This is a genomic window from Flavobacterium johnsoniae UW101, assembly GCF_000016645.1.
Lineage (GTDB): Bacteria > Bacteroidota > Bacteroidia > Flavobacteriales > Flavobacteriaceae > Flavobacterium > Flavobacterium johnsoniae.
The window spans coordinates 5,361,988-5,592,673 of sequence record NC_009441.1 but is presented as its reverse complement, the minus strand read 5'-3'; the positions used below and the strand labels follow the sequence as shown (position 1 = coordinate 5,592,673).

Here is a 230,686-nt window from a genome sequence, read left to right as displayed (position 1 = left end):
GTTTTTTTTCCAAAGCGCTAAAACGTCATTTAAATGTGAAATTTGCTTTGCAGAAGCGGTATCAGAAACGTAATGCTGGATCAAAACTTCTTTGACAATTTTCTGGCTCAGCATTCTTTGTTTACCAGAAAAATTGATGATTTTAGAATCGCTTAACTGCTGATTCAGATTGTATTGCACTAAAAACTGACTGATAATTATAGTTAAGGCAATAGTAAGAAGCGCAAAAAAATACAGACGGCGTAAATTTTTGAATGTGATTTTTTCTGCAGCTTCCTGATTGCTTTTTTTCATATCTTTTTTACAATCCTAAAGAAGCTTTTATTAGGTTTAAATTTTCTTCAGAATAGTTGATTTTTAAAGCTTCCTGATGTCCTTTGTCGGACATTTTATCCCAGGTTTTTTTGATGATGTTTTTTAGTTTTTCTTCATCGTGTTTGTGAACAAAAGGTTCTAAGTAATATTCTAAGAACACCAAACAAATTACATCTTCTAATAATTGAGTTTCGGCATCTTTTTTAAGCAGTTTTTTTTCAATTAAAAAAGAAACACGATCTATAAAAGTTTGATCGTAACCTGCTTTTGCCAGAATTTCGGCAGTGGTTTTTGCGTGGAATTTTTTCAATTCTTCTCTCCATTTCAAATAACCAACACGATCCATTGGGTATGATTCGCGAGCGACTTTCCATCGGCAGATATGTTGTGCTTTTGATGCGATTTGAATTTCTTCGGATGCATTGGGTTCAAACTGCATCAGCCTTTCGTACATCCTGTTTGAATACAATAATTCTTTTGGATATTCTTTGTTTTGGTCTAATTCGATGTTTGGATCCTGAGCGTTTTCAGCATCAATCCATTCGCTTGCTTTTTGAAAAGGTGTAGTCATTTTTTGGTTTGATAATAGAATTTCAAAGATACGGAATTAAGTTTTTTTTCGCCACGAATTTCACGAATTAGCACGAATTATTGTTTTTGTTTTTTGCCACAGATTAAAGGATTTTTTGGATTTAATCTTATGTGATTTTTTTTCGCCACGAATTTCACGAATTAGCACGAATTATTGTTTTGTTTTTGCCACAGATTAAAGGATTTTTTGGATTTAATCTTATGTGATTTTTTTCGCTACGAATTTCACGAATTAGCATGAATTATTGTTTTGCTTTTTTGCCACAGATTAAAGGATTTTTTGGATTTAATCTTGTGTGAATTTTTTTTCGTCACAAATTTCACGAATTCCACTAATTTAATTCGTGCTAATTAGTGAAATTCGTGGCTAAAAATTTTAATTCTTTTAATCTGTGTAATCTGTAGTCTATAAATTAGTCTGCAAATCCAACAAAAACTTCATTTTCAACTACTTTAATTGGATAGGTGGCAATTTTAAAATCGTCTCCGTTTAGGTTTGAACCGTCAACTAAGGAGAAAGTCTTTTTATGCATCGGACAGGCGATTTTCGGGATATCATCGGCAGAACCTGTCATTCCTCTTGAAAGTACCATTTCCATTTTATGCGGACAGGCGTTTTGGCAAGCGTACCATTCATTTCTGCGTGTAAAATTGAAAATGGCGATTTGTTTGTTTTTGTATTTAATGCATCCGCCTCGGTTGGTCGGGAAATCTTCTACTTTACCTGCTTTGAACCAAATTGTAGCATCGCTCGCATGAACTGTTTCGTATTGATTTAAGATTTCTTCCATTTTGATTGTGTTTTGATTTCCTGTTTCTTAGCCCTCTTTTTACAATCATGAGAGTTATGATGGCGCAGTAAAAAAGAGGGTAAGAAGGACAGCAAACGTTTAATGATTTTTTTTCTTTTTTTGGAGCTTATTTTTTTCACGCAGATTTAGCCGATTTCATTTTTAATCTTTTTAATCCTTAAATCTGTGGCTTTAATTTTAAACACATAGAAACATAGATTTTTTGTTTTTTGTGATAGAGAATTAAAAGAAACTAGTTTCTAACACATAGCTATGTGTATTTATGCAAGTGAAACGCCTTTATTAAGTTTTTAAAATCTATGTCTCTATGTGTTTAAAAAATTATGTTTTTAAGTTACGACCAAGCTTTAGGCATTTTTTGATCTCGTAACGGAACAAAAACTGCATTATCGTCTTTCTCGTCTGAGTTTATAAAGTGATTGAATCGTTTTAGTAATCTTGGTTTTTCCAGCACTTGTTTCCATTCGCATTCGAAAGTATTTACCAAAGTCTGCATTTCAGCTTCAAGCGTTTCGCAGATTCCTAAACTGTCTTCGATAATTACTTGTTTTAAATATTCTAAGCCTCCATCTAGTTTTTCTAACCAAGTTGAAGTTCTAATCAGCGGGCCAGCGGTTCGGATGTAATACATTAAGAAACGATCCATGTATTTGATTACGGTTTCTTTGTCGATTTTCTCTGCTAGTAAAACCGCGTGTTTTGGATTTGCACCGCCATTTCCTGCGATGTATAAATTCCAACCGCCTTCAACGGCAATTAATCCGAAATCTTTTCCGCGTGCTTCAGCGCATTCGCGAATGCAGGCAGAAACACCACCTTTGAGTTTATGCGGAGAACGGATTCCTTTATATCTATTTTCTAGTTCGATGGCAAATCCGGCGCTGTCGTCCATTCCGTAACGGCACCAAGCATTTCCCACACAGCTTTTTACGGCACGAAGTGATTTTCCGTAAGCATGACCACTTTCAAAACCGTTGTCAATTAAAATTTTCCAGATTTTTGGAAGATCACTCAAATGTGCTCCGAATAAATCCACTCTTTGAGCTCCCGTAATTTTAGTGTACAAATCGAATTGTTTAGCAACTTCACCTATTACGATTAGTTTTTCGGCAGTAATTTCGCCTCCGGCAACTCTCGGAACTACAGAATACGTTCCGTTTCGTTGAATATTAGCTAAAAATCTATCGTTTGTATCTTGCGTTGTCACGTGTTTGTTTGCAGTGTCGTTATAGATACTAGAGAAAATAGAAGCGACAACTGGTTTACAGATTTCGCAACCATCGCCTTTTCCGTGATGATCCAGAACATCGTAGAAATTCTCGTATTTATTGATTTTTACCAAATCAAATAGTTCCTGACGATTATAATTGAAATGCTCACAGATCACTTCTTTTACTTCTTTTCCTAAAGATTTTTGAGTCGCTTTTACTAAATCAGAAACCATTGGTTTACAGCCGCCGCATCCTGAAGTTGCTTTGGTTGCTTTTACAACATCTGAAAGAGAAGAACAGCTTTCGTCTAAAATTTTACAGCAGATCGCACCTTTGGTAACATTCTCGCAAGAACAGATTACGGCTGTATCCGGCAAATCCATCACGCTTCCTAAAGGAGAACCTTCTGAACCGTCTCTTGAACCCAGAATCAAATCTTCAGGATTTTTAGGCAATGCCATTTCATTGATATAAATCTGGAAAAGGGAATTGTAATCGCTGGAATCTCCAACTAAAATTCCGCCTAAAAGTTTTTTAGAATCTTTTGTAACGTTGATTCTTTTGTAAACGCTGCTTAATTTATTTTCATAAATAATAGCGGTAACGTCATTGTTTTCAATAAAAGGATCACCAAAACTCGCTACTTCAACACCAATTAATTTCAATTGAGTCGACATATCGATGGTTTCTCTCATGGTTTTGTCGCCATTTAAGATCTGCTCAGCAGCGACATCAGCCATTTCGTAACCAGGAGCAACAAGTCCGTAAATGTTTTGGTTGTAAAGAGCTGCTTCGCCAATCGCAAAAATAAAAGGATCTGATGTTCGCATTTGATTGTTTACCACAATTCCGCCTCGTACGCCAACTTCAAGCCCTGAAACTCTTGCCAGTTCGTCGCGAGGTTTGATTCCGGCAGAAATAACCAACATGTCTACTTTTAACAATTCGTCGTTTGCAAACATCATTCCTGTTATACTTTCTTTTCCGTCGATATATTGGGTTGCTTTGTTAAGATGAATTCCGATGTTTAATTCTTCAATTTTTGATTGAAGCATATCACTTGCGCCCTGATCTAGTTGTCTCGGCATTAAACGCGGCGCAAATTCCACCACATGCGGATTTAAGCCTAAATCACGAACTGCTTTTGCTGCTTCTAATCCTAATAAACCGCCACCTAAAACTGCAGCTTCGGTTGCGCCTTTTATTTTTATTTTTTTTGCATAGGACATGATAGCATCCAGATCTTCGATGGTTCTATAGACAAAAACACCTTCTTTTTCTACACCTTCAATTGGAGGTACAAAAGCGGAAGAACCTGTTGCTAAAACTAAGTAGTCGTACGTATGTGTTTTGCCTAAGTGTGTATGTATTGTTTTTGCATCACGATTTATATCTGTAATTAGTTCAGATGTATTTAGAATAATATTGTTTTCTGCGTACCATTGGCTTGTTGATAATGATAAGTCATCAGCTGTTTTTCCTCCAAAGTACTCGCTTAAGTGAACGCGATCGTAAGCGCGTCTTGGTTCTTCTCCAAATACTGTGATTTGATACTTTTCTTGTCCTGATTTTGCAACGAATTTTTCGCAAAATTTATAACCAACCATGCCGTTTCCAACTACTATTACTTTAATCATTATTTCTTTAATTAAGTATTACTACGCAAATATAAGTATTTATACTTATTAAAATACGTAATAATTTTATTTTTTTAAGTAGATGGAGGTTTTTATTACTACGTATTTTATCAGAATCTTTTACGTAGTGCGGGATTTAAGTAATTTTTGAGTGATTTGGTTTTTTTAAATTTGAAAGGATTCTAAATAGGCGTTTCAAAAAAATGTCGTAAATTCATAAGAATTTTATAGGTGTTTTACTAAAAAGAACATTTTTAATCTAAGATCTCATGAAAAAAGTACTCTCAATATTGTTGTTATCATTTTTAATGATAGGCTGTAAAACGACAGCAAATAAAGAAACTGCAGGAACAGATTCAACAAGTTCGACAGAAGAAGATTTAAAATATTATTTTAAAGGAACAGGAAACGAACCGTTTTGGGGAATCAAAATGGGGAATGACGAAATTGTCTTTACATCATTAATACCAGGAAAAGAAAAAATAACTTTTCCTGCCGTTGATGCGATTAAAGCTATGGATGCCAATGTGAAAATGTATAAAGTAAGTAATGAAACGACTTCGGCAACAATTACAATCCAACAGCTGGATTGTCAGGATTCAATGTCTGGTGCAATTTCACCTTACAGCGTAAAAGTTGAAATTAAAAACAATTCTGAATTAGAAGCAAAAAAACTAAGCGGATGCGGAAAATATCTTACTGATTACCGACTTCATGATATTTGGGTTTTGGAAGAATTGAATGGATATAAAGTCTTTGCCACTGATTTTCAAAAGGAAATGCCTCGAATTGAAATTAATTCAACTGAAAATAGATTTTCTGGCTATGGCGGCTGTAATGCCATTAGTGGTTCTATTTTTTATGAAAAGGATTTGCTGAGATTTACCAAAGTAATATCGACTCTAATGGCTTGCCCACAAGGAAATAAAGAAGGTGAATTTACAAAAGCATTGCAAAGCACAACAACTTATTCTATTGGAAATAATCAATTGACTTTGTCTAATCCTTCTGGGAAACTTTTGGTTTTTAAGAAGGTGGATTAGTTTTATAAGGGCTTCGACTTCGCTCAGCCTGACATTTCGTTTGTCTTCCTGAGCGAAGTCGAAGGATTTATTCTAGTTCCTTAGTTTCTTCCTCTTCGTCATTACCTTCAATAAAATCCAATTCTAAGGCTCTTACACTCTGAACTGCATTTCCGGCAATACCGCGAATCGAACCGTACATTCCTAAAGTATTGTGAACTACTTTTTCGATTTGTTTTTCTCGCTGTTTCCAGATTCTCTGCATGGCTCTTTTTTCAGAATCGAGATCACTTTGCATTTGCGTAAAACCTTCTACAATTCCTTCAATCTGTAAACGGAATTCGTTGCTGGTCAGGAAATCATACAACATTGACATTTTATCGCCTTTGTTTTCCTGAGCCTGAACAGCTTGATTTATTTGAATCAAGGACTGACGTAAAACAGCACTTAAACCTTTAAATTCTTCGTAGGTACAAATCCAGATACCGTCGCGCATGCCCATTCGTTCCATTCCGTTTGGCATTACTTCGGTAACCAGAACTCCAATGTTGGCTCGTTTGGTTCTGATATCGTTTTTGAATTTCTCAATCCACGAAGGCTGAAAAGCTTTTGTTCTTTTACTTTCGTAATAAATAGAACCGCAATTTTGGTGTTCGCGAGTGTTGACTATTTGAAGGCAATCAGCGCCGTTTGCCCCTTTTTTAACTTCGTCAATGCTGTCAAGAGGGAAATTGTTTGCCAGCCATTCTTCGATAGCTAATTCCATTACTTCACCTTGCAATTGCATAGAACCTTGTTCCTGCTTGCGTTTCATTTCTTCGGTTAATTTTTTCTGTTCTTCTAATTGCTTTTGAAGTTCTTTAAATTTTAACTCGTTTTTATCGTCTTCCTGCTTTCTGATTTTTTCGCGTTCCAAAGCCAATTGTGTGTTCAATTGTTTTTCGGCTTCGGCCTGAATAGCATCTTTCATTTCCAGTTTTTCGCGTTGTAATTTGGCGATTTCACCTTCCATTTTATTTAATTCCCTGATTTTTTCCGATTTTTCAGAGAGTTCTTTTTCCATCAATAACAAACGATCTTTGTTTTCTTCTTCGAGCTTGGCTTTTAGTTTTTCAGAGATTTCTTTTTCAGCCGTTTTTTTCTCGCGCTCTAAGCGTTCTGCAAAAAGTTCATTTTCTTGTTTCTTTTTCGCTTCAAATTCGGCTTTGGCTTTGTCCAATTGTTCGTTTTTAAGCTCTAATTCACGATTTTGAATAGTCGCTTTTTGCTGGAATTCTTTACGGATGCTGTCTTCCAACTGATGTTTTAATACATCATTGACATCGATAGGAGTTCCGCAGTTTGGACACTGAATTGAAGATTGCTCAGCCATTTTTATTGAAATTTTTATTGTAGAATTATAATTTGCTAAGGTATTTAAAAGTTCTCTTTTTATAATGTGGATTGCTGTACTAAATTGTAACGATTTTTTGTTATAGCCACGAAGGCGTTAAGACAGAATGTTTTTTTATGATTTAATCTCGCAAAGTCGCAGAGGCGCAAAGTTTTTTTTGCCACAGATTAAGGGATTAAAAGGATTATTGAATTGCCTCCAGCTTTAGCTGGAGGTATAAAAGTTAAATTAGTAAAGGCTTTAGCCAAATCCGTAGTTATTTGGCTAAAGCCTTTTAAACGTAGTTATTTTCTCATCCAGCTAAAGCTGGACGCAACTTATAAATAAAAACTTTGCGACTTCGCGTCTTTGCGAGATTAAAAAATCAAAACTTATCGAGAATTATTCTTCATCAACAAAAAATCAACAGCAGATTTCGTGATTTCAGATTCATCTTCTTTGGATGTGATAATCGAAACATCTGTTTTTAAATTAACCTTTTTCAGTTCAATAAAACCAATTTCTGGATCCTGATTGTTTTTGGCAACGTTTGAAGGAACAATCGAAATTCCTAATCCGTTTTTGACTAATTGTACGATGGAATTGATGTTATTGGCTTCGTGAATAATCTGCGGAGTAAAGCCATAAAAAGCACAAAGCTCTAATAAAACTTCGTGATAATGAGGTGCATAATCTTTGTTGAAGAAAACAAATGTTTCGTCTTTTAGGTTTGCAATTTCATTTTCTGATTTTATCTGAACGGATTTTTTGTTGTAAACCAATGAAAAACCATCTTTAAACCACAGATGTGATTTTATTTTTGGTGACTGAATTGGTGATCGAATAATTCCCATTTCGATTTTTCCTTGTTCTAAAGCATCGATTTGTTTGGTGGTTGAAATTTCAAAAAGTTTAAAATTTACGTACGGAAACTGTGATTTGAGGTGTTTGATTAAATCTGAAATAATAGAAGAATATATAGAGCTTATATAAGCGATTCTAAATTCACCCGAAACATTTTCTGCAATCTTTTTTGTTTTAATAGAAATACGTTCCAGATTCTGAAAAAGTTCTATTACTTCTTTTTCGAAATATTTCCCGGCTTCGGTCAATTCTACCTTTTTATTGTTTCTTATGAAAAGTTTTGCCTGAAGTTCGTCTTCCAATTCAGCAATCTGCCGACTCAACGGAGGCTGTGAGATAAACAGTTTTTCTGATGCTTTGGTAAAGTTTAGTTCTTCGGCTACAGCCATAAAATATTTTAGGTGACGTAATTCCATGATACTTTTAAAGTATTATTAATTGATAAAAATAGTATTTTTAAAGTATTTAAGAAAAGAATAGTTTTGAAAAATCAAAAAATAAGTCTCTCGCAGATATAGCAGATTATTAATTTAGATAAAATCATCTAAACCATAATATTTCCAATCAATAATAGCAAAAAGATTCGCGAAATCTGCGAGAGATTAAAAAAACAAAAGACCATGAAAAAATCAACTATTGAAGAAATCAAGGAAAGATTTGATAATGATGTCGAACGATTTTCAAATTTAGAAACAGGGCAAGTAGCCACAATCGATGCAACTATTTCTTTGGAATTAATAACCGAAGCTTCAAAACGTATTGTTCCGAATGCTGCAACTGTGCTGGATGTAGGCTGTGGAGCTGGAAATTACACTTTAAAAATGTTGTCTAAAGTGCCAGATTTAAACTGCACTTTGGTCGATTTGAGTTTACCGATGTTAAATCGCGCTTTTGAAAGAGTTGCAGCTGAAACCAATGGAAAAGTAGTAATAAAACAAGGTGATATTCGCGAAATAGATTTAGAGGAAAATAGTTTTGATATTATTTTGGCTGGTGCAGTTTTGCATCATTTGAGAGACGATCAGGATTGGGAAACTACTTTTGCAAAATTGTTCAAATTATTGAAACCCGGAGGTTGTTTGATGATTTCTGATTTAATCACGCAAGACACAGAATTATTGAATAATTATACCTGGCAGCGTTATGGTGAATATTTGGAAGGAATAGGAGGAGCAGAGTATCGCCAGAAGGTTTTGGATTATATCGAAAAAGAGGATTCTCCAAGATCGATGAATTACCAATTGGATTTGATGAAAAAAGTTGGTTTTTCAAAAGTCGAAATATTGCATAAAAATATGTGTTTCGGAGCTTTTGGAGGAATAAAGTAGTTTTTTGTTAGCCATGATTCACGAATTTATTTAAAAATGTCTGCGTATAGATTTAAAAAAATAAATTCGTGATTCGTGGCTATACAACTATGGATTAACCGGCATTAGATATTTGTTTCGAAGATCGAAAACTAATTCTGACGGACCGTTTTTTTGGAGGTAATCTAATTTTTCTACGGCTTCTTCCATGGTTGGAATATGTCCTTTAGGAATCCACCAAATAGCCGTATGCGCTTTACCGAATTTTTGGAACCATTCTTTTCGGCGTCTTAAAAAGTCACTGTGAAAAGTTTTGTACATATAATGTTCTAAAGTTTCGATACTTTCCCAAACCGATACATTAATAATAATTTGTTCGTCATTGTACGGATTCAGGCTTGTAGCGTTGTAACTATCAGTGTCATCTTTTAGTCTCCAGACAAAACCTTCACTTTCTTCGGCTAAAGTATTTACAGTGTCTAAATTGTCTACGAATTCTTTCATTATGGGGTCGTTGATGTTTACCCCTTTCATTTTTGCAATATTAATTTCGGCAAGATGATAATGACTCATATTTTTTATGTTTCTGAATGCGAGGCAATTTAGCTTTTTTCTGAATAATTATTTTGTATAATTACGTTATATCTGTAACATTTTTTAGTTACAAATTCTCGAATTACCAATGCAGAAAGGAATTCAGAACTTTGAAAAGATTATAGAATTTGTGCCGTTTTATAAACCTGAACGGGAGCTGATAGTAAAGCTTCGCTTTTTGTAATGAAATCGACTAAATACGACTGATTGTTGTGTAAATCAAGTCCGATTTGATCTTTCCATTCTTCCCAAATAATAAACACATTCTCTGTAGTGTGAAGATCGTAGCGAATGCATGCTTCTTCTTTTCTGGTTTCTGTAACCAGATGTGTAATCATATTTTGAACTTCTATAAGATTTTCTTTTTTACTTTTAATGATTGCGGTGATTGAGATCATAATTATAAAGTTTTAAAGGTTTCTTCTAAATGTTTGGTGTACTGTTCTTTAAAGATAACAATATTTTCTGGTGTTGCACCTTTTTCAACATCATGAAAATGAAATCCGTTTATGCGTTCCATTCCGGTAAATTTGTTCATTTTGTGGAAACCAAACATTACGCCGTCATCAACAGAAGTTTCTTCAAAGAATTCCCCCGGAAGTGTAAATGCTGTTGCAGGTGCATTCCAGCTTGTAGTAAGCATGTATTTGCGTCCGTGTAAAAGTCCGCCGGTTCCGTAATTGATGTCTGGGTTTACACGGCTTCTTCCGTCGCTTTTGTAGATTCCGTTGTTGTGTCCTTGCGTGAAAACATCATCGATATATTTTTTGAAAAGATTAGGAATTTGAAACCACCAAACGGGTGTGTGATAGATAATTAAATCTGCCCAAACGAATTTTTCTACTTCTTTTTGAAGATCTATTTCGTCTTCAATGTGAGTTGTTTTTATTTCGTAATTATTGTTTTTAGAAAGAAATTCAACTGTCCAATCCTGAACGGTTTTATTGAATTGTCCTCCTGAATGCGCGAATTTTTGTCCGCCGTTAATTATAAATATCTTTTTCATTTTTATTGTTGTTTCTTTTGAAAATGGACGCGTGAGGGTAAGCCCGACCCAGAAGGGCACGCCCAAATTCTAATTATTTAATTTTTGAGATTTTTTTTAAACACATAGAAACATAGAATTTTCTTTCTGGAAAAGAGAATGGAAAGAAACTAGTTTCTAACACATAGTTCACAAAATTTGTCATTCCTCGGAATGATAAGATTACGTTGACTATGTTTATTAATGCAAGTGAAACGCCTTTATAGACAAAGTATAACTATGTTTCTATGTGTTTAAAATATTATTTTATTTTAGCAATTGCATGATTAATAAACTCCAATTCTGAAGCTGATAAATCGAAATCCATTGTTTTGGCGTTTGAAATAGCTTGTTCTGCGTTTCTGGCACCTGCTAGAACAATTGAAATTCCTTTTTGTAAAGTTGTCCAGCGTAAAACCAATTGTGAAATTGAAATGTGTTTTGAATGCGCTAAAGAGCTTAATTCTTCGATTAAGGTTTTTACCTGCTGCAAATCGAATTTTCCGAAATAACCGTTTCTATGGTCGTTTTCTTTTAATTTGCTGTCTGTGAAATATTTTCCAGTCAATAAACCTCTTTCCATTGGGCTGTAAGCAATGATTCCAATGTTTTCTGCAACTGTAAACGGAATTAAATCTGCTTCGATTCCGCGATTCAGCATACTGTAAGCTACTTGGTTTGAAGCTATTTGAACTGTTTTTTGTGCTTCCTGAATTTGTGCAATATTATAATTACTTACTCCGAATGCTCTAATTTTTCCTTGCTGAATTAAAGTTTCAACAGCTTCCATTGTTTCAGAAATTGGAGTTGTTGAATCTGGCCAGTGAATTTGCAGTAAATCGATATAATCGGTTTGAAGGCGTTTTAAACTTTCTTCGATTTCTTTAATTACGTTTGCTTTTGATGAGTATTTGTAAATTGGAACTTTTTTACCGTTATCGTCTGCTTCGAAAAAGAAATCGCCTTTTCCGTTGTTGCTGCCGTCCCAAACCAAACCAAATTTGGTAAGTAATTGAATTTTAGAACGATCATAAGGTTTTATAGCTTCACCGATCATTTCTTCACTTAAACCAAATCCGTAAAAAGGAGCAGTGTCGATTGTGGTAACGCCGTGATCGATAGAAGCTTGAACAGATTCTATTGAGTCTTTCTTTTCTGTTCCGCCCCACATGGTTCCGCCAATAGCAAATGCACCGTATGTAATTGCTGATAATTCAAGTTCTGAGTTTCCTAGTTTTCTATATTCCATGATTGTGATTTTTTGTGTTTAAAATTGATGAGGCAAAATTATACTGTTTTTATGATTCTTATTTGGTATATATTTGTCTTTTTTAGGTATATTTGCATCTTCAAATAAATGGAATTATGAAAAAAGAAAACTTATATGAACCTTTTACGGTTTCTTTTGAAACGCTGGATGAATATCCGGATGTTGGAGATCGTCATAATTTTTTTGAACTGGTTTACATTTTGGAAGGTACAGGAAGACAGTGTATTAATAAGAATATATTTGAGTATGATCCAGGGCATTTGTTTTTATTGACGCCTGAGGATTGTCATAATTTTACAATTGAAACCAAAACGAAATTTTTCTTTTTGAGGTTTAATGATATTTATTTGAAAAATTCGAGTCTGCAGAATGAAAATATTCAGCGATTAGAATATATACTTCAAAACGCCAATCATCAGCCGGGCTGTATTCTTAAAAATGATCCTGATAAGTGTCTGGTAAAAGTAATGATTGAAGCAATCTGCCGAGAACATCAGGATAAAGATGTTTACAATCAGGAATTGATTCAGCAGTTGGTTAATACACTGATTATTATTGTGGCGAGAAATATCGCGAAATACTTGCCTGAACAAGTAACCATAAATACTGAGGCTAAAGCGATGGATATTCTACAATATATTCAGAACAATATCTATTATCCTGAAAAAATCAAAGCGGAATCTATTAGTGATTATTTTGGGATTTCGAATACGTATTTAGGACGTTATTTTAAGAAACACGCCAGCGAAACGATGCAACAGTATATTAGCAACTACAAAACGAAACTGATTGAACATCGTTTGCAATTTAGCGAGAAACGTATTAACGAAATTGCTTATGAATTTGGTTTTACGGATGAAAGCCATTTCAATAAGTTTTTTAGAAAGCAAAAAGGCTATAGTCCGTCTGAGTTTAGAAAGACGATTCGATTGAGTGCTTAGTTTTTTTTGCCACAGATTAAGAGGATTTTAAAAGATTTTCTTTAAAATTGAATAATTTCTCTCGTAGATTTTGCATATTTATTTCAAAAAATCCGTTTAAATCCGAGTTTTCGCAAAGCGAATCTGTTTTATCTGTGTGTTTTAATTTTCTTTACCAATAATAAAATCAAAATGCTCGTTTTTACCAGCTTTTAAATTGTTGATTTCGTTCTGGATTAATTCTTCTAATGAATCTGCCACAATGATGCGCGACCAGGATTCGTTTTGAAGTTCGATGATTTGGCCGAATTTTCCTTTTGAAGCTGGATCTGTATCGTACAATAAGTAATCACCATTTCTTCCTGTAGCAAACGGAATCCATTTTGGGTTAGTGTAATTATTAGTGTTGATTTTTTCGAAATCTAGTTCCTGTTCTGGTAAATCGTCTTCGTCAAATTGTAAATCTTGTATCGAATTCCATTCTTCTGCAATGTCCTGAAACGGAATTAAATCATAACTCCAGTTATTTATTCCAAACTGAAAAGCAGCAGTTACAGGATCGTAATCTACATTTTGAACCTTGTAAAAATTAATTAAGGCCGGCGGTATTTTAATATCATCTTCAAGTTCGATATGTTCCTGAATATCTTCTGTAGAAATGCCTTCTGTTAAATTGTAATAGGCATTGCTGCTTGAAACAATTTTATTTATTTCTGAAATCCATTCCTGCCATAAAGGTTTGAATGCTTTGAATTCAGGATCAAGAGGCGCTGAGATTTTCTTTTCTTTTTCTTCGTAAGGAGAAATGCTGAGACTTGTAATTTTGCCATCTTCTTTATCAAACCAAATACTGATTCCGTTAAGGATAAAAGCGCCGCTTCTGTCTCCTTTAAAGAGTTTTACAAGCTGATTTTTGTTGTTTTCGTAGTATTGGAATAATTCTTGACCATCAAATATAAATTCGCCGGTAAAGATGCTTTTTGCGCAATAATCATATTTTTTAACCTCAAATTCAATTGCTAGACTTTCTGCTTGTTTGCCTTCTTTAGAAAAAGCCATAATGCCTAGATCGTCCCAGGTATAAATATGATTGTATTGTTTTTTGATATATCGGCAGTCACCCAAAGCTTTTTTTAAAACATCTATAGCAGCTGGAAGTTGAACAATTGTATCGTTTATTCTGAAATCTGTTTTAGATAATGAAAACTTTGCCAAGGTATATTACTTTAGAGTTAATGAAAAGGCTTATATGATTTTTTTGATAACACGCAGTTTGTGAGTGTGTTTTTTTAGTTCAGGATTGTAAATTCCTAAATGATCCAAGCGGTCAATGCGGACTTTTCCACTTGCGTGAATGATGTAATTGTTTTCCATAATGATGCCGACATGAATGATATTGCCTTCGTCGTTATCAAAAAAGGCTAAATCGCCAACTTCACTTTCTTCGATAAAACTTAAAGCTTCGCCTTCAAGTGCCTGCTGAGAAGCATCACGATGAATTTTATAGCCATTCAATTTATAAACCATTTGGGTAAAGCCTGAACAATCAATGCCAAAAGGAGTTTTTCCGCCCCATAAATAGGGAGCATTCAAATACATAAAAGCAGTTTTGATTAATGCACTTTTAGGTTTTACGCCGCTGGTTTTGGTTCCTTCAAAATCAAAATTTGAAGTATTGATTTCGTTATTGTTTAAAAAAGATAAAGAAGCTCCAAGCGGAATTGGAAGCAATAGATTGTTTGGTGCAGTGATGTAGTCAATTAAATCAGCATTTAGAATAATGGCTTCTTTGCTCAACAAATCGAACTGCTCTTTTGAAATTACCTGATATTGCTTAGAATCTACCCAGCCTTCGTAATCATCATATTGAATTCTGATTCGCGCCCATTGATTATGACGTTCTAAAATTTCGATATGCTCGCCAAACAAGAGCTGTGTAACAATTTCACTTCTGTCGCTGGCTTCAGCTCGAACGGGTACTATGGCTAGATTACAAATTCCAAACATTTAAGGGAAAGTATTAGTTGAAAATCAGGAGTTATACATATAACTCCTGATTTTTTATGATATTGTTTTAAGCTCTTTCGATAACAATTGCCGATGCGCCACCGCCGCCGTTGCAAATTGCAGCAGCTCCGGTTTTTGCATTGTTTTGTTCTAAAACATTTAGTAAAGTTACAATAATACGTGCTCCGGATGCTCCAAGCGGATGTCCTAATGAAACAGCACCACCGTTTACGTTTACTTTATCGTTATCAAGGTTTAATATTTTTGCATTGGCTAATCCAACTACAGAGAAAGCTTCGTTGAATTCGAAATAATCAACATCTGAGATTGAAATTCCTGCTTTGTTTAAAGCTTTTGGTAATGCTTTTGCCGGACTTGTTGTAAACCATTTTGGTTCTTGTGCAGCATCTGCGTAGCCTTTTATGTAAGCTAAAGGTTTTAAACCTAATGCATTTGCTTTTTCTTCAGACATTAAAACTAAAGCAGCTGCTCCGTCGTTGATTGTTGAAGCATTTGCAGCAGTTACAGTTCCGTCTTTTGTGAAAACTGGGGCTAAAGATGGAATTTTATCTAATTTTACATTAGTATATTCTTCATCTTTTGAAAATATAATGGGTTCACCGCGTCTCTGAGGTACTTCAACAGGTACAACTTCATTGTCGAATTTTCCGGCATCCCAGGCTTTTGCACTTCTTTCATACGATTGAATTGCGAATGCATCTTGCTTTTCACGGCTGATTTTGTATTCAGATGCACATAAATCAGCGCAAACTCCCATTGCGTTGTTGTCGTAAGCATCTGTTAAACCGTCTTTCTGCATTCCGTCAAGCATAGTTGCAGGACCAAATTTGTTTCCGGCACGCATTTGTATGTAATGAGGAATCAAGCTCATGCTTTCCATTCCGCCCGCAACTACAATTTCAGCGTCACCGCATGCGATTGCCTGAGCAGCAAACATTACAGCTTTCATTCCGGATGCACATACTTTGTTTACTGTTGTGGCAGCAACTTCTTCAGATAATCCGGCAAATAATGCAGCCTGACGCGCTGGCGCTTGTCCAACTCCGGCCTGAATTACATTCCCCATGAAAACTTCATCGACTAATTTTGGGTCAAGATTAATTTTTGAAAGCGCTCCTTTTATGGCAGCAGCTCCTAATTTTGGTGCAGGTACACTAGATAACCCGCCCATGAAACTTCCGATAGGTGTTCTAACGGCAGAAACGATAACAACTCTTTTGTTCATTTTCTGTTTAATAATAGTTAGTAAGCAAATTTACTGTTTATTTGAATAAATTCAAATTTTGTATTGAATAGGTGAATTTTAAATTTAAGGTGAAATTTTTGTTAATTCTATTCGTTTGATTGTGAAGAGGTTTTGAAAAAAGATGAAAAAAAACTAAAAAAACTCAAAAAAAAGCTTGTGAGAAAAGGAATGTTGTTATACATTTGCACTCGCAAAACGGAAGCAATTCCACTAGCAAGGAGAGGTGCCAGAGCGGTAATGGAGCAGATTGCTAATCTGTCGACGGGTAACCGTCGCCAGGGTTCGAGTCCCTGTCTCTCCGCTTAAATTTTGCCTCGGGGTGTAGCGTAGCCCGGTTATCGCGCCTGCTTTGGGAGCAGGAGGCCGCAGGTTCGAATCCTGCCACCCCGACACTTTGAAATATTGGTCGCATAGCTCAGCTGGATAGAGCACCTGCCTTCTAAGCAGGCGGTCGAAGGTTCGAATCCTTCTGCGATCACAAGAAGCCACTCAATCGAGTGGCTTTTTTGTTTTTAAAAAGAAATAAAAAGACAGTTTTAAATTACATATTGATTGATTTATTAGATTTGTAGTGCGCACCGTAAAACTTTTTGTTATGCCGCTAATCGAACAGTCAGAATATACTTTCCCTTCTATTATTCATCGCAACAGGCATGTCTCAACTATTTATGCCGCTTTGTTTAAAAAATTTGAAGTTCCGGAATATACAAGAGAGAAACATGAACTCAATGATGGAGATTTTATCAACATTGATTTTGTTTTAAACGATTCGAAAAAAGCAGTTATTTTATGTCATGGTCTAGAAGGAGATTCCCGTAGAACTTATAATAACAGCTGCGCAGCTTATTTTCTACAGAAAGAGTTTTCTGTTTTTGCCTGGAACAACCGCACTTGTGGAGGAGAAATGAACCGCCTGCCAAGACTTTATCATCATGGTGCAGTTGATGATTTAGACGAAGTGGTTCAGTTTGTTTTGAGAAAAGGTTTTGATGATGTTTATTTGATTGGTTATTCAATGGGAGGTGTTCAGCTTTTAAATTATTTTGGCTGGACTAAAATTGATAAGCGTATAAAAGCAGGAGTTTCTATTTCTGTGCCTACACATATTGCAACAAGTGCTGCAGTACTCAAACAAGGTTTTAACAGGGTATATTTAAAGAATTTTACGATTGATATAAAAAGAAAACTAAAATATAAAGCAGCTCAGTTTCCGGATTTTATAAATCGAGATCAAATTGACAAAATTTCATCTTTTGACGAAGTTGATCATTACTTTACAGCACCTCTGCATGGTTTTGCAAGTCGTGAGGATTACTACCAGCGTGTTTCTCCCGAATTTTCTCTTAAAAACATTACCACTCCGGTTTTAATTATTAATTCTCTTGATGATCCTTTTTTAGGCGAAAGATGTTATCCAAGGGCTATTGCACAAGACAGTGAATATGTTTATCTTGAAACTCCAAAATATGGCGGACATTGTGCTTTTCCGCTTCGTGATTCTATGTATTCTTATGCAGAGAAAAGAGCCTATGACTTTTTTGAATCTCGTGAAAAAAATGCTCAGATTATCAAAGCTTAGCAATAATTATTTCAACTGTTTTTTAAACAGCAGTTTTTTAATATATAATTATTAAAGTATAGCAGTAATAGATAAATTTTGCAGAAGTTTTATCTAAATAGAAGTCTATATTTGCAGACTTAAATTTTTCTCTTTGTAGATACTACTTTAATAATTTGATAATGCATCCTAAAAATAAATCAATTTATACTCTTCAATTCATTTTGCTTTGCATGAGTTCTCTTTTGTTCTCGTCGAGTTTTAATATGATTATTCCGGAGCTTCCGAGTTATTTAAGCAGTTTGGGCGGGGCAGAATATAAAGGATTTATTATTTCGCTTTTTACACTAACAGCTGCTATATCAAGACCTTTTAGCGGTAAGCTTACAGATAAATGGGGGCGTGTTCCTGTAATGGCTGTTGGATCTGTTGTATGTTTGATTTGTGGTTTTTTGTATCCAATACTAAGTTCAGTTTCGGGATTTTTGTTTTTGCGTTTGGTTCATGGTTTTTCAACTGGATTTAAACCAACAGCAACTTCTGCTTATGTTGCAGATATTATTCCGCAGGAACGCTGGGGCGAAGCTTTAGGAATGCATGGTTTGTGTTTTAGTATTGGCGGAGCTTTAGGGCCTGCGCTGGGCGGAATGGTTGTAAATGCGTATGGAATTGATGTAATGTTTTACAGTTCTTCGTTTCTTGCTTTTTTGTCTATCGTTATTGTAATGAATATGAAAGAAACTTTAGCCGCAAAAGAAAAACTTCATAAATCGATGTTTTATATTGGAAGAAAAGATATTATTGATATTGGAGCGCTTCCTGCCGGAGTTATTACTTTTTTTTCTTATACGGCTTATGGTCTAATACTTACTTTAATTCCGGATTGGAGCGAACATCTGGGGGCAGAAAATAAAGGAGTATTTTTTACGGCGTTTACGATTGCTTCTGTTTTAGTACGATTTGGTGCTGGAAAAGTTTCTGACAGACACGGACGTACAAATGTTATACTCGCAGGATTAATTGTTACTTCTATTGCATTATTTGTAATTAGTACCGGAAATAGTATTACAGTACTTTTAACAGGAGCCGCTATTTACGGAATGGGTACAGGTATATTATCACCGGCAATTAATGCATGGACTATCGATTTGAGTAATCCGCAGCACCGTGGAAAAGCCATAGCCACAATGTATATTTCTATGGAGTTAGGAATTGGTTTGGGTGCTTTACTTGGAGGAAGTTACTATAGCGATCAAATATCCCGTATTCCTCAAATAATGAAAGTAGATATTCTGGTCTTGTTTATGGGAGTTCTGTATCTTTTATACTGGAAAAGAAAATCTGCCAATAAAAAGATACAGAACAATTAAAAACAGGATTTTCTGTTATTTTGCTAATTCTAAATGCAGAATAGGGTAAGGTTTTCCGCAGCCGTCAACATCAGAAGTAGATTTTAATTCGAAACCGAAATGGTTATAAAATGCTGCAGCTTGCGTATTGTCTTTGTTTACATCGACTTTTGTAACGCCTAAATTTTCGATTGCATGCAGCAGAAGTTTTTTTCCAATACCATTACCAATTTCATCTGCTGTTACAAAAAGCATTTCTAAACTTTCTTCGTGAGTGCCAATAAAACCAATAATTGTATGATTTTCGTTTTTTATGCAATGCAATGAAACACTTTTAAAATAAGTTGGAATAAGTTCTTTGTAAAAGTTGAAATCTTCGAGTGTCAAAAAGTGGTGTGTTGCTTTAACCGAAGATTCCCAAACCGAAATCAGATCATTGTATTCTTTTTCGTTAACCTTTTGGATCATTTTTCTTTTTTGTTTGTTTAAATTCTCTGCGAATATAAGGTTTCATGAATAAATAGATATTCTGAAAATAGATAAAACGGCGAACTTATTTTTTATTTGAAGCCCATAAAATTGCATTTTTAAAAAGAGCAGTGTAGGCTTTATTATCAAATAAATTGGGAGAATGTCCCATAAAAATATAAACATTTCGGGATGTAAAATGCTCATTTGTCCAAACAACAGGGTGATCTCCCATTTTTATTTTTGAATCCGGCTGATAAGTCGACTCATCTACAGAAGCTAAAACGTGAACAATTTTGCGCGGACTTTTGTCATAAGTGTACCATTCTTCTTTTTGTACCAGAAAATCAGCGGGAACTCCTTTCATTACAGGATGCACTTTATCTTCAACAATAACTTTTGCACTGGCAAAATCAGGTATATAGTTAACGAATCTAATACCGCCCATTAAATCAGAGAACCAATTCCAGATAGGATAACCATCAAATTCTCCTAATAAAGTTGCATGATGCAGACCTATCCAGCCTCCTTTGCCGTCATTCATATATTTTTGAAAAGCTTTCATAGATTCTTCACTCCATGTGTAAGGCGGATAATCGAGTTGTATAAAAAGACGGTATTGGTTTAAAAGAGATTCATTAATTGTCTTTGTATTTTCAATATAATCTATTGTAAAATTGTTTTCGGCCGCCAGTTTGTTCAACCAGGGTTTTGCTGCTTTAGAAAAAGCCAGATGATGTCCGCCGTTTTCATATAAAACTAAAACTTTAAATTTTGTTTTTTTCGATGCCTGACTGAAACAATTTTCGTGAAGAAAAAAACTTATGATAAATAATGCAATTGCCGTAATTGATTTTTTCATTTCGCTGCCCAAAAGATGAATGTTTAATTTCAAATTTACAATATGCTTTTCACTTTTCAATCATTAATATAGTGTCTTAATAAAGTAGTATTAAGTACAGAGTTTAAAATTTTCTTTGCAAAAATGAAATAAGCAGAAGTTTTTAAATTCATAAAAATACCGTATATTAGTATAAAAGCTTAAGAAAAGCCCTGAATTTAAATTATAAAAATGTACTTAAAATATATACTAGCATGCGTTGTTTTGTTAACAATTAAAGCAAATTCACAAATTGTAGAAGATAAAAAAAATTTCCGTGCAGCAGATTCGCTGCTCAAAGAACATAGTTTTTCTGTCCATAAGGATAATTATTTTTTAACCGGAATTCCTCTAGATGAAGATATTACGCGTAACACAGCCGATGTCAAATATCAGGTTAGTTTTAAACTCCGATTAAACTCAAAACCTTTGTGGGGCGGTTTTTTCCCTTATTTAATGTATACTCAAAAGGCTTTTTGGGATATTTATGCAAATTCAAAACCCTTTTCAGAAATTAACTTTAATCCCGGAGTAGCAATTGTTCGTCCGTTTTATTTAAAAGGAGGAAGGCTGACCTATGGAACCATTTCATTAGAACATGAATCAAACGGAAGAGATTCTATTTACTCCAGAACCTGGAATATGCTTGCTTTTTCGTTAAAATCTCAGGTTTCGCCGCGATGGACTGTTGGACTTAGAGGATGGATTCCGCTTGTTGACAAAGAAGACAATCCCGGACTTACAAAATATGTAGGCTACGGCGAAGCAAGCGCAACTTACCAGATACAACCCGGAAGATGGAGTGCAGATGTTCTTTTTAGAAAAGGAAGCGGTCTTATCAATTACGGTTCTTTACAAACACAATTAAACTGGAGACCTTATAAAGATGAAAATTATTATCTCACCTTGCAATGGTTTGTGGGATATACCGAAAGTTTAATTGACTATCAGGAACACAAAAGCATGATACGTCTTGGGTTTACTATAAAACCAGAAAATATGGGAATTTTTTAAACGGGTTATCAGCCAGCATTTAAAATTTGTTCAATAATTATTTTTTGAATTTCTTCTGGTTTTTCGGTTAAAACAGAATGTCCGGCATCTTCAAATAGAAATATTTTTTTCTTAGGTGCTTTCAGGCTTTCAAAATATTTCTCGGCAATAGTAAAATTGGTCTGAAGATCTTTTTTCCCAATAAAGAAATAAATAGGACATTTAACAGAAGGCAGTTCTTTAAAGAGATTCTGCTTTATAGCTTTATTCCATGTTGGCATCCATGTGTCGGACCAGGCTTTAAGATATTGTTTTACTGCAGTTGTATCTTTATCAGGAAAAGGCTGTCCGTCATAATTAAACATCCACTTTCGTGAATAATAGATTTGGTTGGAGTTTTCAAAAGGAATTTTAACAGTATTTAATTCTTTTTGTGCGGTTGTATTTCCTTTTTCTTTTGCATCGGCTTTGAGTTTGTCCAGCAGTATCGTCTCGCTTTTTGACTGATCAATTACCGGGCTGAATGCAATATATGCATTTAACAATTCAGGATGTTTTTCGGCCATATAAAACCCTAAAACAGTTCCCCAGGATTCGCCCACAAGATAGATTTTCTTTTTATTGAATTTTTTTAAAAGAAGCTTTACCAATTCATAAGTATCATTTTCCATCAATTCGAGAGTGATTGGAACCAACGATTTGTTTAAAGCCAGAGTTTTTCCGGCATCTCTTTGATCCCATTGCACAACTAAAAAATGATCTTGAAGTTTATTGCTGAATTTTTCTGCCTGATTCATTCTGGAACTGCCCGGACCTCCATGTAAAAAAAGAATAAGAGGGGCGTTTTGGTTTCCTTTATAAGAAATAATCTGTTTTATTTTACCAACAAATAAAGTGTCGTAATTAGTTTGGATTTGTGCAGATAGACTGCTAAGGAATACTACAATAAGAATCAGAGTAAAATGTATTTTATTTTTCATCTTTTATGCAATTAATTATGAGATCAGATTAGATTTTTAAATATTTATTTATAAAATTAACTTGATGATTATAAGTGCTTAAAGATAAAATAAAATGTTTATTATGAGGTTAATTTAATGTAGATAATAAATCTTGTCTGGTTCCTTTTTTCAAATCGATAACATCAAATCTTTTGGTTGATGAAAATGAACCAATATCGCTGTCGCTGTTAATTAAAACAGCTCCAACCAGAATAATATATTTACAATTGTATTTTGTAGCTTCAATAAGCTGCTGAATTCTTCTGTCAATAGATTCGTAGATTATTTCTGTTGCTTCAAAAAGCGGAATATCGGCTTTTAGTATTCTATCTTTTTGATTGTAAAGAATTTGTTCAATCGTATTCATTTGATAATCTATTTCGGTAATATGTCCCGGCTTAATAGCATTATCTAATAATTTATGCAAAGCTCCATGTGCGGCTCCGCAGCAGCTTGACGGTTTATGCTGTCCAAAACGATTAATTTCGCCAATAGTTCCTTCTTTAGAAATTCCAATGTGCGGTCCATAATAAATAAAAACGGCTCCGTCATCTGGAACGTGGCTGGCAAAAGCCTGCATGCCTGTTAGTCCTGTAAAAGGAAAACCGTCTAAACCTCCCATTTTAAAAGGACCCAGAAATTCATTTGCTCTTACGGGATATTGAATACTGTTTACATCATCACTGCAAATACTGTCTGCAAACATAATTTCGGCCGGTTCCAGATCGAGTTTTTCTTCTATAAAATCGATAATTTTATTTATAAAATCAATTGTTGTGAGTGCATTAGGATAGTGTTTTCTAATGATTTCTAATTTCTCTCTTTTTTTCATTTTTAGAAATTTTGAAGTTTCTGAGATCGCAGATTAAGTATTTTTCCAGAGTTTTAGGTCAAGTAAAGTTATGAAATTTAGATTGCTTACTACTGTTTTTTTGTTTTTAGTAAATCCTTTATGTCATTCTTAAAAATGCTTTCTTGAAAATGGTTTTTATGTAATGATTTGAAATCATGTGTTTTAACTTTTTTTTATTAAATTTGATAGTACAATTTCTAGCAATACCAATTATGGAAAAATTAAAACGCCCGGTTTATCTTAAAGCTGGTTCTGATGATTTTTTTAAAAAGATGCGCACAGAAGTGAACGAAACTGTTTTACAAAACTCATCATTATACCATTTTAATGTAATAAAGTCTTTAGGTCTTTTGGTTCTGTTTTTTTTATTTTATAGCTGTATTTTATTTTTTGGCAGCAATACATCCTTACTTTTTCTTTTTTATATTTTGTGTGGTTTTACCATGATTGTCCTTTTCATAAATGCCTTTCATGATGCTGCTCACGGAGCTTTGTTTAAAAAAACAAAACACAATGAATGGTTCTTGTATGTTCTGGAACTTTTTGGCAGCAATCACTGGCTTTGGATGCGCCGGCATATCAATCTCCATCATGCTTATCCCAATGTGCCAGATTGGGATATCGACATTAAACAAAGTGACATTATCAGGATTTTTCCAAACAGTCCGTTATTCGAATACCATAAATATCAGCATATTTATATGTGGTTTATTTATCCGCTTTACAGCTTAAACTGGATTTATATACGTGATTTTAAAGATTTTTTCGGCACTAAAAATAACTATGTAAAAAAAGTCGTTGAAGTAATTCCGAGAAAGCAGATTTTTATACTCTTTGCGGCAAAAATCATCAATCTGTTTTATATACTTTTTATTCCAATGCTGGTTTTAAATCAGCCTTGGTATTTGGTTTTGGCAGGCTGGTTTGCCATGCACTTATTTGGAAGTGTTTTGGGAGTCGTTGCTCTAGTTTCTACACATGTTGATGAAGATGCACATTTCCCTGTAACTGACGAAGACGGAAATCTTTCGGCTACCTGGGCAGTTCACCAAATGATTGTTACCAAAGATTTTAGCACCAACAGTAAACTGGCTAATTTTTTATACGGCGGTTTTACACATCATGTAGCACACCACCTTTTTCCGGGAGTCGGTCATACTTATTATCCTTATATAACACCTATTATAATGCGTTATGCAAAAGAATACGATCTTCCGTACACTTCATATCCTTTTTACCATGCAGTGCGTTCGCATTTTAGAATGCTGAAAAGCAAAGGCGTAAAAGAAAATATTTTAATGACGGGTGAGATTTAAGGTTCGAATCCCTCCATGGTCACAACATAAAAAAGCGATTTCATTTGAAACCGCTTTTTTTATATTTTAATATTCTAAGTTTTATTTACCTCTTTGAAACAGTAACGAAGAAAATGTTTTAACTCCGCTTCTAATGCATTCTTCATCAACTTCAAAATTGGGAGCGTGATTCATGGCTATATTTCCTTTTTCAAAATTAGAACCTCCAAGAAGGAAATACACTCCTGGGACTTTTTGCTGAAAATAAGCGAAGTCATCATTAAAATAAGGAATTTGTCCGTAGTCAGCAGTGACAAATCCTTTTCCGTAAATATTCTCCAGTGTATTTACAGAATTGCGTGTTAAATCTGGATGGTTTAAAACGGTTGGATTTTCTTTTATAAACGAAACAGAAAGCAGCTGCGAACCAAAATTATTGTCTTTAATTACCTGTTCAACAGCAGGAATAATATTTTTTACTCTGGAAGCATCGGTTTCATAGATTTCTGCATTTATACGGAATGTGTCGTTTTTAGAATAACTTCTAAAATTTTCATCGGCAATTAAGTAATCTTTGAATATGGTGTTTGGATTTCTTAATCCAATTTTAGGATCTAAAATAGATTGAATTTCCCACGGTTTACTGCCATTAATAGTTCTGACTAATGATTTACGGATTTTGGCAGACAGATCTTTTACTTCCTCCTTTGATAATACATTTTTAAACTGTATTCCTATTTCTTTTTGGTAGGCATACATTTCATTTGGTTTTACCATTATCTGTCCGGCAGGCAAAGCTGTTACATGAAGGGCATAAATTTCATCGAGTTTAAATTGTGCGAATTTTTTATTTTCAACAATCGCTTTTGCTCCTTTAAAGGTTTCTTCTTCGGGCTGAAAAATAAAATAAACCGTGCCTTGAAGTGATTTTTTGTGTTTTGCTAAAACTTCTGCAATCCCTAATGCAACTGCCAAGTGTACGTCATGTCCACAGCCATGCTGAACACCTTTTACTTTAGATTTAAAATCAGATTTATCAGGAAAATCGTTTGGCAGAGCATCCATATCAGTTCTCCATGCTATATTTTTTCCCTTTTTATCACCTTTTAAAATACCTAAAAGTCCGTAGCCGTAAATATCAGTTTCGACTTGAAGACCTAAATCCAGTAAATGTTGTTTGACAACTTCCTGAGTTCTTTTTTCTTTGCCGGCCAGTTCAGGGTTTTCATGAAAATCTCTTCTAATCTGAACAAGTTTGTCAAAGATTTTATCAGTTTCAAGCTTAATCGATTCCTGAATATTAATGTTGCTTTTTGCTTTTTGCCCGTAAAGAATTTGCTGTGTAGAAAATATCAGAATAAGTAATGCCAATAGGATTTGTTTCATTTTATGGTTTGTTAAAATGGGAGTTAATTTATTTAGAGAATATGTTTTTAGCTGAAAAGAGAACTATTTCAAAACTGGAATTTTTACAAAGCTGTCATTGTACCATTTAATTTTTAAAGGCTCTTTGGCATCGAGAATTGTTTCATCGCTGACCTCTTTTCCTGTTCCGTAATTCAATTGCGAAAAAGGATTTTTATTAACATTTAATGCAATCAATAATCGGCTTCCTTTGCTCAGCTGCCGGCTTACAAAATGCGTATTAGAAAAAGCAATTGTTTCTATTTTATTAGGTTCTAAAAGCTGTCTTTTTTCAATATCTTTTGCATAACTGACGCGTCCAATGTAGTAGGAGAGATGAAAATATTCTCCGTTTGGAGTTACTTCATACAGGGTTACGCCCAAATCCAAATCTTTTTTATTGATGCTCAGTTTAATTTCTCCCAAAAAAGAACCGTTTACAATTAAAGGTTCAGTTAGAGGCTCACTTATAAAAAAATAACCGTCATTTTTGTTGACTTCTTTTTGAATAATCGGACTAGGATAATAATTGTTATTGCTGATTTCTCTGTTAGCAAAATCAACTTCTTGTGTTAAGAATTCTTTCTTTTTGGGCTTCTTAGTATCTGCGAGACGAAAATCTTGTGAAACGGCAGAAGTCAAATAAAAGGTTAGATAGTTGTTATGCATTTTTTCAAATGAAGGAGCGCTTTTCCATTCATTTGCTCCCATGACTTCATAATTAATTTTATCTTTTAAAATTTCTGGTTTAGCGCCGTTTTTCAAAATATAATCAAACCATTCGTAAGTGATTTTTTTGATATCAAACAAAGAAACAGGATCGACTTTGTAATCGTTTAAAACAGCTTCACCGCCAATTTGAGTTCCAAAATGTCCGTAAGGTCCAATTACCAGATAAAAAGGGGTTTTCGGGCTGTATTTTTGAAGTTCTTTTAAATAATACAAACTTGAATTTTGAGAATCGTTATAATAACCGTCAAATGCTAAAACAGGAATATTAATCTGTGAAAAATCAGTTTTATAAGGCGCCATTTTCTGCCAGTAAGAGTCAAATGAAGGATGGCTTATCCATTTTTGAAACCATCTGTTTGGTTCGCCGTCTATACTGTCTAGTTTTTTGTACGCTGTTCCAGATTCCCACCATCTAAATTTTAAAGCTCTAAAACGAGGTCTGTTATTATTCGTTACTGTATCCAGATATTTATTGTTTCCTACATAAAACGCCCATTCGTAATTTGGATTTATAAAAACATTGTTTTCCATTGGCAGTCCCATTCCGGGTCTGTTTGCAACAGAAGGAACAATTGTTTTAAGTGCCGGATGCATTTTTTTGCAGGCAGCCCATTGCGTAAATCCGTTATAACTGCCGCCATACATAGCCGTTTTTCCATTGCACCATTTTTGTTTGCTGATCCAGTCTATGGCGTCGTAAACATCATTAGCTTCATCTTCATACGGATTAATCTCGTCTGGGCTGAAACGTTTTCCTCTCGAATAAACTATAATCCCGATATAGCCTTTATCTACAGATTCTTTGATCGATTTTAGGTCTCTGCCTTTATCTCTAACATAAATTGTATATTGGAGAATTACAGGCTGCGGTTCATTATCGTTCTTTTTGCGGGCAATCATGGCAGATAATATTGCTCCGTCACGCGTTTTGATAGATATGCTGTCCTGAATATCATAAGCGTTTTCCTGATCTGCCAGTTTTGCTGCTTTAGTCTGCTGTGCAGATACAGAAATTACCATGAAAAATAAACTCAGAAATAATAATGTTACTTTATGAATCATAATTACTAAGTTTTTGGGTTAAACGAATTTAATTATTATTTCTATATTTACTTTTTATGATAGACGTAAATTATAACTATATGTTACATTTTTTTAGAATATTATCTTTTTCTTTTTTGATTTTTGGGGCAGTGTCTGCCCATGCACAGCATGAAGCTTATACAGAACCTGTACAACAACAGATTGCCGATACCACTTTTGTAAATCTAAAAGATTATAGCAAAGATTTTGTGTATGATATGAAATATGCAACAGAAGATAATTTCTTAAAAGCCAAAGTATATGACTGTGCTGAATGTTTACTGCGTTTAAAAACAGTAAAAGCATTGGTTGCCGCGAACAAAGATTTTATTAAAAAAGGCTATAAAATAAAGCTTTACGATTGTTATCGTCCTTTGTCGATTCAGAAAAAAATGTGGGAAATTGTATCAAATCCAAAATATGTGGCCGATCCAAAAAAAGGCTCCATCCACAATAGAGGAGGAGCCGTTGATATTTCGCTGGTTGATATGAACGGGAAAGAATTGGATATGGGAACTGCTTTTGATTTTTTTGGACCAGAAGCCGCTCATAATTATACCAATTTTTCTAAAAAAGTTTTATCAAACCGAAAATTCTTAAAAAAGATAATGATAGAAAATGGTTTCAATTCATTTGATTCAGAATGGTGGCATTATAATTTAAAAGCAGGTTTAAAAGATAATGTTTCGAATCAAAAATGGAATTGCAATTAAATTATTCTACGCATCTAATATTTTCTATAAAGTAAGTATTGGGGTGCGTTACTTTACCGGTTAATTCAGATGTAAGATCGGCTTTTACGATATAATCTTCTATGTTCGTTAGATATTTAATTCGCATGATCGATATAGGAGATTTTTTCAGCTCTTCATAATTTTCTTTCACAAACATAAAAATACCGGTGTTAACTCTGTTATCAAAGCCTTTATCATCACGTACAAGTGTACCGCAGTTTTCCTGGTTGATATGCATTAAAGTAACAATTTTTCCATTCTCTAATTGTAAAAAGATTTTAGAGTTTTTATCGAAACAATTTGCCTTTATGAAATCTTTGCTTTTTTGAATGTTTTGTAAATTTAAAGTTGGCAGACCATCAGTTTGTGCCAGAGAAAAGAAAATATAATTGAAGCTTCCTCCAAAATACTTTTCACTCATTAAGTATTCGTTTGTTACTTTATAAGATCCAATAGAGTCATTTACGTTTACACTGTATTCACATGGTTTTTGAGCAAATGCGGCGAAGGTTAATAAAAAAAGTGTTAGTGTAATTAGTTGTTTCATTTCTAGTTTATTTTTCTGCAAATTAAAACTATTTTGTTATCATTTTTATCAGTTGTAAAAAAACAATAAAAATTTCCTCCATTTTTTATTTTCCACTTCTTTCTGATGTTCTCTACTGTTTCCGGAAAATTACGTGTTGTAACATTTGCCTGTTTATTTAAGAGCTCATTTTTCATGTCATTTTTATTGTAAGAAATGACTTTTTCGATCTCAAAACTTCTTCCAGGAAAATCAATTAAATCGTCTGAAGTATATAAATGCGAATGTTTATGAAGTTTGTTTATTTTGAAAGATGTACTGACTTCATCAAAACCGCCCGATTTCATAATAGCCGAGTTAGGTTCGTAAAGGTATTTTTGAGGAAGATTGTACGATGGAAATTGACCTTTGGCACCTAAAACAAATTCAAAAGTTTCTATTTTGTCTTTTACAATATTAGCCGTTTTTAATGTAATTTCTCCTGAATAATTTTTGTGAATTTCAAAAAGCAGTTCCTTTACTTCATTTTCAAGCGCTATAATATGAATGTTTTTCACTGATTTTAATTCAGATAAACCTGCAGAAATATCGAGTAAAGGAGCAGTTTTAATTAAAATAGAATCGCTTTTTTCAAAATAAAAATCTAAAGATTCCGGTACATTTGGCAGACAGTCTTTGAGCATAAAAACCTTGCCTTTTGCATCATTTCTTCGCGATGGATCAATATAAATCCAGTCCCATTTTTGGTTGAGGTTATTTAAAACATTTGCCGAATCATCTGCATAAAAATGGGAGTTCTTAACGTGTAACTGCTCAAAATTATGACTGACAATAGCTGATAAATCTTCGTTTATTTCGCAATGCGCAATAGATATAAATCGTTGAGAAAAATAATAGTCATCAACTCCAAAACCACCGGTTAGGTCAATTAAAGTTTCACCTTCGATTAAAGAAGCTTTGTAAGTAGCTGTTTTTTCTGATGAGGTTTGTTCAACAGAAATTTTGCTGGGATAGATAATATCTTTGGCAGAAAACCAGGTTGGTAACTTGTCCTTTGCTTTAGTTCTTGCTTCAATCTGGTTTAAAATCGAAATCCATTCCACATCTGGAAACGGGTTTTTCTGCAGCGCCAATTTTGTTAAATCTGCACCAGTATTCTGAATTATAAATTCCTGAATCTCTGGATGCAAAATAGGATTATTCAAAGCTAAATTCTTTCGGTTAATACAGATACAATCTTGTTGTTAGGAAAAAATTCTTTTAAAATTACCTTAATCATTGTAAAAGCCGGAACTGCAATGATCATCCCGACAATTCCAAATGTAATACCGCTGATTAAGATAATTAGGAATATTTCTAACGGGTGCGAATTTACGCTTTTTGATGAAATTATCGGCTGGCTTATATTATTGTCAATTGCCTGAACGACTAAAAAGCCTATAACAACATAAATGGTCTTAGGCAGAATTTCTGATTGAAAATCCTGTCCAATCATACTAATCATGGTTAAAATAGCTGCCAAAGTAGTTCCAATAATAGGACCTAAATAAGGTATAATATTTAGTATGGCACATAAAAAAGCAATTACAAATGCGTTTTTGTTTCCAAAGATTAATAACACAATCAGATACAGAATAAATACAACGATTAACTGCAATAATAAACCAATAAAATAGCGGGTTAGTAAGTGGTTGATTTTTGTTATAGAATTTAAAATTTTATCTTCATTAGAATCTGGAAGTATTCTTCTGGCCTGATCTTTAAAAATAGTCTGGTCTTTTATAAAAAAGAAAGTAATAAAAAATACCGATACCAATCCCATTCCCATATCGGCCATAAAATTGATAATCGAATTGATAAATCTGGTGAAATAACTAAAATCTAATACCGAAGTTAGTTTAGAATCTTTAATAACTTTATTTAAATCAATATGCTGAATATTAAAATATTCTTCTAGATGTTTTTCTGTCTCCATAAATTTAGTCTGAAGATGTGCCGTATCTAATAAAGCCAGATTATTTGCCTGAGAAATAATTAATGGCACAAACAGCAGAATAAAGCCTACAATAAGAAATATAAAAAAGATAATTGTAGTTGCAGCGGCCATTGAATTGCTGAATTTTAGTTTATTTTTTAAAAATAAAACCAGCGGATTTGCAATTAAACACAATATCAGGGAAACACATAAATAAACAATTACGGTTTGAATTTCATATAAGAAGTATAAAACGATACCTATTACTAAGATTGTTGCCAATGCTCGTAAGATTCCGTTAGAAATAGTTTTTGACGTTATCATATTTAAAATTTAGAATATAAATATAGGAAAAAGCTTTTATAATTCTAGTGTTTCGGGCGTTCTAAAAATAATTAATAAAAAAAAAGCGGGATGATTTCATCCCGCTTTTAATTAGATTTTTTTTATTAAGGTTGTGCAAAAGAATTTCTTGCACCTCCACTTGTAAAAATAGCCGCAATTCTATTTTTTTGTCCGTTAGAGAACATGTACATTCCAGCATCATCCGTATAATCCATGTAGTTCATTGTCATTTCTACAGGAGTTCCAGAACAAGTACTGTAGTGTGGATATGCAGGTACACCATAGTTTGCTGCATTATGAGTTGGAGTATCAGCAACTAAATCGCTTCCGCAAGTTGCATCTCCCCAAATGTGACGTAAATTCAGCCAGTGTCCCACTTCGTGAGTACCAGTTCTTCCTAAGTTATATGGAGCATTTGCAGCACCTGATAATCCGAAATATTTTGGATCAATTACAACTCCATCTGTAGCAGAAGCTCCACCAGGAAATTGTGCATAACCTAAAATTCCGCCTCCAATTGTGCAAGACCATAAGTTAAGTTTTGTTGTTGGAGAAGTTGGAGCTAAACCGCCCTGAGCCGTTTTTTTCATGGCATCATTTGTTCCCCAAGAGGTTTTTGTTGTTGATTTTCTGATAATTTGATCTAATACAAATGTAATTCCAACGTTTGCTTTTACACCAGCAAATAATGCAGGAACACTATTGTAGTCTGAGTTTAATGCATTAAAATCTTTGTTTAAAACATCAATTTGAGATTGAATTTGTGCAGCTGAAATATTTTCTGCAGTTGTTCTATAAAGAACGTTTACTACAACAGGAATTTCGATTTTTCCATTTACAAGTTTACCTGTAAGTAAAGCTTTGTTTGTGTAAGCTTCAATTTCGTTCATTCTGATTGCTAATGTTGGATCAGCTTTTAATTGAGCTTCTAAAACATCCTGACTTGCGCAAGTACGAAGAGTTGGCTGTGCAGCTGCTTCAGAATTTGTTCCTTCAGCCTGATCATTTTGACATGAAAACAGCACTAATGCTGTAATTGCGGTAATAATAAGTTTTTTCATAAATTCTAGGGGTTTTTGTTATAAAATAATAGTTTTGGTTAACCAGATCGCAATTTTATAACAAATACTATTTGTAGCCAAATTTTTATACAGATTTATTTGTGAGAATTTTACAATCCCTTGTATAATCTAGTTCTTACAAAAAAGTTAAAAATATTTTTAAGATGCTTTTTCTTACTTATTAATTTTTTTATTGCATTTTAACGTTGTTATTTGCTTTTTGTCGAGGTTTTGAAAGTTTGTTTATATAATTATTCGAAAATCGAACCCATTATTCTATAAAATTTAACAAAAAATTACAAAGAAGTAATCTCATACAAAGCAATGCTGGCAGCTTGTACTACATTCATGCTTGAGTTTTTTCCAAACATATTAATGTGAACAATTTGATGTGAAATTTTTAATAGTTCTTCTGAAATTCCGGCAATTTCACTTCCTATCAAAAGTGCCGTTTTTTTATCCTTTGGAATTAGAACTTCTTTCAGAGGTTTACTGTTGCTTGTAATTTCTAAAGCAATGATTTCGAAGTTGTTTTCTTGAAGATAAGCAGTTAATTCTGTTGTTTCTTCAATAATTTGATGCGGTACATGGAGATGTGTACTGCGTGAAGTTTTGTTGATTTTTCTTGGCGTAAGCGGAATGTCTTTTCCTAAAAATATAATATTTTCTACACCAAAAGCTTCTGAAATTCTAAAAAGCGAACCAATATTCTGCTGAAAATAAATATGATCGCAAACCAAAGTTATTGGAAATGTTTTTCTCTCAAATTGATTTTCTTCGTGAGTCAGCTGCATTTTTTTAGTGAAAAGTAATTAGTGAAAAGTAATTAGTGGTGACTTAGAATCTAAATAATTTTCTTTTTTAATTTGATGAATTACTAGTTACTAATCACTTTTAACTACTCACTAATTAGTGAAAATATAGTTAATAATATTAGCGCCCATTTTTAAGGCTTTATCGCGAACATTTGCCGGATCGTTGTGTACTTCGGCATCTTCCCAGCCATCGCCTAAGTCGCATTCATAGGTGTATAGCAAAACCAGTTTGTTTTCTACAAAAATTCCAAAAGCCTGCGGACGGGTTCCGTCGTGCTCGTGAATTTTAGGCAATCCGTTAGGAAAAGGAAAAGGTTTTTGAAAAATAGGATGACTGGCAGGAATTTCGACCAGGTTATTATTTGGGAATATCTTTTTGATTTCTTTTCGAATGTATTGATCCATTCCGTAATTATCATCAATATGAAGAAAACCGCCTCCGTTTAAATAATTTCTCAAATTCGAAATATCAGAATCGCTGAAAACGACATTTCCGTGTCCCGTCATGTGTACAAACGGATACGAAAGCAAATCAGGATTGCTTGGCTCAACTGTAGAAGGTTTTGCTTTTATTCTGGTATTGATAGTCGAATTGCAAAAACGAATTAAGTTCGGCAGTGAAGTTGGATTTGCATACCAATCGCCTCCGCCGCTGTATTTTAATAATGCAATTTCTTGTGAAAAAGAAGTGATTGAAAAAAGTAAAAGCAAATAAAATATTTTTTTCATAGAATTGTAATTTGTCTACTCGTTTTGTTTTTCACAAAACCCTCGGAATTTATTAAACTTCATTAAAAAATACAACACTATGGCAGGCCACAACTGCGGCAGTTTCTGTACGCAGACGAGTATTTCCTAATGTTACCGGTTTATAGTTGTTTTCAAGAGCCAATGCAATTTCTTTTTCAGAAAAATCACCTTCGGGACCAATTAATAAGGTTACGTTTTCGTTTGATTTTAAAGATTCTTTCAAAGATTTTTTATCGGTTTCTTCGCAGTGCGCAATAAACTGCAAGCCTTGATTTTTTTGCTTGATAAATTCTTTAAACGAAACAGCATCGTTTAATTTTGGAAGAAACATTTCATTAGATTGTTTCATTGCCGATAAAACTATTTTTTCAAAACGCTCTAAATTAATCACTTTTCTTTCAGAACGATCGCAGATAATTGGTGTAATTTCCTGAATGCCTATTTCTGTAGCTTTTTCTAAAAACCACTCAAAACGGTCATTCATTTTAGTAGGCGCAACAGCAAGGTGCAGACGAAATTTTGGTTCTGGAGATTTTTTTATTGAAAGAACGCTCACGATACATTTGTTATCAGATGCCAGCGTAATTTCGGTTTCAAACAATAATCCCTGACCATTTGTAACGTGAAGAATATCTGAATCTTTCTTGCGTAAAACTTTTATAATGTGTTTGCTTTCTTCTTTATCAAAAGAAAAACTTTCGGTTGTTTCGTCTATATCCGGATTGTAAAATAACTGCATAATTAAAACTGAATTCGTGCTTTAGAAACTACTGAAGAATCTTCAAAACGTTTTGATAAATATTTTTGGTAGCCTACAATTCCTATCATTGCGGCATTATCTGTAGTGTATTCAAATTTTGGAATAAAAGTTTTCCAGCCGTATTTGGCTTCACTTTCTTTTAAAGTAGTCCTGATTCCTGAATTTGCAGAAACCCCGCCGCCAATAGCGATTTGTTTAATTCCGGTTTCTTTTACAGCCAGTTTTAATTTATCCATCAAAATTTCGATAATCGTATGCTGAATTGAAGCACAGATATCGTTTAGGTTTTCTTCGATGAAATTTGGATTTTCCTGTTTGTTTTTTTGAATGAAATATAAAATAGCTGTTTTTAGTCCGGAAAAACTAAAATCCAATCCCGGAACTTTTGGTTTCGTAAAAGTAAAAGCTTTTGGGTTTCCTTCTTTGGCATATTTATCAATTAAAGGCCCGCCCGGATAAGGAAGTCCTAATATTTTTGCACTTTTATCAAAAGCTTCTCCAACCGCGTCATCTGTAGTTTCTCCAATAATTTCCATGTCAAAAAAACTGTTCACTTTTACAATCTGCGTATGTCCGCCACTAATTGTTAAAGCTAAAAAAGGAAATTCTGGTTTATCGTATCCTTCTTCGTCAATAAAATGCGCTAAAATATGGGCATGCATGTGATTTACAGCGATTAACGGAATATTTAAAGCCAATGATAACGATTTACCAAAAGAACTTCCTACCAAAAGTGATCCCATTAGGCCGGGACCTTGTGTAAAGGCAATGGCAGATAGCTGTTCTTTTTGTACATTTGCTTTGCGAAGTGCAGCATCGATTACAGGAACTATGTTTTGCTGGTGTGCTCTCGAAGCTAATTCAGGAACTACACCGCCGTATTGATTGTGAATTAACTGATTGGCTACAACATTTGAGAGTACTTTGTCGTTATGTAAAACCGCGGCAGCAGTATCGTCGCATGAACTTTCGATGGCAAGAATAAAAACCTCTGAATTTTGCATATAAAGGCACGAATTTTGGATTATATTTGACAAATCAAATTTTGAAATTTCTTTGATTGAAGCAGATGCCAAAATTAAAGAATTTTTATCAAAACAGCCGTCCTTTGTCTGTTCAAATTAAATTAATACAAAAACAATAATAATAGCGTTATCAAAAGAGTAAAGAAAATAGTATCCAGAACCCTGATTGGCTTAATTTTACTTTTGCTGATACTTGCTATCACTCTGTCTCTGCCTGTCGTACAGACAAAAATTGCTAAATATATTACCGAAACTCTTAATAAAGATTTTAAAACCAACATTAGTATTGATAAAGCGGCAATAAATATTTTTGGCGGCGTAAAACTAAAGAAAGTACTTATTTTAGACCATCATAAAAAAACTTTAATATATTCTGACCTTATAAATACTGATATTTTAAGTATTAAAAGAGCAATCGATGGAGACTTAATTTTTGGTGATATTCGTTTAACAGGTTTAATTTTTAATCTTAAAACTTATAAAGGCGAAGACGAAAACAATATCAATAAGTTTATAAAATTGTTTGAAACCGAAAAGCAGGTAAAAACAAAATCGACTAAACATTTCCTTTTAACAGCCAGAAACGCATACATTACCAACGGAAATTTCTCTGTTGTTGATGAAAATAAGCATACACCAAAATTTCTGGATTTTACAAAGCTAAATGCCTATATCAGCGATTTTAAATTGTATGGTTCAGATGTAAATACTAACATTCACAGATTTTCATTTTTAGATCACAGAGGTTTGTATGTTTCTAATTTTGCCGGAAAATTCAGTTATACCAAAAAACAGATTAAAGTCGAAAACCTTGCCATAAAAACCAAGAGATCATGGATTTATGGAAAAGCAATTTTAAACTATAAGGTTAAAGATTTTCTTGATTTTACAGATAAAGTTCGTTTTGATGTAGCATTAGATTCGTCTTCTATAGCTTCAAACGATATTCGTTATTTTTATGACGGACTGGGTAAAAACCAGCATTTTAAAGTTAAAACCAAGATTAAAGGACCTTTAAATGATTTGAACCTTAATCATTTAAGGCTGAGCGATGCAAATGGTTCCAAAATCTTTGGAAATATCAACTTTAAAAATCTTTTGGGTACAAAAGAACAAAAGTTCTCGATGGACGGAAAGTTTGATAAATTAATTGCCAGCTATGATAATCTGGTTTTTATACTTCCGGGTATTTTAGGCAAAAGCCTTCCAAAAGAGCTGAAAAGAATTGGTAAATTTAATATCACCGGGAAAGCAAAAGTCTCAACAACAGCTTTAGAAACCGATTTTAAAATGGCTACTGATTTAGGAAACGGTAAGGTCAATCTTCATATGAATAATATGGATTTTATCGATAAAGCTTCTTATTCAGGTAATATTGTTTTGGATAATTTTAACATCGGCGCTTTATTAGGCCGGAAAGACGTTGGCCGAACGACCTTAAATTTAGATGTTGACGGTGTTGGTTTTACCGAAAAATATTTGAATACAATTGTTAAAGGTGATATTAATAAATTAGACTATAATAAATACAGATACAGTAATATTGTTGTAAACGGAAACTTCAAGCTTCCTTATTACAAAGGCCAGCTTTCAATTAATGACCCAAATTTGAATTTGACTTTTGACGGATTAGTAGATTTAAGTAAACGTGAAAGCCGTTATGATTTTCATATAAATGTAGAAAATTCAGATTTACAAAAATTAAGATTCGTAAACGATTCGATTTCTCATTTTAAAGGTGATGCAGTAGTTCAGGTAAGCGGAAATTCTATCGAAAATCTTCAAGGAAACATTATTATTAAAGATGCAGAATATCAAAATCCACAGGCGACTTACGTTTTTGATGACGTAACAATAAGTTCCAATTTTGATGCTGACAGACTAAGAACCATAACGATTAATTCAGCAGATATTGTTGAAGGAAGAATTGTGGGTAAATTTCAATTTGCACAGCTGGATAAACTGGTTATGAATTCTGTGGGAAGTTTGTATACCAACTATAAACCTTATAAAGTTAAAAAAGGACAATTCCTGCGTTTTAATTTCCATGTATATAATAAGGTAGTAGAAATGCTGTATCCGGATTTAAAAATTGATTCCAGTACAGTGGTCCGCGGTAAAATTGATGCAGACCTGCAGGAATTTAAATTTGGTTTCAGATCCAAACAAATTACTGCGGCCAAAAATACTTTTGATAATATCAGAATCAGCATAGATAATAAAAACCCGCTTTATAATGCATTCGTTGAACTCGATAGTATTAAAACGCCTTATTATAAAATCCGCGATTTCAATTTAATTAATGTAACATCAAAAGATACTTTATTTGTTCGTTCTGAGTTTAAAGGTGGAGATAAAGGACAGGATTATTTTAATCTCGATTTATATCACACTATCGACAAAAAGAAAAATAATATTGTCGGAATCAAGAAATCTGAAATGAAGTTTAAAGACTATTTATGGTATTTAAATGAAGACGCCGCAAAGGATAATCAGATCGTTTTTGATCAGTATTTTAAAAACTTTACCATTGACAATATAGTTTTATCTCACGAAAACCAGAAAATTGATTTAAACGGGATAATTAAAGGAAAGGATTATAAGGATATTGTCCTCAATTTTGAAGACGTAGACATAAATAAAATTACACCGTATAATTCGAAGTTTGTTTTTAACGGAAATCTAAACGGAAACGTAAATTATAAGCAGAATAAAGATGTTTATCAGCCGACAGCCAGTATTGTCGTCGATCATCTTAATATGAATAAAGTTGATTTAGGTACCCTGAATTTTGATATTTCGGGAGATCAGACTTTTAGAAAATTTACCGTAAATTCTTCTATCGTAAATGGTTTTGCAGAATCGTTTAGGGCAAATGGTACTTTTAATATTGAGAATAAGGAAACTTTTATGGACTTGAGTCTTAAACTCGAAGGATTTAATCTTGCGACTTTAGGAACTATAGGAGGAGATGTTTTATCGAATATTAGAGGTTCTGTTTCAGGAAATGCAGCAGTTGTGGGTAATTTGAAAAAACCTGAAATCAACGGACGTTTGTATGTAGAAAAAGCCGGAATGACAATTCCGTACCTAAATACGGATTACGAATTGAGTGACAGAACGGTTATTGATTTAACAGATGAGAAATTTTTGTTTAGAAATAATCAGTTAACAGATACTAAATATAAAACAAAAGGACTGCTTAACGGAACAATCGAGCATCATAATTTTGGCGACTGGAAATTAGATTTAACCATAACTTCTAAACGTTTATTAGCACTTGATACAAAAGATAGTGAAGATGCTGCTTATTTTGGTACAGCTTTTATAAACGGAACTGCAAGTATAAAAGGACCAACAGAAAGTTTATTTATTAAAGTTGATGCAAAATCTGAAAAAGGAACCGAAGTCAAGATTCCTATAAATAATGTACAAAGTGTGGGAGAAAGCAGCTGGATACATTTTGTAACACCAAAAGAAAAATACAATCTGCAAAAAGGAATTGTTGAAAGAACCAGAAACTATAATGGTCTGGAGCTGGAATTTGATTTTGATATTACGCCGGATGCCGAAGTAGAAGTTATCCTTGACAGAAATTCCGGTCACGGTATGAAAGGAAAAGGATACGGATCGCTGTTATTTAAGATTAATACACTGGGTAAATTTAATATGTGGGGGGATTTCCAGGCATACGAAGGAACTTATAACTTTAAATACGGAGGTTTAATCGATAAAAAATTCGCAGTTAAAAAAGGTGGTTCTATTATTTGGGAAGGAAACCCGATGAAAGCACAGCTGAATTTAGAAGCCGTTTACAAAACATCGGCAAATCCTGCCGTATTGCTGGATAATTCTTCTTTCAATAAAAAAGTACCTGTAGAAGTTGTAATTGGTTTAAGAGGAGATTTAACGAGCCCTGAACCTAATTTTGATATTCAGTTTCCATCGGTAAGCAATGTGTTGAAATCTGAAATACAATATAAGTTAGATGATAAAGACGTTCGTCAAACGCAGGCTTTGTATTTATTATCTACAGGTTCATTTATGAGTCAGGACGGATTTAACCAAAGCGATTTATCAGGAACATTTGCAGAAACTGCTGCAAGTTTATTAGGAGGAATCATCAAATCAGATAACGACCTTATTAATATTGACCTGAATTTTATTTCTGCCGACAGAAGATTAGGTCAGGAAGCCGACGGACAATTTGTAGCCAATATTTCATCGCAGATTAACGAAAGAATTTCGATTAATGGTAAAGTAGGGGTTCCGGTAGGAGGAGTAAACGAATCTGCTATTGTGGGTGACATTGAAATACTATATCGTGTAAATGAAGACGGATCAATGAACCTTCGATTATTCAATAAAGAAAATGATATTAATTATATAGGACAAGGAATTGGTTATACACAGGGAGTTGGTATTTCTTATGAAGTCGATTTTGATACTTTCAGCGAACTGGTGAATAAATTATTTAAAAGCCATAAACTCGAGAAAGCGATTAAAAAATCAGATGACTTTCAGGATTCAAATCTAAATCCGGATTATCTGAATTTTAAAAGCGCTAAAGAGGCAGAAAAAGACAAAAAGAAACCTGAAAAAGAAGAAGAGAAAAAGCCAAAACCGCAAAACAATAATGAAGGCTTAATTCCTGACAATGATTTTTAGATAATTTGTTAAAAAGAGTATAAAAAAACCATTCGAAACAACGAATGGTTTTTTTATGCTTAAATTTATAGTTTTTGTAAGTTTTTTCTAAAAAGCTCTAAGTGAGATTTTTATAACACTTCTTTTGGGTATTGTTAATTTTAAAGAATTAATTAAAAAACGCCCTATTTATTATTTTAAATGAAATTTTTGGTATCAAAAAACTTATTAACGAAAACGTTTGAATTTAACAGATTTTATTAAATTATAATAAATATAACCGCAGAAGTGGTGAATGTTTGCTAAATTTACAACTTTAATACTTAAATAATGTCAAAAACAATAAAAAAAGTAGGTGTTCTTACCTCAGGAGGAGACTCACCGGGAATGAATGCTGCAATACGATCAGTTGTTCGAACATGTGCTTATCATAATATAGAATGCATAGGAATTTATAGAGGGTATCAAGGAATGATCGAAGGTGATTTTAAAGAAATGGGCCCTCGAAGCGTTAATAATATTGTAAATAAAGGAGGAACGATCCTGAAATCGGCTCGTTCTGTAGACTTTAGAACCCCGGAAGGCCGTAAAAAAGCTCACGAAAATCTTCTTAAAGCCGGAATTGATGCTTTAGTTGTTATTGGAGGAGACGGAAGTTTTACCGGAGGTTTAATTTTTAACTCAGAATATGATTTTCCTGTAATGGGAATTCCAGGTACAATTGATAATGATATTTATGGTACAAGCTTTACTTTAGGTTATGACACTGCTTTAAATACTGTTGTTGACTGTATAGATAAAATTAGAGATACTGCAAGTTCACATAACCGTTTATTCTTTGTAGAGGTTATGGGTAGAGATGCAGGTCACATCGCACTTAATGCCGGAATTGGAGCAGGTGCAGAAGAAATCCTTATTCCTGAAGAAGATTTAGGTCTTGACAGATTGTTAGACTCTCTTCAAAAAAGTAAAGCTTCAGGAAAATCATCAAGTATAGTAGTTATTGCCGAAGGTGATAAAATTGGTAAAAACGTATTCGAATTAAAAGATTATGTTGAAGCTAATTTACCTGAATACGACGTAAGAGTATCTGTTTTAGGACACATGCAGCGTGGTGGTTCGCCATCTTGTTTTGACCGTGTTCTGGCAAGTCGTCTTGGTGTAAAAGCAGTTGAGTCTTTAATTGAAGGAAAATCAAACTACATGGTTGGTCTTAAGGAAGATAAAGTTGTTTTAACTCCGCTGGAGCAGGCAATTAAAGGTAAATCTGAAATTGATAGAGAATTATTGAGAGTGTCAGACATTATGTCTACATAATTATAAAGATAAAAGTTTAAAAGAGAAGAAGTTTATTGTGAGGAAATTAGACTTTGAATTAATATAATAAAAACAAAAGCAAAAATTTAGTAAAATGTCAAAAGTAAAATTAGGAATAAACGGATTTGGACGTATCGGAAGAATCGTTTTTAGAGAGTCTTTCAATAGAGATAATGTAGAAGTTGTAGCGATCAACGATTTATTAGACGTAGATCACTTAGCTTACTTATTAAAATATGATTCAGTTCACGGTCGTTTCAACGGAACTGTTGAAGTTAAAGAAGGAAAATTGTATGTAAACGGAAGAAACATCCGTATCACTGCAGAAAGAAATCCTGCTGACTTAAAATGGAACGAAGTTGATGTTGATGTAGTAGCAGAATGTACTGGTATCTTCACAACTATCGAAACTGCAAGCGAGCACTTAAAAGGAGGAGCTAAAAAAGTTATCATTTCTGCTCCATCTGCTGATGCTCCAATGTTTGTAATGGGAGTTAACCACGAAACTGCAAAAGCTTCTGATTTAGTTGTTTCTAACGCTTCTTGTACTACAAACTGTTTAGCTCCTTTAGCTAAAGTTATCCACGATAATTTCGAAATCGTTGAAGGTTTAATGACAACTGTTCACGCAACTACTTCAACTCAAATGACTGCTGACGGACCTTCTAGAAAAGACTGGAGAGGTGGACGTGCAGCTGCAATCAACATCATTCCTTCTTCAACAGGTGCTGCTAAAGCGGTTGGAAAAGTTATCCCATCTTTAAATGGAAAATTAACTGGAATGTCTTTCCGTGTACCTACTGCTGACGTTTCTGTTGTAGATTTAACTGTAAAAGTTGCTAAAGAAACTACATACGAAGAAATCTTAGCTGTATTGAAAAAAGCTTCAGAAAACGAAATGAAAGGTATCTTAGGATATACTGAAGATGCAGTTGTTTCTCAAGACTTTATTTCTGATAAAAGAACTTCAATCGTTGATGCTGGTGCAGGAATCGGATTAAATTCTACTTTCTTCAAATTAGTATCTTGGTATGACAATGAGTACGGATACTCAAGCAAATTAATTGATTTGTCTGTGCATATCGCAGGTTTAAAATAATATTATATATTTTTGCAAAATCCCGTTATCATCAAAGTAACGGGATTTTCTTATTTTGTTACGTCTTTAATTAATGTAAAAACTACACTTATTGAGGAAAAACTAAACCAAAAACAAAAAATAAAATGAAATTAATAGTTGATAGTGGGTCTACTAAAGCAGATTGGATTGCAATTGATGATAACGGAAAAGTATTGTTCACCACACAAACATTAGGATTAAATCCTGAAATTCTGGACGGGCCGGAAATTATCTCAAGATTAAACGACCGTTTCGATATTTTACAAAACAAAAAAAATGCAACACATTTGTTCTTTTATGGAGCAGGTTGTGGAACAGACAGAATGAAAGAAGCCTTAAAACAAATCTTTCAGGAGTATTTTACTAACGCTATTGTTGATGTTCAGGAAGATACTTATGCTGCTGTTTATGCTACAACTCCAAAAGGAGAAGAAGCAATCGTATCTATCTTAGGAACTGGGTCTAACTGCAGTTATTTTGATGGAAAAGTATTGCACCAAAAAGTTCAGTCATTAGGCTATATCGTAATGGATGACTGCAGCGGAAACGTTTTTGGAAAAGAACTAATTAGAAAATACTATTTTAATAAAATGCCAAAAGAATTAGCTGTTGAACTTGAAAAAGAGTACGACGTTGATCCGGATTTTATTAAAAACAAATTATATAAAGAGCCAAACCCAAATGCTTATTTAGCAACTTTTGCTAAGTTTTTAATTAAACATAAAGACACTGAATTCTGCAGAAAAATTATTTTCAAAGGAATGAAATCTTTCGTTAAAAACTATATCAAACAGTTTGACAACTGTAAAGAAGTTCCAGTACATTTTGTTGGTTCTATTGCGTTTTATTTAAAAGATGAATTGCAGGAAACTTTTGATAAATACGAGCTTAAATTAGGAAATGTATTAAGAAGACCTATTGACGGTTTAATTGCTTACCATGTCGCTAATCAATAGTTCTGGGTTTATGGAAATTGCAATTATCGCACACGACGGTAAAAAAGCTGATTTGATTGATTTTTTGATTAAAAATGAAGCTGTGCTTCATAATGAAAAAATCAGACTTATTGGTACCGGAACAACTGGAGGAAAAGCCGAAGCAGCGGGATTTAAAACGCAGAGAATGCTTTCAGGGCCTTTAGGAGGTGATGCGCAGATTGCTGGAAGAGTTGCAGAAGGAATTACACAAATGGTTTTCTTTTTTAAAGATCCATTATCCAGTCATCCTCATGAAGCAGATATTAATATGCTGATTCGTGTTTGTGACGTACATAATGTGCCGCTGGCAACAAATGAAGCAACGGCACAATTATTATTAGATGCTATTGCACAGCAATTATAGAAATCTCAACATTTACATTTTTTGGCAGACATGCCACTTGAACCGTTTCACGTGCTGGAGCGGTTTTTTCGTTAAAATACGAACCGTAAATAGTGTTTATAGCACCAAAATTGTTCATATCCATAATAAAGATAGTAGCTTTAACTACATTCTCAAAAGTCATATTCGCAGCTTCAAGAATAGCAGCAATATTTTCCATTACCTGAGTCGTTTCGTTGTTGATAGTATCGGTAACTAATTCTCCTGTAGCCGGATTAATTGCAATCTGGCCAGAAGCATACAATGTGTTTCCTGATAAAACGGCTTGATTATAAGGACCAATAGGAGCCGGAGCCTTTTCTGTAAAGATTATTTTTTTCATGATAAAATTATTTTAAGTCGATGAATTATCGATTTATAGTGCTTCGTTTGTTCCATTTAATGTCACTAAGCATACCAGATTTAATTCCTATGAAGAAGTTCCAGTTTGAACTTGTTCCCATAGGCTGCCAGTTAAATGCCATTCTCCAGCTTAATAAGTCTCTTTCAAAACGGAACTGAGTAAAAGTAACACCCTTTTGAACAAAGTCAAAACCAGTAGAAACCCCGCCTTTCCATTTAGGAGTAATATCCATATTGGCAGAAATCATAATTGAGTTTCCGGTTATTTTATTCTCGCGGTTTGCATTAGAGTAGGTAAGAGAATATGCCATTGTCATGTCCCACGGCAGTTTTGAACTGAAAAATTCAGTTATAACATCTTCTTCGCGATCTGGATCGTTTGCAAACTGGCTGTTTCGGCTGTCATTTAAATCAGTGTTGGTCCCGAATAAGTCGTCATTACGACCACCATTTCGCTGACTCTGGGTGTTTTTTTCCTTTCCGGTTCCTTTGTTCGAAAACGAGTAATTCATTGTTATGTTGGCACTCGTCATTCTAAATAAACTTCCGCCATTTTCAATGTTGTACATGTTTATCACATTTCCGGCATTGTCAATAGCATAAGGATTTAAAACAGCTCCAAAATTGACATTCATTTTATTTTCAAAAAACTGAGTTCCACCGCTTACGATAATTGGCTGCCAGGCTAAAGTTTCTTTTCCGTTGGCATTAAAATTATAGCTCGTGCTGAAGTTTAAATTGTTCAGCAGCATAATTTTTTTAGGTTCAGTTTTTGTACTGTCGCTGTCTCTTACTTTAGCTTCAAAAGTGTTACTTAATGAGAAACCTACAATGTTAGAGTTTTCTTTACCAGGAGCGCCATAAATACCGTTTTCGAACCTCGTATATTCATCTGTTGAAATTCTTCCCGCAGCATCTACAGTATAATGATCGTAATACCTTTCAAAACTTGGAGTATAAGAGTATGTAATACTCGGTCTCATGACGTGGCGGATAGATTGTATTTTTTTGTCAGTTCCAAAATTAAAAGTACCATAAATGGTAGTTCCTAAATTGGTGCTGAAATTATAAGTTCTAAATGCATCAAAACCATTTACGGTTGTGCTGGCTACTTGGCCTTTGCTGGCATCATAATTTTTATCAATCGTTTTGGTAACCCATGTTTCCTGATAATTTGTAGATGCTCCGGCACTAAAATATTTGAAAATTTTAAAGTTGGTGCTGATAGGAATACTGTGCTGCATACCAATTTGAGCATCTCTAAACATCTGCGGTTTAAAAAATAATGAATCGGTTGTTTTAAAGTTATTCTTACCTGTTACATTATACTGCAGGTTGATGTTTTTAAAGAAACCTTTTTTAACGCCGTTTTCACCCACAAAAGGATAAATACGGTCAATACTACCCTGGAAATTAGGAAGCGTCATTAAAATCTCTTCTGTCTGCGTATTTTGCTGGTGTGTGGCAGAAAGAGAGATTCGCGATCCCGGAATAGTATTAAAGGTTTTATTGTATGAAATAGACGAACTCAAAGTATTATTTAAGTTCGATCCAATATTAGCCTGATTTATAGATCGCTTAAAGTACTTACTACTACCCATATTCACAGAAGCTGAAAAAGTCGAGTTAGGGTTTGATTTAGTATCTTTAGAGTGCGACCACTGAATGTTGTAAATGTTTTGCTTTGAATAATCAGGATAACCTCTTTCGCTGTTTATCAGGTTTTCAAAACGAACGTTAATATTTCCTCGATATTTGTATCTCTTTGCATAAGCAGACTCAAACCTCATGGCGTAACTACCATTGGTATAATAATCTCCTAAAACAGTTAAATCATAATTATCGCTCAATGCAAAGTAATATCCTCCATTTTGAAGAGAAAATCCTCTTGTATTTGAATCGTTATAACTTGGAATAATAATACCTGAAACGCTTTTTTCTTTACTTAAAGGGAAAAAACCGTAAGGTAAAGCAAGTGGAGTAGGAACATCAGCAATTACCATTTGTGTTAAACCGGCAACGATTTTTTTACCGGGTACAAATTTAATTCTGCTGGTTTGAAAATAGTATTCAGGATTGTCAATATCCTGAGCAGTTGTAATACGTGCTCCTTTTAAGAAGTATACAGAATCATTTTCTTTTTTAGTAACAGAAGCCTTGATGTTTAATTCACCTTGTTTTGTTCTGGAATTATAAATTAAAGCTTTTTTAGTTTTAAAATTAAAGCGGATAGAATCCGGCTGTACTTCATTTGTCCCCTGTTTAAAGTTTGGATACTGCACCAAAACGCCTGCAGAATCTTTTATTCTTCCGGCATACACTTCATCTTTTTCAAGATTTAAGATAATGATACCAGATTTTAACTCTACATCTTTATAGTAAAGTTCAGCTTCATTATATAAAGTAAGCAATTTGTTTTTCTTGTCGTACTTTGCATAATCTTTTGCTTTATATTTAGTAGGAGCGTCAAGAAACTGTTTTTTAGGCTTAATACTGTCTATCTTTATAGTATCAACAGTTGCTGTAGAAACTGCGGGCGTTGCTGCTGCAGGAGCAGTAGCCGGCTTATTTGTTTGTTTTACAGCAGGTAAAGATTTTTTTTTAGGTTTTATCTCTTGCGAATATGATTTACCACATCCTATTGTTAGGAAAAATGATATTAAAACGATATTAAATAAGTTTGTATGCAAAGGTTTAAATACTATTTTTGTAAAATTATGGCTTGTTTTTTGACATGTCAAACTTACATATAATTTTTTGGCAAAAATAATCAATTGTAAAAATTATAACAGCTGCATTTTATTAAAATTAACTTTTAGATTTATGAATGGTTTAAACAAAATTAAGGTAATCTTTACTTTTTTTCTAACGATATTGTCATTTTGCTCTTATAGTCAATCAAATGTTTTTAAAGTAACACTTGATGCCGGACACGGAGATCATGACTTTGGTGCTGTTTACAGCGGCCGGATTGAAAAAAATATTGCCTTAGCAATTGTTTTAAAAGTGGGGAAAATTTTAGAGCTTAATCCAAATGTTAATGTAATTTATACTCGTAAAACAGATGTTTTCGTGGATTTGGTCGAAAGAGCTAATATTGCCAACAGAGCAAATTCAAATATTTTTGTTTCTATTCACTGTAATGCTAACAAAAATACAGCTGCAGACGGAACCGAAACTTATGTAATGGGTTTGAGTAAAGTTGCCTCGAATCTTGAAGCAGCAAAAAAAGAGAACTCTGTAATTACTTTAGAAAAAGATTATAAACGAAAATATGAAGGTTTCGACCCAAATTCGCCAGAATCTATGATCGGAATGACTTTGATGCAGGAAGAATATTTAGACAATAGTATTTCTCTGGCAACTAAAATCGAAGATAATTTTGAAAAATTAGGTAAAAAACTTCGTCAGGGAGGTGTAAAACAAGCACCTTTCATGGTACTTCACAAAGCATACATGCCAAGAGTTTTAGTAGAAACGGGATTTGTCTCTAATCCAACAGAAGGTAATATTTTAAATTCTGAAGAAGGTCAGGATGATATAGCAAAAGCTATTGCAGAAGCAATTCTGAGCTATAAAAGAGAGTACTTTGGTTCAGGGGGCGAGTCAGACGATAGTCGGCCCATAAGAGATACTACTCCCGCAAAACCAAAAACAACTGCTCCGGCTGCAGTAACTAAAAATGCACCAAAAGGAACGTTTTTCAAAGTACAGCTAATCGCAAGTATTAAAAAAACACCATTGGAGCCAAAAAACTTTAAAGGACTAAAAAATGTAACTATGTTATTTGAAAACAATATATATAAGTACTTCTATCAGGAAACTTCAGATTATGAAACTGCAAAGAAATATCTGGAAGAGGCTAAAAGTAAAGGGTATGGCGCTTCCTTTTTAGTTGCAACCAAAGACGGAGAAAAGATTAGTATTCAGGACGCGATCAAATAATCGTCACAAGTTCGAATATTTATATTAATTTTGTAACAAACACTAAGAATTTTGAAAGTAACAAGAGAAATTAAAACGGCTATTTTAGTCATCGCATCAATACTATTATTTATTTGGGGATACAGCTTTTTAAAGGGCAAAGATCTTTTTACTAATTATACAATCTTATATGCTGAATACGATAATGTTGAAGATTTATCTCTTTCAGCACCAGTAACACTTAACGGACTTGCTATTGGTAAAGTGAATAAAATCACAATCGATGAAGTAACAGGGAAATTATTAGTAGAACTTCAATTAAAAACAGATTTTCCAATTTCAAAAACAAGTACAGCAGTAATTTATTCTCCAAGTTTAATCGCCGGAAAACAAATTAAAATTGTTCCAAATTTTACTGATAAAAATTTAGCAGAAGATGGGGAGAAATTAGCCTCTACTGTTGAACTTGGATTAACAGAATCTTTAGGAGGAAAAATTGAGCCAATTCAGCAAAAACTGGATAAAATGCTTGTAAATATTGATGTTCTGGTTACAGGATTGAATAATACTTTGGATAAAAATACACAAGAAAATCTAAAGAAAACAATTGCTGAATTAAGTCAGACTATGGCGCAGTTCCATAAAGCTTCAGGCAGTTTAAACAATATTCTTGATACAAACAAAGGACAGATTAACGGAATGGTTTCTAACTTTAATAAAGTATCAAACAACTTTAATAAAATTTCTGACTCGTTAAACAAAGCTGATTTAGGAAAAACGGTTCGTAATTTAAACCAGACATTAGCGAAAGTTGACGGTTTAATGGCTAACTTGAATTCTGGAAAAGGTACAGCTGGAAAATTATTAAATGATGATGCCTTGTACAATAATTTAGCAAAAACTTCAAAAGAACTTGAATTACTGCTGCAAGATGTGAGACTTTATCCAACTCGTTACGTAAATGTTTCTCTTTTTGGAAAGAAAAATAAACCTTACGTAGCACCAACAGAAAATACAAACTCAACTGATAAAAAATAATTGTAAATGAGTTATTTAGATAATATTTTATTTGCCATACTTCTTATAGTAGGTTTCGGCTTTTTTGCAGCGAGCGTGAAAAAGATCATCCGAAACATTAATCTGGGAGTTGATGTAGATCGAAAAGATAATCCTAAAGCTCGTTGGAAAAACATGGCATTGATTGCTCTTGGGCAGTCAAGAATGGTGAGACGCCCTGTTGCCGGAATACTGCATATTTTTGTATATGTAGGTTTCATAATTATTAATATCGAATTACTCGAAATTATAATCGATGGGTTATTTGGAACTCATAGAATTTTTGCACCTTATTTAGGCGTAGTCTATGATGTTTTAATTGCTTCATTTGAAATATTGGCAATACTTGTAATTTTTGCCGTTACGGTTTTTTGGCTTAGAAGAAACTTCATCAGATTAAAACGTTTTATACATTCTGATTTAACAGGATTTCCAAAAAGCGATGCAAATTATATTTTGTATTTTGAAACCGTTTTAATGATTTTGTTTTTGTTAATGAACGCTTCAGATCTTCATTTGCAAAACGTTCCGGGAGGAGTTTTTCATAAAGCAGGAAGTTTCCCGATAAGCCAGTTTATTGCTCCAATTTTTAACGGAATGTCAAACGAATTGGTTGTAATATTATTTGAAACATTTTGGTGGCTTCATATAATTGGTATTTTGATTTTTATGAACTATTTATACTTCTCAAAACACCTTCATATCCTGTTAGCGTTCCCAAACACTTATTTTGCGAATTTAAAACCAGAAGGACAGTTTGATAATTTAGCTTCAGTTACAAAAGAAGTTAAATTAATGATGGACCCAAATGCTGATCCGTTTGCTGCAGCTCCTGTTGATGAAAATGCAGCGCCGAGTAAATTTGGAGCAAGCGATGTTCAGGATTTAAACTGGGTACAGCTTTTAAATGCATATACTTGTACAGAATGCGGACGTTGTACGTCATCTTGTCCGGCAAACCAAACAGGTAAAAAATTGTCTCCGCGTAAAATTATGATGGATACAAGAGACCGTCTTCAGGAAGTTGGAAAGAATATTGATGCCAATAAAGGTGTTTTTGTTCCAGATAATAAAACATTATTAAACGATTACATTACTCCGGAAGAACTATGGGCTTGTACTTCATGCAATGCCTGTGTAGAAGAATGTCCTGTAAATATTAGTCCATTGTCTATTATTATGGATATGCGTCGTTATTTAGTGATGGAGCAGAGCGCTGCGCCAATGTCATTAAATGCTATGATGACTAATATTGAAAATAACGGAGCACCTTGGCAGTACAGCCAGCAGGACCGATTAAATTGGAAAAACGAGAACTAGAAAAGATATAGTTTAATCGGTTAATCGTTAATTCGTTTAATCGTACTTAGGATTCGAGGAACTGCCGATTAAACAATTGAACAAATCAACGATTAAACAAAAAGAAATGTCAGAAAGTTTAGTAGTACCAACAATGGCAGAAATGCTGGCCGAAGGAAAACAACCAGAAGTGTTGTTTTGGGTAGGCTGTGCAGGAAGTTTTGATGATAGAGCAAAAAAAATTACGAAAGCATTTGTACGTATTTTAAACCGTACCAATGTTTCTTTTGCGGTTTTGGGTACAGAAGAAAGCTGTACTGGAGATCCTGCAAAAAGAGCCGGAAATGAATTTTTGTTTCAAATGCAGGCCATGATGAACATCGAGGTTTTAAATGCTTATGAAGCAAAAAAAATCGTTACCGCTTGTCCGCATTGTTTTAATACCTTAAAAAATGAATATCCTGAATTAGGAGGAAACTATGAAGTTATTCATCATACAGAATTCCTGAAATCATTAATAAATGACGGAAGACTTACAGTTGAAGGCGGACAGTTTAAAGGAAAGAAAATTACTTTTCACGATCCTTGTTATTTAGGAAGAGCTAATAAAGTTTACGAAGCACCTAGAGATTTAATTGAGAAACTAGACGTTGAATTAGTTGAAATGAAACGTTCTAAAGCAAACGGATTATGCTGTGGTGCAGGCGGTGCGCAGATGTTTAAAGATGCCGAACCTGGAAACAAAGAAGTAAATGTTCTGCGTACAGAAGATGCTTTAGAAGTAAAACCGGATATTATTGCTGCCGGCTGTCCATTTTGCAACACCATGTTAACAGATGGTATTAAACATGCGCATAAAGAAGGCGAGATAAAAGTAATGGACGTTGCCGAATTAATTGCAAATGCACAGGATTTATAAAAGATTTTGAGTTGCTAAGGTTCTAAGATGCTAAGTTTTTAAACTTGAAACCCGAAACAATTCAAAAAAAATCTAAAATCTAAAATTAAAAATGTATATACCTTTTGAAAATTTACCTGGTGAATCAAGAGTCTGGATTTACCAATCGAACAGAAAATTTTCTGAGGAAGAGTTTTCTGAAATCGAAACCGATTTAAAAGCTTTTGTAGAAGAATGGGCCGCGCACGGAACTAGTCTTGAAGCTTCTTTTTTGCTTAAATACAATCGTTTTATAATATTAGCTGTTAATCAGGAAGTGCAGGCTGCGACGGGTTGTTCTATCGATAGTTCAGTAGAATTTATTCAGGGATTAGAGAAAAAGTACGACGTTGATCTGCTTGATAAAATGAATGTAACTTTTAAACTGGGAGAACATATCGCACACAAACCATTAATTGATTTCAAGAAAATGGTAAAAGATAAATCAGTTTCTGAGAATACTATTGTTTTCAATAATTTGGTTAACAATATCGAAGAATTCAACGACTCTTGGGAAGTTCCTGCTGCTGACAGCTGGCACAGCAGATTTTTCTAAGAAAAATTTATACTATTTGTAAAAGGCACAAAACTTAGGTTCTGTGCCTTTTTTGTTTTGAATACGTGTTGTTTAAACCCGCTGCTTAAAATTTATTAACTGGAATTAATCTAATTTTGTCGAAAATCTAACAATTTAAACAGCCCATTCAACGCTATTTTTGAGTATTTTCGTAGAATTAAATTTAATACATGAAAATAGCAATAGTTTGTTATCCAACATTTGGCGGTAGTGGTGTAGTAGCCACTGAGTTAGGTCTCGAATTAGCCAGACGCGGACACGAAATACACTTTATAACTTACAGCCAGCCGGTAAGATTGGCACTTTTAAATCCTAATGTTCATTATCACGAAGTAAACGTTCCAGAATATCCTTTATTTCATTATCAGCCGTATGAATTAGCTTTGTCAAGCAAATTGGTCGACATGGTGAAATTATATAAAATAGAAGTTCTTCATGTACATTATGCAATTCCTCATGCGTATGCAGGATATATGGCAAAACAAATGCTGAAGAATGAGGGAATTAATCTTCCAATGATTACAACACTTCACGGAACTGATATTACGCTGGTAGGGAATCATCCGTTTTACAAACCTGCGGTGACTTTCAGTATCAATAAATCAGATTATGTGACTTCGGTTTCACAGAGTTTGAAAGATGATACTTTGAAATTATTCAAGATCAAAAATAAAATTAAGGTAATCCCGAATTTTATTGAATTGGATAAAGTTAGAAAAGACCCAACTGAGCCTTGTCACAGATATGTAATGGCAAAGGAGAATGAAAGAATCGTAACACATATCAGTAACTTTAGAAAAGTAAAACGCATTCCGGATATTATTAAGATTTTCTATAATATCCAGAAAGAAATGCCGGCTAAATTAATGATGGTGGGCGATGGTCCTGAAAAGGAAAAAGCAGAGGTTTTGTGTATGGAACTAGGAATTCACGATAAAGTAATTTTCTTTGGTAACAGTAATGAGATCGACAAGATTTTATGCATGACCGATTTGTTTTTACTTCCATCAGAAACAGAAAGTTTCGGGTTAGCAGCTTTAGAAGCTATGGCTTGCGGTGTTCCGGTTATTTCGAGTAATTCAGGAGGATTGCCTGAGGTTAATTTTGATGGTGTTTCCGGATATTTGAGTGATGTTGGAAATGTTGATGAAATGGCAGCCAATGCTATTAAGATATTAAAAGATGACAAAACACTGAATGAGTTTAAAGCAAATGCTTTAGAAGTTGCGAAGAATTTTGATATTAAAAACATTCTTCCAAAATATGAAGCTTTGTATCAAAGAGCAATTGACGATTATAAAGAATAAAAACAATAATTTAAAAATTTGAACGTAATGAAAAAAGTAATTTCGGTTTTAGTAATTTTTGTTTTGGTTTCCTGCGGTGCATCAAAAACAGCTGCTTCATCAACGGCACTTTATGAAGTTTTAACAGAACAGTCAAGCGGCGGCGGAAATATCAGATTTTTTGAAATCCTGACCGAACCTAATGAAATTAAAATGCTTCAAAACGATCCGCTTTTGGCTCATAAAATGAAAGATGCTGATATTAATAATTCCAACTATGTTATTTTGAACATGGGAGAAAAAAATACAAGTGGTTATTCTATCGGCGTTGAAAAAGTTGAAGAAACAGATAAAAATATTATCATTACAGTTAAAGAAAATGCGCCGTCTCCGGATGCAATGGTAATGCAGATGATCTCTTACCCTTACACGGTTGTAAAAGTGCATTCTAAAAAAGAAATTATTATTAAGTAAGTTATTAGTAAAGAGTGACTAGTAAAGAGTTATTAGTTACGAGTTAGATATTGAGTGTCAGGCTGAGCGAAGTCGAAGCCATCGTTACGTAATCTTTGCATAATTGGGTTTTGAATTTGCTCAGCCTCATACATTTTATTTTAAAACATAAAAAAAACCTGTCGTTTAAAAGCGACAGGTTTCTTCTTACAATTATTTTTTATTTTTAATTAAAATCTGAATTTAACTCCTAATCCAACGTCAAATCCAAAATTGTCATCGTCATAGTATCCAGAACCAATTTCAGGTCTTGCATCTAATGACAGTGTAATAGGCACTTCCTTAAATCTATATTCTATACCAATATCTCCGGCTGCAAAAACATATGTTCCGCTGTCGTTATATCTGTAATTGTTGTTGTAATAATCGTGGTCCCAGGCAGCTAATCCACCCCCAACACCAGCGTACCAGTTAAATCCGCCGTCGATGTTCCAAACCCATTGGTAAAGAGCAACTCCTTTAATGGCATCAACGTCGCTGCTGTTTCTCCAGCCTAAATCAAATTCAAGTCTGTTTTTTTGGTTTAGTCCTAATTGGTATGATACTTCACCTCCAAATCCGTTGTTGTCTCCTAAACGCAATCCTAGAGCGTGTTTTGAAATTTCTTGTGATTGTGCCGTAAATGCAAATCCAAAAAGCATAATGGCAGATACTATTATCTTCTTCATAAAATGGTTAATTAATTTTTTTCAAATTTAGATTTCCTTGTATATGAAGAACGTATAATATTTTTAGAAATTGTTATATAATTCACATTTTTTAGAATTTTCGATAGGCCGAAAAGTTAAAAACAACGTCTACAGTGCTTTATAATGCAGGTTGGCATTATTTTTTAAGAATAATATTTGAAATTAACTGCGATGTTAAAATATCTTCCATTTCAAAAAGATTTTCTTCTTCAGTAAAATTACTGTGTGTGTACGAATATAATTTCCAGCGCTTTTTGTGGTATTCGAGAGCTGTTAAATTTTCGACCCAGTCACCAGAATTCAAATATAAAGTAGAACCGTGTTTGTTTTCTTTGGTAAGTATTTTTGGTTCGTGTATATGACCACAGATAACATAATCGTAATTTTTTTCGATAGCCAAATCAGTTGCAGTAGTTTCAAAATCTGAGATAAATTTAACTGCTTTTTTTACACTGGCTTTTATTTTTTTAGAAAATGAATAAGGCTCGCGTCCTAATTTTGCAAGACACCAGTTTGCAAATCGGTTCATAAGGATTAAGTAGTCATAACCTAAACCTCCCAGTTTTGCGATCCATTTAGAATGTTGTACAGAAGCATCAAAAACATCTCCATGAAAAATCCACGCCTTTTTGTCGTCTAATTCTAAAACTAATTTATCGACCAAAGAAAAATTACCCATGTTCATATCACTGAATTTACGAAGAATCTCATCGTGATTTCCGGTAATATAATACACTTTTGTACCTTTTGAAGCCATCCCTATAATGCGTTGAATAACTCTTAAATGGGCTTTTGGGAAATAAGATTTTCTAAACTGCCAGGCATCAATAATATCTCCGTTTAGGACTAAGGTTTTGGGTTTAATGCTTGATAAGTAGTTGTTTAGCTCTTTGGCGTGACTTCCGTAAGTTCCTAAATGGACATCAGAAATAATGACCAATTCGACATTTCGTTTTTTCAATTTTTCTTAATTTGAAGTTCCACAAATGAAAGAAAATCTTGCTGGATTTATTTTATGAAAAGGTTACTAATTTGAGGTCAATTTTAATAAATTGTGATTTTTAAACTGTTTAATCTTTAATTAATATTACCAATTTTTAATTTTTTAATTTAATTCATAAAACTTACATTTGCTCAAAACAATTTACAATGGCAGGAAACAGCTACGGCACCCTATATAAAGTTACTACATTTGGAGAATCTCATGGTGAAGCTCTAGGCGGTATTATAGACGGATGTCCATCAGGAATAGAACTTGATTTCGAAGCGATAGAAGTTGAAATGTCCCGTAGAAAACCAGGACAATCGGCTATCGTAACACAAAGAAAAGAACCAGACGCGGTTCAGTTTCTATCAGGAATATTTGAAGGAAAAACTACAGGAACCCCAATTGGTTTTATTATTCCGAATACCAATCAAAAATCAGATGATTACTCTCATATAAAAGATAATTACAGACCAAGTCATGCTGATTATGTATATGACCAAAAATACGGTTTTCGTGATTATCGCGGAGGCGGAAGAAGTTCTGCACGTGAAACAGCCAGCAGAGTAGTAGCAGGAGCTATTGCAAAACAAATGCTTCCAGAAATTAAAATTAATGCTTATGTTTCTTCTGTAGGTCCTATTCATTTAGATACACCTTATCAGGATTTAGATTTTTCTAAAATCGAAAGCAATCCGGTTCGCTGCCCTGATGAAAAATCAGCAGCTATTATGGAAGAATATATTCGTGATATCCGCAAACAAGGAGATACTGTAGGAGGAGTTGTTTCGTGTGTAATTCAAAATGTACCCGTTGGTTTAGGCGAGCCTGTTTTTGATAAATTACATGCTGAATTAGGAAAAGCAATGCTTTCTATCAATGCCGTAAAAGGTTTTGAATACGGAAGCGGTTTCTCTGGTTCTGAAATGAAAGGAAGCGAACACAACGATTTATACAATCCGGACGGAACGACAAAAACAAATCTTTCAGGAGGAATCCAGGGCGGAATAAGCAACGGAATGGATATTTATTTCAGAGTTGCTTTTAAACCTGTTGCGACTATTATGCAGACTCAGGATTCTTTAGATAATAAAGGTAATATTACACCAATGACCGGAAAAGGACGTCATGATCCGTGCGTGGTGCCTCGTGCAGTACCAATCGTTGAGGCGATGGCTGCGATTGTTTTGGCAGATTTTTATTTAATCAACAAAACATATTAATAAAAGTAAGGCAGTGAGGGTCTTATATTTTAATAATTAAAAAACAAATTAATGCAAGTAACAGAAACTAAGAAAAAATCATTTTTAACAGGACTTACAGGGCAGATTTTAATTGCAATGGTTCTTGGCGCAACGCTGGGAATTATTCTGCATAACTCAATTTCACCTGAAGCAGCGCAGTCATTCAGCACAAAAATTAAAATGCTTGCGACTATTTTTATCCGTTTGGTGCAAATGATTATTTCTCCTTTGGTTTTTACCACTTTAATTGTGGGAATTGCAAAACTGGGAGATATAAAAACAGTAGGAAGAATTGGAGGAAAAGCGCTTGGATGGTTTTTTACAGCTTCTTTTATCTCATTGTTAATTGGGTTATTTTATGTAAATATTTTAGAGCCTGGAGTAGGTTTAAAATTAAGCCATGTAGATATGGCTTCGGCATCTGAAGTAACCGCTAAAACTCAAAACTTATCATTTGAAAACTTCGTTGAGCATATTGTTCCAAAAAGTATTATTGAAGCAATGGCAACCAACGAAATTCTACAAATTGTAATATTTTCTATTTTCTTCGGATTAGCGGCTGCGTCTTTAGGTAACACTGTAAAACCGGTAATTGGAGCTTTAGATAAAATCTCGCATATCGTTCTTAAAATGGTAAATTATGTAATGAACTTCGCTCCAATTGGAGTTTTTGGAGCCATTGCAGCGGTTTTTGCCATTCGTGATGCCGAAGAATTATTAATTACGTATTTCAAGTTTTTCGGATCATTTTTATTAGGAATTGGAACTTTATGGGTTGTGTTAATTGCAGTAGGTTTTATTTTCTTAGGAAGAAGAATGGTTGAGCTTTTAAGACGAATCATTGGACCTTTGGCAATTGCTTTTGGTACAACAAGTTCAGAAGCTGTTTTTCCTAAATTAACAGAAGAATTAGAAAGTTTTGGTGTAAAAGACAGAATCGTTTCTTTTATGCTGCCGCTTGGCTATTCTTTCAATTTGGACGGCAGTATGATGTACATGACTTTTGCGAGTATTTTTATTGCACAGTTTTATAATGTACATTTAGATTTAGGAACTCAAATGGCAATGCTGTTGGTTTTAATGCTTACGAGTAAAGGAATTGCGGGAGTGCCAAGAGCAAGTTTAGTTGTTGTTGCTGCTACCTGTGGTATGTTTGATATTCCGGTTGAAGGTATTGCTTTAATTTTACCAATTGACCATTTCTGCGATATGTTTAGAAGCGCAACCAATGTTTTAGGAAATGCTTTGGCAACTTCGGTTGTAGGGCAGTGGGAAGGCAATGATACTGCCGAAAATGTAATAGAAAACTAATTGTTTTTTTTAGAGAAAACAATACAAGATAACCGAAAAGAAAAGCTGTATTTTTATAGGAAATACGGCTTTTTTTTATTTTTAAGTGTATATTTGATAAAATTAGCCGATTGATGCCCCACATACGGATTTTTTTATTTACACTGCTATTTCTGAATTGTTTCAGCAATTTTGCCGTAGCACAATCTGAACCGGTTTCAGAAGCCCGGATAAACAGATTAATTAAGGAGGCCTGGGATGATTTTAAAGACTCCAATTTCGAAAGATCTCTCATTACTTCACGTGTAGCATTAAATTATGCCACAGCAGCAAAAAATGATAATTTAATTGCAAAGGCATACAAAGTTATTGCCGGAAATTATAACGAATTATCAGAAATTGATAAAGCTCTTTTCTTTTACAATAAAGGTTTATACTACGCAAATAAAACAGACAACGATTCGTTAAAGTACAGTCTTCACAACAATATAGGAAACATTTATTGTTTCGAAAAAAAGCAGTTTGATAAAGGGATAGATTATTACCAAAAATCAATTGCTTACAGTTTAAAAACAAACAACAGCGATCAGATTTATTTTACCAATGTCAATATTGCCTGGGCTTATTTTGATATTGGAAGATTTGATGCAGGATATCCGTACTTAAAATTTGTTGGCGATCATGTTGAAAAATACGGAGATGCTTCCACAGAAATTATTGTGTATATGCTGAATGGAATGTATTCTAGTTACAAAAACGAAAATACAGCCGCTAATTCTTATTTTTTAAAAGCAATTGCCGCCGGAGAAAACAGCGATGAAAAATCGGATTTGTCTTATACACATTTAGAATATTCAAAATTCTTAACCAAAATAAAGAATTATAAAGAGGCTTATAAGCATCTTGTAAAGTTTAATGAAATTACAGAGGAACTTTATAATCAGGAAAAATTAAAAAAAGCATCAATTGCCGGATTCAATTTAGAGCTGGATGAATATAAAAGACAGATTGACAAAATTGAAAATGAAAAAACATCACAGTCTCAAAGTCTTAAAAAATCAAGAATTATCGTAATCCTGTTTATACTCACATCTCTAATCTTACTTTTTTTAATTGTAACGCTGATTAAGAATATAGGATTTAAGAAAAAACACAATTTAGAGCTCTTAGAGGCAAAAGAAATTGCAGAAGAAGCCTCATTACTCAAAACCCAATTTATTTCGACTATAAGCCACGAATTGCGTACACCACTGTATGGTGTGGTAGGAATAACAAATATGCTTCTTGAAGAACACAAAGAATTATCGCAGAGCCAGCATTTAAGTGCTTTAAAATTTTCGGCACGATATTTACTTTCCTTAGTTAACGATATTCTTCAAATTAATAAAATTGAAGAAAACAAAGTAGTTTTAGAAAGCTTGACATTTAATATTTCGGATGAAATAACAATGATCAAAAATTCACTTTCTTTTCTATCCCAAAAAAATAATAACAAAATTAATGTTGAAATAGACGATTATATTCCGGAGTATTTAATTGGTGATAAACTTCGACTGGGTCAGATTTTAATGAATTTAGTGAGCAATGCGCTAAAGTTTACAAAAAACGGGGAAGTTGATATTATCGTTAAACTACATAAGATAGAAGGGAAATTATACTATCTGGATTTTTTGATAAGAGATAACGGAGTTGGAATTGCGGCTGTAGATCAAAATAAAATATTCGAAAAATTCGTTCAGGTAGGACGAAAAGATGAAGATTATCAGGGAACGGGATTAGGTTTAAGTATAGTAAAACGATTATTGGGGCTTTTTGGAAGTACAATTACGCTGGAAAGTGATTTAGGTGCAGGAACTGCATTTTCATTTGTAATTCCGTTTGAACATGATCCTCAAAAAACAAAAAAAATAATTGAAGATATAGAGGTGGATTTAACATCAAGCGAAATTTATAAAATTCTTATTGTAGAAGATAATCTAATTAACCAGCTGGTTACTAAAAAGATTATCGAAAAAAATAATTTTGTCTGCAAAGTCGTTGATGACGGTTTTGGAGCGCTTACAATATTAGAGAAAGAAAGATTTGATCTTATTTTAATGGATATTAATATGCCGTTAATGAATGGTTTTGAAGCTACAAAACGCATTCGGCTGTTAGGGGTAAAAACGCCTATAGTGGCGTTGACTGCTTTTGATAAAGACGAAATTACAGATGAGGCACTTTCATCAGGAATGAATGATATTATTGTAAAGCCTTTTGAGCCTGTAAAATTGTTTAAGATTATAAATTACTTAATAATAGAAGCGAAAAACGCTGGTTTTTAATACCAGCGTTTTTTATTTTGTTTTGAAGCACTTGATTTTCTCGATTTGTGAGCACCGCCGCTTCTGTTTGAATTTTTAGGTTTTTCTCCTGCTTCAGGACTTCCTGAATGCCATGGGTAAGGATGATCTGTAATAATTTTTACATCTACTTTTATTAATTTCTTAATATCCTTCCAGTAAGGCTCTTCGTCTTTACCGCAGAAAGATATTGCAATACCGCCGTTTCCTGCACGTCCTGTACGGCCAATTCGGTGTACATAAGTTTCAGGAATGTTTGGTAAATCAAAATTGATAACATAAGGCAGCTGTTCAATATCGATTCCTCTTGCTGCAATATCTGTAGCAACCAGAACGCCGACTTCTTTATTTTTAAAAGCATCCAGAACACGCTGTCTCGCATTTTGCGATTTGTCTCCGTGAATGGCTTCTGCCGGTATATTTTTTTTGCGAAGCGCTTTTACAACATTATCTGCACCATGTTTGGTTCTCGAAAAAACCAGTACGTTTGATAAATTTTCTTCCTTAATTAAACGATAAAGCAGGTTTCTTTTTTCTGTTTTGTCAACAAAATAAACACGCTGTTCTACATTTTCTGCAGTTGATGAAACCGGAGAAACTTCAACTTTTTCAGGATCCTGCAAGAACATTTCTGCCAATTCGCGAATTGCAAGAGGCATTGTTGCAGAGAATAATAAAGTTTGTCTGTTTTTTGGCGTAAGTTTTACAATCTTTTTTACATCGTTTATAAAACCCATATCCAGCATTTGATCTGCTTCATCTAAAACCAAGGTATGCAGATGATTTAAATCAAGAAAACCTTGTTTGTGTAAATCTAATAATCGGCCCGGAGTTGCCACCAAAACATCAACACCATTTTTTAAAGCATCAACCTGAGGGTTTTGAGAAACACCGCCAAAAATAGTTAATTGCGTTAAATTGGTATATTTAGAATACGTGTCAAAACTCTGCCCAATCTGTACCGCTAGTTCACGCGTAGGCGTTACAATAAGTGCGCGAATTTGTTTGGCTTTTTTTGATGAACCTACAATTCGGTGTAATTGATGTATAATTGGAATCGCAAATGCCGCTGTTTTTCCTGTTCCTGTCTGCGCGCAGCCAATTAAATCCCTTCCGGCTAAAACAATCGGAATAGATTTTTCCTGAATAGGAGTGGGATTTAAATAGCCTTCTTCAAATACGGCTTTTTGTATACTTTTTGAGAGTGATAAATCTTCGAATAACATATCTTAGTAATTAAGAATTTTAGTTTTAAGTACTAAATTCTGTGCAAAGATAGGTTTATTCAGTCAATCGGCTGTTTGAATCTTGTATTATTTGGAAAATGTGTGGTTTTAGGCCGCCTGTTCTTCAAGCTAATTTCTCTTTTTCGTTATTTGCTTTTATAAAATCAGTTACTAAATACCCAATTAATTTTCCAATTAAATTGTTATTTGGAGAATCGGCTAAATCTGGAGCACCTTCACAGATATGTAAATACGCAGCATTTTTATGCTGTCCGAAAAACGAAATAAACTGACGTAATTCTTCTACCGAAAACCCGCTGATTGTCATAGCACTGCTGGCAATATTAGGAATAGCGTCGAGATCAATCTCAATTCCAAAAGCATCTGTTTTTATAAACTCTAGCGCAAGAGCCATTTCGCGGGTAAAATCTTTTTCCTTACGAATATTTACGCTGTCATAAGTGTTATAACGCACGCGGTCTTCCAGTTTTTTAATAAGGTCTAAAACACTTTTTGAAGTGTAGTTTTCGTGAAGTCCGAAAATAAAATATTTTTTTAGAAAACCTTCTTCATACGCATACGAAAACCCGTTGCCGCTGTGGCGTCCTTCCAGAATTCTAAAATCAGAATGCGCATCAAAATTTACGGCATTTATTGGTTTTCCTTTGGCTAAAGCCGAACCTTTAATATTTCCGTAAGCATTATTATGTCCGCCTCCAATAATAATAGGAGTTTTGCCGGCTTTCATTATAGTAAATATAATATGCGAAACTTCTTTGTCGATTTTTTCTACCAGCTGGCTTAGTTTAGAGCGGTCGTCAATGTCATTAAAATCTAAGTTTTCGACGTCACGCATTTCTGCAGAAACATCAAGCTGTCCTAAAACTATAATCTGGCTGCCTTTTGAAAAGCGGTTATGCTGAATATTTGCAATACTTTTAATAGCGTTTTCCCACGCTGATGCTGTTCCGGGTCTTCCATAATTCGCACGTACACCAATGTCTTCCGGAATTCCCAAAAGAACATACTTCGCCTCAGATTCTTGTAAAAATTTGATTTTGTCTGCGTCTTTCGGCAAAACAATCATTTTTTCTCCGAATTTTATTTCACCACTACGATGATTTGTGACTTTTGCCAAATCATTGACAGTAAAAGGAATCAATTTCTCCATGAAAAAAATTTATTTTCCAAAAATAATATAATTGTAACAACTTACGTTATTAACATATATTAATTCTTAAATTTGTTATTAAAGAAAATTATTAAATATGGAAAACCCAAAGAACAACAACAATTCAAGTCTAAAAGCGATTATAGCGGTTTTAGCAGTCCTACTGATTGGTAGCTTAGTGTATATTTTTAAATTATCTTCTGATACTGATGTAGTTAAGACAGAACTTACAACTACAATGACAGAAAAAGAGTCTGTAATGAAAGATTTACAGGAATTGAAAGCAACTTATGATGCTGCAATTGCTGAAAACACATCAATGTCAGACGAATTAATTCAGGAAAGAGATAAAGTTGTCGCTTTGATGGATGATTTGAATAAATCTAAAGGTGATGTTTCTAAATACAGAGCTCAGGTACAGGCAATGCAGGGTAAAATGAAAACTCTAGTTGCTGAAAACGACGAATTGAAAAAACAAAATGGTGTTTTAACAGTTCAGAGAGATAGTACAATTACTGTGTTAGGAGAGTCTAAAAAATACAACGAAGTACTTGTAGGACAAAATGAAGAGCTTGCAAAAACAGTTGAAAGAGGTTCTAAATTATCAATTTTGAACACTAAAACTTCTGCTTATAAATTGAAAAGCTCTGGAAAACAAATTGAAACAGATAAAGCAAGCCGTGCTGATATCTTAAAAGTAAGTTTTACTATTGCTGAAAACCAAATTGCTAAATCTGGAGATAAAACATATTATGTTCAGGTTATTGATGCAAAAAACAACGTTTTGGGCGAGAAAAAAACAGAAAGCTTTGGAGATAACTCTTTAACATACAGCTTTAAAACTACTGTAAAGTATGAAAACAAATCTGTAAACGTTACTGAAGATCTTCCTGGAAAAGATTTCGCTAAAGGAACTTATTTTATCAATGTTTTTGATAATGACGAATTAGTTTCTAAAACTAGTTTTAGTTTAAGATAATTGTGCCAAAGAAGTAAAAATACCACTTTGATATTAAAGGTCTGTGATTTCACAGGCCTTTTTTTATGGACTAAATCTTTGTAAAACTTATGGTATTTGCACCGATTTTAAACATTGCAGTAAAAAATAACCCACAGTTTTGAGCTGTGGGTTAAATAATTTTGAAAAGGATTAATTTTATTATATAATTTGACCGTCAATTAAAACATCTTCAATTAAATTACTTCCAAAAGCATAAGGAATTTGGTAGTAAGATGAAATAGGTTTAGTTATAATTAAATTGGCTTTTTTGCCTTTTGTAATACTTCCGTGAGTTTCTGAAAGTCCCATTGCATAAGCGCCGTTAATTGTTGCCGCGTTTATTGCTTCTTCAGGAGTCATTTTCATTTTAATACAAGCTGTAGCTACAACAAAATTCATGTTCCCGGATGGAGTAGAACCAGGATTGAAATCGGTTGCAAGTGCCAAAGGTAATCCTGCTTTAATCATTTCGCGTGCTGGTGTGTACGGAATGCTTAAGAAATAAGAACATGAAGGTAATGCGACAGGCATCGTTTCGGTGCCTTTTAAGGCTTCAATGTCTTCTGGATTCATTATTTCAAGATGATCTACAGAAAGTGCGTTAAATTTAACTCCAGACTGAATACCGCCGATAGAATTAAATTGATTAACGTGAATTTTTGGTTTTAAACCAAAATCAATTCCCGCCTGCATGATTTTTTCTGTTTCTTCAACAGAGAAATAACCGCTTTCGCAGAAAACATCTACATAATCTGCCAGTTTGTTTTGTGCAATTTCAGGAAGCATTTTAGTGATGATTTCATCAATATAACCTGCCTTGTTTTCTTTATAATGCGTTGGGAAAGCATGTGCGCCCAAAAAAGTAGCTTTTATTGAAATTGGATAATTTTCTGCCAGTTTTTTTATCACACGAAGCATTTTTAATTCGCCTTCAACAGTTAATCCGTAACCTGATTTTATTTCGACAGCTCCGGTTCCTAAACGCATGACTTCTTCCAGACGAATTTTTGATTGTTCGTAAATTTCTTCTTCAGAAGTTTCATTTAATTTTTTAGCCGAATTTAAAATTCCGCCGCCACGATTGGCAATTTCTTCATAAGTAAATCCGTTTATGCGGTCTACAAATTCCTGTTCGCGGTTTCCCGCATACACAATATGCGTATGGCTGTCGCACCAGGCAGGAAGAACAACACGTCCGGAAGCATTGATAATGCTGTCTGCTTTAATTTCTGGAAGGTTTTCCATAGATCCAAAATCAGCAATAAGATCATCTTTTATTACTAAAAAGGCATTTTTAATTGTAGGAAGCTCTGCCATTTCAGCTCCCGAAACTTTAGAAATTGATGTTTGGCGTACTTGGAGCAGTTCCTGTATGTTTTTTATTAATGTAATCATTATAGATAGTGTTATAAAACACAAATTTCACAAATTATCACGAACTAATCCGTGAAATCTGTGAAATTCGTATTTTTAATTCTTTTGTGTTTTTATTCAGAAACTGTTATTTCAAACAATTTGTCCCAATATTTCCCTGTAACAAAAATTGTTTTGGTTTGTGGGTTGTAAGCTATTCCGTTTAAAACTTCTGCATTTTTTGCTTTAACAAATTTACGTAAACCTGAAAGGTCTAATATTCCTTCTACTGAACCAGAAGTTGGATTTACGACAGCAATTGCATCTTTTTGCCAAACGTTTACATAAAACTTCCCGTTAATTAATTCTAATTCATTAATAGATTTAATTTTTGAAGAACCAGAATATACATTTATATAATCAATTAATTTTTGAGTATTTGGATCCATTTTCCAGATTTTCTCAGTCCCGTCTGAATGGTAAATGTATTTATCATCATGTGTCATTCCCCAGCCTTCAATATCTTTGTCGTATTTGAAAGTTTTCTCTAGTTTAAAAGTTTTTGCATCATAGATAAAACCGGTTTTTTCCTGCCAGCTTAACTGATAAATTTTATTATTTATAAAAGTTATTCCTTCGCCAAAATATTCCTTAGGAAGGTCAACTTGCTTAATTACTTTTCCTGTTTTATAATCAACAGACCTGAAATATGAGTTTTCTTTTTGACCAGTACTTTCAAATAAAAGGCCATCATGGAATTCTAAGCCTTCTGTAAACGCAGTAGTGTCATGAGGGAAAGTATTAACTACTTTATACTTTAATAATTTAGGTTCGATATCAGAAACGACTTCAATTCTTTTAGTAGCATCAGAAGAGTCTCCGCCAAAATAAGCAGTTGCTTTTAAGTATTGATAACCTAGTTTTTGATCTTTTAAGTCAAATTTAAATTTTTCGGCTCCTTTTGTGTTTCCTACTTTTTTGTCGTTAACGAAGTAAACTATGCTGTCAATTTCTTTAGAATTTGGGTTCAAAATTCCGATTGAAACTGATTCTTTTGGTAAAAAATGGGCAGGAAAAGCAGAATCATCAATGGTAAATAAAGAATTTTCACCTTTTTTTGTGCCTTTGCATCCAATTAATGTGATTCCTAATAAAATGACAGCTAGGAAGTTATATTTTTTCATAGTTTAAAATTTGAATAAGCCAATATACGATGATATTTTTATAGCAGCAAAGCTCTTGCAAAAATATAAAAAGATTGTATATTTGCACCGGCAAGTCCTACACGACCAGCTCCTGCAGACTCCCCCAGGATGGGAACATAGCAAGGGTACGCGGTTGAGCGGTGCGATGTAGGTCGCTTGCCACTTTTTATTTTTTAGAATTTGTATAAAAGTAGTCTTCCTTCGGGAGGATTTTTTTATTTTTGGACCTTTCGTTGAGTTAGAAGTTAAATGTCAGGCTGAAAAATTTCTCTTCATTGAACTAAAAACTCAAAATTCATAACTTATAACTCATAACCCAAAAATGAATAAAGTTGTTTTAATTACCGGAGGATCTTCAGGGATTGGAAAATCTATTGGTGAATTTTTGCATAAAAAAGGTTTTGTCGTGTATGGAACGAGCCGAAATCCTGAAAAAGTCTTGAATTCTATTTTTCCTCTTGTGGCTTTAGACGTTCGAAATGCTGATTCGATTAAATCGGCTGTCAGTAAGATTATCGAAACTTCGGGCAGACTGGACATTGTCATTAACAATGCCGGAGTTGGAATCACGGGACCATTAGAAGAAATTCCGATGGAGGAAATTAAGAACAACTTTGAAACGAATTTTTTCGGTCCAATTGAAGTTATGAAAGCTGTTCTGCCAAAAATGCGCGAACAAAAATCAGGTTTAATTATTAATATTACTTCTATTGCCGCTTATATGGGACTTCCTTACCGAAGTGTGTATTCGGCTTCAAAAGGAGCTTTAGAATTGATTACTGAAGCTTTGAGAATGGAGGTAAAGCAGTTTGGAATTGAAATTACAAATGTAGCTCCCGGTGATTTTGCAACTAATATTGCTTCCGGACGTTATCACGCGCCTATTGTAAAAGGTTCTGCTTACGAAAAAGTGTACGGAGATACACTTGCTGCAATGAACGAACATGTGGATGCAGGAAGTAACCCGAATGAAATGGCCGAAGCGATTTATAAAATCATTCAAAAAGAAAAGCCAAAAGTGCATTATAAAGTAGGTGTGTTTATGCAGAAATTTTCAATTGTTTTAAAACGCGCGCTTCCGGATAAGGTTTACGAAAAAATGCTTATGAATCATTATAAGTTATAGAATTATGGATAAGATTACAGAGTTTTTGCCTACTATTTTTACTGTGATTGTTTTTCTGGTTATTTGGTTTGTGCTTCGCCGAATTTTAAGTTCTTTGAGTGATAAGATTAATAATTCTGAAGTTTATAAAGAAGAAACATTAAAAGTTCTGGAAGAAATTAGGGATGAATTGAAAGAATTAAATAAAAACAATTCTTCTAAGCAATTTTAAGTTGTAATTTTGCAGCTGAGTTTGCGTGAGGGATAGAGGCGTTATCCTTTTGTGAAGAGAAACGGAACAAAAGATAGAGCCGAAAGCCCGACCCTTGTGGTCACGCCAAAAAATAAATCAACACAATTTAAATATAATAGATTATGAAATTTTTTATTGATACAGCTAATTTAGCTCAAATTAAAGAAGCACAAGCTTTAGGTGTTTTAGATGGTGTAACAACTAATCCGTCGTTAATGGCGAAAGAAGGTATTACCGGAAAAAACAACATCCTTAAGCATTATGTTGATATTTGCAATCTTGTAGAAGGTGATGTAAGTGCTGAAGTTAATGCTCTTGACTTTGAAGGAATGGTTAAAGAAGGTGAGGAGCTTGCTGAATTACATGAGCAAATCGTTGTAAAACTGCCTATGACTAAAGAAGGAGTTATGGCAGCAAAATATTTTTCTGATAAAGGAATTAAAACTAACGTAACTCTTGTTTTCTCTGTAGGACAGGCTATTTTGGCTGCTAAAGCCGGAGCTACTTATGTTTCTCCGTTTGTAGGCCGTTTAGATGATATTTCTACTGACGGTTTAAACCTGATTCAGGAAATTAGAGAAGTGTATGATAACTACGGTTATGAAACTCAAATTTTAGCTGCTTCAGTACGTCACACAATGCATATTGTAAACTGTGCTAAAATTGGTGCTGATGTTATGACTGGACCACTTTCTGCAATTTACGGATTGTTGAAACATCCTTTAACTGATATTGGTTTAGCTCAATTCGTAGCTGACTTCGAAAAAGGAAACAAGTAATCCTTAGATAGTTATAAAATTAAAATCGCCTTTTTTCTAACGAGAAAAGGCGATTTTTTTTACTTTTATATAAATCTTAAATAATTGAATATGAAAGTAATATTGATTGTTTTGTGTTTTTTTACGGCTGGTTTTTCTATAAATGCCCAAGCGAAGGTGATTACTTCTGTCAATGAAGCCGGCGACGTGGCAACTTATGAATTAGATAGTTCTGTTAAGTTTCAAAGTCTGGCAAAAGGACTTCGGTATAATATAACGAGACATGAGTTTAAAGGGCCTGAAATGAAGAACTCCTATAGACTGCTTTTGGTTATGGATGGTTTTTATTCGAAAACTTTAAATAAGGAAATGACAATTTCTGCAGTTTTAAGTGATGGTACTGTTTTAGAAGCCAGAAAGATTATTGAAGATGATGGTTTTTTTGACGGAGCGTGTACTTTAAAAATAAAAGATCCAGAAGCACTTTTAAAAGCGAATATAGACAAAGTTATTGTTCATGCAGGTAAAGATGTGGTTTACCCGATTTCGGCTCAGAATAAAGCCATTTTCAAAAAGAATCTGAGTAATGTTATTAACGCTAAGTAAAAGGGCCAAAGGTTTAGAGGGACAAAGGTTCAAAGGTTTTTCTTTATGAATAAAAAAATCCAAATTCCTGTTTACGGGAATTTGGATTTTTTTATATAGATGTTTTAAGTTTTTTAGTGTCCGCCGCCTTCGCTTTCAACGTGGCTGATTCCTTGTTTTTTCAAGATTTTAGGGCAGTAAAAACCGTAGAATCCTAAATAAGCAAAACCAATAAGTGGTACTACATAAGAGAAATGTGTCCATGAAATTCCAAAGATTCCTTCTGGTTTTGTTAGATCAAAATCACAGATACTTCCCTGGATTAATGGAATAACACCACCTCCTAAAATCATCATGATTAAGAAAGAAGATGCTTTTCCTGTATTTTTTCCTAAACCTGCGATTGCTAAATCGAAGATAGAAGGCCACATGATAGACAAGAATAATCCACCTGAGATAAAAAAGAATTTAGCAATTGAAGGATCTGGCCAAACTAATCCGGCAACCATCATTGTGATTCCAGAAAGTCCGAAAAGCATTAAAGTTTTTCCGGCATTTTTTCCTCCAATAAAACTAACTCCAATGAATAATAAAATCCAGATTGGGTAGATATAGAATGAAGATACATCGTGTGCAGCAAAAATATTTGCTCCAATGATTACTCCAAATGCAATAGCAGGAACGATGAATTTTAATGCAGTGTTTACTAATTTTGAAGTATCAAAAACGTTTACACCACCATTCCAGCGTCCAATCATTAAACTTCCCCAGTAAAGGGCGATAAATGGAGCTACAGCATCTTCTAATACGTTTCCGAATTCGTGCGTATGTAATAAAGCAGGTAAATTACTAATGATTGTTACTTCAGTTCCTACGTAAATAAAAATACCTAACATTCCTAAATACAATTGCGGATAATCAAGAATATTGAATTTTTCGTGTGCTGTTTTAACAACTTCTACTTCTTTTTCAGGATCTTCAATTTTAGAGAAGTTCATGAAAATTGCTACTGCGATAAACGCAAGTCCAAGAATAATGAATGGTAATTTAATATCTTCTAATGAAAGAGCTGTTTTTTTGTTATCTCCCATTCCAAATAAAGCTATACCTAGTAAGATAGCTCCAATAGTTGTTCCGAATGAGTTGATACCTCCTGCTAATGTTAAACGGTGAGCTCCTGTGTTTGGGCTTCCCATTTTAATTGCTAAAGGATTTGCTACAATTTGCTGAATTGAAAAACCTAAACCAACAGTAAACAAAGCGGTTAAAAAGAAAGGGAAACTTTCCATTGTTGCAGCCGGAACGAATAAAAATGACCCGACAGCAGAAAGTATTAAACCAGCCGAAAGTGTTTTTTTGTATCCGAATTTTTGCAGAACATCTAATTTTAAAGAAACTAAAAAGAAGATTATTGAACCTACAAAATACGCAGCATAAAATGCCCAAGCAACTAGTTGTGATTGTACTTGAGATAAAGTAAATACTTTTTTGAATACTGGAATCAGGATGTCATTGGCAGAACCAACAAAACCCCAAAAGAAGAAGACGATTATCAATGAGATAAACTGTCCCCATTTGGTTTGAACATTTTCTGAACTCATAATTGTAATAAGGTTAATTTTTAATAAATTGTTTTTTGAAGACCGTAAATATATTTGTTACGTAAGTCAAAAAAAAATTATTGATTGAAAATAATGTTAAATTTAAACCAACTACCTTATTTATTCAACAATGTGTTAATTTATATAGAGTTAGAAATGTTAAAGTTTTATTCGAGAATTCGATTTTTGACGTCTTTACTGTAATTTCTTCCAATAGGAATCGTGTACGACTGAATTTGGATGCGGTTTCCTTCTATAGATTTTACTTTATTGAGTGCAATTACATAAGATTTATGGATGCGCAGGAAGCGATCAGCCGGCAGTTCTTCAGATAATGAGGTTAAAGATTTGTGGGTAATATAGGTTTTATCAGGTGTTACAACTTTTATGTATTCTTTCATTCCTTCGATAAAAAGGATTTCTTCAATATTAATTTTCATCATTTTTTTATCAACTTTGATAAAAATATGTGAATCGCCTTTTGTGGTATCGATTTTAATATTGTTTTTTAAATTGTATTCGGTTGTAATTTTATTGATGCATTTTATAAATCTTGGCAGCGGAATAGGTTTTACTAAATAATCCAATACATCTAGATCATAACTTTCTGCTGCAAATTCTCTAAAAGCAGTTGTAATAATAACTTTTGTTTTGTTTTCGATTAAACTGATTAATTCAAAACCAGTCATCATTGGCATATTGATGTCTAAGAAAACAGCATCTACAGAAGTGCTGTTTATAAAATCAAGCGCTTCTAAAGAGTTATTAAATGTTCCTATAACTTCAAAATCTGTAAAATTGTTAAAGTAATTTTGCAGGACTTTTATCGCCAAAGGTTCATCATCAATCAATACACATTTAATCTTCATTCTGAATAGGTATTTGCAAACGAATTATATAGTAATTAAGTTTTGTTGTGTCTTTTAAGCTAAAATGATTTTTGTAAATTAATTTTAGTCTCTTCTTTGTATTAACTAAACCAATGCCTCCTTTAGATTTAAGATTTTGTGAAATTACAAAATTATTTAAGATTTCAAAGTCTAACATTTTGTTGTTGGTAACTTTACAATTGATCTTAATTTTTAAGTTATTATTATTGATTCCGCCATGTTTAAAGGCGTTTTCGACCAGAGAAATAAAGATTAACGGCGGTACGACTACGTCTTCTATATTTGATTCTAAATTGATTGTAACTTCTACATTTTCAAAACGTAACTTTTCAATTTCGATATAATTCTGGATGTAATCAATTTCCTTAATAAGAGGAACAAATTTGGTTCCTTTTACATCATATAAAACATATTCCATCAAATTTGAAAGTTTGATGATAACATCCGGAACTTTATTTGAAGATTCTAAAGATAAGGCATATAGATTATTTAATGTGTTTAAAAAGAAATGAGGCTGAATTTGATTTTCGAGATATTTTAGTTTGATTTTAAACTGATTTTCTCTTAAAGAACGGTTTCGTTCTCTTTCTCTAAGCCATGTTAAAGTCAGATAAACAGAAGATGCCATGGCTAAAACATACAATTCTCCAATACAAACCGCTAAAATATGGTTAATGTCAAAAGGATGATATTCCCGGTTTGCTTCGGGCCAGATATTTTCGGATATAATGTAATATGTTAAAACTGTTTTTAATAAATATATCCCAAATAAGCTTGTGATTAACGCTGCGGTGTAAGTAATATATTTTTGTTTTAGAACGTATTTTGGAACTAAAATAAAAAGATTGAAATATACTAAAGGTATATGCAGCGAAAACTCAATTAAGTTTGATTTAAACGAATAAGGATAATCATTAAAGTAAGCACCCCATCGTAAAAAGTTGAGAGTAAAGTAGCTTCCCCAAAACCATATATGATTTTTGAGTTTTATATCGAATTTTAATTTTCGGATTTCGTTCAACTTTTTTATTAACGTTTTATTATTAATTGGAAGGCTTTGTAATTAATCTGCAACTTTACATAATTAGAAGCTAAATCGCAATTCTTTTGAATAATTTTTTGCAAAAAAAGCCAATTAATATTTTATTTAAATAGGATAACGATTTCGTGCAACATAATGTTGAATGTTTTATGTTGTTTGTTTAAAAAATTTGACCGTTTGTATAAATTATTTTTTTTAACAGTACGTTAACAATAAATTTATCAACAACTAATCAAAACCATGATAAAAATGAAACAAATTATGTTAGCCCTTATGATGGCTTTTACGGCGCAGGTTTCGCTTGCACAAGTAAAGACAATCAAAGGTTTGGTAAGCGATCAAAATGGATTGCCGCTGCCGGGAGTAAGTATTATTATTCAAGGCACAAAAACGGTAAGTCAAAGTGATTATGACGGTATGTATACGATTCAGGCATCTGCTGGGGATGTTTTGGCATTTTCGTATATAGGAATTAAAACTAAAACTGTAACTGTTGGTACATCACCAACAATTAATGTTGTATTGACTCAGGATACTCAAAACTTAAATGAAGTTGTCGTTACAGCGTTAGGTATTAAGAGACAGAAAAAAGAATTGGGTTATGCTGTTCAGGATGTTAAAGGAGAACAATTGAGCAAAGTAATTACAACAAATGTGGCTACAGCACTTTCTGGCCGAGTTGCTGGGGTTGATGTTTCGATACCTGCAACAGGAGTAGGAGGAAGTACAAGAGTTATTATTAGAGGTATATCTAGTATTGGAGAGAATAACCAGCCTTTGTATATTGTAGATGGTGTGCCTATTGATAATACCGGACTTTCTAACGATAGTGCTGCAGCAAGTAAATGGTTTGACGGTAGAGATAACGGAGACGGTATTTCGAGTATTAATCCTAACAACATTGAAAGTCTTACGGTTTTAAAAGGAGCAGCAGCATCAGCTTTATACGGCTCTAGAGCGTTAAATGGTGTTATCTTAATTACAACTAAAAAAGGAAGCAAAGGAAAACTACAGGTCGAATTAACCAGCGGGGTTAGTTTTGATAAGGTATATGCTAAATATGATGATTTTCAAACTGAATATGGTTCAGGTTCACATGGAATTCTGCCTGATCCGTCAAAAGCACCTAATGAAATTTATCAATACACTACAAGTTCATGGGGACCTAAATTTTCTGAAACTGTAGGGCAGGAGATTAAAATATTTGATGGCTCAATGAAACCTTATGCCAGAGTTGATAATAATATTAAAGGCTTTTTTAGAACAGGATTTACAACTACTAACGGAATTGCTCTTTCCGGAGGAAGTGAAAATGCTTATGTCCGCTTTGGATTCAATAATTTAAAAAATGATGATGTTGTGCCGGGTTCCGGATTAGAAAGAAACGATGCAAGTTTAAATGCGACATTAAAATCAGATAAATTTACTTTGGATGCCAATGTAAATTACATGGTTGAGAATACAGAAAACAGACCGGGTTTAGGAGATTCTCCAAACAACGTTGGTTATTCATTAACAGGATTGGCTCCAAATATAGATCAGGCCTGGCTGAAAAATTACAAGAATGAAGAAACTGGTGAAATTTATAAATGGAACAACAATATTTATCAGTTAAATCCCTACATGACTACCGAAGCAAACCACAATACTTCTAAGAAAAACCGTTTTATGGGGAATGTTGCCGGTACATATAAGTTAAAAGACTGGATTGCTCTGACTTTTAGAACAGGTTTAGATACTTATGTTTTTGGTGCAAAAGATTTCATGGCAGCCGGAAGTACCTGGCCGGGAAGAGAAACAGGATATATTGGTTTAAATGATATTACGGTTTCTGAAATGAATACTGATATTATTGCTACTATCAGCGATATTAAATTAGCTAATGATTTAACTTTTTCAGGAATTTTAGGAACAAGCCGCAGAGATTTTAGAAGACAGGAAAATTCAAGTTCTGGAATTAATATCATTGAGCCTGGAACAGAGTATATAAGTAATTTTACAACTCATACTATAAACGCTCCTACAGAAACAAAAACAAGAACAAATTCTGTTTACGGTTCTGCAAAACTAGATTATAAAGGATATTTGTATGCAGAATTTACAGGAAGAAATGACTGGTTCAGCGTTATTAATAAAGATGCTTTTTATCCGGCAGTTTCATTAGGTTTTGTATTTTCAGATGCATTTAATATTAAAAGTGATGCGTTCTCTTATGGTAAGTTTAGAGCATCTTGGGCAAATGTATCAAATGCACCGGGAGCTTACAAGAACTCATTAAACTACACGACTTATTCATCTTATGATGGTCAGAGTGTTGTAAATATTAAAAATACTTCGGCACCAAATCTTAACTTAACATATCAGTCAAAAACAGGAACTGAGTTTGGTTTAGAAACAGCTTTCTTTAAAAACAGATTAAGAGCAGATATTACAGTTTATCGTGAAGATACGTCAGATCAAACTCTTGATTTAGCTTCTTCTGCAACATCAGGTTACGAGTTTCTTTCTGTAAATGCTGGAAAATTACGAAACGAAGGTATCGAGATCTTTTTATCTGGAACTCCTATTAAAACAAATAGTTTTGAATGGGGAATTGATTTAAACTTCTCTAAAAACAAAAACTCAATTTTGTCTTTACATCCAGATATCAATACGTACACTATTTCTGAGGCTCGTTGGGCTGGCGCTGCAATTGTAGCACAAGTTGGAGGTCAGTACGGAACTATTATTGGAAAAGATTTTCAAAGAACAGAATCAGGTGAAATGATTGTAGGTGCAAACGGACTTCCTTTATATACAGATACTAAAGTTGTTTTAGGGAAAGGTGTTCCAGACTGGGCAGCCGGTTTAACAAACAGATTTTCTTATAAAGGAATTACTCTTCAGTTTTTATTAGATATGAAGTTTGGTATGGATGTTTATTCTATGACAAATTCTGTTGCTGCAACAAAAGGTTTACTTGATGTAACTACAGAAGGAAGAGATGCTTACAATGCAGCAAGAGCGCAGGCCGCTGCAAGTGATCCAAATTTTAATATTCAATCATGGGTTCCAACTGCAGGTTATGTAGCAAATGGAGTTGTTAATACAGGAACAGCACAAAATCCAAACTATGTTAGAAATGAAAAACCTGTAGATCCTCAGGCTTATTGGACTAATGTTTTTGATAATACTCCGGCACCATTTATTTACGATGCGTCTTATGTGAAATTAAGAGAAGTAAGTTTAGGATACACTATACCAAAAAGTGTTTTTGAAGGAGCAAAAATCAATTCAATTTACATCTCAGCATTTGCGCGAAATCTATTGACATTCAGTAAAGATTTACCAAATATTGATCCAGAGTCAATGTACACTTCAGGAAACGGACAAGGTTTTGAGTATGGTTCATTGCCATTTAGAAGATCATATGGATTTAATATTAAGGTTACATTCTAAAAAAGTACATTATGAAAATTAAACATATACTAATAGCGGCATTAACTGGTTTTTCAGTAGTAAGCTGTACAGAAAATTTTGACGAACTGATAAAGGATCCGGTTGCGTTAGCTCCAAATCCTGCAGGTCAGCTTACATTTACTCAATTATGTATGTCTGGAGACGGATATTATCAGCATAGAACGAACTTAATATATTCTGGTGGTTTTGTGCAGCATTATTCAGGTTCATGGGCTGTAACAGAATACGGAAGTAAATTTAAAAAGGTAGACGAATATGCAACAGCATTATGGAGAAACGTGTATGCTAACGAATTAAAAAATGTTGTTGACATTATAAAAAATACAAGTAATGATCCTGCTGCATCAAATATGAATGCTGTAGCAAAGATTATGAAAGTTATGGTTGCACAGCGTCTAACCGATATTTATGGAGATGTCCCTTATTCTGAAGCTGGTTTAGGTTTTTCTCAAGGTATTGTAACGCCTAAATACGATAAACAGCAAGATATTTACAATTCTTTCTTCAAAGATTTAGATGAATCTTTTACGCAGTTAAATGCTTCAGGAGGATCGGTAAAAGGAGATTTGTTTTATAATGGCGATATTTCAAAATGGAAAAAATTAGCTAATACAATGCGTTTGCGTCTGGCGATGAGAATTTCAGAAGTGAGTCCGGCTGAAGCTGAAAAACAAGCAAAAGCAGCTTTTCAAAATGGTGTTTTCGAAAGCAACGATGACAATTGTCTTATGCATCATTTAGATTTTCCTTTTAATGATAATCCTGCTACATTAGATTTTAGAGGAAATGGATTATCATATGGGTTTATTTCAGACGAACATGGAGATCATTTTAGTTCTCTTTTAATTGATTATTTAAGAGATAATGGCGATCCTAGGCTGAAAATGCTTGCAACTCCAAAAACAGGAAGTGTTAATGGAGGTCCTATTGGTCCGGGAGAGGAATTGTATGAAGGAGTTCGTCCGGGAGTTTTTAGATGGGAAGTTGTAGGTGGTTCAAATGCTGCATCAGGTATTCAGCCGTATTTAAAATTAAGAACTACTCCTTTTTTACATGTAAGTTATTCAGAATCACAATTGTTATTAGCAGAAGCAGCTTACAGAGGCTGGGTTGCAGGATCTGCAGCTGATTTTTATAAAAAAGGAGTTGAGGCTGGAATTAAACAATTAGAAGTTTATGGCGCTGCTCCTGCAAGTCAGGCAAGTATTGATGCGTATGTAAATGCTAAACCTTTAGCGGCTGGAACAGAAAAAGAACAAATAGGAACACAATTATGGATTACTTATTTGTTTAACAGTATAGAAGCTTATTCTAACTGGAGAAGAACAGGTTATCCGCATTTACTTCCTATAACAAATTCAGATTCTCAAACCGGAGGTGTTGTGCCTACTCGTTTGTATTATCCTAACGATGAGATGCAGAAAAATGAAAAAAATTATATGGAAGCTGTTCAAAGAATGGGAGGAACAAATGATTGGACTGGTAAGGTTTGGTGGGATGTAAACTAAAAAAATCCTAAAATATAGTTATGCCTGATAAGGTATTATTTCAATCTAATTAAAATTAAGAACACTAAAGTTTAAATTCAAAATTATGATAAAAAATAAAGCCTTATTAGGCATCCTTTTTTTCATGAGTTCTCTTTTTTCTGTGTACAGTTGTACCAGTGAAAAAGAAAATAATCCGGAAGAAGTAAAAAGTAAAAAAGCAAGAGTAGTGGGGTACTTATCTGCCGACAGCTTTGATAAAATAACATCAATTGAATTTTGTAAGCTGACGCATTTAAATATTGCTTTTGCTAATCCTGATAAAAATGGGAATCTAGTTTTTGACGGAGATATTGATGCCGTAACCAAATATGTAAGATCTGTAAATTCAAATATTGTCATAAGCATTTCACTTGCCGGCGGAGTCATTTCAACCGAACAAGCAGCAAATTGGTCTTTACTAATTGATAAACCCGAAAACCGGCCGGCTTTTATGCAAAATATTTCAAAGTTTGTCACAGATCATAATTTAGATGGTGTAGATGTTGATCTCGAATGGGATGCAGTTACATCTGGTTACAGCGGTTTTGTAGTTGAGTTAAGAAAAGAACTTACGGATCGTAAAAAACTGCTCACAGCGGCACTTCCTAATAATACCCGATTTGTAAATATAAATTCTGAAGCATTAAATGCTTTCGATTTTATAAATATTATGGCCTACGATAGTACTGGACCATGGAGTCCGAATAAAATAGAACAGCACAGTTCGTTTGAATTTGCCAAAGAAGGAGTTGAATTTTGGAAGAAACAAAATGTGCCCAGTGAAAAGCTGACACTTGGAGTTCCTTTTTATGGGTATAACTTTACTTATCCTGAAGTAACCAGTTCTACTTTTGGAGAAATAATACAAGCAGGAACGCAATTTGCGGATCAGGATGAAATTGGTAAAATTTATTATAACGGAAGGCCGACAATTTTGAAAAAAGTAGAATATGCATCGCAAAATACAGGCGGCATTATGATATGGGAACTGGCTCAGGATTCTTTTGGAGAATATTCTCTATTAGAAGTCATCCATAAAAAATATACAGATCTAAAATACAAGACTTCAGGCATGTGCGGTAATTAATTTTATTTCCTACACGATTTTTTAATTAATAAGTTTTTCGCTTCTTTTTATTCGTAAAGATTAAAAAGAAGCGTTATTTTTTATATAAATATCAGATTTACAAATAATTGTTAGAATTGAAAATATTTTAGTAAAATTTAGAATTTTCAGAATAAAATAGTCGTAAATGGTGTTTTTTCTGCTTTTTATAGAAATGAAAACGTTTTCGAGCAGCAGATTATTGATTGTTTTATGTCGTTCGTTTAAAATTTATAGTAGTTTGTATAAATTATTTTTTTTAACAATCCCTTAAGAATAATTTTACATCATAACTAACAAAATAAATTAACATGAAAAAAATTTTCTTAATCTTTATGATTGTTTTTACGGCGCAGGTTTCGCTTGCACAGGTAAAAAATGTTAAAGGTGTGATTACAGATTCTGACGGGATGCCATTACCAGGGGCATCTGTTGCTGTGCAGGGAGGTCAAAAAGGTGCTACTACCGATTTTGACGGATTGTACTCAATCGAGGTTCAAAAAGGCCAAACATTAGTTTTCAGTTATGTAGGTCTTGAAACACAAAACATAGTTGTAGGCGATGCTGCTACAATTAATGTGAAAATGCAGGTCGCTGCTTCAAATGCTTTAAGTGAAGTAGTAGTTACTTCTCTAGGTATCAAGAAAACAAGAAAATCTTTGACTTATGCAGCTCAGGAACTTAAAGGAGACGAACTGGTTCGTGTAAAAGATGCTAACGTTATCAATACTATTGCAGGTAAAATTGCCGGTGTTGCTGTAACTAAAAGTGCTGGTGGAACTGGGGGCTCTACAAAAGTTGTAATTCGTGGAAATTCATCTGTATCTAATAGCCAGCCTTTGTATGTAATCGATGGTATTCCTATGTTGAATTCAGGTTCTGGTCAGCCAAACGACACATTTGGTAGTTTAGCAGGAGGTAACCGTGACGGAGGAGATGTAATTTCTTTGGTAAATCCTGACGATTATGAAGGAATGACGGTTCTTAAAGGTGCTGCAGCTTCTGTATTATATGGTAGTCAAGGTGCAAATGGTGTAATTTTATTATCATCTAAAAAAGCAAAAGCAGGAAAAGCAAACATTAATCTTTCGTCTGTAACAACATTTGAAACAGCAGCTTATCTTCCTAAATTTCAAACAGACTATCTTGCAGCAGCAGGTGCAGACGAATCTTGGGGAGCAAAAGGACAATCTAAAGATCATGTAAAGGACTTTTTTACTACAGGAACTACACAAATTACTTCTTTAGGATATTCAATTGGTTCAGAAAATTCTTCTACAGCTTTTTCTTATGCAAATACTTCTGCAAGCGGTATTATTCCAGGAAATAATTTAAAGAAAAACAACTTCGGTATTCGTCAGACTGCTAAGTTCTTTGATGATAAACTTGTATTTGCAGCAAATGCAAATTATACAAGTCAAAATATTGCAAACAAACCAGTTAATGGATTTTACTTTAACCCGCTTACAGGTGTTTATTTAATGCCAAGAGGAAATGACTTTAATTATTATAAAGATAATTATGAAGAATTTGATCCTTCAAGAAATTTAATGGCTCAAAATTGGATGACTAATAGAGATATTATGCAAAATCCATATTGGGCAATTAACAGAAACAAATCTGAAGATAAAAACGATTTCTTTAATGGAGCTCTTTCTTTAACTTATAAAGCAACTAATTGGTTGTCGATTGCTTCTAGATACAGTTATAATAGAGTAACAAGTTTATACGATAAAAGAATATTTGCTACTACGCAAGGTACTTTATCTCATGCTAATGGTAGATATATTAGCGAAAATGCTTTAAGTACACAACGTTATGGTGATTTAATTGCTACAATCAATACAAAAATAGGATCTGATTTTAGTTTTAATGCTAACATTGGTGCGAGTGTAACTAATACATTAACAAATCAAAAAACGATACTAGATTCAGGTATTGGAGGAGGATTGAAATATGCTAACTGGTTTACTTTGCATAATTTCAATAATAATGACGGAAATTATCAAACAATTGATTCAAGAAGAGAAGTACAGTCAGTATTTGCAGCTACTACATTTGGCTACAAAGATATGTTATTCTTAGATCTTACAGGAAGAAATGACTGGTCATCTACTTTAGTAAATACAGGTACATCAAATTATTTTTATCCATCTGTAGGTTTAACTGCAATCATTAGTGAGATGGCAACTTTACCTGAATGGATTAATTATGGTAAAGTACGTGGTACTTATGCACAAGTTGGTAATGATATCTATCCTTTTATCTCTGTTCCAACAAACTATTATCCTAATGGAAGTGGATCAAAATACAATCCTTTAGTTACACCAAAACCAGGAACTACATTAAAACCTGAGCTTAAATCAGAGTTTGAATTTGGTACAGAATGGAGAATGTTTAATAATAGATTAGGTTTTGAAGTTTCTTACTATAATTCAGAAACTAAAAACCAATATTTACAAGTTGTTGCCCCAGTTGGAAATAGTGCAGGTGCCGATTTTTATGGTATTAATGCCGGAAGTATAGAAAATAAAGGTTTCGAGGTTGTATTAAATGCAGGAATTATTAGAGGAGATAAATTCACTTGGGATTCGACTATTAACTTCTCACAAAACAAGAATAAAGTAAAAGAAATTCCTGAAGAATTAGGAGGAAAAGTAAATTTAACAGATCCTGGAGTTAATGGATATAAATATACTTTAACAGAAGGAAGACCTTATGGTGTTATTGAAGGTTTCAAAATGTTGAAAGATGATCAGGGAAGAATTTTATTGAATAGCGATGGAAAAATTCAAAAAACAGATTTTGTTGAATTAGGAAATTCAAATCCTGATTTTATGTTAGGTTTTTCTAACTCTTTCAAATTCGGATCTTTCTTCGCAAATATTTTAATTGATGGACGTTTTGGAGGAGAAGTAATGAGTTTAACTCAAGCACAAAATGATGCATTTGGCGTTTCTAAAGCTACAGGTGATGCAAGAAATGCAGGCGGTGTTAAGATAAATGCAGTAATGCCTGACGGTACAGCAGTAACAACTATGGATGCTCAGTCTTACTACACAACTGTTGGAGGAAGAGCTGGAATTACAGGAGAATACATTTATGATGCAACAAATGTAAGTTTAAGAGAGATTTCTATTGGTTACAATTTTAACCCTAAAGCATTACCATTTATCCAAACAGCGAGTATTTCATTTATAGCTAGAAACTTATTCTTTATTTATAAAGATGCTCCTTTCGATCCAAATATTGCATTAAGTACAGGTCAAGGTTTACAAGGGGTTGATATTTATGGTTTACCTTCTACCAGAAGTATTGGTCTTAATTTAAATGTAACTTTCTAATTTAAAAAACATGAAACTAAATAATATAACAAAAGCAACTATTTGTACTTTGTTACTCGCCGCTGTGGGATGTACAGATAATTTTGAAGACATTAATACTAATCCAAATGGTATTACACTTCCTGATTTTGAACAAGATTTTAATCATATCAAAGGAGGTTTTGCTCCTATGTTTAACAATATCCAAGTCCTTACTCCAGAATGGGTTTATCAATTGCAGCAAGGCTTGAACTCAGATATTTGGTCAGGTTATATGGCAACTCCAACTGGTTTTGAGAGTGGTGTAAATAATACAACATATGCATTGTTAGATAATTGGAACGGATTTATCTGGGATTATGGATATAAAAATGTAATGTTTAATGCATATGATATCGCTAATAAATCTAAAGGTAAATATGATCAATTTTATGCATTGTCATTGATTTTGAAAGTTGAGGGAATGCATAGAATGACAGATACTTTTGGACCAATCATTTACTCTAAATTTGGATCAAATGATGCGACTATTGCATATGATTCTCAAGAAGAAGTTTATACTCAAATGTTTGCTGAATTGGATACTGCCGTGGCAGAATTAACTAAAAGGATTGATGCTGGTGAAGCTTCTACATTTGAGTCTACAGATATGACAGGCTACAAAGGAAAATACGAATCATGGGTAAGATTTGCAAATACTTTAAGATTAAGATTAGCAATGCGTATCGTGAAAGTTAAACCAGCTTTGGCAAAAACAGAAGCAGAAAAAGCTGTGGCTCAAAAATTTGGTGTGATGCTGGTTAACGATGATTCATTTAAAATTGTATCCCCAGTTTATACAAACCCAATTGCAACAATCAGCAGTTCGTGGTTAGATATACGCATGTCTGCTGATATGGAGTCTATAATGAAGGGATATCAGGATCCTAGAATAGCTTCTTATTTTGATACATCAAAACAATTTCCTAATGAATATAAAGGAGTAAGAACAGGAATAGCAATTAGCGGAAAATCGGATCATCAGGATTTTTCTGGAATAGGTGCTGTGGTAAGATCAAAAGAAATCTATCTTATGAACGCTGCAGAAGCTTATTTCTTAAGAGCTGAGGGGGCTTTAAGAGGTTGGAATATGGGCGGTACTGCTCAGGAATTATACGAAGCGGGGATTAAAGCTTCATTCGATCAGAGAGGAGTTTCTGGTGCAGCAGGTTATATAGCTGATAATACAAAAACAGCAGCTGCGTATGTCGATCCTAATTTTCCGGAAAATAATTCAGATCCAGTAAATAATGTTACAGTGGCATGGGATGCAGCGGCGACAAATGAAGTAAAACTACAAAAAATCATTACTCAAAAATGGATTGCAGGCTTTCCTGAGGGACAAGAAGCATGGTCTGATTACAGAAGAACCGGATATCCTAAATTATTCCCAGTACTTAAAAATTACAGCGGCGGAGCAATTACAACTGAGTTTGGTGTAAGAAGAATCAATTTCGTTCAGTCTGAGAAAGCTGGAAATTCAGGAGGTGTTGCTACTGGAGTTTCTAAATTGGGCGGACCAGATAATGGAGGAACCAGAGTTTGGTGGGATGTAAATGCTCCGAATTTCTAAAAAACAAAAATAAATAGATTACAGATTTTAAGTTTGGTTAGCAAATGGTACAAGCAGTGAAAATTGCTTGTGCCATTTCAAAAACCAAAATTGTATATACCAAAAAAAGAAAAGAAATGAAAAGTGCTTTAGAAATAAAACCTGATATCAGTTATAAGAGCGCCGGTAAATTTGAAGAAACCAGATTTGAGAAAATCCACAATGAAATCTTCAAAAGTTCAGCTGAAGCTTCGGTAATTGTAGCACAGGAAATCGCTCAATTGATTAGATCTAAGCAGGAAAAGAATAAATCTTGTGTGCTTGGACTTGCAACAGGCTCATCTCCAATAAAAGTATATGAAGAATTAGTGAGAATGCACAAAGAAGAAGGACTGAGCTTTCATAATGTAATCACTTTCAACTTGGACGAATATTATCCAATGAGTAAAGAGAACAATCAGAGCTATCATTATTTCATGCATCAGCATCTTTTTAATCATATCGATATTAAACCTGAAAATGTTAATATTCCTGATGGAACAGTTTCAATTGAAGAACTCAATCAATACTGCATCGACTATGAAATGAATATTAAACAAGCAGGCGGACTTGATTTTCAATTGCTTGGAATTGGCCGTACAGGACACGTTGGTTTCAACGAGCCTGGATCGCACATTAATTCAGGAACCAGAATTATTACTCTGGATCATATTACAAGAGTAGACGCTTCATCTGACTTTAATGGAATCGACAACGTTCCAAAGAGAGCCATCACGATGGGAGTTTCTACCATTATGAGATCAAAAAGAATTGTATTAATGGCTTGGGGACAAAATAAAGCAGATATCATCAAAAGAACCATTCAGGGAGATATCAGCTCAGAAGTTCCGGCTACATTTCTGCAGAATCATCCAAACGCGACTTTCGTTCTGGATCAGTCTGCAGCATCAGAATTAACACGCTTTAAAACACCTTGGCTGGTTGGAGAATGCATCTGGACACAGGAATTAAAAAGCAAAGCAATTGTATGGTTATGCCAGAAAACCAAACAATCTATTTTAAAACTGACAGACCGTGATTACAACAATAACGGAATGTCTGATTTACTGGCACAGGAAGGTTCTGCTTATGATATGAACATCAATATGTTTAATATTCTGCAGCATACTATTACAGGCTGGCCGGGAGGAAAACCAAACACAGATGATTCTCACCGTCCGGAAAGAGCCAATCCTGCTAAAAAACGAGTAATCCTGTTTAGTCCGCATCCTGATGATGACGTGATTTCGATGGGAGGAACTTTTTCAAAATTGATAAAACAAGGCCACGATGTACATGTTGTATATCAAACCTCCGGAAATATTGCCGTAACTGACGATGAGGCATTGAAATTTGCAGAAGTATGCAACGATTTTGTTGGTGCTGATCTTCCAAAAGACATCAACTTCAAATCAGTAATTGAATTTTTGAATAACAAATCAGAAAATCAGATTGATTCTCTTGAAGTTCGAAAACTAAAAGGATTAATCAGAAGAAGAGAATCTTACGCAGCAACAAGATACATTGGACTAAAAGATGAAAATACACACTTTTTAGATCTTCCTTTTTATGAAACCGGACAGGTTAAAAAGAATCCGCTGGGGCAGGAGGATATCGAAATTGTAAAAGAAATCATTGCCAGAATAAAACCGCATCAGGTTTTTGCAGCAGGAGATTTGGCAGATCCGCACGGAACACATGAAGTATGTCTGAATGCGATTTTTGCCGCAATGAAAGAGCTGAAACCAGAAAAATACATGGATGACTGCTGGTTATGGTTATACAGAGGTGCATGGCACGAATGGGATATCCACGAAATTGATATGGCAGTGCCGTTAAGCCCTTCAGAAGTATTACTAAAACGCCATGCAATCTTATACCACCAGTCTCAAAAAGACAGAGTAATGTTCCAGGGAAATGATTCAAGAGAATTCTGGGTTAGAGCCGAAGACCGAAATAAAAATACTGCAATTCTGTATGATGAATTAGGATTAGCAGAGTATGAAGCTATTGAAGCTTTTAAACGTTTTGACTATTAAAGTTGTTTTAAAACCGATTCGGGTGAGAGCGAATCAAATTTCAAAATTCAGTTTGACCTCGCTATAGGTGAGGTAAAGCAGAAGTCATTCTGAGTTTTGTTTTTTATCTAATTTCTAAAGATGCTTTTTTAGAAGTATCGAACCAAAAAAAAATAAAATGAAATATCTATTTGTACTACTATTAGCAGGTGTAACGGCAAATGCTCAAATGCAAAAAGAACAGCTGAACCTTATGCCCTGGCCTCAAAATGTTGTCGTAAACGACGGAAATTTTACATTAACTAAAAACTTTAAAGTAAATATTTCTGGAAATCCTGATTCAAGGATTTTTGGAGGAGTAACTCGTTTTTTACGCCGATTAGATGGTAGAACAGGTATTTTTTTTGAACAAGGTTTTATTACCAAACTTAATGAGTTTCCAAATGCAGAATTACAGATTAACTGTACTAAAAATGGAAAAATAGGTTTATATGAAGATGAAAGCTACAGCTTAGATGTTAAAGCAAACAAAATTACAATTAATGCAACCAGCGATTTAGGAGCTTTACATGGACTGGAAACGTTATTGCAGCTGCTTCAAAACGACAGCAAAAAATTCTATTTCCCTGTTTCTCAAATCTCAGACTTTCCAAGATTTACCTGGAGAGGTTTAATGCTTGATGCTTCGAGACATTTTCAGCCGGTAGATGTAGTGAAAAGAAATCTGGATGCATTGGCAGCAATGAAAATGAATGTTTTCCACTGGCATTTAGTAGACGATCAAGGCTGGAGAATTGAAACTAAAAAACATCCAAAACTAATAGAACTGGCTTCGGATGGATTATATTACACACAAGAGGAAATTAGAAATATCGTAAAATATGCCGATGAGCGCGGTATTTTAATTGTTCCGGAAATAGACGTTCCGGGTCATGGATCTGCAATACTTACTGCTTACCCTGAAATTGGAAGCAAAGTGATTACATTGACCGGAGGAACTTCTGAAAAAAATATTCAAGGTACGGCAATCTCTACCTATAGAATTGAAAGAAATGCAGGTATATTTTCGCCTACATTAGATCCTTCAAATCCTAAAACGTATAAAATATTAAGTGAACTTTTTGATGAGGTATGCCCGTTATTTCCCGGAGCTTATTTTCACATTGGGGGTGACGAAAATGAAGGGAAAGACTGGGATGCCAATCCAAAAATCCAGGAGTTCAAGAAAAAACATAATTTAAAAACCAACCATGAACTGCAGACTTATTTTACTATGCAGTTAGCCCCAATGCTTAAAAAACATGGAAAACAATTAATGGGCTGGGAAGAAATTTTAACCAAAGATCTTTCTAAAGAAGCAATTGTACATTCGTGGAGAGGTCCAAATGAAGGAATGGTTGCAGGGCAGTCATTAGTTGATGCAGTTAAAAAAGGATATAAAACAGTATTATCAAACGGATTTTATATTGATTTAATGTATCCAGTAGCAAGTCATTATTTAAATGATCCTATGCCAAAAGGAGCCGATTTATCTGCAGAAGAAAAAGCAAGAATTTTGGGTGGAGAAGCTACAATGTGGACAGAACTTGCCACGCCGGAAACATTTGATTCAAGAGTTTGGCCAAGAACAGCAGCAATTGCAGAAAGATTATGGTCTGCTGAGAATATTACAGATGTTGCTAATATGCGTAAACGTCTTGAAAGCGTATCATTTAGATTAGAAGAATTAGGATTAACACATATTAAAAACAAAGCCGTAATTCTTAGAAATATTGCGAATAACCAGAATATTAAATCTGTTAATGAATTTACAAATGTTTGTGAACCATTAAAAGGATATACAAGAAATAAAGGAGGAACTGAATATCAAATGTATTCTCCGTTTACACTTTTTGCAGATGCCTGTACTCCGGATGCAAAAGATTCTCTGGCTTTTGATGAAGCCGTGAGCCAATATCTGGCAAATAAATCAGCAGATAACAAAGCAAAAGTGGCAGCATTTTTCAATAAATGGATTGCAGTTAATAAAGGATTAGTTGAATTAAGTGCCAATGCGCCTTTAGTACAGCCAATTCTGCCTTTATCTAAAAAATTAAGCGACGCATCGCAAGAATTGCTGCTTGTATTAGATAATAAATCGACTTTAAAAACAGCCGATTTAAAAACCTTAATAGAACAATGTAATACAAAAGATCATGCTGACGTAGAGTTGTCAGTTTATGAAAGTTTAAAGAAACTAATTTAGAATTTTGGTTGAGTTAGTGTTTAGTAGTTACCATTGATTTAGTCTTTAATTATCTCTGCCGAATTCCCCGGTAGAGATAGTTATGGCTATCATTCCTGAAACAAACTGCACGTAACAAAATCAAATAGTAAAATATAAGCCTTGAAAATAATTATTAACCCTTAAAAACCAAATAAAAGAATACAATAAAACATGACAAAACGAGAGTATAGATTGATGATTAGTCCCAAATTTATCATTTGTATTTACGATTAATTTTAGAATTATAAATAAATATCGATCACTGCTATTTACTAATGATTATGAATGAATCAGAAATAGTAATATTTATCTATAGAATGTAATTTGAGTTTATTTCCAATCGACAGCAGCCTTCCAACCTGCAGTTGAGCGAAACCCGGAAGTTTTTTTTAAACTTCTGCGGCCCAATTATTTATTTTCTATTAACCAATATTTATTAATTATGAAACATTATTACAGATTACTCTTTTTGTTATTGTTTCCCTTACTCGCGTCGGCGCAGCCAGCCCACGGGAAAAAAGTAGTGGGGTATTATGCGCAATGGTCTATCTATGCAAGGGATTTTAATGTCCCGAAGATCGACGGAAGTAAATTGACGCATTTAAATTATTCTTTTTATGGGACAACTTATGATCCTGCCCATCCGGAGAATACAAAATTAAAATGTTTGGATACCTATGCCGATTTTGAGCATATGGAAGGCGGAATTCCGTGGGATGCTCCGGTAAAAGGAAACTTTTATGATTTAATGAAGCTTAAACAAAAGTACCCGCACTTAAAAATTTTAATATCTGTAGGAGGCTGGACAAAAGGCCAGGATCTTTCTCCAATTGCTGCCAGTCCGGTAGCAAGAGCTGCATTAGCCGCAGATATGGCAAATTTCATTGTGACTTATCCGTTTATTGATGGTTTCGACATCGATTGGGAATATCCTCTTTCTGGCGGAACAGACGGAACAGAAATAGTAAATGGAATGCCGGTTCCTCCACAAAAATACAGCCCTGATGACAACAAAAATTTGGTGCTTTTATTAAAAGCCATGCGTCAGGCAATGCCAAATAAACTGGTTACTATTGCGGCAGGAAACAATGTTAGAAATGTTTCTAAACAATACTTAGGGCCAAATAACAGAGCACAATACGGAATGACAGAAGATATTTCAACGTATTGTGATTATATCACGTATTTCGGATATGATTTTGGCGGTAACTGGTACGACAAAACCTGCTACAATGCGCCTTTATATGCCAGCGGAAACCCAAATGATCCGTTGTATGGAGCGACACAATCAGAATCATTAGATGAATTAACAAATCAATATTTAAACGTAATTGGTTTCCCTGCTAATAAGTTAATTATGGGACTGCCTTTTTACGGAAAAAAATTCGATAACGTTGCTGCAAACTCAACAAACGGATTGTTTGTTGCAGCGCCGCGATATATAGTTCCGGGATGTACAAATCCACAAAACCCAACAGGAACATGGGATGGTTCTGGAGCTTGTGAAAAATCAGGAAGTATCGAAATCTGTGATTTAGTCGGAAATCCGGTTACCAATTCACACGCTTATCTTGATCCAAATACTATGATGGTAACACCATCTGCAGCTTCGGCAGGATGGGTAAGATATTTTGATAATACGACTAAAGTTCCTTATTTATACAACTCGACTTTAAAACAGTTTATTTCTTATGAAGATAAGCAGTCAATGGATTTAAAAGTTCAGTATATAAAATCGAGAAATCTGGCCGGAGGTATGATTTGGGAATTATCTCAGGATACCAGAGGTTCAATTCCAAATTCATTATTAAACCAGGTTGATACTTCTTTTGGAAGCGTTGTTCCGGGAACAGTAAGTATTTCTGGTTCTGTAAAAAACGGATCAGCTTTAGTTACAGATGTTACAGTTGAATTACGAAATGCAAGTAATGCTGTTATTCAGACAGTAGTTTCTGCTAACGGAAATTTTGCATTCAATAATTTAACTTCGGGTCAAAATTATAGCCTAACGGCTTTAAAAGCTACTTATACATTTACGCCTGTAACTTTAGTAAATGTTACAGTAAACCAGACAGCAGTTGTTATTAACGGAACTCAGCCAACATATACCGTTAGCGGAACAGTTCTTGACGGATCAACTCCGGTTTCGGGCGTAACTGTTACGGCAGTTTCAGGAAGTACAACATTAACAGCAGTTTCAAACGCAAGCGGTGTTTACAGCATTGCAGGTTTAACAGCAGGTTTAAACTTTACTGTTACAGCTGCAAAATCAGGATTCTCTTATGCTCCGGCTTCAACAGTTTATAATGCAATCGATTCAAACAAAACTTTGAATTTTACTCAAGGTGCTCCAGTTGTTAATTATACTGTAAGCGGTACGGTTTTAAATAGTACAACTCCAGTTTCTGGTGTAACTGTTACAGCTTCTTTTACAGGAGGAAGTTATGCAGCGGTTACAAATGCAAGCGGAACGTATTCACTTAGTCTTCCTTCTGGCGGCAATTATACAGTAACAGCTGCTTTAACAGGACAGACCTTTACACCGGCTTCTACAGTGTATTCTAATTTGAATGCCAATAAAACATTGAATTTTACACAAGATGTTGTAGTAAGCACAAGTAAAATCAGCGGAACAGTTAAAAACGGAACAAATCCGGTTGCAGGTGCAAAAGTAGAACTGGTTTTACCATGGACAGATAACACACACAATTGGAAAAGTGTTATTGCAACAACAGATGCACAAGGAAAATACAGTTTTGACAATTCTGTTGTAGACGGTTACACACAGGTTTTGAGTTTGAAGTTAAACTCTTGGCAAAATGGAGAAGTTGCCTATTACCCAAATAATCTGGCAAACTTTGCAGTTCCTGCAAATCCAACAGTTTATAACTTTAATACAAGTTCTACAGCAAAATCAGCATTGGCTGCAGCCGCAAATTTAATCAGCGGTACTGTTAAAAACGGAACAACTCCGGTTGCAGGCGCAAAAGTAGAAATCGTTTTACCTTGGACAGATAATACACATAACTGGAAAAGTGTTTTAGCAACAACAGATGCATCAGGAAATTACAGCTTTGATAATTCAGTTGTAGCAGGTTATACACAAATTTTAAGTTTGAAATTAAATGGATGGGAAAATGGTGATGTGACTTATTATCCAAATAACTTAGCCAACTTTGCAGTTCCAACAACACCAACTATTTATAATTTTAATAGACAAGCTGTAGTTGCGACTAAACCAGTGGTTACCATTACAGCACCAACTGCTTCGGCGATTGCTATAAATTTAGGATCAGCAATTAATTTTGTTGCAAGTGTTGGATTAAGTGCTGTTGATGCTACTACAATCTCATCAGTTGTATTTAGTTTAGATGGGCAAAGCTTAAGTACGGCCAATTCTTCGGGAACTTATACAGCAGCCTGGACACCAGCAGCAAATCAGTTTTCGCTTTCTCATACCTTAACCGTTACAGCTACTGCGTCAAACGGAACAACAGATTCAAAAACGTATAGTTTTACATTAACTTGTTCTGGTGCAAACTGCCCAAATGCATTACCTGTAATTACTTGGAATTCACCATCAAATACTACAGTATACCAAAATACTTTTCAGGTTGTGCCAATTTCAGTTACAGCTGTTGACAGCGACGGAACAGTTTCGGGTGTTACTATTACAATAAATGGAGGCACATTTAATATGACAGCAGGCACAAATAATACTTACACGTATAATTTCACGCCATCTGCTTATCAGGATTATCCGGTTGTAATTAAAGCAACCGATAATAAATCTGGTGTAACTACATTAAACAATACTATTAAAATTGCGACAGTAAGCACTAATAGATTCATCCCGCTTCCTTCTAAAATTATTTTAGGATATGCACATTCTTGGGAAAATGCTGGTGCTCCATTCTTATATTTTTCTCAAATGGTAGGAAGTAAGTTTAACGTAGTAGATTATTCTTTCGTTGAAACAGTTAATCGTGATGGTTATACACCAATATTAACTACAAATGACACTAGATATTTGACCAATGGTGTTTTCAATAAGCAATTATTGAAAAACGATATAAAATCCTTAAGAGACAGCGGCGTTCCTGTTATTGTTTCTATTGGAGGGCAGAATGGTCATGTTGTTTTAGACAATGTAACTCAAAAAAATATTTTTGTTAATGGTCTAAAAGCAATTATTGACGAGTATCAATTTGACGGAGTTGATATTGACTTTGAAGGCGGATCGATGAATTTTAATGCAGGAGGTTTAAGAGATATTTCTTATGCGGGGATTTCTGCTTATCCAAGATTAAAAAACGTTGTTGATGCTTTCAAAGAATTAAAAGCCTACTATGGCCCTGGATTTTTATTAACTGCTGCTCCGGAAACACAATATGTACAAGGAGGTTATACTACTTATACAGATACTTTTGGTTCCTTCCTGCCAATCATTCAAAACTTACGTAATGAATTGGATTTGTTAGCGGTGCAATTGTATAACACAGGAGGAGAAAACGGACTAGATGGACAATATTATGGTACAGCTAAAAAATCAAACATGGTAACAGCCTTGACTGATATGGTGATAAAAGGGTATAACATTGCTTCAACAGGAATGCGTTTTGATGGGTTGCCGGCTTCAAAAGTTCTTATTGCATTACCAGCGTGTCCAAGTGCAGCAGGAAGCGGTTATTTAACACCAACAGAAGGAATTAATGCTATGCATTATTTAAGAACCGGAACCACTTTTTCTGGAAGAACATATACTATGCAGCCAGGCGGACCATATCCTTCTCTGAGAGGTTTAATGACTTGGTCTGTAAACTGGGATGCTTCTTCTTGCGGTAATTCATCTGAATTATCTAAAGCTTATGCAGCTTATTTCGCATCACAAACAGCAGCAAAAACATTGGTTCTTGATGATATTTCTGCAAAAAGTAATGCAACGATAGCTTATTTTAAAAACAATGCATTATCTGTTACAAACGAAAACGAAGACATTGCTCAGGTTGATGTATTCAATGTTTTAGGACAAAACTTAGTAAGTCACAGAAATGTTCAAAATAATAAAGAAGTACTGCTTCACAATCAGAGTTTCTCATCTAAACAATTGTTTTTAGTTGTGGTAACAGACAAAGCAGGAAACAAAAAATCATTTAAAGTAATGAACTTTTTAAACTAATAAATGATTGAAAATTTAGAAATAAAAAGATGGGACGGTTAAAATTGAGTTTGGTTATTTATTTTTTAGCTGATTTTTATTTCGAACAAATGCGGCTTTAGGTAATTTGTTATTTGGTTTTTGCCTAAGGATGCGCATTATGAACCTGACAGTTTTTTACTGTCAGGTTTTTTTATGATTAAAGAAACTTAAAAAAAAGTCTTTTTCTGATAGCATAAAAACTTATAGAGGTTAGTTATTGTATTAGGTGAAATTATTTTTGCATAAATTTTTTAACAGAAATAAATGAAAATTATATCAATTATTAAATATTTGTTTACAGCTGCTGGTTTAGTTTTGCTAGTTGGAACAGTTTATCTTTATTTAGATAAACAGGCTTTTATAAAAAAAGCTGAAGTTGTGCAAGGTGATGTCGTTGAATTGGTTAGGGAAAGATCAAATAATTCAATAATGTATGCTCCGGTTGTATCTTTTATTACCAAAGAAGGAAGTAAAATTGAAATTACTTCATCTGTAAGCAGTAATCCGCCGAGTTATAATGTAGGAGAGACTGTAGAAATTATGTATAATCCTAAGGAACCAAACAAAGCAAATATTAATAGTTTTGAATCTTTATGGCTTGGGGTATTAGTTATGGGGATTTTTGGGATTATATTTTTTCTAGTTGGTTTTTTAATTATTTTATATGGAATAAAAAAACAAAGGAAAAAACAATATTTACTTGATAATGGAAAAAGAATTTCAACAACATTTAATGAAGTACAATTAAATTACAATTTTGAAGTAAATGGGAGGAATCCTTATCAAATAAAGAGTCAATGGTTCAATATACAAACGAATAAGATGTATGTTTTTGAAAGTGAAAATATTTGGTTTGATCCAACGGAATTTATAAAAACAGATGAAATTAAAGTTTTGATTGATCCAGATAATCCAAAGAATTACTATATGGATATTTCATTTTTACCAGTTATGGATAATTAATTAAGACTTTAAAAAATATTTTTGACATTATGAACCTGACAGTTTTTTACTGTCAGGTTTTTTTATGGTTAAAAAAAAAGATCTCTCAATTATTTTAAGCATCCAGATAAGGATCTAGAGTTTCTGCAAGTTTATTAAGCCAGTAAAAATTATCATCGATATTCTTTATTTCAGATTCTATAGTTTCACATCCTCTCATAACACATAACGAAAGAGCATTATTTACTTCTCGTATCATTTTAGCCATCTCTTTGCAGTCAATCTTATCAGTAAAAAAGTCATTTAATTTGACTTCGATTTCATTTAAAGGCATTTCTGTAATCATTATCTTATTTTTTGTGTAAATATATTAATTTTTGACACAAATTTGTGTCACAATAAAAAATATTTGTTATGACTTTTGAAATATGGATATTTCAGAAGAAACTTTTATTATAAATCTTGGAACTCACATTAGAAAGTTGCGTGAAAAAAGAGGTTTATCTCAGCAGGATTTGGCTGATGATTGTGGTATTCCTCGAAATCAAATTGGCAGAATTGAAAGAGCTAAAATAAATACAGGTATAAAAACTCTTATTAGAATTGCAAATGCTTTAGATATTGAACTTGCTGATTTGCTCAGTTTTCAAGTAAAATAATTTTTGAAGAAAAAAATCTTCTAAATCTGCAGTCTCAATAGCTATTGGGAGCGAGAAACCCTTTGCGAACTTTGCGAATACCTTCGCGTCTTTGCGGTTAAAAAACTTTCACTATTTTTGAGATCAAATACAATTGTTTCATAATGCAGAAATTCATCAGCCTAATTACTCTTCTTTTAATTTTTACAATAAGTACAGCTCAAAATAAATTCGGAAATCCAGAAGTTGATCCAATTCAAATTCAAAAAACTTTCCAAGATTGGTCTGCTTACAATAAAAAAATAATGCTTTCCAGAGATTTTACTGCTTTAGACGCATCTTCAAAAGAAATTTCAAAAGAATCTTTTTTAGATCAGCTGGCTAATGGAAATTTCATCCCGGTTAGATTAAAATCAGAAGCTGCTATTTACATTTATAAGTTATTTAAAATTCAGCCAAAATCAGATACGAGTATAAAAGCAACAATTAATCAAATAGGTTTTGATGCTTACAAAAACTATAAAATGGAAGGAACAGCATTTCCAAAATTCTCTTTTAAAGATTTAGACGGAAATCTGGTAACCAATGAATCCATGAAAGGAAAAATTATCGTTATAAAATGCTGGTACATTCATTGCACGCCATGCATTAGAGAATTTCCGCAAGTAAACAAACTGGTTTCAGCATATAAAGACCGAAAAGATATTGTTTTTATGAGTTTGGCCGAAGATTCACCAGAACAATTAAAAACATTCTTAGCCAGAAAACCTCTCTTGTATTCTGTAATTCCAAACATGAAAGATTACATGAACGAAGCCTTACAGCTCAATTCATTTCCAACACATTTTATTTTAAACAAAGAAGGAATGATTGCAAAAGTGCTCCCAAACTTTGAGAGTCTTGAAGTGGCGCTTGCGAAAGAAAGTAAGCTCTAGCTAAATTAATCTCGCAAAGTAACCCCATTTTTGTCATTTCGACTGAAAGGAGAAATCTCACTAGTTAATCGATAAAGTAACCCCATTTTTGTCATTTCGACGAAAGGAGAAATCTCCACAAGTAGCTCGACAAAGATTGGCGATTATAGAAGTGGAGTTTCTCGCGAAGATTTCTCGTCCCTCGAAATGACAAGATTACGTAATAATCAACTTGGTAAAAAAACTTTGCGCCTTCGCGACTTTGCGAGAACCTCTCAGCAGCAGCATAAAAAACCTTAGCACCTTAGCATCTTTGCAACTTAGAACCTTTTTCACTACTTTTGCACCAAATTAATTAAAAAGACATTCATGTTAACAGTCAATAATTTATCAGTTCAGTTTGGTAAAAGAATTTTATTCGACGAAGTAAATACTACGTTTACTCACGGAAATATTTACGGCGTTATTGGAGCAAATGGTGCAGGAAAATCTACTTTCTTAAAAGTGATTTCGGGCGATATTGATCCAACTTCTGGTCACATTCATTTAGAGCCGGGAAAACGTATGTCGGTTTTAAACCAGAACCACAACATGTTCGACGAGCATACTGTTTTGGAAACCGTTTTAATGGGAAATAAAGTTCTGTACGCTGTTAAAAAAGAAATGGATGAACTTTATTTAGATTATAATGATGCCAATGCAGACAGAATAGGGGAGTTACAAGTTCAGTTTGAAGAAATGAACGGATGGAATGCCGATTCTGATGCTGCAGCGATGTTGTCTAACTTAGGAATCACAGAAGCAGATCATTATACTTTAATGGCCGATATGGAAGGAAAAATGAAAGTACGTGTGCTTTTGGCGCAGGCACTTTTTGGAAATCCTGACTTGCTTATTATGGATGAGCCTACCAACGATTTGGATTTCGAGACAATCGCTTGGTTAGAAAACTTCTTAGCAAACTACGAAAACACTGTAATTGTGGTATCTCACGACCGTCACTTTTTAGATGCGGTTTGTACACATATTTCTGATATTGATTTTGGGAAAATCAATCACTATTCAGGAAACTATACGTTCTGGTACGAGTCCAGCCAATTAGCGGCAAAACAGCGTGCACAGCAAAACAAAAAAGCTGAAGAGAAGAAACAAGAGCTGGAAGAATTTATTCGTCGTTTTAGTGCAAACGTGGCGAAATCGAAACAAGCAACTTCTCGTAAAAAAATGATTTCGAAATTAAATATTTCTGAAATTAAACCTTCAAGCCGTCGTTATCCAGCAATTATCTTCGATCAGGATCGTGAAGCAGGAGATCAGATTTTAAATGTAGAACATTTGTCTGCTTCTGTAGACGGAGAAGTTCTTTTTAAAGATGTGCATTTGAATATGGCAAAAGGCGATAAAATCGTTCTTTTCTCTAAAGATTCACGTGCAACAACTGCTTTCTACGAAATCTTAAACGGAGAACAAAAAGCAGATTCTGGAACTTTCGATTGGGGAATTACAACCAACCAAGCCTATTTACCAGCTGAAAACCATGATTTCTTCGAAAATGATTTAACTTTAGTAGACTGGTTACGTCAGTACGCTAAAACAGAAGAAGAGCGTGATGAGGTATTTATTAGAGGTTTCTTAGGAAAAATGATTTTCTCTGGAGAAGAAGCATTAAAAACGTCTAGGGTTTTATCTGGGGGAGAAAAAGTACGTTGTATGCTTTCTAGAATGATGATGGAGCGTGCAAACGTTTTAATGCTTGATGAGCCAACAAACCACTTAGATTTGGAATCTATTACAGCTTTCAACAACTCATTGAAAAACTTTAAAGGTTCTGTAATCTTTACAACACATGACCACGAGTTCGCGCAGACTGTTGGTAACAGAATCGTAGAATTAACACCAAACGGAGTTATCGATCGTTACATGACATTTGACGAATATCTTGATGATGAAAAAATTCAGGAACAAAGAAAAAAGATGTACAATCTTTAATCTTTAAAAATTATAATATTAAAAATCCCAAATTCCAGATTAAACTTGGAGTTTGGGATTTTAATTTTTGGTTTAAAAAGAAAATCCCCGCTATGAAAATAACGGGGATTTTTTTATATCTTATTTACTGCCAAAGACTTTTGCTAAAATCCAGATAACAATCGCAACGATAAAGATTACGATAAATATCCCGAATCCCATTCCGGCTTTAAAAATGTCTCCAACTAATTCGCAGCTTGTAAATGAAAACAGTATTACGAATACCATTAACAATCTTGTAATTTTATTTTGCATGATTCTGAGTTTTTAAATTTGTATATTAAAATTACTTCACGAATCAGAAAAATGTGTTATAGAATTTTTTGGAAATGTTTTAGGATTTTGATTTTATAATTTTCATTTCTAAAATAACGAGTCCAATAATTACAGCTATTTCTGCTAGAAAGTAAATTGTTCGATAAATAGAAATAGTTTCATAGTTATATAATATAATTCCAAATGTGAGAAGGCAATACAAGATATTAGCCCCACAGATTATTTTTAAAAACGATCTCCAATTTTGTTTGACTAAAAAATAACAGCTAATTGAATAAGCGAAAAATATGAATGCTATAATTGAAAGTAGTTCAAAAATGTCTTTAGATAAACCAAAATAATCATTGAAATTTCTCAGGATAAAATAGAGTAGAATGGAAGTAAGTAAAGCTCCAAGGCTGTCTAATAAAAATATGTTTCTAGTTTTTGTTAGAAATTTCATAAAGCTTTGATTTATTTTTTAAATTCTAATAATTTTCAAAGATCTTCAAGGTCTGGCATTTCGTCAATTTGAGTTTTTATTTTTTCTACCAAATCTGAAAATGTTGAGTTTCCATTCAAAACTTTAGTTGTATATTCAAAAGGATATAGAGATAAAAAAACTTCATCTTTTTCATATTTTAACGTCATGCTTCTTAACGGGTAATCTGGTTTAGAATCAATGTATAATTTAAAACCGTATTTCTTTATTAGAAAATCACTGAAAGAATATGATAAAAACATAGCTGCTTGAGATTCTTCAATTTGAAAAGCTTTACAATATAGCAAGAAACCAAAACCATCTTGATCAACCTGATCCAAGTTTATAGGATGATTAATTGGGCTTTCAATTTTTCTTTCAATTTTGTTTTCTATAAAATAACTTTCGATCATTTTCAAACAACCTTCTAACATTTTTGGATCTATAATGTCTTCAGTATATCTGTCGTCGAAATATTCTTTGGTATTAATTTTATTTTTACTTTGGCTAGTCCCATAGTTACTTGATTCTTTTTTTGAGGAAAATAGTCTTTTAAAAAAACTCATAATTATTTAATGTTATTTTTTGTATGGTGCTAAAGTAAAATTTTAAGTTTAAACTTGTTAAGACAAGAAGAATTTATTTTTGAAAATGTGATTTTGAGTAGTATATATTTGTCATTTTGTTTAATTGAAAGTTTGAAGTATTCAAAAAAATATTTCCAACCCCAACACCCCAACAAATAAAATCAGATTCCTTATATTTGCGCAACCAAACATTACAATTACTTATGAGTCAAAAAGTATTACTTAATTCGAAAGAAGTTACTATCATACTCCATCGTTTGGCTTGTCAGTTAATCGAAAAACATCTAGATTTCTCTAATACAATTTTGGTTGGAATTCAGCCGAGAGGTGTTTTTTTAGCTGAACGTTTAAAACAAATATTAGAAAACGAATACAAAGTTCCTGAAATTTCTTTGGGATATTTGGACATCACTTTTTTTAGAGATGATTTCCGTCGTACTGATAAACCGCTTGAAGCCAATAAAACTCAAATCAATTTTATAGTCGAAGACAAAAAAGTCATTTTTATCGATGACGTTTTGTTTACAGGACGAAGCATTCGTTCTGCGCTAACCGCTATTCAATCTTTCGGAAGACCATCTGAAATTGAATTATTGGTTTTAATAGACAGACGTTTCAGCCGTCATTTACCTATTCAGCCAGATTATCGCGGTCGTCAGGTAGATGCTATTAATGGTGAAAAAGTAATTGTAAGCTGGAAAGAAAACGATGGTGAAGATGTTGTTCACCTAGTGACAAATTAGTTTGATCGGTTAACCGGTTAATTGTTTAATCGGGAAAATGATAATTAAACGATTAAACAAATTAACGATTAAACAATAAAGCATGACAGAGAACGAAGAGTTTATTTATGAGTCAATTTTTAATCAGGTAAGAATGGGATTTCTTTCTATTGATGATATTAAAGATAACATCATGGAAGAAATTGAAGATAATGAATTTGAGGACGAAATTTCTGAAGAATGGGCTTTTGAAAAAATCGACCAGGAATACCAAAAGTTACTTGCAGAAAGTAAACAATGGAAAAGCCCCACAGATACTGAAAGGCTTATAAATGCGTTTGATGAATTATGCGGTCAGAATATTATAGCACTTCACAATGCGGGTTACACAACAAGTGACGGCGAATATGAAGTGGTTGAGGTAGAAAGAGAACTTCGAGAAAACGATGTTACATCAGACGGGTACTGTTTTTATCACGAACAAGATTTAGCGAGAGCGGTTGATCCCGAAAATCCAAGTTTGTATATCGCTTTTCAAAAAGTAGACAATTCTGATGATGCAGTAACAATCAGCGTTGGAAAAAAAGTTGCCGAAGTTTTAAGAAACAATGGTTTTGAGGTGAAGTGGGAAGAAACTGCAAAACGAAAAATTGAAATTCCGGGTTTCAAGTGGCAGCACATTTATGATGAAGAAGCAAGAGATCTTCAGGATTACGGTGAGGTTATAGACCGAATGACCGAATAGAGTAGCTGCTCTTTAAAGAAGCATTGAATGAAAGATATTTTTCATTCAGAATTTGACAAATAATATTAAAGAAACAAAAATGAAAGAATTAAGCGTAGATCATTTATTAGGAATAAAATATATCAATGAGAATGATATTAACCTGATTTTTGAAACGGCAGATCATTTTAAAGAAGTCATTAACCGACCAATTAAAAAAGTTCCTTCATTACGAGATATTACCATTGCCAATATTTTCTTCGAAAACAGTACCAGAACCAAACTCTCTTTCGAATTAGCGCAGAAACGTTTATCTGCTGATGTTATCAGTTTTTCTGCAGCTCAGTCATCGGTTAAAAAAGGAGAAACCCTGATTGATACTGTAAATAATATCCTTTCGATGAAAGTTGATATGGTTGTAATGCGCCACTCCAATCCCGGAGCGGCTTATTTTTTATCTAAAAATGTCAAAGCCAGTATCGTAAACGCCGGAGACGGAGCACACGAACACCCAACACAGGCTTTGTTAGACAGTTATTCTATTAGAGAAAAACTGGGCGATGTAGCCGGAAAAAAAGTAGTTATTGTAGGCGATATTCTACATTCGAGAGTTGCTTTATCTAACATATATGCTTTGCAGATGCAGGGCGCAGAAGTAAAAGTATGCGGACCAAAAACCTTGATTCCAAGATATATCGAATCTCTTGGGGTAACGGTTGAACCAAATTTACGCAAAGCTTTAGAATGGTGCGACGTTGCGAATATGCTTCGTGTACAAAACGAGCGTATGGATGTAAATTTCTTCCCGTCAACACGCGAATATGCACAACAATACGGAGTAGATAAACCGCTTTTGGATTCTCTTAATAAAGAAATCGTAATCATGCACCCGGGACCAATCAACAGAGGAGTAGAGATTACTTCTGAAGTGGCTGATTCTGATCATTCTGTAATCTTAAATCAGGTTGAGAATGGTGTTGCGATTAGAATGGCAGTTATTTATCTTTTGGCTTCTAAGATTCAATAGTTTTTAGTTTACAGTCGCAGTCTCAGTTTACAGTTTTGAAAACAGCTGTCACCCTGAGCGAAGTCGAAGGGCTTTTACGTGACGAGGGCTTCGACTTCGCTCAGCCTGACAATCTGTAAACTGACACTGAATACTGCGACTGTCAACTGCGACCAAGAACTACGACTGCCAACCGCGACTGAATACTAAATACTGCGACTGAAAACTATAAAAAAACTTCGTACCTTAGCGCTCTGAAAAATCAATTTTTATATAAGCCCCACAAATTATAAAATGAAAGTAGATCAAAAAGGACATACCGTAACGATAAAAGATACGCAAGGCGATTTTAATGGCTTTGTGGAGAAAGTGACGCAGCAATTTAAAACCTACGAAAAACACAATGTTATAATCGATTTATCGTCAGATACTGAATTGACGGAAAATGATTTAAAAGTTTTTTTACCGCTTGTTAAACTTCAAAAAAAAGCAAAAAAATCGTTTGTAATCGTAGCTTCTGATCTTGATTTTAATGCTGTTTCAGATAAATTGGTCGTTGTTCCTTCTCTTTTGGAAGCACACGATATTATCGAAATGGAAGAAATAGAAAGAGATTTAGGATTTTAAAATTAGTTTAATTGTTTATTCGTTTAACTGTTTAATCGATTTGATTTAATTTTAACGATTAAACGATTTAACACATAAACGAATAAACATAAAATTGAAATTAACCATACTAGGCTGTTATGCCGCAACTCCCAGAACGCTTACTAACCCTACTTCGCAGGTTTTAGAAATCAAGAACCGATTGTTTTTAATTGACTGCGGTGAAGGAACTCAGGTACAGCTTAGAAAAAACAAGATTAAGTTCTCAAAAATTAATCACATTTTTATTTCGCATCTTCATGGCGATCATTTATATGGATTAATAGGAACTATTTCGACTTTTTCTCTTTTGGGAAGAACTACAGATTTACATATTTACGGTCCAAAAGGAATTAAGGAATTAATTCTTCTTCAATTAAAATTGACAGAATCCTGGACGACATATGATTTGTTTTTTCACGAATTAGAGTCAAAAGAAAGCGAAGTTATTTTTGAAGATAAACGTGTTATCGTGAGAACAATTCCGCTGAAACACCGTGTTTATACAAATGGATATCTTTTTCAGGAAAAACCAGATGAAAGAAAACTAAATGTTGAAGCTGTTCAGAGTTATGATATTCACGTTGCTTATTATCAGAAAATAAAAAATGGAAGCGATATTACACTCGATAACGGAACTGTAGTCGAAAACCACAAACTTACATTTGATCCGCCGCCTTCAAAAAGTTATGCTTTTTGTTCAGACACGGTTTATAATGAAGCCGTAATTCCAATTATCCAAAACACAGATGTTTTATACCACGAATCAACGTTTTTAGAATCTGAAGCGCCATTGGCATTAAAAACTTTGCATTCAACAGCAAAAGAAGCAGCTGCTATTGCTTTAAAAGCTAATGTAAAACAATTAATTTTAGGTCATTATTCAACACGTTATGACGGAATTGAACGTTTTAAGGAAGAAGCAGAAACGGTTTTTCCAAACGTGCTTTTGGCAGATGACGGTTTGAGTTTTGAGTTATAATTTTTTAAGGTGCTAAGGTTCTGAGATACTAAGTTTCTAAGTTTTTACTCATCTGTAAATTGTCATCCTGACAAACCTGAAACTTGAAACCTGAAACAAAAAATCAACAATCTAAAATAATAAATCATGAACGATTTAAGCAATTATAGAAAGTCTTACGAGAAAAGCGAATTATTAGAAACTAATATTCCGGAAGATCCAATTAATCTTTTTAACCGCTGGTTTCATGAAGTTGAAGATTTTGGCGGAAGCGGAGAAGTAAATGCCATGACGGTTTCAACAATTGGACTGGATGGATTTCCAAAATCGCGCGTTGTTTTACTTAAAAAATTCTCAGAAGAAGGATTTATATTCTACACCAATTATAATTCTGAAAAAGGAAAAGCAATTGAAGCAAATCCTAATGTTTGTTTGTCATTTTTCTGGCAGGAAGCAGAACGTCAGGTAATTATTAAGGGAATCGCTCAGAAAACTTCTGAAATTATATCTGATAACTATTTTGATTCAAGACCTGACGGAAGTAAATTAGGCGCAATTGTTTCACATCAAAGTGAAGTAATTCCGTCGAGAACTTTTTTAGAAGAAAATTTAAAGAAACTTGAAGCAGAATTTGAAGGAAAACCTATCCCAAGACCTGAAAACTGGGGAGGTTATTTAGTAACTCCATTACAAGTAGAATTCTGGCAGGGAAGACCTAACAGACTGCACGATAGAATTCGTTATACAAGCCAATCTGATTTTTCATGGACGATTGAGCGCCTTTCTTCTTAATTTGTAAGATTTTTATTTTATATTTAAAAATAATAGTGCATTTCATCGATTATTTTTGTAGTTTACCGATAAATTGAATACGTTTGACGTAAGAATTTTAAGAGCAATTTGTCACATAATATAAAGAATTTGCCCCAACATTTACTTTAGAACTTTTAACTACTGATGATTATGAAAAAGATTATGTGCGCCATGGTGTTCATTGTGATGTCAATCACAATGAACTCATGCTCTGCTGACAGCGCCGAGGGGAATGAAAATACAACAGCGACAGAACAGGTAGTTACGAGTTATAATTACAATGCTTCTGAACTGGAAACGATGCAGTTAATCAATGAATACCGAGTAAGTATTGGTTTAAATGCATTAGAAAAAAACAATCACATTTCTTATAAATGCGAAGAGCATAACAAATACATGGTTAGCAATAATGTTGTGAATCATAATGACTTTACGTCTCGTTCTGACAATCTTATCAATGTATTGGGTGCTAAAAAAGTAGGAGAGAATGTGGCTTACAATTATAAGACTTCTGAGGCTGCACTAAAAGCATGGCTTGAAAGTCCTGGACATAAAGAAAATATTGAAGGTAATTATACACATTTCGGGATTTCGGTTACTACTGATGCATCCGGAAAAAAATACTACACGAATATTTTCGTGAAAATTTAAAAGAGAAACGTTTGAACTGGTTGGTTAGTTGTCGTTGTGATTCCTGATTTGCAACGACCGTTTTTTTTAATAAAAGCTGTCTTTATAGACAGCTTTTATTTTTTTTAGTCAGTTTTTCTAAGTTACAATGCGGTTATAATAAATTCGCTTCGTCTGTTCATTTGGTGTTCTTCTTCAGTGCAGTTAACACCATCAGAACATTGATTAACTAATTGTGTTTCGCCATAACCTTTTCCGGTTAAACGGTTTTTGGCAACTCCGTTTTGAATGAGCCAGCTTATGGTCGATTTTGCTCTTCTATCAGACAAAGCTTCATTATATTGATGAGAAGCCCTGCTGTCTGTATGTGAACGAATATCCAGTTTCATTGTTGGATTTTGATTCAATACATCTAATATTTTTTCTAAATCTAAAGCCGCTTCGGTACGAATATTCGATTTGTCTAAATCAAAATAAATCATTTTAATGCCAAAACATTTTCCTAAATCATCGCCCACAGCAACTTTGCAGACAGATTTATCGAGTGCAATAGGAAGATTGGTTTTTCCATTTGTTTTTGCAATTGTTATGTCAACTTCTTTTGTTGCATAATCAGGTTTTTCTGCTCTTACACTATAGGTTTTTCCGCATTCTACAGTAAAACTATATTGTCCGGCTGTATTTGAAACCGTAGAATTTTTAATTTTTTGATTTTCATATAAAGTAACTTTAGAACCCGGAAGTACAACGCCGTTTTCAGAATCTGTAATAACTCCGTATAATTCCTGTAGACATTTTAATCTTTTGGTTTCTAGAAATTTGTAAATGTCATCAGAGCCCATTCCGCCGTCTTTATTAGAACTGAAATAACCTTGTCTCGAAACTGGATCAATGATGTAAGCAAAATCATCTTTTGGTGAATTAATGTCATTTCCTAAATTTTGAATATCGCTTACTGTTCCGTTTTCATCAAACTGTCCAACAAAAACATCAAGACCTCCAAGTCCGGGATGACCATCTGAAGCAAAATAGATTTCATTTTCGCTGGTTACATACGGAAACGTTTCTTTGCCTTCGGTATTGATGGGTTTTCCGAGATTTTGCGGTGTTCCAAAATTGCCGTCACTGTTTATGCTTACTTTATAAATGTCAGACTGTCCTATGCTTCCCGGCATATCGGATGCGAAATATAATGTTTTTTCATCCGGGCTTAACGCAGGATGCGCAGTACTATAATTGTCACTTGTAAATGGAAGAGCTGTAATTTTTGTCCATTTTCCGTTTTCGAGAGTCGCTTTATAAAGTTTTATTAAAGTGATTTTATTGTCATCTTTTCCTTTTTTACCGTCAATATAATTGTTTCTGGTAAAATAAACCGTGTTTCCATCTTTAGTAAAAACAGGTGTCGATTCGTGAAATTTGGTATTTAAAGCAGTTTTAAATTTATCTGGTTTTACTGCTGTGCTGTTTTGCGGGTCGATATTGGCACTATAAATATTGGTATAATATTCGCCTGTCCATTTATGTCTTCTCTGCGAAAAATTTCCAGTATCTCTGGCAGAAGCAAAATAGATTTTATTATTGTAAACAAAACTTCCATAATCAGAATATTTAGAGTTAATTCCTGCATCTTCAATTTTATAACGTCCAGAATTTGCTTTAATCTCATCAAGATAATTGACGTCTTCTTTGTAGAGTTTTCCTCTTGAATCATTTTTGTATTTAGCATTAAATTCATTCATAATTTTATTCGCCTTATCGGTCTGTCCTGTAGACCTTAATGACTGTGCATATCTGTAATAGTATTCGGCTTCGGGAGAGGTATTGATGGCAAACAATTCTCCGTACCATTTTGCGGCGCTTTCAAACTCAGAATTGAAATAATAAGAATTTCCAAGTTTTTTAAACAAATCTTCAGATTTATAGCCTTTATCGGCAACTCTTTCATAAGTTTTTATAGCGTCGATATACGCATAACCGTCATATTTTTTATCGGCTGAGTTCAGCTTTGACTGCTGAGAATAACCATAAAAAACATTTAGAATTATTAAGCAGAGAAGTCTATAATTTTTCATAATACCTATTTTTTAGAAGAAACGAGGAGTTGTCATTTTACCATTGTTTTTGAAGAATTCGTAACGCAGGAATATTTCATGCGATCCTGAATTATAATTATTTAGGTTTGTGGTTTCGCGGTCGTATCCATATCCTATATAAAGTCCGTCGGTGATTTGAAATCCTGCCATAGCGCTTAGAGAAGCACTCCATCTGTAAGCAACACCCAAAACAAGTTTGTCAATAAACATAAAGTTGGCAGAAACATCGACTTGCAGCGGTGCTCCTTCAACCATTTTGGTTAAAACTGCGGGTTTGAATTTGATATATTGTAATTTATCCAAATCAAAAACATAACCGGCCATTAAATAATAATTGATTTTGTCTTTGTAAATAGCAATGTCGTTATCACTGTATCTATTAGTTTCGATGAAATTGGGAACTGATAAACCGATATAGGCTTTATCTGAATGCCAGTAAACTCCAGCTCCCACATTTGGACTAAATTTGTTGTTTAAATCCTGAAACTGTGGATCTCCTTGTTCTGACGGATTTAGTTTGTTGACATCGAGATTGAATATATTAGCAGTTCCTTTGATACCAAACGACAGTTTAAAATCGGCAGAAGTCTGAACGGTATACGATATATCTGCTGATATATTGTTTTCGTTTGTTGGCCCAATTTTATCATTTACAAGTGAAAGGCCGACTCCTAAATTACTGTTGTTGATTGGAGTGTTGATAGAAAAACTGCTTGTTTCTGGAGCGCCGTCAAGTCCTATCCATTGTGTACGGTATAAACCAAAAATACTTAGAGCGCCTCTGGATCCTGCATAAGCGGGATTTATATTAATCGTATTGTACATATATTGCGTAAACTGTGCATCTTGCTGTGCATAACCCGCAATGGTTACAAACATAATGACGAAAAAAAATAATTTTGTTCTCATAATAGATGTGTATTGTTTAGTGAATATGTAATGCGCTATACTTCGTGCGTTGTATAACGCATTACTTTTTTGTTCCTATTTAGACAGATATAAATACCCTTCTTTTTTGTTATTCTGAATAACATTGTTTCCGTCTACTGATTTATAAGTCACGATATAGAAATAGGTCCCGGTTGGAAGACCTTCAGATTGTCTTATAGTAGTTCTTCCTCTCGAAGTTCCGTCAAACGCATTGGTTGTATTATTGTAGTTGTGAGTTTCAAATACTAATATTCCCCAGCGGTTATAAATTTCTACAGTGTTTTCGGGATAACAAGTTAAATCTCCAATACCGTCGATTAAAAAAACATCATTTTTTCCGTCACCGTTTGGTGAAAAAGCATTGTGTACTAAGATGTTTTCGCATGCCAATACTTTACAGTCGTCGTTTACTTCCATAGTAAGAAGAATACTTCTTGGACAATTCTCATTGGTAATTTTGTATTCAAATTGATAATTGCCAAGTGCTAAACCATGCGCATTTAGAATATTTCCCTGTAATGCTCTGGTATCGTTTGTGTCGAACCAGGTTCCTGTTATTGGTGTTCCTTCTGGTAATAAATTTGACAAGTTCAATAACGTCGTATCATCGTTACAGGCCTCACTCGTAATGTTTGATGTACCATTTGGCGCAACAGTGATAGTGACAATTGCAGTGTCGCAGTTTTCGGCACTTAACTTATCGCAAATGCGATACATGTATGTGTAAGTTCCAGCTGGTGTTAAACTAGATACATTTACATTTCCAGAAGCGTCTATTGTTATATTAGGATCTGTTTTTGCGTTATTGTTTCCGCTCAATAATGTAAAGTTTACCAATTGTAATGTTGCAGGAAGTTGTCCTTTTAAGTCATTACTTAAAACATTTCCAACTAAACCAAACGTATTGCATCCAATATTGGCATAATTATCATCGTTAGCATTTACAGGAGAATTAAGAATGGTTACTGTTACGACTGCTGTGTCGCAATTTCCTGCATCGGCTTTTTCACAGATTTGATACGTTAAAGTGTAAGTGCCGCCCGGAGCATTTGCTGCTACATCAACAGAACCATCAGGATTCAGTGTTAAAACTCCTTTTGGGTCTGGAGTTACAGTTGTCAGCGTAATATCATTTAAATTAATCGGACTATTATTTAATGTGTCGTTATTTAATACATTGATGATGTTAGTAACTCCTGCCGGACCGGTAATAGGCTGAGGTGTATCATCATTTGCAAGAATTACAAATGTTGGTCTGGCTGTACAAAACGGATCTGCCGGCGGATAACTAACAGTAATAGTTTCACTTGGATTTACAGATATTGTTAGGTTAACCATTGGGCGCAATGATTCGAAACCATCTGGTGCCTGAATCCATTTATTGTTTTCGAAAACCCAGCCTGGCCAGTCTATACCTTTTCCGTTTTCATCAACCACAGCTCCCGGCCATAAAACTCTGCCAGAAAGTGCCAGATTGGTCATAGTAGTTATTACTGTATTTTGAGCATTTGCCCACGCAATTGTTACGCCGTTTACTGGTGTAAAATTCACAGGAGTTACTACGTAATCAAGGTAAGGAACATCGTTTACACAAATCGATGCTGCTGTAACAGTCATAACCGGAGCTTCTATTGTAATCGTAACTGTTGCAGTATCACAATTTGAAGTTTCATCGGCTTCGCAAATTTGGTATACTAATGTTAAAGTTCCAACCGGTGCGTTTGGCAGTACATCAACAGAACCATCAGGATTTAATTGTAAAAACTCATTTGGTGTCACGGTTGTAATAACGACATCAGAAGGAGTTACAATTGCACCTTCAAGCGTATCATTTGTTAAAACATTCAATACGTTATGTGTAACATTATTTACACCAGCAACTGGCCCGGCGCTGTCATCATTAGCAGCAATATCTAAGTAAGTTTTACAGTTTACGCCAAAATCAAGATCTAAATGAACTAAATCTTCAGGTGTAACTGCTGCGATTAAACTGCTGGCACTAGTTGTAGAACAAATGGTATGCAATTGTGCTTTACCGGTTTTACCAGTTATTTTTTTATCAGCCAAAGCAGGAAGTGTTTTTACAAGTCCGGTTGCTCCTAATGCCGCTGCAACAGCGTCAAAATTGGCATCTTTTACTAATTTGACAGTATAATCTCCATAAGGATTTGCGGTTTCCGGACGATCTCTCCAAAATCCCTGAATTCCAACAATAACTTCTTCATGATAGCCGTTTGGTCCGTCAATTATAATATTCGGACTAAGAGCATTTCCAAAACCTCCGGCGTTTAATTCGCCCACATTCGAAGGTCCTTGATAACTTCCGTCACCATTAAAATCAATCCATTCCCAAAGGCTATAATCGATTGCTCCGTTTCCGTCAGGAATATTTTTGGTTACGATTCCGTCATTATTGGCATCATACCATTCATCCTGAATTCCGTTGCTGTTTACGTCATACCAAACATAATCTCCCAAAACAGGTAAAGTGGATGATCCGTATTCAAAATCATGTTTTTGAATAATACAATCTTGAAGTGCAGTAAAGAACAAACTCGAATCTACCGGATACAATTGATAAGCGCTGTTTAAATTGGCATCCTGAACCTGAACTAAATAATTTCCTGAAGGCATTCCAGAAAAGCTGTAGCTTCCGTCTTGTCCTGTTAGTTTTAATAATATTGGACCAGTAGTTGGACTTTGCGGAATTAAAGTAACAGGTACATTTGCAATTCCGGTATGAGTGTCAACATTGATAATGTGGCCAGAAATTTTTACAGTATATTCAGGCTGTGTAATGACAACCGTTGTGCTTGCTGTACAATTTTGAGTTTCACTTACAGGAGATGCTGCAGTAAGGGTATAAGTACCAGCTGGTAAATTTGCATTTCCTACCACTTCGTTTTTATCATTTCTAATGATAACTGTCGATCCAGGACTATTGGTTACTGAAATTGAACCGTCGTTTCCGCCAAAACAGCTTGTATTTGTGGCAATTCCGCTTACAGAAACTTTGTTTTCAACTGTAAAAGTTTGAACCAATTCAGTTTTATTGCCAGCACAATCAGACAACGTATACGTTCTGGTTAAAATATACGGACTTCCTTCGCAGCCGCTTCCTCCGTTGTTAGTATCAGAGACTGTAACCGTAACGTTTCCGCTGCAATTATCAGCCGCGTCTGTAATATCAGCAGGATTTCCCGCAGGAATTTGTGTAGTGCTTTGTAAATCTGCAATATTCGAAGGAGCAGTTCCTGTTGGCGCTGTAGTATCTCTTACAGTTATTATTTGGGTATGTGAAACTACATTATTGCTGCAATCACTGGTTTTCCATGTGCGGGTAAGAGTATAATTTGAACCGCATTCGTTTTGAATATCACTTTTTGTCTCTGTAAACACGATTGGTAAATTGCTGTTGCAATTATCAGCAGCTTCCATATTGGCTGGTTCTGGAACAGCGTCACAAGAAACTGTAATATTGCCGGGAAGTTCTCCAGTAAATACTGGAGCTGTTGTATCCTGAATTGTAATCACCTGAGTAAAAGTTTCAGAAGTGTTGCCACAGTCATCTTTTACGGTCCAAGTATTAGTGTAAGTTCCTGCATTTCCGCATCCTTGCGAAGCTGTAAACTGTCCGCTTACTTTAGTAATATTGGTTACATCAGCATCGCATAAATCTGAAGCTGTTGGATATAAGGCTTGCGCAGAAGCCAGAGCTTCTGAATTGCTGCATTCAATAGTTTGGTTTAATGAACCTGCTTGAGTTGTCCAGGTTGGAGCAGTTGTATCCTGAATTGTAATCACCTGAGTGAAAGTTTCAGAAGTGTTGCCACAATCATCTTTTACAGTCCAAGTGTTAGTGTAAGTTCCTGCATTTCCGCACCCTTGCGAAGCTGTAAACTGTCCGCTTACTTTAGTAATATTGGTTACATCAGCATCGCATAAATCTGAAGCTGTTGGAAATAAGGCTTGCGCCAAAGCCAGAGCTTCTGAGTTACTGCATTCAATAGTTTGGTTTAAAGAACCCGCTTGAGTTGTCCAGGTTGGAGCAGTTGTATCCTGAATTGTAATCACCTGAGTAAAAGTTTCAGAAGTGTTGCCGCAATCATCTTTTAGAGTCCAAGTGTTAGTATAAGTTCCTGCATTTCCGCACCCTTGTGAAGCTGTAAACTGTCCGCTTACTTTAGTAATATTCGTTAAATCGATATCACAAGCACCAGAAGCAGTTGGAAACAAAGCTTGAGCTGATGCCAAAGCCTGCTGGTTACTGCATTCAATAGTTCTGTCTAAAGAACCTGCCTGAGTTGTCCATGTAGGTATACTCGTATCCTGAATCGTAATTACCTGAGTGAATACAGTTGAGGTATTATTGCAGATATCTTTCGCAGTCCAAGTGTTAGTATACGTTCCAGAATTGGCACAATTGCCTACACTGAAAATACCGCTTGTTTTAGTATACGTTACAGTTCCGCCGCAGTTATCAGTAGCAGTCGGCGCTTGGTTTTGAGCCGTTGCTAATCCTACTGTATCACTGCATTGCAATGTAACGTTTAATGCATTTGAAGCTGTAGTCCAAGTCGGTGCAGTAGTATCTTGGATTGTAATTACCTGAGTAAATACAGTTGAGGTATTATTACAAATATCTTTTGCAGTCCAGGTATTAGTATACGTTCCAGAGTTGGCACAGGTTCCTGCTGAAAAAGCACCGCTTGTTTTGGTATACGTAACAGTTCCGCCGCAGTTATCCGTTGCAGTCGGTGCTTGGTTTTGAGCCGTTGCTAATCCTGCTGTATCACTGCATTGTAATGTAACATTTAACGCATTTGCCTGAGTTGTCCAATTCGGTGCAGTAGTATCTTCAATAGTTATTATCTGAGTAAATACGGTTGAAGTATTATTGCAGATATCTTTCGCAGTCCAAGTGTTAGTATACGTTCCGGAATTGGCACAATTGCCTACACTGAAAATACCGCTTGTTTTGGTATAGGTTACAGTTCCGCCACAGGTATCCGTTGCAGTCGGCGCTTGGTTTTGAGCCGTTGCCAATCCTGCTGTATCACTGCATTGTAAAGTAACATTTAATGCATTTGAAGCTGTAGTCCAAGTTGGTGCAGTAGTATCTTCAATAGTTATTATCTGAGTAAATACGGTTGAAGTATTATTGCAGATATCTTTTGCGATCCAGGTATTAGTATACGTTCCAGAGTTGGCACAGGTTCCTGCTGTAAAAGCACCGCTTGTTTTGGTATAGGTTACAGTTCCGCCACAGGTATCCGTTGCAGTCGGCGCTTGGTTTTGAGCTGTTGCCAATCCTGCAATATCACTGCATTGTAATGTAACATTTAATGCATTTGCCTGAGTTGTCCAAGTCGGTGCAGTAGTATCTTGGATTGTAATTACCTGAGTAAATACAGTTGAGGTGTTATTGCAGATGTCTTTTGCAGTCCAGGTATTAGTATAAGTTCCAGAATTGGCACAATTACCTACACTGAAAATACCGCTCGTTTTGGTATACGTAACAGTTCCGCCGCAGTTATCCGTTGCAGTCGGCGCTTGGTTTTGAGCCGTTGCCAATCCTGCGGTGTCACTGCATTGTAAAGTGATATTTAGCGCATTTGCCTGAGTTGTCCAAGTAGGTGCAGTAGTATCTTGAATTGTAATTATCTGAGTAAATACGGTTGAAGTATTATTACAGATATCTTTTGCGGTCCAAGTATTGGTGTATGTTCCAGAATTAGCGCAGGTTCCTGCTGAGAAAGCACCACTTGTTTTAGTATACGTCACGGTTCCGTCGCAGTTATCAGTAGCAGTCGGTGCTTGGTTTTGAGCAGTTGCCAATCCTGCTGTATCACTGCATTGCAAAGTAACATTTAACGCATTTGCCTGAGTTGTCCAAGTCGGCGCAGTAGTATCTTGAATCGTAATTATCTGAGTAAATACAGTTGAAGTATTATTACAGACGTCTTTTGCAGTCCAGGTATTAGTATACATTCCAGAGTTGACACAGGTTCCTGCTGAAAAAGCACCGCTTGTTTTAGTATACGTAACAGTTCCACCGCAGTTATCCGTTGCAGTCGGCGCTTGGTTTTGAGCCGTTGCCAATCCTGCTGTATCACTGCATTGTAAAGTAACATTTAATGCATTTGAAGCTGTAGTCCAAGTCGGTGCAGTAGTATCCTGAATTGTAATTGTCTGTACAGCTGTAACATTTCCACAGCCAGTAGTAACTTTAAATGTTCGGGTTACTATTGTTGGGCATGTTCCTGATGCAGTATCAGAGTAGGATATAGTATAACTTCCAATCGAAGAACTGTTAGACAATGATCCGCCGGCAGTGTTTAATTGTGCAAGAGTAATATTGCTGCTGGCAGTACTATACGGAAGTCCGGTTATTGCTGCTGTGCTGCATCCAGAAATATTTGCATTTGCAGGAGCGATAAGCGCTGCTGCCGGACTTATTGATACAGTAGAATCTGCTGAAGTTAATTCACAATTTGTAACCCCATTTTTCACCTTTACTTTATAAACCCCGCTCGCTGTTGCTGTAAGGGTAGAAGAAGTTTGTCCAGCTAATACAGCATTGTCTTTATACCAAACATAGGTTGGAGAAGAAGCGTTTGTAGAAGCTGTCAAAGTTGTAGATCCGCATGCTGTTAAAACACCCGTGATTACGGGTGCACACGGAACAAAATAACTTGGACTGGTGATCGTCTTTGAATCATTAACACAGGACGAATTTTGATAATTCAAAGTAGAAGTGCTTACAGTTTGATTGCCGCAGGCACTTCCCGTTGGAGTCAGCTGATACGTTAAAGATATAGTTTCAGAGTTTAAAAAATCAGTATTCCATGTAATCACTTGTCCAGATAACGAAGCCGTTCCTTTTGTTGATGTTATTCCTCCAATAATAAAACCAGGGATAATAGTTTCTTTTGCAATCAGACTTTGGGCAATCCATGAAATCTGAGTAGCAATCTGATTGTAAATTGCAGTCAAATTAGCACCGCTTTGTGTAATGTATGCGGCGCTTCCCTGAATATTGTCCAGAGTATACTTAGCAATATTCTGATCGCTGTTGTTGGTGTTAATGTTACCACTGATACCGCCAAAAAGCCCCACAGAAAAAACCTGATTGTTATAAACAACACTAGATTTTGTAGTTGTTTTGGCATTTGTTGCCGCATTTATAGCATCAGTAACACATTGCGATGTTTTACTCACATTACAGTTTGTATTACCACTAGTGCCTGTTACGTTTGTAACTCCATCTGTCAGTAAAATTATAGCTCTTGCAGTGCTGCAGTCAAATCGGCCATTAGTTTCCAATTCAGTTTCAGATCTCACAATTCCAGCATAAATGTTGGTAGAATTAGTGGCCTGCAAAGCATTAATTTGATTTGTTATCTGTGTTACACCTGTTGCATTCAAATAAGTTAAACCTATTTTTAGGCTGGCAGTTGTGCTGTACGCAACAATTGCAATTCGGTTTTGCGGATTTGCTTTTGCCTGATTTAGAAATGCCAATGCGGCATCTTTAGCATAATCCATCGAGGTTTTAAAATCTCCCGAAATAGTATTACCCATACTTCCGGATATGTCAATAGCCAGAACTACATCTGAATTTCGGGTAATTGGGTTTGCACCTGTAATATCGACTTTAACATCAATAATACCGCAATTGCCAGCATTTGCTGTTACAGTTTTGTTTGTTGTTATTGTTTGTGCTAAACCTATCGATGATGTCAGAAGAAATAATACAACAAATTGTATTTTTTTTATATCTCGTAAAAAATTGTTTAAAAAAAGTAATTGTTTTTCCATTTTAAATCATTTTAAGGGTATACTTGATATATCTTGTTTAATCATTAACCGGATTAATGATGTAAGTATGTAAAACAGCATCAACTGAATAGTTGCTGCAATTTTTTGAAGCAGCGGTAATCTTATTGCAAGACCATTTTTGTGTCGAAGTACCGGCAGGAATTGTAACGTGGATATAAAAATTTACAGATTCACCTGCGCTTAGCGTTATTTCACTTAGAGAGTTTCTTTCAGAATTAATAAAATCAGTATTGATTATGACATTTCCTGCAGTAGAACTTCCGTCTGTATTAGCACAAGAAGCATTTATATTCTTAGAACTTAAAACAAAAGTGTCTGTAGAAGAACTGTTGTTGGTCAGAACCATTGAGTAATACGTTCCATCGAGAGGAGTGCTCCTGATATTGCCATTATTTTCAACAATCAAAGATGCGCTGCACGAACCCGATTGAGCAAATGAAATTGTTGTAATTAAAAGAAAGAGTACAGACAATAAATTTTTCTTAAAAATATTTTTGAAAGAAAAAATGAACTTACAATTATTAACAAATTTCACCGCTTTTTTAAGATTAGTTGTAGTTCTCATAATTTAGGATTTTTGTTAGTGGTATTTCTAAAATTTTAACAGAATCAAAATTATATTAGAGTTTTTATAATTAAATTTTTTTATCTGCAACTAACCTAAAAACTCGTTCAACTACTCTTTTTTTGTCAAAAATTGACTCAAAAAAATATTTTTTTAACTTGTTAGATAAAAATTTTAGATTGATTTTTCTTTCATTTTTAATGAAAATGATGCAATTTGGTTTTGTGTAAATAATTAATAATCAAATATTTAGTTAATTTATTGCTGATTTGCAAAAATCGACCAAATGTACATTTCGACGGATGAAGTACATTATTTTTGAAAATGGACAATTTCAATTTTTGGGATTGTTAAAGTTTTGCGGATAATTCATACTTGTTAAAATTTCACCAGAATGTTAACAGAATTAAAAAAAAGAGTAGTATTAAAATATCTTTTGTAAATTAGAACTTCAATAAAATTGCAGTAGTTTTCTGCGGTTTTTAAACCCTTTGTTTATGAAAAATTTAATTTTAATACGTCATGCAAAATCAAGTTGGGAAGCACCTTTAAAAGATTTCGACAGACCTTTGCAAAAAAGAGGAATCTTAGATGCGCATGAAGTTTCTACTCATATTTCAAAATATCTTCCTAAAACCTATATAGTATGGAGCAGTACTGCTGCACGTGCCTCAGAAACTGCTTTAATCTTTGCTCAAAACATTTCATATCCTATAGACAGCATAGTTTACAGAGATGATTTGTATACTTTTGATGAAAGACAACTCGAAAAGGTTATTAAATCTTGTGATAATAGTTTCGAAAGCGTTATTCTTTTCGGACATAACGAGGCTATTACAAATTTTGTTAATAAATTTGGAGATGTTTTTATTGATAATGTTCCAACTTCCGGCTTTGTTTCACTGCAATTTGATTCAGACAGCTGGGACACAATCGATAAAGGCAAAACCAATAAAACTATATTCCCCAAAGACTTAAAATAATTACAGTGTACGAACAGAAATATATCGATAGAGAAAAAAGCTGGTTAGCGTTTAATGCAAGAGTACTTCAGGAAGCGGCAGATAATACCGTTCCTCTTTTAGACCGACTGCGATTTGTTGGAATTTTTTCAAACAATTTAGATGAGTTTTTTAGAGTTCGATATGCTGCTATTCGCAGATTAAGTCTTTCCGGTATTTCCGGAGAAAAATATTTAGGCAGAATTTCTGCTCATCAATTAATTAAAGATATTACCGAAATCGTAATTCAGCAGCAATCTGAAAGTTTACGCATTCTAGGTAATATTGAAAGTGAGCTCGAAGCCGAAAACATTTTTATTATTAATGAAGATCAGGTAACTCCAAAACAAGAATGTTTCCTAAAGGACTTTTTTATGCAAAAATTAAGTCCTGAATTGGTAACCATCATCTTAAATGATTTGGCCGTTTTTCCTATTTTAAAAGATACAGCAGGATATTTAGCAGTTCGTTTAGAATTAAAAACCGATGAGGTTCGTTATGCCTTAATTGAAATTCCTAAAACCATCAACAGATTTGTAGTTCTTCCTTCTGAAGATGAAAAACAATACGTAATCTTAATTGATGATGTAATTCGTTTAAAACTAAAAAATATCTTCAATATATTTGATTATAAGAGTGTTTCGGCACATATGATCAAAATTACCAGAGATGCACAATTGGATATCGATAGCGATTTGAGTAAAAGTATGCTCGAAAAAATTGCTTCATCTGTAAAAGACCGCCGAATAGGAGAACCAGTTCGTTTTATTTACGACAGCCTAATTGAAGAAGATACTCTGCGTTTCTTTTTAGATAAAATGAAAATTGTAGAAACCGACAGTATAATTCCGGGAGGAAGATATCATAACCGCCGTGATTATATGGATTTTCCAAATCTCGGACGTTACGATTTATTGTACAAACCAAACGAGCCATTGCCGGTTCCGGGTTTAAGTCTTGATGGAAGTATATTAGAGAAAATCTCTAAAAAAGATTATTTGGTTCATGCGCCTTATCAGTCATTTGCTTATCTAACAAAGTTTTTGCGTGAAGCAGCCTTAGACCCAAAAGTAACCAGTATTAAAATTACACTTTACCGTCTGGCAAAAAACTCTCAGATTATCAGTTCATTAATAAATGCAGCCAAAAACGGAAAACGTGTGGTAGTACAAATTGAACTTCAGGCGCGTTTTGACGAAGCTTCGAATATTTCTTATGCTGAGCAGATGCAGACCGAAGGAATAGAACTTATTTTTGGAATAAAAGGATTAAAAGTACACAGTAAAATTTGTGTAATCGAAAGAACCGAAGATGGAAAAAACCGTCGTTATGGATTTATTTCTACAGGAAACTTCAACGAATCGACTGCTAAAATTTATACCGATGTAACACTTTTTACCTGCCATCAGGGAATTTTAAAAGATACCTCTAAAATATTCGAGTTTTTCGACATCAATTACAGAGTACACCGATACAAGCATTTAATCGTTTCACCTCATTATACAAGAACCAAATTTGTAAAACTAATAGACCGTGAAATTCTTCATGCTCTGGCTGGAAGAAAAACATTTATTAAGTTAAAAATGAATAGTTTGTCAGACTTTAAAATGATTGATAAATTATACGAAGCAAGTAATGCAGGAGTAAAAATTCAGTTAAATGTAAGAGGAATTTGCTGCTTGATTCCAGGAATTCCGGGAATGAGCGAAAATATTGAAGCCATAAGTATTGTCGATAATTATTTAGAACATACAAGAGTATACATTTTTGGAAATGCCGGCCTAAACGAAGTATATATTTCTTCTGCCGATTTTATGACCAGAAATCTTGACGGAAGAGTAGAAGTAACCTGTCCGGTTTACGATCACGAAATCAAAAAAGAATTAATTGACAATTTCAATATCGCCTGGAAAGGAAACGTAAAAGTAAGATATCATTCATACAAATTAGATAATAAATATAAGCCTCGAAACCATCATGCCCCATTTAGAGCACAATTTGAAACCTATAAATATTATCAAAATAAAGTAGCAGTACTGGAAGAGGTTCCTCAAAAAGTAAACTAAATAATTAAAAATTCAATTACAAAATCATAAGTGAGCATGATTAAAATTAGGAAATTTGCAGCAATAGATATCGGTTCAAATGCCATGAGGCTGTTGATATCAAATGTTGTAGAACAAGATGGAAAAGAACCCCAGTTTAATAAAAGTTCGCTTGTTCGTGTGCCAATTCGTTTGGGACAAGATGCCTTTACAGTAGGCGAAATATCACCAGAAAATATAGACCGAATGGTTGATGCCATGAAAGCATTTAACCTTTTAATGAAAGTACATAAAGTAGAACGCTATATGGCATTTGCAACTTCGGCAATGCGTGAAGCGTATAATGCTAAAGAAGTTGTGGCTTTAATTAAGAAAAAAGCCGACATAAAAATCGAAATTATTGATGGTAAAAAAGAAGCAGCAATTATTGCTTCTACAGATTTACATCATTTAATAAAATCTGATGAAACTTATCTTTTTGTTGATGTTGGCGGAGGAAGCACCGAATTTACGTTGTTCTCTGATGGAAAAATGATCAATTCAAGATCTTTCAAAGCAGGAACTGTTCGTTTATTAAATAATATGGTTCACGATGTGGTTTGGGATGAAATTGAAAAATGGATTAAAACCAACACAGCAGATTATGAAGAAGTTACCCTGATTGGATCTGGAGGAAATATCAATAAATTGTTTAAAATGTCTGGAAAGCAGCAGGAAAAACCGCTTTCGTACATTTATATCAATTCTCAGTATGCCTTTTTAAATTCATTGACTTACGAACAGAGAATCGCCGAATTAGGTTTGAACTCTGACCGTGCCGACGTAATCATCCATGCTACCCGTATTTACTTAAATGCAATGAAATGGAGCGGCGCACGCCAGATTTATGTTCCAAAAATTGGACTTTCTGACGGAATTGTAAAAGCAATGTATTACGGTAAAATTTAATATTAGAATATTTTTGCTGCGATTTACACGAATTTGCACGAATTATTTTTAAGAAAATAAAATAGTGTAAATTCGTGTAATTCGCGGTATTTTTATTTAAAACAATATTTATAATGAAATCAGTTTTTCAGTCCATACAAGATTTCTCCAAAGATGAATTGTCTCTTTTAGATGATTTGATAACTTTTCGCATACTTAAAAAAGGAGAATTTTTACTGACTGAAAATCAGGTTTGCAATGAAATAGTATTTATAAAAAAAGGAATTTTGCGTTCCTTTTTTTTGAATCATAAAGGAGACGAAATTACGAACTGTTTTGCTTTTGAAAATGAATTTATGGCCTCATTTGCCAGCTTCATTACACAGGAAAAAGCAGAAGAAAATGTTCAGGCTTTAGTCGATACAGAATTGCAGGTTTTAGATCGAAAAGCTTTAGAGAAACTGTATCAAGCCAGCATTAACTGGCAGGAAACCGGAAGAAAATTGACAGAAATGGAATTTGTAAATCTTCAAAAAAGGATGGTTTCATTTCAAAAATTATCGGGCGCACAGCGTTATGAAGAGCTGTATAAAAATCATCAAAAATATCTGCAGTTAATTCCGCTGCAATATCTGGCTTCTTATTTAGGTGTTACACCAAGACATTTAAGCCGAATTCGAAAAGCAATGGTTTGATTTTTTGTTTTCCGCTTATTTAGAAGTTTTTTTTGTAAAAATATTCTTTAAAAATAAATCTGCTAAATCTACGTTAAACATTAAAATTTAAATAAGTTTTTTAGGACATTTGTCCAGTAGAATAAATAAGCCGAGTGGTATTTTTGAAAAAAAATGATATGAAAAACATCTTGATCATAAACGGGCACCCAAACCCCGACAGTTTTAATTTTGCTATTGCAGAATCTTATAAAAAAGGTGCAGATGCTTCTGGAGCACAAGTAGAAACAATAACAATTGCGGATTTAAACTTTAATCCCAATTTAAAATTTGGTTACCAAAAACGAACTGAATTAGAACCTGATTTACTCGAATCATGGGAAAAAATAAAAAGAGCCGATCATTTAGTGTGGATTCATCCCGTTTGGTGGGGCGGACTTCCGGCAGTTGCAAAAGGATTTATTGATCGTTTGTTTTTACCCGGAATGGCTTTTCAGTATCGTGAAAACTCCGTTTGGTGGGATAAATTGCTCAAAGGTAAAACGGCACATATTATAACCACTTTAGATCAGCCCGGATGGTTTTATAGATTGTCTTTTGGAAGACCAAGCGTAAATCAGTTAAAAAAATCAACTTTGGGATTTTGCGGTGTAAAACCCGTAAAAGTCAGTTACATCGGAATTATTAAAAATTCTGATGAAAATCAAAGAAAAAAATGGCTCGAAAAAGTATATAATTTCGGTGTCCGAAATAAATAAAAAAGCAGTGTAGAATTAATCTTTTAAATCCAATCCAAATGTTGAACGCAAAAGCTCGATGTTTGGATTGATTTCTAAGAAACGATTGTAACGGTCTTGATTATTGTAACTTCTTTTAGCCTCAACCTTTTCGTTTACAATTACTTCTATCGTAATGTCGTGATTGTGTAAATGTCCTTTTAAATGCCCTAATAACCCGTTCATCTGACTTTCAAATTCCAGTTTCGATCCTTCATTTGGCAGCTCGTAACTAATTCTGGTTCCTTCTAAAACAGGATCGCTGATAAGTAATATTGATTCCATGATTTTTAGGCCTTTTTGACCTAAACGCTCAGCATATTTATTCCAGTGAAGACGCATGTCAGTTTCGTTAAATTCCTCTGTAGGTAATACAGACGATGGTTTAACATAACTCTTACTGCTTTCTTCCATTTCTTTTTTCTTTCGAATACTCGCTAAAGAAAATGCAGAAACTTTAGGCTCGCCGCCTATTTCTGCTCTTGGAGTTACAGGAGTTTCAACTTTTGGAGTTTCTACAATAGGAGTTTGCGCTGCAGTATTTACAACAGGCGTATCATTGTCATTTCTATTTTGAGTGACATTGCTATTTTCTTCCTTATTTGGAGTTTGAGATTTTAAATTTGGAACTTCAACAATTGAAAAACTTCCATTTTTATAATAAGTGGGCGGAATTATGAATTGCTCAACTTTTTTTTTTCTCCATCAAAGTTGATAGAGGCCAATTGCATCAAACATAATTCAACTAAAAGACGCTGATTTTGACTCAATTTGTATTTTAGGTCGCAGTCGTTTGCAATGTCAATTCCTTTTAATAGAAATTCCTGAGAACACTTTTGAGATTGTACTCCGTACATCTGCTGTGCTTGTTCTCCAACTTCTAATAAAGCAATAGTCGAAGGTGTTTTGCTGACTAATAAATCTCTAAAATGAGACGCTAATCCGGCAATAAAATGATGCCCGTCAAAACCTTTTGCAAGAATATCGTTGTAAGCAATTAAAAGATCCGGAATTTTATTTTCAAGAATTAAATCTGTAACTGTAATATAGGTTTCGTAATCTAAAACATTTAAGTTTTCCGTTACAGCCTGACGTGTCAGGTTAGTACCGCAATACGAAACGACACGGTCAAAAATAGATAACGCATCACGCATTGCACCATCTGCTTTTTGAGCAATAATGTGTAATGCATCGTCTTCAAAATTGATTCCTTGACTTTCAGCAACATCTGCTAAATGTTCTTTAGCATCTTTAACTGTAATTCGTTTAAAATCAAAAATCTGACAACGTGATAAAATCGTTGGAAGGATTTTGTGTTTTTCTGTTGTAGCTAAAATGAAAATAGCGTGCTTTGGCGGCTCTTCTAATGTTTTAAGGAAAGCATTAAAAGCGGCAGAAGACAACATATGAACCTCGTCAATGATATATACTTTATATTGTCCTGTTTGCGGCGGAATTCTAACCTGATCGATAAGATTACGAATATCATCAACCGAGTTGTTTGAAGCAGCATCCAGCTCAAAAACGTTAAAAGCAAAATCTTCTGTAGGATCATCATATCCAGGCTGATTTATTTTTCGAGCCAAAATACGAGCGCAGGTTGTTTTACCAACTCCACGAGGTCCCGTAAATAAAAGAGCCGAAGCCAGGTGATTGCTTTCGATAGCGTTCAACAAAGTGTTGGTAATGGCTTTTTGTCCCACAACATCCTTAAATGTCTGCGGACGGTATTTACGAGCCGATACTACAAATTGTTCCATATTCTTTTTTATTCGATAGCAAATATAGGCTGAAAATTACCAAATCACAAATCTGAAAATCATAAATCTTAGAGAAGATTTTGAGTAGTTTGAATCTGAGCAAGTAACGTTATTTTTTAATTTCGAGTTTCAGAAATGAAAATAACTCATCATAGTAAACTTCATTTTTTTGTAATAATTGTATTTCTTTTTCATAAAGAAATCTTTAAGTTTGATAAGGTTAGTATAGATGTATCGCTAATCCAAATTATATATTAAAATGGAAGTATATCTCCGAACTTAAAATCGCAGTCAAATATTCTAAAGAGAATTAAGTCATGAAAAAACTGATTTCACAAATAATTATTTTTTTGCCTTTAATAATCTGTTCTCCACAAGTTAAATCTCAAAACATGAATTTTAATCAAACTAATTTTCAGAAAATAACAAATCAGTTTTCAGTAGAAGATTTTGAAAAAGTCAAAAGGTTTATATTGAAAAAAGGAAACAGAAAAACGTATCGAAATTACGACAACAATAATCCGTTTTATGGTTTTGGAAAATTCCAATCGTATTTAGGCTCTGATATTGGACAGCAAAACATCAACAATGATCCCAAATTGTCTGATTTTAATGAATTGACTTTAAAAGATAATAATCATTACTTCAAAATTCTGATTGTTAGAAAAGGAGATATTCAGGCTTCAAAAAAAGGTATTCAGACCGGAATGCTCGAAAATGAAGTATATTTTGTAGACAATTATCAAATTGAATTTAATAAAATCTCAGATTTGCTTACCAATTATTTAAAAATTCTTCAAAGTGCAGATTAATTCATTTGCACTGTAATTCTTCGTCTAAAATTCTCTTATAAGAAATTGCGGCTTGTTCTTTTACTGGAAAAGATATAAGAACCACAAGCATATCATATAAAGTTTTACTGGTTAATCTGGTTAATTTTAGATAGTTAATTATTAAAACAAATTGTTATGAAAATCAAATCAATTTTATTGGGAACGGGGCTTGCCTTTTCTTTATTGGCTTGCAGCGCTAAAGATGCTGATATTGAAAAAGAAATCAATGCAAAACTAAATGATACACCAGGAATACATGTAACAGTGCATGAAGGTGTTGCGACCATTGTGGGAACTTGTGATGATGATGCTTTCAAGAAAAACATTGAGAGTTCTGTTAAATCAGTTAAAGGAGTCAAAACTGTAATAAACAACTGCCAGATTCCAGAGCCAAATGTAGAACCAGCGGCAGCAGCTGTTATAATTAATTCTGATGCTGATTTAGATAAATCGGTACATAAAATTGTGGATGCTTATGATGGTGTCAGCGCAACAGTTGTGGGTGGTGTAATTACCCTTTCAGGAGAAATAAAAAGAGATAAACTACAGCCATTGATGCAGAGTTTACAAGAACTGAAACCCAAAAAAGTTGATAACAAATTAACTATTAAATAAAATTGTTATGAGTTTACAAGATAAATACAGAGAACTGACCAATTTAGCCGGCGATTTACAAATAGCCAATTTACAGGTTAGAGAACAAGATAATGTGCTGTATATTGACGGTACAGCAAAATCTGCAGCAGATAAAGAAAAACTTTGGAATGCTTATGGAGAAATTGATCCGGATTATCGTTCTGGAGATGTAGTAATGAATATTGAAGTAGAAGAACATGTTTCGAGAGAATATACAGTTGAAGCTGGTGATTCTCTTTCTAAAATAGGAAAAGCATATGGAGTTTCCTGGCAGGATATTTTTGAAGCCAATAGAGACGTTATTTCAAACCCCGATTTGATTCAGCCAGGCTGGAAGTTGAAAATACCAACAGTATAAAAGTTTTTAAAAGTCCAATCTTAATTGATTTGGACTTTTTTATTTTAATTAGAAAAGTATTAACCCGATAAAGTTTTTTGATGTTACCAATTTTTGGTAATTTTACATTCTTAAAAAATAATTATGGGACGAAATACTTCAATATCACTGGGAAATCATTTCGAAAACTTTATTGAGAATAGTCTTTCTGAAGGAAGATATAAAAATGCTAGCGAAGTTGTGAGAGCAGGATTACGTCTTTTAGAAGAAGAAGAAAATAAATTGTTAGTATTAAAAAAAGCAGTTCAGGATGGAATAGAAAGCGGGCGTGCTGAAAATTTTGATCCTAAAAAACATCTTGAAAGTTTAAAAGCAAAGAAAAAAAATGGCTAAATATCATTTGACAAATAAAGCTGTCGAAGATTTAGCTGTTATTTGGAATTATACTTTTGATGAATGGTCAGAAAATCAGGCCGATAAATATTATCTTTTACTTTTAGACTCTTGTCAGGAAGCTGCGGAGAATCCCAGTCTTGGAAAGAAATATGATATTGTAACAGAGAAATTACTAGGTTATAAGTCTAATGAGCATATTCTTTTTTATCAGATTATTTCAGAAAATGAAATTGAAATAGTTAGAATACTTCACGGAAAAATGGATTTGAAAAGTAAATTTTAATTTTATCATTTCGACGAAAATAGTCTTATTCTCTCGTCGAAATGATAAAACTAAACACAGAGTATTAACTATCTTCCTCTAATACTCAAATCAAATAAAAATTGAGCAGTTTCCTGATCTGAATCTGCAGAAAACCCCGCAACATAAACGCCCTTTTTTCCGCTGCTGGACTTAATTCCGTATACAACTGCCTCATCTGCCGGGTCTGATTCCCCTTCGTATCGATACACATGAACAATTTCGAATTTTTCAGGATTTTTTTTAATCAAATCAGCATTTCGATTAAAATCGCATGTAAATCCTTTTTCATTCAATTGATCTAAAGCCTTTGAGACAGTTGCGTAATGATACATTCTTTTCATGATAACTGAATTTAAAATTATAGATTTTTAAAGATAACTATTTTAAAATTAAAAAGTTATGATAAAACTCATAAAATCTGAAATTTAAAATCAATATAGTTAGGTGATAAAATTGTACTTTTGCCGCGCAGACCGCCTTATCGCCGTTCCAATTTATTGGGAGGGAGGAAAGTCCGGACACCACAGAGAAGCATAGCGGGTAACGCCCGTCGGTCCCGATTTTAATCGGGATTAGGACAAGTGCAGCAGAAAGTATGTACAGGTAATGCTGTAGTGAAACCAGGTAAACTCTATGCGGTGAAATACCAAGTATATCAGCATTTAAGGGCTTCTCGTCCGTTGTTGAAGGGTAGGTAGCTTGAGTTCCGGAGTAATTCGGAATCTAGATAAATGATAAGGCCTTGATTTATCAGGGACAGAATCCGGCTTATAGGTCTGCATTTTTTATATATTTGTGAAACTATCTTAACCCTTTTTCATGAATATAAACACTCCAAACCCTTCATCAAAAGCCAGTAAAAGCATTTTTCATGCTATAATTACCAACCTTACTTTTTGGGTTTTGATTGCTATTCTTGCTGGTGTTTTACTAGGACATTTTTCGCCGGAAAATGGTGTGAAAATGGAAATTGTTGGAAAAAGGTTTGTTGATCTTATTAAGCTTTTTATTGGTCCTATTATTTTCCTTACCATCGTTTTGGGAATTTCAGGAATGGGAAATTTAAAAAAAGTAGGCCGAATTGGTGTAAAAGCCCTGGGTTATTTTGAAGTAGTTTCGACAGTTGCTTTAGCAATTGGTGTAGCTGTAGCTTATATATTTCAACCTGGAAAAATAGACAAATCAGGATTAAGTTTAGGAGATGCAAGCCAATATACAAATGGAAGCGCAAAAGATTTTTCGTGGCTTCAGTTTTTCTTTTCAAATTTTACACTTCAGGTTTTATTAGCAGCAATTGTCTGCGGAATTGCTTTGAATTTTTACCAAAAAAGAGAACAGACTATTTTGGTCTTAGAGCGATTTTCAAAATTTGTTTTTACGGGTTTAAAATATGTTATGTATCTCGCGCCAATTGGTGCTTTTGGCGGAATGGCCTATACAATTGGCAAGTTTGGATTAGCGACTTTAATTCCGCTTGGAAAATTAATGCTCTGCGTTTACCTTACAATGGCGCTTTTTGTATTTTTAATTTTGGGCAGTATTTTGAGATATTATAAAATAAATATTCTCTCGATTTTAAAATACATCAAAGAAGAACTTTTACTGGTTTTAGGAACTTCATCTTCTGAAGCTGCTTTGCCCAGTATTATGGTAAAACTAGAAAGAATGGGCTGTAGTAAATCAGTTGTTGGATTGGTAATTCCAACAGGATATTCATTTAATCTTGACGGAACTTCGATTTACTTATCAATGTCTGTAATATTCCTTGCACAATTATATGATGTGCATTTGAGTTTTTTCGAAATCCTGACTGTAATAGGTATTTTGATGATTACATCAAAAGGAGCCGCAGGAGTAACCGGAAGCGGCTTTATTGTTTTAGCGTCTACTTTAACAGCGTTGCATAAAATTCCTGTTGAAGGATTGGCTTTTTTACTGGGAGTTGATAAATTTATGAGTGAAGCCAGAGCCATTACAAACTTAATAGGAAATACTGTGGCAACCATTATAATTTCTAAAACAGAACGCGATTTTACGGAGCTGAATCTTGATCCGGTTTTGGAGTAGTTTTTTTTAGCTGCAAAGGTTCAAAGTTGCAAAGGTGCAAAGGTTCAAAGATATAAAAGAACAAAGCCATTAAAACTCTGCCCCTTTGTACCTTTGCACCTTTGTCCCTTATTTTTAAGATTCATCCTTTGTAGTTCGCACAAGGCTTATTCCTGATGTGAAAAAGACAATTCCCAGTATTCCGTAAATAATAAGCGATTTAATATCTCGTGTACCGCCGGCAGTATTTGCAAAAATAACGGCTGTATAAATAAGTCCTATAATTCCGAGGATGGTAAGTAATCCGCCGAAAAATCTTTTTAGGTTCATGATTTTGAATTTTAAAGTTATTCAAATGTATAATTGTTTTATTCTGAATGTATTATACAATTGATTTTAAAACTTATATCATTTTCACGATCCTTATTGTGTTTTTTCTATTTTAAATTCTAATCCAACATTTCGAACGCTTTCAATTTTGATTTTTGGATCTGAATTAAAATATTTTCTAAGTCTGCTGATAAAAACATCCATGCTTCGTCCGGAAAAATAATCGTCTTTTTTCCAAACCGACATTAAAATCTGATCTCTTTTTAATAACTGATTATGATTTAAATATAAATACTCAATGAGTGAAGCTTCTTTCTCTGTAAGCTGTTGAACGTGATTTTTAATATTAAGGGTTAAACGTTCGTTATCAAAAATATATGATCCTATTTCAATTACATTATTTCCCTCCAGACTTCTCTTTTGTTCGATTCTCTTTAAGATATTCTGCAGGCGCAGCACCAGTTCGTCAACTTCAAAAGGTTTTACAATATAATCGTCTGCGCCTAGTTTTAAGCCAATGATTTTATCTTCTTTTAACTTTCTGGCTGTCAAAAAAATAAAAGGAATTTCGGGATTGATTGTAATTGTTTTTTCGGCCAGTGAAAACCCGTCCAGTTTGGGCATCATTACATCGAAAACACAAATATCAAAAGTTTGATTTTTAAAATAATCTAAAGCAATTTCGCCATTTTCTGCCCATATAACTTCAAATTGATGCAGTTCTAAATATTGTTTTAAGATTGCTGCAAAATCAAAATCGTCTTCGGCTAAAAGTAATCTTTTCAAAATAAGGTAATTAAACTTTTAATAAAATAGTAAATCGGGCTCCTTTTCCCAGGTCGCTGATAACGTTAACAGAGCCCTGATGCGCTTTTACAATTTGCGCCACATAATACAGTCCCAAACCTAAACCTTTTGTATTATGAAGGTTGCCTTGTTCTACGCGATAAAATTTTTCAAAAAGAAGCGCTTGTTTATTTTTAGAAATTCCAATGCCGTCATCTTCAATACTAATAGAAAACTGATCCTCAATTTGTTTCGTTTTTATTGTAATAGTATTTGAACCATATTTTACAGCATTTTCCAAAACATTTAAAAGAGCCGTTGTTAAATGAAATTTATCTAAAACGAGATTTGTTTTTTGAGTTTCAAAATGCGTCTGAATATGTATTTTGGGATAACCGATTTTAAAATCATTTACAATAGTCTGCAGAAAAACTTCGGTTTCGATTTTCTCTTTTTGCAGTTCAATTTCATTTTCTGCCAATGAATTTGCCATAACCTGATCGATCAGGCTTTGAAGGCGGTTGTTTTGACGTGAAATGGTATTGACAATACTATTAAAACTTTCGTCATTGTCGCGAATGTTTTTCTGCTCCAGAATTTTAGTAGAAATTCCTAAAGTTGCCAAAGGCGTTTTGAGCTCATGTGTAATATTATTGATGAAATCGGTTTTTACATCGCTCACTTTTTTCTGCTTAATTAATGCTTTCAGCGCAATTACAAACAAAGTTATAAGCGTAAGAATCGACAGTAAAGACAAAACAAGAACAAAGGCCATTCGTCTTAAAATGATCATTTCCCAATCGATTACCGAAACGTACATCGAATCTTCTGTCAATAATTTATAATCCTGATTTTTAAAAGTTCCGTTTGTCGTGCCTACATAATTCCGAACCAAAAAGGCATGATTTAACGAAGCCAGATTTCCGTATAATTTGTTTTGGATAAAAGGCTTTTCAGAAAAAATAGTATCGGCCTTTTTTGTGTTTTGGTACAAAATGAATTTGTTAAGCACAATTGCAAAATCAATTTTAAAATTAGGCAGGTCTCTTTCAAATTTTCGTTGAATTTCTGCTGTTAATGCACTTCGGTATTCATTTTCTAAAATTCCGTTTTTAATGTCAGTTTTAGATTTTTTTCCCTGAAAATATTTCTCTGATAAATTGGTATAAAGTGTTTCTTTTCTCGAAACCAAAACCGAATCAATATCGCTGTAATTATTTGAAATCTGAGCAATTTCATTTTTGATCTGAGTATGAAACTGCGCCACTTTATAATCGTAAGTGGTTTTTACCAAATAGCATTGCACAGCAGACAGAACGACCAGCGCCGCAACTGAAAATGCTATTAATAAATTGATTCTTTGTTTCATATAGCCCACTGATTTTTACAGATTGAACGGGTTTACATATAATGTATTTTGTTTTATGTAGGTTCAAATCTATTTTTATTCTCTTGAAAAATTTCCATACCAATTCCAAACGTTGTATCGATTTGAACGCCCAGTTAGAGTTACGATTAATGCATCATCTTCATTCTTTACATTTCCTCGAATTGAGAAACCTGAAAAACCTGACTCAAATGAAGAAGGCTTAAAAATTGCTTCTAGTTCAAATCTTAAAGGAACAGAAAACTTATTGAAAATTATTCTGACTTCTCCTTTTACTTCTTCGTAGTTTTCTATTTGTTCATTAATGTTGTAAGCATCAAAGAGTGATTGTTTTTTAGATAATAGAAAAACAGTTAGACTAATAGATTTTTTAGCTTCCTGACCAATTTTTGTAGAAATTGGTTTAATGGATTTCTCTATAATTTCTAAGAAAATTTTTTCTACGTGACTCATATTAGTTATACTCATTCTCCATACTACTTTAAACTAAATTTTAAAAAATAAACCGGCGCAAACCTGTTTAATCTGTAAAATTCGCGGCCCATTTCTTAATTCAAAAATACTGCTTTTACAACACAAAACAGCCGTTAACGCCGCATTAACCTTCAATTAACCTACGCAGGGCTTTTTTAGAAGCATTTTTGCATCATTATAAAATCAAAAACTTTTAAAAATGAACCTTTACCTGCCCTTAAAACTTCTCCTTATACTTTTGCTTTTTTGTCTTTCATTTGCCGCTAAGGCTCAAAATGAAACGCCAAAAGATTCCATTTCAAATGAGCAGTTAAATGAAGTTGTCATCACCCAAAACAAAAAAACGTTTACCAATACAAACGGAAATATAAAAGTAGATGTTGCTAATTCGGTTTATAATTCAATTCCAAATACAGTCGATTTACTTTCAAAACTGCCAACCGTTCAGGTTAGTTCAGATAAAGAAAATATCACGGTGATTGGTAAAGGAAATCCGCTGATCTATATAGACAGCCAAAAAGCAGGCATAAACGATTTGAATGCGTTAGATCCTGCTGATATAAAAACAATTGAAATTATACAAAATCCATCTTCTAAATATGAAGCCGAAGGACGATCTGTAATTTTAATTACCAGAAAGTTTAGTAAAAAAGAGGGTTTTAAAACAGATATTTCTGAAACTGCTTCTTTCAAGAAAAATTTCAATAATTATTTAGGAATTAATTCAACTTTCAAGAAAAATAAATTTGAATGGAAAGCCAATTTTAATTACAATAGACTCAATCCGTGGGAAAGCCACAGTATTGATTATCAAATTCAAAACGCAGCTATTGCCTCTAAATATGATGTTTCGGCAGTCACAAAACGGAAACAATACAATTTTGGAGGCGGATTGTTTTATAAAATAAACGACGACGATTATTTCTCGTTTAATATCAATGCCAGACTTCGTGATGATACTTTTCCTATCAATACATTTACTTATAATAAAAATCAGGATCAGGAAAACAATGTTTTGACCCAGAGTGACAATTCGAGCAAAAAGAATTTTGTAAACTCGTTTCTTAATTATTCTAAGAAAATAAAAGCAATTAACACCCAGCTTTTTGCAGGATTTCAATATTCTAATTTTCAGCAGACTTTGCTGACGATGGTCGAAAATAATTATAATGAAATGGCATTTAATCTGGCTCAAAGCAGAAAACAAGACTTTAATGTTGATGTTTTTTCCGGAAGAATTGATCTGGAAAAAAAGTTTAAAAATGAAATGAACCTTGAATACGGCGGACTTTATTCAGCAGCAAAATCAAAATCAGATACTAATATTTTTGATTTTGAAAGAAATGAAAATACAACTTTATATTATGATTTTAAAGAACAGAATACAGCCGCTTATGCCCAGTTATCCGGAAAAATTAAAAAGATCAGCTTTTCTGCCGGATTAAGAGCCGAAAACACAAATGTTATCGGAAAATATAAAACAGATTTTTCACCTTTAATTGATAAAAATTATACAAACGTTTTCCCAAAAGTACAGTTTTCTATGGCAGTTGACAGTACAAAAAACATCAGCTTAAATTATGCTAAAAGTATTTCGAGGCCTAATTATTCGTCATTAAGTAATATTGCGACGTATATAAATCCGTATTTTATATATGCTGGAAATATTAATTTAGGACCTGCATTTGTTGATGAAATTTCGTCGACTTTTCAATACCATGACAAATCGGTAAAACTGAGTTTGTATCAGGTTAAAAACCCGGTTTACAATAGTTTTTTATTTGATAAAGAACGAAATATAATGACTTTTAAGGATATAAATTTTGATAAGGAAACGGGTTTAAATGTTGATTTTGAACTTCCTTTTGCGTATAAATTCTGGACAACAACTAATTCTGTTATTTTTATTTTGGAAAAAGTACAAGATCCCTCGGCAGACTTTTTAAAATCAAAACCGTATTTATATTATTATTCCAACAACGAATTCAAACTTCCAAAAGACTATACTTTTGTTTTAAGTTTTTGGGGGTTGACCAAACAATACAAAGGTGTTTTTGAAAGAAACCCAAGATTTGTAGTTGATATGGCTCTTTCGAAGAAATTTCTAAAAAAATGGAACTGCACTTTGAGCTGCAATAATGTATTTAAAAATGTAATTGAAACAGAAGAGTTTACAATTAATGATACGAGCTCAAAAGCACGCTATATAGTTGATGGGCATGAGGTTTCAATTTCGGTTAAATATTCTTTCGGAAAAATTAAAGAAAGCGGTTTTAAAGAAAAGAGTGTAAATGAAAATGAAAACAGAATAAGATAGAAACAAAAATTCCCGTGAATCTAACGGGAATTTTTTTATAATGGTTAACCTTCGTCTTCTTCTTCGGCAACTTTCAAAGGTAAATCGCCTTCAAGTTCTTCATCATCGTCTGTAGAATGCAGTTCGAAGAAACTAAAAAATGAACCTCCATAACTTTTCTGGAAAGAAAAATTACTTAAATGCTCCATTTTAGTATACTTTGAATGTTCGATAATCATCATGCCGTCTTCAGAAAGCAGTTCTTTTTCAAAAACAGTAAGAACGATTTTTTCAAAAGCTGCCTGATCTAATCCGTAAGGCGGATCGGCAAAAATAATATCGTATGAAGTTTTGCAGTTTTCCAGAAATTTATAAACATCGCTTTTTGTAGCCGCAATGTCAAAATCGTATTCTGATGAAACTTGTTTAATGAATTTTACGCATCCAAAATCGCCATCGATAGAGGTAATAGGAGCGCTCCCGCGTGAAGCGAATTCATAACTTATATTACCGGTTCCCGAAAATAGATCTAAAACCTTTAAGCCGTCAAAACTAAAATGATTATTCAAAACATTAAACAATGCTTCTTTACTCATATCAGTCGTGGGTCTTACAGGAAGGTTTTTTGGTGGAAAAATCCGGCGCCCTTTGTATTTTCCTGAAATGATTCTCATGATTGAAATAAGATATAATGTTTTTGATTCTGAGCAGTTGTATAGTTGTTTCTTTCTTTTAAAGTGCTTACATCAAGAAAAGAAATATTACGAATGTATTTATAAGCAATCGCGTAAAATGGATCGTTTTGCTGTATTGTTCCCAGTAATTCCAGTTGAAAAATCTCAGGATTTAAATTTAACTGCTCGGCAGTAAAAAGAACATAATAAATAAAATCTTCAGGAGTTTGGTATTCAAACGAGTTGAATAACAATAACTTTTGATTTTGCACTACGATAATTTCAAAATGATTTGGATTGAAATTTACGACCATTTTTTTCTCGTCGTTGTTTTTTGAAGCTTCGAGAATTTTCTCAACCAAAATACTGTTTACGTGTTTGTAATCAAACGAGCCGACATTGTCAATTAAAAAGTTATTTATGTTGATGTACGGAATGTAAACAGAATGCATTTCGTAATTTAAAATCTGATCGTAAGTAAAAAAATCAGTGTCAAATACTTTTGTGGTGTATTGCAGATAACTTCCTAAATAATCTTCATCAAATAAAGCACTAGGCACAAAAGTCGAAAGGTTATTGTTATGAATAACTAAAATATCATCATACGTTTCTTTTAATTCCGGATGGTTTTTAAAAGCCGAAGCATACAAATCTTCAATTTTATTTTGCTTTTGAGTATCAAAAAGTACTTCATTAAAAGCTATAATTGTATTGTTTAAAGTATCAAAACAGCAAAATGAAAATCCGTTCAGTGAAACCTGAATCGAAAGTTTTTTATAATTTTTTGATGTGATATTTTTATTGTGTATTGACATAATTGATTTACAATTTGTTACCTTTTTCGTTTCAGAAATGAAATTTAAGGTGACCGCAAACTTACAAATAAAATAAATAACAATGTCAATTTCACTTTCAATGACAATTGTATCAATTAAATGCAATTTAAAAAATTAATGTTATAATAAAGTTAGTAAAATATTATTATTGTGCTTATTACCAATTGTATAGATTGGTTTTGATTTAAGAATTTGGTTTTTTATTCTGATATTGAATTTAACAATTGCATTTTAGTTTAAGTTCTAATTGATTTTTGCAATTGGTATTGCGATTAAAAAGAACGAACTTTGTGTTTCAAATTTACCTTATGAATTCATCCGCATTTTACGGCGTTTTGCAAAGAAGATTTCCTTTTGCACCAACTTACAAACAGGATATTTTTTTTCAAAAAATTGCTATTTTTCTAACAGAACCGGCTAACGACACAATTTTTGTGCTGAAAGGATATGCCGGAACAGGAAAAACAACCGTGATTTCGACGATTGTAAATAATCTGGGTGATATTAATAAAAAGTTTGTCCTATTGGCACCAACAGGACGCGCGGCAAAAGTAATTGCCAATTATTCGAATACGGCTGCTTTTACAATTCATAAAAAAATATATTTTCCCAAAAAATCATCGGGTGGCGGCGTGGCTTTTACCAGACAAGTCAACAAACATAAAAACACCATTTTTATAGTCGATGAGGCTTCGATGATTTCAGATAGTACTTTAGACAGCGGTTCACTTCTGGATGATTTGATCTCATACGTGTATTCTGGAAACAACTGTAAAATGATTCTTTTGGGAGATACGGCGCAGCTTCCGCCGGTAAATTTAGATATCAGTCCGGCCTTAGATACACATACTTTGGGAGTTCATTATGACAAAGAAATCGAACATATCGAACTTGATGAAGTTATGCGTCAGGAAGAAAGTTCCGGAATTTTATTTAACGCAACTGAATTAAGGGAATTATTAAAAGAAAGTTTTATTGCTGAATTCAGATTCAATGTCAAAAAGTTCAAAGATATCGTTCGGTTAACGGATGGTTATGATATTCAGGATGCCATAAATACAGCCTATAGCAATTATAGTATTGAAGATACGGCTTTTATTGTTCGTTCTAATAAAAGAGCAAACCAGTACAATGAACAAATCAGAACCCGAATTTTGTTTAAAGAAAGCGAACTTTCTGTTGGTGATTTTTTGATGGTTGTAAAGAACAATTATTTCTGGCTTAAAGAAACTGATGAAGCCGGATTTATTGCAAATGGTGATATCATTGAAGTTTTAGAATTATTTGGAATCAAAGAACTGTACGGATTTACTTTTGCGAAAGTAAAAATCAGAATGGTTGATTATCCTGATCAAAAACCTTTTGAAACGGTTTTAATTTTAGATACGATAAAAAGTGAATCTCCATCGTTGACATACGAAGAATCAAATCGCCTATATGAAGAAGTGATGAAAGATTATGAAGATGAGTCAACAAAGTACAAAAGATTTCAAAAGGTTAAGGAAAATGAATATTTTAATGGTTTACAGGTAAAGTTTTCATACGCGATAACGTGTCATAAATCGCAGGGAGGGCAGTGGAATACAGTTTTTATAGAACAGCCGTATCTGCCAAACGGAATTGACCACGATTATATTCGATGGCTCTACACGGCCATGACTCGTGCCAAAAACAAATTGTATTTGATTGGTTTTAAAGACGAAAGTTTTGAAGAATAAAAACACAAATTTCACAGATTTGCACGAATTTTTTAAGATATAGATAAGTGTAAATCTGTGAAAATTGTGTCGTAATATCCAGAGGATTTATTTTCCTTTTTGCAGATTATAAGCATATATAAAACCGTCACCACTTCCAAAGTAAATTGTGTTGCTGTTTACAAAAGGTGAGGAAACAATTGGTCCTAATCTATAAAATTGATCCATTACTTTTTTGTTATTATCATAAAATGTCAAATCTTCATTTTGGGCTGTATATCCAAAATCTAAAAGATCATTTTTAAGAGTTGCAGATGCAAATTGTTTTCTGTTTTCAGTACTTACAGAATTAAATTCTTTTCCGTTTGAAAGTAAGTTTAAAGCAAAGAAATTCCCTGTAAAATCTCCAAAATAAATCGTGTTTCCAGCAATTGCAGGCGAAGAATAAACATAACCGTTTGTTTTAAGACGGTATTTTTCTTTTCCGGTTTTTAGGTCCAAAGCTAATAAAGCATAAGTGTCAGAAGTTCCCACATAAACGGTGTTGTCTTTAACGACAGCAGAACTCAAAATCCAGGAATTCTCGGCATCGTATTTCCAGATTAGTTTTCCTGTTTCAGAGTCCAGAGCAAAAAAATGAGGATCACGCGCTCCAAAAAGCACTTTTCCATCACTAACAGCGACAGAAGATTGAATTCCTTTAAAACCTGTTTGAGTTCCCAATGCAAAGTGCCAGATTTCTTTTCCGGTTTCTGCATTCAAAGCATATAAAACGGCATCCCAGCCGCCAATGTAAATTTTGTTTTTATCAATTACAGGAGTTCCATGAACAGGACCATCTGTTTTAAATTTCCATATTTGATTTCCGGTTTTGGCATCAACAGCATAAAAATTTCCGTCACTGCTGCCAAATAAAACTATAGCCGTTTTTCCGTTTTGGTACACAACGGGAGATGATAAATAGAAACTCCATAAATCTTCCATATATTGATTTGCTGGTTTAAAACCCCACATTCCAATTTCGCCCAGCCAGTGTTCGCCTCCGGTTTTGAACTTCCAGATTTCTTTTCCGGTTTGAGAATTTACAGCGTAATAAAAGCCATCAAAACTGCCAAAATAAATTGTATTTCCGGATATACTCGGCGAACTGTGAATTGCCCCGTTGGTTTTAAATTTCCAGTTTTCTTTTCCTGATTTTTCATCAACAGCATATAGGAAACCATCTTCACTGCCAATGTAAACTGTATTATTTTGAGAAATAGGAGAAGAAAAGATTTTGCCTTCGGTTTTAAATTTCCATTTTAAATCGCCTAAAGGCTGGTATTCTTTTCCATTAAAAACCCGATCTGAAAATGCATTGATTGTTTTAGATTTATTTTGGCCTAAAACTGAATTATTAAAAATAAAAAACAATAAAAGCGGTATCAAAAACTGTGGTTTTTTCATGATGTTTTTTTTCTCATAAATATAATATCTTTTTTAAAATACTGCCATTCAGTTTTATAACGATCTGTTTCGATTATGTTTTTTATCTAAGTTTTGAATACTTACATTTGTTTTGCTAAAATAGATTTAAAATGAAAATAATAGCGGTAATACCGGCACGATATGCCTCAACACGATTTCCTGCAAAATTGATGCAGGATTTGGGAGGTAAAACAGTAATTCTAAGAACGTATGAAGCTGCAGTTTCAACAAAATTATTTGATGATGTTTTTGTTGTAACCGATTCTGATTTGATTTTTGATGAAATTGTTTCTAATGGTGGAAAAGCCATTATGAGCATCAAAGAACACGAATCTGGAAGTGATCGAATTGCAGAGGCTGTTGCAAATCTTGATGTTGATATTGTGGTAAATGTACAAGGAGACGAGCCTTTTACAGAAGCGGGGCCTTTAGAACAGGTTTTATCTGTTTTTAAAAATGATCCAGATAAAAAGATTGATTTGGCTTCATTAATGCGTGAAATTACAAACGAAGACGAAATCAACAATCCAAATAATGTGAAGGTTGTGGTAGATCAATCGCAGTTTGCGTTGTATTTTTCAAGATCAGTAATTCCGTATCCAAGAGAGAAAGATGCCGGAGTTCGTTATTTTCAGCATATCGGAATTTACGCTTTTAGGAAACAGGCTTTGTTAGACTTTTACAGTCTTCCAATGAAATCTTTAGAAGCTTCAGAGAAATTAGAACAGCTGCGTTATTTAGAGTTTGGAAAACGTATTAAAATGGTTGAAACAACTCATGTTGGAATTGGAATTGATACTGCTGAGGATTTAGAAAGAGCCAGAGCGATGCTTAGAGATATTTAACTCGTTATTGCGAGGAACGAAGCAATCTCACGACGTTTATCCTGTTAGTGTGATTGCTTGGTTCCTCGCAATGACCTTGACTTTGTATGATAAAAAAAGCTCCAAAATTTTGGAGCTTTTTTTATTATTTAAAACAGTTTAAATTACTGGTATAAATTTGGAAATTTAGAAGGATTAACTTCGTTCATCATGCTGTATACTTTCTCAAAAATATCTTCGGCAGAAGGTTTAGAGAAATAATCGCCGTCAGTTCCATAAGCAGGTCTGTGGGCTTTTGCAGCAAGAGTCTGCGGTTTGCTGTCAAGATATTTGTAAGCATCTTGTTCTTCTAAAATCTGTTGTAATATGTATGCTGAAGCACCGCCCGGAACATCTTCGTCGATTACTAAAAGACGATTTGTTTTTGCGATACTTTTTACAATATCTTTATTAACGTCAAACGGAAGTAAAGACTGAATATCAATAATTTCACAGTCAATTCCTAAATCTAATAACTCTGTTGCTGCCTGTTGAACGAGTCTTAAAGTCGATCCGTAAGAAACTAAAGTAATATCTGCACCTTCTTTTAAAGTTTCAACCACACCAATCGGCGTTTTGAATTCACCAAAATTTAAAGGTGTTTTTTCTTTTAAACGGTAACCATTTAAACATTCAATTACTAAAGCAGGTTCATCACACTCTAAAAGAGTATTGTAAAATCCTGCTGCTTGTGTCATATCTCTAGGAACCAAAACGTGAATTCCTCGGATAGCGTTTATAATCATTCCCATTGGAGAACCAGAATGCCAGATACCTTCTAAACGGTGTCCGCGGGTTCTGATAATTAATGGTGCTTTTTGTTTTCCAACTGTTCTGTATTGTAAAGTAGCCAAATCATCACTCATGATTTGAATCGCGTACAATAAATAATCTAAATACTGGATTTCAGCAATTGGACGCAGACCTCTCAAAGCCATTCCAATTCCCTGACCAATAATGGTTGCTTCACGAATTCCGACATCGGCAACACGAAGTTCTCCGTATTTTTCCTGCATGCCTTCAAGTCCTTGATTTACGTCGCCAATGTTTCCAACATCTTCACCAAAAATCAATAATTCAGGATATTTATTGAATAAAGCATCAAAGTTATCACGAATTACCATTCTTCCGTCTAAATCCGGTTTTGCATTTTCAGCATATTTAGGAAGCACTTTTTGTACAGAAAATACATTTTGTGCTGATTCTGAATGCAGGTTGCTGCTGAATTTTTCCTGAGTTGCTTCAATAAAATTCGTAATCCAGTTTGACAGAATAACTTTGCTGTTTGGAACTTCTATAAAGCGAAGAATTTTACGGGCATAAACCAGTAATTCTTTCTTTAAAGGCGCTTTAATGGCTTTTAATTCTGAAATATATTTTCTAATTCTTTCTTTATGGTTGATGCTGGCTTCAGCAATCTGCTCCAATAAATCTAAAAGATTATTTTGTTCTTCTATAATTGGATTAATAAAATCGTTCCAGGCTTCTTTTTTAGCTTCAAGAACTTCTTTTTTCAATTCAGCATCAAGTTCTGCTAATTCTTCCGGAGAGGCAATATTGATGGCAATCATCCATAAACGCATTTGACGGATACAATCAAAATCTCTTTCCCAGGCAAGTCTTTCAGCACTTTTGTAACGTTCGTGAGAACCAGAAGTAGAGTGGCCCTGCGGCTGTGTCAATTCGTTTACGTGAATTAAAATTGGAATATGTTCTTCGCGTGCAACGGCGCCGGCTCTTTCGTAAGTCGAAACCAACTCGGCATAATCCCATCCTTTTACTCTAAAGATTTCATATCCTTTAGAATCTTCATCACGCTGATAACCTTTAAGTATTTCAGAAATATTTTCTTTTGTTGTCTGGTGTTTTGCATGAACCGAAATTCCGTATTCATCATCCCAAACGCTCATTACCATCGGAACTTGTAAAACTCCGGCAGCATTTATAGTTTCAAAAAATAAACCTTCAGAAGTACTTGCATTTCCTATTGTTCCCCACGCAACTTCATTTCCGTTTACAGTAAATTTGTCTTTGATTTTTATTCCGTCAACATTTCTGTAAATCTTTGATGCCTGAGCTAATCCCAATAATCTTGGCATTTGTCCTGCAGTAGGTGATATATCTGAACTTGAATTTTTTTGTTTTGTTAAATCTTTCCAGGATCCGTCTTCATTTAAACTGTGCGTTACAAAGTGTCCGCCCATTTGCCTTCCGGCAGACATTGGATCATAATTTAAATCGGTGTGGCCGTATAAACCTGCAAAAAATTGTTTTGCGTTTAATTCGCCAATCGCCATCATAAAAGTTTGATCACGATAATATCCAGAACGAAAATCCCCATCTTTAAAGGCTTTTGCCATAGCAAGCTGCGGCACTTCTTTTCCGTCTCCAAAAATCCCGAATTTAGCTTTTCCTGTTAATACCTCTTTACGGCCTAATAAGCTGCATTCACGGCTTGTTACGGCAATTCTGTAATCATTCAGGACCTCAGTTCTGAAATCTTCAAAGGTTAAAGTAGTATTGCTTTTTTCTGTTATCATAATCTTGTAGGGGTCATGTTGAGTCTGCGAAATTACTTAAAAACAATCAATAATCATAATTCTTTAAAATAAATATAATTCAATTATTTGTATTTAAAACCAAAAAACTATGTATTTTATTTGTGTTATTTTCATTGTTTTTGTTCTTTTTCTGATAATTATTTATGTTTTTGATTAAAATTTATTCAATTAAAACCATTTTCGAGTGAAAAGAGTGACTAATGTTTTAGGAGAAAAAGTTATCACAAATCTAATTTTTTCGTTGTATTTATTTTGTGATATTTCCCATCCGTTATTTGAGTAAACTGGAAAATAAAGCTCAAAATAATCAGGAACAAGGTTTAAGCGTATGCCGCTGTCGTAAGCGAAGTACTCTTTTTGATGTTTATTTTTTAAAAAACCAGCATCGCCATAAACCTCAATCCAGTTCCATAGTGCGTAACTGGCATTTACAGTCGCCATCCATTGGTTTGCAAATGCAGGATTCAGTTTAGATTTAAAACCTCCTTCGGCAATTACATACTGCTGGCTGAAAATACCTGTAGTTTCTGATCTTCCCAGAATATTGTAATCAAACAAATAATCAGTCGGCTTGTCTAAACCAAAACTAAAATAATCTGAATTTGTTGTGTTGTAAATAAAACTTCCGGCAAATACTCTCAGGTTTAACTTTCGGTTGTTTTCAAATAATCTTCTGTATTCTACTTCAGCGGAGGCTTTTCCAAAACCGCTTGAAAACTGAACATCGGTCATAAAATTAAAATGATCGACCAATTCTGTTTTAGTATTGGCATACCGCGCATTAAAAATTGAATAATTTGGTTTTGAATTGTCTGTAATAAATTCGCTGGCTTCACGATTTACAATTACCTGACGAAACATAATAAGCTGTTTCCTGTTGTCTCTAAAATTCTCCTCACGAATTCGAAATTGCACCATAGGATTCAGTCTCAAATAAGTAGCATCCGGTGCATAATGAAAATAGTTCTGGCTTAGAGAATATCTTACATTATATAAAGTACTGTTTCGGTAATACTGACTCCAAGCAAAAGCAGATGAACCAGATAATGTCCCGGCTTTTAAAGAATAAGCAGGATTAATATCAAACGTAAACGGTTTATCTAAAATCGTTTTATTATGAAAACGTACTCCGGGCGTAAAACCATCGTAGTAATTATAGGTCAGGGTTGGTATATATAAAATCTGATTGTAATAAGGATCTTCTAAATCTTTTGCAAAATTAAATTTGATTGGGCGATTTGTGATTGCCAGACTTTTTAATGATTTCCAGTTGTTTCTTTGATTGAATTCTGGAACTTCGTTATCGTAATTGATAACTAATTTATCAGCATTTTTTCGGCTGAACTGGTAAACAGAATCTGGTTGTTTCGGTTCAATCCATTCTTTAAAAACAATTTTATTTTTTTTAAGGCCGTAAACCGGAATAGGCGCATAAATGTCAGTTTTGCTTTTTATTGAAAACTGAACGCTGTCGGCAGTTCTCGATACGTTTGTAAATTTATAATCTATTATTTCTCTGGAATCGATTATGGTATTAAAAAACCAATCGAGATTTTTAGGGCTTTTTTTAATTAAGATTTTTTCAAAATCATAACGATTTGTCTGCTGTGATTTATTAAGATTATAAAATTCCTGAACACTTTCGGGAACAATATTATGGTTCAGGTAATCATCTAAATAGCTTAAACTTAAACCAGCGCGGTATTTGCTCGCAATTTGCTCATTAAATTTTATTAAAGTGTTTTTTGGATCGCCAAGCGGCTGATCCAGATTTTTACGTGCCATAAGCATGTAATAATAGCTGTATTGCTCGTTAAAAGTCAAATTGGTGATATTGTAACTTTTAAAAAGTTTCATTCTCGAGAGTCTGCCCAGCATTTTTTCATCCAGATGATATTCTTCCATGTATTTCATCATGGCATAGATCTGGATTCCGTCATAAACCCAATTGTCTTTTCGTGGGTCAAGGCGGAGGGAGTTTTTTAGATAATTGTTGAGATAGGTTTTGAAAAAAGTAATTTCAAACATAAACTCATCTGAAAACGGACTAATTATAGAAGGAAGCTGATTTAGTCCATAAAAAGGATTTCGTTCATAATCTGCCTGCGAAACCGTGATTTTTTTATGCGGATATTTTCCAATAAATTCATTTGCAAACGCAGCGACGCGATTAATTACAATTGCTTTTTGAATCTCGGTTATTTTCTTGTTTTTCAAGTCAGTTAAAACCTCAATTGTCCCATTGTTATAACTTCTAAAATTGTTTTGTTTTTCAATAAACAGGTTAAAATCAGTTCTGTTACTTCCTGCAAACGAATAGGTGCTGTAAGCAGCATTAGTACTGTCTTTTGAAACCGAATTTAAATCGGTTATAATAGAGTAATTGTTTGGTACTTTTATTTCAAGTTTATAATCAGCTTCGGCATTTGCAATATCATCAAGATTAAAGTTGTTGTATTTTACAAAATCATGATTTTCAAAGCGGGCAGGGGTCAGGAACCAGTTTTTTAAGTTCATCCCGTTTTGGTCAAATCCATAATGGGTGAATTTATCACTTGGAATTTTTGAAATGTAGGTAATATGCAGATCAATTTGTTCGCCAGGGAGAAGTTTTTTATTCAGCCGTATAACGATAAAATCCGGATTTTTCTCTGTTCTTTCCCATTCAAGAGCCGTAAAGTTTGAATCGGTCAGATTTAAAATTGTGGTGTTTCCTTTTTCTACAGTTTTTGCCAAATGAAAACCGCGATAAAATTCATCAGAAAAACGTTTTGCTAAAGGTGTATTTCTATCTGAAAAAGCATTGTTCCAGTCGTTTAAAACAATTGAAACCAAAGTATCATTTGAAGTATTTAAATAGGTAATATCCTGTTTTACGTTTAGTGTTTTGAGTTCAAGATTAACCGCCACTTCCATCTTAGACTGATGTTGTGCATATTGCTTTATCGAATTCAATAAAGCAAAAATTATGATTATAATTTTATAGAATGATTTCAAGAATTGGCTTAAAAATTATAGATATACCTTAAGTTACGTGTGTAAAGCTGTTTTGGTTTTTTGTAAAAATAGCATAAAAAAAGCTGTTAAAAAAAACAGCTTTCATTTTTATATAGTAATTGGTGCAAATTTAACCTTGTAGGGTTAAGAAGTGCAGATTTTTTTAAGAATACTTAAACTTACAGAATATATTTATCTTTGTAAGATTAAAAAGATATTTTAGAAATTCGGACTCAAATCGTATTTCTTGTAGAATTTATCTAAAACATCAACTACTTCATCTTCAGTATCTACAATCTTGAATAAGTTTAAATCTTCCGAGCTTACAGTATGCATTTTTTCTACCAAAACTGTTTTTACCCATTCGATTAAACCAGACCAAAATTCTACACCAACTAATATAATTGGGAATTTTCCAATTTTTTTGGTTTGAATTAAAGTGATAGCTTCGAACATTTCGTCTAATGTTCCAAAACCTCCCGGCATAACCACAAAACCTTGTGAATACTTTACGAACATTACTTTTCTCACAAAGAAATAATCGAAATTCAGGTTTTTATCGTGATCAATATAAGGGTTAAAGTGCTGCTCAAAAGGCAGTTCGATGTTTAAACCAACAGACGTTCCGCCTCCCATATGTGCACCTTTATTTCCAGCTTCCATAATTCCCGGGCCTCCTCCCGTAATTACGCCATAACCGGCTTTACTGATTTTATAAGCAATTTTTTCTGCCAATAAATAATATTTGTCGTCTGGTTTTGTTCTCGCAGATCCAAAAATAGATACACAAGGACCAATACGCCCCATGCTTTCGTAACCGTTTACAAACTCAGACATAATTTTAAAAATCGCCCAGCTGTCATTGGTTCTAATTTCATTCCAGGTTTTTTGTTTTAAACTGTCCTGGATTACTTTGTCCTCATCATTATCAAAATCTTCTAATCTCATTTTAGGTATTTTAATTATTTATATTTTTATTTAAGCTGTCATTATTATAATAGTTAAAGAAGGAGCTTAGTCCTGCTGTTTACTATATTTCCAATTTAGAAAAACTACGGCTGAAAAGCCTTTTTTGTAAATCGGGAAATGCCGTTCCCATCAGAGCTAGGGCATTTGGTTTCAAACAAACAATTGGTTTATCTAAAAAAAAACTCTTCTTAAAAAATTGAATTTTTTTAAAAAAGCGGATACTAAATTAACTCTTTTTTCTAGAATTGTTACAAAAAAGAAAATTTATAATCTAAAAGTAATGTTGAGATAATGTTAGATTATAGTTTTTTGATTCATTGTCAGATGATTACAATGAATGTGGTGTTTGATAATAAATTAGAGTTTGTGGTTAATATATGTCGTTCCTACGGAACTCAATTGTGTGACGTTTCAAAATCATCAAAGGATTAAAATCCGTTGCTACAATATGCATCATTCCTATGGAACTTTTTATTGGTACGTATCAATATTTTGAAAAGATTAAAAACCGTTGCTATTGATCTGTCGTTTCTATAGATTTTTTTGAGAATCAATTCATAAAGAGCCTTTGGCTCGACTCATTTTGTAGCGACGGATTTTAATCCGTCAAAAAAAGATACGATGCACGCGAATAGATCCATAGGATCGGTATATATTACTGGGATGGATTTTAATCCACCCCATATAAAAATTTGGTTATTCCAATTCCTTTTTCAAAAACTTAGCCGTATAGCTTTTTTTATTTTTGGCTACTTCTTCCGGTGTTCCTTTGGCAATTAATTGTCCGCCTCCTTTTCCGCCTTCAGGTCCAATATCGATAATATAATCCGCAAGTTTAATAACGTCCATATTGTGCTCAATAACCAGAATTGTATTTCCTTTATCTACTAATTTATTGATTACGTCCATTAAAACGCGAATATCTTCAAAGTGTAATCCGGTTGTAGGTTCGTCCAGAATATAAAACGTATTTCCGGTATCTTTTTTAGACAATTCTCCTGCTAGTTTAATACGTTGTGCTTCACCACCAGAAAGCGTTGTACTTTGTTGTCCTAGTGTAATATATCCTAAACCAACATCCTGAATTGTTTTTACTTTTCTGTAAATCTTCGGAATATTTTCAAAAAACGGAACCGCCTCGTCAACCGTCATATCCAGAACATCCGAGATTGATTTTCCTTTGTATCGAATTTCAAGTGTTTCTCTGTTAAAACGTTTTCCCTGACACGTTTCGCATTCTACATAAACGTCTGGTAAAAAGTTCATTTCGATTGTTCTAACTCCAGAACCTTCGCAGGTTTCGCAGCGTCCGCCTTTTACGTTAAAACTGAAACGTCCGGCTTTGTAACCGCGAATCATACTTTCAGAAGTCATCGTGAACAAGTTTCTGATTTCTGTAAAAACTTCGGTATAAGTCGCTGGATTTGAACGCGGTGTTCTTCCAATCGGACTTTGGTCAATATCTATAACTTTATCTATATGTTCTAAACCTTCAATCTTTTTATAAGGCTGTGGTTTTTTTACGCCATTAAAGTAATAAGCGTTTAAAATAGGGTAGAGCGTTTCGTTGATCAAAGTTGATTTTCCGCTTCCTGAAACTCCCGTAACACAAATTAACTGACCTAAAGGTATTTCGATAGAAACATTTTTAAGGTTGTTTCCTGTTGCTCCGGTTAGTTTTAAGAATTTTCCATTTCCTTTACGGCGTTCTTTCGGAATCTCTAATTTCATTTTACCATTCAAATATTGAGCGGTAATAGTATCTGATTTTAAAGTTTCTGCAGGTGTTCCAATACTGATGATTTCTCCTCCGTATTTTCCGGCTTTTGGACCTATATCAATTACATAATCTGCGGTTTCGATCATGTCTTTGTCATGTTCTACCACAATAACCGAATTTCCAATATCACGTAATTGTTCAAGTGAATGAATTAGTTTTTCATTGTCTCTTTGGTGTAAACCAATACTTGGCTCATCTAAAATATAAAGCACACCAACTAATTGTGAACCAATTTGGGTTGCCAGACGAATACGCTGTGCTTCACCTCCTGAAAGCGATTTTGAACTTCGGCTTAAAGCCAGATAGTTTAAACCAACGTTCATTAAAAAGTTCAAACGGTCTTTAATTTCTTTAACAACTTCAGAGGCAATCAAAAGCTGTTTATCAGTTAGGTGGCTGTTTAAATCATGGAACCACGCAGTTAAGTCTGAAATATCCATATCACATAATTCAGTGATATTTTTTTCATTTACTCTAAAAAATAAAGCTTCTTTTTTAAGGCGTGAACCTTCGCAGACCGGACAAGGAATTTCGTCCATAAAATCTTTCGCCCAGCGCTTTATGCTGGTTGTTGCGCTTTCATCATATTGATTTTTGATGAAGTTTGAAATTCCTTCAAAATCAATTTTATAATCGCGGGTAACACCAAGATCTTTAGAACTTACAGTAAATTTATCTTTTCCGCCATGCAGAATCATGGTCATGGCTTCTTCCGGAATTTTCTCGATTGGATCTGTAATTTTAAACCCAAATTTCTCACCAATGGTTTCTAACTGTTTGAAAATCCATGATGATTTGTATTCGCCAAGCGGAGCCAAACCACCGCTTTTAATCGATAATTTCGGATTTGGAATTATTTTTTTAACATTGATTTCGTGTACAGTTCCTAATCCGTTACAATGCGGACACGCGCCTTTTGGCGAGTTGAAAGAAAATAAATTCGGTTCTGGATTTTGATACGAAATTCCGGTTGTTGGACACATCAAATTTCGGCTGAAATAACGAACTTCATTTGAATCCTGATCTAAAATCATCAACACGTTTTCACCGTGATGCATTGCGGTATTAATACTTTCTGCTAATCGTTTCTGATTATCCGGATTGTCTTCAATAACCATTCTGTCTACAACAATTTCAATGTCGTGTGTTTTATAACGATCCAGTTTCATTCCGGCTGTTAAATCCTGAACTTCTCCATTTACGCGGACTTTTAGAAATCCTTGTTTTGTAATTTGCTGGAATAATTCGGCATAATGACCTTTACGGGCCTTAATTACAGGTGCCAGTATATTAATTCGTTTTCCGTTATAATCCTGAATAATCAAATCTTTAATTTGTTCATCAGAATATGAAACCATTTTTTCGCCTGTGTTGTAACTGTAAGCGTCTGCACCACGGGCATATAAAAGTCTTAAGAAATCGTATATTTCAGTAATGGTTCCAACGGTTGAACGCGGACTTTTACTGGTAGTTTTTTGTTCTATGGCAATAACGGGAGAAAGTCCGTCGATTTTATCAACATCTGGACGTTCTAAACCGCCAAGGAATTGTCTGGCATAAGCCGAAAAAGTTTCAACATAACGACGCTGGCCTTCGGCATAAATAGTGTCAAATGCCAAAGATGATTTTCCCGAACCTGATAAACCGGTAATTACCACCAGTTTTTCACGCGGAATTGAAATATCGATATTTTTTAGATTATGAACTCTTGCGCCAAGAACTTCAATAGTGTTGTCTTTATCTAGCATAAAAATGAGCAAAACGCAAAGTTACCACTTTGATTTGTTCTTTTTGTACTCGAATGCAAAAGTTTATGTTACAATTAATAACAAATTAACGCTAGTTTAGAACTAGCGTTTTCTTTTTCTTGTGGCCATATATTCTTCAATGGCTTCTTTGGTTGTGTACCAGTTTCGGCCTTCTTTATAAGCATCTATTTTTCCTGTTCTGGCCAATAAACTAACATATTCCTGACCATATGGTGATTCTGGCTCGCTTACGATATTTTGTATAGGCTGATAATCGTAAGTGCTTCCGGGCATTGCATTTAAATAAATATTGAGTGTACGCTCAAGTGCCTGACACATCAAAAGCGTTAGTTTTTGGTAATTGCCATTATTGGCTTGATTTAATGCTTCGTAATACTTTTTTCTATCGTTTTTTAAAATAATAGCCGGAGGAAAACCACAACGCATTAATAATAAATTCATACTTAAACGAACTGTACGGCCGTTTCCATCAAAAAAAGGATGAATCCAGACTAATTTATGATGGTAAATTGTTGACAGCTCAATATCATTTAAACCTAATGGATTTGTATTGATAAAGTCAATTAATTCATCTAGATAATCTGAAACTTTATTAGCATTTGGAGGCATAAAATTCGCTCCTGAAATACGAACACCTCCGTTTCTAATGCGGCCAGCAAAATCATCTTCAATGGAACGTAAAACTAAACCATGAATAGTAAGAATATCAATACTTCTAAGTTTGTAATTATCATCAACAATTGAATATAAATAGTCAATTGCTTTGTCGTGATTATGGGTTTCAAAATGCTCTCGAAGTGATTTCCCTTTTATGGTAATTCCTTCCTGGATAACCATTTGGGTTTCACGTAAGCTCATTGTATTTCCTTCAATACTATTTGAATTGTAAGTCCATTCGAGAGATAAACTTTCGCGGATTTTATGTAAAGCAATATTAGGCAGTGGTCTGCTGGTTTGCAGTTCCTGTCTTTTTTGGTACAATCGATCAAAAGTTGATTGAAATTCGTCTCGGTATGTTAAGTCAATATTCCACATAATCCTACAAATTTACTTCATAATATCGGTTATAGCAAATTTTTAACTTATCCGATATTAAGCTTATTCTATTGTCATAGAACGCAGTTTCATTCTGTAGGCTTCAAGTGCAATAGATTTTGAAATGATGCCGAAGTATTTGTCATTTCTAAGTACAGGAAGAAAAGCTGATTTTGATCTTTCGAATTTTGTCATGACAATTTCCATACTGTCATTTGAAGAAATGGTTGCTGCAGGCGTTTTCATTACGTCTTTAATTAACGTATATTTTACGCGGTAAGCATTAAAAATGATTTCGCGGATATCATTAAAATGTACAATTCCAACAAGATCTCTGTCATTGTTTACAACAGCAAAAACAACCTGATTAGAATGCGAAATAAGGTCGACTAATTTGCTCAAATGATCTTCTGGGGAAACGGTTAAATAATCCGTTTGGATAATCGTATCAATATCCAGAGTCGATAGAATATTAGAATCTTTATTACTGGTAAAAGCGTGCCCTTTTTTCGCAAGATTTTTTACGTCAAGCGAATATTTTTCAAAACGTTTAGAAATAGCAAAACTGATTGAGGAAACAATCATAAGCGGAATCATCAAGCCGTAACCTCCTGTAATTTCGGCAATAAGGAATATTGCTGTTAATGGTGCATGAAATAATCCGCTAAGGATTCCAGCCATTCCAACCATTGTAAAATTAGTAATAGGCAGTTTTGATAAACCAGTAAGGGTAACAAGTTTTGAAAAGAAATATCCTAAATAAGATCCTAAAAACAGGGAAGGAGCAAAATTACCTCCATTTCCGCCGCTTCCAAGCGTAAGTCCGGATGCAAAGACTTTTACCATCATTGTGCATCCAATAAAAAGCAGTAAAACCCAGTTGTTATTTCTCCATGTGGCAAATAAAGTATTGTCTAACAATTGTCCGGGATCACTTTCAGATAATGTTTTGATGCTTTCGTATCCTTCACCAAAAAGAGTTGGGAAAATAAAAATAAGAAGTGCTAAAAGCGAAGAACCAATCAGGGCTTTTTTATAAGGTCCCATTTTTAGTTCTGAGAAATAATGTTCTACCCTTTGAAAATTTCGGGCGTAATAAACAGCCATAAAACCAGTTATTAAGCCTAAAATTACGTAAAAAGGAATATTATGATAATCAAAAGTTTCTTGTTTTTTAAAAGATAAAAGAATGCTTTCGTCTAATACAATTGCCGATACCAAAGCACCCGTCGCCGCCGAAATCATAATAGGTGTAAAAGCCGATATGCTGACGTCTACCAATAAAACTTCAATAGCAAAAAGAACTCCTGCAATTGGGGCGTTAAATGCTGCTGAGATTCCAGCTGCCACACCACAGCCAATAAGTAAAGTACGGTCTTTATAAGCTAATTTATAGTTTTGTGCATAATTAGAACCAAAAGCGGCTCCTGTAATTACAATTGGACTTTCTAAACCTGCAGAACCTCCTAAACCAACAGTTAACGAGCTTGTTACAATTTGCGCGTACATTTGCTTTCTCGGAATTATGCTGGCTTTTTTAGCAACTGCGTATAAAATTTGAGAAGTTCCTTTTTGAATCGATCCGTTTAGAACCTTTTTTACAACCAAAACCGTAAGCAGAATACCAATTATAGGCAGGATACTATTAATAAAACCTAATTTTAAAATTCCACTTATATAAGTTGCAAAAGAAAAAACATTATGGGCAAAAGCTTTCAGGATAATTACTGCAAAAGAACAGGAAATACCCACTAAAACACTTGATAAAAAAATGAATTGTTTTGGTGTCAAAATAGATTGAGCCAAAGCAATAATACTTTCCAGTCGACGAAACAGTTTTTTTATCATTAGTATTTTAAAAAATTACGGAGAATGCAAATTTAACTCTAAACATTCGTTTTTATCAAATTTTTCTACTTAAATCTTTTGAATTTAAAATCCAGCCGCTTTGTCATCGCCTCTAAAATCGGCACCTCCTTCAAGTGTGTTGTCAGGATAAACCAGAATTGCATCTACTTTTCCAATTACAGGCGTTGTTTTTTCGTTAATTAAATATCCTTTAGATTTTAAGCCTTCCAGCGTTTTATTATCGAAAGTATCAGGTTCAAAAGTTATAAGATCGGGAAGCCATTGATGATGAAAACGTGGTGCATTTACAGCATCCTGCATACTTAAATTGTATTCGTAAACATTTAAAATAGTCTGAAGCACCGATGTGATAATAGTCGATCCGCCTGGTGAACCTACTACCATAAATAATTTTCCGTTTTTTTCTACAATAGTTGGAGTCATAGAGCTCAGCATTCTTTTTTGAGGTGCAATACTGTTGGCTTCATTTCCAACTAATCCAAACATATTTGGAGAGCCTGGTTTTGCGCTGAAATCATCCATTTCGTTATTTAAAAAGAAGCCTAATTCATCGCAGTAATATTTTGAACCAAAACCGTCGTTGATGGTTGTTGTGGCAGCAACCGCATTTCCAAACTGATCTACAATAGAGTAATGTGTAGTTTCGGTGCTTTCGTTATAGGTTACTTTTCCTTCTTTTATGTCTGATGATAAAGTAGCTTTTTCTGAATCAAAATTTGACATTCTTTCTTTTAAATATGAATCTGATAAAAGTCCTTTAATTGGAATTTTTACAAAATCAGGATCGCCTAAAAACTGGCTTCTGTCGGCATAAGCTCTTCTTTCTGCTTCTACAATTACCTGAATGGATTGTTCAGAATTATGTCCCATTTTAGACAAATAAAAAGGAGAAATCATTTTCATGATCTGAGCCAGACAAATACCGCCGCTGCTTGGAGGCGCCATCGATGTTACTTTCAAATCTTTATAATCAAACTGTAATGGATTTCTCCATTTTGCTTCATAAGATGCTAAATCTTTCAGAGTGATAATACCGCCTTTTTTCTTTAGATAATCTACCAAAACCTGAGCGGTTTTACCTTTATAAAACTCGTCTTTTCCGTTTTTTGAAATTCGCTTTAAAGTGCTGGCAAGAGCCGGATATTTAATCGTATCGCCTTCTTGAAATTTTCCTGCCATTAATGTATTGGGCCCATTTGCTTTTACTATAGCATCGTGATAAGCTTCTAATTGTTTTTGTTGTTTTTTGGTTACAACAACACCTTTTTCTGCAAGGGCAATTACAGGTTTTAAAATTTCTGACATTGGCAGAGATCCCAGCTTTTTCTGAACTGCAAAAACTCCGGCAATAGTTCCCGGAACACCAATCGCTAAAGGCGATTCTGTACTTTTGCCTTTTATTACATTTCCTTCTTTATCCAGAAACATATTTTTTGTTGCAGCAAGAGGTGCTTTTTCGCGATAATCCAAACTGCCCACTTCGCCGTTTGCTTTTCTGTAAACCATAAAGCCGCCTCCGCCAAGATTTCCAGCGTATGGATATGCTACTGCAAGTGCCAGCTCAGTTGCTGCCATAGCATCAAAAGCGTTACCGCCTTTTTTCATGATTTCAACGCCAATTTTTGAGGCTTCTTCGCGGGCTGAAACCACCATTGCTTTTGAGGCAACTAATCCTGTTGGTGGTGCCGTATGCTGTGCGAAACTATAAATTGAGATAAAATAAAATAGAAGTGAAATTTTTTTCATAATCGGTTTTATTTATAATGAGAGTAATTTTTGTTTGGTATGTAGTTGGAGATCTTCAAAAAACACAGTGAATTCCTGTTCAAATTCGTTATAAAATTCTTTTAATTCCTCGCTGGCAAACTGCATTTTTGAAATGTTTTTTGATCTTCTGTCCATCTGAGTTAAAATCTGGTGGATGCCATCGACGGTTTTATAACTTAAAAGCCAGTTTCTTTCGATCATATACGGCATTAAGCCCTGCGTTTTTTCAGTTAAAATAGAATAATTTTCATGCAGGGAATTGTAAAACCGGTTAATGAAATCTTCGAGTTTTTCATCTGAATAATTTGCCCAGTTTTTGGCTAAAAAATGATCGTAAACAATATCTACAATTACGCCGGAATAGTGATGGTATTTTTCGTGCAGCCGTTTTGTGCTTTGTCTGAAAATATCGTGTGAATCGGTATAAGTATCAATAAAACGATGTAAAAGAATTCCTTTTTGAACATCATCCGGGAATTGTTCAAATTGTTTTCCGCGAATTCCATCGGCCATAAAATTGCCAATTTTAATTAAGTCATTTTCACCGGAAAGATATATGTGGGCTAAGAAATTCATTCTTTTTAAGATGCTAAGGTTCTAAGTTGCTGAGACACTAAGTTTTTATTACTAACAAACTAAGTGTTTAAGACTATAAGCTTATTTTAGTAAAAGTATGAAAACTTTTTGACTTCATTTCAAGCAATGAGAGATAGCTTTATTCTTCATGCTAAAAAATCTTAGCACCTTAGCGCCTCAGCCTCTTTGTAACTTAAAAAAAATCTATATTTGTATTTGGTAACCATAACTCACAAAAATGACTTTAATAAAATCGATTTCAGGAATACGAGGAACTATTGGTGGAAAAGTTGGAGATAACCTGACTCCTGTTGATGCTGTAAAGTTTGCATCGGCTTACGGAACTTTTCTAAAAAACAATACTTCAAAAGAAAAACTAACGGTTGTAATTGGCCGTGATGCCAGAATTTCCGGACCAATGATTCATAATCTGGTTGTAAATACTTTAATAGGTTTAGGAATTAATGTAATTGATCTTGGGCTTTCGACAACGCCAACTGTAGAAGTTGCAGTTCCGTTAGAAAAAGCAGACGGCGGAATTATCTTGACTGCTTCTCACAATCCTAAACAGTGGAATGCTTTAAAATTGTTAAACGAAAAAGGTGAATTTTTAAGCGGTGACGATGGTGCTAAAATTTTAGAAATTGCCGAAGCTGAAGCTTTTGATTTTTCTGATGTTGACAATTTAGGAGAAATTACTCCAAATGATGCTTATATGGATATTCATATTGACGAGGTTTTAAACTTACCTTTGGTTGATGTTGAAGCTGTAAAAGCTGCAAAATTTAAAGTAGTAGTTGATGGAGTAAATTCATCAGGAGGAATTATTATTCCAAAATTATTAAAACAAATGGGCGTTGAAGTGGTAGAATTGTACTGCGAACCAAACGGACATTTTCCGCACAATCCGGAACCTTTAAAAGAGCATTTAACGGATATTTCTGAGTTAGTTGTAAAAGAAAAAGCACATTTAGGAGTTGTTGTTGATCCAGATGTTGATCGTTTGGCTTTTATCAGCGACGATGGAGAAATGTTTGGTGAAGAATATACTTTGGTAGCCTGCGCTGATTATGTTTTGAGTAAAACTCCGGGAAATACCGTTTCAAATATGTCGTCTTCGCGTGCATTGCGTGATGTGACAAATGCACATAACGGAAACTACGAGGCAAGTGCAGTAGGAGAAGTGAATGTTGTAGAATTAATGAAGAAGAATAATGCAGTTATAGGTGGTGAAGGTAACGGTGGAATTATTTATCCTGAATTGCATTACGGACGTGACAGTCTGGTAGGAGTAGCTTTGTTTTTAACTCATTTAGCAAATAAAAAAATATCAGTTTCTGCTTTGAGAGCTTCTTATCCGGAATATTATATGAGCAAAAATAAAATCGAATTAACACCGCAGATTGATGTTGATGCGATTTTAACAGCTATGACTGAAAAATATAAAAACGAAGATATTTCGACAATTGATGGTGTAAAAATTGATTTTGCTGCAGAATGGGTTCATTTAAGAAAATCAAACACAGAACCAATTATTCGTATTTATACTGAAGCACCTTCGCAAGAAGCGGCAGATAAACTGGCTCTTCGAATTATTGATGAAATAAAAGTTATTGCAGGAATTTAATTTTAAGATTGCAATACGTAAAAAAAACACCTCTTTCATATTTTTTGAAAGAGGTGTTTTTTTATGATTCTACTCGATGTTTCCATCTTTTATGAGTCCACAGATAATATTCTGGCGCTTCATAAATTTGTTTTTCAACTTCTTTTAAATACTTTTCAGTGATGTCGAAATTTTCATATTCTTTAGGATCATCTGCAATGGTTAGAAAAGTTGCTTCATAATAACCTCTGGCTACTTTTTTAACTTTTACCATAATTACGCTTAGATCGTATTTTTTGGCCAGCATTTCGGCGCCTGTATGTACAGGAACTTCAATACCCATAAATTTCATCGAATGAAAAATTCGGTCCAGTTTTGGCGATTGATCACTTGCTAAACCGTACATGCTTACAAATCCTTTGCGCTGGTTTTGTGCCATTGTTGGAATTGCTTGTCTGGTTTCGATCATTTCTGTATTGTATTTTGATCGTATTTTTCTAATCAGTTTATCAAAATAACGATTGGCTAATCTTTTATAAACCGCAACGCCCTGAAAACCTAATTTTGGATTTATGGTTAAAAGCCACTCATAACTTGCATAGTGAGAGGCTACAAGAATAACGCTTTTGCCTTTTTTATAATAATCCTGTACCAATTCGATATTCGTTACATGGAATCTTTTTTCCATTTCTTCCGGCGAAATACTCATCGTTTTTACCATTTCCAAAAACATATCGCACATGTGGTGGTAAAATTTCTTTTCGATTGTTTTTCTTTCAGCATCACTTAAATGCGGTAAAGTAAGAGCCAGATTTTCGCGTACAACTTTTTTGCGATACCCAATTACTCTGTAAACTAAAAAGTAAACAAAGTCAGAGAATAAATAAAATAAGCGGAATGGAAGTATAGAGATCAGCCATAATAATGGGTAGGCTAATATATAAACGAGAAATTGCATGTATATTTTTTTTACAAATATAAAGCAAAAATGAGAAATGATCGATATTTTGGATTCTCATCAAGATATGTTCGATATTGACTATATTTACATTTCACATTAAATATTATTTATGAATACCATTTTAATTGGAATTATAGTAGCCAATGTACTTATAAGCTATAAAGGTTTTAATGATTATGCTTTTTTTAGAAAATTTGAATTTCATGTAGGAAGTATTCGCGCCGGCGAACAGATTAGAATGCTTACATCTGGATTTTTGCATGCAGATATGATGCATTTATTTTTTAATATGCTTACACTTTGGTTTTTTGCGCCTGTTGTTATTGATTCGCTCGGAAATTTTTCTTTTGTTTTGGTTTATTTCGGAAGTCTGATTTTTGGAAGCCTGCTCACTATGCTGTTTCATAAAAATGACTACAGCTATCGTGCAGTTGGAGCTTCTGGAGCAGTTACCGGAGTTTTGTATTCGGCTATATTACTGCATCCGGATATGATGCTGGGAATATTTTTTGTTATTCCAATACCAGCCTATCTTTTTGGAATTCTATATTTATTGTATTCAATTTATGGAATGAAAGCCAAAAATGACAATATTGGTCATACGGCGCATTTTGGAGGCGCAGTTGGCGGATACTTAATTACTTTGATAAAAGTACCTTCATTAATTGTAGATCATAGTTTGATGACCATTTTACTGGCAATTCCAATTATTGTACTTTTTGTATTGGCAAAATCAGGAAAAATATAATGCTGGCATAACTTTTGAAATGCCTTTATCAAATAACTTAAATATCACAAAAAATGAAAAAATTAGTATTATTTTTAACAATCATGTTTATGACTATGTCTTACGGCCAGGAAATTAAACAAATACCTCTAATTAACGTTAATGGAGAAGGAAAAGTAAAAGTAGCCCCTGATCAGGTTTGTATTTCAGCTACGGTTGAAACTAAAGGGAATAATGCTAAAGACGTCAAAAAACAAAATGACGAAAAAATGGATGCGGTTTTAAAATTCATTAAAAAAATGAATGTTCCAACAACAGATTTTAAAACTAAACAAGTTGCTCTTAATCCGCAGTACGATTACGAGAAAAAGAAAACAAGCTACAATGCCACTCAAACAGTTGAAATCGTATTAAAAGATTTAAACAAATATGATGAGTTGATGGAAGGTTTGGTGCAACAAGGAATTAACCGTATTGATAATGTTTCTTTTGAGTCTTCAAAATTAGCACAATACCAGTCTGAGGCAAGAAAAATTGCTATGAAAGATGCTAAAGTAAAAGCAGAAGAATATGTGTCTGTTTTAGGTCAAAAAGTAGGTAAAGCATTTACAATTTCTGATAACTCTCAGGTTTACCACCCAAGACCAATGTATGCTGCAATGAAAACAGAAATGATGGATGCTTCTGGCGCTTCAAATCAAACTCTTGCAATTGGAGAAATCGAAATTACAGCTAACGTAAGCGTGAGTTTTGTTTTAGACTAAGTCTTATAAATATCTAAATATTTTAAAAAATCCAAATTCCAATTTTTAAGGAATTTGGATTTTTTTTGTCTTCATTTTTTTTAAGATTTACTCTTAAATAACGCCTAATTTCTGTCTGGAAGTTAGGCGTTATTTTTTTTAAAACACTTTATATTTTTGATTTTTCCGCATTGAGTTAAAAAAAATCTTACACGATGTGCAAAAAACACTTGTTTTTTAATTGTCTTATTTTTAGGTGTTTATAATTACTATAACAATTTCGTTAACATTTTTTTTGCAAAAAGTTCTCTTAAAACTTTTTGATTACTGTTTTTAAATATATCTTTGTTCTATCAAATTAGTAGAGTTTAAAAAAAGTTAAAGATTAAAGGCCTTCAAAGAGATTTCAATTTTGAGCAGGCGAGTGATAATTTGCAATTTCTGTTAAGAATTTTCACTGTCAATAATTCTTCAATCACAAATTCATACCAATTTTTAGTAAAAACACTGCCTTACATTTTAGGGCTGAAATTGTATAAAAGCCAATTCAAAATAAATAGTAATCAAAATAAAAAGAAAAATGAAAAAACGAATGTGTTGCAGATAAATAAAAAACCATTTCTGTTGCAGCAGAAATGGCGAAGCTTAAAGAAATTGTACATCTCTTAGAAGGAAAGCGGGAATGGAGTATATCCGTTTGCTTGCCTTGATTTATTAAACTAAAACAAAGTAATGAAAAAAATATTAAATAGATATACATGGTTATGTATTTTGTTGATTTCCATAGGGATTAACGCTCAGGAGACCAAGCCGTTGATCCAGTCAAAACTCGTAGGAACGGTGGTTGATGCTGTTACAAAAGACCCTGTTATTGGTGCTTCTGTTGTTATTAAAGGCACGACACATGGTGTTCAAACAGATTTTGACGGTAAATTTTTCTTTCAAACAGGACAAAAATTTCCTTATACTGTAATAGTAAGCTATTTAGGTTACAAAAAAGCGGAAGTTGTAGTTAATGATAATCCGGTTGTTATTGAACTTACTGAAGAACAAAATCAATTATCAGAAGTTGTGGTTACGGCACTTGGTATTTCAAAAGAAAAGAAATCTTTAGGATACACTACTCAGGCACTTAAAAACAAAGATATTGCTGATACAAAAGAAACTAACTTTTTAAACAGTCTTAGTGGTAAATTAGCCGGGGTGCGTATTACAAACTCTCAGGGAGATATGGGATCTTCACGTATTATTATTCGTGGAGAAACTTCTATTGCAGGAAACAACCAGCCTTTATTTGTTGTAGACGGAGTTCCTGTAGACAACTCACAGTTAGGAAGTGTTGGAGGAGCAACTCGTGATTTTAAAAATGCAATTGCCGATTTAAATCCGAATGATATTGAAACGTTAACAGTATTGAAAGGTCCTAACGCAGCGGCACTTTACGGATCGCGTGCGGCGCATGGTGTTGTACTTATTACTACAAAATCTGGAAAAAGCCAAAAGGGACTTGGAATTACCTTTAGTTCTGGTATTACAATCTCTCAGGTAGCTACTTTACCAAGTTTTCAAAATTCATACGGACAAGGTTCTAACGGAAGATTTAGTTTTGTTGACGGAAAAGGAGGCGGCGTAAATGATGGAGTTGACGAAAGCTGGGGACCAAGATTGGATGGACGTTTGATTCCTCAATTCTACTCAAATGGTGAAGCTGTACCTTTTGTGGCTCATCCAAATAATGTGAAAGACTTCTTTAATACTGGTGTTACGTATGACAATAGTATTTCTGTAGCGAGATCAGATGAAAAATCAGATTTTCGTTTAGGAGTAAACAATCAAAAACAATTAGGAACAGTGCCAAATAGTGAAGTAAACAAAACAAACTTTACGATTAATACTAATTACCAGATTTCAAAAGGTATTAGAGTTGGTGCTACAGCTAATTATATTACAACTAATGCTCCGGCTTTACCAGGTGGTCCATCTGGAAACCGTGCGGCTGGTGTAATGCTTCAGTTCCTTTGGTTCGGACGTCAGGTTGATATCAATCAGCTTCGAAATAACAGAGATGTTAACTGGAACAACAGTTACTACAGCAACCCTTACTGGAATGCTTATTACAATACTACAAGCCAGCAGCGTAACCGTATTATTGGTGATGTGCATTTGGATGCAAAATTAGCTGAAGGTCTTAACTTTAAATTCCGTACAGGAGTTGATTACTATAATGACAGAAGAAAATACACTATCAAATACGGTACAAACGGAACGCCTTTTGGTTCTTATGCAGAAGATGCTTACACTGTAAATGAGCAGAATACTGAAGGTATTTTTACTTATACTAAAAAACTTAATGATGATTTTACTGTAGATGCTCTTGCCGGTTTTAATATTCGTAACCACAGCGATGCAAACAATTATCAAAAAGCACCACGTTTAGCTGTACCTGATTTGTACACTTTGACGAATTCAAGAGATCCATTGACATCATCAAATACATTGTCAAGATTAAGAGTTTACAGTGCGTATGCTTCGGCACAATTTGGATATAAAAACTATGCTTATTTAAACCTTACAGCTCGTAATGACTGGTCATCTACATTACCAAGCAGTAACCGTTCTTATTTTTACCCATCTATTAATGGTAGTTTAATATTATCTGAGGCTTTAAAATTAAAAAGCAATACACTTGATTTCTTAAAATTACGCGGTGGATGGTCTGAAGTTGGTAATGATGCAGACCCTTATCAATTGTCTACAGTTTATAATTTCCAGACTGCATTTGACGGAAATCCAATTCAGACTTCTTCACAAAAGAAATTGAATGAAAACTTAAAACCAGAAACAACTCGTTCAACTGAAGTTGGTTTAGAAGCTTCTTTCTTTAAAAACAGACTTCACTTTGATTTTGCTTATTATAATACAAACAGTTTCGACCAGATTTTGGAGATTAAAACAACAGCTTCAAGCGGATATAACTCTCAGTTAATCAATGCTGGAAAAGTCAACAATAATGGTATAGAAATTCAATTAGACGGAACTCCGGTTCAGACTGAAAATTTCAAATGGAATATTGGAGCCAATTATTCTAGAAACAGAAGTAAAGTAGAGATTTTAGATTATGCAAAACAAATCCAAAACTATACAATTGGTTCATCAGGCGGTGTTGATGTATTAGCATCTGTAGGACAAGCTTATGGTGCACTTTACGGAACAGCTTACCTTCGTGATGCAAGCGGTAACATTGTAGTAGGAGCAAACGGATTACCAAAAGCTGATCCAACGAAAAGAGTTTTAGGACACTATACTCCAGATTATTTAGCTGGTGTTACTAATACTTTGACTTATAAAAATCTTGAATTATCGTTTCTTGTTGATGCAAGTGTAGGTGGTGAAATTTTCTCAGGAACTAACAGAACCGGAACTTATACAGGTGTGTTGGCTTCAACGCTTCCGGGACGTGGTGCTGAAAATGGCGGTTTGAGCTACTATTTAAATGGTACTACAAAAACTTTAGTAAACGGAGCAGCACCAGGCGGAGCAGCAGTTTATGATGACGGTATGGTTTTTAACGGAGTTTACGATAATGGAACTCCAAACACTACTATAATCAGTGCGCAGGAATATTACAAAGCATCATACAACATTAGTGAAGCTTACATTTACAGCTCAACTTTTGTAAAAATGAGAGAAATTAAACTGGCTTACAATTTCAACAAGTCATTTGCTAAAAAACTAGGATTAGAAGGGGCAAGTATTACTGCAGTAGGACGTAACCTTTTCTTTATCTACAAAGATGCACCAAATATTGATCCTGAAACGGCTTTCAATACTGGAAATGCACAAGGTTTGGAGAGTTTAGCTTTACCAACAACTAGAAATTTCAGCCTTAATGTTAATCTTAAATTCTAAAAATACAGAATCATGCTAAAAAAAATAGCCTATATAACTCTATTTGCATTAACGTTGACCTCTTGCAGCGATACGCTGGATGATATCAACAAAAATCCAAATGCAACTGAAACACCATTGGCACCTTACTTGTTAACAGGAACTTTAAAACAAGGAGCTGACTTATATTGGGGAGATGCTAATAATTTTAACTCGTCTTTACTATTTGTACAGCATTGGGCTAAAATTCAATACACTGAGCCAGACAGATATGATGTTTCGAACACGTCTTTTACTTCTTTATGGAATACAGGTTATGCAACCTTGATTACAGACTTGAATACCATTATTAATTTCCCGGATGCTCAGGCCAATTCAAATTATAAAGGAATTGCTATTGCTTTGCGTTCATGGACATTTTTATTGTTAACAGATGCTTACGGAAATATTCCGTACAAAGAAGCAGGTCAAAAAGTAACACCAGCATACGATAGTCAAAAAGATGTGTACACAGGTCTGCTTGAAGATTTAAAAAAAGCCCAATCTTTGTTAGGAGCAGCAAATGGTACTGTAACTGGAGATTTAGTTTACAAGGGAGATGTTGTAAAATGGAAAAGATTTGTGAATTCACTTCGTCTGAGAATTGCATTAAGAATTTCAGACAGAGAACCGGTTTTAGCTAAACAAGCGGCTATTGATGCAACAAGTGATGCGGCTGGAGTATTAGCCAGTAATGCAGATACATTTAAGTTTACTTACATCAGCTCGCCTCAACAAAACCCTGCATCAGCCTGGTTTGAAACTCGTGATGATTTCCGTATTTCAAAAACTATGGTAGATAAATTAAAAGAATTTTCAGATCCGCGTTTACCGGTTTATGCACAATTGCCATCAGATGCAAGTGTTGGTACATACGTTGGCGGCGGTAACGGATTATCAAACAGTGATGCCAACAGCCAGGGTTTTGCCAAAACATCAAAACCAGGAACTTATTTTCTGACATCAACATCACCGGCGGTAATTTATTCTTACTCTGAAGTATTGTTCAATCTTGCTGAAGCTGCAGCTAGAGGTTATATTTCTGGAGATGCAGAACAGCTTTATAAAAATGCAATTACGGCATCTTTCAATCAATTTGGAATTACTGATGCAACAGTTATTTCTAATTATTTGAATCAGGCAAACGTGAAGTACGATGCGGCTAATTATGCTAAATCAATTGGTACTCAAAAATGGATTGCTTTCTTCGGACAAGGTTTAGATGCTTTTACAGAATGGAGAAGATTAGATTATCCAGTATTAACAGCGGGGCCGGCTACCGTTTTAGACGGAAAAATTCCTTCTCGTTTTTTCTATCCGGGTACAGAGCAGTCACTAAATGGTGTAAGCTACCAGGCGGCGATAGAAGCTCAGGGAAAAGATTTACTGACTACAAAATTATGGTTTGATGTAAAATAATCTGCATTAGAACTAATTTTTAAGCTGAATATATAAAAAGGCTGTCTCACAATTCGTGAGGCAGCCTTTTTTGTTTTACTGCAAAACAGCAATTAGAAATGCACAAATCTCTCTGAATTTGCGCATTTTTTCTGCTTCAATTTTTCATCCTGTATAAAGCATGTTTTGTGACCAATAATTTCCGCTTTGTGTCATTTTTTGATAATCGATTTTGTATCTGCAATAATTTAGACGCATGACAATGTTCATGTATTGTCTAAATGTATATCCCAAAACTGCTATAAACCACAAAACTATGAATAAAAACACACCTTTAAATTCAGGAATTCAGCCTGATTTAAAAATAGAAACTGCTATTATTGGTGCCGGAACTTCCGGATTATACACCGCATATCGTTTGGTAACAGATAAAAAATATACCGCAGATCAGGTGCAGATTTTTGACCTGAGCAGTAAACTGGGCGGAAGACTGGAATCTGTTATTATGCCGGGAATGGATTTCTGGGGCGAGTTAGGAGGAATGCGCTATCTGACTTCTCAGGAAATCGTAACTACTTTAATTGAAGGTTATATATCTCCAAAAGATCCTAAAAAACGTATTCCTGTTTTAAAAGATAAAATGACACCGGTTCCGTTTCCAATGGGCAAGTCGTCAAAATTACTAATGTATCTTAGAAAAGAACGTTTTAAACAAGATGCGTGGGATGAAGCTCAGAAAAAAGGTAAAAAACTGCCAACGAGATATTATCTTAATGAGACTGATTTAGGCTTTAGTTCAGACCAGCTTTTTAATAAAATTATTTATGATGTTTTAATGGCAGATCCCTGGGTTGCTAAAAAATACCAAAAGAAAATCAAAAAAGGACATAATGTATACGACTATACTTTTGAATTAACCAGTGAAGATTGGGATGAAATCAAACCAAGACTGGTTTACAATTTTCCAAAATCTCCTTATGATAAAAGAAAAGTAAACGATCTGGGTTTCTGGAATTTAATTAAAGATCAGGTTTCGCAGGAAGGATATGAGTTTTTAGCCAATGCGGGAGGTTATTATTCAAATACCATCAACTGGAATTCTGCCGAAGCTTTTCCTTATATGGTGGGCGATTTTACTGCAGGAACAATTTATAAAACCATTGAAGAAGGTTACGACAGTATTGCTTATGCAGTTGCCAATTCTTATATGGAACACAAAGGTGCGTGCATTTGGTCAGAAAACAAATTAGAGACTTTTACCAAAGAACATTCTGTAAAAACACATAAATACCAGCTTACTTTTCTAAATATAAAAACCAACAGCAAATGGCATGTATATGCTAATTCAATTGTTTTGGCTATGCCGAGAAAATCTTTAGAACTTTTAGACCAGAACAATTTCTTTTTCAATGTGAATGAAAATTCGGTTTTAAATGAAAATATCCGTTCTGTTATTATGGAGCCGGCTTTCAAAATATTAATGGGCTTTGAATATCCGTGGTGGAAAGAATTAGGAATAGATTCAGGACATTCGATTACCGATTTACCAATGAGACAATGCTACTACTTTGGAACCGATAAAAAAACGAAAAACTCCATGCTTTTAGGAAGCTACGGCGATATGGAAACCGAAACATTCTGGAAAGCGCTTTCTGATGATAAAGTACTTTTTGAAGTTAAAGCGGCTAAATCGGCTTCGTTAAAAGAGCTTCACCAGTTAAATGATGTTCAGGCAACAAAACTTATGGTAGACGAATTGATGAATCAGCTTCGCGAACTGCATGGTAAAGATGTAACCATACCAGAACCTTATGTAACCTATTTTAAAGACTGGACAGATGAGCCTTTTGGAGCAGGATATCATGCGTGGAAAGCAGGATTTTCTGTTGGAGATGTCATGAAATATATGAGAAAACCAAAACATGATGAACAGATTCATATTTGCGGTGAAGCATACTCAGATCAGCAGGGCTGGGTTGAAGGAGCATTTTGTGAGGCAGAGAAAATGCTGCAGGATTATTTTGGGCTGAAACGTCCGTTCTGGCTTCCTGACAATTACTATTTAGGATGGTAAAAGGAGAAGTTTTTTGTTAGTAATTCAAATCATTAATTTAAAAAAGTAATAGTATGTTAAAACGTAACGGCTTTGATGATGAGTTAAATTTAACTCATTTAGATGCAAACATAGATTCAAATCAAAATGAAATATCATTTAAAGGAGCTCCCGAAACCGATGGTATATTGGCGAGTATGATGAAAGGATATTCAAAAGTTCAAATTGAAACTCCAATCAGGCCTTTTCATGAAAGCAATCTGCAGAAAATTCTAGACAATGTAGATTATGGTATTTTAAGAGCATTACAAGGAACCTGGGTAAGCTATAATCATAATGGAAATGGTTCAAGAGAATTAATAGGAAGCGGTATACACACTACAATTATGCCTTCGCCGGGCACTAATGCAGGAACGATTCCCGGAAAATTTAGTTTTGAATGTGAAGAATATATCGAAAAACTGACATTTGATTTAGTTCCTGGCGGGGTTCGCAATCGCGGCGGTGCAAACGAGCAGTTTTGCGGTGCTGTTAAATATGAACAGAGTATTAAAAGTGTAAATGCTGTGCCGGGAGAATCAGCTTTAAAATATACGCCAATTCATGAAGAAAACGGAATGTATTTGTGGCTGAGCGATATATTTAATTATGCTGCCACAGAAAAAACAATTGAAGAGGACCGAGGCATACATGCATTAGAACCAAATGCTCCTAATAGAGATTTATATAAAAGCGGTTATCAGGACGAAACGGTTTTCTTGATTATAAATGATTTAGGTGAAAAAGAATATGTAACTCTCGAAAATTTAAAAGGAAGACCTTATCTTTCGATTGTTCCTGCTAAAGAGTTAAAACCGGGAGCAGGGCAGACAGGACCTTATTTTATACCCGACTATTCTATTTCACGAAGCGGCGTAATTCCGCACGGAAGCACCATAACATTGTTAGGAGATCTAACTAGAGGCAAGTCAGGTTATTTAATTAATACAGCACCTGAATTTCCAGAAGGTAATGAAGCGTGGGAATACGATCACCTTTCTATTTCAAAAACTATGGGAGGGGCAGGAGCAAGTAAAAAAGAGCCTATAAATCTTGATGAAGCTCCGCCTGCATGGGTGTTTGAAAAGCTTAACAAGGATAATGACCCTCAGGAAAACAGGATTTATACACAGCGAATTCTGGCACATCCGTTATATCCGTATTCAGTAAGACCGGACTTAAGACTGCGTGATTCTTTAAAAGGAGAAACTATAAAAAATCACGTGCTTATTCAGATGTCATCTAAAAATAAAACGGGAGCACAAGGCGGAATATTAAATGTTCCGTTTGTAAATCGTTTTGTTACTACAGTTGAAATGAACATGCGAATGTGGATTGAAACTGTTGAAGAAAATGGAAAAGAAATTCTGCAGCTGCAATACGAGCAGATCATATTTTTTGAATTTGATTTTGGAGATGACGGCGGTACAACAAGCTGGCCTCATATACAAGTAAATACACTTCGTAAAATCGAAGATGTTTCGCCAGAACAGAGACAATTAATGGAAGAACAGTTTCCATCTTCTCATAAAATAGAATCTCCTGCTTCAGGATGTCCTTATCATAAAGGTTAAAATTATTCTGGAGAAATAATTCAGAAACAAAAAAACACAAGAAAAAGAAAAGCCGATGAACAACTCATCGGCTTTACCAGTATTTGTCTATCCACATTCAACTTTGCATTAAGAAAGTTTCATCTGCAGTATCATCTTCCTCAAAATTTTCTGCTTCCTCTTCTTCCCAATCATTTTCGTCGTATTCTGACTCCATATCATCCTCAAGAAATTCATCTTCTAAATCGTCTAACTCAAGATTGTAATGATTATTGGCTGATAGTGTACTGGAAAGATTTCCCTGCAGATAATCATCATAATTCAATAAAAGCTGTTCTTCGTAAGCGGTTATATCTCCTGAATATTCTTCAGAATTATAATAGTAATTGTCAGAAATCATAATATATAAGTTTTAAATTAATAGACTGAGTTTTATCTAATTTTCTCAATTAGAATTATTTAAAAGTAAAACTTTTTATTTCTGCTGATTTATATAATTATTAAAATGAATTGCTTAATTCTCATTTTAGAAGATGACTTTCTATATCAATTTATATTTGATTTCTTTATATTTAGAACGGCCTACAGGTAGTATTTCTCCATTTTTTAGTAACATCTGATATCGGCCTCCGGCTTCTACAACGAGCTTTTCTGCTTCATTCCAGCAGAGAATGTATGATTTGTGTATTCGTTCAAAAGTTATTGGCAGCAGTTTTTCCAGTGATTCAAGCGATTTGTCATGTAATTCTATACGGCCGTCATGTAAATGCAATTCTGTATAAATGCCTGCGCCTTTTATGTATTTAATATCTGTAATAGTAATGAGTTTAATAGTTTTTGCTTTTTTTACAGCTAAAAACTGAATTTCACTGCTGGCTTTTCTTTCTGGTGTTGTATAACGGGTAAAAGCTTGTGCGAGTCTGTTTTCGTCAAATGGTTTGGGTACAAAATCTAAAACGCCGTAATTAAATGCAGTAATAGCTTTGTCTGTATATGCTGAAATAATAATGGTTTGAAAAGATTTTGATACAACAGTCTGCAGGACATCAAATCCATCTTCACCATTTAGGTTTAAATCCAGAAGCAATAAATCAATTTCATTTTGATTAATTGTATTTAAACCGTTTTCAACCGAATCAGAAAGAAAAATCTGGACATCTTTATTAAAAAAACCTCTGGTCATTCTTTCGATTCGTTTTGCAATTCTCGCTTCGTCTTCAATAATTAGAATTTTCATTTTGTATCAAAAATTTTAATTTCTGTGAGCCATCCTTCTTCAACAGCAAAAGAATCAAACTGCCAGTTATTGCCATAACTTTCATTTAATCGGGCCTTTATATATTTAAAACCTGTTCCGCTGAGGTCGCTTTTCTTTTTATTTCGATTTTTTGCCACGGTAAGCAAAGTATATTGTTTGTATTTTTTTTCTCTTATAAAACTTAAACAGAAAGTAATTGAACCGTCTTTTGAAGGTAAACTGTGTGTAATGCCATTTTCTATAATGGTGTGAATAATAGCAGGCGGAATTTCTTCATTTTCATCAATATTTTTTTCTTCCCATTTGTAATTCAATTCTTTTCTAAAAGACATTACTTCTAAATGTTTTTTGCATAATTCAATCTCCTGCCTTACAGGTATTAAGGTATCTTCAGAAATTGAATTCATAATATCAAATTCATCTGCCAGCGCCCGAATAAACACAACGCCCTGTTGCGGCGATTCTTCGATCCAGTCAATTAGAGAAGTAAGGGTATTGCGAAGAAAATGAGGCTGAATATTTTTCTTAACAAGTTCAAGCTGTAATCTGGACGAAAGTAATAACGATGCATTATGAGCTTCTTCTAAAGCTTTAGTTTTAATGGTATGCAGGTAAAGCATTGACAATACGATAATGGTAAAAGAGATAAACAATCCAAAATCATAAAATATAAACTTATTTACCACAATGCTGGCCAATAAACCCGCAACTACTATTACTCCGCCTTTAATTTTTCGAAATGCCGCATCGGCTGCAATAATAATAGAGACAAAGCACATTACATAGCTAAAATATATGGCTGTTTTGTCGTAATGTCCGTAATGTTTAACATAGATTATTACAAGACCTGCAAACAAAAGAAATAGAAATAACCGCTTTCTTTTAAAGCCAAACTGCAGCATAAAATACCACGGAACCAATATGGAAATTATAAAAGTAAGCAAGCCTACAATTTGCAGCCGTGTATAAAAGTGTGTATACGGAATATCGATATAAAATTTTATGTATTCTATAATAAGCAGACAGAAAAAGAGCAGACAGATTATTCCGAAAAGCAAAACTGTTGCTTCTTTTCGAGTGCTGTTGATGTATAGAAAAAAATAATAAATTGATGCAATGAGAAAAGCCCCAGCCATGAGGTTCATAAAAGACATAACAATAAGCGGTGCGCGGTGCAGCCTTAAATAACTTTCGAGTTTTACATCTATGCCGCGCAGGGTTTCTCTAAGCTGCATTTGTGTTCCTGTTATGGTTACAATATGTTTGCCTTTACCAGCCAGTTTTTCGGGTATTTGGTAATAGCTCATTTCTGTTCCCGGTACTTCGCTCTGACCAGATTTTGCCATTTTACCGTTGCTTCCCACTAATACACCGTCCCAATAAACGTCAAAAGCACCAAAAGCATTAATCTGCAGTCCCAGCGGAGCAGAGGGATTTTCTCGTTTGTAAAGATCAACATCAATATTAACCTTAAATATAGAATCTGGTGATGAACCCAGATAATCATGTGGTTTATCGTCATCTTTATAATAGGTTACATCAGATTTGACGAACTCCGTATACTGCTTACATGATGTAAACAATAGCACTAAAAAAATGGTAAAAAAAGCTGATCTATACATAAGATAAAGATAAAATAAATATCGAATTGCGAAGTGCATTTCAAAAGCTCTTAGAGCCGTTTGAATGTTTTAAAGAACACTGGTTTGTTTTATAAAGTAATCTTGTATCATAAAACCAATAAACATGAAAACAGTAATAACCAGTATTTTAATTTTATTAATTCCTATGCTTGGCCTTTCACAGCAAACAGTTGTTTCGGGTAAAGTTCAGGATAATGCAAATAAAGAAGCAATTCCTTATGCAACAGTGTCAATACAAGACAGCACATTAAAAACATTGGCAGTTGGTGTAACGGATGATAAAGGTGATTTTGTTTTTGAAAAACTGCCAAATGGCAAAATGACAATCACTTTTAGTTACATTGGATATCAAAATTACAGCCGAACATTTGAAATCATTTCGGGCAGGCCAAAAATTGAATTAGGCACAATTGATTTACATACCGATGCAGTACAATTAAATGCCGTTGAAATTACGGGACAAAAATCGAGTGTGAGCTTAAAACTTGATAAAAAAGTTTTTGAAGTTGGTAAAGATGTGCTTTCGCAGAATGGTTCTGCACATGATGTTTTAAATAGCGTTCCCTCTGTAACTGTTAGTCCGACTGGCGGTGTAAGTCTTCGTGGCAACAGCAGTGTTCTGGTGTTAATTAACGGAAGACAATCTGGTTTAACACAAAATAATGCCCTTGACCAAATTGCAGCCGATCAAATTGAACGTATTGAGGTAATAACCAATCCTTCATCTCGATATGATGCTTCCGGTTCGGCAGGGATTATTAATATTATTTTAAAGCGAAACAAAAAAAGCGGTTTTAGCGGTCAGGTTCGATTAGTGGCCGGATCTCCAAATGACAGCCGTTTAAATCCAAGCATCAATTTTAAATCAGATAAAATCAATATTTTTTCAAATTTTGGGATACGTTCTTCGGACTATGTTGGTTTATATACCACAAACCAGACTACTACAGATAATGGTAAATCAAATTATTTAAACCGAGTGCAAAACGAGGATCGTCATGACGATGGAAAATTAATGTATTTTGGAGCCGATTATTATATAGATGAACATCGAACTATTACAGCTGCGTTTTTAAAAAATGCTACAGAAGATGATGATAAAACTCATTTATTATACAATTACAGTCAGGCCGAAAATGTAAAAGACAGCGTTTTAGCAAGAGAAGGAAAATCATTAGAAAAAAGAGATTACAACCAATTAGAATTTAATTATACCCAGACTTTTAAACGTCCGGCAAAAAAATGGACAATTGATGTTCAGTATGATTGGTGGAACAGCGATAAAAACTGGAATCTTTCGACACAGCGTTTGTATCCAGAAACATTGGCTTATCCCGGTATTCGGACTAATTCAGTAGGAAATAGTAAAGATCTGCTCGTTCAGAGTGATTTTGTACAGCCGATAGATACAATTTCGACATTTGAAGTTGGTGTTAAAACGGAGATACGTAAAGTTTCCAGTCAATTTTTGGCAGAACAGCAAGAAGATGATATTTGGAAAATCTATCAAAATATTGATAACGACTTAAAGTATACAGAAACAATTGCCAGCGGATATGCACAATACAGCAGTAAAATTAAACGATTCAGCTATATGTTTGGACTGCGAACAGAGTTTACCAAAATTTCGATTACAGATAGTAAAAACACATATAGTGATGATAAAAATTATAATAGACTATTTCCTAGCGTTAATTTGAGCTATAAGTTTGATGCATCAACTTTACAGTTAAATTACAGTAAGCGCATCAATCGTCCGCCTTTATATGCTTTATATCCTTTTAATGAAGTAACAGATTTAAATGCACAATATGTTGGAAATCCAGATCTTAATCCATCTTATACAGATGTTTTTGAGCTGGCTTTTCTTAAAACATGGAAAAAATTTACTTTAAATCCGTCTGTTTATTACCAGTGGGAAAGCGGTTATATACAAGATTTTACCTATCGTGAAAACAATATTTTTTATACAACACCCATTAATATTCAACATGAAATACGAAGCGGTATTGAACTTTCAACCTTATATAATCCTGCAAAATGGCTTCAGGTAAATATGGAAATGAATTTTTATCATTTTAAACAAAAAGGAAGTTATCAGGATGAAGACCTTAATTATGAAGGAAAGACTTTTACCGGACGTTTAAACACACAGATTAAACTGCCTGCAAAATTTAGTTTTCAGGGACGTTACAATTTTCGCGGAGCGCAGCAAAATGCACAAACCAAAAATGATCCCCTGCAATCGCTTGATTTTGGGTTAAGTAAAGTTTTATTGAAAGATAAAGCGACTATTGTATTTGATGTTACAAATGCATTTGATCTGCGTCAAAACAAAAGCACTACAATTGGTGACAATTATTATCTAAATGTGAATAGCATACCTAATGCGGCACGCTACAGACTTAGTTTTGTGTATCGTTTTAACTTAACAGATCCAAAAGGAATTAGACAAGCAAATAACGCGAATCGCAATTAATCTTTCAGGTTTATAAAAAACATGCTTAAAAAATTAAGCATGTTTTTTATTTAGTTAAACTCCTGTTTTAACATTTATAGGAGAGGTGTTATTAACCTTTGCCCATTTAGTATCATTGACTTTATTTGTTGCTATTACTGAATGATTGAATCTTAAAATATCATTCCAGTCTTTCTCTTTGTCAACATCGTACACACGCGTAATGCGGGTTGAAGGTCCTCTGTAAGAATACTTTAAACCTTTTGATTTTGACATATTATAAACAACAATATTATTAATATCCTTTTCATCATCAATATCTATATCACTAAAACAGCGTCGGTCTAAAATATCAGTATTAGAGTATCTTTTTTTCCATCCCTTGTTTCCGCTCAGGCAAAAAATAAATTTGCCTAACATATCACCAATTTTATGCCAGCCGTAAACTCTGGCATTATCATATAATCCTGCTTTTCTATCTGGCATCATAGCATTTGGCATAAAGATTTTATCATCTCCAAAATACTGCTGCAAATACGTATCGATTTCTTCATGAAATCTGGCATATCCTCCGAATTTACTTTTTATGTCTATAGTAACAAAAACCGGGTAATGTAATTTATTGGCTTCGTGCCAGGTTTTTAGAATGTCAAGAAAATATTTCAATTTGGTTTGACGTCCATTTGAATGACTTACAGTAAAATATCCTTCCTGTATAGAGCTATACGGAACATATTTTGAGGAATGCCTCCAAATGTCGAGTTCGAGTCCCAAGCATCCATCTTTTGCAGGATCATTTGGATCAAACAATAATTGAGTAGGCAGAGCCGGCAATGCATCAACATAACTGTTATGTGAAGCCTTAATTTGAATTTGATTATAAAGACGATCTTTTAGTTCCATAGTTTTTTTATTTAGGGGTTAATAAAATAATAAAGAGGAATGAAGTTCGAGAGATAAGCATCTTGCTGCCGACTTAATCAAAGCGGGCATAACTTCTTTAGATTTCTATAGCTTAAAACTACTATTTTTCGTTTCGCTGGTTAAAAAAAATGTTGTAAAGCACCATTTTTTTGTTATGAAACCCGACAATTTTCTTAAGATTTTGAAAGAGGAGTTTGGCAGAAAATAAGAAGCGGGTTTTTTTAGTTCAATTTTAAAGAAGAGCGTTAGTAATTCATTCGGTTTAATCAAATATCTATTATTTACCGTCTTTTTTGGTTAATATGTTTTTTTAATACTAAAATACTGCGTTTAATGTATTTTTAAGACTTTAGTATACCCAAAAACGTATTTTAATATCCCTGCTTTAAATCAAATTTGCGGTGAAATCATAATGTGACAGCCAGCGCAATAATGATTTCCAAAACTAACTATCAATAACCAAAATTTCAAACCAAAAATGAAAAATCACTTTAGGATTAAAAAAGATTCTAATTGTGTATCTGAATTTAATTTGAAAAAGAAAATGATGATATTATCGCTATTGTTTTCTTTATTTCAGGTTTCTGGATACGCCATTAGTTCTACAAGTACAACTGTATCTTCAAATGTACTTCAAACAGAAATTAAAGGACAGGTAAATGACGAAAATGGTATGCCATTGCCGGGAGTTACTGTTTTAGAAAAAGGAAGTAAAAATGCTGCTTTAACAGATTTTGACGGAAAGTTTTCTTTAAAAGTAGAGAATCCTAATTCTGTATTACTAATATCTTTTTTAGGTTATACGACTGCCGAAGTCAGCCTAAAAGGTAAAACTTCAATTACTGTAAAAATGCAAAAAGCAACAACTTCATTAGATGAGGTAGTTGTAGTAGGTTATGGTAAAATGAAGAAAAAGGATTTAACGGGAGCAATTGTTCAGGTTTCACCTGATAAATTAGTAAACCAAAATCCGCAGACGGTTCAGGATATCTTAAGAGGTACTCCTGGAGTAAGAGTAGGGTATGATCCTTCTGCAAAAGGAGGCGGGAGAATACAAATTCGTGGTCAGACTTCTGTATATACTGCCAGTAATAATAAGGATGATAAATACGGACCTCATAATGACCCGCTTATTATTTTAGACGGTATGCAGTTTTATGGTGAACTTTCAGAAATTAATCCTGACGATATTGCACAGCTTGATATTTTAAAAGATGCTTCGGCAGCATCTGTATACGGATCGAGAGCAGCAGCTGGGGTTATTCTTATTTCAACTAAAAAAGGTAAAACAGGTAAACCTATGGTTAGTTTTACTACTAACACAACGATCAGCAATAAAAGCGCCTATCGTAAAGTGTATTCTCCAGAAGGCTACTTAAAATATCGTGAAGACTGGGAAACTGCCCAAACGTATGGTGTTAATACTGCAACAGGGCAATACGAAGCCTTTATAACAGGAACAGTTGCAAATGGCAGACCGGGGTATTTTTCAAATCCAAATGATTTATCAAAATGGGGCATTACCGAAGCACAATGGCTGGCTTATCAGCCAACAGCTCAAACAGTCGGGAAAAGCAGTAAAGAAGTTTGGGGAGCCCGTTTAGGACTAAATTTTGATCCTTCGCTGATGGCAAATTTCCTGGCTGATAAAACACACGACTGGAGTAACAGTTCTTTTAGAACAGGAATTAATCATGATAATAATTTGAGTATTTCCGGTGCAGGTGACCGAGTAAATTATTATATGTCCTTTGGTTATTTAACTTCAGAAGGAGCGATTGTTGGAAATGATTATAAATCAGCTCGTTCTAACATGAAAGTTGATGCTAAAGTTACGGACTGGCTAGACCTTGGATTAAACGTTAATTTTCAGGATCGATCAGATGGAGATATAACTCCTTCTTTAGGAACAAACCCCGGAGATAATAATATGATGAGAACCAGCCCGTTTGGAACTTTTATAGATGCAAATGGCAACTATGAAAGACAGCCGATGGGAAAAAATGTCTCAGGACAAAATTATAACTATTACTACGAGCGTCAATTTATTGAAAAAGAGACAGGATATACAACATTAAATACCATTTTCAATGCTAAAGTAAGTCTGCCTTTAGGTATTACTTACACTTTTAACATTGCTCCTCGTTATCAGTTTTTTCATGATCGTTATTTCAGATCTACGCAGAACCCAAACTGGCCTGCAGCTACTACAGGTGTAAACAGAAACAATTCAACAAGATTTGATTATAATCTGAATAATAACTTAACATGGGATTATACGATTGCTCAAAAACATCATATTATAGCCACTTTTGTTCAGGAAGCTGAAGAACGCCGTTTTTGGTCAGATGGAATGGATGCTTATAATATTCAGCCTTCAGATGCTCTGGGATTTCACCTTGTTAATACGGCAACAATGGCTAATAGTGCAATTAGATCAAACGATACACATGAAACGGCAGATGCATTAATGGCAAGACTTTTCTATTCGTTTGATAATCGTTATATGCTTACAGCGACTATTCGCCGTGATGGATATTCGGCATTTGGAGCTTCAAATCCTTATGCAGTTTTCCCTTCTTTTGGAGTTGCATGGAACTTTAAAAATGAAAAATGGTTCAACTGGGATGCTATGAGTACTGGTAAATTGCGTTTGTCTTGGGGTAAAAATGGAAACAGAACGCTTGCAGATCCGTACATTTCTTTGGCAAATCTTGTAAATACCGGAACAATGGGGTATTTAGATCCTTCTGGAAAAGCACTTGAATTGAAATATTTAGCGCTTGACCGTATGGCAAATCCAAATCTGGAATGGGAAAAAACAACATCAACAAACATTGGTCTTGATTTAGGTTTCTTAAATGACCGTATTACTGCTACTGTAGATGCTTACAGAGCCTCTACACGTGATATGATTATGAGTCAGTCATTACCTGGTTTTACAGGATTTTCATCAATTGCTACCAATCTTGGAGAAGTTCAAAATCAAGGTATTGAGTTGAGTCTTAATACGCTTAATATGAAAAGAGAAAATTTTGAATGGCGTACTACATTTGGAATATCTTACAACGAGAACAAAATTGTGTCATTGTATGGCAATATGGTAGACATTAAAGATGAAAACGGTAATGTTATTGGAAGACAAGAAGGAAATGATTCTGCAAATGGATGGTTTATAGGAAAATCAATTACTCAAATTTGGGATTATAGAATAACTGGAATCTGGCAGAAAGATGAATGGAAAGAGGCTCAAAAATACGGACAGCGCCCTGGAGATCCAAAAGTTGCCAACAGCTATACGGCAGATGATGTAGATGCGGTAGATGCAGATGGAAACCCTTATAAAAAAGCAGTTTATAATGAAAAAGACAAACAGTTTTTAGGAAACTCAAATTCTCCTGTACAATGGTCGCTGCGTAATGATTTCAAGATTTATAAAAATTGGGATTTGGGTATCAGTATGTATTCTAATGTGGGAGGAAAGTCACTTAACTCAAATTATATGAATACTTTCAACGATGCGAGTTTATATAAATTCAACTTCAATCCTTATGTAAACCCGTATTGGACACTTGACAACCCAACTAATGAATGGGCGCGTCTTGATGCTAAAGGACCTGCTGGAACTCCGGTTGCGCCGGGAAGATTGTACGACCGCAGTTTTATTCGTCTGGATAACATTTCGTTAGCTTACACGCTTCCTAAAGATATTTTAGATAAAGTACATATTAAAAGTATAAAAATTTATGCTTCGGTTCAAAACGTTGCAACATGGTCTGCTTCTAAAGAATGGAAATATTACGGAGATCCAGAAACAGGCGGACTGGCTACAAGACAGTTTAATTTAGGTTTTAATTTCCAACTTTAAAATTACCCAACAATGAAAAAATATATAAAACATAAAATTACAAGACTATTGCCTTTCGCAGTATTGGCAGTGCTTTCCAGCTCTTGTTCAAAAGATTTTCTTGACTCAGATCCGCTTTCGTTTTACGAACCGGGAACTACATTTTCTACAGAAGCCGGATTACAGGCAACTTTAGCATTGTGTGACAAACAGCTGCGTAATAATTATATTCACTTTGGTTATTCTGGTGTGAGTGTGCCTATTGGTACAGAATATCTTTTCTCAGATATGGCACAGTATGGAAAAACTGATACAGGCAGTAATATTGCTGATTATGCCAATACTATTGTTCCTACTGGAGATTTTAGAAGAGATGCAGGCGGTGAATCTATTTATCTTGGATTTATGTGGACAGAAGCCTATACAGGTATCAAAAATGCTAATACAGTATTAACCTATATTGGTAATGTGACAAGTTTATCTGAAGAAGTTAAAAATAAATATATCGGTCAGGCTTATTTTCACAGAGCATACCGATATCTTAATCTAGTGTATCAATTTGGAGATATTCCGCTGATCACTAAAATTTTGGAAGTTCCAAAGCAGAGTTATTATTCTACAAAAAAAGAAGCCATCATTGAAATGATTACGGCTGATATGGAGAAAGCTGTAGAATGGGTTCCGGAACAGGCAAAAATAGGTTATGTGGGTATGATTAGTAAAGGTGCCTGCCGTCAGTTATTGATTAAATGTTATTTAGCATCCGGAAGATTTGCCGATGCTGAAGCACAAGCGAATATTTTGATTAATCAATCTGGTTATTCTTTGGTACAAAATACTTTAGGAATATTTGATCCGGGAGGAAACCCAACGGCATGGCCTATTACAAGAAATGTAATCTGGGATTTGCACAGACCTGAAAACAAAGTGATTTCTGCAAATACAGAGGCTATTTTGGTAGCACCAAATGGAGGAGCACAGTCATTTTTAGCATTTTCTTCAATGAGAATTTTTGGTCCAAACTGGAATGATGCCAACTTAATTACTCCTGACGGAAAAACAGCTGCGCCTCGTTTTCCATTGACGGATAAAACCAATTATAATGCAAAGTATGATTATCAAAGAGCAATAGGGCGTGGTATTGGTACAATCAGCGGTTCTTATTACTCACAGCATCCTATGTGGGTTGTAAATGGTGTTGAAGATAAGGTCGATCTTAGACATAACAGTACTGTTGGTAACTGGGTAAATATGGAAGATCTTAAATATGCTCCGGGTGCTGGCGGAAGTGCAGCGTGGGCTGGTCAAAATTTTAGAATGAAAGATGCATCTGGCAAGTTGTTAGCGCAGGATTCTATTCGTGACTGGTTTGATTTCCCGCATTATAAAATCTTTTATCACGATGTTGTGGCCGAAGCTAATCCGGCAGCAAATGATTTTCAGGGAGCGACTGCAGGAGCAAGTGCGCATATGTATATCTATCGTTTAGCCGAAACTTATTTGTTACGTGCAGAAGCCCGTTTTTATCAAGGCAATGTTTCAGGTGCAGCTCAGGACGTAAATGCTGTAAGAACACGAGCAAAAGCTTCACAAATGTATACTACGGTAACTATTGGTGATATTTGTGCAGAAAGAGGAAGAGAACTTTATATGGAAGAATGGAGAAATGTAGAGTTAAAACGTATTTCGCACTGTCTGGCCTTGAGCGGAAAACCAGATGAATGGGGAAATACGTATAACAAAGACACTTGGGATAAACAAGCAGGAAAAGACGCATCTGGAGGAAGTTATTGGTGGCAGCGTATTGTTCATTATACACTTTATAACAAATATCCGGGAGGTATTTCTTTAAAACCAGGTGTAAAGTTTTATTCTATGGATAAACGCAACAATTACTGGCCTATTCCATTTAGACTTGCAATCGAGCCTAACATTAGAGGTCAGTTAAGCCAGAATTTTGGTTATGACGGATATAATGCAGGAGTAAAAGTTTGGGATAAATGGCAGGATGCTGTTGATGACGAAAGTAAAATTTAATTTTCTTTATTTAATTTTTAAAATACCAAAAAGGCGGCCAATTGGCCGCCTTTATTTATGGTATGAAAGATTTTTTAACTGATTTATTCTTCTGATTCTGTAAATTGGTAAAGTCCATATTATTAAATGCCATAAAAAAGTAAACCTGCAAATCGTAAGGACTTGCAGGTTTTATCTTGAGTAAGCAGAAGTAAAAGAATCGTTTTGCTGCGAATATAACAAACCAAAAAAGTGTGTTTATTCACGAATTGATGTTTTATCCTCAAGCGTCATTTTAGCTATTTCATCTTTTCTTTTAAAAGTAACGCCATTATGTTTTTTGATATACTCTAATAAATCAGAAGTAGTTTTAACCATTTGCGGTGTACCGCCAATTCGGTCGTGAAAACTGATAGAAAGCTGTCTTCGCTTAAATTCACTTTCTGCATAAAGCTGGTCAAATTCAGCCTTAACCTGATTAAAAAATTGATCTGAAGAAAAGTTTTTGCCTTCAATCAAAACAATTTCCTGTTGTTTCAAATAGAGCAGCAGCTTTAAAAATGGGTTCTAATCTTTCTTTTATAGGTGCATTGGTTCTCATTTTTGATGACCAGACCATAACCCAGGATTCTGCTAAATCATCTAAATCATTTGTTTGGGTTAATACTGCTATTGCTTTTCTGGCTGTAACTTCTATCATCGAATTGTGGTTTCTCAATTCATGTATCATTGAAAGCTGTAGATAACATTTACCGGAATAAATGTTTGAATGAATTGCCTGGCTTATCCTAAGGGCATCTTCGGCATATTGAAAAGCCTTTTCTAATGTTTTAGGATTGTTATAAGAAGCTTCATACCAGTCGCATACTTTTAATAAAATCTTGATTTTATCTACGTTTTCAGGTAAACTGTTTAGCAGTCTCTCAGCTTTTTTAACTTGCTGTTCGCTGTAAGGCGGTTCTTGATTTGTATTATGCTTTTGAACCGGCAGGTTTTTTTCTGCGGTTTCAACTTGTTTTCCATTTTTAACAGAGGCCCAGACATTTTGGTCCCCAATTGTAAGTATAACAAGGAGAAACAAAAGTGCTTTGGATTGGTTAGGAAACATCTTTCGTATGATTAAACTGGCTTTGGTTATACGAAGGTATTGATAATTACGTATGTAAGTCTAAAATTTCAGAAAATTGACTGCCAACGATATTTCGTTGGTAAATCTGGAATAGTAAACTCAGAAAAGTTTTTAATGCGGCAGGAATTTTTTTAGAATCTATTTCTTATCACTGACATAAAGCTTGTAAATGGTTTTAGGATTTTCAGCCTATTCAAATAGAATAAATATCAATATAAAACAAAAAGATGAACAGTGATGTTCATCTTTTTGTTTTATTACTGCCTTAAATAAGCTGAAATGGGTAAATCCACATTTCAAGCCAAAAAAGATATACCGTTCATGCGGCAGTGATTCAATTATTGGTTTATGGTATGTTTGAAATGAAATTATTTTATTTCAGTAATGAATTCGCTTTGCGGAGTTCTTACTTTTTTTAGGTTCACTAACCAATCGTTAGAAGCATCTCTGTAACCCAAAGGCAGTACTAATACACTTTTAAGACCAAGCTCGTTTAAACCTAATAATTTATCTACCTCGGCTGGGATAAAACCTTCCATTGGTGTAGCATCAACCTCTTGTTCTGCAGCTGCAGCAATAGCTAAACCAAACGAAATGTACGCTTGTTTTGCTGCATGATTGGCATGCCATTCCTGACCAAGATCTTTATACATTCCCCAAAGTCTTTCTTTATATTCATCCATAGCACTTGCCGGAATTCCTCTTTCAGCCGTTGTTCTTTCAAAAACTTCTGATATTTTTTCTAAAGAGTATCCATCCCATGCCGCAAAAACCAATACGTGAGAAGCATCCACAATTTGGCTTTGTTCAAAACCTACAGTTTTTATTTTTTCCTGTAATTCCTTATTCGTAATTACAAAAATTTTATATGGCTGTAAACCAGATGAAGAAGGAGCTAATCTTGCAGCTTCTAGTATATAATCGATTTTTTCCTGCGGTACAACTTGTCCGTTCATTTTTTTGGCTGCATAGCGCCATTTTAGAGCATCTAGTAATTTCATTTTCTGTATCAATTTTAATTCTATTCAAAAGTAAAGACTTTAAATATATTTTTATAATCTCAAGAGAAAATCTAATGTTAATATAAAGATAATCTTATCCAGCTGACAATCTTTAAATAGGAGCAGCCTTAGGTGAAGGCAGTTTTAGTTTCTTGAATAGGCATATTCGTGTCTCTTTATCCATTTAGTATCTCCAGAAAATAAAACGTCTTTGCGTATAGAAAATGCAGTCTTGCTGATTGTATAAGTTTGCTTGATTACGGCTTCCTTATTATCATTACCGTCTTTTCCTTGTTTTTGAGTAACAATTTGTATTTGACCATCGACGAGTTCCATTCTTGAGATTACCTCTTCTTTACCAATGTATTTTCCATCTTGTGAAATACTAATAATTTGGGTTGAGTTGGCACTTTTTTCTTTAGGGTAAGTATTAATGAACTCAAATTCATTAGAATTATTGATTCTTTTAACTTCAACATCTGCTGACATTGTATAGGGTTTTCCGGAAGAATAATCTAAGTAAGTCAAGCTTCCGTTCCAGCTGCCAGACAATTTTTGGAAGTCTTCAACAAGCTGCTGTGAATTTTTCTGAGCATTTGCAGAATATGTAACAAAGAGAACAATAGTTAATGCTGTAATAACGGTTATTTTTTTCATTCTAATTATTATTAAGTGATACATTACTTGATAGTATCAAAATTAAAGAGAAGAAAAAGAAATAAAATTGACTTTATGTAAGTTTTTTAGTATTTTTTTTTAACACGTAATAGTTTAATAATTGTATTTTTTTGTATTTTTATAAGGCAATAAATAAAAAATAAAGCTATGTCGAAACATTACTTTCTTTTATTTGTCTTGTTGACTTTATTTTCCATAACAGGAATAGCACAAACAAATTATAGTCTTCAAAAATCCCTCCAGACAGCAAAAAACAATAATCCCGTTCTCAAAAGCCAGCATTATGAAGTAGATATTGCTCAAAGTGATATTGTAACGGCGAAATTAAGACCCAATCTAATTTTTGGTTTTAACTATATTGGCATCGCGGCAGAAAAAAACTATGCGCCTAATACCGGTTTTTTTAATAGTGCTAATACGCAGACGAATTTACAATTAGGCAAAGTTTTTCAGCTTGCAGGAACACGCAAAAATAAAATTGATTTTGCCAGTCAAAACTCAGTTTTAACTCAAAAAAACTACAATGAAATAGAACGTAACCTTTTTCAGGATGTAGGTTTGAAATGGGTTGATGTGTGGGCTGCGCAAAAACAATTGGAAATAGTAAAAAAAGCAAGCAGTAACTTAGACAGCTTGGTGATTATAAATAAAGTACGTTTAAAAAATCAGGTAATTACAGAAACAGATTTAAACCGTACAACTCTGCTGGCAAATCAATATACATTAGAAATAAGAAAAGCAGAACAAAATTTAAAAAACGAATTAGTCAGTCTGAAATATTTACTGGGCGCTCAGGAAGAAATAAATATTGATTCTAGTGATGATTTTGTATTTGTTCTGCCTTCTAATTTAGAAGATTTTTTACAGGAAGCTTTAGACAAACGAACAGATGCTTTGGCTTCTAAATCAATTTTAGATGTTGCTAATACTAATATCAATCTTCAAAAATCATTAGCTTATCCGCAGCCTGAACTGGGATTAATTTACAATCCGCAAAACACAATTCCGTATGTAGGTTTGTATGGTACAATTGAGCTTCCTTTTTTTACAAGAAATCAGGGTGAAATAAAAAAGTCAAATTACTTAAAACAGCAGGCAGAACAAAACCTGATAGCTACACAAGGACTGATTAAGACAGAAATAACCAATGCATTTAATGCTTACCAGACTCAAAAAAGCAATCTTGAAAGTTTTAGCGCATTAGTATCCAGATCAGAAAGTATTTTAAAGAGTGTAAAATATTCTTATTTAAGAGGCGGTACTACCATTATTGATTTTCTGGAAGCACAGCGCAGCTGGCTCGATATACAACAGCAATATTATGATTCGATGCAGGAGTATAGAATTAGTTATATCAAACTGCTTTATGCTTCAGGGTTAATTAATCAAATAGCTCAATAATGATCTGCGATAATTATCGGGATTCATTAAAAAAACAAATACTATCTACTTATGAAACATTTATTAAAGTATAGCGGCATTATAGTATTGTTTCTTTATGCCTGCGGCGGCAAAGAAAACAAACCAAATCAGACAGTAAACAACATGCCTGAGGTAAAAAATAATGGAAAAACAATTGTATTTCCTACCGACAGCAGTGCCGTCTTTTTTGAAACAGAATCCATTGGAAATTCAATTCTTAATAATCAAATTACTGCTCCAGCCAAAGTTTCGGCAACGGTTATGAAATCACAGGAAGGAGCATCGCAGAATATTATATTATTCGAAAACCCTGATTTGGCTGCCAGTTATACACAGCTTATTCAGCACTTGGCTAATGTTAATCAAATCCAGAATAAAAACATTAAACAAAAACAAATAGAAGTGGACCGTGCTAAAGACTTACTGGCGCATGGTGCAGCAACAGGAAAAGATTTGCTGGAAGCACAGACAGCGTTATCTGTCGAACAAACTAATTTGGCCAATGAAAAAGCGGCTTTGATTGAGTTCGAAACAGACTTGAAAGCCGGAGGATTTGAACCCGAAGCACTTAAAAGAGCAAAAGCAGGAACATCATTTATTATTTGTGATATTCCGGAGAACCAAATAAGCAGAATCAAAAACGGAGACAACTGTACAGTGCAATTTACAGCATTTCCCAATGAAAAATTCTCTGGAAAAATTGATGCTATTGCCGATATGATTGATCAGTCTACCAGAATGGTTAAACTTCGAATAAGCCTAAATAATTCAAGCGGTAAATTTAAAGCAGGCATGTTTGCTGCGGTTTCTTTTGGCATAAGCGAAGGTGATAATATAAGCATCGATAAAAATTCATTGGTTACGGTTCAGGCAAAAAACTATGTTTTTGTAAAGAAAGGCAGTAAAGAATTTGAACGAACAGAAGTTACAATAGGAAATCAGATTGGAGACAGAATCGTTGTTTATAATGGTTTAACGAACGGTGATGCTATAGCTGTAAAAGGCGTTATGCAGTTAAAAGGACTCAGTTTTGGATATTAAAAACAAAAATGCTGTTTAAAAAAAGAGAGTGGAAATTGTATTTGTTAACACCTTAAAGAAAAAACAATGATTCAGGCACAAGTATATATAGATAAAGACGAGTTAAAAGGAACACAGCCTTTATACGAGTACATTTTAAGATTTTTGATTGAACACAAAATTAAGGGAGCAACAGTATTTTATGGCAAAATAGGGTATGGAGCCAGCCGCTATCTTAACAGACCGCATGATTTGTTCAGTTTTGATAAAATACCCTTATTGATCAATTTTATAGATGAGGATGAAAAGGTAAAATCTGTTTTAACAGCTTTGCGAAAAGTCTATAAAGGAGGTTTTATAGTTACGAATCAAGTAGAAAAATGGTAAACAGATGATTAAAAATTTACTCATATTCAGTCTTCGTAACCGATGGGTTATAATTGCAATCAACCTTGTTTTAATGGCAGTTGGTTTTTGGTGTTTTACTAAATTAAAAATAGAAGCATACCCGGATATTGCAGATACCAATGTAATTATTGTAGCGCAGTATGACGGAAGAGCCGCTGAGGAAGTAGAACAGCAGGTTACGGTTCCTATTGAACGTGCTTTGCAGAATACGCCAAATGTTTTAGACCGCAGAAGCAGAACTATTTTTGGTTTGTCTGTAGTTCAACTTACTTTTAAAGACGGTACAGATGATTATTTTGCGCGTCAGCAGGTAACAGAACGACTTACAGAAGCTGAATTGCCGGATGGAGTTACACCTTCATTGGCACCGCTTTCTACCGCCGTTGGCGAGATTTTCAGATATGTTGTAGAAGCACCGTCAAACTACAGCCAGGCAGAACTTAGAGATTTACAGGACTGGGTAATAAAACCTGCCTTGCTGCAAGTACCGGGAATTGCCGATGTAACTACTTTTGGCGGACCATTAAAGCAGTTTCATATTATTACTTCGCCGGAAAAGTTAAGAAAATACAATCTTACGCTTCAAAACGTAATGGATGCAGTAGATGCAAACAATCAAAATACAGGCGGAAATATAATTGAAAGAGGCGGACAAGGTTTTGCGGTGCGTGGTTTAGGAGCGATTAAGACAGAACGCGATATTCAAAACATTGTTCTTAAATCAGAAAATGGAATGCCCATTTTTGTTCGTGACGTGGCAACCGTAGAAATCACGCCTCCTCCGCCAAGCGGCGTTATGGGGTATACGGTTACTCAGGACAAAAAAGATGTAAGCAGTGGTGTTGAAGGTATTATTCTTTTAAGGCGATATGAAAACCCAAGCGAAGTTTTAAAATTGTTAAAAGAAAGAATGGCTGAGCTGCAGGAAAATGATTTACCTCAAGGCGTAAAACTGCGTCCTATGTACGACAGAACATTCCTGATTGATCATTCGCTTGAAACTGTTGCACATACCTTATTTGAAGGGATTTCGATTGTAATTATATTATTGATTTTGTTTCTAGGAAGTGTCCGAAGTGCATTGGTTGTAGCTTTAACGATTCCGTTTGCATTATTGTTTGCTTTTATTTTAATGCGGCTTACGGGTATTCCTGCCAATCTGCTTTCGCTTGGTGCAATAGATTTCGGAATTATTGTAGATGGCGCTTGTTTGATGGCAGAACATCTCATAAGGAAATACAGAACAGCTACACCAGAAGAAAAACAAGAAGGCATTGTGCAAATTACACTTCAGGCTGCTCAGGAAGTTGGAAGAGAGATTTTCTTCTCGGTAACAATTATTATATTGGCCTATATGCCAATACTTTTAATGACTCGGGTAGAGGGAAAATTGTTTTCTCCGATGGCTTTAACTTTGGCTTTTGCGGTTATCGGTTCAATGCTGGGAGCGCTTACCTTTATTCCTGTCCTCATTTCGTTTGTTTACAGAAAGGCAATGCTCGATGTAGATAAACCCATAAAAGAACACAAAAATGTGGTCTTGGACTATTTAACGAAATCATACGAAAAAACATTATCCGGATTTTTAAATAATTATAAAAAAACAACGATAATTGGTTTCTCGATAGTAGCAGTATTTATTTTATGCGGCTTAAAATTAGGAACCGAATTTTTACCAACATTAGATGAAGGATCGATCTTTTTAAGAGGAAATTTTCCAGCCGGAATTTCGATACAGGAAAATGCTAAATATGCTCCTAAAATCAGAAAAATAATCGCGAAGTATCCTCAAATATCTTACGTAATAACACAAACCGGACGTAATGATGATGGTACCGATCCGTTTCCTGCTAATAGAAATGAAATTTTAGTGGGATTAAAAGATTATAAACTCTGGAGCGATACTATTGCTAAGAAAGATTTGGTCGAAATAATTAAAAAAGATCTGCAGCAGCAGATTCCATCAGTACAATTTTCTTCAGGACAGCCTATTATTGATCAAGTTATGGAAATTGTAAACGGAAGTGCGGCAGACCTGGCAGTTTCAGTCGTAGGCGATGATTTGGAAATGATGAGAAAAAAAGCAGAAACAATTGCACAAATTGCCAAAAATACGCAAGGAGCTGAGAATGTTAATATTGAACAAGAAGGAGAGCAAGAACAACTGGCAATTGATATAAATAGGGAACAAGCGGCAAGATTCGGAATTAATGTGGCTGATATTCAAAATATGATCGAAGTAGCAATTGGCGGTAAAACAGTTTCAACCTTGTATGATGGAGCAAAACGTTATGATATTGTAGTTCGTTTTTTACCGCAGTACAGAAACTCTATTGATGCAATAAAAGCTATTTTAGTACCATCTTCAAATGGTGCATTAATACCAATGGATCAATTGGCAGACATACATTTTGTTGAAGGGCAGACTAATATTTATCGTTACGGCAGTAAACGCATGATTACTGTTAGAACCAATATCAGGGGAAGGGATCAGGGAAGTTTTGTAAAAGAATTACAAGCAAAAGTAGATAAAAATGTTACCGTGCCTAAAGGATACAGCATCATTTACGGAGGACAATATGAAAATCTGGAACGAGCAGGAAAACAATTAGCATTCACTATTCCATTAACAATTATTATGGTTTTTTTATTCCTGTTTATGCTGTATAAAAATTTTCAGCATACTATGATTACCATGAGTTGTATTTTGTTTGCTCTTGGTGGCGGTATTATGGCTTTACTTATTAGAGGTTATTACTTTAATGTTTCTGCAGGTGTTGGTTTTGTGAGCATTTTTGGAATTTCAGTAATGTCGGGAGTACTGCTTGTATCGGCTTTAAATAGAAAAACATTATTTAAGAATGATAATCTGCAGGAAAATGTACTAACGGCTTCAAAAGAGCAGTTAAGAGCCTTGTTGTCGATTCTGGTTGTGGCTATTGTTGGTCTTATACCTGCGGCTACATCTTCAGGAATTGGTTCAGATGTGCAGCGACCGCTTGCAACGGTAATTATAGGCGGATTGACTAGTACATTATTTTTTGCTCCAATACTGATTCCTCCTTTATATTTTTGGATGAACGAGAGAAAATGAAGATGAGTTATTGTTCAATTTAAAAATGAAAACGGTCATAATAAAAAACTGCTGAACTTATAGGGTTCAGCAGTTGTATTTTGTAATTCTGTAAAAACTATTGATTATTTTTTAACCATTCTAAACGTCTTTGATCCGGAAGGTGCGTAATTTTAAAATCTTCAAAAGTTGCCGTAAATCCTTTTCCATCTGGGCTGGCAGCCATCATCCCAACTTGTACTGTTTTAAATTCTGGAAAATACACAGTATTGGTCATTGTATAATTAACCCCGTCAATAGAATAAAAAATCTCTAAAGCGTCTAGTCGGCGTACGGCTTTCATCCAGACATTTTTAGGTTTTTCTTTTAAGCCCAAAACGCTCCATGAACTTTTATCGATAGTGTGAACAGTACTAATATTGTAAACTCCATCTACATATTCTACACCTGTTTTTACGTAATTGTTTTCATCTATGCGCAGCATAAGGCACACTTGATCGAATCTGGTTTTATAAACACCGCTCATTTTTACAACAACTTCAAATTCGCCGCTTCTCTCAGTGTATAAAAATGGTCCGTCGTAAACTGTAAATCCATAATGACTTTTGTTCCAATAATCAGATTGTGGTGTAACCTGCATAATAAGTTTATTGTCTTTTATTTCCCAGTCAGCAGGTTCATTGAGCCAGTTCATAGCGGTTAATTTTTGAGCATTTCCTTTTACAGTCATTATGCATATACATATTAAAACTAAATGAATTCTCTTCATGATTTCTTAAATTTGAATTTTATTAATAATTTACAAAGAATGTAATTTGAGTTTTTTATGGCAATAGTTATATATAACCATTTTTTAAATCACTCTAATCTCTTTCCATATAAATTAGCACAGTAACTAACGAATTGCAGTTATGGATCCTATTTCAAACTTAGAAGACAAATTTTCTTTTGAATAAATTGACAGTCCTGAAAAGCGTAATGCATCATTAAATGAGGCTTTAAAAATGATGGAAGTATATGTAAAATTAGATAATTCAGCAGCTGTGCTGTAATATTTAGCAAGCAATAAGAGCTATATATTTGCGGGTAATTTTGGACGTTTTTTGATATTTCTACGTCTGGATTTACAACAATTGATTCTATTTGGGAAGATGATATTAATAATCGTATTCATCCCGATTATCTTTTGACTTCTCGTGGAAAAGAAATTTTAATCATCAAAGGTGTAATTAGTAAAGAAATTGCTGTGAAACTCAATATCAGTAGTAATACTGTAAACAGACACAGACAAAATATTCTGTAAAAACTAAATGTAAATAATTCTATTGAAGCGGTTTCGAACAGCTTTGGGTTTGTTGTGATAAAGTCTTTTAGAATGTTCTTGTGTTTTTTATCAAATTTACTCTACCAGTCAAACTGTTAGATAATCTTTTTTTCCTGGATTAGCGGCAGAGTGACTGTAAATTCGGCACCATCATTTTCTTTTCCTGCAGCATTGATAGTTCCATAATGTCTTTCTGTTATTTTTCTGCATAGGGCAAGTCCCAGGCCGGTTCCTTCATAATCATCTTTGGAATGCAGTCTCTCAAAAGCATTGAATATACGATCTGCATAAATATCATCGAGTCCAATACCATTATCTTTAATGATTATCTGAACATGTTTTGTACCATTTTTATCTAAAATATTCGATGTTATTACAACTCTGGGCGGTTCATCTGCTTTGGAAAATTTTAAAGCATTGTGTATTAAATTATAAAATAACTGGTGTATTAATATTGGAGCTCCTTCTATTTCAGGAAGTTCACTTGTAATAAGAATAGCATTCTTTTCTTGTATAATAAGTTCTAGATCGATTTTTATATTTTCAACTATCTCATCCAGATTTATTTTCTGGACTGGCTGAATTGATTTGTTAAGAGTTGAATAGGCTAGTGTACCTTCTATTAATGTCTGCATTCTTTGGGCAGACTGATCCACTTTATCACTATATTTTTTTATATTTTCAATTCTTTCAGATTCAATTTCTTTTTTTAATAAACCATTAAAAGTTTTAATTTTTCTTACAGGCTCTTTTAAGTCATGAGTAACCATATTGGCGAAATGAATTAGATTCTCGTTTGACTTTCTAAGCTCTTTAGTGTTTTCCTTGATTTTTTCCTGAAGCTCTTTTTCAAACTGCCTCTGATCGCTGATATCCTGTATAATTCCAATGATGCTGGAAGCATTCCCATTTTGATCTTTTATAATTTTACCGTTGACTTTTACCCATTTTTCAGATTGATTATCATTTATAATCCTTGCTTCATACACTATTTTTCCTGTAATTAATGCGTCCTGATGTGCTTTTTCTCTTACTGGTAAATCTTCAGGATGCATTTTTTTTAGAAGCATTTCAGTATCTGACGCGTCATCAACTGACCATAATTCATTAAAATTTCCAGAAGTAACAGTTTCCTTAGTAATTAAATTTATTTCGTAAGTTCCCATTCCGGAAGATTCAACTGCTATGCGGAGTCTTTCGTCTGCACTTTGTATCTTCTGCTTTATGTTGTGCATGTCTGTTATATCGGTTCCATTTTTTAGCAGACCGTAAATTTTTCCATCTTTACCATAAAGAGGAGTAAAACTGTAGTTAAAATAATGGTGTGTTATTTTTCCATCAACTATTAAATCTATCAATTTATCCTTTGCATAAAATGGTATTCCTGTGTTTAATACTTCAAGAGCCTGCGTCATTATTTCGTGTCTGGGAGATTCAGGAATTACGTCAAAATAGTTTTTTCCGATTACCTCGTTTCCTTTTCCCCATACGGAAATCATTGCAGGATTAGCAAGCTCTATTTTAAGTTCGGGACCAATTAAAACAGCTATTGGAAGAGGTGTGTTGTCCACAATGTTTTTTAACAGCGATACATAATCATACATGGCGGATATTTTTTTGTTTACAAATTTAGAATCAAACAAAGTGTAGATGTTATATCAAGACTGGCTAATATTTCATAATTTCAATGAATAATTCAACTATATAATTTTCTTTTGTTGGGATTTAAGTACTCTATGATATTTGATACTAAAAATGCAGCCTTTTTAGTATTTGTCGAAAATCATAGACACCTTCAACTGACTTTTTTTGCAGAAAGTATATCAATTTCTATCTAAAAAATGGAAATAACATATTGGGTATTCATAAAAAATCTTTGTTAAAAGCCATTGGCAGCATCAAAATTTTGAGTTGCAGTATGTAGTAGAGCTTCCTTTTCATATACTGCGTTATAAAGCATCTTTTTTTGTCTTGCCAGTACTATAAGGTTATTTTGAGTATTCTTTAATTCATTGTTCTTTAATGTTCGCAGGAGTGCTTCCTGCTCTATTTCTTTTCTATCAAATACATGAAGTTCTTTAAGGGACTGATAGTATTCAAGAGAGGCAGTTTTAAGAGGTTCGCCTTTTGGAATACCTTGTGTAGAAAGCTTTTTGATATCGCCTATAAGGATATCAAACTCTTTACTCTGCTGATCCACGGCTGTTAAAGCTCCTTTAAAATCATCTTTTGCCAGACAATTAAGCTTTTTTTCTCCTGAACCTTTTTTTCCAAGAATAATTTCAAAAGCTCTGCGTTCTGATTGATTGATCGACTCCTTGAAATCAGCTGCATTTGAAGATTCACAGGAACTCATTGTTATAAACAAAAATGCTGTTATATAAATACCAAGCCTTCTCATAATAATGGTTTTATGGATGTTAATCTAATATTGAAAATTACTCCTTTAAAAAACTTCAAATTGACTGAAGCAGGAATCTAAATTTCACGAAATACTTTAGACACTAATTTACATATTATTGAAATCTTATGAAAAAAAATAATCTAAATTGTAAATCATTTTGTAAAAAACTCATTTTTCTTTGCAGCAAACTTTGGAGAAGTTGTAAAATGAGCCAATCTTATAAAATAAAAAAACCTGCAAATCTAAAGACTTGCAGGTTTCGTGGGGAGAGCAGGATTCGAACTTTATCGCTGAAGTCCTGTCTATACTAGGTTTTATAAATGTCTTTGCCCAAAGTGCACCGATTCTGCACCCAAATTCAAATTTTTTCTACTTCAATATTAAATCATTCACGAAATTTTAAATACTAACGAATTAACGGGAAATAATATTATCCTTTTTTTGTAGTACAAATATATTAAAAATATGTGATTCTAAACTCCTTTAATCAATCGTTTAAAAATCCCAAGTAACATTGATCTGAATTTTATGAAGTACGAAAGAAGTCTCATTTTAATGTCAAAATTTATAATGATTGATTTCTACAGTCAATCTTAACTTTTAGTTGCAAAAAAGGTATCCACTCAGTGGTATTAACTATCAAAAATAGCTGCTATAAGAATCTCATAGATAGAATATCAATAGTAATGAATATTATCATGAATCAAATGACTAGCGGTAACTTGTAATACTTGGCAAAATTTTGTATTTTTGAACAAAGTTGAATTTATGAAAAAGATAAGAAAACATATTGGTGCTAATAATAATTCACGAAGAAAAGTGTTTTTATCATCTAAGGAGGACACTGTTTTATTAGACTCTGCAAAAATTGCTTCATCTAAAGCTGTTAGAAGTTCAATAGCTTTGGGAATAACCTTTAAAGTTATACGTGATCATGAAATAATTGCAATTAATCCCGATAAGACGATAAAAGTAATAAGAAAAATATCAAAACCTACTATTGACATATCATCTTTAAAAAAAGGAATGATTTTAGAAAGAAAGTAGTATGTCTCAAACAAGATTAAGAATATTTGCAGGCCCAAACGGCTCAGGAAAAAGCACTCTGTTTGATTCTTTTTCAAAAAAATACAATTCGGGAGTGTTTCTTAACGCTGATTTAATTGAAAAAGAATTAGCAAGTAACGGATTTATTGATTTAACTGAATATAATTTAAATTTAACGCAAGCTGATTTAGACGAATTTTTAAAAACAGAAAGAGCAGTTTCGTTAATAAAAAAATCTATTGAAGATAATCATAAAATAGATTTTTCTTTAAAAGAAAATGTAATAGTTGATGTAGATAAGGAAACTCACAGTTATGAGGGCGCCCTAATAAGTGCTTTTTTAAGACATCATTTGCAGGAAAGCAGAATTGATTTTTGCTTTGAAACAGTAATGAGCCATCCTTCAAAAATTGAAGAGATAAAGGAAGCAAAACAAAAGGGCTATAAAACATATTTATATTTTATTTGTATTGATGATCCAGAAGTAAATGTTTCTCGAGTTGAAAATAGAGTAAGCAAAGGAGGACATAATGTTGCTCCAGAAAAAATTTCCAGTAGATATTATAATACATTGAGTAATCTGCTTCCCATGATTGAAAATGTGGATAAATGTTATCTATTTGATAATTCAAGTGAAGAATATAAATTGATTGCAAAAATTTCAGAAAATAAGTTATCATTGGAAATTGGACCTTCTGAACTCCCTAATTGGTTCATTGATTATGTACTTAAATATTACATATAAATAAAATTCGATAGCCGCGAAGTTTTTTACATTTTCCTTCTAATCGTATAACTGACATACAAACGAGCATAGTATGAAAAACTAATTGTGCCGACCGGCACAATTAGAAAATAAAAACGAAAGAAACTTTGAAGAAAATAATCTTCGGTGAATAATGCAATTTCCAGATCATGAAATTGTCGTGACATTGAAACGACAATTAATTAGTTCTTTCTTCTTAGCGGTATTACCCATCAGATTGTGCAAGTACCGCTTGCACAAATTGATAAGTATTGCCATATCAGTTTGCTAACCAAAATAATAAATACAGTTGAATGAGTATTTTTTAACGTACATGCTGCCAAAGATTGATGGGGTTAGATGTAATTGTTTTTTAGATTCTTCATTATAAGGTTATGGGAAATTTTGAAAATCAATCTATGCAGTTTTTTAGTGCATTGCTTATATAACATATATCTATTTCTCTCGACACTGTTGAGAGTTTTGTATTGCTCTAAGTATTTTAAGTTCAAATAGAAGAATAATTACTTACAATTTAATTTAAAGTTTGTATTAATAATATGATCTAAAAGTTAATATATATTCTAAATAAATTTTATTTATCTGAGTAAATTGTGTCTACACATACTTGTGATTTCCGTAGATAAAATTAAAATGGAGATAAACGCTGCCTAAGCTTTTAGTCGCAAAAAAGGTAGCAACTCCACGATTGGGATTGTGTGATACTGACACACGACCAATTCGGGATGATACCGCAATCGCCAGAAATGCAAAAGGAAATTCTCCAAATTGAGTTAGACAGCGTAGAACGAAACCTCGATGCGTTGCAATCGCGAGGAAAAGAGGTTACAAGAGGGATGCTTGCCGGAGTAATCAAGCGGAAAGAAAATCTCGAAGTAAAATTAAAAACCCTGCAACACGATATTGAAAACCGCAAAGATGATGTAGTGGACTTTAAGATGATGGGCATTGACCATTTGTTCGTAGATGAAAGCCACCAATTCAAAAATCTGATGTTCAACACAAGGCATACAAGGGTTGCGGGATTGGGAAACGTGGACGGAAGCCTAAAAGCAATGAACCTGCTCTTTGCAATCCGCACCATTCAGGAACGTATTAATGCAGATATGGGAGCAACCTTTCTTTCGGGTACAACTATCAGCAACTCATTAACCGAACTGTACCTGCTGTTCAAATACCTGCGACCAAGAGCAATGGAAAAACAAGGCATTCATTCTTTTGATGCGTGGGCAGCCATCTATGCAAGGAAAACGACCGATTATGAATTTTCGGTTGCCAATAACATTGTAGCAAAAGAACGCTTCCGCTACTTTATCAAGGTGCCGGAATTGGCTCAATTCTATTCTGAAATTACAGATTACAGAACGGCAAAAGATATAGGTATTGACCGACCGAATAAGAATGAGATATTGTATAATATTCCGCCCACTCCAGACCAGTCTGCATTTATTCAAAAATTGATGGATTTTGCAAAAACGGGAAATGCCGAGTTGCTCGGAAGACCACCGTTGTCGCAAAGCGAAGAAAAGGCGAAGATGCTCATCGCTACGGATTACGCCCGCAAAATGTCACTCGATATGCGGATGGTAAATGGAAAATATGAAGACCATCCCGATAGCAAAGCTTCGCATTGTGCTGCAACTATTGCTAAATATTACAACCAATACAATGCACAGAAAGGAACGCAGTTCGTTTTTTCCGATTTGGGAACTTACAAACCAAACGAATGGAATGTTTATTCAGAAATCAGACGCAAACTTGTGGAAGACCACGGCATCCCTGCACACGAAGTCCGTTTTATACAGGAAGCCAAAAATGACAAGCAGCGTAAGGAGCTTATCAAAGGAATGAACGAGGGTAAAATACGTGTGCTGTTCGGTTCTACAAGTATGTTGGGGACAGGTGTGAACGCACAAAAAAGAGCCGTTGCCGTTCATCATTTAGATACACCGTGGCGACCGAGCGACCTTGCCCAAAGGGACGGTCGGGCTGTTCGTAAAGGCAATGAGATTGCCAAGTTCTTTGCCGATAACAAAGTAGATGTGATCATCTATGCCGTAGAAAAATCATTGGATAGCTACAAGTTCAACCTGTTGTATAATAAACAGCTATTTATAGACCAATTAAAAAATAACAATCTCGGCAAACGAACGATTGACGAAGGCAGTATGGACGAAAAATCGGGAATGAATTTTTCGGAATATGTGGCTATCCTATCAGGAAATACCGACCTTTTGGATAAAGCCAAATTAGAAAAACAGATTGCCGGACTGGAAAGCGAAAAACAGGCGTTCAACCGTTCCAAGTTCAGTGCCAAATACAAGCTGCAAGACTTTACGGAATTGCTCGAAAGTGCACAATCCCGTTTTAACCGAATGACAACCGATTGGGGAAATTTAAAGCAACGCATACAAAAGCGTTCTGACGGTACTATTGCAAACCCTGTTCTGCTGGACGGCTTGCCGCTCAATGCGGATATAAAACAAATCGGTGCAAAGCTCAACCAGCTTGCGGACAAAGCCCGCACCGGGGGGCAGTATGAAGAAATCGGTACGTTGTACGGATTTACGCTGTTGGTAAAAACCGAAATGTCCGAAAAAGAGGGCGTGGATATTCGTGTAAACCGATTTTTGGTGCAGGGCGAGGGCAATATCAAATACACCTACAACAACGGTTTAATCGCTAAAGATGAAAAGCTGGCGGCTACGAACTTCCTTAATGCACTGGAGAAGTTGCCAGGCTATATACAGCAGGAGCAAAAGAAAATTGCGGAAATACAAAAGGATTTACCTGTTCTTCAGGAAGTGGTAAACGGTACGTGGTCTAAAGAAAGTCGATTGGGCGAACTCAAAACGGAACTGGCTGCCGTTGAACGAAAGATACAGTTGTCTATCACGCCTGACCCCAAAGAGGAACCTGCGGAACAAACCGAAAAACAAAAAGAAACTTCAAATATTTCGGAGAGTATTGTAAGGACAAAAGGTATTCATTTACCCCGTGGGGTTTTATAAGAAAGTCATTCCCTGTCACCCTGCTCGTCCATTTTCTTGAAAGCCCGTCACTCATGGAATTTTGTCCTATTGGTTTTCCTGTTCCGCAATTCAAGGTATGTAGGATAAAAGTCACCGCAGCAGCAGTTTCAATTTGGTTAGTACTGTTTTGAGCTTGGTAAATTTATAAAAAAATGAGCATCGCTTTAATCCTTATCTAATGCAGAATGTTATACCGGATATGTACCTTTCACTATCACATAAGGGTTGATTTTTTCATTCTTCTAAACAATTTATAAATTTCAAACCACAAAACTGAAACCGCCGCTACCGATAATGTCATCCCTAACTCCTGTAAGTCCAATCCGGTTACGTGAAAGAAATTTGTAGCAGGTGCAATATACAGTATGGCAAAAAGTAATACCAAAGTTAGACCGGTAATAACCGGGAAGAGGGGATTCTTATTCTTGAAGCTGTCAAACACACTGTAAGAGAAGGAACGGTTCACGAGGCTCAACAATATATTTGCGATAATCAGTGTGGTAAAAACCATTGCCCTTGTTTTTTCTTCGCTGCCACCATTCAGAACAGACCATTGATAGGCAAATAATACGCCTGCTGTGATTACTAACCCCTGTATGATACTGATGGCCAACTCACGCAAATTCAAAAAGGTATCGATCATTGCTCTGGGCGGTTGTTGCATCATATTTTTCTCCATCGGTTCGTTTTCATACACAATGGAGCAGGTAGGTCCCATCACCAATTCCAGAAAGATAACGTGTACAGGTGTAAATATCTGTGGAAATATCCAGCCCAAAAATAAAGGCAAAGATACCGTCAGTATAATTGGTATATGGATAGAAATGATGTACTGTATAGCTTTTTTGATATTGGCATAAATCCTTCTTCCGGCAGCAATACCTATAACTAATTTTTCAAGGTCGTCATTGGTTATCACCAAAGATGCGGCTGCTTTTGCAATTTCTGTTCCTTTGTTGCCCATTGCCACGCCTATATAAGCTGCTTTAAGAGCAGGGCCGTCATTTACACCATCGCCCAGCATCGCCACCACTTCACCTTTCTTTTTCAGTGCATTCACCACGCTAAGTTTAGCTTCGGGAAACATCCGGGTAAATAAAACGGTGCGTTCAGCCACCGGTATTAATGCTTCTTCCGAGTAAGCCGCCACATCGGTTCCGTTCAGGACTTCAGCGGTATTGACGATGCCTGCCTGGGAGGCGATGCTGCGTGTTGTATCAGCATTATCTCCCGTGATTACCTTCACCTTGATGCCTGCTTCATAAATATGACGGAATACTTCCCGTATCCCTTCCTTCGGAGGATCATAGAACACAACCAATCCCAAAAATTCAAATTCAAAATCCTGTTGTCTTTCCGGAAAATCATTGCCTTCAAAACCGGATTTGGCTACTCCCAACACCCGGTATCCCTGCTGCCCGAACTCCCTGATAAGGCCTCTGATTTTATCCTTTTCGGTATCCGAGAGCGTAGCGACAGCAAGAATAGCTTCGGGAGCTCCTTTGGCAGCTATAATTCTTTCTTTTTCTGAATTTCCGAAAAGATGCGTCATCATAGGTGGTTTACCTTCCAATGGATATTCGTGGAACATCTGGTAATCTTTTCTTACATCGTCTCTTTGTGTCTGTTCATACACCTGGTGAAGCGTTTTTTCCATCGGGTCAAACGGAACGGGTTCGCTACTCCACATCGCATAGTCTATCAATGCTGCCAGTTCGGGGTTGGCAAATTCTTTTTCATCAAAAGTTTTGTCAGATCGGTAATCATACAACTGTTTAAGCTGCATAGAGTTTTCGGTAATAGTACCTGTTTTATCGGTACAGATAACCGTGGTACTGCCTAACGTTTCTACGATACTGCTTCTTTTTATGATGATGCCCTCCCGCATCAGCTTCCAGGCACCCAAAGCCATAAACGTGGTGAATGCAACGGGAATTTCTTCGGGAAGGACAGACATCGCCATGGTAAGACCGTTCAACAGACTGTCAACAAGATTACCCGTCCGTATGAAACTGAACATCCAAACCATTAGAAAAATGAGGATACCGGCAACAGCCATCCATTTTACAAATTTCCGTATCTGAACCTGCAATGGTGAAATTTCTTCTTTTATCGTCAGGATAGATTCGCCGATCTTGCCGATTTGCGTTTGTTTTCCAATCTGTTCTACTTCAAAGACCGCCAATCCCGAAACGGCAATCGTTCCGCTAAAAATTTTATTATTCCCCGGATCACTGTTTTTGAATACAGAAAAACTCTCACCGGTTAATGATGCTTCATTGACTGAAAAGTCATTACTGTGGACAATCCGCCCGTCGGCATTGATGATCCTTCCTTCTTCCGTAATGCACAAATCGCCTATGACAATATCATGCGTAGCTATTTTGACCACTTCCGAATTTCTGATTACCGTGCTCAGCGGTTCATTCAGCTTTTCTAATTCCGCCAGTGCTTTTTTGCTGCGGTTGTCCTGATAAAAGGAAATAGCAGATACGGCAATAATGGCCAGAAACATAAACAGTGCTTCGCCATAATCGCCTACGATCACATAGATAATTGAAATAGCAAAGAGCAGGATTAGCATTGGCTCTTTCAATATGTTGATCAACATATCCAGCAGGGAATTTTTGCCAATTGCCTCCATCCGGTTGTAGCCATACCGCTCCCGGGAAACCTTTACCTCGTTTACCGTCAGCCCTTTTAGATGATTGGGTATATTATAAGTTGTCATATTTTTAAAATTATTGTTTATTAAATAGTATCGGCATTAAGAGCTATTCTTGATAACAGCTTTCACGAACGCAGAGAAAGTAAGTTGGTAAAACATTTAATATATTAATAGTTAAAATACAATAAGTATCTTTTATTGCAATTAAAATCAATTCTATTTTTCTTCTTGATCATCCATTCTCCGTAACAGTCCTTCTTTTAGAGTATCAATAAATTTGGTTCGGTTAGTTTTTCTATTGCGAAGTTCTAAAAAGGTATGGTAAAAATCTCCCAAATCAACATTGAATGTCTGCTCAAAATAAGTCGCAATTACTTTGATGTCTATGGTTCCATTACCAAAAACCCCTTGAGTGTGTAATGCGTAAATTAATTCAATCAGTGCTGTTTTACTTGCTGTCCACACTAACGTAGATTTGATTTTTTCCGCACTTTTCAGTGTGCTGTATCTAATATTATTAGAAAGATTATCCTCCAAATAAACCTGTATTAAGTCGTTCGCAATAATTTTGGCGACCTTATAGTCATGGGATGTTGAAAAACTATGATCAGATTCAAAATAGTAAGTATCCAAACTTAACTTAATATCATACTTCCCACGAACGAAATATTTGTGGTCAAGATAAGTGCTGTTGGTTCGATAATACTTATAGAATTCAAGATTATTATCAAAAAATCTTTTAAGATTAAATAACTCGTTGTTTAAATGTGTTTCAATTACCTTTTCACCACCATAGGGCTTTTTGGTTTCTATCTTGTAGATAGAATTATAATAAATTAGTTTAGAAAGTACATTAGGCTTCAAATGTTTGAAAAAATGGATTTCTTCCTCAATGTCTTTAAAACCACGTTTTAATACAACTTGTTTTAATTTAGCTATTTTGTCTATAGTTAAGCCAATAGCTTTTTCGCATAATGCTAAAGAGCCATTAAATTCGATAGATAACTCATTAATCTCGTCATCTAAATCTCTAATTATGTTTTTACAAAAATCGTTCATTTAAAAAGGTAGTATGATATGGCTATTCTTTAAAGGATTTTCCTTGCACTAAACCATAAATATTCAATAATAAAATTGTTTTGGATTCTCAAAAAGACTTTATCAAGCCTTCCAGGTATTCTATATTGGCTTTCTTTCCGGTTAACAGCCTATCTTTGCAATATGCTGTATAAAAACAGTGTTTGTTGAGAAAGTCCAATGACTTCTGTAATTTATCTGGAATTATGTGCCCTGATCGTTGTTCTGTTTCTTTCCATACAAGTTCATCCATTTGACGGAAATCTTTGGTTCCTAAATGGTACACATCCGAATCCCGTAAAATATCTTCGATTAAATTGGTTGGTTTTGTATTTGCCTCTGTTGCCATAATCGCTTTGTTTATTGCCAGTATAATACTGGCATCAATTTTCTGGCTACGTAAAAATTGTTCCATAATAAATGCTCCTCTTTTTTCATGGCCATCCATTGGCCCAAATAATTGACCGGTATCGTGGAACCATGCTGCCGCCAACAAAACAAATCTTTCCATATTTTTCAAACGATAGAAATCTGCCATTTCAGCTGCATTTTTAACAACAGCCTTTGTGTGTTCCAGATTATGATAGCATAGTTCAGCGGTAGTCTTTGAATCAAATAGGCTTACTACATACTCCGCTATTCTTTTTAAATAATTTTGCTTTGATATATCCATTGTATCAATATTTATTAAATTGACAATTACATTGGGATTAAAACCTAAATATTCTTTTGATTTTGCCGTTCATCATTGTTAGGAAATATTTACGCCAAATACATACCCAACAATTGCCGTTATTACCATTGCAATAGTCCCCCAGAAGCAAATTCTAACTATTGCGACCCCTATATTGGAGCCTCCTGTTTTGGCAGCAATAGCCCCCAAAATCATTAAGAAAATAATCGAAAAACCATATTGGTAATACACCATATTTTTTTCTGGAGCAAAAATGGAGACCATCATTGGCAACGCTGCTCCGGAAAGAAAAGAGAAAAACGATGCTACTGAAGCCTGAAAAGGTTTTGCTACAGTAATCTCGTTTATTCCTAATTCGTCTTTTGTATGTGCTTCCAGTGCATTGTGATCTGTAAGTTCTTTCGCCACGAGCATTGCTGTTTCTTTGCTTACACCTCTTTTTTCATAAATTTTTGCCAATTCGTGGAGTTCAATTTCAGGCATTTTTTCTAACTCTTTCTTCTCCCTGTTTATATCCGATTTTTCTGTATCAGCTTGTGAGCTTACAGAAACATATTCTCCTGCGGCCATCGACATTGCTCCTGCGATGGTTCCCGCCAAAGCCGCCAAAATTATAGCATGTCGGCTGGGATCTGCGGCAGCAACTCCGATTACAATACTTGTGGTGGAAAGCAATCCGTCATTAGCTCCTAAAACAGCAGCTCTTAACCAACCCACTCTGTTTACATAATGTTTTTCCAATTCCATTTTTATAATTATTTATATAGTTTATATTATTTTTATTCTCCACCTACCATCTTAGATACTATTCCTTTTTTATTTGTCAGTTCACCAATTACGATTCCGCCAAAATGCAATAAAATGAATATCGGAAACCAATAAATGGCCCACTTATGTACAGCTTCCATCGGTTCTTTCCATTGACCGTCCACCCATTTCAGGTAAAATCCTGTAACAATAGAAACGGCGATGAACAGATAAAAAATTATATAAATAAATCCTTGCATTCTTTCCTTTACTGATTGGGATTTCTTCAACGGATCAGGAAATTTAATTCCCTTTACAAGCATATAAATTATCCTTACTAGGAATGCCAGAAACATAATGTAGGCAGCATATTCATGCCATTCCCACATCGGTTTCTGAATGCTTTTTACGATAGGTATTATCTGTCCCTTTTCAAGTGAAATGTTGTGGCTTTGCATCTCGGTTTCAACCGTATCTATAATTGTTTTTTTGCTCATCCAGTACATCCGTAAAAATCCGGTAATAAATAAAATAGACATTAATAGTGCAACAGACCAGTGTAAAATCCGGTGAATTACTGTAAACTGATTTTTGTTTTCCATTTTCATATTTTAAAATGTTTTAATGATTGCTAATCCAAATTGTTTTGTTTGATAAGTGGGTAGTATAACCAGTGATGCCTGATTCTTTTTATTGGCAAACCATTTTGAAATGGTCGGAAACAACCAATACGCCACTTCTGTCGATAGAATGCCAATGCCTGCTCCGGCAATTACGTCGCCAACCCAATGTTTGTCATTAAAAATCCGGTAGATGCCTGTCATGGCAGCAATCGGATAGCCGGAAATACCCAACCAAAAATTGGTTTCATTATATTCCCTGAACATAAAATGTGCGGATGAAAAAGCCGTTGCTGTATGTCCGGAAGGGAAGGAAGTCTTACTGGAACCATCCGGACGTTCCTCGCCAACCAACTGTTTGGTGGGCAAAACCATTGCCGCTGATATGAGTTGGGAGGTTGCATATATGATTGTTCTGTCCTTAAAATTATGTTTTCCTTTTACCCCCGACAGATTGAGTCCATAGACTGCAATAGCAGGAGCATACTGCATGTAGTTGTCAATCTTAGCACCAGGCAAAATATGTTCCTTGCTCTCGTGACGGGTAGATTGGTTAAGTGTTTTCAAACCATCTGACATTAGACTTAAAACACCATAAGAAACCAAAATTGTGGGAATGATGAGCTTCTTAGTGGAAAACTGATAAGCAGGATTGGTTGTTTTAGACAAAATGCTGCTATCTGCTTCTATGTTTTGAGAAAAAAGCAAGGTTGGAAATAGAAGAAATATTAAGAAAACACGCTTCATTTTATTTAAACTTAAGGTTCAACGAAATGATATCACCCTTCATACCGGTTGTTTTTGTATAATGCCCATAGCGTATTTCAATCATATTGAATTTTGAGATTCCTAATAATCCGTTGGGAAGATTGAACCTGGCCCCCATACCAAAGAACTGGCTGTTAAATCCGGACAGATCATAATTGCTGGTATAAAACCCGTTGGATTCGTTATGTGTTTGGTAGGCACCGAAATACTTTACCGCTGTCTGGGTATAATACCTGTAGAAAGGACTGAGGGAAACAAAAGGGGATAATTTTACCGGTGTTTCTATATTGAAAGTATGTGAATTTATACCCCAATTATCTGTATAATAGCGGTAATAGGTTCGGATAATGAACCGGTCACCCAAGAAATAATTGGCACGGAAACCCAAAGGAAGCTTGAACCGGTTATCAGGAAGTTTTTCCTGATGTACACTTCCATCCGAAAAATGTACACGGTGAAACGGAAGGCTCAATAGTCCGTTTTGCTGAACGGCATCTACAAGAAATACGAGCTGTAAATTGGCATTGATAATCTGCGAATAAGAAAGTGATGCGGCAAAAGTATTCCGGCTATCAGTTCCATTATCTTCAGTTGTTCCATTGCGCAGTTCTACTGGAGCGATAAGTTTTACCTGATCGATATACGCATGAAGATTGGCTGTTAATTCTCCCATTTTATTGGTTGTTTTTTTGGAGAAACCAATATTTGCCCCAAAAGATTGATAGTCATATTCGGTGGAAGAAGACACACCTGCCATAAAACTGTTTCCCTTTTCTTCATTTTCTACCTGCCAGCTCAAGGAAGGATAAACTCGAATGTCCTGACTGGATGCTGAGGAATTGGCCTTGAGGTCTATCATATCCGAAGAGGCAGAAGTATAGTGGTCTATGCCCAATTCTGCCCCAAAAGTGTGTTTGCGTTTTTTCTTGTCATATCGGATGAGTTTCACATTGATTATATTGGAAATATCGGTCAGCTTTTCTGTTCCGATACCTCCCGTTACCGCAGAATTGTTCCCATCCTGTTTGTAATAACTGGACACTAAATTCACTTCATCAACTTTTAATTTTCCGACCGATGCAGAATCTGTTTTTATTTGCTGTGCCTGGATTTGATAAAAACTAAAAAGTCCTAATGCACTAATATATATTCTTTTCATTTTTCATTGTTTGGGTTACTGTTTCACTGATTTTAATTACATCCACAACCCCCGCCACTTTTTCCGGCATTGGCTCCGGAGGCTCCTTCACGGTAAGATTGAAAGTTAAGTTCAGTTTTTTCTATGGTACGGTTGCTCAATACCATTTCGGCATCGTTGAGTTTGTTTTTCTGATATTCTTTCACTGTGGTGCAGGAACCAAGCGATAATGTACCGATAGCACTTAGCAGGATTATTTTATTTGTTTTCATATTAAATTGATATTTTTTGAAGTGAATATTTTGTTTTTGTCATCTATGATGATGCATTCTATCTGATGGATTTGGTTTATCATTTCCAATCCTGCCTTAACACCCATGATACTGATAGGGGTAGCCATAGCATCTGCGATTTCTGCATTGGGGCAAATAACTGTTACACTTTTTATCCCGGTAATTGGCATTCCTGTTTTCGGATTGATGGTGTGCGAGTATTTTTTACCGCCAACCTTCACATATTTTTCATAGTTTCCCGAGGTGGCAATGGCAGTGTCCGTAAGGTTCAAATAAGAAAATGGCAGCCGGGCTTGGTCCGGGTTGGCAATGCCTATTGTCCAGGGTTTACCATCGGCCTGTGTACCCCATACTGTTAAGTCTCCTGAAGCATTGATGATACCTGAACCTACACCTTGTTTTTGCAAAACATTCTTGGCCATTTCTGCGGCATAGCCTTTTCCTATTCCACCGAAACCAATACGCATCCCTTTTTCTTTGAGATAGACGGTACTGTTCTCCCTGTTCAGGATTACATTTTGATAATTAATGAGATAAACCAGTTTTTTTGCCGTTTCGGCATCGGGCAGTCTGGTCATTGACCTATCAAAATTCCACAGACTTTTATCCACACCTCCGTAAGTGATGTCAAAAAAACCATTGGTAATACGGCTGATGCGGAGGCTTCTTTCTATCAGGTTAAAAACTTCTTCATCTACTTTTACCGCCTGTATTCCGGCATTGTTATTAATCAGGTTGGTCTGACTGTCCGTTTTAAAAGTGGTAAACAATTGCTCAATCCGTTTAATCTCCCCAATGGCGGAATCAATTTGTTGATAGGCTAAAACCTCATCTGCTCCCACTACCGTGATTTCAAAGGCATTGCCCATCAGCTTTTCGGTTTTGCGAAATTCCTTTGCTGTCATTTTTTTACTTTTTTGTATAGGGTTATGATTTCGTTTGTAAACCCATCAACACCTTCTTTCGGGAGGCCTTCCCAGGTTTTTATTATTTTTCCATCCGCATCCAGTAAAAGGGTAAAAGGGAAAGCGCCGCCGGGATTATATTTATCTGCCAAAGCTTCATTTTCCTTTATGGTTTGAGATAAGGGCTGGTTTTTCTTTTTTCTCGGAAAATCCGCATTTACATACACCAAAAGGCTGTCGGCCATTTGTTTGTAGGTTCCGTTTTCAAAAATGGTTTTGTGCATTTTGATGCAGGGTACACACCAATCTGAACCCGAAAAATTCAATAGAATCAATCGGTGCTGTTCTTTGGCTTGTTGTTTTGCGTTTTCTATCGCGGTCTGCCCAAATGCGTGGGACATCACCATCACATGGAGAATTAAGAGTATTTTTTTCATTGTTTTTAATTTTTATAAATGTTTTTTAACGATACTATTAGCGCTGAATTTTGCCGATAAAATATGCTGTCTAATGCTGCTTTTCTTTCATTCGTCCTTTTTTAAATCGTTCACTGGCTGTTTGATAACAGGCTATCGTTTGAGTAATTAAAAAACGATTGCTGGTATCTTTAACCTCTGACATGGTTTTACTCCGTTCATTCCAACGGAATTGTGTTACTCTTTTTTTATCATTCAGTTGTGTAAAAATGTTTCCTTTCAATAATCCAAGTGTTCTGTAGTTCCCAATAAATGCTCTTTCATCGCCAATTTTGGTTTGATTAATATCTTTGCCATAAAATGAAGACTGGTAATTCCAGTTTAAATATCCAAAAAGCGTTGGCATGAGGTCGATTTGAGAAACCAACCGGTCTATTTGTGTATTCTGATGATTCAGATTATAGATTATAGCCGGAATACGGTGCTTTTCAATGTTAATCTCCCATTTTCCGGCACTGCTTGCGCAATGGTCAGCTACAATTACGAAAACCGTATTTTTAAACCACGGTTTTGTTTTTGCCTGATTGATGAATTTGCCAAGTGCATAATCAGTATATTTTACAGCTCCGTCTCTATTTCCTTGTGGTAAATCTATTTTTCCGTTGGGGAAGGTGTAAGGTTTGTGGTTGGAAGAGGTCATTATAAACTGGAAAAACGGTTTATTCTGCTGAAACTCTGAATCGGCATTTTTGATGGATTGTTTGTAAATGTCCTCATCGCAAATACCCCAGGCATTTTCAAAGCTGACTTCGTTATCCTGAATAGGAAAACGCTGTGTATCAATATTATCAGATAGCGGATTCCCCCTGTCCCGATCAATAATATCAAAACCTTGTCCTCCGAAAAAAGTATTCATATTATCAAAATAACCATCTCCGCCATAAATGAAATTTAGCTGATACCCTTTTTCTTTTAACACCGTACCGATAGAAAAAATGTTTTTATTATTTGGTCTTCTTACAATACTGTTTCCGGGTGTTGGCGGAACGGACAGTGTTAAGGCTTCCATTCCTCGAACGGTACGTGTTCCGGTTGCATACATATTTTTAAAAAATATGCTTTCATTTGCCAATGAATCATAATTTGGCGTGATATTTTTTTTATTACCAAAAGCAGACAGGAATTCAGCACTAAAACTTTCTATGGTAACCAAAATAATATTCGGATATTGAACCGGTTGCCAGTTCCCATTGGTAATTCTCGAAATGGCGTCAAAATCCGTTGAAACATATCCTTGGTTTTCTTGCACCAATTCTTTTTTTAGAATAGTGTATGCGGAGTGTTGTGGCAGGGTCAGATAAAAAGTATCATAATCTAATTCATTAGACCTGAATGCAGCAAAAAAGGAAAAAATACCATTTTTGCTAAGCTCATTTACAGTTGTGTTTTTACTGAACTCCGCATTTTTATTGGTCAGGAAAACCCCCAAAAGGACGGTCGTTGCCAATAAGGCTGATGATGCCACCAACCTTTTTTTAAAAGGCATTTTATAAGTGAAAACAGCCTGGAAAATTTTCTTTTTATTTAGTAAAAATAAGGTTAATACTACTAACAAAAGCAATCCCCCAATCAATAACGGCAAAGGATAGGATTCTTTAATATTTTCTATAACTTCATACGTATAAATGAGATAATCTACTGCAATAAAATTAAATCGTGACCCAAATTCATCCCAAAACGGGAACTCTGCAATAGAACTGAAATAGGTAATAAACAGCGTTACGATCAGTATGAAAAAAGTAAGGATTTTATCCGCTATCGAACCAATAAAACGGGTAGGGAAAAACAGCAGATAAACATTATAGAAAGTGATAATAAATAAAGCAACCGTGATATCGTAACATAAGCCTATTGCGAATGTGCATAGCATATTATATACATGTCCGTCAAGATTATGAAAAGAAATAATGCTAAGTGTAAGCCTTATCAAAAAAGACGTAATAATGTAAATAATTATTGTTGAAAGCAGCAATCCATATCTGCTTAAAAATATTTTTTTCATAATTGAATTAGAATTAACCATGGAACAAATAGGGATAATAGATAATAGAAGCACACACTATGGAAACCAGTACCATGAAGGCTGAAGCTCCCGCAGAGATGTCTTTGATAAAACCTATTTTCGGGTGATAATCAGGATGGATGAAATCGCATAATTTTTCTACCGCTGTATTTAACGCCTCCACCGCTAGAATCGCTCCGATAGCAGCTAATTGAAACATCCATTCATAACGGTTGATACCAAAATAAAATCCTATCACAATGAAAACGGAGCAAAGAAAAAATTGAGCCTTCGCAGCATCTTCGGTTGTGAGTAAATACCAAGCTCCTTTTAATGTAAAAACCAAGCTTTTTGCTCTGCCCACTAAAAAATTGTCTTTACTCTTCATCTTCCGTATTTTTTAGTTTCATTAAGAGCGTATAGGCATTTTTGGAAACGATGTTTTTATCTGTAAAATCTGCATCATTTACAATCTGGACAAAGCCGTTTTCTTTCCCGCCTACAGTTATGGGCAGCATTTTATAGGTTTGTCTGGCGGTTTGCACAAACACATAATCCTTTCCCTCAAAATTCACGATGCTTTCTTCCGGAACGGCATGAGCGAACGAGATTTTGGTTTCTATTTCGGCATTCATGTACATGCCCGGCAACAGGCTTTTGTTATAGGGGTCAAAATGACAATGCACTTCCGAAATACCATCGCTGCTGATGTCTTTGCTGATAAGGATGATTTCCCCTTCGTATTTTTTGCCGGGTTCTGCATTGGAATAGGCCATTAGTTTTTGCCCGATTTTTAGTTTATCTATGTCGTTTTCATAAACTTTCAAATTGAGGTGCAAATCGTTGGGATTGACTAATTCAAATAATATGTCTGAAGGATTTACATATTTCCCGATGTTCACATTTACCTTGCTTACAAAGCCATTGATCGTGCTGTAAACCGGAATGGTTTTAGTGATTTTATTCGCATTCAGGCTATTGGGATTGATGTTGACAAGGCGTAATTGCTGTGCCAGGGCATTCATCATAATCTGCTGGTTACTCACTTCTGCCTGTGCCGTCTGCATTACCTTATCGCTGCTGGCCTGGCTTTGGTTGAGGTCTTTTTGTCGCTGGTAATCCAGCTGCGCAAAGTGCAGTTTTGATTTGGCCTGCAAATAGTCCTGTTGCAGTTTTATATACTGCGGGTCTTCCATCACGGCAATAGTTTCCCCTTTGCGCACATACATTCCGGGCAGTAAGCGGGTGCTCTTCAAAAAACCGCCCAAAGGCACACTTACCGAAATCAGGTTTTGCGGCGGCACGTCAATTTTTCCGTTTAATTTTAAAACAGCAGCAATATTTTTTTCTGAAAGGCGTACCGTTTCAACAGCCGCATTTTTTAATTGGGCATCCGTTAATACTACGGTATTGCTTTCATTTACAACAGTTTGTTTAACATCTTCTTTAGGCTTGTTTTGGCATTGAACCAGCAACAATATTCCCAGAACGGGGAGCAGTATTTTCAGCTTGCCCCGGTTTTTATTTTTTATATCGAATGAATACATTGTCATAAGAATTTAATTGAGATAATTGATTTGTATAATAGTATCGTTCAGCATTTTGACAGCATCAGCGTAATTACTTTGAATACTGATGGCTTGATTTATGAGCATTACAAAGTCCAGGTAATTGATTTCCCCGTTGGTGAACTGCTTTTGTATTGTTTCGGTAACGACTGCCGCATTTTTTAGCCCTTCACTTTCATAATAGTTTACAATTTCCAAATTGCGCTGATAGTTTTCCGAGAGTTGTTTATACCGGTTCTGCAAATAAGCACTTGTAGCCTGCAATTGGTTTTCGGTAATACTTTCCGTGATTTTGGAAGCATTGATTCTCGCTCTTTGCGACTGCGAAAAAACAGGAATGGAAAAACCAACCTGTACAGAATGGAATTGAGGGGAAGCGTTGTATAACTTATCATCGGCTCCGGTTCCCTTGAAACTGTTGAGATTGTAACCAATCATCAAACCGGGCAGCAACTTGGATTTTTCTACTTTGGTTTGGCTCGCTGCAATATTTTTCTGCTGTTCCAAAACCTGTATAACAGGATTTTTGCTGGTTTCATCCACCTGTAGCGGAATTATTTTTTCAGGGGATTCCACTTTATAGACCGTATCCGAATTTAACAACCATTGCCACTGCAACTTCGCTGTTTCTAATTCTCGCTGCACCTGTTTCAACTGGATATTGATAGCAGCCTTTTGATTCTGTGCAGTGATTTTTTCCAAAATATTGCTTTCTCCTTTTTGCAGGCGCAACAAGGATTTGGCATAAAAATCAGCGTATAAGGAATCTGCTTTTAGTAGCAGCCTTTCCTTTTCCTGCCAGAACAGGATGGCATAAAAAGTTTGGGTAACGGCTTTTTTTAATTCAAATTCTTTCAACGAAACATTCAGCAAACTGTATTTCCATTCCTGTGTAAACAATTCTTTCTGCCTTTTATAAACCGTTGGAAATGCGATATTCTGTGAAATTCCGAACTTGGTATCGTTGTATGCACTGTTGATCTGACCGTAATCAGCCGTGATACCGGTCTGCGGAATATCAGCCGAAGTTTTGATTATGGCCTTGGCATAATCTGCTTTTAGTTTTTCAGTTCTTAAATTTTGATTATTTTGAACAGCCAATGCAATAGCCCTGTCTAAAGTGATTTTTTCCTGTGCTTTAACAGAACCCATTCCCATTAAAGAAATCCCTGAAACGATCAATAATGTGATTGCTTTTTTCTTGAATGGATTCATTGTAAAACCTTTTTCAAATGCGATGAACAATAAAGGAAGAACGAATAATGTGAGTAAAGTAGCCCCCATCAGTCCACCAATAACTACTGTTGCCAGCGGACGTTGTACCTCTGCACCTGCACCATTGCTCAGCGCCATTGGAATAAAACCCAATGAAGCCACAAATGCGGTCATCAGCACGGGGCGCAAACGGGATTCTGTTCCGTCTACCACGATGCGGACAATGTTTTTGATTCCTGATTTTTTTAAACGGTTGAATTCGGCGACCAAAACAATTCCATTTAAAACAGCCACGCCGAACAGTGCAATGAAACCTATACCGGCACTTATGCTAAAAGGCATTCCCCGAAGCGCTAAAAAGAAAATTCCGCCAATGGTGGATAATGGGATTGCGGTATAAATCAATAAACTTTCCTTCACCGATTTAAAAGCAAAAAATAAGAGAATGAATATCAAAGCCAATGAGATAGGCACCGCAACCATCAAACGGCTTTTTGCCTGGTTCAGATTCTCGAACGAACCGCCATAAGTAATAGAATACCCGGCCGGAAGCTTGATTTGCGCATTCACTTTGGCTTGCAATTCCTGAACAATACTTTGCACATCCCGGCCTTTTATGTTGAAGCCGACAATAATCCTGCGTTGTGTATTCTCCCGCTGAATTTGATTGGGACCATCTTTGATCTGCACTTCTGCCAACTGTGAAAGTGGAATCTGATTGCCAGAAGGTATAGGAATCAATAAATTCTGTACGTCTTCCAGATTCTTCCGCACGTCGGCATTTAGTTTTACAACCATATCAAAACGTTTTTCGCCTTCGAAAACCAAACCGGTGCTTTGTCCGGCAAATGCTGTATTGACCACCTTGTTGATGCCGGCTACAGACAAATGGTATTGGGCAATCATTGGGCGGTTATAGGTAATAATAACCTGAGGCATTCCGGTTATAGGTTCTACATAAAGGTTTTGTACGCCATCAACCGTATTGATTATTTTGCCTAATTTGTCAGCCGTCGCTGCCAGGGAATCCAAATCATCCCCAAAAATTTTCAGTACCACATCCTGTCTTGCACCCGTCATCAGTTCATTGAACCGCATATTTACTGGATATTGAAAACCTGCGGTAATTCCCGGTACATCTTCCAAGGCCTTGCTCATTTTCTCGGATAGTTCCGGAAAAGTTTTGGCAGATGTCCATTCGCTTTTGTCTTTCAGAATCACCATCATATCGCTGGCGTCCATCGGCATCGGGTCTGTGGGTACCTCGCCGCTACCTATTTTGGTTACTACTTTTATCACTTCAGGAAAGCGTGTTTTTAGGATGTGAGCAGCCTTTTGGGTACTTGCAATGGTCGTATTAAGGTTACTTCCCGTTAAGACCCTGGTATCCACTGCAAAATCGCCTTCTTCCAAAGAGGGGATAAACTCGCCTCCCAATCTCGACATCACGAAAATGGCCACAATAAATAAAACCGAAACAACAGCAATAATGCGTTTGGGGATGCGGATGGCTTTTAACAAAAATTTTTGGTAGAAGGCTTCTACACGACGCATAACCCTGTCTGAAAGATTGTGTTTATGGCTGATTTTCCTGCTCAGTACCCAGGAACTCATCATTGGGATATAGGTAAGCGATAATAAAAATGCGCCCAATAAAGCAAAGGCTACGGTCTGTGCCATCGGTCGGAACATTTTGCCTTCTATACCTTGCAAACTTAGGATGGGAAGGTAAACGATCAGAATGATGATCTGCCCGAATACAGCACTGTTCATCATTTTTCCCGCAGAACCAATTACCGTATTATTCATTTCCTTTTTGGATAAATTGGTCATTTGCTGAAATCTGGCGTTATGCGACAGTTGGTGCATCACCGATTCCACAATGATGACTGCACCGTCTATAATCAGTCCGAAATCCAAGGCTCCAAGGCTCATCAGGTTGCCGCTTACCCCAAACAAATTCATCATACAGATGGCAAAAAGCATGGCCAGTGGAATAACCGAAGCAACCAACAATCCCGCCCTGAAATTCCCAAGGAACAAAACCAAAACGAGCACTACAATCAGTGCGCCTTCCATCAGGTTTTTTTCGACTGTACTGATGGCATTATTGACCATTTTGGTACGATCCAGGAAAGGCTCAACAACTACGCCTTCGGGTAGGGTTTTCTGTATTTGCGCTACTTTAGCTTTTACATTCTTGATGACTTCGCTGCTGTTTGCACCTTTCAGCATCATCACTACGGCACCCGAAACTTCGCCCTGATCGTTGTAAGTCATAGCCCCATAACGAGTGGCATAACCCATTTTCACGTTTGCCACATCACGGATAAACAAAGGTGTTTCGTTGTTTTTATTGGCAATGGAAATATTGCCGATATCTTCCAGGCTGCCTATCAGGCCTTCGCTGCGGACATATAAAACGGTAGGCCCTTTTTCGATATATGCACCACCGGTATTTTGATTGTTTTCTTCCAAAGCCAAAAAAATATCGTTGATGCTAATCCCGTAGGCATTGAGTTTGTCAGGGTTTACTGCAATTTCATATTGCTTGAGTTTGCCACCGAAACTACTCACTTCAGCAACCCCCTTTACGCTTAATAACTGCCTGCGCACAATCCAGTCCTGAATGGTACGCAGTTCGGCGATGTCATATTTTTGTTCGTAACCTTTTTTGGGACGGACTACATATTGATATATTTCGCCCAAGCCGGTAGAAATTGGTCCTAATGCCGGTGTGCCGATCCCCTGGGGGATTTGACTTTGCACTTGCTGCAAACGTTCAGCCACCTGTTGTCTTGCCCAATAAACATCTATATCATCATCAAAAACAATGGTAACGAGCGAGAGTCCAAAACGGGAAAAGCTGCGTATTTCTTTGGTGCCGGAAATGTTGCCCGTTGCTTGTTCTATGGGGAAGGTAACCAGGCGTTCTATATCCGTCGCACCAAAAGAAGGTGCTATCGTGATGACCTGTACCTGGTTATTGGTGATGTCGGGCACAGCATCAATTGGTAATTTTGTGGTTTGGTAGGTGCCAATTCCAATGAGCGCAATGACCAAAAGCCCTATGATGAGTTTATTCCTTACGGAAAACTCAATGATTTTAGTAAGCATAGTTTTACTTGTTAATCAAATTATTATTCAATACAATTACAAATAGATACAGCAGTATTTATCGTAAATAAAATAACAGGATTAACCAATTGACAATCACATTCTATGAAGCTCCGGTTTTATGGAGATAGAAATGAACAATAATGATATAACACTTTCATGTAGGAAATTAGTGCATAACAAAATCACACCTCAACAATTTTTCAGGCAGACTATACAGAATACCCTAAAAATTGAGTTGAAGATGAAATTCTATACAATCATGCCCTAAGAAAAGTCCATGCAATATGCAGATTATCACAAAAAACAATGTGGCAATGTTTTTTTAACTTTGGAGGGAATCGAAAAAGAAATAAAATATTTTTCCCCAAAGTATAACACAAACCTGCATTCAATAGAATGTGTTAATACTGCATAGCAAACCTTCCTTTATGCAAAGTGCAAAAAGAATTTACGAAAAGTCAATTGGTTAAAAAAGAATTAACAAGATCTTGGAGGCTGCCAAATAGAAGAAAGAAACTGGTTGGAGATAAACGCATCGTCAAAAGAAACTACCTTAGACGATTCTCGTATGTCAATTTTATGAATTGATTCAAAAAAAAGCGGTTGGGGATATACGAAGCAAAAGCTTAATACGTCTCCGTGCATAATGAAAGGTAGTTTTTGATCCTGATCATAGTCATCATCGTGAGGATGATTTTCAAGGTGGTTGCCTTCGTAGTGAAGTACCAGAAACTCCATGACGGAAATTTGAGGATTTTTTTCTTTATGCTCGAAATAATGCTCTACCAGCATAGGAAACTTCAACAACTGACCTAACTCTGTTGTTGAAATAAGATATGTAGATATAAAAAATATTGCGAGCACTTTTTTCATACTCACAAAGTTACTAAAAACTACATTTAATCCCACATTTCACCGTAATTTATACTGTATCCAGATAAACTGTTGCAGAATTTAGATATTCAGACACTTTTTTATTACTTACCGTGAAAGCAAATGCAGTAAGTTTGGATCATTCTTGATACGCTCCATTTCGCTTTCAATAATATTTACAATATCTATTTTTATCTGACGGTAATTGCTTTCGATTTCCTGTTTCATTTTATCCTCTCCCTGCTCACAGATTCTAATCATCGATATCCAGTGTGCAGTAATCATCTCAATAGAAATTTTACACCAAAATCACTTAATGAGGTTTGGGTGTCTGATATAACCTATATAAGAACAGCTGCCGGCTGGTTATATCTTACTACTATTATTGATTTATATGACAGGCAGGTTATAGGATGGTCATTAAGCACACGAATGTATACCGATCAAACGATTATTCCAGCTTGGAAAATGGCAGTATCAAAAAGAGAAATAACAGAATCTTTACTTTTTCATTCAGATAGAGGAATACAATATGCTTCGATAGAATTCAGAAAATTGATTAATAAAAATACTTTAATCACTCAAAGTATGAGTAGAAAAGCTAATTGTTGGGATAATGCTGTAGCTGAAAGTTTTTTCAAGACCCTTAAAGCAGAACTTATCTATCAGCATAAATTCACAACCATTGAAGAAGCTAAATTAGCAGTCTTTGAATATATAGAAGTATGGTATAATAGAAAACGTCTGCATTCTTCTTTGGGATATAAAACACCTAAAGAAATGGAACTAGAATTTTATAAAATAGAAAGTGTAGCATAGGTCTTAGAAAATTTGTCCGACTTTTTGTTGCAAGTCCATCAGATAAAACGACAATATTGACCGACTGATGAAATCTAAAATTTAGATTACTCCGCGCTGTGCGAAGCCTGTTCAACCGGAGCGGTTTTTTACTAAAAAAAATATTTTCCATTAAACAGTATCATTTCAGATTACTCTTAAATTCCTATTTGATTCACTTTCAGAATGAACCTGATAGTTATGATCAGGAATTGGATGGCTAAGAATTTTGATTTTGATGAGATTATCTGTCTCAATCAATATTTTACCTGATAGAAAACAAAATTGTTTGTTTTCTTCAAAGTAGTTAGTTCCAGTCTTTTTTTGTCTATTATCAGATATCACCGTTGGATAGTTTGATATTTAGTAGACCATCTGCGTCATTACAAATTACAGGTATGTTATTTCTTAATTTTTAAACGCAACCGTAACAGAATCACGATCTGGGGTAATTGCAACAGTTCTGCCCAAAATCAGAGCCTGATTGTCTGGCTGATGCCCGCAGGGAAAATCAAAATAGACAGGATAATCAAATTCCCGTACCGCCTCGAGCACTATTTCGTAATAGGTTTTGCCATAGGGCAGATCATCTTCTTTAATATTGGTCATGGCTCCTACCAAAATGGCCTTTAGATCTGCTAATTTATTGTTTCTTTTCAGTGCAGTCAGCGCTTTGTCTATATGATATAAATATTCGTCAAGATCTTCAAAAAACAATATTTTTCCAGCGGTATTTATATCCGAAACCGACCCGTTTAAAGCAAATAAAAGAGATAAATTTCCGCCTACCAAAATTCCTTCTACAGTATTTCCGCTAAATTTATTTTTGTTGCTTTTAGCCATCTTATATGCCAGCGATTCTCCAAACAAAGCAGATTTTATCGATGCCACAGATTCCGGAGTTGCTCTTGGCATACCTTGAAGCATAACAGCATGAATCGTTTCAATTTCCAATGCATGAATGTGGCTGTGTAGAACCGTAATGTCGCTATATCCCACGATCCATTTTGGGTTTTTCTTAAAATTGGTAAAATCGAGCTGGTCAATAATTTTTATAGTTCTATAACCTCCTCTGGTAAAAATGATGGCTTTTATGGTGTCGTCATCAAGCATTTTTTGCAGATCTTCAGCTCTTTCCTGATCGGTCCCTGCAAAATAGCCATAAACATTATACGCGTTTTTGCCAATAACAGGCTCCAAGTTCCAGCTTTTTAAAATTTTAAGGCCTTCTTCTATTTCTGGTGCGCTAACAGTTCTTGCCGGACTTAAAATTCCGACTTTATCTCCTGATTGCAGGTATGGTGGGGTAATCATTTTTGTTTTTTTGCTGCCGCTAAATTAATATTTTTTTAGTAGCAGAATGGGGAAATTGGTCAGTAAGGGAATGTTCGTACTGCATAATTTGACTTTTTATAGGTCAGTCAATTCCAATTCATCCAAAGTTCCTTCTACAGATTTTAGTTTTGCCAGTTTTGTCCGGTTATTTTTAATTTTATCATTTATTTGTGCGACATCTATTTTTGATATTTCAATTTTTTCACCATTAAGAATTAAGCTCAATACCTGAGTAATAGGTTAGTTAACCACTATTTCCAAATATGAACAAAATACGAACCTTAATTATTGAAGACGAGCCAGCAATAAGTAAAGAACTGCAGTGGTTAGTTTCGCAACAAGAATCTTTAAAATTAGCAGCAAAGACAGGCTCAGTAGCAGAGTCGTTGCAAATTATAAAAAATACAGAACTTGATTTGATTTTGATGGATATTTAGCTGACAGATGGTACGGCTTTCGATATATTGAATCAATTAGAGCAGGTTTCGTGTCCTATCATTTTTATTACAGCTTATAATCATTTTGCTATAAAAGCGATCAAGTATGGCGCATTGGATTATCTTCTAAAACCGGTTGACAGCGATGAATTTGCAGCAGCCATACAAAAAGTTAAGAAAGTCAAACAGACTGATTATCTAACCCAGATTGATGTTTTGAAAGCATACAGTGCTGAATTTCTGGGGACTTACTGTCGGCCGGCATTAATGGGGCTGCATTGAGCAGATCAAAGCGGCGCTGTTATAATTAAGCTGCGGCAGTCTTGATTTTGAGAATGCTTCTTCAAACAGATGCTTATTATTTGAATGTTTTTTTTTTTTTGATTTAAATCAAGTTTTAGAAAGATATTAATCAGTTAAATATATTCGAACTCTCTATACTTTTGCCATTTGTTAAATTATTCTATTTAGTAAGGAAAATTAAGCCAACTGCAGCAAATGCAAAAGTATTTATAAAATGATTTTTGAACATCTCAAGCAAAACAAATCTATTGATGATAATGAGTTTAACGAACTGTACCCTATTAGGATAAAGAAGCTGGCCCCCCGTCACTGGACCCCTGTAAAAATAGCCAGAAAAGCAGCTGATTTTTTAGTGGACAAACCTGATAAAAAAGTATTGGATATAGGCTCGGGGGCTGGAAAATTCTGCCTTGTGGGGGCAGCTTTAACGAATGGAATTTTTTATGGGGTGGAGCAAAGGAAATCGCTTATAAAATTATCGCGGAAAATAGCCAAAAAATATAAGATTGATAATGCAGAATTCATACACTCAAATATTATGGAGATATCTTTTTTGGATTATGAAGCTTTCTATTTTTTTAATTCATTTCAGGAAAATATAGATCTGACAGCCCGTATTGACAAATCAAGTGCTCCAAGTGGGGAACTATATCATCTATATACCGGTTATCTTAAAGACCAGCTGTATAAAACTCCCATTGGCACAAAACTGGTCACCTACTGGAGCAATTGCAGAGAGGTTCCAAAAAGTTTCTGCTTAGAAGCTATTTCGCACAGCGGGGTATTAATCTTCTGGAGAAAAACGGCTTAGATTGGAGCATTAAATATATAAACATTACTCAATAAAATTAATTAAAATATGGACAGTGAAGAATATATCAATTTAGAATATGTTCTGAGAAGTCTTTAAAGTTTATTTCTAAATAAAATAAAATGAAATTAGAGGAATTGCTAAAAAAGAGAAGCGGAAATGTATGCGAATTAAGTGGTATCAACAAAAATCTAATTGCCTATGAAGTTCCACCGGCTCAAAATAAAGGGGCAGACGGTTGGATTTTAATCAATGAGAAATGCCTTAACCAAATTGAAAAAAAAGAGGAGTTAAATGATGTTTTCTGGAAAAATTTTCTATCGACATCAATGTGGAGTGAAGTATCGGCTGTACAGGTGGTTTCATGGCGTCTGCTTAATCGGTTTCGCAATGAAAGCTGGGCTGCTGATGCACTGGATATGATGTATTTAGATGAAGAAAATCTGGAATGGGCAAAAGCAACTGGAGATCATACCGATGACGGGACCATTAATTTCCACAAAGATAGCAATGGCAATATTCTGCAAAATGGCGATACGGTCACCCTTGTCAAAGATTTGGATGTAAAAGGTTCGTCTTTAAATGCGAAAGTCGGCACAGCAGTTCGAAACATCCGTTTGGTCCATGATAACCATGAGCAGATCGAAGGGAAAATTGACGGACAGGCAATAGTGATCTTAACCAAATTTGTAAAGAAATAAATTACTGTCAGAGTTGTTTGGCTGCAAACAAATTTTGCTTAAATGCTCTGAATTTAGCCTGAGCAGCATAAATAAAATGAAAATGAACTCTAAAATACAGTCATACTATATGCTTAAACTTAAATGTCCCAGATGCTATAAGGGGGACTTATTTATTAATCCGGGACTGTTTGTCATGACCAGATTTCTTAAAATGCACGAAAAGTGCAAAAAATGTAATCAGGATTTTAGGATAGAACCTGAGTTTTATTCAACTGCCTTATGGATTGGTTTCCCAATAGTACTGATTGTTTTTATACCTCTGCTATTTTTCGGGTTATATTTAAATGAATATTATGGAATTTCTTTAAAGGTAATACTGCCGATTTTCCTGATTTTATGTTTTTTATTACAAATCCCCATAATGCGAATATCCAGGGCTATTTTACTTCATTTAACTTTTAAATATTTTGGATGGCACAAGAAAGAATAATTTCACGCAAAAATTGTAAACTATTATATATTACAGGAAAGAATTCAAAAATATTATTCAGAAATAAAAGTATCTTTTTAATTAGGAAAACCTATTAAAAAAAAGGATAGCAGGCAGAGTTAGAGATGCTTAAAAAAAGTAATAGAACAGTTAGTAAGGAAATATATATTGGTCAGTTAAATTAAAGGGAGGATTTTATGGTTCTGCTTAAAATTCCTTCGTCTTTTAAGATAAGCCTTGCAGGTTTATTTGGTATATACATAATTTTTAAACTAAACCACAGCTCATGGACTTGTGCTTAAAATCGATTATCAGCAGATGAAAAAAGGATCTAAATTAAATAGCATTTTAACAGGGAACTGTCCTAAATGCCAGAATGAGAACATGTATTTGGATAAAAATCTATTGCATTTAGGTTCGGTTTTAAAAATGCACGAGAAATGCAGCCATTGTGGGCTAAGGTACCAAATAGAGCCTTCTTTCTTTTTTGGCGCAATGTATGTAAGTTATGGATTGAATGTTGGGGTAGGAATTGCAACTTTCATTATTTCATATGTTATCTTTGAATCGAGTATAAAAACATCCTTTATTGCAATTATTGCAGTACTGATTATTTTATTTCCAGTATTATTGAGATTATCCAGAAATATTTACATAAATATGTTTATCTCCTATGATCCAAAAACAGCTATAAAAGAGAATTAGTAAAAAAAACACCTAACTTAGAAAAGGGAGAGTCTTTATTACTCTTCCCTCTTAAAAATTAGCCATCAGAACATTGGGGATATTCTTTAGTTTTTCTAGTAACCTAAAGGATTATGGTGTAATAAATAAAATATTTTGTAAAGGAATTAGACTTTTACCTCAGTATTACATTGGTTTTAATCCTGAAAGGTCTACTTCTTTAAGATGCTTTCTGCCAAAAGACCAATACGCCTCCACAAGCAGCATATTGTAATTCAAAACTATCTGGAATTTCTTCCCAGTTACTCCAATAAGTAACTAAACGCGTTCCGATTGGTGTTTGCTCGAGCTGTTCTTTTACATATCTGGAATAGGAATAAAACAGTTCTCTCTCCGGAAGTATTGTTTTGTCAATTGAGCATGAAGAATCTATATTTTCATAAAAGGGATTATAAAAATAAAAGGCTTCATAAGCAGAGAAGGAAATTTCATTGATGTTGGAATGAATAAATTCTACGTTGGTTATATCGTGCTTGTCGGCAATTTTTTTTGATAACTTAATGAGAGATGCTCTTTGCTCCACGCCATAAAACCTGCCTGTTGTAGAAGCTGCTCCTACCAGGCAAAATTTTCCAGCTCCCGAGCCTATATCCAATACTTTTTTATACGGCTTATCAACCAAATATTCAGCTGCAAATTTAGCTACTGCAACCGGAGTCCAATGACGGGCTGCAAGTCTTTTTATCCTGGTTGGATATAGTTCATTAAAGGTGCTATCCTCAACAGCTATTTTTAATTTAAGGAATTTAAATATCATTGTATAAGTTCTATATATTCTTCATTAGTTAATAATCCATAATTACTGACAACTGTTGAAACTCTTAAGAACCAATTATTGTATGGATCTCGATTGATACTTGAAGGGTTGGTATCCAAAATGACGTTCGTGGCCATAACCTTGCAATCAATAGGGGCAAGGAGGGAAAAAGTTTGATTAAGTCCATAGATTTTTCCCCATTGCATTTCTTTTTTCATGTGTTCACCGGTAAATTCGAGTTCAATTAAACTGATTTCTCCAATTTCTTTTTGGGCAAAATCAGTAATACCGACAAAATAATCGTATAATCCAACTTGTCTTAACCACAAGTGATTTTTAGTATAATATAGCGATTTAGGAATAAACATATCTCGAAGATTTAGATTTGAACAAAAGGAGTCTGAACAATAATTGCCTTAACTGGTTTGTTTCTGATATTGATAAAAATCTCACTGCCAATATTTGATTTTTCAGCAGTAACATACCCCATTCCTACAGCCTTTTTTAAAGTAGGCGACATGGTACCCGAGGTAACGGTGCCTATAATTTGCTGGTTTTCATCCCAAATTTCGTAAGCATGACGGGGAATGCCTTTGCCAGTCATTTCAAATCCTACTAATTTCCTTGTTACTCCATTTTCTTTTTGAATTTTGAGAGAATCACTTTGAATAAATTCTTTAGTGAATTTAGTAATCCATTCCAGTCCGGCTTCTAATGGCGAAGTCGTATCATTGATATCATTGCCATACAAACAGTATCCCATTTCCAATCGCAGTGTATCCCTGGCAGCGAGTCCAATAGGCTCAATGTTATACTCTTTTCCTGCCTCGAAAATGGCATCCCATAATAGTTCTGCATACTTATTCTGTACATATATTTCAAATCCGCCTGCCCCGGTATATCCGGTGGCAGATACTATAGCATTTGGAATACCTGCAAATTCGCCTATTTCAAACGTATAATATTTCATCTCATTCAAATTGATACTGGTCAATTTTTGCAGGGATTTTGCGGCCAAAGGGCCTTGAACAGCCAGTAGGGAAATTATATCGGAAAGGTTTGTTATGGTAAGATCTAAATAATCAAGGGCTATAGTACTTATCCAGTCCCAGTCTTTTTGGATATTTGAAGCATTTACCACCAGTAAATAATCCTTTTCACTCATCATATATATCAGCAGATCATCTACAATACCGCCAGTTTTATTTGGCATACAGCTGTATTGTATTTTTCCAGGAAAAAGCTTTGAGGCATCGTTTGAACTTATTTTCTGAATGAGTGCCAGGGCATCTTTTCCCTGTATAAGAATCTCCCCCATGTGGGAAACATCAAAAACACCTACAGCATTTCTAACGGTTTCATGTTCATGATTTACACCTGCATATTGAACCGGCATTTCATAACCGGCAAATGGGGTCATTTTCCCGCCAAGGTCATGATGAATTGCATTAAGGGCTGTTTTTTTGATATTTACGCTTTGATTTTCCATATCATAAACCTATTAAGGATGCGTAGGTATCGGATTTCAGTAATGCATCAATTTCTGTATTGTTTTCAATTTTTATTTTAATCATCCAGCCCTCATCATAAGGATCGGAATTGACCAATTCGGGATTTGTTTCTAATTTAGGATTCAATTCCAGAATTTCCCCTGTAAGCGGAAGGAAAAGGTCAGATACCGTTTTTACAGCTTCAACTGTACCAAATACCTCATGCTGGCTTAATTTCTCCCCGAGGGTTTCTATTTCAACATAGACAATATCACCTAATTCGTGCTGTGCAAAATCAGTAATTCCAATATAGGCTGTATCATTTTCGATTTTTACCCATTCGTGGTCTTGTGTGTATAAAAGGTTTTTAGGTATTTCCATTTTTTATTGTTTTTTAATTTTGTTTTGTTTTTCCGGACACGGAACATTCCCGTATGCACAATAGATGCAGCATTGATGTGGCTCGGTTATTTCAAAAACTGCACTGCAGAACACGCACCTGCTGCTTAATGTTTTACCTTTGAGCAGTATTCTCTCTGTATATTTAGAGCAGCATTCTGGACACTGCAGTATGGATTTAGTGACGATAGGACTATCCAATTTTAGCTTAGTTATAGATTATATTGAAGGGTAACAGGTGCTCCGCTGCGAATTTCTTCATTGGCAAAATTTTCAAAAGTTTTAAAATTCGCTACAAACTGATCTGCAAGATTCTGTGCCATTGTATCATAAACTGTTTTATCATTCCAGGTATTTTTCGGGTTTAAGATTTTCGAAGGAACACCGGGGCAGGAAACAGGCATTTGTAATCCAAATACAGAGTGCTCTGTAAAATCTGTTTTCTCCAGTTTATTTTCCAATACAGCGGTAATCATTGCCCTGGTGTAAGAAAGCTTTATACGCTCTCCAACCCCATACGCTCCGCCGGACCAGCCAGTGTTGATAAGCCAGACATTTACATTATTTTCTTTTAGTTTGCTTCCCAGTAATTCTGCATATTTTGCCGGATGCAGCGGTAAAAAGGGTTTGCCAAAGCATGCAGAAAAAGTGGTTTGGGGTTCAGTTATCCCTGCTTCAGTGACCAATATAAGTTCAGATAAATTCCAATGGATTTTTTTAGAGGCATTAATACCAATACCTTTCAGTTGTGCTATATGTTTCATGATTCTCAATTGAGATAAAATTTTATTTTAAATTGTACAAAAGTAGACAGATTTGAAATCGATTTAGTTGATTAAAATGGTATTTAAAACTTGATTTAAATCAAGTTTTAAAAAGACATGGAAAAAATATTGTAACTTTGAAATTAGCTATGATTTCAAAATTTATCTTCAATAATCAGTATGTTTTAAACGAGTTGCCTCAATGTGACAAGGATCTGCTTGAAAAGGTAATGCAAAGTAAAAAATATGTTAAAAACCAGACAATATTTACTGAGGGGACATTGCCTACAGGTATTTTTTATATTCAAACCGGTAAAGTCAAAAAATACAAGGTTGATAATGAAGGAAGGGAACAAATTATTTATATCTACAATTCAGGAGAGTTTTTTGGTTATACAGCCATACTAAGTGAGCAGGCATATGGAGATACCGCCGTGGTTATTGAAAATTCAGTTATTTCATTTATACCAAAAGACGATTTTTTTAATGTCCTTAATAATTCTGTAGTATTTTCACGATTGCTTTTAAAATGCCTCAGTTATGAGTTTAGTGTGATGGCAAATTTGATGGCCGTTTTATCGCAGCGAACCGTAAGAGAGCGAGTAGCCCTTAGTTTATTGATTCTACATGATAAATATAAAATAAATGATGACCCAAAAGATGTTTTTATTACACTTTCAAGGGGAGATTTAGCCAATATGGTAGGCACTGTAAATGAAACCCTGGCAAGGGTACTACATGATTTTAAAAGTGAAAATCTTATTTGGATGGAGGGACGTAAAATTCAATTAATGAATTTTCAACAACTAACCCATATAGCCAATTTTTATTGATGATAATGCTATAAAAATTAAGCAATCTGGCTTGCGAAAAATAAAATTTTATTTGAATTTCGATAGTTATTTGTTTGCAAGAATAATTAACACCTAAAAAAGAGTACATAATTCATAGAAGAAACGTATTTGTAATATAATGCTTTGGTAGTGAAGAACTATTCAAATTTATAAAAGGATTATTAAAATGTTCAAACATCTGGGAAAAAAAAGAAACTTAAAACATAATCTAAAAATTGCTTCTCTACTTTCGTTTGTTGCAGGAATGGTTAATGTTGCAGGTTTTTTTTCAGTTCAAACCCTCACAACAAATGTCACCGGACATTTTGCGTTTTTTGTAGATGAAATTTTTAAACTTGATTTCTTCACAGCATTTATCTACTTCGGTTATATATTTTTCTTTTTCTTGGGGTCTTTCTCATCAAGCTTTCTGATGGAATTAGTAGTCCGCAGAAGAGAAAATATTGTACATCTCATTCCAGCTTCTATTGAGATTGGAATTTTATTTTTTATTGCCACCTTTGGAGATGATCTAATTGCCACCTTTCCCAATCTAATTTCTTTTACATTGCTTTATGCAATGGGATTGCAAAATTCATTTGTTACTAGGATCTCAAATTCTATTGTCCGGACTACCCACTTAACGGGCTTGTTTACCGATTTAGGTATTGAGCTATCTCAACTTTTCTTTTACTGGGAACAAAATAAGAAAGCCGAACTTTTTTCTTCAATTAAGTTGCGGATTACAATTATCAGCTTTTTTTTTATTGGGGGCATCATAGGAGGTGTTTTTTATTCAAGAATAGGACTGCAGGTTTTATTTCTTGGTGGTTTTGTATTACTAGGGGGGCTAATTTATGATAATATAAAACTAAACTTAATTTTATTGAAACGGAAATTTAAAAATAGAAAGTAGAGATTAAGACTATCAACTCAAAAAACAGATTGTAATTCTTTCGAGAAGTATTTTAGAGGGGTCTTGATGTATATATTAATACAGTTTCTAACCTAAGTTTCTTAAAGTCTTATTTTACCGGATTAGTGGATTTCAAAAACACTATGTGCCACGATTTTGCCATAAAACTTGAAATCGCGGCTTTTGTAATTTTTTTGCCTCTGTTTAATATATTCGAACTGAAAGCAGTTAACCCTTTATTTTGCTTAATTCCTAGTTTCGAAAAGGTCATGCGCAAAGATGTGGCCACGAAATTTAAATTTAAAATATTTTAGACAAAAAGAAACTTTTGAATAGATTACCTTGTTTAAAATGAATTTTATAATTTCGTTTTGTTTAAACGTAAAATTAAGAAAAAAAGAAAAACTATTCGAGATTTTATGTAAATATTGACTGTCTTAACTTTTTGTGGCAAATTCGAAGGCTACTCCAAGATAACTAAGTACTTCAATGTACTACTATTGTTAGTCTTTGTTTTGAAATTCAATTTATAGATATTTAGTTAACATGATATTACTCGAAAACATTCAAATTAATAAAATTGAAAAGTGGTACATTGAAGTATATAGTTGTTCCTGATTTTAATTTCTAATAAATTTAGATAATCGTTTGAAGGGAAAACATATCATAATCAGAAAGTGAAGAAGTGTTCTTGTCTAATGTCCAGGAGCAGATTGAATTTTATGCACTGCAGTATCGTTTAAAAAGGCAAAAATGAATCCGAAAATAAGCGGTACTCCCAGTTCTAAAAGTGAAAGAGGCTCAAGTTTTGGATGAATACCAAAGAATACGATAAGTCCTAGAAACCAAGCAGGGATAGTACTTAAGCTTTTTATTTTTGAAATGTAAGCCAATGAACCAATAAAAATAAATATGGATACAGGCAGGCCAATTGCCCCGAGATAACTGCCCAAAAATATTCCGGTTAATTGGATCATGGCGCCCATTAAAATCCCTAAAATAATTTGGATAAAAGCAAATGCTGAGTTTTTAATATTTTTTCCAAAAATGTAATAACTCACCCAGGCAATAAACATAACCCAGGTTGGCCATTGGGCCGCGAACGATATGGAAACAGCAGCTGCTCCAAAAAGGCCAAAAATGATGGCGGTTTGAAAAGTTTTCATGAGCATTTATATTTTTAAGTTTTATACTAATTAGTATGTCTGTGAGTTAGGCCATTCCGCCATTAACTCCAATGTTTTGAGCCGTAATCCATTTGGCATCGTCGCTGGCTAAAAATGCAACTGTCTGTGCAATATCTTCCGGTTCTCCAAGACGATTAAAAGCAGAAAGTGAAGCTAATCTGTCTATAACTTCCTGAGGTTTTCCGTTTGTAAAAAGCTCTGTATTTGTTGGACCCGGAGAGATAGAGTTAATGTTGATTCCTCTCGCGCCAACTTCTTTAGCCATTACCCGGGTTAATTGTTCAACTGCTGCTTTTGTAGCGACATAAGTGCTGTATGTAGGCAGCATAATTCTATTTACAGAAGTAGAAAAATTGATAATACTTCCATTATCAGCCAATCTTGTAGCTGCTTCTCTAAGGGTATTGAAAGTACCTCTTACATTGATATCAAATTGTCTTGTAAAATCTTCATCTGTGGTATCTTTTATCAATTTGGTAATCATAATACCAGCATTGTTTACCAATACATCAATTTTACCGTAGTGAGCAATAGCCTTATCAAACAATGTTTTTACTTCGTTTGATTTACTAACGTCTGCCTGAACAGCAATAGCATTGCCTCCGGCATTTTTAATTGCATTCACAGTTTCTTCTGCAGCTTGCAGGCTGCCAGAATAATTAACGATAATTTTTGCGCCTCTTCCGGCTAAATTTTTAGCTACTGCTGCACCAATTCCTCTGGAAGCTCCTGTTACCAGAATTACTTTGTTGTTTAAACTTTTCATAGTTATGTTTTTTAATTTATTTGTTGTTTTAATTTGTTGATACAAAGGTTGTTATTTTTTAATTTTTAAAAATGCAAACCCTAAAGGATTACTTATACATTTTAAAGATTGCTTCTAGGGTTTATTCTTAAAAAAACAAAACCTTAATAATTTGCCTGTCCGATATCTAGTCTTGTAATTTTTCCCTCTTTATTGATTTGAAATTTGAAATAAGTTTTAAAATTGCCCCAGAGATCACTATGAAATTTTCCGTAAATGTCAAGTGAATTGTTCTCTGTTTTGTCAATCGAAGTAAATTGTTCATGTCCTAATGCTCTTCTAAAAAAACTTTTAAAATTCTTTTTACTCCCATCATCATACAGTTGGGCATTTTCACTAAATAATGAAAACCATGCAATTTCATCGGCATTTTGCAAAGCCTCAATGGCTTTTTTTACCGTTTGATTCTTTATTTTATCTAAATTCACTTTCTCTAATTTATTTGTGGGATGCCCGCAGGCAAAACAAGTAAAAAACAGTCCCATTATTAATGTTTTCATAGACGGTTTGATTTTAGTTTGTAGCTCCGCCATTTACCAATAAGTGTTGTCCGCTTACAAAAGAAGATAAATCACTTGCGAAAAATTCAGCCGCATTTGCTACGTCTTCCACTTCTGCCAATCGTCTCATCGGGCAGCTGTCTAACAATTGTTTTCTTAGTTCCGGATAGCTGTCTGCCTCTGCAAATATTCCTGAGTGATCTACAGCAAATGGGATAATTGAGTTCACTGTTACACCTCGATGTCCTATTTCTTTAGATAAAATATCGACTAAATATCTTGGCGTAGTTTTGCTTCCTCCGTAAACAGCCATTCCGGGAACGGGGAAAGAAGTAGTACTCGAAGCGATGTAAATAATTCTACCGTTATCTTCAATGTGTTTCGCAGCCTGCTGAAGCGTAAAATAAGTTCCTTTAGTATTAATAGAAAATACTTTATCAAATTGTTCTTCTGTAAATTCAGTAACAGGAACTTCTACCATTTCGATTCCTGCATTGGCCACTACAATATCAATTTTTCCAAATGCCGCTTTTGCCTCAGCAAACAATCTTTCCAAATCGGCCACTTTGCTCACATCAGCCTGAACAGCAATTGCTTTTACCCCCATTGCTTTAATAGTGCTTAAAACCGCATCTGCCGAAGCTTTGTCTTTCGAATAATTAATTACGATGTCTGCACCCATTGCAGCATATCTTTCTGCAATTGCTTTTCCTAATCCTCTAACTGAGCCTGTAATTACTGCTGTTTTGTTGTTTAATTTTTTCATGATTTTAATTTTTTAAATGATTTTAAAATGTTGTTCTAATTTGACAGGACAAATGTATGGCGGTGGTAAGCGTCGAATATTGCAAGGAATAAAGCATTGCATGCAAATTTTAAATATTTAGAATTTGCAGCTGTCGTTTTTCTGAAATTGGTTGAGGCATTAATAAAAAAAGCCTGCAAATTTAAATTTGCAGGCTTGATTTTTTAGTTGGAGATGTGTTCCTTCCGGTATAGGACAGGAGAGGTATTGGTATGTTTTTTAAAGTAATTGCTAAAATGAGCCGCTTCTGAAAAACCAAGCAGGAAAGCAATTTCTTTGATCGAGATTGTTGAATTTTGTAGTAAAGATTTGGCTTCTGATATTGTTTTATCGGCAATCCATGTGGCGATAGGTTTTCCTGTTTTGCTTTTTATTACCGTGCTTAAATAATTGGGATGCAAATTTTGAGTATTGGCATAATCCTGCACTCTAAAAACAGTCTGAGTTTTACCGCTGCTTAAATCGCGATAATGCTGTTCTAATGTACGCTTAAAATCTTTTACAATCTGTGAGGAGCGATTACCTTCATATATAGGATTATAATCTTCCCAAAAATATTCCTTTATCTTTATTAATAACACAACAAACAAGCTGCCTATTATTCTGTACTTATATCTGGAATTGTTTAAATATTCCTTGTGAATTTGAAGATAGAGTTGTTCAATTTGCTGATAAAACGCAACATTCAATATTTTGGGCTGTACCGTTTCGGTCAATAAAAACGAAAATTCATTAAAAACATCCTGATGTACATTTTCTTTCAGGAAAGTTTCATCAAAACAAATTAAATAAATTTCATCAATTGTGTTCCATTCAAAGGTTCTGTAATTACTTGGATTTGTAAAATAAATAGATCCAGGTTCAGTCAGGAAAGTTTGGTTGTCAATTGTGTATTGTCCGGAACCTTTTTTTACAAATAGGAACGAAAAATAGTTGGGCCTAAATGGAGGCGATTTATAAGGCAGCTCAAAACCGACATCGTTTAAATTAACTACAGCGAAGCCGGCTTTTGGGTCAAGCATATCTACTGATACACCTAATTCGATGTACAAATCATATAATGACCTTGTGGCGGTGTCTTTTTCACTCATTGTAGACTCATTGGAATGGATTAATACAAATCTACTAAATTTGGGCCTTAAGAAATTATGTGACTCATTTTATTTCATTTAGAAAATTAAGTTAGAGAAAAAAGTTTAGCATTATTTTTTTATACCAGTGTAATTTGTTCTTTAGAATTAGAGTAAAATTTCATCTCTTTCCAATTGTAAATCTTAACTTTTTCTGTCTGATTTAAAGAAGCGTTATTCATTGCTTTTGCAATTTCTTTTGCGTCGATTTCTTTGTAATCAGTCTGTCTGCCAATAAAAACAGGATGAATAAGTTTCCATATTTTCATTCCGATTTTTTCGAACGGACGTTTATCTTTTCGATTTCCAACAATCATAGTAGGTCTGAAAATATGGGTGAATTCAAAATCTAATGCAATAATGTCTCTTTCAGTTTCTCCTTTTGTTTTTATGTACCTGAATTTTGAATTTGGATTTGCTCCGGCTGCTGTTACCAGAAAAACAGATTTTGCTCCATTTTCTTTTAATATTTTTGCTGCTATTACAGGATAATCATGATCAATTTGATAAAATTCATCTGAGTTTTGTCTGCTGTTCTGAATGGCACCAAGGGCAATAAAAACAGTATCAGCACTAATTTTTTCAATTAAACCAGGCATTGAATTAAAGTCACCTATTAAAATTCTCAACTTAGAATGAGTACTATTTAATGGTTTCCTTACAACAATAGTTACTTCTTCGTAAATCGGGTTGTTTAATAATTTT

The 230,686-nt window shown here is 34.4% G+C and carries 189 protein-coding genes, 3 tRNA genes, 2 other RNA genes and 2 pseudogenes (2 of these 196 running past the window's edge); 93 read left to right on the top strand and 103 right to left on the bottom strand.

The window, feature by feature from the left end; translation table 11 throughout:
• The 4 genes from FJOH_RS23905 to nirB all read right to left on the bottom strand — a co-directional run.
• A protein-coding gene (locus tag FJOH_RS23905) for a PAS domain-containing sensor histidine kinase (RefSeq protein WP_012026592.1) crosses the window boundary here: on the bottom strand, positions 1-294 show its beginning. 1,518 nt of this gene lie to the left of the window's left edge; only the first 294 of its 1,812 coding nucleotides appear in the window; its start codon is at positions 292-294; the stop codon falls past the left edge of the window.
• A gap of 7 nt (positions 295-301) precedes the next feature.
• Entirely contained in the window at positions 302-886 is a 585-nt protein-coding gene (locus FJOH_RS23900; RefSeq protein WP_012026591.1) for a DUF4202 domain-containing protein, read from the bottom strand.
• A gap of 433 nt (positions 887-1,319) precedes the next feature.
• Entirely contained in the window at positions 1,320-1,697 is a 378-nt protein-coding gene (gene nirD / locus FJOH_RS23895) for a nitrite reductase small subunit NirD (protein WP_012026590.1), read from the bottom strand.
• A gap of 355 nt (positions 1,698-2,052) precedes the next feature.
• Positions 2,053-4,566, bottom strand: coding sequence for a nitrite reductase large subunit NirB (gene nirB / locus FJOH_RS23890; RefSeq protein ID WP_012026589.1), 2,514 nt, complete (start codon positions 4,564-4,566; stop codon positions 2,053-2,055).
• Positions 4,567-4,835: 269 nt separating this feature from the next.
• Between nirB and FJOH_RS23885 the strand changes: the two genes are divergently transcribed.
• Complete coding sequence (locus FJOH_RS23885) at positions 4,836-5,609, top strand: META domain-containing protein (protein WP_012026588.1); 774 nt, start codon at positions 4,836-4,838, stop codon at positions 5,607-5,609.
• A gap of 67 nt (positions 5,610-5,676) precedes the next feature.
• On the opposite strand, the gene FJOH_RS23880 is transcribed toward FJOH_RS23885, so the two are convergent.
• Positions 5,677-6,960: a DUF2130 domain-containing protein gene (locus FJOH_RS23880; RefSeq protein WP_012026587.1), complete on the bottom strand. Its 1,284-nt coding sequence runs from the start codon at positions 6,958-6,960 to the stop codon at positions 5,677-5,679.
• A gap of 392 nt (positions 6,961-7,352) precedes the next feature.
• Positions 7,353-8,240: a LysR family transcriptional regulator gene (locus FJOH_RS23875; RefSeq protein ID WP_012026586.1), complete on the bottom strand. Its 888-nt coding sequence runs from the start codon at positions 8,238-8,240 to the stop codon at positions 7,353-7,355.
• 204 nt (positions 8,241-8,444) lie between these two features.
• Between FJOH_RS23875 and FJOH_RS23870 the strand changes: the two genes are divergently transcribed.
• Complete coding sequence (locus FJOH_RS23870) at positions 8,445-9,152, top strand: class I SAM-dependent methyltransferase (protein ID WP_012026585.1); 708 nt, start codon at positions 8,445-8,447, stop codon at positions 9,150-9,152.
• Positions 9,153-9,239: 87 nt separating this feature from the next.
• Here FJOH_RS23870 and FJOH_RS23865 read toward each other — a convergent pair whose 3' ends face one another.
• The 4 genes from FJOH_RS23865 to FJOH_RS23850 form a co-directional block, all read right to left on the bottom strand.
• On the bottom strand, positions 9,240-9,704 hold the full coding sequence (locus FJOH_RS23865) for a DUF3291 domain-containing protein (protein WP_012026584.1): 465 nt from the start codon (positions 9,702-9,704) through the stop codon (positions 9,240-9,242).
• Between the two features lie 140 nt (positions 9,705-9,844).
• Positions 9,845-10,123 carry a putative quinol monooxygenase gene (locus FJOH_RS23860; RefSeq protein WP_012026583.1) on the bottom strand — a complete coding sequence of 93 codons (279 nt, stop codon included), beginning with the start codon at positions 10,121-10,123 and terminating at the stop codon, positions 9,845-9,847.
• 2 nt (positions 10,124-10,125) lie between these two features.
• The gene (locus FJOH_RS23855; protein WP_012026582.1) at positions 10,126-10,731 is read right to left on the bottom strand and encodes an NAD(P)H-dependent oxidoreductase; all 606 of its coding nucleotides are present in this window, start codon (positions 10,729-10,731) and stop codon (positions 10,126-10,128) included.
• A 280-nt stretch (positions 10,732-11,011) separates the two neighbouring features.
• The gene (locus tag FJOH_RS23850) at positions 11,012-11,998 is read right to left on the bottom strand and encodes an aldo/keto reductase (RefSeq protein ID WP_012026581.1); all 987 of its coding nucleotides are present in this window, start codon (positions 11,996-11,998) and stop codon (positions 11,012-11,014) included.
• Between the two features lie 116 nt (positions 11,999-12,114).
• Between FJOH_RS23850 and FJOH_RS23845 the strand changes: the two genes are divergently transcribed.
• Positions 12,115-12,960, top strand: a complete 846-nt coding sequence (locus tag FJOH_RS23845; RefSeq protein WP_012026580.1) for an AraC family transcriptional regulator — start codon at positions 12,115-12,117, stop codon at positions 12,958-12,960.
• Between the two features lie 141 nt (positions 12,961-13,101).
• Here the strand turns inward: FJOH_RS23845 and FJOH_RS23840 are convergent, their stop codons facing one another.
• From FJOH_RS23840 to FJOH_RS23830, 3 genes are all read right to left on the bottom strand, one after another.
• Positions 13,102-14,154, bottom strand: a complete 1,053-nt coding sequence (locus FJOH_RS23840; protein WP_012026579.1) for an SMI1/KNR4 family protein — start codon at positions 14,152-14,154, stop codon at positions 13,102-13,104.
• 30 nt (positions 14,155-14,184) lie between these two features.
• Entirely contained in the window at positions 14,185-14,946 is a 762-nt protein-coding gene (locus FJOH_RS23835) for a C40 family peptidase (protein ID WP_012026578.1), read from the bottom strand.
• Between the two features lie 67 nt (positions 14,947-15,013).
• Entirely contained in the window at positions 15,014-16,192 is a 1,179-nt protein-coding gene (locus tag FJOH_RS23830) for an acetyl-CoA C-acyltransferase (RefSeq protein ID WP_012026577.1), read from the bottom strand.
• Positions 16,193-16,430: 238 nt separating this feature from the next.
• Between FJOH_RS23830 and FJOH_RS23825 the strand changes: the two genes are divergently transcribed.
• The 5 genes from FJOH_RS23825 to FJOH_RS23805 all read left to right on the top strand — a co-directional run bounded on the left by FJOH_RS23825 (position 16,431) and on the right by FJOH_RS23805 (position 19,141).
• Positions 16,431-16,514 (top strand) — tRNA-Ser (locus FJOH_RS23825).
• 14 nt (positions 16,515-16,528) lie between these two features.
• Positions 16,529-16,603 (top strand) — tRNA-Pro (locus tag FJOH_RS23820).
• 14 nt (positions 16,604-16,617) lie between these two features.
• A tRNA-Arg gene (locus FJOH_RS23815) sits at positions 16,618-16,691 on the top strand.
• Between the two features lie 117 nt (positions 16,692-16,808).
• Positions 16,809-17,792 (top strand): YheT family hydrolase, encoded by a 984-nt coding sequence (locus FJOH_RS23810; protein ID WP_012026576.1) that lies wholly within the window; start codon positions 16,809-16,811, stop codon positions 17,790-17,792.
• A 161-nt stretch (positions 17,793-17,953) separates the two neighbouring features.
• Positions 17,954-19,141 (top strand): MFS transporter, encoded by a 1,188-nt coding sequence (locus FJOH_RS23805; protein WP_012026575.1) that lies wholly within the window; start codon positions 17,954-17,956, stop codon positions 19,139-19,141.
• A gap of 15 nt (positions 19,142-19,156) precedes the next feature.
• Here the strand turns inward: FJOH_RS23805 and FJOH_RS23800 are convergent, their stop codons facing one another.
• Positions 19,157-19,588 carry a GNAT family N-acetyltransferase gene (locus tag FJOH_RS23800; RefSeq protein WP_012026574.1) on the bottom strand — a complete coding sequence of 144 codons (432 nt, stop codon included), beginning with the start codon at positions 19,586-19,588 and terminating at the stop codon, positions 19,157-19,159.
• A gap of 85 nt (positions 19,589-19,673) precedes the next feature.
• Positions 19,674-20,450 (bottom strand): ThuA domain-containing protein, encoded by a 777-nt coding sequence (locus tag FJOH_RS23795; protein ID WP_012026573.1) that lies wholly within the window; start codon positions 20,448-20,450, stop codon positions 19,674-19,676.
• 210 nt (positions 20,451-20,660) lie between these two features.
• On the opposite strand from FJOH_RS23795, the gene FJOH_RS23790 reads away from it, so the two are divergent.
• Positions 20,661-21,482: a phospholipase A gene (locus FJOH_RS23790; RefSeq protein ID WP_012026572.1), complete on the top strand. Its 822-nt coding sequence runs from the start codon at positions 20,661-20,663 to the stop codon at positions 21,480-21,482.
• An 8-nt stretch (positions 21,483-21,490) separates the two neighbouring features.
• Here the strand turns inward: FJOH_RS23790 and FJOH_RS23785 are convergent, their stop codons facing one another.
• Together FJOH_RS23785 and FJOH_RS23780 are read right to left on the bottom strand one after the other, a co-directional pair.
• Positions 21,491-22,441, bottom strand: coding sequence for an alpha/beta fold hydrolase (locus FJOH_RS23785; protein ID WP_012026571.1), 951 nt, complete (start codon positions 22,439-22,441; stop codon positions 21,491-21,493).
• Positions 22,442-22,550: 109 nt separating this feature from the next.
• Entirely contained in the window at positions 22,551-23,294 is a 744-nt protein-coding gene (locus tag FJOH_RS23780) for a hypothetical protein (protein WP_012026570.1), read from the bottom strand.
• Positions 23,295-23,527: 233 nt separating this feature from the next.
• Here FJOH_RS23780 and FJOH_RS23775 point away from each other — a divergent pair, with 233 nt between their 5' ends.
• Positions 23,528-24,631 carry a fatty acid desaturase family protein gene (locus FJOH_RS23775; protein WP_044048071.1) on the top strand — a complete coding sequence of 368 codons (1,104 nt, stop codon included), beginning with the start codon at positions 23,528-23,530 and terminating at the stop codon, positions 24,629-24,631.
• 81 nt (positions 24,632-24,712) lie between these two features.
• Here FJOH_RS23775 and FJOH_RS23770 read toward each other — a convergent pair whose 3' ends face one another.
• The gene (locus FJOH_RS23770) at positions 24,713-25,996 is read right to left on the bottom strand and encodes a M20 metallopeptidase family protein (protein WP_012026568.1); all 1,284 of its coding nucleotides are present in this window, start codon (positions 25,994-25,996) and stop codon (positions 24,713-24,715) included.
• Between the two features lie 63 nt (positions 25,997-26,059).
• Positions 26,060-27,808 (bottom strand): CocE/NonD family hydrolase, encoded by a 1,749-nt coding sequence (locus FJOH_RS23765; RefSeq protein WP_012026567.1) that lies wholly within the window; start codon positions 27,806-27,808, stop codon positions 26,060-26,062.
• 80 nt (positions 27,809-27,888) lie between these two features.
• On the opposite strand from FJOH_RS23765, the gene FJOH_RS23760 reads away from it, so the two are divergent.
• Complete coding sequence (locus FJOH_RS23760; protein WP_044048069.1) at positions 27,889-28,542, top strand: M15 family metallopeptidase; 654 nt, start codon at positions 27,889-27,891, stop codon at positions 28,540-28,542.
• Between the two features lies 1 nt (position 28,543).
• On the opposite strand, the gene FJOH_RS23755 is transcribed toward FJOH_RS23760, so the two are convergent.
• The 8 genes from FJOH_RS23755 to tsaD form a co-directional block, all read right to left on the bottom strand.
• The gene (locus FJOH_RS23755) at positions 28,544-29,110 is read right to left on the bottom strand and encodes a hypothetical protein (RefSeq protein ID WP_012026565.1); all 567 of its coding nucleotides are present in this window, start codon (positions 29,108-29,110) and stop codon (positions 28,544-28,546) included.
• 2 nt (positions 29,111-29,112) lie between these two features.
• Positions 29,113-30,294, bottom strand: a complete 1,182-nt coding sequence (locus FJOH_RS23750) for a THUMP-like domain-containing protein (protein ID WP_012026564.1) — start codon at positions 30,292-30,294, stop codon at positions 29,113-29,115.
• Positions 30,295-30,296: 2 nt separating this feature from the next.
• Positions 30,297-31,388, bottom strand: coding sequence for an AI-2E family transporter (locus tag FJOH_RS23745; protein WP_012026563.1), 1,092 nt, complete (start codon positions 31,386-31,388; stop codon positions 30,297-30,299).
• A 125-nt stretch (positions 31,389-31,513) separates the two neighbouring features.
• Positions 31,514-32,470, bottom strand: coding sequence for a zinc metalloprotease (locus tag FJOH_RS23740; protein ID WP_012026562.1), 957 nt, complete (start codon positions 32,468-32,470; stop codon positions 31,514-31,516).
• 296 nt (positions 32,471-32,766) lie between these two features.
• Positions 32,767-33,264 (bottom strand): TrmH family RNA methyltransferase, encoded by a 498-nt coding sequence (locus FJOH_RS23735; protein WP_012026561.1) that lies wholly within the window; start codon positions 33,262-33,264, stop codon positions 32,767-32,769.
• A 111-nt stretch (positions 33,265-33,375) separates the two neighbouring features.
• Entirely contained in the window at positions 33,376-34,014 is a 639-nt protein-coding gene (locus tag FJOH_RS23730; protein WP_012026560.1) for a DUF4159 domain-containing protein, read from the bottom strand.
• Positions 34,015-34,066: 52 nt separating this feature from the next.
• Positions 34,067-34,774, bottom strand: a complete 708-nt coding sequence (locus FJOH_RS23725; protein WP_012026559.1) for a 16S rRNA (uracil(1498)-N(3))-methyltransferase — start codon at positions 34,772-34,774, stop codon at positions 34,067-34,069.
• A 2-nt stretch (positions 34,775-34,776) separates the two neighbouring features.
• Complete coding sequence (gene tsaD, locus FJOH_RS23720; RefSeq protein WP_012026558.1) at positions 34,777-35,799, bottom strand: tRNA (adenosine(37)-N6)-threonylcarbamoyltransferase complex transferase subunit TsaD; 1,023 nt, start codon at positions 35,797-35,799, stop codon at positions 34,777-34,779.
• Positions 35,800-36,003: 204 nt separating this feature from the next.
• On the opposite strand from tsaD, the gene FJOH_RS23715 reads away from it, so the two are divergent.
• The 5 genes from FJOH_RS23715 to FJOH_RS23695 all read left to right on the top strand — a co-directional run bounded on the left by FJOH_RS23715 (position 36,004) and on the right by FJOH_RS23695 (position 44,245).
• Complete coding sequence (locus FJOH_RS23715) at positions 36,004-40,488, top strand: translocation/assembly module TamB domain-containing protein (RefSeq protein WP_012026557.1); 4,485 nt, start codon at positions 36,004-36,006, stop codon at positions 40,486-40,488.
• 309 nt (positions 40,489-40,797) lie between these two features.
• Positions 40,798-41,784 (top strand): 6-phosphofructokinase, encoded by a 987-nt coding sequence (gene pfkA / locus FJOH_RS23710; RefSeq protein ID WP_012026556.1) that lies wholly within the window; start codon positions 40,798-40,800, stop codon positions 41,782-41,784.
• Positions 41,785-41,878: 94 nt separating this feature from the next.
• On the top strand, positions 41,879-42,883 hold the full coding sequence (gene gap, locus FJOH_RS23705; RefSeq protein WP_012026555.1) for a type I glyceraldehyde-3-phosphate dehydrogenase: 1,005 nt from the start codon (positions 41,879-41,881) through the stop codon (positions 42,881-42,883).
• A 125-nt stretch (positions 42,884-43,008) separates the two neighbouring features.
• Positions 43,009-43,860: an N-acetylglucosamine kinase-like protein gene (locus FJOH_RS23700; RefSeq protein ID WP_012026554.1), complete on the top strand. Its 852-nt coding sequence runs from the start codon at positions 43,009-43,011 to the stop codon at positions 43,858-43,860.
• A gap of 10 nt (positions 43,861-43,870) precedes the next feature.
• On the top strand, positions 43,871-44,245 hold the full coding sequence (locus tag FJOH_RS23695) for a methylglyoxal synthase (RefSeq protein ID WP_044048067.1): 375 nt from the start codon (positions 43,871-43,873) through the stop codon (positions 44,243-44,245).
• On the opposite strand, the gene FJOH_RS23690 is transcribed toward FJOH_RS23695, so the two are convergent.
• A complete protein-coding gene (locus FJOH_RS23690; RefSeq protein WP_012026552.1) occupies positions 44,226-44,606 on the bottom strand; it encodes a RidA family protein in 381 nt (126 codons plus the stop codon). The two genes, FJOH_RS23695 and FJOH_RS23690, sit on opposite strands and share 20 nt — an antisense overlap.
• 25 nt (positions 44,607-44,631) lie before the next feature.
• Positions 44,632-47,367, bottom strand: coding sequence for a putative LPS assembly protein LptD (locus tag FJOH_RS23685; protein WP_044048580.1), 2,736 nt, complete (start codon positions 47,365-47,367; stop codon positions 44,632-44,634).
• 82 nt (positions 47,368-47,449) lie between these two features.
• On the opposite strand from FJOH_RS23685, the gene FJOH_RS23680 reads away from it, so the two are divergent.
• The 7 genes from FJOH_RS23680 to FJOH_RS23650 all read left to right on the top strand — a co-directional run bounded on the left by FJOH_RS23680 (position 47,450) and on the right by FJOH_RS23650 (position 54,179).
• Positions 47,450-48,571, top strand: a complete 1,122-nt coding sequence (locus tag FJOH_RS23680) for an N-acetylmuramoyl-L-alanine amidase family protein (RefSeq protein WP_012026550.1) — start codon at positions 47,450-47,452, stop codon at positions 48,569-48,571.
• A 51-nt stretch (positions 48,572-48,622) separates the two neighbouring features.
• Positions 48,623-49,588: an MlaD family protein gene (locus FJOH_RS23675; protein ID WP_012026549.1), complete on the top strand. Its 966-nt coding sequence runs from the start codon at positions 48,623-48,625 to the stop codon at positions 49,586-49,588.
• Between the two features lie 6 nt (positions 49,589-49,594).
• Positions 49,595-50,926 carry a (Fe-S)-binding protein gene (locus FJOH_RS23670; protein ID WP_012026548.1) on the top strand — a complete coding sequence of 444 codons (1,332 nt, stop codon included), beginning with the start codon at positions 49,595-49,597 and terminating at the stop codon, positions 50,924-50,926.
• A 106-nt stretch (positions 50,927-51,032) separates the two neighbouring features.
• Positions 51,033-51,824, top strand: a complete 792-nt coding sequence (locus tag FJOH_RS23665) for a (Fe-S)-binding protein (protein ID WP_012026547.1) — start codon at positions 51,033-51,035, stop codon at positions 51,822-51,824.
• Positions 51,825-51,915: 91 nt separating this feature from the next.
• Complete coding sequence (locus FJOH_RS23660; RefSeq protein WP_012026546.1) at positions 51,916-52,398, top strand: hypothetical protein; 483 nt, start codon at positions 51,916-51,918, stop codon at positions 52,396-52,398.
• A gap of 191 nt (positions 52,399-52,589) precedes the next feature.
• Positions 52,590-53,726 carry an N-acetyl-alpha-D-glucosaminyl L-malate synthase BshA gene (gene bshA / locus FJOH_RS23655; RefSeq protein ID WP_012026545.1) on the top strand — a complete coding sequence of 379 codons (1,137 nt, stop codon included), beginning with the start codon at positions 52,590-52,592 and terminating at the stop codon, positions 53,724-53,726.
• Between the two features lie 27 nt (positions 53,727-53,753).
• Positions 53,754-54,179 carry a protease complex subunit PrcB family protein gene (locus tag FJOH_RS23650; protein WP_012026544.1) on the top strand — a complete coding sequence of 142 codons (426 nt, stop codon included), beginning with the start codon at positions 53,754-53,756 and terminating at the stop codon, positions 54,177-54,179.
• A 209-nt stretch (positions 54,180-54,388) separates the two neighbouring features.
• Here the strand turns inward: FJOH_RS23650 and FJOH_RS23645 are convergent, their stop codons facing one another.
• Positions 54,389-54,886 (bottom strand): hypothetical protein, encoded by a 498-nt coding sequence (locus FJOH_RS23645; RefSeq protein ID WP_012026543.1) that lies wholly within the window; start codon positions 54,884-54,886, stop codon positions 54,389-54,391.
• A gap of 157 nt (positions 54,887-55,043) precedes the next feature.
• The gene (locus FJOH_RS23640; protein WP_012026542.1) at positions 55,044-55,868 is read right to left on the bottom strand and encodes a UDP-2,3-diacylglucosamine diphosphatase; all 825 of its coding nucleotides are present in this window, start codon (positions 55,866-55,868) and stop codon (positions 55,044-55,046) included.
• A 188-nt stretch (positions 55,869-56,056) separates the two neighbouring features.
• On the opposite strand from FJOH_RS23640, the gene aroC reads away from it, so the two are divergent.
• The 3 genes from aroC to FJOH_RS23625 all read left to right on the top strand — a co-directional run bounded on the left by aroC (position 56,057) and on the right by FJOH_RS23625 (position 60,750).
• Entirely contained in the window at positions 56,057-57,115 is a 1,059-nt protein-coding gene (aroC, locus tag FJOH_RS23635; protein ID WP_012026541.1) for a chorismate synthase, read from the top strand.
• Between the two features lie 51 nt (positions 57,116-57,166).
• Positions 57,167-58,447 carry a dicarboxylate/amino acid:cation symporter gene (locus tag FJOH_RS23630; RefSeq protein WP_012026540.1) on the top strand — a complete coding sequence of 427 codons (1,281 nt, stop codon included), beginning with the start codon at positions 57,167-57,169 and terminating at the stop codon, positions 58,445-58,447.
• Between the two features lie 113 nt (positions 58,448-58,560).
• Positions 58,561-60,750, top strand: a complete 2,190-nt coding sequence (locus tag FJOH_RS23625) for a response regulator (protein WP_012026539.1) — start codon at positions 58,561-58,563, stop codon at positions 60,748-60,750.
• Here FJOH_RS23625 and FJOH_RS23620 read toward each other — a convergent pair.
• A complete protein-coding gene (locus FJOH_RS23620; protein WP_012026538.1) occupies positions 60,747-61,994 on the bottom strand; it encodes a DEAD/DEAH box helicase in 1,248 nt (415 codons plus the stop codon). The two genes, FJOH_RS23625 and FJOH_RS23620, sit on opposite strands and share 4 nt — an antisense overlap.
• A gap of 124 nt (positions 61,995-62,118) precedes the next feature.
• The gene (locus FJOH_RS23615; protein ID WP_012026537.1) at positions 62,119-63,165 is read right to left on the bottom strand and encodes a formimidoylglutamase; all 1,047 of its coding nucleotides are present in this window, start codon (positions 63,163-63,165) and stop codon (positions 62,119-62,121) included.
• Between the two features lie 97 nt (positions 63,166-63,262).
• On the opposite strand from FJOH_RS23615, the gene FJOH_RS23610 reads away from it, so the two are divergent.
• Positions 63,263-64,144 (top strand): hypothetical protein, encoded by an 882-nt coding sequence (locus tag FJOH_RS23610; RefSeq protein ID WP_012026536.1) that lies wholly within the window; start codon positions 63,263-63,265, stop codon positions 64,142-64,144.
• Positions 64,145-64,324: 180 nt separating this feature from the next.
• Here the strand turns inward: FJOH_RS23610 and hutI are convergent, their stop codons facing one another.
• Complete coding sequence (gene hutI, locus FJOH_RS23605; protein ID WP_012026535.1) at positions 64,325-65,560, bottom strand: imidazolonepropionase; 1,236 nt, start codon at positions 65,558-65,560, stop codon at positions 64,325-64,327.
• Between the two features lie 92 nt (positions 65,561-65,652).
• Positions 65,653-66,702 carry a glutaminyl-peptide cyclotransferase gene (locus FJOH_RS23600; protein ID WP_012026534.1) on the bottom strand — a complete coding sequence of 350 codons (1,050 nt, stop codon included), beginning with the start codon at positions 66,700-66,702 and terminating at the stop codon, positions 65,653-65,655.
• An 88-nt stretch (positions 66,703-66,790) separates the two neighbouring features.
• Here FJOH_RS23600 and ffs point away from each other — a divergent pair.
• The 5 genes from ffs to FJOH_RS23580 all read left to right on the top strand — a co-directional run bounded on the left by ffs (position 66,791) and on the right by FJOH_RS23580 (position 69,445).
• Positions 66,791-66,888, top strand: an RNA gene (gene ffs / locus FJOH_RS26405) — signal recognition particle sRNA small type.
• A 157-nt stretch (positions 66,889-67,045) separates the two neighbouring features.
• On the top strand, positions 67,046-67,849 hold the full coding sequence (locus FJOH_RS23595; RefSeq protein WP_012026533.1) for an SDR family oxidoreductase: 804 nt from the start codon (positions 67,046-67,048) through the stop codon (positions 67,847-67,849).
• A 4-nt stretch (positions 67,850-67,853) separates the two neighbouring features.
• A complete protein-coding gene (locus FJOH_RS23590) occupies positions 67,854-68,060 on the top strand; it encodes an ATP synthase subunit B family protein (protein WP_044048064.1) in 207 nt (68 codons plus the stop codon).
• Positions 68,061-68,203: 143 nt separating this feature from the next.
• A complete protein-coding gene (gene fsa, locus FJOH_RS23585; RefSeq protein ID WP_012026532.1) occupies positions 68,204-68,860 on the top strand; it encodes a fructose-6-phosphate aldolase in 657 nt (218 codons plus the stop codon).
• A gap of 90 nt (positions 68,861-68,950) precedes the next feature.
• On the top strand, positions 68,951-69,445 hold the full coding sequence (locus FJOH_RS23580; protein WP_012026531.1) for a hypothetical protein: 495 nt from the start codon (positions 68,951-68,953) through the stop codon (positions 69,443-69,445).
• 113 nt (positions 69,446-69,558) lie between these two features.
• Here the strand turns inward: FJOH_RS23580 and FJOH_RS23575 are convergent, their stop codons facing one another.
• The 3 genes from FJOH_RS23575 to FJOH_RS23565 form a co-directional block, all read right to left on the bottom strand.
• The gene (locus FJOH_RS23575; protein WP_012026530.1) at positions 69,559-71,025 is read right to left on the bottom strand and encodes an MFS transporter; all 1,467 of its coding nucleotides are present in this window, start codon (positions 71,023-71,025) and stop codon (positions 69,559-69,561) included.
• A gap of 167 nt (positions 71,026-71,192) precedes the next feature.
• Entirely contained in the window at positions 71,193-71,894 is a 702-nt protein-coding gene (locus tag FJOH_RS23570; protein ID WP_012026529.1) for a LytR/AlgR family response regulator transcription factor, read from the bottom strand.
• The gene (locus FJOH_RS23565; protein WP_012026528.1) at positions 71,884-72,936 is read right to left on the bottom strand and encodes a sensor histidine kinase; all 1,053 of its coding nucleotides are present in this window, start codon (positions 72,934-72,936) and stop codon (positions 71,884-71,886) included. Before FJOH_RS23565 ends, FJOH_RS23570 begins: the two co-directional genes overlap by 11 nt.
• A 270-nt stretch (positions 72,937-73,206) precedes the next feature.
• On the opposite strand from FJOH_RS23565, the gene FJOH_RS23560 reads away from it, so the two are divergent.
• The 9 genes from FJOH_RS23560 to FJOH_RS23520 all read left to right on the top strand — a co-directional run bounded on the left by FJOH_RS23560 (position 73,207) and on the right by FJOH_RS23520 (position 94,450).
• Positions 73,207-76,395 (top strand): SusC/RagA family TonB-linked outer membrane protein, encoded by a 3,189-nt coding sequence (locus tag FJOH_RS23560; protein ID WP_052295212.1) that lies wholly within the window; start codon positions 73,207-73,209, stop codon positions 76,393-76,395.
• 11 nt (positions 76,396-76,406) lie between these two features.
• Positions 76,407-77,924 (top strand): SusD/RagB family nutrient-binding outer membrane lipoprotein, encoded by a 1,518-nt coding sequence (locus FJOH_RS23555; RefSeq protein WP_012026526.1) that lies wholly within the window; start codon positions 76,407-76,409, stop codon positions 77,922-77,924.
• 85 nt (positions 77,925-78,009) lie between these two features.
• Positions 78,010-79,032, top strand: coding sequence for a glycosyl hydrolase family 18 protein (locus FJOH_RS23550; protein ID WP_012026525.1), 1,023 nt, complete (start codon positions 78,010-78,012; stop codon positions 79,030-79,032).
• Between the two features lie 329 nt (positions 79,033-79,361).
• Entirely contained in the window at positions 79,362-82,394 is a 3,033-nt protein-coding gene (locus FJOH_RS23545) for a SusC/RagA family TonB-linked outer membrane protein (RefSeq protein ID WP_012026524.1), read from the top strand.
• A 10-nt stretch (positions 82,395-82,404) separates the two neighbouring features.
• Positions 82,405-83,985, top strand: coding sequence for a RagB/SusD family nutrient uptake outer membrane protein (locus FJOH_RS23540; protein WP_012026523.1), 1,581 nt, complete (start codon positions 82,405-82,407; stop codon positions 83,983-83,985).
• A gap of 116 nt (positions 83,986-84,101) precedes the next feature.
• Positions 84,102-86,042, top strand: a complete 1,941-nt coding sequence (gene nagB / locus FJOH_RS23535) for a glucosamine-6-phosphate deaminase (RefSeq protein WP_044048577.1) — start codon at positions 84,102-84,104, stop codon at positions 86,040-86,042.
• Positions 86,043-86,199: 157 nt separating this feature from the next.
• The gene (locus FJOH_RS23530; RefSeq protein ID WP_012026521.1) at positions 86,200-88,266 is read left to right on the top strand and encodes a beta-N-acetylhexosaminidase; all 2,067 of its coding nucleotides are present in this window, start codon (positions 86,200-86,202) and stop codon (positions 88,264-88,266) included.
• A 463-nt stretch (positions 88,267-88,729) separates the two neighbouring features.
• Positions 88,730-93,466, top strand: coding sequence for a T9SS-translocated chitinase ChiA (gene chiA, locus FJOH_RS23525; RefSeq protein WP_012026520.1), 4,737 nt, complete (start codon positions 88,730-88,732; stop codon positions 93,464-93,466).
• A gap of 285 nt (positions 93,467-93,751) precedes the next feature.
• Positions 93,752-94,450 carry a DUF3592 domain-containing protein gene (locus tag FJOH_RS23520; protein ID WP_012026519.1) on the top strand — a complete coding sequence of 233 codons (699 nt, stop codon included), beginning with the start codon at positions 93,752-93,754 and terminating at the stop codon, positions 94,448-94,450.
• A gap of 94 nt (positions 94,451-94,544) precedes the next feature.
• Here the strand turns inward: FJOH_RS23520 and FJOH_RS23515 are convergent, their stop codons facing one another.
• Positions 94,545-94,775 carry a hypothetical protein gene (locus FJOH_RS23515; RefSeq protein ID WP_012026518.1) on the bottom strand — a complete coding sequence of 77 codons (231 nt, stop codon included), beginning with the start codon at positions 94,773-94,775 and terminating at the stop codon, positions 94,545-94,547.
• A gap of 82 nt (positions 94,776-94,857) precedes the next feature.
• Between FJOH_RS23515 and FJOH_RS23510 the strand changes: the two genes are divergently transcribed.
• The 3 genes from FJOH_RS23510 to FJOH_RS23500 all read left to right on the top strand — a co-directional run bounded on the left by FJOH_RS23510 (position 94,858) and on the right by FJOH_RS23500 (position 97,970).
• Positions 94,858-95,088: a helix-turn-helix domain-containing protein gene (locus tag FJOH_RS23510; protein WP_012026517.1), complete on the top strand. Its 231-nt coding sequence runs from the start codon at positions 94,858-94,860 to the stop codon at positions 95,086-95,088.
• A gap of 143 nt (positions 95,089-95,231) precedes the next feature.
• Entirely contained in the window at positions 95,232-96,002 is a 771-nt protein-coding gene (locus FJOH_RS23505; protein WP_012026516.1) for a TlpA family protein disulfide reductase, read from the top strand.
• Between the two features lie 348 nt (positions 96,003-96,350).
• Complete coding sequence (locus tag FJOH_RS23500) at positions 96,351-97,970, top strand: ABC-F family ATP-binding cassette domain-containing protein (RefSeq protein ID WP_012026515.1); 1,620 nt, start codon at positions 96,351-96,353, stop codon at positions 97,968-97,970.
• A gap of 120 nt (positions 97,971-98,090) precedes the next feature.
• Here the strand turns inward: FJOH_RS23500 and FJOH_RS27100 are convergent, their stop codons facing one another.
• Positions 98,091-98,264: a hypothetical protein gene (locus FJOH_RS27100; protein WP_165768445.1), complete on the bottom strand. Its 174-nt coding sequence runs from the start codon at positions 98,262-98,264 to the stop codon at positions 98,091-98,093.
• 498 nt (positions 98,265-98,762) lie between these two features.
• Positions 98,763-99,311 carry a hypothetical protein gene (locus tag FJOH_RS23490; protein WP_012026513.1) on the bottom strand — a complete coding sequence of 183 codons (549 nt, stop codon included), beginning with the start codon at positions 99,309-99,311 and terminating at the stop codon, positions 98,763-98,765.
• Positions 99,312-99,535: 224 nt separating this feature from the next.
• Between FJOH_RS23490 and pyrR the strand changes: the two genes are divergently transcribed.
• The 7 genes from pyrR (at position 99,536) to FJOH_RS23455 (ending at position 104,854) form a co-directional block, all read left to right on the top strand.
• Entirely contained in the window at positions 99,536-100,075 is a 540-nt protein-coding gene (pyrR, locus tag FJOH_RS23485; RefSeq protein WP_012026512.1) for a bifunctional pyr operon transcriptional regulator/uracil phosphoribosyltransferase PyrR, read from the top strand.
• 82 nt (positions 100,076-100,157) lie between these two features.
• Positions 100,158-100,799 (top strand): DUF6891 domain-containing protein, encoded by a 642-nt coding sequence (locus FJOH_RS23480; RefSeq protein ID WP_012026511.1) that lies wholly within the window; start codon positions 100,158-100,160, stop codon positions 100,797-100,799.
• Positions 100,800-100,878: 79 nt separating this feature from the next.
• Positions 100,879-101,805 carry an aspartate carbamoyltransferase catalytic subunit gene (locus FJOH_RS23475; RefSeq protein ID WP_012026510.1) on the top strand — a complete coding sequence of 309 codons (927 nt, stop codon included), beginning with the start codon at positions 100,879-100,881 and terminating at the stop codon, positions 101,803-101,805.
• Positions 101,806-102,078: 273 nt separating this feature from the next.
• Positions 102,079-102,411 carry a hypothetical protein gene (locus tag FJOH_RS23470; RefSeq protein ID WP_012026509.1) on the top strand — a complete coding sequence of 111 codons (333 nt, stop codon included), beginning with the start codon at positions 102,079-102,081 and terminating at the stop codon, positions 102,409-102,411.
• A gap of 94 nt (positions 102,412-102,505) precedes the next feature.
• Positions 102,506-103,411 (top strand): ribonuclease Z, encoded by a 906-nt coding sequence (locus tag FJOH_RS23465; protein WP_012026508.1) that lies wholly within the window; start codon positions 102,506-102,508, stop codon positions 103,409-103,411.
• Positions 103,412-103,537: 126 nt separating this feature from the next.
• Positions 103,538-104,182, top strand: a complete 645-nt coding sequence (gene pdxH / locus FJOH_RS23460; protein ID WP_012026507.1) for a pyridoxamine 5'-phosphate oxidase — start codon at positions 103,538-103,540, stop codon at positions 104,180-104,182.
• A gap of 171 nt (positions 104,183-104,353) precedes the next feature.
• Positions 104,354-104,854, top strand: coding sequence for a CAP domain-containing protein (locus FJOH_RS23455; protein WP_044048575.1), 501 nt, complete (start codon positions 104,354-104,356; stop codon positions 104,852-104,854).
• Positions 104,855-104,976: 122 nt separating this feature from the next.
• Here FJOH_RS23455 and FJOH_RS23450 read toward each other — a convergent pair whose 3' ends face one another.
• From FJOH_RS23450 to FJOH_RS23435, 4 genes are all read right to left on the bottom strand, one after another.
• On the bottom strand, positions 104,977-106,908 hold the full coding sequence (locus FJOH_RS23450) for an OmpA family protein (protein WP_012026505.1): 1,932 nt from the start codon (positions 106,906-106,908) through the stop codon (positions 104,977-104,979).
• A 12-nt stretch (positions 106,909-106,920) separates the two neighbouring features.
• Complete coding sequence (locus tag FJOH_RS23445; protein WP_012026504.1) at positions 106,921-107,838, bottom strand: PorP/SprF family type IX secretion system membrane protein; 918 nt, start codon at positions 107,836-107,838, stop codon at positions 106,921-106,923.
• Between the two features lie 75 nt (positions 107,839-107,913).
• Positions 107,914-115,680, bottom strand: a complete 7,767-nt coding sequence (locus tag FJOH_RS23440) for an HYR-like domain-containing protein (RefSeq protein ID WP_012026503.1) — start codon at positions 115,678-115,680, stop codon at positions 107,914-107,916.
• 37 nt (positions 115,681-115,717) lie between these two features.
• Positions 115,718-116,266, bottom strand: coding sequence for a hypothetical protein (locus FJOH_RS23435; RefSeq protein ID WP_012026502.1), 549 nt, complete (start codon positions 116,264-116,266; stop codon positions 115,718-115,720).
• 497 nt (positions 116,267-116,763) lie between these two features.
• On the opposite strand from FJOH_RS23435, the gene FJOH_RS23430 reads away from it, so the two are divergent.
• The 5 genes from FJOH_RS23430 to FJOH_RS23410 all read left to right on the top strand — a co-directional run bounded on the left by FJOH_RS23430 (position 116,764) and on the right by FJOH_RS23410 (position 121,671).
• A complete protein-coding gene (locus FJOH_RS23430; protein ID WP_012026501.1) occupies positions 116,764-117,249 on the top strand; it encodes a SixA phosphatase family protein in 486 nt (161 codons plus the stop codon).
• Positions 117,250-117,254: 5 nt separating this feature from the next.
• Positions 117,255-119,333: a polyphosphate kinase 1 gene (gene ppk1 / locus FJOH_RS23425; RefSeq protein ID WP_012026500.1), complete on the top strand. Its 2,079-nt coding sequence runs from the start codon at positions 117,255-117,257 to the stop codon at positions 119,331-119,333.
• Positions 119,334-119,369: 36 nt separating this feature from the next.
• Positions 119,370-120,260, top strand: a complete 891-nt coding sequence (locus tag FJOH_RS23420) for a Ppx/GppA phosphatase family protein (RefSeq protein ID WP_012026499.1) — start codon at positions 119,370-119,372, stop codon at positions 120,258-120,260.
• 113 nt (positions 120,261-120,373) lie between these two features.
• Entirely contained in the window at positions 120,374-120,934 is a 561-nt protein-coding gene (locus tag FJOH_RS23415; protein ID WP_012026498.1) for a Crp/Fnr family transcriptional regulator, read from the top strand.
• Between the two features lie 158 nt (positions 120,935-121,092).
• Positions 121,093-121,671 carry an NAD(P)H-dependent oxidoreductase gene (locus tag FJOH_RS23410; RefSeq protein WP_012026497.1) on the top strand — a complete coding sequence of 193 codons (579 nt, stop codon included), beginning with the start codon at positions 121,093-121,095 and terminating at the stop codon, positions 121,669-121,671.
• Positions 121,672-121,686: 15 nt separating this feature from the next.
• Here the strand turns inward: FJOH_RS23410 and FJOH_RS23405 are convergent, their stop codons facing one another.
• Together FJOH_RS23405 and dnaX are read right to left on the bottom strand one after the other, a co-directional pair.
• Positions 121,687-122,103: a hypothetical protein gene (locus tag FJOH_RS23405; RefSeq protein WP_012026496.1), complete on the bottom strand. Its 417-nt coding sequence runs from the start codon at positions 122,101-122,103 to the stop codon at positions 121,687-121,689.
• A 260-nt stretch (positions 122,104-122,363) separates the two neighbouring features.
• Positions 122,364-123,449 carry a DNA polymerase III subunit gamma/tau gene (gene dnaX / locus FJOH_RS23400; RefSeq protein ID WP_012026495.1) on the bottom strand — a complete coding sequence of 362 codons (1,086 nt, stop codon included), beginning with the start codon at positions 123,447-123,449 and terminating at the stop codon, positions 122,364-122,366.
• A 392-nt stretch (positions 123,450-123,841) separates the two neighbouring features.
• Between dnaX and FJOH_RS23395 the strand changes: the two genes are divergently transcribed.
• The 5 genes from FJOH_RS23395 to FJOH_RS23375 all read left to right on the top strand — a co-directional run bounded on the left by FJOH_RS23395 (position 123,842) and on the right by FJOH_RS23375 (position 125,934).
• Positions 123,842-124,261, top strand: a complete 420-nt coding sequence (locus FJOH_RS23395) for a hypothetical protein (RefSeq protein ID WP_123875717.1) — start codon at positions 123,842-123,844, stop codon at positions 124,259-124,261.
• Positions 124,262-124,417: 156 nt separating this feature from the next.
• Complete coding sequence (locus FJOH_RS23390; RefSeq protein WP_012026493.1) at positions 124,418-124,897, top strand: BON domain-containing protein; 480 nt, start codon at positions 124,418-124,420, stop codon at positions 124,895-124,897.
• A 7-nt stretch (positions 124,898-124,904) separates the two neighbouring features.
• Positions 124,905-125,276 (top strand): LysM peptidoglycan-binding domain-containing protein, encoded by a 372-nt coding sequence (locus FJOH_RS23385; RefSeq protein ID WP_012026492.1) that lies wholly within the window; start codon positions 124,905-124,907, stop codon positions 125,274-125,276.
• Positions 125,277-125,399: 123 nt separating this feature from the next.
• Positions 125,400-125,648 (top strand): type II toxin-antitoxin system ParD family antitoxin, encoded by a 249-nt coding sequence (locus FJOH_RS23380; protein ID WP_012026491.1) that lies wholly within the window; start codon positions 125,400-125,402, stop codon positions 125,646-125,648.
• Entirely contained in the window at positions 125,641-125,934 is a 294-nt protein-coding gene (locus FJOH_RS23375; RefSeq protein WP_012026490.1) for a type II toxin-antitoxin system RelE/ParE family toxin, read from the top strand. Before FJOH_RS23380 ends, FJOH_RS23375 begins: the two co-directional genes overlap by 8 nt.
• 68 nt (positions 125,935-126,002) lie before the next feature.
• Here FJOH_RS23375 and FJOH_RS23370 read toward each other — a convergent pair whose 3' ends face one another.
• Positions 126,003-126,296 carry an SH3 domain-containing protein gene (locus FJOH_RS23370; protein ID WP_012026489.1) on the bottom strand — a complete coding sequence of 98 codons (294 nt, stop codon included), beginning with the start codon at positions 126,294-126,296 and terminating at the stop codon, positions 126,003-126,005.
• A gap of 124 nt (positions 126,297-126,420) precedes the next feature.
• Between FJOH_RS23370 and rnpB the strand changes: the two genes are divergently transcribed.
• Both rnpB and FJOH_RS23365 read left to right on the top strand, forming a co-directional pair.
• Positions 126,421-126,742: RNase P RNA component class A (gene rnpB, locus FJOH_RS26410), an RNA gene on the top strand.
• A 32-nt stretch (positions 126,743-126,774) separates the two neighbouring features.
• Positions 126,775-128,022: a cation:dicarboxylate symporter family transporter gene (locus FJOH_RS23365; protein ID WP_012026488.1), complete on the top strand. Its 1,248-nt coding sequence runs from the start codon at positions 126,775-126,777 to the stop codon at positions 128,020-128,022.
• 114 nt (positions 128,023-128,136) lie between these two features.
• Here the strand turns inward: FJOH_RS23365 and FJOH_RS23360 are convergent, their stop codons facing one another.
• The 4 genes from FJOH_RS23360 to FJOH_RS23345 all read right to left on the bottom strand — a co-directional run bounded on the left by FJOH_RS23360 (position 128,137) and on the right by FJOH_RS23345 (position 130,972).
• Positions 128,137-128,331: a hypothetical protein gene (locus FJOH_RS23360; RefSeq protein WP_012026487.1), complete on the bottom strand. Its 195-nt coding sequence runs from the start codon at positions 128,329-128,331 to the stop codon at positions 128,137-128,139.
• A gap of 93 nt (positions 128,332-128,424) precedes the next feature.
• The gene (locus tag FJOH_RS23355; RefSeq protein WP_012026486.1) at positions 128,425-129,117 is read right to left on the bottom strand and encodes a response regulator transcription factor; all 693 of its coding nucleotides are present in this window, start codon (positions 129,115-129,117) and stop codon (positions 128,425-128,427) included.
• Positions 129,118-129,127: 10 nt separating this feature from the next.
• On the bottom strand, positions 129,128-130,486 hold the full coding sequence (locus tag FJOH_RS23350; RefSeq protein ID WP_012026485.1) for a sensor histidine kinase: 1,359 nt from the start codon (positions 130,484-130,486) through the stop codon (positions 129,128-129,130).
• A gap of 75 nt (positions 130,487-130,561) precedes the next feature.
• Complete coding sequence (locus FJOH_RS23345; protein ID WP_012026484.1) at positions 130,562-130,972, bottom strand: hypothetical protein; 411 nt, start codon at positions 130,970-130,972, stop codon at positions 130,562-130,564.
• Between the two features lie 205 nt (positions 130,973-131,177).
• Between FJOH_RS23345 and FJOH_RS23340 the strand changes: the two genes are divergently transcribed.
• The gene (locus FJOH_RS23340) at positions 131,178-133,295 is read left to right on the top strand and encodes a TonB-dependent receptor domain-containing protein (protein ID WP_012026483.1); all 2,118 of its coding nucleotides are present in this window, start codon (positions 131,178-131,180) and stop codon (positions 133,293-133,295) included.
• A gap of 44 nt (positions 133,296-133,339) precedes the next feature.
• Here FJOH_RS23340 and FJOH_RS23335 read toward each other — a convergent pair whose 3' ends face one another.
• Both FJOH_RS23335 and FJOH_RS23330 read right to left on the bottom strand, forming a co-directional pair.
• A complete protein-coding gene (locus FJOH_RS23335; protein WP_012026482.1) occupies positions 133,340-133,948 on the bottom strand; it encodes an RsmD family RNA methyltransferase in 609 nt (202 codons plus the stop codon).
• The gene (locus FJOH_RS23330) at positions 133,945-134,763 is read right to left on the bottom strand and encodes a DUF3822 family protein (protein WP_012026481.1); all 819 of its coding nucleotides are present in this window, start codon (positions 134,761-134,763) and stop codon (positions 133,945-133,947) included. The genes FJOH_RS23335 and FJOH_RS23330 overlap by 4 nt, the downstream gene beginning before the upstream one ends.
• 329 nt (positions 134,764-135,092) lie before the next feature.
• On the opposite strand from FJOH_RS23330, the gene FJOH_RS23325 reads away from it, so the two are divergent.
• Entirely contained in the window at positions 135,093-136,502 is a 1,410-nt protein-coding gene (locus FJOH_RS23325) for an ATP-dependent DNA helicase (protein ID WP_012026480.1), read from the top strand.
• Positions 136,503-136,589: 87 nt separating this feature from the next.
• Here the strand turns inward: FJOH_RS23325 and FJOH_RS23320 are convergent, their stop codons facing one another.
• On the bottom strand, positions 136,590-137,927 hold the full coding sequence (locus FJOH_RS23320; protein ID WP_012026479.1) for an outer membrane protein assembly factor BamB family protein: 1,338 nt from the start codon (positions 137,925-137,927) through the stop codon (positions 136,590-136,592).
• 131 nt (positions 137,928-138,058) lie between these two features.
• On the opposite strand from FJOH_RS23320, the gene kdsB reads away from it, so the two are divergent.
• Positions 138,059-138,793 carry a 3-deoxy-manno-octulosonate cytidylyltransferase gene (kdsB, locus tag FJOH_RS23315; protein ID WP_012026478.1) on the top strand — a complete coding sequence of 245 codons (735 nt, stop codon included), beginning with the start codon at positions 138,059-138,061 and terminating at the stop codon, positions 138,791-138,793.
• Between the two features lie 143 nt (positions 138,794-138,936).
• Here the strand turns inward: kdsB and FJOH_RS23310 are convergent, their stop codons facing one another.
• From FJOH_RS23310 to FJOH_RS23275, 8 genes are all read right to left on the bottom strand, one after another.
• Positions 138,937-141,351 (bottom strand): alpha-ketoacid dehydrogenase subunit alpha/beta, encoded by a 2,415-nt coding sequence (locus FJOH_RS23310; RefSeq protein ID WP_012026477.1) that lies wholly within the window; start codon positions 141,349-141,351, stop codon positions 138,937-138,939.
• A gap of 189 nt (positions 141,352-141,540) precedes the next feature.
• Entirely contained in the window at positions 141,541-144,288 is a 2,748-nt protein-coding gene (locus FJOH_RS23305) for a gluzincin family metallopeptidase (protein WP_012026476.1), read from the bottom strand.
• Between the two features lie 300 nt (positions 144,289-144,588).
• Positions 144,589-145,317, bottom strand: coding sequence for an LOG family protein (locus FJOH_RS23300; protein ID WP_012026475.1), 729 nt, complete (start codon positions 145,315-145,317; stop codon positions 144,589-144,591).
• A gap of 717 nt (positions 145,318-146,034) precedes the next feature.
• Positions 146,035-148,866, bottom strand: a complete 2,832-nt coding sequence (gene uvrA, locus FJOH_RS23295) for an excinuclease ABC subunit UvrA (protein WP_012026474.1) — start codon at positions 148,864-148,866, stop codon at positions 146,035-146,037.
• A gap of 102 nt (positions 148,867-148,968) precedes the next feature.
• Positions 148,969-149,922 (bottom strand): Fic family protein, encoded by a 954-nt coding sequence (locus FJOH_RS23290; RefSeq protein ID WP_012026473.1) that lies wholly within the window; start codon positions 149,920-149,922, stop codon positions 148,969-148,971.
• A 63-nt stretch (positions 149,923-149,985) separates the two neighbouring features.
• Positions 149,986-151,770, bottom strand: a complete 1,785-nt coding sequence (locus FJOH_RS23285; RefSeq protein ID WP_012026472.1) for a chloride channel protein — start codon at positions 151,768-151,770, stop codon at positions 149,986-149,988.
• A gap of 84 nt (positions 151,771-151,854) precedes the next feature.
• Entirely contained in the window at positions 151,855-153,537 is a 1,683-nt protein-coding gene (gene ggt / locus FJOH_RS23280; RefSeq protein WP_012026471.1) for a gamma-glutamyltransferase, read from the bottom strand.
• A 12-nt stretch (positions 153,538-153,549) separates the two neighbouring features.
• Positions 153,550-154,134 carry an acyl carrier protein phosphodiesterase gene (locus tag FJOH_RS23275; protein ID WP_012026470.1) on the bottom strand — a complete coding sequence of 195 codons (585 nt, stop codon included), beginning with the start codon at positions 154,132-154,134 and terminating at the stop codon, positions 153,550-153,552.
• A gap of 238 nt (positions 154,135-154,372) precedes the next feature.
• On the opposite strand from FJOH_RS23275, the gene glmM reads away from it, so the two are divergent.
• Positions 154,373-155,761, top strand: a complete 1,389-nt coding sequence (gene glmM, locus FJOH_RS23270) for a phosphoglucosamine mutase (RefSeq protein WP_012026469.1) — start codon at positions 154,373-154,375, stop codon at positions 155,759-155,761.
• A 61-nt stretch (positions 155,762-155,822) separates the two neighbouring features.
• Here glmM and FJOH_RS23265 read toward each other — a convergent pair whose 3' ends face one another.
• Positions 155,823-156,698 carry a lysophospholipid acyltransferase family protein gene (locus FJOH_RS23265; RefSeq protein WP_012026468.1) on the bottom strand — a complete coding sequence of 292 codons (876 nt, stop codon included), beginning with the start codon at positions 156,696-156,698 and terminating at the stop codon, positions 155,823-155,825.
• Between the two features lie 112 nt (positions 156,699-156,810).
• On the opposite strand from FJOH_RS23265, the gene FJOH_RS23260 reads away from it, so the two are divergent.
• The 6 genes from FJOH_RS23260 to FJOH_RS23235 all read left to right on the top strand — a co-directional run bounded on the left by FJOH_RS23260 (position 156,811) and on the right by FJOH_RS23235 (position 167,162).
• Positions 156,811-157,449: a rhomboid family intramembrane serine protease gene (locus FJOH_RS23260; protein WP_012026467.1), complete on the top strand. Its 639-nt coding sequence runs from the start codon at positions 156,811-156,813 to the stop codon at positions 157,447-157,449.
• A 53-nt stretch (positions 157,450-157,502) separates the two neighbouring features.
• Positions 157,503-158,192 (top strand): SIMPL domain-containing protein, encoded by a 690-nt coding sequence (locus FJOH_RS23255; RefSeq protein ID WP_012026466.1) that lies wholly within the window; start codon positions 157,503-157,505, stop codon positions 158,190-158,192.
• Positions 158,193-158,903: 711 nt separating this feature from the next.
• Entirely contained in the window at positions 158,904-162,080 is a 3,177-nt protein-coding gene (locus FJOH_RS23250) for a SusC/RagA family TonB-linked outer membrane protein (RefSeq protein ID WP_012026465.1), read from the top strand.
• 12 nt (positions 162,081-162,092) lie between these two features.
• Positions 162,093-163,517: a SusD/RagB family nutrient-binding outer membrane lipoprotein gene (locus tag FJOH_RS23245; RefSeq protein WP_012026464.1), complete on the top strand. Its 1,425-nt coding sequence runs from the start codon at positions 162,093-162,095 to the stop codon at positions 163,515-163,517.
• Positions 163,518-163,812: 295 nt separating this feature from the next.
• Complete coding sequence (locus FJOH_RS23240; protein ID WP_044048572.1) at positions 163,813-165,570, top strand: flavin monoamine oxidase family protein; 1,758 nt, start codon at positions 163,813-163,815, stop codon at positions 165,568-165,570.
• Between the two features lie 53 nt (positions 165,571-165,623).
• The gene (locus FJOH_RS23235; RefSeq protein WP_012026462.1) at positions 165,624-167,162 is read left to right on the top strand and encodes a peroxidase, FMP-type; all 1,539 of its coding nucleotides are present in this window, start codon (positions 165,624-165,626) and stop codon (positions 167,160-167,162) included.
• A 97-nt stretch (positions 167,163-167,259) separates the two neighbouring features.
• On the opposite strand, the gene FJOH_RS23230 is transcribed toward FJOH_RS23235, so the two are convergent.
• From FJOH_RS23230 to FJOH_RS23220, 3 genes are all read right to left on the bottom strand, one after another.
• Positions 167,260-167,541, bottom strand: a complete 282-nt coding sequence (locus FJOH_RS23230; RefSeq protein ID WP_012026461.1) for a hypothetical protein — start codon at positions 167,539-167,541, stop codon at positions 167,260-167,262.
• A gap of 141 nt (positions 167,542-167,682) precedes the next feature.
• Positions 167,683-168,378, bottom strand: coding sequence for a LytR/AlgR family response regulator transcription factor (locus tag FJOH_RS23225; RefSeq protein ID WP_012026460.1), 696 nt, complete (start codon positions 168,376-168,378; stop codon positions 167,683-167,685).
• Positions 168,375-170,021 carry a histidine kinase gene (locus FJOH_RS23220; protein ID WP_235023043.1) on the bottom strand — a complete coding sequence of 549 codons (1,647 nt, stop codon included), beginning with the start codon at positions 170,019-170,021 and terminating at the stop codon, positions 168,375-168,377. The genes FJOH_RS23225 and FJOH_RS23220 overlap by 4 nt, the downstream gene beginning before the upstream one ends.
• 124 nt (positions 170,022-170,145) lie before the next feature.
• On the opposite strand from FJOH_RS23220, the gene FJOH_RS23215 reads away from it, so the two are divergent.
• Positions 170,146-172,521: an outer membrane beta-barrel family protein gene (locus FJOH_RS23215; RefSeq protein ID WP_012026458.1), complete on the top strand. Its 2,376-nt coding sequence runs from the start codon at positions 170,146-170,148 to the stop codon at positions 172,519-172,521.
• Positions 172,522-172,575: 54 nt separating this feature from the next.
• Here the strand turns inward: FJOH_RS23215 and FJOH_RS23210 are convergent, their stop codons facing one another.
• Positions 172,576-173,403 carry a Ca2+-dependent phosphoinositide-specific phospholipase C gene (locus FJOH_RS23210; protein ID WP_012026457.1) on the bottom strand — a complete coding sequence of 276 codons (828 nt, stop codon included), beginning with the start codon at positions 173,401-173,403 and terminating at the stop codon, positions 172,576-172,578.
• A gap of 499 nt (positions 173,404-173,902) precedes the next feature.
• On the opposite strand from FJOH_RS23210, the gene FJOH_RS23205 reads away from it, so the two are divergent.
• Positions 173,903-177,292: a SusC/RagA family TonB-linked outer membrane protein gene (locus FJOH_RS23205; RefSeq protein ID WP_012026456.1), complete on the top strand. Its 3,390-nt coding sequence runs from the start codon at positions 173,903-173,905 to the stop codon at positions 177,290-177,292.
• A gap of 12 nt (positions 177,293-177,304) precedes the next feature.
• The gene (locus FJOH_RS23200; RefSeq protein WP_012026455.1) at positions 177,305-179,308 is read left to right on the top strand and encodes a RagB/SusD family nutrient uptake outer membrane protein; all 2,004 of its coding nucleotides are present in this window, start codon (positions 177,305-177,307) and stop codon (positions 179,306-179,308) included.
• A gap of 237 nt (positions 179,309-179,545) precedes the next feature.
• Here the strand turns inward: FJOH_RS23200 and FJOH_RS23195 are convergent, their stop codons facing one another.
• The 4 genes from FJOH_RS23195 to FJOH_RS23180 form a co-directional block, all read right to left on the bottom strand.
• Entirely contained in the window at positions 179,546-179,827 is a 282-nt protein-coding gene (locus FJOH_RS23195) for a polysaccharide deacetylase family protein (protein WP_044048056.1), read from the bottom strand.
• A complete protein-coding gene (locus FJOH_RS23190; protein ID WP_012026454.1) occupies positions 179,799-180,395 on the bottom strand; it encodes a hypothetical protein in 597 nt (198 codons plus the stop codon). Before FJOH_RS23190 ends, FJOH_RS23195 begins: the two co-directional genes overlap by 29 nt.
• Positions 180,396-180,784: 389 nt before the next feature.
• Complete coding sequence (locus tag FJOH_RS23185) at positions 180,785-181,417, bottom strand: NAD(P)H-dependent oxidoreductase (RefSeq protein WP_012026453.1); 633 nt, start codon at positions 181,415-181,417, stop codon at positions 180,785-180,787.
• A gap of 144 nt (positions 181,418-181,561) precedes the next feature.
• Entirely contained in the window at positions 181,562-182,074 is a 513-nt protein-coding gene (locus FJOH_RS23180) for a hypothetical protein (protein ID WP_089477403.1), read from the bottom strand.
• A gap of 168 nt (positions 182,075-182,242) precedes the next feature.
• On the opposite strand from FJOH_RS23180, the gene FJOH_RS23175 reads away from it, so the two are divergent.
• The 4 genes from FJOH_RS23175 to FJOH_RS23160 all read left to right on the top strand — a co-directional run bounded on the left by FJOH_RS23175 (position 182,243) and on the right by FJOH_RS23160 (position 188,039).
• Positions 182,243-183,496 (top strand): TolC family protein, encoded by a 1,254-nt coding sequence (locus FJOH_RS23175; protein ID WP_012026451.1) that lies wholly within the window; start codon positions 182,243-182,245, stop codon positions 183,494-183,496.
• A gap of 51 nt (positions 183,497-183,547) precedes the next feature.
• Positions 183,548-184,558, top strand: a complete 1,011-nt coding sequence (locus FJOH_RS23170) for an efflux RND transporter periplasmic adaptor subunit (protein WP_012026450.1) — start codon at positions 183,548-183,550, stop codon at positions 184,556-184,558.
• Between the two features lie 66 nt (positions 184,559-184,624).
• Complete coding sequence (locus FJOH_RS23165; RefSeq protein WP_012026449.1) at positions 184,625-184,924, top strand: DUF190 domain-containing protein; 300 nt, start codon at positions 184,625-184,627, stop codon at positions 184,922-184,924.
• Between the two features lie 4 nt (positions 184,925-184,928).
• Positions 184,929-188,039: an efflux RND transporter permease subunit gene (locus tag FJOH_RS23160; RefSeq protein ID WP_012026448.1), complete on the top strand. Its 3,111-nt coding sequence runs from the start codon at positions 184,929-184,931 to the stop codon at positions 188,037-188,039.
• A gap of 97 nt (positions 188,040-188,136) precedes the next feature.
• Here the strand turns inward: FJOH_RS23160 and FJOH_RS23155 are convergent, their stop codons facing one another.
• Positions 188,137-188,787 (bottom strand): DUF1349 domain-containing protein, encoded by a 651-nt coding sequence (locus FJOH_RS23155; protein WP_012026447.1) that lies wholly within the window; start codon positions 188,785-188,787, stop codon positions 188,137-188,139.
• Positions 188,788-189,195: 408 nt separating this feature from the next.
• Here FJOH_RS23155 and FJOH_RS27445 point away from each other — a divergent pair.
• A pseudogene (locus tag FJOH_RS27445) lies at positions 189,196-189,321 on the top strand (LuxR C-terminal-related transcriptional regulator); the annotation flags it as partial.
• A gap of 116 nt (positions 189,322-189,437) precedes the next feature.
• On the opposite strand, the gene FJOH_RS23150 reads toward FJOH_RS27445, so the two are convergent.
• Complete coding sequence (locus FJOH_RS23150) at positions 189,438-190,946, bottom strand: ATP-binding protein (protein WP_012026446.1); 1,509 nt, start codon at positions 190,944-190,946, stop codon at positions 189,438-189,440.
• A 275-nt stretch (positions 190,947-191,221) separates the two neighbouring features.
• The gene (locus FJOH_RS23145; RefSeq protein WP_012026445.1) at positions 191,222-191,743 is read right to left on the bottom strand and encodes a hypothetical protein; all 522 of its coding nucleotides are present in this window, start codon (positions 191,741-191,743) and stop codon (positions 191,222-191,224) included.
• Between the two features lie 771 nt (positions 191,744-192,514).
• Between FJOH_RS23145 and FJOH_RS23140 the strand changes: the two genes are divergently transcribed.
• From FJOH_RS23140 to FJOH_RS23130, 3 genes are all read left to right on the top strand, one after another.
• The gene (locus FJOH_RS23140) at positions 192,515-192,793 is read left to right on the top strand and encodes a hypothetical protein (protein WP_012026444.1); all 279 of its coding nucleotides are present in this window, start codon (positions 192,515-192,517) and stop codon (positions 192,791-192,793) included.
• A 1-nt stretch (position 192,794) separates the two neighbouring features.
• Positions 192,795-193,538 (top strand): zeta toxin family protein, encoded by a 744-nt coding sequence (locus tag FJOH_RS23135; protein ID WP_012026443.1) that lies wholly within the window; start codon positions 192,795-192,797, stop codon positions 193,536-193,538.
• Between the two features lie 767 nt (positions 193,539-194,305).
• Entirely contained in the window at positions 194,306-196,570 is a 2,265-nt protein-coding gene (locus FJOH_RS23130) for a helicase-related protein (RefSeq protein WP_235023044.1), read from the top strand.
• A gap of 235 nt (positions 196,571-196,805) precedes the next feature.
• Here FJOH_RS23130 and FJOH_RS23125 read toward each other — a convergent pair whose 3' ends face one another.
• The 16 genes from FJOH_RS23125 to FJOH_RS27095 form a co-directional block, all read right to left on the bottom strand.
• Positions 196,806-199,322: a cation-translocating P-type ATPase gene (locus tag FJOH_RS23125; RefSeq protein WP_012026441.1), complete on the bottom strand. Its 2,517-nt coding sequence runs from the start codon at positions 199,320-199,322 to the stop codon at positions 196,806-196,808.
• A gap of 153 nt (positions 199,323-199,475) precedes the next feature.
• Entirely contained in the window at positions 199,476-200,318 is an 843-nt protein-coding gene (locus tag FJOH_RS23120) for an RteC domain-containing protein (RefSeq protein ID WP_012026440.1), read from the bottom strand.
• Positions 200,319-200,406: 88 nt separating this feature from the next.
• Positions 200,407-201,009, bottom strand: coding sequence for an HD domain-containing protein (locus FJOH_RS23115; protein ID WP_012026439.1), 603 nt, complete (start codon positions 201,007-201,009; stop codon positions 200,407-200,409).
• A 78-nt stretch (positions 201,010-201,087) separates the two neighbouring features.
• Positions 201,088-201,777, bottom strand: a complete 690-nt coding sequence (locus FJOH_RS23110) for a VIT1/CCC1 transporter family protein (protein WP_012026438.1) — start codon at positions 201,775-201,777, stop codon at positions 201,088-201,090.
• A 32-nt stretch (positions 201,778-201,809) separates the two neighbouring features.
• Positions 201,810-202,385: a cytochrome b/b6 domain-containing protein gene (locus FJOH_RS23105; protein WP_012026437.1), complete on the bottom strand. Its 576-nt coding sequence runs from the start codon at positions 202,383-202,385 to the stop codon at positions 201,810-201,812.
• A 3-nt stretch (positions 202,386-202,388) separates the two neighbouring features.
• Positions 202,389-203,144: a phosphatase PAP2 family protein gene (locus FJOH_RS23100; protein WP_012026436.1), complete on the bottom strand. Its 756-nt coding sequence runs from the start codon at positions 203,142-203,144 to the stop codon at positions 202,389-202,391.
• A gap of 1 nt (position 203,145) precedes the next feature.
• The gene (locus tag FJOH_RS23095; protein ID WP_012026435.1) at positions 203,146-204,324 is read right to left on the bottom strand and encodes a DUF3570 domain-containing protein; all 1,179 of its coding nucleotides are present in this window, start codon (positions 204,322-204,324) and stop codon (positions 203,146-203,148) included.
• A 32-nt stretch (positions 204,325-204,356) separates the two neighbouring features.
• A complete protein-coding gene (locus FJOH_RS23090) occupies positions 204,357-204,575 on the bottom strand; it encodes a DUF4266 domain-containing protein (RefSeq protein ID WP_019977004.1) in 219 nt (72 codons plus the stop codon).
• Complete coding sequence (locus FJOH_RS23085; protein ID WP_012026434.1) at positions 204,572-205,501, bottom strand: FAD:protein FMN transferase; 930 nt, start codon at positions 205,499-205,501, stop codon at positions 204,572-204,574. Before FJOH_RS23085 ends, FJOH_RS23090 begins: the two co-directional genes overlap by 4 nt.
• Positions 205,498-205,938 (bottom strand): thioredoxin family protein, encoded by a 441-nt coding sequence (locus tag FJOH_RS23080; RefSeq protein WP_012026433.1) that lies wholly within the window; start codon positions 205,936-205,938, stop codon positions 205,498-205,500. Before FJOH_RS23080 ends, FJOH_RS23085 begins: the two co-directional genes overlap by 4 nt.
• 70 nt (positions 205,939-206,008) lie before the next feature.
• Positions 206,009-207,979: an LTA synthase family protein gene (locus FJOH_RS23075; protein WP_012026432.1), complete on the bottom strand. Its 1,971-nt coding sequence runs from the start codon at positions 207,977-207,979 to the stop codon at positions 206,009-206,011.
• Positions 207,980-207,992: 13 nt separating this feature from the next.
• Complete coding sequence (locus FJOH_RS23070; RefSeq protein WP_012026431.1) at positions 207,993-208,367, bottom strand: diacylglycerol kinase; 375 nt, start codon at positions 208,365-208,367, stop codon at positions 207,993-207,995.
• On the bottom strand, positions 208,357-209,532 hold the full coding sequence (locus tag FJOH_RS23065; RefSeq protein WP_012026430.1) for an efflux RND transporter periplasmic adaptor subunit: 1,176 nt from the start codon (positions 209,530-209,532) through the stop codon (positions 208,357-208,359). The genes FJOH_RS23070 and FJOH_RS23065 overlap by 11 nt, the downstream gene beginning before the upstream one ends.
• Before the next feature lie 6 nt (positions 209,533-209,538).
• Positions 209,539-213,879, bottom strand: coding sequence for a CusA/CzcA family heavy metal efflux RND transporter (locus FJOH_RS23060; RefSeq protein ID WP_012026429.1), 4,341 nt, complete (start codon positions 213,877-213,879; stop codon positions 209,539-209,541).
• Between the two features lie 480 nt (positions 213,880-214,359).
• The gene (locus FJOH_RS23055) at positions 214,360-214,755 is read right to left on the bottom strand and encodes a hypothetical protein (RefSeq protein WP_044048049.1); all 396 of its coding nucleotides are present in this window, start codon (positions 214,753-214,755) and stop codon (positions 214,360-214,362) included.
• 108 nt (positions 214,756-214,863) lie between these two features.
• Positions 214,864-215,040 (bottom strand): hypothetical protein, encoded by a 177-nt coding sequence (locus FJOH_RS27095; protein WP_159436640.1) that lies wholly within the window; start codon positions 215,038-215,040, stop codon positions 214,864-214,866.
• Between FJOH_RS27095 and FJOH_RS23050 the strand changes: the two genes are divergently transcribed.
• Positions 215,026-215,574 carry an IS3 family transposase gene (locus FJOH_RS23050; RefSeq protein ID WP_159436641.1) on the top strand — a complete coding sequence of 183 codons (549 nt, stop codon included), beginning with the start codon at positions 215,026-215,028 and terminating at the stop codon, positions 215,572-215,574. The genes FJOH_RS27095 and FJOH_RS23050 overlap by 15 nt on opposite strands.
• Positions 215,575-216,000: 426 nt before the next feature.
• On the opposite strand, the gene FJOH_RS23045 is transcribed toward FJOH_RS23050, so the two are convergent.
• Complete coding sequence (locus tag FJOH_RS23045; RefSeq protein ID WP_012026428.1) at positions 216,001-216,906, bottom strand: S66 peptidase family protein; 906 nt, start codon at positions 216,904-216,906, stop codon at positions 216,001-216,003.
• Between the two features lie 284 nt (positions 216,907-217,190).
• On the opposite strand from FJOH_RS23045, the gene FJOH_RS27300 reads away from it, so the two are divergent.
• The 6 genes from FJOH_RS27300 (at position 217,191) to FJOH_RS23020 (ending at position 220,356) form a co-directional block, all read left to right on the top strand.
• Positions 217,191-217,364 carry a response regulator gene (locus tag FJOH_RS27300; protein ID WP_235023046.1) on the top strand — a complete coding sequence of 58 codons (174 nt, stop codon included), beginning with the start codon at positions 217,191-217,193 and terminating at the stop codon, positions 217,362-217,364.
• Between the two features lie 27 nt (positions 217,365-217,391).
• Positions 217,392-217,646, top strand: coding sequence for a LytR/AlgR family response regulator transcription factor (locus tag FJOH_RS27295; RefSeq protein ID WP_012026427.1), 255 nt, complete (start codon positions 217,392-217,394; stop codon positions 217,644-217,646).
• Positions 217,647-217,881: 235 nt separating this feature from the next.
• Positions 217,882-218,478 (top strand): class I SAM-dependent methyltransferase, encoded by a 597-nt coding sequence (locus tag FJOH_RS23035; RefSeq protein WP_012026426.1) that lies wholly within the window; start codon positions 217,882-217,884, stop codon positions 218,476-218,478.
• Positions 218,479-218,600: 122 nt separating this feature from the next.
• On the top strand, positions 218,601-219,179 hold the full coding sequence (locus FJOH_RS23030) for a PhnA domain-containing protein (RefSeq protein ID WP_012026425.1): 579 nt from the start codon (positions 218,601-218,603) through the stop codon (positions 219,177-219,179).
• 76 nt (positions 219,180-219,255) lie between these two features.
• The gene (locus tag FJOH_RS23025; protein WP_012026424.1) at positions 219,256-219,651 is read left to right on the top strand and encodes a DUF983 domain-containing protein; all 396 of its coding nucleotides are present in this window, start codon (positions 219,256-219,258) and stop codon (positions 219,649-219,651) included.
• 318 nt (positions 219,652-219,969) lie between these two features.
• Positions 219,970-220,356 (top strand): DUF983 domain-containing protein, encoded by a 387-nt coding sequence (locus tag FJOH_RS23020; protein WP_044048564.1) that lies wholly within the window; start codon positions 219,970-219,972, stop codon positions 220,354-220,356.
• 199 nt (positions 220,357-220,555) lie between these two features.
• Here the strand turns inward: FJOH_RS23020 and FJOH_RS23015 are convergent, their stop codons facing one another.
• From FJOH_RS23015 to FJOH_RS22995, 5 genes and pseudogenes are all read right to left on the bottom strand, one after another.
• Positions 220,556-221,152 (bottom strand): methyltransferase domain-containing protein, encoded by a 597-nt coding sequence (locus tag FJOH_RS23015; RefSeq protein ID WP_012026422.1) that lies wholly within the window; start codon positions 221,150-221,152, stop codon positions 220,556-220,558.
• Positions 221,149-221,520 (bottom strand): glycine cleavage system protein H, encoded by a 372-nt coding sequence (locus FJOH_RS23010; protein ID WP_012026421.1) that lies wholly within the window; start codon positions 221,518-221,520, stop codon positions 221,149-221,151. The genes FJOH_RS23015 and FJOH_RS23010 overlap by 4 nt, the downstream gene beginning before the upstream one ends.
• An 11-nt stretch (positions 221,521-221,531) precedes the next feature.
• Entirely contained in the window at positions 221,532-222,620 is a 1,089-nt protein-coding gene (gene gcvT, locus FJOH_RS23005; RefSeq protein ID WP_044048562.1) for a glycine cleavage system aminomethyltransferase GcvT, read from the bottom strand.
• A gap of 22 nt (positions 222,621-222,642) precedes the next feature.
• Positions 222,643-223,023: a glycine cleavage system protein GcvH gene (gcvH, locus tag FJOH_RS23000; protein WP_012026419.1), complete on the bottom strand. Its 381-nt coding sequence runs from the start codon at positions 223,021-223,023 to the stop codon at positions 222,643-222,645.
• 230 nt (positions 223,024-223,253) lie between these two features.
• Positions 223,254-223,721 (bottom strand): annotated as a pseudogene (locus tag FJOH_RS22995) (phosphoenolpyruvate carboxykinase (ATP)); the annotation flags it as partial.
• 221 nt (positions 223,722-223,942) lie between these two features.
• Between FJOH_RS22995 and FJOH_RS22990 the strand changes: the two are divergent.
• Together FJOH_RS22990 and FJOH_RS22985 are read left to right on the top strand one after the other, a co-directional pair.
• Positions 223,943-224,638, top strand: a complete 696-nt coding sequence (locus FJOH_RS22990) for a Crp/Fnr family transcriptional regulator (protein WP_235023047.1) — start codon at positions 223,943-223,945, stop codon at positions 224,636-224,638.
• 187 nt (positions 224,639-224,825) lie between these two features.
• On the top strand, positions 224,826-225,554 hold the full coding sequence (locus tag FJOH_RS22985) for a YoaK family protein (RefSeq protein WP_012026416.1): 729 nt from the start codon (positions 224,826-224,828) through the stop codon (positions 225,552-225,554).
• A gap of 695 nt (positions 225,555-226,249) precedes the next feature.
• Here FJOH_RS22985 and FJOH_RS22980 read toward each other — a convergent pair.
• From FJOH_RS22980 to FJOH_RS22955, 6 genes are all read right to left on the bottom strand, one after another.
• Positions 226,250-226,720, bottom strand: a complete 471-nt coding sequence (locus tag FJOH_RS22980; protein WP_123875713.1) for a DUF1097 domain-containing protein — start codon at positions 226,718-226,720, stop codon at positions 226,250-226,252.
• Between the two features lie 46 nt (positions 226,721-226,766).
• Positions 226,767-227,507 (bottom strand): SDR family oxidoreductase, encoded by a 741-nt coding sequence (locus FJOH_RS22975; RefSeq protein WP_012026414.1) that lies wholly within the window; start codon positions 227,505-227,507, stop codon positions 226,767-226,769.
• Between the two features lie 143 nt (positions 227,508-227,650).
• A complete protein-coding gene (locus tag FJOH_RS22970) occupies positions 227,651-228,046 on the bottom strand; it encodes a hypothetical protein (RefSeq protein WP_123875712.1) in 396 nt (131 codons plus the stop codon).
• Between the two features lie 13 nt (positions 228,047-228,059).
• Positions 228,060-228,812, bottom strand: coding sequence for an SDR family oxidoreductase (locus FJOH_RS22965; protein ID WP_012026412.1), 753 nt, complete (start codon positions 228,810-228,812; stop codon positions 228,060-228,062).
• Positions 228,813-229,015: 203 nt separating this feature from the next.
• Positions 229,016-229,942 (bottom strand): AraC family transcriptional regulator, encoded by a 927-nt coding sequence (locus FJOH_RS22960; RefSeq protein ID WP_012026411.1) that lies wholly within the window; start codon positions 229,940-229,942, stop codon positions 229,016-229,018.
• A 119-nt stretch (positions 229,943-230,061) separates the two neighbouring features.
• A protein-coding gene (locus tag FJOH_RS22955; RefSeq protein ID WP_044048556.1) for an NAD(P)H-binding protein crosses the window boundary here: on the bottom strand, positions 230,062-230,686 show its 3' portion. Its footprint extends 56 nt past the window's final position; only the last 625 of its 681 coding nucleotides appear in the window; the start codon falls outside the window, past its right edge; its stop codon occupies positions 230,062-230,064.

Bases quoted from the DNA above. Each gene is read 5' to 3' on its own strand.
- FJOH_RS23700 (WP_012026554.1), top strand. From the start codon at position 43,009: ATGAAATTAATAGTTGATAGTGGGTCTACTAAAGCAGATTGGATTGCA.
- FJOH_RS23070 (WP_012026431.1), bottom strand. From the start codon at position 208,367: ATGAAGAGTAAAGACAATTTTTTAGTGGGCAGAGCAAAAAGCTTGGTT.
- FJOH_RS23320 (WP_012026479.1), bottom strand. From the start codon at position 137,927: ATGAAAAAACCACAGTTTTTGATACCGCTTTTATTGTTTTTTATTTTT.
- FJOH_RS23435 (WP_012026502.1), bottom strand. From the start codon at position 116,266: ATGAGAACTACAACTAATCTTAAAAAAGCGGTGAAATTTGTTAATAAT.
- FJOH_RS23350 (WP_012026485.1), bottom strand. From the start codon at position 130,486: ATGAAACAAAGAATCAATTTATTAATAGCATTTTCAGTTGCGGCGCTG.
- FJOH_RS23615 (WP_012026537.1), bottom strand. From the start codon at position 63,165: ATGGAGAAATTGATTCCTTTTACTGTCAATGATTTGGCAAAAGTCACA.
- FJOH_RS23305 (WP_012026476.1), bottom strand. From the start codon at position 144,288: ATGGAAGTGGCGGTTAATCTTGAACTCAAAACACTAAACGTAAAACAG.
- FJOH_RS23545 (WP_012026524.1), top strand. From the start codon at position 79,362: ATGAAAAAAATTTTCTTAATCTTTATGATTGTTTTTACGGCGCAGGTT.
- FJOH_RS23480 (WP_012026511.1), top strand. From the start codon at position 100,158: ATGACAGAGAACGAAGAGTTTATTTATGAGTCAATTTTTAATCAGGTA.
- uvrA (WP_012026474.1), bottom strand. From the start codon at position 148,866: ATGCTAGATAAAGACAACACTATTGAAGTTCTTGGCGCAAGAGTTCAT.
- FJOH_RS22960 (WP_012026411.1), bottom strand. From the start codon at position 229,942: ATGAGTGAAAAAGACACCGCCACAAGGTCATTATATGATTTGTACATC.
- FJOH_RS23470 (WP_012026509.1), top strand. From the start codon at position 102,079: ATGAAAGTAGATCAAAAAGGACATACCGTAACGATAAAAGATACGCAA.
- FJOH_RS23120 (WP_012026440.1), bottom strand. From the start codon at position 200,318: ATGAACGATTTTTGTAAAAACATAATTAGAGATTTAGATGACGAGATT.
- FJOH_RS23735 (WP_012026561.1), bottom strand. From the start codon at position 33,264: ATGCAGCTGACTCACGAAGAAAATCAATTTGAGAGAAAAACATTTCCA.
- FJOH_RS23155 (WP_012026447.1), bottom strand. From the start codon at position 188,787: ATGAAGAGAATTCATTTAGTTTTAATATGTATATGCATAATGACTGTA.
- FJOH_RS23870 (WP_012026585.1), top strand. From the start codon at position 8,445: ATGAAAAAATCAACTATTGAAGAAATCAAGGAAAGATTTGATAATGAT.
- FJOH_RS23250 (WP_012026465.1), top strand. From the start codon at position 158,904: ATGAAAAAAATATTAAATAGATATACATGGTTATGTATTTTGTTGATT.
- FJOH_RS23790 (WP_012026572.1), top strand. From the start codon at position 20,661: ATGTACTTAAAATATATACTAGCATGCGTTGTTTTGTTAACAATTAAA.
- FJOH_RS23210 (WP_012026457.1), bottom strand. From the start codon at position 173,403: ATGGAACTAAAAGATCGTCTTTATAATCAAATTCAAATTAAGGCTTCA.
- FJOH_RS23080 (WP_012026433.1), bottom strand. From the start codon at position 205,938: ATGAAAAAAATACTCTTAATTCTCCATGTGATGGTGATGTCCCACGCA.
- FJOH_RS23540 (WP_012026523.1), top strand. From the start codon at position 82,405: ATGAAACTAAATAATATAACAAAAGCAACTATTTGTACTTTGTTACTC.
- hutI (WP_012026535.1), bottom strand. From the start codon at position 65,560: ATGATTACATTAATAAAAAACATACAGGAACTGCTCCAAGTACGCCAA.
- FJOH_RS23130 (WP_235023044.1), top strand. From the start codon at position 194,306: ATGCAAAAGGAAATTCTCCAAATTGAGTTAGACAGCGTAGAACGAAAC.
- FJOH_RS22980 (WP_123875713.1), bottom strand. From the start codon at position 226,720: ATGAAAACTTTTCAAACCGCCATCATTTTTGGCCTTTTTGGAGCAGCT.
- FJOH_RS23345 (WP_012026484.1), bottom strand. From the start codon at position 130,972: ATGAGTATAACTAATATGAGTCACGTAGAAAAAATTTTCTTAGAAATT.
- FJOH_RS23110 (WP_012026438.1), bottom strand. From the start codon at position 201,777: ATGGAATTGGAAAAACATTATGTAAACAGAGTGGGTTGGTTAAGAGCT.
- FJOH_RS23100 (WP_012026436.1), bottom strand. From the start codon at position 203,144: ATGAAGCGTGTTTTCTTAATATTTCTTCTATTTCCAACCTTGCTTTTT.
- FJOH_RS23610 (WP_012026536.1), top strand. From the start codon at position 63,263: ATGGAAAACCCAAAGAACAACAACAATTCAAGTCTAAAAGCGATTATA.
- FJOH_RS23380 (WP_012026491.1), top strand. From the start codon at position 125,400: ATGGGACGAAATACTTCAATATCACTGGGAAATCATTTCGAAAACTTT.
- FJOH_RS23850 (WP_012026581.1), bottom strand. From the start codon at position 11,998: ATGGAATATAGAAAACTAGGAAACTCAGAACTTGAATTATCAGCAATT.
- aroC (WP_012026541.1), top strand. From the start codon at position 56,057: ATGGCAGGAAACAGCTACGGCACCCTATATAAAGTTACTACATTTGGA.
- FJOH_RS23650 (WP_012026544.1), top strand. From the start codon at position 53,754: ATGAAAAAAGTAATTTCGGTTTTAGTAATTTTTGTTTTGGTTTCCTGC.
- FJOH_RS23810 (WP_012026576.1), top strand. From the start codon at position 16,809: ATGCCGCTAATCGAACAGTCAGAATATACTTTCCCTTCTATTATTCAT.
- nirD (WP_012026590.1), bottom strand. From the start codon at position 1,697: ATGGAAGAAATCTTAAATCAATACGAAACAGTTCATGCGAGCGATGCT.
- FJOH_RS23170 (WP_012026450.1), top strand. From the start codon at position 183,548: ATGAAACATTTATTAAAGTATAGCGGCATTATAGTATTGTTTCTTTAT.
- chiA (WP_012026520.1), top strand. From the start codon at position 88,730: ATGAAACATTATTACAGATTACTCTTTTTGTTATTGTTTCCCTTACTC.
- FJOH_RS23265 (WP_012026468.1), bottom strand. From the start codon at position 156,698: ATGCAATTTCTCGTTTATATATTAGCCTACCCATTATTATGGCTGATC.
- FJOH_RS23645 (WP_012026543.1), bottom strand. From the start codon at position 54,886: ATGAAGAAGATAATAGTATCTGCCATTATGCTTTTTGGATTTGCATTT.
- FJOH_RS23285 (WP_012026472.1), bottom strand. From the start codon at position 151,770: ATGATAAAAAAACTGTTTCGTCGACTGGAAAGTATTATTGCTTTGGCT.
- FJOH_RS23570 (WP_012026529.1), bottom strand. From the start codon at position 71,894: ATGAAGATTAAATGTGTATTGATTGATGATGAACCTTTGGCGATAAAA.
- FJOH_RS23755 (WP_012026565.1), bottom strand. From the start codon at position 29,110: ATGAAACAACTAATTACACTAACACTTTTTTTATTAACCTTCGCCGCA.
- FJOH_RS23375 (WP_012026490.1), top strand. From the start codon at position 125,641: ATGGCTAAATATCATTTGACAAATAAAGCTGTCGAAGATTTAGCTGTT.
- FJOH_RS23785 (WP_012026571.1), bottom strand. From the start codon at position 22,441: ATGAAAAATAAAATACATTTTACTCTGATTCTTATTGTAGTATTCCTT.
- FJOH_RS23590 (WP_044048064.1), top strand. From the start codon at position 67,854: ATGGATAAGATTACAGAGTTTTTGCCTACTATTTTTACTGTGATTGTT.
- FJOH_RS23575 (WP_012026530.1), bottom strand. From the start codon at position 71,025: ATGAGTTCAGAAAATGTTCAAACCAAATGGGGACAGTTTATCTCATTG.
- FJOH_RS23600 (WP_012026534.1), bottom strand. From the start codon at position 66,702: ATGAAAAAATATAACTTCCTAGCTGTCATTTTATTAGGAATCACATTA.
- FJOH_RS23030 (WP_012026425.1), top strand. From the start codon at position 218,601: ATGAAATTAGAGGAATTGCTAAAAAAGAGAAGCGGAAATGTATGCGAA.
- FJOH_RS23880 (WP_012026587.1), bottom strand. From the start codon at position 6,960: ATGGCTGAGCAATCTTCAATTCAGTGTCCAAACTGCGGAACTCCTATC.
- FJOH_RS23805 (WP_012026575.1), top strand. From the start codon at position 17,954: ATGCATCCTAAAAATAAATCAATTTATACTCTTCAATTCATTTTGCTT.
- FJOH_RS23555 (WP_012026526.1), top strand. From the start codon at position 76,407: ATGAAAATTAAACATATACTAATAGCGGCATTAACTGGTTTTTCAGTA.
- FJOH_RS23290 (WP_012026473.1), bottom strand. From the start codon at position 149,922: ATGTGGAATATTGACTTAACATACCGAGACGAATTTCAATCAACTTTT.
- FJOH_RS23235 (WP_012026462.1), top strand. From the start codon at position 165,624: ATGTTAAAACGTAACGGCTTTGATGATGAGTTAAATTTAACTCATTTA.
- FJOH_RS23550 (WP_012026525.1), top strand. From the start codon at position 78,010: ATGATAAAAAATAAAGCCTTATTAGGCATCCTTTTTTTCATGAGTTCT.
- FJOH_RS23745 (WP_012026563.1), bottom strand. From the start codon at position 31,388: ATGATAACGTCAAAAACTATTTCTAACGGAATCTTACGAGCATTGGCA.
- FJOH_RS23075 (WP_012026432.1), bottom strand. From the start codon at position 207,979: ATGAAAAAAATATTTTTAAGCAGATATGGATTGCTGCTTTCAACAATA.
- pfkA (WP_012026556.1), top strand. From the start codon at position 40,798: ATGTCAAAAACAATAAAAAAAGTAGGTGTTCTTACCTCAGGAGGAGAC.
- gcvH (WP_012026419.1), bottom strand. From the start codon at position 223,023: ATGGAAATACCTAAAAACCTTTTATACACACAAGACCACGAATGGGTA.
- FJOH_RS23530 (WP_012026521.1), top strand. From the start codon at position 86,200: ATGAAATATCTATTTGTACTACTATTAGCAGGTGTAACGGCAAATGCT.
- FJOH_RS23660 (WP_012026546.1), top strand. From the start codon at position 51,916: ATGTATATACCTTTTGAAAATTTACCTGGTGAATCAAGAGTCTGGATT.
- FJOH_RS23625 (WP_012026539.1), top strand. From the start codon at position 58,561: ATGCCCCACATACGGATTTTTTTATTTACACTGCTATTTCTGAATTGT.
- FJOH_RS23160 (WP_012026448.1), top strand. From the start codon at position 184,929: ATGATTAAAAATTTACTCATATTCAGTCTTCGTAACCGATGGGTTATA.
- bshA (WP_012026545.1), top strand. From the start codon at position 52,590: ATGAAAATAGCAATAGTTTGTTATCCAACATTTGGCGGTAGTGGTGTA.
- FJOH_RS23475 (WP_012026510.1), top strand. From the start codon at position 100,879: ATGAAAGAATTAAGCGTAGATCATTTATTAGGAATAAAATATATCAAT.
- FJOH_RS23390 (WP_012026493.1), top strand. From the start codon at position 124,418: ATGAAAATCAAATCAATTTTATTGGGAACGGGGCTTGCCTTTTCTTTA.
- FJOH_RS23035 (WP_012026426.1), top strand. From the start codon at position 217,882: ATGATTTTTGAACATCTCAAGCAAAACAAATCTATTGATGATAATGAG.
- FJOH_RS23490 (WP_012026513.1), bottom strand. From the start codon at position 99,311: ATGAGTTTTTTTAAAAGACTATTTTCCTCAAAAAAAGAATCAAGTAAC.
- FJOH_RS23520 (WP_012026519.1), top strand. From the start codon at position 93,752: ATGAAAATTATATCAATTATTAAATATTTGTTTACAGCTGCTGGTTTA.
- FJOH_RS23725 (WP_012026559.1), bottom strand. From the start codon at position 34,774: ATGCAGTTATTTTACAATCCGGATATAGACGAAACAACCGAAAGTTTT.
- FJOH_RS23860 (WP_012026583.1), bottom strand. From the start codon at position 10,123: ATGATCTCAATCACCGCAATCATTAAAAGTAAAAAAGAAAATCTTATA.
- FJOH_RS23415 (WP_012026498.1), top strand. From the start codon at position 120,374: ATGAAATCAGTTTTTCAGTCCATACAAGATTTCTCCAAAGATGAATTG.
- FJOH_RS23505 (WP_012026516.1), top strand. From the start codon at position 95,232: ATGCAGAAATTCATCAGCCTAATTACTCTTCTTTTAATTTTTACAATA.
- FJOH_RS23045 (WP_012026428.1), bottom strand. From the start codon at position 216,906: ATGATTACCCCACCATACCTGCAATCAGGAGATAAAGTCGGAATTTTA.
- FJOH_RS23875 (WP_012026586.1), bottom strand. From the start codon at position 8,240: ATGGAATTACGTCACCTAAAATATTTTATGGCTGTAGCCGAAGAACTA.
- FJOH_RS23730 (WP_012026560.1), bottom strand. From the start codon at position 34,014: ATGAAAAAAATATTTTATTTGCTTTTACTTTTTTCAATCACTTCTTTT.
- FJOH_RS23165 (WP_012026449.1), top strand. From the start codon at position 184,625: ATGATTCAGGCACAAGTATATATAGATAAAGACGAGTTAAAAGGAACA.
- FJOH_RS27095 (WP_159436640.1), bottom strand. From the start codon at position 215,040: ATGATTACTGCACACTGGATATCGATGATTAGAATCTGTGAGCAGGGA.
- FJOH_RS23695 (WP_044048067.1), top strand. From the start codon at position 43,871: ATGGAAATTGCAATTATCGCACACGACGGTAAAAAAGCTGATTTGATT.
- FJOH_RS23385 (WP_012026492.1), top strand. From the start codon at position 124,905: ATGAGTTTACAAGATAAATACAGAGAACTGACCAATTTAGCCGGCGAT.
- FJOH_RS23310 (WP_012026477.1), bottom strand. From the start codon at position 141,351: ATGATAACAGAAAAAAGCAATACTACTTTAACCTTTGAAGATTTCAGA.
- nirB (WP_012026589.1), bottom strand. From the start codon at position 4,566: ATGATTAAAGTAATAGTAGTTGGAAACGGCATGGTTGGTTATAAATTT.
- FJOH_RS23015 (WP_012026422.1), bottom strand. From the start codon at position 221,152: ATGATATTTAAATTCCTTAAATTAAAAATAGCTGTTGAGGATAGCACC.
- FJOH_RS23060 (WP_012026429.1), bottom strand. From the start codon at position 213,879: ATGCTTACTAAAATCATTGAGTTTTCCGTAAGGAATAAACTCATCATA.
- FJOH_RS23760 (WP_044048069.1), top strand. From the start codon at position 27,889: ATGTTACATTTTTTTAGAATATTATCTTTTTCTTTTTTGATTTTTGGG.
- FJOH_RS23300 (WP_012026475.1), bottom strand. From the start codon at position 145,317: ATGAGATTAGAAGATTTTGATAATGATGAGGACAAAGTAATCCAGGAC.
- FJOH_RS23500 (WP_012026515.1), top strand. From the start codon at position 96,351: ATGTTAACAGTCAATAATTTATCAGTTCAGTTTGGTAAAAGAATTTTA.
- pdxH (WP_012026507.1), top strand. From the start codon at position 103,538: ATGAACGATTTAAGCAATTATAGAAAGTCTTACGAGAAAAGCGAATTA.
- FJOH_RS23780 (WP_012026570.1), bottom strand. From the start codon at position 23,294: ATGAAAAAAAGAGAGAAATTAGAAATCATTAGAAAACACTATCCTAAT.
- FJOH_RS23410 (WP_012026497.1), top strand. From the start codon at position 121,093: ATGAAAAACATCTTGATCATAAACGGGCACCCAAACCCCGACAGTTTT.
- FJOH_RS23260 (WP_012026467.1), top strand. From the start codon at position 156,811: ATGAATACCATTTTAATTGGAATTATAGTAGCCAATGTACTTATAAGC.
- FJOH_RS23900 (WP_012026591.1), bottom strand. From the start codon at position 886: ATGACTACACCTTTTCAAAAAGCAAGCGAATGGATTGATGCTGAAAAC.
- FJOH_RS23560 (WP_052295212.1), top strand. From the start codon at position 73,207: ATGAAACAAATTATGTTAGCCCTTATGATGGCTTTTACGGCGCAGGTT.
- FJOH_RS22975 (WP_012026414.1), bottom strand. From the start codon at position 227,507: ATGAAAAGTTTAAACAACAAAGTAATTCTGGTAACAGGAGCTTCCAGA.
- FJOH_RS23150 (WP_012026446.1), bottom strand. From the start codon at position 190,946: ATGTATGATTATGTATCGCTGTTAAAAAACATTGTGGACAACACACCT.
- FJOH_RS23325 (WP_012026480.1), top strand. From the start codon at position 135,093: ATGAATTCATCCGCATTTTACGGCGTTTTGCAAAGAAGATTTCCTTTT.
- dnaX (WP_012026495.1), bottom strand. From the start codon at position 123,449: ATGGAACAATTTGTAGTATCGGCTCGTAAATACCGTCCGCAGACATTT.
- FJOH_RS22970 (WP_123875712.1), bottom strand. From the start codon at position 228,046: ATGAAAACATTAATAATGGGACTGTTTTTTACTTGTTTTGCCTGCGGG.
- FJOH_RS23770 (WP_012026568.1), bottom strand. From the start codon at position 25,996: ATGAAACAAATCCTATTGGCATTACTTATTCTGATATTTTCTACACAG.
- FJOH_RS23135 (WP_012026443.1), top strand. From the start codon at position 192,795: ATGTCTCAAACAAGATTAAGAATATTTGCAGGCCCAAACGGCTCAGGA.
- FJOH_RS23240 (WP_044048572.1), top strand. From the start codon at position 163,813: ATGAATAAAAACACACCTTTAAATTCAGGAATTCAGCCTGATTTAAAA.
- FJOH_RS23595 (WP_012026533.1), top strand. From the start codon at position 67,046: ATGAATAAAGTTGTTTTAATTACCGGAGGATCTTCAGGGATTGGAAAA.
- FJOH_RS23845 (WP_012026580.1), top strand. From the start codon at position 12,115: ATGAAAAAAGAAAACTTATATGAACCTTTTACGGTTTCTTTTGAAACG.
- FJOH_RS23865 (WP_012026584.1), bottom strand. From the start codon at position 9,704: ATGAGTCATTATCATCTTGCCGAAATTAATATTGCAAAAATGAAAGGG.
- FJOH_RS23510 (WP_012026517.1), top strand. From the start codon at position 94,858: ATGGATATTTCAGAAGAAACTTTTATTATAAATCTTGGAACTCACATT.
- FJOH_RS23095 (WP_012026435.1), bottom strand. From the start codon at position 204,324: ATGAAAAGAATATATATTAGTGCATTAGGACTTTTTAGTTTTTATCAA.
- FJOH_RS23405 (WP_012026496.1), bottom strand. From the start codon at position 122,103: ATGGAAGAAAGCAGTAAGAGTTATGTTAAACCATCGTCTGTATTACCT.
- FJOH_RS23205 (WP_012026456.1), top strand. From the start codon at position 173,903: ATGAAAAATCACTTTAGGATTAAAAAAGATTCTAATTGTGTATCTGAA.
- FJOH_RS23335 (WP_012026482.1), bottom strand. From the start codon at position 133,948: ATGAGAATCATTTCAGGAAAATACAAAGGGCGCCGGATTTTTCCACCA.
- FJOH_RS23450 (WP_012026505.1), bottom strand. From the start codon at position 106,908: ATGAAAAATTATAGACTTCTCTGCTTAATAATTCTAAATGTTTTTTAT.
- FJOH_RS23630 (WP_012026540.1), top strand. From the start codon at position 57,167: ATGCAAGTAACAGAAACTAAGAAAAAATCATTTTTAACAGGACTTACA.
- FJOH_RS23800 (WP_012026574.1), bottom strand. From the start codon at position 19,588: ATGATCCAAAAGGTTAACGAAAAAGAATACAATGATCTGATTTCGGTT.
- kdsB (WP_012026478.1), top strand. From the start codon at position 138,059: ATGAAAATAATAGCGGTAATACCGGCACGATATGCCTCAACACGATTT.
- FJOH_RS23885 (WP_012026588.1), top strand. From the start codon at position 4,836: ATGAAAAAAGTACTCTCAATATTGTTGTTATCATTTTTAATGATAGGC.
- FJOH_RS23090 (WP_019977004.1), bottom strand. From the start codon at position 204,575: ATGAAAACAAATAAAATAATCCTGCTAAGTGCTATCGGTACATTATCG.
- FJOH_RS23145 (WP_012026445.1), bottom strand. From the start codon at position 191,743: ATGAGAAGGCTTGGTATTTATATAACAGCATTTTTGTTTATAACAATG.
- FJOH_RS23365 (WP_012026488.1), top strand. From the start codon at position 126,775: ATGAATATAAACACTCCAAACCCTTCATCAAAAGCCAGTAAAAGCATT.
- FJOH_RS23775 (WP_044048071.1), top strand. From the start codon at position 23,528: ATGGAAAAATTAAAACGCCCGGTTTATCTTAAAGCTGGTTCTGATGAT.
- FJOH_RS23455 (WP_044048575.1), top strand. From the start codon at position 104,354: ATGAAAAAGATTATGTGCGCCATGGTGTTCATTGTGATGTCAATCACA.
- FJOH_RS23220 (WP_235023043.1), bottom strand. From the start codon at position 170,021: ATGTATAGATCAGCTTTTTTTACCATTTTTTTAGTGCTATTGTTTACA.
- pyrR (WP_012026512.1), top strand. From the start codon at position 99,536: ATGAGTCAAAAAGTATTACTTAATTCGAAAGAAGTTACTATCATACTC.
- FJOH_RS23140 (WP_012026444.1), top strand. From the start codon at position 192,515: ATGAAAAAGATAAGAAAACATATTGGTGCTAATAATAATTCACGAAGA.
- FJOH_RS23855 (WP_012026582.1), bottom strand. From the start codon at position 10,731: ATGAAAAAGATATTTATAATTAACGGCGGACAAAAATTCGCGCATTCA.
- FJOH_RS23665 (WP_012026547.1), top strand. From the start codon at position 51,033: ATGTCAGAAAGTTTAGTAGTACCAACAATGGCAGAAATGCTGGCCGAA.
- FJOH_RS27100 (WP_165768445.1), bottom strand. From the start codon at position 98,264: ATGCAAAATAAAATTACAAGATTGTTAATGGTATTCGTAATACTGTTT.
- FJOH_RS23420 (WP_012026499.1), top strand. From the start codon at position 119,370: ATGATTAAAATTAGGAAATTTGCAGCAATAGATATCGGTTCAAATGCC.
- FJOH_RS23025 (WP_012026424.1), top strand. From the start codon at position 219,256: ATGAAAATGAACTCTAAAATACAGTCATACTATATGCTTAAACTTAAA.
- FJOH_RS23340 (WP_012026483.1), top strand. From the start codon at position 131,178: ATGAACCTTTACCTGCCCTTAAAACTTCTCCTTATACTTTTGCTTTTT.
- FJOH_RS23215 (WP_012026458.1), top strand. From the start codon at position 170,146: ATGAAAACAGTAATAACCAGTATTTTAATTTTATTAATTCCTATGCTT.
- FJOH_RS22985 (WP_012026416.1), top strand. From the start codon at position 224,826: ATGTTCAAACATCTGGGAAAAAAAAGAAACTTAAAACATAATCTAAAA.
- FJOH_RS23255 (WP_012026466.1), top strand. From the start codon at position 157,503: ATGAAAAAATTAGTATTATTTTTAACAATCATGTTTATGACTATGTCT.
- FJOH_RS23580 (WP_012026531.1), top strand. From the start codon at position 68,951: ATGAAAGTAATATTGATTGTTTTGTGTTTTTTTACGGCTGGTTTTTCT.
- FJOH_RS23370 (WP_012026489.1), bottom strand. From the start codon at position 126,296: ATGAAAAGAATGTATCATTACGCAACTGTCTCAAAGGCTTTAGATCAA.
- FJOH_RS23200 (WP_012026455.1), top strand. From the start codon at position 177,305: ATGAAAAAATATATAAAACATAAAATTACAAGACTATTGCCTTTCGCA.
- fsa (WP_012026532.1), top strand. From the start codon at position 68,204: ATGAAATTTTTTATTGATACAGCTAATTTAGCTCAAATTAAAGAAGCA.
- FJOH_RS23680 (WP_012026550.1), top strand. From the start codon at position 47,450: ATGAATGGTTTAAACAAAATTAAGGTAATCTTTACTTTTTTTCTAACG.
- FJOH_RS23180 (WP_089477403.1), bottom strand. From the start codon at position 182,074: ATGAAAAAAATAACCGTTATTACAGCATTAACTATTGTTCTCTTTGTT.
- FJOH_RS23670 (WP_012026548.1), top strand. From the start codon at position 49,595: ATGAGTTATTTAGATAATATTTTATTTGCCATACTTCTTATAGTAGGT.
- FJOH_RS23835 (WP_012026578.1), bottom strand. From the start codon at position 14,946: ATGTTTGGAATTTGTAATCTAGCCATAGTACCCGTTCGAGCTGAAGCC.
- FJOH_RS23360 (WP_012026487.1), bottom strand. From the start codon at position 128,331: ATGAACCTAAAAAGATTTTTCGGCGGATTACTTACCATCCTCGGAATT.
- FJOH_RS23830 (WP_012026577.1), bottom strand. From the start codon at position 16,192: ATGAACAAAAGAGTTGTTATCGTTTCTGCCGTTAGAACACCTATCGGA.
- FJOH_RS23515 (WP_012026518.1), bottom strand. From the start codon at position 94,775: ATGATTACAGAAATGCCTTTAAATGAAATCGAAGTCAAATTAAATGAC.
- FJOH_RS23690 (WP_012026552.1), bottom strand. From the start codon at position 44,606: ATGAAAAAAATAATCTTTACAGAAAAGGCTCCGGCTCCTATTGGTCCT.
- FJOH_RS23105 (WP_012026437.1), bottom strand. From the start codon at position 202,385: ATGAAAATGGAAAACAAAAATCAGTTTACAGTAATTCACCGGATTTTA.
- FJOH_RS23115 (WP_012026439.1), bottom strand. From the start codon at position 201,009: ATGGATATATCAAAGCAAAATTATTTAAAAAGAATAGCGGAGTATGTA.
- FJOH_RS23245 (WP_012026464.1), top strand. From the start codon at position 162,093: ATGCTAAAAAAAATAGCCTATATAACTCTATTTGCATTAACGTTGACC.
- FJOH_RS23740 (WP_012026562.1), bottom strand. From the start codon at position 32,470: ATGAAAAAACTTATTATTACCGCAATTACAGCATTAGTGCTGTTTTCA.
- tsaD (WP_012026558.1), bottom strand. From the start codon at position 35,799: ATGCAAAATTCAGAGGTTTTTATTCTTGCCATCGAAAGTTCATGCGAC.
- FJOH_RS23440 (WP_012026503.1), bottom strand. From the start codon at position 115,680: ATGGAAAAACAATTACTTTTTTTAAACAATTTTTTACGAGATATAAAA.
- FJOH_RS23765 (WP_012026567.1), bottom strand. From the start codon at position 27,808: ATGATTCATAAAGTAACATTATTATTTCTGAGTTTATTTTTCATGGTA.
- gap (WP_012026555.1), top strand. From the start codon at position 41,879: ATGTCAAAAGTAAAATTAGGAATAAACGGATTTGGACGTATCGGAAGA.
- FJOH_RS23230 (WP_012026461.1), bottom strand. From the start codon at position 167,541: ATGATTTCTGACAATTACTATTATAATTCTGAAGAATATTCAGGAGAT.
- FJOH_RS23185 (WP_012026453.1), bottom strand. From the start codon at position 181,417: ATGAAATTACTAGATGCTCTAAAATGGCGCTATGCAGCCAAAAAAATG.
- FJOH_RS23225 (WP_012026460.1), bottom strand. From the start codon at position 168,378: ATGAAAATTCTAATTATTGAAGACGAAGCGAGAATTGCAAAACGAATC.
- ggt (WP_012026471.1), bottom strand. From the start codon at position 153,537: ATGAAAAAAATTTCACTTCTATTTTATTTTATCTCAATTTATAGTTTC.
- FJOH_RS23330 (WP_012026481.1), bottom strand. From the start codon at position 134,763: ATGTCAATACACAATAAAAATATCACATCAAAAAATTATAAAAAACTT.
- FJOH_RS22965 (WP_012026412.1), bottom strand. From the start codon at position 228,812: ATGAAAAAATTAAACAACAAAACAGCAGTAATTACAGGCTCAGTTAGA.
- FJOH_RS23275 (WP_012026470.1), bottom strand. From the start codon at position 154,134: ATGAATTTCTTAGCCCACATATATCTTTCCGGTGAAAATGACTTAATT.
- FJOH_RS23190 (WP_012026454.1), bottom strand. From the start codon at position 180,395: ATGTTTCCTAACCAATCCAAAGCACTTTTGTTTCTCCTTGTTATACTT.
- FJOH_RS23395 (WP_123875717.1), top strand. From the start codon at position 123,842: ATGAATTTTAATCAAACTAATTTTCAGAAAATAACAAATCAGTTTTCA.
- FJOH_RS23175 (WP_012026451.1), top strand. From the start codon at position 182,243: ATGTCGAAACATTACTTTCTTTTATTTGTCTTGTTGACTTTATTTTCC.
- FJOH_RS23445 (WP_012026504.1), bottom strand. From the start codon at position 107,838: ATGAGAACAAAATTATTTTTTTTCGTCATTATGTTTGTAACCATTGCG.
- glmM (WP_012026469.1), top strand. From the start codon at position 154,373: ATGACTTTAATAAAATCGATTTCAGGAATACGAGGAACTATTGGTGGA.
- FJOH_RS23430 (WP_012026501.1), top strand. From the start codon at position 116,764: ATGAAAAATTTAATTTTAATACGTCATGCAAAATCAAGTTGGGAAGCA.
- FJOH_RS23125 (WP_012026441.1), bottom strand. From the start codon at position 199,322: ATGACAACTTATAATATACCCAATCATCTAAAAGGGCTGACGGTAAAC.
- FJOH_RS23055 (WP_044048049.1), bottom strand. From the start codon at position 214,755: ATGAAAAAAGTGCTCGCAATATTTTTTATATCTACATATCTTATTTCA.
- FJOH_RS23795 (WP_012026573.1), bottom strand. From the start codon at position 20,450: ATGAAAAAATCAATTACGGCAATTGCATTATTTATCATAAGTTTTTTT.
- FJOH_RS23010 (WP_012026421.1), bottom strand. From the start codon at position 221,520: ATGTTTATTCCTAAATCGCTATATTATACTAAAAATCACTTGTGGTTA.
- nagB (WP_044048577.1), top strand. From the start codon at position 84,102: ATGAAAAGTGCTTTAGAAATAAAACCTGATATCAGTTATAAGAGCGCC.
- FJOH_RS23085 (WP_012026434.1), bottom strand. From the start codon at position 205,501: ATGACAGCAAAGGAATTTCGCAAAACCGAAAAGCTGATGGGCAATGCC.
- FJOH_RS23620 (WP_012026538.1), bottom strand. From the start codon at position 61,994: ATGTTATTCGAAGATTTATCACTCTCAAAAAGTATACAAAAAGCCGTA.
- FJOH_RS27300 (WP_235023046.1), top strand. From the start codon at position 217,191: ATGAACAAAATACGAACCTTAATTATTGAAGACGAGCCAGCAATAAGT.
- FJOH_RS23065 (WP_012026430.1), bottom strand. From the start codon at position 209,532: ATGACAATGTATTCATTCGATATAAAAAATAAAAACCGGGGCAAGCTG.
- FJOH_RS23020 (WP_044048564.1), top strand. From the start codon at position 219,970: ATGAAAAAAGGATCTAAATTAAATAGCATTTTAACAGGGAACTGTCCT.